The sequence below is a fragment of the Halopseudomonas phragmitis genome (assembly GCF_002056295.1).
GTDB classification, from domain to species: domain Bacteria; phylum Pseudomonadota; class Gammaproteobacteria; order Pseudomonadales; family Pseudomonadaceae; genus Halopseudomonas; species Halopseudomonas phragmitis.
In genome coordinates, this window is the sequence record NZ_CP020100.1 from 3268278 (window position 1) to 3498963 (window position 230686).

Genomic DNA, 230686 nt, shown 5'->3' on the forward strand with positions numbered 1-230686 from the left:
CCACGATGTCGAACTGGAAACCGGCGAAGTCGTCCACAACCCCATGCGCGTAGTCCCCAACGGCACCGGCAGCGAGTTCATCTTCACCCTGATCCGCCAACCGGGCATGACCGATGCACAATTCGAAGCCGACGCCCAAGCGGTGGCGGCAGACCTGCAAACATTGAAAAGGCTATTGGAAGCACAAAGCTAAGAAGCAGCGCCGCCGGCTGCCAGAGGCCGGCCGAAGCAAGCCTGCAGACTTCAGGAGCCACCATGAAAGCCATACTGCTAGGCAATGCCGGCGCCGGAAAAAGCACTCTGGCCAGACAACTGATCGGCGAACGCCCGATAGCCCGCCTCTCGCTGGACGAAATTGCCTGGGACGAAGGGCCCGAGCGCAAACCGCTGAGCGAAAGCCTGGCCCTGCTGCACGAGTTTATCGAGCAACATGAGCACTGGGTGATCGAAGGCTGTTACAGCGACCTGATTGAAGCGGCCCTGCCCCACTGCAGCGAACTGCGCTTTCTCAACCCTGGCACCGACACCTGCATCGCCCACTGCCGCAGCCGGCCCTGGGAGCCAGAGAAATTTGCCTCGCCCGAGCAGCAACAGGCCATGCTCGAATACCTGATCGACTGGGTTGGCAGCTATGCCAGCCGCGACGATGAGTACGGCCTCCAACGCCACCGCCAACTGTTTGAGCGCTTCACCGGCCCCAAGGTCGAATACCTCAGCCCCGCCAGCAACCCCGCGCCCTGGCAGCTCTACCGTATCGACGACAACGGCAACGAAATCACCATGCAACACTTCAGCGACTACAGCGAGGCCGAACGCACCCGCCAGGACTTCGAACAACGCGGCCACAAGCAGACCTACCTGATCAAAGCCAGCCCCTGAGCCTCCCTGGATCTCTACCGAGAGCACCATCCCCCTGGGAGCCTGGAGCATCTGCTCCAGGACACAAACGCTTCAACACGGCGCAAATGAGCCTCACACCAACCGAACAAAAACACCTACACTGCTGCAGCAATGCCCACAACAACCAAAAACAAGGCCAACACGCATGACCCTGAACTCCATCTTTCTCCCGATCGTCGTCCAAACCCTGCTCATCCTGTGGCTCTACATCCTGCTCAACCTGCGCAAACAGCGGGCCGCCAGTCAGGGCCAAGTCGATGAAAGCCGCCGCGCGCTGTTCGATGACGCCTGGCCTGAGTCGGTAATCAAGGTCAACAACTGCATTCGCAACCAGTTCGAACTGCCGCTGCTGTTCTGCGTTCTGTGCATCACGTTGTCGATCCTCAATGCGGTCGGCTGGCTGGCGCTGGCTTGTGCCTGGCTGTTTGTCGCCAGCCGGATTGCGCATGCCATCGTCCACACCGGCTCCAACATCATCATGGTGCGGCGACGGCTGTTCATGATCGGCACAGTGCTGGTACTGATCATGACCGTCCTGCTACTGCTACGCCTGCTCGGCCTGTATTAGGCCAGCCCCCGCATAAAACTCGCAGCCGGCCCCTGTGTGTGTCGCGCTCCCGCGCGACACCTCACCTCCCCAAAAGTACCCCCCAGCGCGTTTTTATGAGACCATCGCGCCCCCTGAAAGCCCTACGCACACAGCACCTGCCCAGTAGCCAACCCCCGGTAAGCCGCCCATGGAAATCAAAGTCAATTATCTCGACAACCTGAGACTTGAAGCCAAGTTCGACGACTTTACCGTCATTTCCGACCAGCCCATCCGCTACAAGGGTGACGGCTCGGCGCCCGGCCCGTTTGACTACTTCCTGGCCTCCTCGGCCATGTGCGCAGCCTATTTCGTCAAGGTCTACTGCAACACCCGCAACATCCCGACCGACAACATCCGCCTGTCGCAGAACAACATCGTCGACCCCGAAGACCGCTACAAGCAGATCTTCAAGATCCAGGTCGAGCTGCCCGAAGACATCAGCGAAAAAGATCGCCTGGGCATCATCCGCTCCATCGACCGCTGCACCGTGAAAAAGGTCGTGCAGGCCAGCCCCGACTTCCAGATCGAAGTAGTGGAAAACCTCGACGAAGACGCCCAGGCCCTGCTGACCCTGAACCCAGCCAGCGACAGCCAGACCTATATCGAAGGCAAGGACCTGCCGCTGGAGCAGACCATTGCCAACATGACGGCAATCCTCGCCGAACTGGGGATGAAGATCGAAATCGCCTCCTGGCGCAACATCGTGCCGCACGTCTGGTCACTGCACATCCGCGATGCCGCCTCACCCATGTGCTTCACCAACGGCAAGGGCGCAACCAAGGAAGCCGCGCTGTGCTCGGCACTGGGCGAATTCATCGAGCGGCTGAACTGCAACTTCTTCTACAACGACCAGTACTTCGGCCAGGACATCGCCAACAGCGCCTTCGTCCACTACCCGAATGAAGAATGGTTCCAGCCTGGCCCCAACGGCGAACTGCCCGACGGCCTGCTCGACGACTACTGCCTGGCCATCTACAACCCCGAAGGCGAACTGCTCGGCACTCACCTGTACGACACCAACTCCGGCACCCCCGAACGCGGCATCTGCGCCCTGCCCTTCGTACGCCAGTCCGACGGCGAAGTGGTGTACTTCCCGTCCAACCTGATCGAAAACCTGTACCTCTCCAATGGCATGAGCGCCGGCAACACCCTGCCCGAAGCCCAGGTACAGTGCCTGTCGGAAATCTTTGAACGCGCAGTGAAAAAGGCCATCATCGAAAACGAACTGGCGCTGCCCGACGTACCCGACGAAGTGCTGGCCAAGTACCCGCACATCCAGGAAGGCATCCAGGCGCTGGAAGCCCAGGGCTTCCCGGTACTGGTCAAGGATGCCTCGCTGGACGGCCAATTCCCGGTCATGTGCGTAACCCTGATGAACCCGAGAACCGGCGGCGTGTTCGCCTCCTTCGGCGCACACCCGAGCTTTCAGATCGCGCTTGAGCGCAGCCTGACCGAACTGCTGCAAGGCCGCAGCTTCGAAGGCCTGAACGACCTGCCGGCGCCGACCTTCAACTCCATGGCGGTCAGCGAGCCGAACAACTTCGTCGAACACTTCATCGACTCCAGCGGCGTAGTGTCCTGGCGCTTCTTCAGCGCCAAATCCGAGTTCGAATTCTGCGAATGGGACTTCTCCGGCACCAGCGAAGAAGAAGCCGCCACCCTATTCGGCATCCTCGAAGAACACGGTCTGGAAAGCTACATGGCCGTCTTCAACGACCTGGGCGCCCCGGTCTGCCGCATCCTGGTGCCCGGCTACTCCGAGGTCTACCCGGTCGAAGACCTGATCTGGGACAACACCAACATCGCCCTGCAGTTCCGCGAAGACATCCTCAACCTGCACCGCCTGAGCGACGAGCAACTGGCCGACCTGCTGGAGCGCCTGGAAGACAGCGAACTCGACATCTACATGACCATCATCACCCTGATCGGCATCGAGTTCGACGAAAACACCGTCTGGGGCCAGCTCACCATTCTGGAACTGAAACTGCTGATCCAGCTCGCCCTCGGCCAGCACGAAGCCACACTGGAAAGCGTGGAAACCTTCCTGCAATACAACGACAACACCGTCGAGCGCCGGCGCTTCTACCAGGCCATGCAGGCCGTACTGGAAGTCACCCTGGACGACGAACTGGAACTGGACGACTACCAATACAACTTCCAGCGCATGTTCGGCACAGAGACCCTGAGCGCCGTCATCGGCTCAGTCAACGGCAGCACCCGCTTCCACGGCCTCACCCCCACCAGCCTGGCACTGGAAGGCCTGGACAAACACCAGCGCCTGATCGACAGCTACCAAAAACTCCACCGCGCCCGCGCCCAAAAAGCCGGCCAATAAACAACCCAAGGCCCCAACCACGGGGCCTTACCCCAAAGCCCACACCAAGAGCTTGCACCTGGGAGCCTGCACCTGGGAGCCTGGAGCATCCGCTCCAGGCAATCCCCCAGCCCAACCACCAGCTCACCTAGGAGTGTCGTACGCCCGCGCGACACAAAACCCACCACACCACAAAAATGGCCCTTGGCCTCCACGCCATAACGGTTTATCTTCAAACCATCATCGACAAGGAGGTCAGCATGGCCCAGCAAGGACAAGCAATCCGCAGCAAAACAGTCCACGCCCAGCGATACACCCTTGGATTACATGCAAAACCCTGCATTCGATATGCGCCAGGGCATGATTGTACGCATGAAATAGAGAAGCCAAGCGATTACGCTGGAGTGTTTGGGGTGTGGGTTAAGGGATTGAATGTATGAAGGTTTTCCGCTCGTCAGTGCTGAGCAAGACCGCAATCATAGAGAAGCCACTGATATGTGGTCATAAAGCCGTCGATCCACTTCACTGTTATGTGTAGTCAGCTATGAGCACAGAAATAAGACAGTATCTCGGAATCGCGGTCGCAATGGAGGGGAACTCTGGCGGCTATCCGCATGGAGAGCGGCACGCACTTATTCTCTACGTGGCGCAGGAGGAAGGAGCTGAGCCCGATTGGGATGAGGCAGAGAATATCGTTCTTGAGAAACTATGGGGCAATGTAAGGCTTAGGAAAACTGGCGTTCTCGCAAAAAATATGGACCTTCAGGAGCCTTTTTTAGAGATGTATACGCAGGCGATGGAATACGGATCAGCTTTGCTTATATACACTGAGGTTGAGGATGAAAACACATAACCAAGCGTACCAGTTCGCCGCCGCAAGCGGCGGCAGGACGCTCGTAAACTCGCGCCTCTGTACGCGGCGTTAGCGAGATAATCAAGATGCTTAGTTTGAATTGGATGATTTATGGGAAGGACCACCCTTCTTTAGCCCGTCGTCATTGCGTTCACGGAATAACCGCATTAGCGATTTTAACTGCATGGGGGTTGAAGTCAGATTTTATCGCATCAGAGAGTTGGTCGAGTGTAGGTCTATACCTTTCCTTGTTTATAACAGCTGTGTTAACAGCTTTGCCCTGGTATGGATACATTACAAAAAAGATAAAGATGCAGCGTGAATTGAAAAAACTAAAGTTTACGCTTTTTTTGATGCTAATCCCACCATTAACTATGATGTTCATCTACACCGGACTTGTGCATGGAGCACCCTCAATTATCACCGCTTTTTTTGGATCTGATAGAAAAGTAGTACAGGAATTGGAAAAGGCAACGTTCTTTAATAAAAGACATTGCAATTATAGGCTTGAAGGTGATTTTCTAGATCGCGCTTTACCCTCACACATTTGCATTAATCTTGAGTATTATTCATCATCTCCAGACCTTGTACAGGTCACATTAAGTGGTAAAGAAAATTATTTCGGTTTTTTAATTGGCAATGTATCGAGTGCTAGTCGCTAACAATCGCAGGCACTGGGACAAAATTTCCGCTGCGCTACAATTTTGCCCGTGCTGCGGGCGTTAAGCATCAAGAATAGCTCGGAGTAAGCATTGAACCTATTCATAGATACAAATGTATTTCTTTCGTTTTACCATCTTTCAAACGATGATCTTGAAGAGATACACAAACTGGCGGCACTTCTCGAGAAAGGAGACGTAAAGCTTTGGCTGACTGAACAGGTAAAGGATGAATTCAAAAGGAACAGAGAAAACAAAATATCGGAAGCCGTAAAGAAACTTCAAGAGCAAAAGAAAAAGCCCCAGTTTCCGCAGATATGTAAGGATTATGAAGAATATCCAGTAATACGTGAACTCCAAAAAGAATATGAAAAGCATTTGTCGTCTCTTATTAAAAAAGTCTCTGACGATGTTGCATCAAGAAGCCTAAAGGCAGACGAAAAGATAACGGAGCTTTTTGGGAAAGCAACTATCATCAGTACGGATTCTAGCTTGATAGAAAAAGCAAGGTTCAGAATGGATGTACGTAATCCACCTGGGAAAGATGGTTCTCTGGGGGATGCAATTAACTGGGAAGGTTTATTGGAGTCTGTGACAAATGGAGAGCCGTTGCACTTGGTTGCGGACGACAAAGATTACTATTCTGTCCTTGATGAAAATGTAATAAAAGAATTTCTGAGTGATGAATGGGCTGAGAAGAAAGAATCCCAAGTGCATTTTTATAGGCGGCTTTCACAGTTCTTCAAAGAGCACTATCCAGAAATTAAATTGGCAACAGAGCTTGAAAAAGAGTTGGCGATTAAGGCCCTTGTTAATAGTAGTAACTTTGCATCAACTCATTCATCAATATCTAAGCTGTCTAAATATGCTGAGTTTAATAAGTCGCAAGCAAACGAGCTAGCTCAGGTTGCAATTAGCAATAGCCAAATAAATTGGATTATCTGTGATTCGGACGTCTATGAATTCTATAGCAACCTCATTGAAAGTCATGGCGCTCACCTGGAAAATGAGCTTTTGGAACAGCTCAAAGAAGAGTTGTCAGATTGTGAGCCAAGCGACGATGATGCTTAACAAAACATTGCAGCGGACAAGCCGCTGAATGCGGCGTTAGACGTTTCCCCCAGGAGAAAAAGAGTGCAATCAGTCCCTGTTCGCCAAGCCGTTCTCGCCGACATCGAGAAGATCATTCCGTTGTTTGATGGATATCGCCAGTTCTATGGCCAGCCAAGTGACGAGGCTGCAGTCCGAGACTTCTTGCGCAAACGGTTTGAGCAACGAGACTCAGTGCTGTTTGTGGCCGAGGTTGAAGGCCGAACGGTTGGCTTCACGCAGCTCTACCCAACGTTCTCATCTGTGTCGATGGCGCGGACCTTCGTGCTCAATGATCTGTTCGTATCGCCTGCGGCAAGAAGGTCTGGCGTTGGGCGAAGCCTACTTAGTGCAGCGGCGCACTACGCACGAGAGGTCGGTGCTATCCGACTGTCGCTCTCAACGGCCATCACAAACAAAGCAGGTCAGTCTCTCTATGAGGGTGCAGGCTGGCGGCGTGACGAGGTTTTCTATGTGTACCACTTTGCCACAAACGTCTAACCATTCCATCGAGCGGATGGAGGGCCTCCCCCTGAGGCTTTTGAAATGGCCTCCGTTTTGAACTTCCCCCGCAAAATTGGCTTAGGCCTTCTGCTAACACTCGCCATACTGCTCTTCGCAGCGCTGGCCAATGGCCCCAGCATATTACTCGACATATTTTTCGCCATGATCTATCTCCCGCTGGCTCCCCTCGCCCACCTGGGGCTGCCGGTTATTGAGCCGGGATCGGGTTGGGGGTGGTCGGGGCCGTCTAATTTTGGCTTTGCGCTTGCCATAGGCTTTTGGCTGGGCGCTTGGCTATTGATTGGCCATGTCGTTGAGATAGTCTTGAGGCGATTAAAAACGCCTGATTAGCTAACCGGGGTTTTACCTTCAACCAGAGCAGGCGCATCACCATGCCCAACCTGAACACTGTAGAAATCAAAGCCTTCGTCCCCGCCCGGGACTTCGAGCTATCCAAACGTTTTTACACCGACCTTGGCTTTACCCTGGCCTGGGGCTCGGACGATATGGCGTATTTTCATGCCGGCTCGTGCAGCTTTCTGCTCCAGCGCTTCTACGTAAAGGAGCATGCCGACAACTTCATGATGCACCTGCTGGTCGAGGATGTGGAAAGCTGGTGGCAGCACGTGTGCAGTCAACAACTGGGCGATAAGTACGGTGTGCGTATACTGCCACCGGAAGACCGGCCCTGGGGCATGCGGGATTTTGTGATTGATGACCCAACAGGGGTGCTGTGGCGGATTGGCCAGAATACCGACCCGGTTCAATAGCGGGCTCAAGGAGGGAACCATGGCAACAACAGGCAGCTGTTTGTGCGGCGGTGTGACGTTCAGTATTGGCCGCCGCGATGGTTTGCCAGAGACCTGCAGATTGGCGACGCTACTGCATGGCTGTGAGCAGGGTATGCCGCAACCAGGTATTGGCCGGATCCGACTCGCGTTCTTTGTGCCAGAACAGGTGCAACTCCACGCCCGGCACCGTCATCGGTAGTGGGTGAATATGGTTGTCCAGATAGGCGTTGCTGGAAATCGCCAGGCCGCGAGGCATAGTTAGCAGCAGATCGCTGCCAGCAACTATACGACAGGCCGACTCATAGTGTTGGCAGCGTGCGGCGATCTGACGTTTGATGCCTTGTCGAGCCAGTTCGAAGTCCACAACACCGTATCCCATACGCCGGGACGACACAGTGACATGCTGCGCGGCCAAGTAACTGTCGCTGTCAATGGCAGCGCTTGAGCGGCTGACCACCACAAACTCGTCACGGCTCAGGAAGCTATGAAACAGTTCGTCATCGGCTGCCTGTGCCACATCAATGGCGCAGTCGAGGCGACCAGTAGCCAGGTCTGCTTTGAGCGTTGAGCGTTTGATACGCGCGCTGGCGACCTGAATCCCTGGCACAGCTCCACGCAGTACCTTGACCAGGGTCGGCAGCAGGGCGTGCTCAATCACGTCGTGCATCGCCAAGGCCACCGTGGCGATATCGCGCGCGGGCTCAAAACTATGACTGTGGGCTACGGCTCGTTGCAGAAACCCCAAACCTTCCTGAACGTCCGGCCAAATACGCGTGGCCAGCGGCGTCGGCACAACACCCTGAGCCTCGCGGATGAACAGCTGGTCGTCGAGTTGTTGGCGCATACGAGCCAGCGCATGGCTAACGGCTGATTGGCTTACCGATAGTAATTCTGCGGCGCGTGTGAGATTGCGTTCGCGATAAATCGCGGCGAAGACTCGAAACAGGTTCAAGTCCAAGCGTGTTATGAGAGATGAGTAATTATTTTTGTTCATGACTGCCAATGAAAAACCATCACTTCATTAATTATATGCCAACACCTAGCATGGCGATACTCAGTCGAAGCGCCAGTCCATGCACTGTGAAAGGTATTCCGTGGTCGTGATTGGCCGGCTCGTGTCAGATCTGAACATTGGAAGAGGCAATAAAATGAGCAGCACAAATTCAGGCAGGGTTGCTTTGGTAACTGGCGCGGCGAACGGCATTGGTCGCGCCACCGCGTTGGCATTCGCAAAAAACGGGTACAAAGTAGTTGTCTCCGACATCGACAGCCAAGCAGGTAAAGAGACCGTGGCGTTGATTGAGGAGGCAGGTGGTGAGGCAACGTTCATCCACTGCGATGTGTCCCGTGATGAAGACGTACGCCTATTGGTTGACGGAACCGTGTCAACCTACGGCAGGCTTGATTGCGCATTCAACAACGCAGGGATTGAGATTGAGAAATGCAAATTGGCCGAAGGCGAAGAAGGTGTTTTCGATGCCATCATGAACGTGAACGTGAAGGGGGTATGGCTGTGTATGAAATATCAAATCCCCGTGATGCTTGCACAGGGGGGTGGGTCAATTGTTAACACCGCCTCAGTCGCGGGTTTGATCGCTGCGCCCAAACAGGGCATTTATTCAGCCTCCAAGCATGCGGTGATCGGGTTAACCAAGACAGCTGCGGCCGAATACGCCCGAAAGAATATTCGAGTGAATGCCGTTTGCCCTGCAATTATCGACACTGAAATGTTTCGTCGTGCCAACGCAGCTGATGCAAGGTATGTGGCGATGGCAGTAGCAGCTCATCCGATCGGGCGGATAGGCACTGTCGAAGAAATTGCCGCAGCCGTTCTTTACTTGTCCGGAGATTTGGCGGGCTTTACGACGGGCGTCGCCATGCCGGTCGATGGCGGCCTCACGGCCCAGTAAGCAATAAAAAAACAATATGAATATATAGCCAATTACAGAGAATAGTTATGAGCGGATACCGGAGCTTTACCCGTGAAGATCGTGAAGGTGTGGCCGTGGTGCGATTCAATCACCCGCCAATTAATTTGGTCGACCGTACCATGGTGATCGACTTGCTCCGTTTGGCCCAACAGCTTGAGAATGATGACCAGACCAAAGTCGTTATCTTTCGCAGCGACCATCCTGAATTCTTCCTTGCCCACTATGATCTGGGCAGTGAACTCGACGCTCCTCCCGTAGTCTTGCCACCAGGCACGACGAGCCCACTTAGTGGGCTCTTCAGTCGTTTGAGTCGCCTCCCTCAGGTAACTATTGGTGAGTTGAGAGGGCGCGCCCGAGGAGCCGGAAGCGAATTTCTTCTGGCGCTGGATATGCGTTTTGCCGCGCGCGAAACCGCAGTGCTTGGCCAACCGGAAATTGGAGTGGGACTTTTACCGGGGGCAGGCGGAACTGTCCGGTTGACGCAAATGCTGGGTAGAGGCCGGGCATTGGAAGTATGCCTGGGCGGAGAGGATTTTGATGCCAATACCGCCGAGCTCTACGGCTGGATCAACCGAGCGCTGCCAGGCGAGCAACTCAGCGACTTTTGCGATGCTCTTGCCCGCCGTATTGCTGGGTTTCCGGCCAAAGGTATCGGCAATGTTAAAGCGGTGGTGGATACTGTCAGCAGACCTGATGAAGATACTCTGGCGGATGAGTCACAGCGCTTCGTTGCCGATATGCACGAGCAAGAAACAATTGATCGCGTGAAATGGTTGCTCTCGCAGGGCGGCCAAACCCAAGGCGCCATGGAACTTAAACTTGGTGAGCTGCTGGACATGTATCCCCTTCCTATCGATGCATAGCGATCATCCGTCCGCAGCTTTCTGCTCCAGCGCTTCTATGTAAAAGAGCATGCCGACAACTTCATGATGCACCTGCTGGTTGAGGATCTGGAAAGCTGGTGGCAGCATGTGTGCAATCAACAACCGGGCGAGAAGTACGGTGTGCGCATCCTGCCACCAGAATCCCGACCCGGTTCAATAGCGGGCTCAAGGAGGAACCATGGCAACAACAGGCAGCTGTTTGTGCGGCGGTGTAACGTTCAGTATTGAAGGTGAGCTGGAGCCCATTCAGGTGTGCCACTGCAGGCAATGCCGCAAGGCTCAGGGTACGCCGTTGGTCAGCAATATTCCGGTATCGGCGGCGGCGTTTACGTTGCTCAGCGGTGAGCAGTTGCTGAGTGCCTATGAATCCTCGCCGGGCAAGCATCGATTCTTCTGCAAGGTCTGTGGCTCGCCGGTTTACAGCCGCCGCGACGGTTTGCCAGAGGTGCTGCGCATTCGTGCCGGGACGCTGGATGGCGAGTTGCAGACCCGGCCGGTGGCGCATTTTTACTATGCCCACCGGGCGAACTGGTTTGAGGTCAACGATGAACTACCGAAGTTTCCTGAGGCCTATATTCCGGCGGAGAAGCCTTAGCCCGCCCCCGAGAATGGTATCGGTACGTACAGCAGACTGACTGTGACATCAGGCGTCTACTGGCGCGCAAGGCTGAAATGTCCGCCGGTCTATGGCCAGGGTTTGACCAGCCAGCAGCAAAAAACACAGGGAGAGTAGTTTTCGTGTCATACATGCATCCAGGCGTGACTGTCAGTCCATTTTCAAGAGACCGCAACGTAGCAGGGATCATCGGCCTGCTTTTCGCCCTAACAAGCCCGCTTGCCCTGGCCGATGAGTCACTGTTTCTGTGCAAGGCAGACGAACAGCTGATTTTCGGCTGTGACATAGGAGAAAAAACCGTCTCGCTCTGCGCCTCTAAAGAGCTCACCAGAGAATCCGGTTACGTGCAGTACCGTTTTGGCCAGCCGGACAACATTGAGTTCGTCTACCCCAGTGAAAAGACTCCACCCGCAGGGAAATTTTTCCTGGGGCTTGCTGCGTTCTCTGGTGGCGGGGCCAGCATTGTTCGGTTCGACAATAGCGGTTATGAGTACATGCTGTTCGACAGCATGATCAGGACCAACTTCACTCCGGGCGAGCCGAACTATCCGAAATTCCAGGCCGGTGTAGTGACTCGCCATCGCGGCAAAATCACCTCTACCCGCTTATGCGACGACAACGAGGCAAGCGTCAGGGGCCCGGCATTTGATGTTTTCGAGCGAGAAGACTTTGACTACGACGTTCTGCCCTGACAGCGGGCGAGCCAGTGGCGCACTATTTGGGTCAGGAGTAAGCGTCAGCTTTGCTGCGTAGCCAGGTTTCCAGGTCTTTTTTCCTGATCTTTTCGGCTTTGGCCTGCTGCAGGCATTGCAGCAGGTAGGCACGGCGTTCGGGGCTATTACCGGCGATGGACAGGGCCAGGTCGCGCTGCATCCAGCGCTGGATCAGTACATACAGCCACCAGTGAAAAGCCAGCCCGGCGACGGTGGTGACGACTATGATGAAGTAATCCATGCCCATTTCTGCTCTGAATCGGTATACCAGCGCGCAGTAAACACCAGTACCCAAGCGCGCTCAAGAGATTTGCCAGGGGGTGCGGCAAGACGCCCCTGACAGATGACCCAAACGCCTCAAACAGGTATGATTACCGCCCTTTAAATCCGTTAGCAAGCACAAGCCGAGTACCCATGAGCCAAGCACAACAACGCCAGATCCTGGTAACCAGCGCCCTGCCCTACGCCAATGGTTCGATCCATTTGGGGCATATGCTGGAGTACATTCAGACTGACATTTGGGTGCGTTTTCAGAAACTGCGCGGTCATCAGGCCGTGTATGTCTGCGCCGACGATGCTCATGGCTCGGCGATCATGCTGCGTGCGGAGAAGGAAGGCATTACGCCGGAACAGTTGATCGCCAACGTAAAGGCCGAACATACCACCGACTTTGCCGATTTTCTGGTCGATTTCGACAACTACCACTCGACCCACTCGGAAGAGAACAAGCAGTTCTCCGAACTGATCTATACCCGCCTGAAAGAAGCCGGCCACATCGCTACCCGGTCGGTGACCCAGTATTTCGACCCGGACAAGGGCATGTTCCTGGCTGACCGCTTCATCAAGGGCACCTGCCCCAAGTGCGGCGCCGAGGACCAGTACGGTGACAACTGCGAGAAGTGCGGCGCTACCTACGAGCCGACCGAGCTGAAAGACCCGCGTTCGGCAATCTCCGGCGCCACCCCGGTGCTCAAGGATTCCAAGCATTTCTTCTTCAAGCTGCCGGATTTCCAGGCCATGCTGCAGGAGTGGACCCGCAGTGGTTCGCTGCAGGAGGCGGTCGCCAACAAGATTGCCGAGTGGCTGGATTCTGGCCTGCAGGAATGGGACATCAGCCGCGATGCGCCCTACTTCGGCTTCGAGATTCCCGGTGAGCCGGGCAAGTATTTCTACGTCTGGCTGGACGCGCCGATTGGCTACATGGCCAGTTTCGAGAACCTGTGCAAGCGCCGCCCGGAGCTGTCGTTCGATGCCTTCTGGGGCAAGGACTCGACGGCCGAGCTGTACCACTTCATCGGTAAGGACATCGTCAACTTCCATACCCTGTTCTGGCCAGCGATGCTGCACGGTGCCGGTTTCCGCAAGCCGACCGCTGTCAATGTGCATGGCTACCTGACGGTGAACGGGCAGAAGATGTCCAAGTCGCGCGGCACCTTTATCAAGGCCCGCACCTATCTGGATCACCTGAACCCGGAATACCTGCGTTACTACTACGCGGCCAAGCTCGGCCGTGGCGTCGAGGATCTGGACCTGAACCTGGAAGACTTCGTGCAGAAGGTCAATTCCGATCTGGTCGGCAAGGTGGTGAATATCGCCAGCCGCTGCGCCGGGTTTATTCACAAGGGCAACGCCGGGGTGATGGTTGCCGCCAACCCGGCACCGGAGCTGACCGAGGCCTTTGCCGCCGCCGCGCCGAGCATTGCCGAGGCCTACGAGAAACGCGACTTCTCCCGCGCCATGCGCGAAATCATGGCCCTGGCCGACCGTGCCAATGCCTGGATTGCCGACAAGGCGCCCTGGGCTCTGAACAAGGTCGAGGGCAAGCAGGATGAGGTGCAGGCGATCTGCTCGCTGGGCATCAACCTGTTCCGTCAGTTGATCATCTTCCTCAAGCCGGTGCTGCCGAACCTGGCGGCCCAGGCCGAGCAGTTCCTGAATATTGAACCGCTGCGCTGGGAAGATCACCAGACGCTGCTGTCAGGCCACCAACTCAATGCCTTCCAGCCGCTGCTGACCCGTATTGAGCCGGCCAAAATTGAGGCCATGGTTGAAGCCTCGAAGGAAGACCTGGCCGCCAGCGAAACCGCTGCTGCGCCGGCTGGCAATGGCGAGCTGGTCAAGGAGCCGCTGGCTGCCGAGATCAATTTCGACGCCTTTTCCGCCGTGGATCTGCGCATTGCGCTGGTCGAGAAGGCCGAGTTCGTTGAGGGCGCCGACAAGCTGCTGCGTCTGAGCCTGGATATCGGCGACGCCAAGCGCAACGTATTCTCCGGTATCAAGAGCGCCTATCCTGACCCGAGCAAGCTAGAAGGCCGGCTGGTGCTGTATGTAGCCAACCTGGCGCCACGCAAGATGAAGTTCGGGGTATCCGAGGGTATGGTGCTGGCTGCCGGCCCCGGTGGCGAAGAAATCTTCCTGCTCAGTCCCGACAACGGTGCCAAGCCGGGTCAGCGGGTAATGTGAGAGGCCGGGTAACATGACGGAATTTGCCCTGATACTGGTCAGTACCATACTGGTCAACAACTTTGTACTGGTGCAGTTTCTCGGCCTCTGCCCGTTCATGGGTGTGTCCGGCAAGCTGGAGACCGCCATTGGCATGTCGGCGGCCACTACCTTTGTACTGACCCTGGCGTCGATCCTCAGTTACCTGACCTTTCAGTACATCCTGGTGCCGCTGGAGCTGGAATTTCTGCGCACCATCGCCTTCATTCTGGTGATTGCCGTGGTCGTGCAGTTCACCGAGATGGTGGTGCACAAGACCAGCCCCCTGCTTTACCGCGTGCTGGGCATCTTCCTGCCGCTGATCACCACCAACTGCGCCGTGCTCGGGGTGGCGCTTCTGAACACCAACCGCGCCGAGCAGACCTTCATGCAATCGGCGGTCTACGGCCTGGGTGCCGCGCTGGGCTTCTCGCTGATTCTGGTGCTGTTCGCCGCCCTGCGTGAGCGCATTGCCATCGCCGACGTACCCACACCGTTCCGCGGTGCGGCCATCGGCATGATCACCGCCGGCCTGATGTCGCTCGCGTTCATGGGCTTCACCGGCCTGATAAGGTTGTAAGCATGTCTGTCGTCCTGACCGCCATTCTCGTTCTGCTTGGCCTGGCGCTGATTTTCGGCGCGATCCTCGGCTATGCCGCCATTCGCTTCAAGGTTGAAGGCGACCCGATCGTCGATCAGATCAACGCCCTGCTGCCACAGACCCAGTGCGGCCAGTGTGGCCACCCCGGCTGCCGACCCTATGCCGAAGGTATCGCCAATGGCGAGCCGATCAACAAATGCCCACCGGGTGGCGAATCGACCATTCAGGCGCTGGCCGATCTGCTGGATGTCGAGGCCTTGCCGCTGGATGCCGAGCATGGCGAAGAAAAGCCGAAGATGGTTGCCTACATCCGTGAAGCCGAGTGTATCGGCTGCACCAAGTGCATTCAGGCCTGCCCGGTCGATGCCATCCTGGGCGCCGCCAAGCAGATGCACACGGTGATCGTTGATGAATGTACCGGCTGCGACCTGTGCGTAGAGCCCTGCCCGGTCGACTGCATCGACATGGTGCCGCTGCCGACCACCCCGCAGAACTGGAAGTGGGACTACCCGCTGCCGCCCCAGCAACTGATCGCCACCGATGCTGCGCGAGGTCAAGCCGCATGAAGTCCGCCATCCGCATCTGGGACATTCCCGGTGGCATCCATCCTGAAGAACACAAGCACGAGTCCACCCAACGCGGGCTGGAACCGGCACCGCTGCCCAAAACCCTGATCCTGCCGCTGCAGCAGCATATTGGTGCGCGGGCTGAACCTGTGGTTCAGGTCGGCGACAAGGTACTCAAGGGGCAACTGCTGGCCGAAGCCAACGGGGTTGTCAGTTGTCCGCTGCACGCACCAACCTCGGGCACCATTACGGCCATCGGGCCGGCCCCCTACCCGCACGCTTCCGGCCTTGCTGAACTGGCGATTACCCTGGAGGCCGATGGCCTGGATCAGTGGACCACACTCGCGCCGATCAGCGACTACCGCACGCTCGATCCGGCCCTGCTGCTGGAAATGATCCGCCAGGCCGGTATCAGCGGCCTGGGCGGTGCCGGCTTCCCGACGGCGGTCAAGCTCAAGGCCCGTCCGGAGCAGAAAACCCAGACGCTGATCATCAACGGCACCGAGTGCGAGCCGTACATCACCGCCGACGATACCGCGATGCGTTACAAAGCCGCCGAAATCGTTGCCGGTATCGAAATTCTGATGCATATCCTCAACCCTGATCAGGTGCTGATCGGCATCGAGGACAACAAGCCCGAAGCCATTGCCGCCATGCGCGAGGCGGTGGGCACCCGGACGATGCAGGTGGTGGTATTCCCGACCAAGTACCCGTCCGGTGGCGAGAAGCAGCTGATTCAGATTCTGACCGGCAAGGAAGTGCCCAGCGGCGGCCTGCCAGCCGATATCGGCATGGTCTGCCAGAACATCGGTACCCTGCTGGCCATTCATGACGCGGTACTGCTCGGCCAGCCGCTGATCAAACGGATCACCACCCTGACCGGTGCAGCACTGGGGCGGCCAACCAATGTCGAGGCGCTGATCGGCACCCCTATCATCGACCTGCTGCAATTTGCCGGCCTCAAGCCCGACCAGCTCTACCGTCTGGTCATGGGCGGGCCGATGATGGGTTTTACCCTGCAGGATCTGAACGCGCCAATCATCAAGAGCAGCAACTGTCTGCTGGCCGGCACCCGCGAAGAACTGCCGCCACCGCCACCGGCCCAGGCCTGCATCCGTTGTGGCCTGTGCGCCGAAGCCTGCCCGGCAGAACTGCTGCCGCAGCAGTTGCACTGGTTCGCACTGGGCAAGGATTACGACCAGCTCAAGCGTCAGCACCTGTTCGACTGCATCGAGTGCGGTGCCTGCTCCTATGTTTGCCCCAGCAGCATTCCGCTGGTGCAGTATTACCGTGCAGCCAAGGCCGAGATCCGCGCCATTGAGCTGCAGCAGCACAGGGCCGAGCATTCCAAACAGCGCTTTGAACAACGCCAGGCTCGCCTGCAGCGCGAAGCCGAGCAGAAGGAACTGGAGCGCCAGGCGCGGGCCGAGAAGGCCGCACGCCTGAAAGCCGCCAAGGAAGCCGAAGCCGCCCAGGCGCCCAAGCAAGCACCAGCCGGTACTGAGGCTCCGGCACCGGTCGCCAAACCCGCCGGGCTCAGCGATGAGCAGAAACAGCTCAAGATTGCTGCGGCCACTGCCCAGATGGCGGTCAAGAAAGCCAATAAGCAACTGGCCGCCAACCCGGACAATGAAGAGCTCAAGGCGCAGATCGCCGAGCTGGAAAAAGCCGCCCTTGAGGCCCAGGCCGCCTTTGAGGCAGCCACCGGCGGCGCCGCCGCACCGCCTGCTGTACGCGCTGAGGCCAGTGACAAACCGGCCAGGAAGCCGGTGGACGAGAACCTCAAAAAAGCCAAACTGGATCTGGCCATGGCCCGTGCGGCCGTTAAAAAACTCGAGCGCGAGCTGACCGCCACCCCAGACAGCGACGAGCTGCAGCAGCAACTGGCGCAGGCCCGCACAACCCTGCAGGAGGCCGAAAAGGCCCTGCACGCCGCCGAGGACGCCAGCCCTATCCCGCCACCTGAGCGTGAGCGCGTCGAGAAGCGCCCGGTGGATGAAGCCACCCGCCAGCTCAAGACTGACCTGGCCATGGCCAAGGCTGTATTCAAACAGGCCGAACGAGCCGTCAAGGACGCCCAGGAGCAAGGCCAGGATGCCAGCGCGCTGGAAGCCGAGCTGGTGAGCAGCCGCGCAGCACTGGATCAGGCCGCCAAGGCCTTTGCCGATCACATGGCCAGCAAGGAGAAAGTCTGATGGCCCTGGTGCGTATGACCTCGCCCCACGCCAAGGGCAATAACAAGACCCAGACCCTGATGCTCTGGGTACTGGCCGCCACCCTGCCCGGCGTAGCCGTGATGACCTGGCTGTTCGGTTGGGGCACGCTGATCAACATCGTACTGGCCAGCAGCTTCGCCCTGGCTTGCGAGGCGCTGATTCTGGCCCTGCGCAAACGCCCGGTGGGCTTCTTTCTGAGCGACGGCAGCGCCCTGGTCACTGCCTGGCTGCTGGCCCTGGCCCTGCCGCCGCTGGCGCCCTGGTGGCTGGTCCTGATCGCTACCAGCTTTGCTATCGTGTTCGGCAAGCAGCTCTACGGCGGGCTGGGCCAGAATCCGTTCAACCCGGCGATGCTCGGCTATGTGGTGGTACTGATCTCGTTCCCGGTGGAAATGACCAGTTGGCCGGCCTGGCGCGGTATTGAACAGGTAATGCCTGATATCAGTGCCAGCCTGGGGTTGCTGGAAGCCTTGCAGCGGGTGTTCATGCCCGCCAGCCTGGCGATTGACGGCTGGACCCTGGCCACCCCGCTGGATGTGGTCAAGAACAACAACAGCCTGACCATGGATGAGCTGCGCCAGGCCCAGCCGATCTTTGGCGCCATGGCCGGTTACGGCTGGGAATGGGTCAGCCTCGCCTATCTGGCTGGCGGTGCCTTCCTGATCTACAAGAAAGTCTTCAGCTGGCATGCCCCGGTTGGCATGCTCGGTGCGCTGGCGCTCATGAGCCTGCTGTTTTGGGGCGGCTCGGGTTCAGACTCCAATGGCTCGCCGCTGTTCCACCTGCTCAGCGGGGCGACCATGCTCGGTGCGTTCTTCATCATTACCGATCCGGTGTCCGGCGCCACCAGCAAGCTCGGCCGGCTGATCTTTGGCGCCGGGGTCGGCATTCTGGTCTATGTGATCCGCGCCTGGGGCGGCTACCCGGATGCAGTGGCCTTCGCCGTGCTGCTGATGAATCTGGCCGCACCGACCATCGACTATTACACGACTCCGCGCACCTACGGCCACCGCAAGGCTGAGCGCGGCATGGGCAAGGTGGACTGATGAGCGAACAAGAACAGAGCACACAGCCATTGGGCGCCGGTCGCTCGGTAGTGCGCAACAGCCTGATTCTTGGGCTGTTCGCCATGGCCACTGTTGGCCTGATCGCAGTTACCCAGATCAGCACCGCGCCGCGCATCGCCGAAGAACAGCGCCGTGTGCAGATGAGCGCACTGAACGAGATTCTGCCGCATGACCAGCACGACAACGATCTGCTGGCCGATGGGTTCGAGGTCAGCGACCGCGAGCTGCTCAACCTGCCACGCCCGACCATGGCCTACCGTGGGCGGGTTGAGAATGAAGTGGTAGCGGTGATTCTGCCGGTGGTCGCGCCGGATGGCTACAGCGGCCGTATCGACCTGCTGGTTGGCGTGCGTGCCAACGGTGAGCTGGCTGGCGTGCGGGCGCTCAATCACCGGGAAACCCCGGGGCTCGGCGACAAGATTGAGCTGGCCAAGAGTGACTGGGTTCTGAGCTTCAACGGCAAGAGCCTGCAAGTGCCCGCTCCGACCGGCTGGGCGGTGCGCAAGGATGGCGGCGAATTCGACCAGTTCACCGGTGCTACCATCACCCCGCGCGCAGTCATCCAGGCGGTCTATCGCGCCCTTGAGTATTTCGCCGCCCACCGCCAGCAGTTGCTGGAATTGCCCGACGCCAGCACCATGAATGAGGACAGCATCGATGGCTAGCACCGATTTCAAGAGCATCAGCGCCGACGGCCTGTGGCACAACAACCCCGGCCTGGTCCAACTGCTGGGCCTGTGCCCGCTGCTGGGTGTCAGCAGCACCGCCGTCAATGCCCTGGGCCTGGGGCTGGCTACCATTCTGGTGCTGGTCGGCTCCAACGTGGCGGTATCGCTGATCCGCAGCGCGGTAACCGATGCCGTGCGTCTGCCGGCGTTCGTGATGATCATCGCCGCGCTGGTGACCTGTACCGAACTGCTGATGCAGGCCTTCACCTATGAGCTGTATCAGATTCTCGGCATCTTCATTCCGTTGATCGTGACCAACTGCGCGATCCTCGGCCGCGCCGACGCCTATGCCTCCAAACATCCGGTGCTGCCGTCGTTGATTGATGGTTTCATGATGGGCCTGGGCTTTGCCCTGGTGCTGCTGGTGCTGGGCATGCTGCGCGAACTGGTCGGCTACGGTACGCTGTTCTCCAACATGCATCTGCTGCTGGGACCGATTGCGGCCGACTGGAAGATTGTGGTGTTCAGCAACTACAAGGATTTCCTGTTCGTCATTCTGCCGCCCGGCGCCTTCGTGTTCATGGGCCTGCTGATCGCTCTGAAAAACGCCATCGACAGCCACGTCAAAGCCCTCCAGGCCGCCCGCGCCGAGAAACCGGCCGCCAGTGGCAGCAAACGGGTACGAGTGACCGGGACCATCAGTTAAAGCATGAACAAGGCCAAGCGTTATGAAATCTTCCGCCGACTGCGTGAAGACAATCCGCACCCAACCACCGAGCTCAACTACAGCACCCCGTTCGAGTTGCTGGTAGCGGTGACCCTGTCGGCTCAGGCGACCGATGTAGGCGTCAACAAGGCTACTGACAAGCTGTTTCCGGTGGCCAATACTCCCGAGGCCATTTACGCGCTGGGTGTTGAAGGGTTGAGCGAGTACATCAAGACCATCGGCCTTTACAACAGCAAGGCCAGAAATGTCATCGAGACCTGCCGGATCCTGATCGAGCAACACAACAGCCAGGTGCCGGACAACCGCGAGGCGTTGGAAGCCCTGCCTGGCGTCGGTCGCAAGACCGCCAACGTGGTACTCAACACCGCCTTCGGCCAGCCGACCATGGCCGTGGATACGCATATCTTCCGGGTCAGCAACCGCACTGGTATCGCCCCCGGCAAAACCGTGCTGGCGGTGGAAAAGCAGTTGCTCAAGCATGTCCCCAAGGAGTTTCTGGTCGATGCCCACCACTGGCTGATCCTGCATGGCCGTTACGTCTGCAAGGCCCGCAGCCCACAGTGCGGTAGTTGCCGGATTGAGGATCTGTGCGATTACAAGCACAAGACCTGCGACTGATAGCCTCCTATGTAGAAGCGCTCCACGAGCACTAATTGCAGCCCCTTTTGCGCCGCAGCAAGCCGCTTGCACCACGCGCCGATACTGAGCTCATGACTTTTTCGAAAAATCATCTGAAACAATAAAAAAAATCTATTTCCGCTGAGACTTTTCTGCCGCTATAAGGTCCGCAAATGGCACTTCATTGTGGAGTTGAGTCATGGCCAAAGCGAAAGCCGAAATCGAACTGGACGATGATGAATTTGTGGATGAGGATGACGCGCCGGATACCGATCCGGCAGCCAATTCCAAGGCCAGCCTGACCAAGCGTCGGCTGATCGACAATTATCTGGAAGAACGTCGTCTGCAAAAGCAGTTGTCCGACTACGACTTCGACCTTTAAGGCAATACGCCCCCTGCCGCTGCAGGGGGCAGCCTCAAGGCTGGGTTCGCGGGCCGGCTGATCAACATACCTTCAAGCTACCAACCATCCCTTTCTGATAGCTTTGACCAATCAAAAGCATTAGTCATTTCTGTTTCTGCTTCAGGTAATGCTCGCCTACTATCAACTCAGCGGGAATGATTCCCATTGGACTATAGAGGCTGTCATCATGACCAAGACCATTTCCTTCACCCTGATGCACTTCACTATTGCTTTTGCCGTGGTCTATGCCATGACCGGCAGCCTGGTTCTGGGCGGTGCGGTTGCGGTAGTGGAGCCCGCGCTGAACAGTGTGGCTTTCCACTTCCATGAAAAAGTCTGGAAACGTATTGAGCAGCGCCGGCAAATGCGCCGCGAGCAGCGAGGCATGCGCTTTCCTCCGGTAATGCAGGCCTGACTCGCCGAGGAACTTTTGCGGGCTGATTAGGGTATATAGTGTCTGTGTTCATCACGGATTAGCCCATGCCCAGATTTAATGGACTGCTCGTCGTTCTGCTTGCGTTACTGGCGCTCAAGGCCAGCGCGGATGATTTCAGTTACCCCATAAGCAATGCACTTATGGCAACTATCGCCGGCACGCCTCAACGACTCATGGCCCCGGTGCCAAGCGAGTCCGATGTGCGTCAGCGCGATCTGTCGGTGCGCGTGTTGCCCGAGCGCAACCTGCCACCGACCCTGTCGCAATACCGCGATCTGCATTTCCGTCTGGCCTGGCAGCAGCAACCGGCCCCGTTGCTGTTTCTGATCGCCGGCACCGGCTCCAGCTATGACAGCCCCCGACTGGATTACCTCAAGCGGGTGTTCTGGCAGGCGGGCATGCATGTAATAGTGCTGTCCTCACCGACCAATCATGACTTCATCGCCGCCGCCTCACGCAGTGGCCTGCCCGGCTTGGGACGCGAGGATGCCCGCGACCTGCACACTGCCATGTCGATGGCTGCCGAAAAGGCCCGCCACGAAGTCGGCCTGCAGGTTACCGAGCACCATGTGGTGGGCTTCAGCCTTGGCGCGCTGAATGCTGCCTTTGTCGCCGAACTGGACCAGCGCCTGGGACAGTTCAACTTCAGCCGGGTGTTGCTGCTCAACCCACCCGTGGACCTCTATACCTCGATTCAGCGGCTGGATTCGCTGGCCCGTACCCGCATTGACGGGGTCAGCGATACGGACAGCTTCTACGAGCATATCTTCGGCAAGCTCTCGCGTTACTTTGCCGAGAAAGGCGAAACCGACATCGAGGGTGGTCTGTTCTATGGCATCCAGTCATCCGACCAGGCCCTGACCGACCCTGAGCTGGCCATGCTGATTGGCGCGGTATTCCGTTTCGCCGCTGCCGACCTCAACTTCATGGCCGATCTGGTGACCGGTGGTGGCCTGTATGCGCCAGCGGACGAGCGACTCAAGGTCAGCACTTCACTCACTCCCTATCTGCGCCGGGCGCTGTTCTGCGACTTCAGCTGCTACATCGAAACTCAATTGTGGCCGGACTGGAGCAGTCGTAATGCAGACAAAACCATCGATGACATGGCTTGGCATACAAGCCTTAGAAGCATCGAGAACTTTCTGGCCAGCCATTCCGGCATTGCCGCACTGACCAATGCCGACGATCTGATTCTCAGCCGTGAAGACTATGACTTTCTGCATCAGACCTTTGGTGAGCGCGCGTTTCTGTTTCCCCGTGGCGGGCATGGTGGCAACCTTCAGCACCAGACCGTGGTTGAGCGGATGCTGAGCTTCATACAGGGAGAGTAACCATGCGAACGACCATAACCCTGGGCCTGACCTGCGCCCTGCTCACCACGCCTGCGTTTGCCAACCAGGCTCCGCCCTACCATGACCCGCTGGCAGGCCTGGTGATCGATGATCAGGCCGGCCATTACCAGTTCGAGCGCTCCAGCCTGGATGCTCTCAACGTTTATGACCCGTTCGAGGGTTTCAACCGGCGCATGTATCGGTTCAACGCCCAGTTCGACCATTACGTCTATCTGCCAACAGTCCGGGCCTACGAAGTCGTAACCCCGCGCTTTGTGCGCTCGGGAGTACGCAACGTTTTCGCCAACCTGGGGGATGTTCCCAACCTGGCCAACAGCCTGGCTCAGGGCAAGATCGAGAAGAGCATGCGTACCACCGCGCGCCTGCTGTTCAACACCATTTTGGGTGGGCTGGGCCTGTTCGATGTGGCCAGCAAGATGGGCCTGCCGCAGGAACCCGAGGATTTCGGCCAGACTCTGGGCCGCTACGGTGTGCCGCCGGGGCCTTATCTGGTGCTACCGCTGCTGGGGCCTTCGAACCTGCGTGACAGCACCGGGCTGGTGGTGGACTGGTCAGTGGAAGACGCCATCAACTATCTCGACAGCCACAGCGTGATGAACAATGAGCAGTGGCTCTATGGGCTGTACGCCATTGACCTGCGTTACAACAATGACTTTCGCTATGGCGCGCTGGATAGTCCGTTCGAGTACGACCAGATCCGTTACTTGTATCTGAAATTGCGCGAGTTGCAGATCGGGCAGTAGGTGTACAGGGGCGTGGTAATTCAGGGGCGACCGGTGGATTGCCACGGGCCTGCGGCCCTCGCAATGACGGGTGTAAGGCACACACCTCTGCCCCCTCGCAACAAACCCCATCGCCCATCATCATTGCGAGGAACAGGGGGCGGCCATCCGCCGACGTGACAATCCAGGGCGGCCGGTGGATTGCCACGGGCCTACGGCCCTCGCAATGACGGGGTGTAGGTGACATAGCCCTTGCCTTGGCAATGACGGGTGTAGGTGACATAGCCCCTGCCCTGACAGTGACGGGTGTAGGCTACATAGTCCCTGCCCTGGCAATGACGGGTGTAGGCCACATAGCCTCTGCCTTGGCAATGACGGGTGTAGGCCACATAGCCCCTGCCTTGGCAATGACAGGGTTTAAGCCGCAGCCATCGCCCCAAACCTCACAACGATGAGGCACAGACCCATCGCCCCACACCGTCATTGCGAGGGCCGCAGGCCCGTGGCAATCCAGTTACCCGACCCGAAAAATGATGTGCTCTTCCCAGTCGTCTTCATCCACCGCATCCTCAGCCAGCATCCGTCCGGCCTGGGAAATGCCGGCCTTGTGGACGGCCTTCGGGTCGCCGCAGACCAGGTGGTGCCAGGGCGGTAACTCTTCGCCTTCGGCCACCAGGCGGTAGGCGCAGGTCGGGGGCAGCCAGGCGAACGACTGTGCATCGGCCGGGGTCAACTGGATGCAGTCGGGCACGAACTCCCGGCGCTTGGGGTAATTGCTGCACTGGCAGGTCTTGAGATCCAGCAGCTTGCAGGCGATGCGGGTGTAATAGATTGCCGCCGGATCATCCTCATCCTCGAGCTTCTGCAGGCAGCACAGGCCGCAGCCGTCGCACAGGGACTCCCACTCGTCCTGATCCAGTTCATCCAGCCGCTTGCGCTTCCAGAATGGCACCACGGTCATGGCCATCTCAACGGCCCTCGCTCAGGACATCGCCCAGCCAGTCCATCACCTGGGCCAGGTCAAACGGAAAATCCAGCTCGGCGCCGCTGTCTTGTCGCTGAAGCACCGGGATACGCAACTGATAGCGCTGCATCAGTTCATCACTGTCGCTGATATCGACCTCGCTCACCCGCAAACCGTCGGCAATCAGCGGTTGCAGGATCTGCATGGCGGCCTCACACAGGTGACAGGCCAGCGTGCCATAGAGAGTGACGGGAGGGAGTTGAGTCATTGCGGGTCACGGCGGGTCGGGAAACAGCTGGCTATTGTAGCGCCATTTGGGGTATTTACCGACACTTACCCGCTGACTGGCCAAAGCCCGGAAGGAAATAGTCTTCCCTCCGGGCTGTGCCTCTGACTGACTCAGTTGGCCGGGGTATAGAACTGGGTGGAGTACTCATCCAGCGCCGGCTTGGCCACAGTGCCGACTTCCAGCATGTAATCGACAAAGGACTGCGCATAATCGAGGAAGGTATCTTCCGCACGGCCATCTTCACTCACAGTACCGAAGGTGACATAGCCATCCTGCCCCATGGCGGTAAAGCTGTTGCTTACCACCGTCAGTACGGTGCTGTCGATCAGTGGTTGCCAGTCACCCTCGTTACGAATCCGATACTCGATATCGTACAGCCGCTGGCCAGCCGGTCGGTTCATATCGACATACCAGCGCAGACCGGAAGCATAAGGATAGGCACCGGTGGAATTGCTGTGGGCGTACTCCACAGCTTCATTGAGCACCTGGCGAATTTCCGCGCCGGTCATTTCCAGATTGGTCAGGGTATTGCCGAACGGCAGCAAGGTGTAGGCATCGCCAATGGTGATGTCGCCGGCAAAGATATCAATCCGCACACCACCGGAGTTCTGGATGGAGACATCGGCGCCCTTGCTCATGAACAGGAAAGCACTGGCCACCACATTGGGGATGTCACCACCACGGTCGGGGTCTTCACCGGTGCAGGTGGTATCGCCGTAAGGCACCCCCGGAATCCGCGCCAGACAAAGGTCTTCGACCGCCAAACCAATCACATTGTTGCGAAACTCATCAAGCTGCTCAGAGAAGCTGTTGAGCAGCGCCTGAGCAGCGGGATCCGGTGCAGTCAGGCTGAGCTGTGGGTCGGCATCGATAGCTGCTTGCAGTTCAGCCAGGGTATTGCCGGTCAAAGCAGCGTTGCTGCGGGTTGGGTTATCCAGCAACAAATGTGGTACGCCTTCACAGGACACTACATTGCCGTCAGCATCCCACTGCACATTCAGTTCGCCAACCACCTTGGAGTACTCCCAGGCCTGGGCAACACAAACCCGGTTGCCGTCGGCATTGGTGACCATGGTCGGGTACTCGCCGCCAGCATTCAGGCCGTAGGCATCGAAATCACCCAGCAAGGTGTGAGAGTCACCGCCGATGATCACATCCACACCAGACAGGTTACGCGCCATGTCCAGGTCGTTCTCATACTGATAATGGGTCAGCAAAATGATCTTGTTGACGCCCTGCTCGGCCAGCTCGTTGATCATCGCCTGGGCCGTTTCCTGTTCATCCAGAAACTCGGTAGTTGGCAGAGGACTGGAGCTGCCTTGGGTCTTGCCGCGAATATCGATACCGATTATGCCCACCTGCTGGCCGTCCACTTCGTGAATGTAGTACGGCTTGATGTAATCATCTTCAGCGCTGGGCGCCAGCGGTGTACCAATCTGCGGTTTGACATTGGCAGCCAGTACAGCAGTGTTGCAGCTACCTGCAGCGAGATAATCGAGGAACTTCACCAGCCCCGCATCGCCCCGGTCAAATTCGTGGTTGCCAAGGGCAAAGGCATCGAAGCAGACCTCGTTCATCAGGGCTGCGTCAGCCTCACCCTCGAAGGTTGAAAAGTACAAGGTGCCGGTGATGGCATCCCCGGCGTGCAGCTTGAGCACGTTTTCCAGTTCGGCTTCACGCTCTGCAATTTTGGCCACCACACGCGGGAATCCGCCCAGAGCAAAACTGGTTTCAGCGCCGGCAATGTTAAGACTGATGCTGGTTTCATCCAGATTGGAATGGTGATCGTTGATATGCAGAATATTCAGCGACAGGGGCTGACCAACATCATTATCGTCGGCATTGCGATTGCTACTGCTACCACTGTTGCAACCACTCAGCACTATGGCTGAGATTACCGGCACCAGGGCCAGGGAGGCTTTAAGTCTCACAATCATGCTCCTTTGAATGAGTACTCGACTCGCAAGCCTGCCAGCTGTATGTGTCAGTCCAGTGATGTCTGGATGCCGATTTGGTGACTGGGCCTCGCCCTCGACAGCCTTCGGCAGCTGTCGCATACTCGGCTCAACCACAGGGAGTCATGCATGGATTGGGAAACACTGCTGTGTCGCGAACGTCTGGGCAAACCGGTTGCCAGTGCCGATGAGTTGGGTCGCACGCCCTTCCACAAAGATCACGACCGGGTCATTTTCTCCGGCGCCTTCCGCCGGCTGGGCAAGAAAACCCAGGTTCATCCAGTCTCCAGTAACGACCATATCCATACCCGCCTGACCCACAGTCTGGAAGTCGGTTGCGTCGGCCGTTCGCTGGGCATGCGGGTAGCCGAGATGCTGCGCGGCCAGTTGCCCGACTGGTGCGAGCCGGCGGATATCGGGGTGATCGTCCAGGCCGCCTGCCTGGCCCACGACATCGGCAATCCGCCCTACGGCCATTCCGGTGAAGACGCGATTCGTCACTGGTTCCAGCAGGCTGCCAGCCAGGGCTGGCTGGACCCGCTCAGTGATGACCAACGCAATGATTTCCTGCACTTCGAGGGCAATGCCCAGGGTTTCCGGGTACTGACCGAGCTGGAGTACCACCAGTTCGAAGGCGGCATGCGCCTGACCTATGCCACCCTGGGTGCCTATCTCAAATACCCGTGGACCGCCCGACATGCGGAAAACCTGGGCTACAAGAAACACAAGTTCGGCTCCTACCAGGCCGAATACCCACTGCTGGTACAGATTGCCGAAAAGCTCGGGCTGCCGGCCCAGGGCGAGCAGTGCTGGAGCCGCCACCCGCTGGTCTATCTGGTCGAGGCGGCAGACGATATCTGTTACGGCCTGATCGACCTGGAAGACGGCCTGGAAATGGAGCTGCTGGCCTATTCGGAAGTCGAGCGTCTGCTGCTCGACCTGGTCGGCGATGACCTGCCGGAAACCTACCGACAACTGGGCCCCAAAGACTCAACCCGGCGCAAGCTGGCGATCCTGCGCGGCAAGGCCATTGAACACTTGGTCAACGCCGCTGCCGAGGCGTTCATTCGTCAGCAGCCGGCGCTGCTCAGTGGCACCCTGCCGGGCGATCTGGTTGAACATATGCACCCGTTGGCCCGCGACTGCGTGCAAACCGCCAAGGCCATGGCCCGCGAACGGATTTTCCAGGACAAACGCAAGACCCTGCATGAAATCGGCGCCTACAGCACCCTGGAAACCTTGCTGGACGCCTTCTGCGGTGCGGTCAATGAACTGCATGCCGGCCAGCACCTGAGCTTCAAGCACCGACGCATTCTGGATTTGATGGGTAATAATGCCCCGCGTGAGGACTGGGACCTGTATCGCAGCTACCTGCGGGTGATCGACTTTATCGCCGGGATGACAGACCTCTACGCCGCCGATATGGCGGCCCGCATTCGCGGCATCACGCTGGGCTGAGAACGTTCTGCTGCAGGCGCTCAAGCAGCATGTCGGCCAGCGCCAGTTGGGCGCTGATGGTCCGGGTCGCGGTCTGGAAATAGTTCTGCGCGCGCACGAGCGGGCCTTTTTCGCTCTCAAGCAGGTCCTCGATCAATTGCAGCAGCGCATCCAGGCTGTCTTCGGCCTCGCGCACCGCAGCCGCCATCTGAGTGCGCAGCAACGCATCGCTATACAGCCGGGCCGGCACTCCATAGGCACGCAAGCGTATCTGTTCAGCCAGGCGCTGCAACTCTTCACGTTGCAATGCACTATTCTGCCGCCGCGCGGCGATACCCGTGCCGATTGCCCGGGCCTGCCCCAGCAATTCAGCATTCTGCAGCAGCTCCAGCCATAACCCTTCGGTTTGCGGCACCAGATGCCCCAGACAGACCAGGTCCTGCTTGCCGGCCATTTCCTCAATGGTATCGAGCAGTTGAGCGATCATTCGGTTATGCAGCAACAACACTTGTTCGGCACTGGCTTGCTCGCGCTGGGCATCCACTTCCTGCCAGCCGGCCAGCACATGGTGCCAGCCGGGATACCAGAACAGGCTGGCCTCATGGACCTTGGCCTGCTTCAGCAAGGCGTCGACCTGCTGGCTGACCGACCAACGCTGAGCCTCCAATCCGGGCTCACCGGACATGGAGCCATAGCAAAGGCCCCGGTGGCGCTGGAGTTGTTCGAGCAACAGACGCAACAGGCGGATCTGATCGAGAATCTGGGTATGTTGGCGACGCGCCAACTGACGGCGACGGAAATAGCTCAACCGGGTCAGCAACAGAACCAACAGGAGCAACGTGACCAAAAACCCCCAAAGCATGTGCTTCTCCTGGCTGATCTGACGTGGATTGCTCTCAGGGGAGGCGCATGCCGTTGATCAACTTGAGGCTGGGCTGGAACGCCCGGATAACAGCTCAATCCGGTAACCGTCCGGATCTTCGACGAAGGCCAGAATACTGGTGCCGTGTTTCATCGGCCCGGCCTCGCGTACCACCTTGCCGCCAGCAGCCTTGATCTGCTCGCAGGCCTTGTAGACATCCTTGACCTCAATGGCGATATGGCCGTAACCACTGCCCAGGTCGTAATGATCGGTATCCCAGTTGTGGGTCAGCTCCAGCACGGCCTGCTCGGCCTCATTGCCATAGCCGACAAAGGCCAGCGTAAAGCGCCCTTCCGGGTAGTCTCTGCGTCGCAACAGGGTCATGCCCAGCACTTCGGTATAGAACGCAATGGACTTCTCCAGGTCGCCAACACGAAGCATGGTGTGAAGTATGCGCATAGTTTCTTCCTCCGAAGGGGCTGGGGCTGGAGACCGCACTCAGCAGTCGTCCAGCCTTAAGCCTATAGCGGTTCCAACGGCTTTTACAGCAGCTTGCGACCCTTGCCTGCGGCGATGCGCATGCGCAGAGCATTGAGCTTGATGAAACCGGCAGCATCGGCCTGATCGTACGCGCCGGCATCGTCCTCGAAAGTGGCGATGTTGGCGTCGAACAGCGAGTCATCGGACTTGCGGCCCACGACAATGACGTTGCCCTTGTACAGCTTCAGGCGCACGACACCGTTCACGTTCAGTTGCGAGGCGTCGATCATTTCCTGCAGCATGACCCGCTCCGGGCTCCACCAGAAGCCGTTGTAGATCAGCTCGGCGTATTTGGGCATCAAGCTGTCTTTGAGGTGAGCGACTTCACGATCCAGGGTGATCGACTCGATGGCGCGGTGGCCCTTGAGCATGATGGTGCCGCCGGGAGTTTCGTAGCAACCGCGCGACTTCATGCCGACGAAGCGGTTTTCAACAATATCCAGACGACCGATGCCGTTCTCGCCGCCGATGCGGTTCAGCTCAGCCAGTACGGTGGCCGGGCTCAGTTCCTTGCCGTCGATGGCGACGATATCACCGTTGCGGTAGGTCAACTCGATGTAGGTCGGAGTGTCCGGGGCGTTCTCCGGCGACTTGGTCCAGCGCCACATGTCTTCTTCGTGCTCGGTCCAGGTGTCTTCCAGCACGCCGCCTTCATAGGAGATGTGCAGCAGGTTGGCATCCATGGAGTACGGCGACTTTTTCTTGCCGTGACGCTCGATCGGAATCGCATGCTTCTCGGCGTAATCCATCAGTTTTTCGCGCGAGAGCAGATCCCATTCACGCCAGGGGGCGATAACCTTTACGCCCGGCTTCAGCGCGTAGGCGCCCAGCTCGAAACGAACCTGATCGTTGCCCTTGCCAGTGGCACCGTGGGAAATGGCGTCAGCGCCGGTTTCGTTGGCGATTTCAATCAGGCGCTTGGCGATCAGCGGACGGGCAATCGAGGTGCCCAGCAGGTATTCGCCTTCATAGACGGTATTGGCACGGAACATCGGGAAGACGAAGTCACGCACGAACTCTTCACGCAGGTCATCGATGTAGATTTCCTTGACGCCCATCGCCTGAGCTTTAGCGCGGGCCGGCTCGACTTCCTCACCCTGACCCAGATCGGCGGTAAAAGTCACCACTTCGCACTGGTAGGTTTCCTGCAACCACTTGAGGATTACCGAGGTATCCAGGCCGCCCGAATAGGCCAGGACGACTTTCTTCACGTCAGACATTGCGCGCTCCATAGGAAGATGACTCCCGCTGCCCGATAGGGCAACGGCCAAAGGCGCTATTTTAGGGCCTGTTGACGTTTCATCACAACCGCGCCGGCACCTGTTTTTGCGCGAGACAAGGAGCGAGATGCGAGGTTTGGTGGGCCAAATAAGCATCGAGCAACGCTGTATCGCGCAAAAACAGGCCCGGCCCTTCGGGTTGCGCGGAAAATTTCGCCATGCGTCGTTGTGGGACTTGGCAAGGGAATAACCATTACCTGCGTCCCACGCCTAGCCTGGCGAAATTTTTCGCAGCAACGCGGCTTGCGATGAAACGTCAACAGGCCCTGGCGTTACAGCGCGAGGATTCACAGGGGCGCGGGCCACTGGCTAAAGAAACCTCAGTGCTTTTCCAGTCGCAATGTCACCCGACGATTCTGCGCCCGCCCCTCGGCGCTACGATTGCTGGCCACTGGGAAGCTGTCACCGTGGAAGCGCAGGCTGAACTTCGATTCATCCACCCCGCGCTCGATCAGGTAGTTCTGCACAGCCAGCACTCGCTGACGGGACAGCTCACGGTTATCCAGACGATTGCCGACGTTGTCCGAGTGCCCATCGAGCTGAATGCCCTTGATCTGATCATCGGCCTCGATATAGATCAGCACTGTATCAAGCAATTGCCGTGCAGCATCATCCAGTTTGCTGCCACCCGTGGCAAAACTGACCACGCTGCGCGAAGCCTGATCGAAATTGATCGGCAGCAGGCCAGTAGCGCATTGCTGAAAATCGTTCCAGGCCGCCTGATAACCGACGCTGGACACCACCACTCGCACCGGCTCGCTGCCGGCAAAGCTGCTGCGCTTAATGGTCGGATGCAGCCCTTCGGCCAGACCGGCCAGCATCAACCCGGCCTGCTGTTCAGGGGCGACCAGCGCCACCGGCCCGTCCTGAACCTGAGCCTGCCCCAGCAACCGGCTACGGGTGCCCGGGCGCCAGAGCGGAGCCTCGTTGTAGAGCTGGGCCGGGCCCGGCTGCATCAGGTTGCTCCAGGGCTTCAACTCAAAGGTCGGCCGCTCGCCTGCACGGCGAACGAACACCGCCTCACCGTAACCGGTAACAGTCTGCGACAACCGACACTCGAACTGATCCCCCGCCACCGACCACTGCACATCTTCCATGCGGGTCTGGAAGGTCAGTGCCTGCACCGGCAAGGTAATACTCAGCAAAATCCCCAGATAGACTCGCGCCACGCTTGGCTCCACAGGCTTTAGCAACTCTCTTGTGAAGAATCGGCGCAAAACCGGAAAACTTTAGGAAAGCCCCCTGGATTGCCACGGGCCTACGGCCCTCGCAATGACGAGGGTGAAGCAATCCACACGCGGGTATGCCTACCCCACTAACGTCATTGCGAGCAGCGCAGCCGCGAAGCAATCCATGGGTGGGCGGCCTAGCCCCGTGGATTGCCACGGGCCTGCGGCCCTCGCAATGACGAGTTGTGGGGCTGACTCAAATACCTGCGGCCAGGCGCGAGCCCTGGTCAATCGCCCGCTTGGCGTCCAGCTCGGCGGCGACATCGGCACCGCCAATCAGGTGCACGGACTTGCCCAGCGCTTCCAGGCCGTCCTTGAGTTCACGCAGCGGCTCCTGGCCAGCGCAGATGATCACGGTGTCCACCGGCAATACCTGCGGCTCGCCGTTTTCACCGATGCTGATATGCAGGCCCTGATCATCGACCTTCAGGTACTGCACCGCATTGAGCATCTGTACCTGCTTGTTCTTCAGACCGGTGCGGTGAATCCAGCCGGTGGTCTTGCCCAGACCATCGCCGACCTTGCTGCGCTTGCGCTGCAACAGATACACCTCACGCGCCGCCGGATGCGGTTGCGGCTGAATACCGGCGATACCACCACGGGCCTCCAGCGCAGTATCGATGCCCCACTCCTTCCAGAACAGCTCAACATCCTGGCTCGGGCTCTGGCCTTGGTGGGTAATGAATTCGGACACGTCGAAGCCGATACCGCCAGCACCGATCACCGCCACCTTCTGCCCGACCGGCTTGCGTTCGAGAATCGCATCCAGATAGCTGATGACCTTTGGATGCTCGACACCCGGGATATCCGGGGTACGCGGCACGATGCCGGTGGCCAGGATCACTTCGTCGAAGTCTTTGAGGTCCTCGGCGCTGACCCGGCGGTTGAGCTGCAGCTTAACGCCGGTCTTGTCGATCAGCTTGCCGAAGTAGCGCAAGGTTTCATAGAACTCTTCCTTGCCAGGGATACGCTTGGCCACATTGAACTGGCCACCGATTTCAGCCGCCGCATCGAACAGCGTTACCTCATGGCCACGCTGGGCCGCGACAGTGGCCGCCGACAGCCCGGCCGGGCCAGCTCCAACCACGGCAATTTTCTTCACCTGGGTGGTGGGAATGTAGTTCAGCTCAGTCTCATGACAGGCGCGCGGGTTAACCAGGCAACTGGTCAGCTTGCCGCCAAAGGTGTGGTCCAGACAGGCCTGGTTACAGCCGATGCAGGTGTTGATCTCATCGCTGCGGCCTTCGGCGGCCTTGTTGACGAACTCGGGATCAGCCAGGAACGGCCGCGCCATCGAAACCATGTCAGCATCACCCTCGGCCAGCACCTGTTCGGCCACTTCCGGGGTGTTGATACGGTTGGTGGTGCACAGCGGAATCGAGACTTCACCCCGCAGCTTGGCCGTAACCTTGGTGAAGGCCGCGCGCGGCACCTTGGTGGCAATGGTCGGAATCCGCGCTTCGTGCCAGCCGATACCGGTGTTGATAATGGTGGCGCCGGCCTTTTCGATGGCCTTGGCCAGCAGGACGATCTCATCCCAGGTGCTGCCACCTTCGATCAGGTCGAGCATCGACAGGCGATAGATGATGATGAAGTTCGGCCCAACCGCTTCACGAATACGGCTGACGATTTCAACCGGCAGACGCATGCGGTTTTCGTAGCTGCCGCCCCAACGGTCGGTACGCTTGTTGACGTGGGCGACCAGGAACTGGTTGATGAAGTAGCCTTCCGAGCCCATCACTTCAACACCGTCATAGCCGGCGCTCTGGGCCAGGGTAGCGCAGGTCACGAAATCGTTGATCTGCTTCTGAATGCCCTCTTCGTCCAGTTCCTTGGGAGTGAACGGGTTGATCGGCGCCTGCACGGCGCTGGGAGCGACCAGCTTGGGACTGTAGGCATAGCGACCGGCATGCAGAATCTGCATGCAGATCTTGCCACCTGCTTCATGCACCGCCTGGGTGACGACCTTATGCTGCTCGGCTTCTTCGGCAGTGGTCATTTTGGCCGCACCGTGGGCGACGCAACCCTCTTCATTCGGGCCGATACCGCCGGTGACGATCAGACCAACACCGCCCTTGGCCCGCTCGGCAAAATAGGCGGCCATACGGGCGAAGCCATTGGGGCGCTCTTCCAGGCCGGTATGCATGGAGCCCATCAGAGTGCGGTTACGCAGGGTGGTAAAGCCCAGGTCCAGCGGGGCCAGCAGGTGCGGATAGCGGGCGTGCTCGCTCATCGTATTCTCCGGTTATATCGTCATCAGGTGGTGTGCCGCTCTGAGGCAGCTTGCTTATGACGAGACAATAGGCCGCATCCCGTCGGCGCTCAATTACTTCAAGTGACATTTTTATAACTCTGAATTACATTGTGCAGTCATTCACTGCAGGAAATACTGATTGCTGGGTTTGTGCATCAGCACCATTGCGGTTCCCCAGCGTATCAACAGGAATACTCCATGAAACTCGGCGACCTGTCCGTCGGCTATCTCTACAGCCTGCAAGCCGTGCTACGCGGCCTGGGGCATGATCCGGCGCCGTTGTTCCAGCGGTTTCGAATCAGCGATGAACTGCTGGCCACACCTGGGGCGCGCATCAGCATTCCGCGCTTCATGCGTCTGGGCAACGCCGCGATTGGCCTGAGCCAGCGGGCCGATATCGGTTTGTTGATGGGTAGCCAGAGTCAGGCCAGCCATCTGGGGCTGCCTGGCGTAACCGCGCAGTGCGCCCCGGACCTGAATCGTGCATTCGAGACCCTGGTGCACTTCGAGCGGCTGACCAGCATGAACTACCGCGGCCATTCGAGCTTCGAGTCTCCGGCCTTGCGGTTCTATTCGATCAGCCCGTACAACGCCTTCAACCTGTTTGTGGTCGACTCGGCACTGGCCTCCCGCGCACAACTGGCCCGGCAACTGAGTGGCGGCCAGGCCCGCCTGCGAGAAGTGCATATCGAGTTTCCCGCCCCGGCCTATGCCGAGCGCTATGAAGCGTTGTTCAACTGCCCGGTGCTGTTCGAGCAGGCGCATAACCAGTTGCTCTGGGAACCGGCAAGTCTGACGCAGCCACTGCTGCACAACGCGCCGAGCACCTATGCCCAACTGCGCGCGCTGTGTGAGGCCCAGTTGCATGAGCAGACCCGGCACCGGCGCTTGCGCGAGCGGGTCGAGGAAATTCTTTCACCGCGCCTGCATAGTCAATTGCCGGGCATTACCGAGGTCGCCAGACAGTTGGGGTTGCCATCATGGACCCTGCGCCGACGCTTGCAGATTGAGGATGGCACGCGGTTTCAGGACATTATCGATGAGACCCGACGGGATCTGGCTCTGAGTTATATCCGCGATACCGAACTGGCGCTGGGTGAAGTGGCGTTTCTGCTGGGCTTTTCGTCACCGGCAGCGTTTCAGCGCGCATTCAAGCGCTGGGCTGGACAGGCGCCGGGGCAGTTCAGACGGGAACAGCGGGTAGTGAGGGGGTAGAACGCGGTTACAAAGGGAGAAGAACAGCCGAAGGGACATTACATCTCTTCGGCATCTTCCACGGTTTCATCCCATTCCTGGGCACGTTGTTCCAGCAGTTCTTCCACGTAATCGTTCATTGCTTATCTCCTGATTGTCATTCGAGTGGAACACAAGGGACCTCTGAAAAACGTAGGCGAGGCAGGCAAGACAAGGCAAAAACAGCCGAAAAAGCGCAGTTTACGTGGTGTAAATGAGCATTTTGAGGCTGTTTTTAACGCAGCATTGCCAACGCAGGTAGTTTTTCAGAGGTTCCATAGGTTCCTTGCCTGAAGTTAGGCGCCCTGTATGACAATGGGATGAAGATGAATGAGAAAAGTTCCGTTTTGCTAGTGTTTTTGGCAATAAAAACACGGCAATTACAAGCTAATCGCTATTGAGCACCCCACCAGTACCGTCACCTCAACCAGTTCCACCAAGGCTCCGGCGGTGTCGCCTGTGGTGCCGCCCACACGTTTGAGCAGCAGCGCCCTGCCCCAGGCCAAAAGCAGCAAGGTCAACAGCAGCCCGAGCAATGCCAGCCAGCCAAGCAGCAGCATGGCCAACGCATGCAGGATCAGCAGTGCCGGCAGGCTGCGCCTTGGCAAATGTTGACTGAGGATATGCCCCAGGCCGCCAGGGCGCACGTAGGGGGTGGTCAACAGCAGCAACGGCAGACACCAGCGGCCAAGCCAGGGCGCCAACAGCAGCACAGCCCAGGCCTCAGCGTCGATCAGGCTGATCAGTGCCGCCCACTTGAGCAGCAGGCACAGCACCAGGGTGATCACCCCAATGGGCCCGCAGGCCGGATCTTTCATGATCGCCAGGGTGCGTTCACGGTCGCCATAACCGCCTACCCAGGCATCAGCGCTGTCGGCCAGACCGTCCAGGTGCAGTCCGCCGCTGAGCCAGACCCAGAGCGCCAATAGCAACGCCCCCAGCAGCAACGGATTCAATCCGCCCAGCCCCCAGTACACAGCCGCCAGCAGCGCACCGATCAACAGCCCCACCAGCGGATACCAGAGCAGCGAACGGCCGTTTTCCTCGGCCGTGGGCAGGCCCGGCAGGCGAATCGGCAGCCGGGTCAGAAACTGCAGGGCGATCAGCAGGGGCATTCGTACAGGACTCCGCCAGGCTCGCAGCGCAGACGGCTGAGCTGGGCATGTTCGACCTGAACCTGCAGCAGCGCCTGGGGCGCCAGACCACGAGCCTTGGCCAGCAGCAAGCGCATGACGCCGCCATGGGTGACCAGCAGCAGATGCTGACCACTGCGCTGCTGTTGCAGGCCGGCCAAGATGCTCAGTACCCGTGATTCGAAGTCAGCCAGGGGCTCGGCGCCTGGGGGTGTGAAAGTATAGGGGTCATCCCAGAACCGACCCAGAGCATCAGCCTCATCCTGCATCAGCTCGGCCGCACTGCGGCCTTCCCAATCACCGAAGTGCAATTCGCGAAAGGCCGGTTCCAGCACCAGCGGCCGATTCAGTTGACGCGCCAGTTCAAAGGCAAAATCTGCGCAACGGCGCAGCGGCGAGCTGATCACCGCATCCCAGTCAGCCCTGCCGCAGGTGGCAGTCTGCATTTGCTGCCAGCCAGCGGTCGTCAGGTTGTCGTCGATGCTGCCGCGAAACCCGCCACCCAGCTCAGTCTGGCCGTGACGCAACAGATCCAGGGTCAGAGTCACCTTGCCCCTCCGGAAATCGCCGCTTCGCTAAAGGTCGCCATCTGGTTGTGCAGTGCACAGGCTGCCCGCAGCAGAGGTACCGCCAGCGCCGCGCCACTACCCTCGCCCAGGCGCATGCCCAGGCTCAGCAGCGGTTCGGCATCGAGCGCGGCGAGCACCGGACCATGCCCAGGTTCAGCCCCCTGATGACTGAACAGCAGCCAGTCCCGACAGGATGGGTTCATGCGGATCGCACACAAGGCCGCCACCGAACAGATGAATCCATCGACCAGAACCGGCACCCCAAACTGGCTGGCGGCAATAAAGGCGCCGACCAAAGCGGCAATTTCCAGCCCGCCAAGCCGGGTCAGGCAATCCAGCGGGGTACTGCAGGCCGGCAAATGCAGGGATAGCGCCTCGTTGACTATCCGCACCTTATTGGCAAGCCCCTGTGCGCCAAGCCCAGTGCCGGGGCCAACCAGCCGCTCAGCGGGCAGATCCAGCAAGGCGCAGGCCAGGGCACTGGCTGCGGTAGTGTTACCAATCCCCATTTCGCCACCGATGAACAGGTGCGCGCCCTCACCGGCCGCGCCCAGCAACACCTGTCGACCAGCCAGCAACGCCTGCTCGCACTGGGCCTCTGTCATAGCCGGCTGACAGCGCAGGTTGGCTGTGCCGGGCGCGATCGCCAGATGGCGGACACCGGGCAAGGGGTCAATCGGTACAGCCAGGCCCAGATCGATCAGTTCGAAGCTGGCTCCCAGTTCACGGGCCAACACATTGATTGCCGCGCCACCGGCGACGAAATTGCGCAGCATCTCGCCGGTTACCGACTGAGGAAAAGCCGAGACGCCTTCGGCCACGACCCCATGATCGGCGGCAAAAATGCTGATCCAGACACGATCAACCGAGGGATTGGGCTGGCCCTGCAAGGTTGCCAGCTCGATTGCCAGGGTTTCCAGTCGCCCCAACGAACCAGGCGGTTTGGTCAACTGAGCCTGACGGCTGCGAGCCTGCTCGGCGACCGGTTCATGGGACCGGGCAGCTGATTGACTCCACCAGAGCGCACTCATGTTTGGCCTCCCTTGAGGATCATTGGCAACCCGGCCACGCAGAAACTGACCCGCTCGCAACGTTGCGCCAGGTCCTGATGCAGCCAGCCGGCTTCATCGACATAGCGCCGACTCAACTCGCCCAGCGGCACAATCCCCATCCCGGTTTCATTACTGACCAGAATCACTTGCCCTGGCAGTTCGCTCAGACACTCCAGCAGCGCCTGGCGCTCGTGCTGAAGGCGTTGCGGATCGCTATCGAGCAGCAGGTTGGTCAGCCACAGGGTCAGACAGTCAACCAGCAGGCAGCGCTGCGAATCGGCCTCACGGCGCAGCACCCGTGCCAGAGCCAGAGGTTCCTCAACCAGTCCCCAATCAGTCGGCCGGCGTTCACGGTGCTGACGAATGCGTGCGGCCATCTCGGCATCATGCGCCTGACTGGTGGCGATATAGGTCACCGCCAGCCCCGAGGCTTGGGCGCGCTGCTCGGCGAGCCGGCTTTTGCCAGACCTTGCGCCACCTAAAATCAATTCAATCATTGAGTTATACCGCAAAGCTTGAGCAATTTATCTGTATCCAGATGCTGCTCGACCAAGTCCGCCAGGCGCTCAATATCACGTGCACGCAAGGCCGGATAATCCAGTGCCGCCGCCTGCTCCTGCCCGGCCCAGCGCAACAGCGCGGCACTGGCCTCTGGGTGTTCGAACAATCCATGCAGATAAGTGCCAGCAATCTGCCCGTCGTTACTCAGTGCACCATCGGCTTCGCCGCCGTCCAGCAGTGCAAATGGCTGGGCCAATGCCTTGCCATGGCTGCGTCCGGCGTGGATTTCATAGCCCTGAACCTCGGCCCGCTCCAGGCACAAGCGACCACGCACTCGGGTCAGGCGCTTCTCGGCTTCCAGCCGGGTACTGAAGTCCAGTACGCCCAGCCCGGCACTCGAACCAGCCTCGCCCTCCAGCCCCAACGGGTCATCCACCCACTCACCGAGCATCTGAAAGCCACCGCAGACCCCCAGCAACTTGCCGCCATAGCGCAGGTGGCGACGAATATCGGCATCCCAGCCCTGTTGTTCGAGAAACGCCAGATCACTGCGTACGCTCTTGGAACCAGGCAGAATGATCAAATCCGCTGGCGGCAATGACTGACCCGGACCAACGAATTGCAAATCGACCTGCGGATGCAGGCGCAGCGGATCAAAGTCGGTATGGTTGCTGATGCGCGGCAGCACCGGCACCACTATCTTCAAGGCATCCCCATGCTTGTCTGGCTGACGGGCATTGACCGCATCTTCCGCCTCGATATGCAGGTCATGCAGATAGGGTAATACGCCGAGTACCGGCTTGCCGGTGTGTTGCTCGAGCCAGTCCAGCCCTGGTTGCAGCAAGGCGATGTCACCGCGGAACCGGTTGATGACAAAGCCCTTGATCCGCGCCTGCTCACTGGCCGACAACAAGGCCAGGGTGCCGACCAGATGGGCGAAGACGCCGCCCTTGTCGATATCGGCAATCAGGATCACCGGGCAGTCGACCGCCTCGGCAAAGCCCATGTTGGCGATATCGCCGGCGCGCAGATTGATTTCCGCCGGCGAGCCGGCGCCTTCGACCAGCACGGTCTGATACTGCTGGCGCAGCCGCTGATGCGAGGCCAGCACCGCCTCCAGGGCGATGGGTTTGTAAGCGTGATAGGCCACGGCATCCATGCTGCCCACCGGGTGGCCATGAATGATCACCTGAGCGCCAATATCGGTATTGGGCTTGAGCAGCACCGGGTTCATGTCAGTGTGCGGCTCCAGTCCGGCGGCTTCGGCCTGCACCGCCTGGGCACGGCCAATCTCGCCGCCGTCGATGGTCACCGCTGCGTTCAGCGCCATGTTCTGCGGCTTGAACGGGGCCACGGCAACCCCCTGGCGTGTGAGCCAGCGGCACAGCGCGGTGACCAAGGTGCTTTTGCCGGCATCCGAGGTGGTGCCCTGGATCATCAAGGTGGTCATAACGCAGATTCCTCCTGAATCAACTGCGGTGCCGGCAGAGCTAGCCCTTGCAAGGCCTGCTCCAGCCGGCTCCAGCCCATTTCATTGCCGGGCAGGCCGATGCGCAGCGCTACCGGCTGACTGAACAGCCGGGTCAGAATACCTTGCCCGGCCAATGCCTGATGCAAGTCTGCGGCATCCGTGCGGCAAACCCACTGAAACAGTGCGCAACCACCGTCCGGCGTCAGGCCGCAGGCACTCAGCAACTGCTGCAAACGCTGGCCTTCACGCTGTAGCCGCCAGCGCCAGACCTGTTGGGTATCGCGCTCGGCCAGCACCTGCTGGGCAACAAAGCGTGCCGGACCATTCACCGTCCAAGGGCCCAGACGCTGGTTCAGACGCGCCAGCAGCGCGGTGTCGGACAGCACAAAGCCCAGGCGGGCACCGGCCAGGGCGAAGAACTTGCCCAGTGAACGCAATACGATCAGCCCCGGCCGTTCGCTATAGGGCGCCAGACTGTACTCGGGTTGCAGATCGGCAAAGGCCTCGTCGACCACCAGCCAGCCACCGCGCACGGCCAGCTCGGCCTGCCAGGCCAGCAGGATTGCAGGGGCCAGCAGGCGACCGGTAGGGTTGTTCGGGTTGACCAGCACCAGCACATCGCAATCATCCAGCGGCGGCAGGCCCTGCTCCCGTTCATCCCAGACCTGTACCTGATGCCCGGCCTGACGCCAGGCTTGGGCATGCTCGGCATAGCAGGGCCCGAGTACCCGCACCCGACAGGCCGGACGCAGGCTCGGCAAGGCCTGAATCGCCGCCTGCGAACCGGCTACCGGCAGCAGCGCAGGGGCTCGGTAGTAGTCACGGGCGATCGCCTCCAGGCCGTCATCCGGCTCCGGTAACCGACTCCAGCAACTGACCGGCACCGCCGGCAGCGGCCAGACCCAGGGCGCCAGCCCGGTGGACAGGTCCAACCAAGCGTCCAGAGCGATGCCGTATTGCCGTGCGGCCCGGCGCAGCCGCCCACCGTGCTCAAGCATAAGTCAGCCCCCAGACAATCAGGGCCAGCAACAACCACAGCGCCACACCCTGACGCACCAGCCACACGGCGCGGCCAATATCTGCGGCCATCGGTGGCCCGCCGGCGCCCAGCATGGGTTTGCCTTGCCATTGGCCGTGATAGCAGCCTCCGCCGCCCAGTTGCAGATTCAGCGCCCCGGCCCCGGCGGCCATGACCGGGCCAGCGTTGGGGCTGTCCCAGTGCGGCGCCTGGCGGCGCCAGCAGGCAAGCGCCTGACGGGTACACCCACAGAGTGCATAGGTCAGGGCCACCAGCCGCGCCGGCAGGTAGTTCAATACATCATCCAGGCGCGCCGCCGCCCAGCCAAACTGCCGGTAGCGCTGGTTGCGGTAGCCCCACATGGCATCCAGGGTATTGGCCAGGCGGTAGAGCACTACCCCCGGCGCGCCGAGCAGGGCAAACCAGAACAGCGCGGCGAATACCGCATCGCTGCCGTTTTCCAACACCGACTCGGTGGCCGCCCGGGCCACACCTTCGGCATCCAGTGCCGAGGTGTCGCGGCTGACGATATAGCCCACCCGCTCGCGGGCCAGCGGCAGATCGCCCGCAGCCAGTGCCTGGGCGATCGGCAGGGCATGTTCGCTGAGGCTGCGCAAACCAACCGCCAGATACAACGCCAGCACCGCCACCAGCCAGCCGATCCAGGGCAAGGCGGCCAGCGCGGCGGTCAGCAAGGTCAAGGGCACGACTGCCAGCAGCCAGGCCAGCACGCCGTGCCAGCGGCTGGCGGCAGGCCGGTTCAGCCATTGCTCAAGCCGCTTGGCCAGCCGGCCAAAACCGACCAGCGGATGCCAGCGTTTCGGCTCACCCAGGAGGTGGTCGAGCAGCACCCCGGCCAGCAGCAGCGGCGCCAGGCCCATCAGCGCTGGCTCCAGTCCCGGATCAGGCCATGCAATTGCGCCAGGCCGATGGTCAGCGCGGAGATGCCCGGCTGCAGGATATCCGGCGACTTGATCTCGAACAGCTGCCCGTCACGAACCGCCGGCACGGTCTCCCAGCCGGGCCGCGCAACCACCTGCTCGGGGCGGAAACGCTTGCCGCACCAGGAGCCGACAATGATCTGCGGGGCACGGCGTACCACGTCCTGCGGGTCGGTGATGTAACGCTGGCGGGCTCGCGGGAACTGGCTGAGTTCGGCAAAGCAGTCCTGGCCACCGGCAATCTCGATCAGCTCACTGACCCAGCGGATGCCACTGATCAGCGGCTCATTCCACTCCTCGAAGTATACCCGGGGGCGAGCCGGCAGTGACGCCGCCTGGGTCTGGACCTGCTCCAACCCCTGCCGCAACTCGGCCACCAGTTGCTCGGCGTGGGCATTGGCGTGCACCAGCGCACCCAGGGTCTCGATCATGCGGAAAATGCCAGCGATATCGCGCTGGTTGAACAGGTGCACCTCCAACCCTTCACGCGCCAACTCGGCGGCGATATCGGCCTGCAAATCGCAATAGCCGATCACCAGATCCGGCTTGAGTTCGAGGATTTTCTCGGTCTTGGCGCTGGTGAAGGCCGACACCTTGGGCTTTTCCTTGCGTGCCTGCGGCGGGTGCACGGTAAAGCCGGAAATGCCGGCGATACGCTCCTGCGCGCCGAGACGATAAAGCACTTCGGTGGTTTCGGTAGACAGGCAGACGATGCGTTGCGGACCCTTCATGGTGATTCTCCCCAGTGATCGGTATACAGCAGCTCGGCCAGCGGGCGTGGTGCAGCCCAGCCTTGTTCGACCAGCATCGGCTGGTCATAGAAGGCCGTGACCGGGCCCAGGCACAAGATCGCGACCGGCTCGGCGCCGGCCGGCAAACCCAGCAACTCGGCCACGGCCTGCGGGTCGAACAGCGATACCCAGCCTAGCCCCAGCCCCTCGGCACGGGCCGCCAGCCACAGATTCTGGATGGCACAGGCCAGCGAGGCCAGATCCATCTGCGGCAGGGTGCGGCGGCCAAACACATGGGCCTCACGGCCTTCCGGCAGTGCCGCGACAAGCAATTCAGCGCAGTCGCGGATACCTTCAACCTTGAGCTGCATGAAGACGGCACTGCGCTCACCCAGCGCCTCGGCGGTACGCAGCCGTTCCTGTTCGACCAGACGGTGCAACTGCTGGCGTAGCGCCGGCCGGGTGATGCGAATAAAACGCCAGGGCTGCATCAACCCCACGCTGGGTGCCTGATGCGCCGCTTCAAGCAACTGCGCCAGCAGCTCGGGAGCAACCTCACCACCACTGAAATGGCGCATGTCACGGCGCTCACGGATCACCCGGTAAATGGCCGCGCGCTCCGCATCGCTGTAGCGCGGACTGCTCATGGCGCAAACAGCGCCGCAGCCGCCTGCGGGTTACCCGGCAGATAGCAATGAATGTAGGACGCCGTCAGCCGGCCCAGACGCCAGACCGCCTCGCTGGTGCGCTTGTAGTTCGGGCACTCGCCACGCACCAGCGGCTCCAGCGCACACTCGATCGCCGAATGGTGATAGGTATGCCCGCGCAGCGCCCCTTCCGGCAACACCACTTCCTGCAGGGCCAGCGCGGTCAGGCGCGGCTGCATGGTCGCCGTCGCCGGCAGCAGGCCGAGCATCTCGCCGCTATGGCCCTGTACATCGGTCAGACGCTGACACAGATAGAGCATGCCGCCGCATTCGGCGTGAATCGGCTTGCCGGCGGCATGGTGGGCCCGGATAGCCGCCGCCATCGCCGTATTGCCGGCCAACTGATCCAGATGCAGTTCGGGATAACCACCGGGCAGATACAGGCTATCGACCGCCGGCAGGGCGCTATCGGCCAGTGGCGAAAAGAAACACAGCTTGGCACCCAGCGCTTCAAGCAGATCAAGGTTGGCCTGGTAGATGAAGGCAAAGGCCGCATCCCGGGCAACGCCAATGCGCACACCGGCCAGCAAGGGTGGCAATTGCTGGGCATCCACCGGGGCAAAACTCACGGCCGGGGGCAGCCGGGTGTCGGCGCTGGCGGCCAAGGCATCGGCGGCGGCATCCAGCCGGGCATCCAGATCAGCCAGCTCCGCCGCCTGCACCAGCCCCAGGTGTCGGCTTGGCAGCTCCACCGCGGCATCACGGGTCAGGGCACCAAACCAGGCGATGCCGGCGGGCAAACAGTCACGCAGCATCTCGCCATGGCGGGCACTGCCGACCTTGTTGGCCAGTACCCCGGCAAACGGCAGATCGGGCTGATAGCTGGCCAGCCCGTGGGCCATGGCACCGAAGGTCTGGGCCATGCCCGAACCGTCGATCACCGCCAGTACCGGTACGCCGAAATGCCGGGCCAGATCAGCCGCCGAGGGGGTGCCATCGAACAGCCCCATCACCCCTTCGATCAGGATCAGGTCATTGTCGCGTGCGGCCTCGGCCAGCAGGCGCTTGCTTTGCGCTTCGCCAATCATCCACAGATCAATCTGATGCACCGGCTGGCCGCTGGCCCGAGCCAGAATCATCGGATCGAGGAAGTCCGGCCCGCATTTGAACACCCGCACCCGCCGGCCCTGGCGGCTGTGCAAGCGCGCCAGTGCGGCGGTGACGGTGGTCTTGCCCTGCCCCGAGGCCGGGGCGGCGATCAATACGGCTGGACACTCAAGCTGACTCAAAACTCTACCCCCTTCTGCGCCTTGATACCGGCCTTGAAGGCATGCTTGACCATGCCCATCTCGGTTACCGTATCGGCCACCTCCAGCATCGCCGCCGGAGCCCCGCGACCGGTCACCACCACATGCTGGTGAGGCGGTCGGCCAGCGATATCCGCCAGCACCTTATCCAGCTCCAGATACTGGTATTTGAGCGCGATATTCAGCTCATCGAGAATCACCAGCGCTACCGCCGGGTCGCGCATCAGCTCGACAGCCACCGCCCAGGCCGCCTGGGCCTTGGCGATATCGTCCTGACGGTCCTGGGTTTCCCAGGTAAAGCCAGCACCCATCACGTGATAGCGCACCTGCTCGGGGAAACGGCGGAAGAACGCCTCTTCGCCGGTGCTGCTGGCCCCCTTGATGAACTGCACGATGCCCACCTGCATGTCGTGCCCCAGGGCACGAGCGGCCATACCGAAGGCCGAGCTGCTTTTGCCCTTGCCGTTGCCGCTGAGCACCAGCAGCAAGCCGCGTTCGTCCTGCGCTGCGGCGATCTTTTCATCGACTACCGCTTTCTTGCGCTGCATGCGCTGGCGGTGACGCTGATCGCGCTCGCTCGGCTCGCTCATGCCTTGCGCCCCTGACCCAACAGCCCTTGCTGAGCCAACAGACGCAACACCACATACACGGCGCAGGCCGCCGCCACGTACATAACCAGCGTGCTCAGGTATTGCGGGTAATAAGTAGCGATCCGTTCAAGCATGCCGGTAAAGGTCGGGGCTTCGTAACGCCCGGAGAAAAAGTAAAACCCACCACTGGAAAACAAACTGCAGATCAACGCACCAGTGGCCACCGTTGGGGCCAGGATCAGCAGAGTTGCCGGGTGGTCACGGTGCCAACCCGCGTACAAACGGCCGGCAAACCACAGGCTGCCATAGGCGGGCAGCAAGGCCCAATAGGCGATGGTCATGCAGTGATGGCCGGCGTTGGTCCAGCCGACACTGAGCACGTCCATGACCACAGCCTGCAGAAACAGCAGCGGAAACGCCCAGCGCGGACGCAAAAACACCCCAGCCAGGAAAAATACCGCCCAGGAAGCGCTGGGCAAGTTGACCACACTGAAGTGACTGCCACGGGTCATGGCCATCAACAACACCAGTACGGCGCCAACAGCCAGTTGGCTGCGTTTGGATAGTACGATCATGTCATCCTCCTTGGATGGGTGTAGATATTTGGTTCAACTGCTGCCATTACGTCTTCCCGCTAGTCCGTCATGACGGGGCTCGTGTACCAGGGCGATCCCCCCGCTACGCCGTCATTGCGAGCCGCGTAGCGGCGTGGCAATCCATGCTCAGGCCCCGCCACCAAGGCACATGGATTGCCACGGGCCTGCGGCCCTCGCAATGAAGAGTCCTTACAGCATCTGGTAGCGCACAGTCAGATAGCCGGCCCGGCCCTGCTGCTGATAGCTGGCAGCGGTTTCGTAGTCGGTATCGAACAGGTTGCTGATCCGTGCCTGAACTCGCCACTGCTGGCTGAACCAGTACTCGGCGCGCAGGTCGACGGTGTTGTAGCCATGCAGGTCGGTAGTATTGGCGGCGTTGTCCCAGCGCCGGCCTTCGGCGTGCAGGCTGGCGCCGACGCCTATCCGGCCAAAGCGGCGGTCGACATCCAGGTTGAACAGTTGCTCGGCGCGGCGGGCCAGCAGGTCGCCCTGGTTGGCACGCTTGGAGCGGTTGGACGGGTCCTGCAGGGTCAGGTTGCTGGCTACATCCCAGCCCCACCAATGGCCGGCCAGTTCCAGTTCGATACCCTTGATCACCGCCTTGTCGACGTTCTCTGCCAACCAGACGCCGCCACCCAGGTTGACGCTGGCGATCAGGTCTTCGACCTCGTTGCGGAAGACATTGACGGCCCAGGTGCCCCAGTCATGCTGACCACGCAGCCCCAGTTCATAATTGCGTGAGGTCTCTTCCTTGATATCGGGGTTGCCGAAGCCGGGGAAGTACAGCTGATTGAAGGTCGGTGCCTTGAATGCGGTGCCGTAGCTACCGACCAGTTGCAGGCTGTCCGTCAGGCTGATGCCGTAGCCGATGTTGCCGGTGGTGTGATCGCCGTGCTGCTGGTTGTCATCATGGCGCAGGCCAAGCTGCCATTCATGGATGCCACGTTGGCCCAGATACTGGGCGTAATAACCCTTGTTAGTGCGCCGGCCCTTGCTGTAGTCGGTGCTGCTGCTGACCTCATCGATCAGATGGTCATAGCCGAGGGTCAGCACCTGGCCCGGCGCCAGATCGATATCGTTCTGCCAGCCAAAGCTGTCGCGGCGGGTGTCGAAGCGGCTGGTAAAATTGCTGCCGTTGAAGTTGTCGCTCTTGTCTTCGCTACGTGCAGCCTGCAGGGTCACGCGCCACGGATCAAGCGGTGCAAACCGGGCATTGAGGCCATGGGTCTTGAGCACCGAATCGGAGTTGGCCTTGAAGCCGGAGTCGAAGTCATTGCTGGAGTGGGTTTCCAGTACATGGCCATCGATCTCCAGGCCGTTGGCAAAGCGATAGCCTGCCTTGAGGTTGGCCGAGAGCTCGCGATAGCCATCATTGTCCGGATCGCCACGGCCCGGACGCGCATCAATGCCCCGGGTCGACAGACTGCTGACACCCAGGTTGTACCAGGCGTTTCCGAAACCGCCAGCGACCCCGGCACTGCCGGCCAGATGATTGCGACTGCCGGTGGTCACCGATGCCCAGGGCTTGGGATCGCCCTTGCTGCCCTGGCGGGTGAAAATCTGAATCACCCCTCCGATGGCTTCCGAGCCGTAGAGGCTGGACCGCGGACCACGGACAATCTCGATCCGCTCGATCTGCTCCATCGGCAAATTTTGCAGCGCAGCATTGCCGCTGGTGACCGAGCCAATGCGCACGCCATCGATCAGCACCAGTACATGGTCACTGTTGGTGCCGCGAATACCGATGCTGCTGGACTTGCCCGGCCCGCCGTTGTTGACGATGCTGACGCTCGGCGTGCGGCGCAGCAGATCCAGTGCGTCGGTAGCTTGCAGGCGTTCGATATCGGCCCGATCAATCACCGTGACCGCAGCCAGGTTGGCGGCAATCGATTGGTTGGTACGGGTTGCAGTAACCACCTGGCTGTCCAGGTGCAGGGATTGGGCATGGGAAAGGCAGGCGCTGGCCATCAGGGCCAGTGCCAGCGGCGTGCGCGGCAACATCTTCATCTGTTCGCTCCGTCGTACTCACCCGTACGACATTGAGTAGCTGGGTACACGCGGCGAAGCGAACAGGCAGACAGCCAGACGAACAGAGGCCATACACCCGCAGAGCCCGCCGCACTGCTGTGACATGCATCAGGCCGGTCTCCGGGCTCACGAGCGGACAGTGTCCGATGATCCGACCTTCCCGTGCGTACACAGTGGTCATGGGGGATCATCTGCCGCGTCACACCCCTATGGGTGGCGGGCACTCGTTTACCGTTGCGGGGGCAGCGCCGGAATTGTTCCGTATCAAGGAACGCACCGGCTTCCCAGTTTCACCCTTAAGGCCATTGGCCAGGGGCACCTGAAGCGAGGCGAAGGTTAGAAGTTTTGCCCTGGGGCGTCAATGAAAAAAGGGGGAGCAAAATGTCGCAGCGCCCCCCTGCACATCAGGCCGTGGCCTTTTTGCGTTGTTTCTCATAGAGAAACCGCAAAACTGCCTGGCGGTACTGGTTGTACTTGGGGTCCTCGGCCAAGGCGATGCGATCACGCGGGCGCGGCAGGTCGATGTCGAGAATCTCGCCGATGGCCGCCGACGGACCGTTGGTCATCATCACGATGCGATCGGACAACAATACTGCCTCGTCAACATCGTGGGTGATCATGATCACGGTATTGTGCAGTTCGGCCTGGATACGCATTACCTCGTCCTGCAGGTGCGCACGGGTCAGGGCATCCAAAGCGCCGAACGGCTCGTCGAGCAGTAGCACCTTAGGCTGCATGGCCAGCGCCCGGGCGATCCCGACCCGCTGTTTCATACCACCGGAAATCTCGCCAGGGCGTTTATCCAGCGCATGGCCCATATGCACCATGTTCAGGTTGTGACGAATCCATGCGTCACGTTCACTGCGGCTCTTGCTGCGACCGAAGACCTTGTCGACGGCAATCTGCACGTTCTCGTAGACGGTCAGCCAGGGCAGTAGCGAGTGGTTCTGAAACACCAGGCTGCGATCCGGACCGGGCCCGCTGACTTCCTTGCCGTCCAGAATCACCACGCCACTGCTGGCATCCAGCAGACCTGCGACGATGTTCAGCACTGTGGATTTACCGCAGCCGGAGTGACCAATGATGGAAATGTATTGCCCGCGCTCGACCTGCAGGTTGATATCGCTCAGCACCTGACTGGTCACGCCGCCACGGCTGAAGCTTTTGAACACCTTTTCGATACTCAGATAGGACTTGCTCATGATGATGCTCCTCAGCCTTCGCTGGTGCCGCGAGTGACCAGCCGGCCAGCCCAGGCCACCAGACGGTCGAGAATGAAGCCGACGATGCCGACGTAGAGCAGGGCCAGGACGATGTCACTGATCAGCGAAGCATTCCAGGCATCCCAGATGAAGAAGCCGATCCCTACCCCGCCGACCAGCATCTCGGCGGCGACGATCGCCAGCCAGGACAGGCCGACCCCGATGCGCAGCCCGGAGAAGATATAGGGCGCGGCCGCCGGCAGCATGATTTTGACGAAGTACTCGATGCCGTTCAGACGCAGCACCCTGGCGACATTGCGGTAGTCTTCAGGAATGTTGCGGATGCCCACCGAGGTATTGATGATGATCGGCCAGATCGCGGTGATGAAGATGACGAAGATCGCCGACGGATTACTGTCCTGAAAGCCGGCCAGCGACAGCGGCAGCCAGGCCAGCGGCGGCACCGTGCGCAGTACCTGGAAAATCGGATCAAGCCCGCGCATGGCCCAGGTCGACTGCCCTACCAGCACGCCCAGCCCCACCCCGGCCACTACCGCCAGGGCATAGCCGTAGGCGACCCGCTCCAGGCTGGCAAGAATCTGCCAGGCCATGCCGACATCGTTCCCACCATTGTCATAGAACGGATTGGCGATCAGTTCCCAGGTATCGCTGAACACTTGGGTAGGAGGGGGTAAGGCGCTCGCCGGGCTGGAGCAAAGCATTTCCCAGACCAGCAGGAACAGCAGGGTAATTGCTATCGGTGGTAACAGGTTGTGCAACCCGACTCGGCCAAGCCGGGCCATCCAGGCTGGTACCCGGGAAGCCGTTGATAGCGGTGCAGCACTCTCTGCTTCAATCTTGACGTTGGCATTCATGGGTCATTCTCCTTGCGACAGACTCAGGCCAGCGCTTTGATCGCCAGACTGTCGAGGTATGCCTGGGGGTTTTCAGGATCGAATACGGTGCCATCAAAGAAGGTCTCAACGCCGCGCGAGGTGGACGTCGGGATCTGTTCGGCCGGCACCCCCAGATCAGCGGCAGCTGCACGCCAGAGGTCTTCACGGTTAACCTGTTCGATCAGAGCATGACTATCGAAGTCGGCTGGCAAGTACCCCCAACGAATATCTTCGGTCAGGAACCACAGGTCATGGCTCTTGAACGGATAGGAGGCGAAGTCGTTCCAGTAGCGCATCTGGTGCGGACTGTTTTCCACCACGCGACCAGTGCCATAGTTGAAATTGCCCTTCATGCGCTCGACCACATCATTGAAAGGAGCGTTGATCCAGCGGCGTTTGGCACAAATACGTGCAACTTCCTCGCGGTTGGCTGGGTCTTCGCAATACATCTGCGCCTCCATCACTGCCTTGAGCAGTGCGCGGGTCGCATTGGGGTTGGCTTCAACCCAGTCGGCGCGCATCCCCAGCGCCTTTTCCGGATGGTTGTGCCACAACTCGCTGGTGGTCAGTGCCGTATAGCCGATCTTCTGGTTGATCAGTTGTTCGTTCCACGGCTCACAGACACAGAAAGTATCCATGCTGCCGACCTTCATGTTGGCAACCATCTGCGCCGGCGGCACCACTATGGTCGAGATGTCGCGATTGGGGTCGATGCCTCCGGCGGCCAGCCAATAGCGAATCCACAAGTCATGGGTTCCACCGGGAAAGGTCATGGCGGCATTGACTTGCTTGCCACTGGCCTTTTTCGCTGCCAGTGCGGCCTTGAACGGAGTACTGTCTACCCCAAGCTTGAGGTCGATATATTCCTGCCCAACTGAAATGCACTGCCCTCCCAGATTCAGACGGGCCAGAATCACCATAGGCACCGGCACATTGTTCGGCGTCATGGCCCCCGAGGCGATCAGATAGGGCATTGGTGTGAGGATATGCGCACCATCGATCCCGTTACGCGCAGAACCCAGTACCAGATTGTCGCGGGTGGTACCCCAGGATGACTGCTTCAACACCTCGACGCCGGTCATGCCGTGCTTAGCGAAAAAGCCCTTTTCATCAGCGACGAACAGCGGCGCCGCATCCGTCAGAGCAATAAACCCCAGCTTGGCTCGGGTGGTTTCCGGCGCATCGCTGCCTGCGGCCCAGGCCGCCGAGCGCAGGCCCGGGGCCATGCCGCCGAGTAACGCGGCGCCACCAACGGCGGCAATAGAATATTTGAGAAAGTCACGGCGCTTGAGATTGACGCTGGCCTGGCTGGTTGGCTTGATCGGTTTGTCGTCCATTGCACATTCCCCTGAAAAGCACGCATAAAAAACGGCGCCCCCTCGCACCTGGCCCTATGGCCGAGGTGGAGGTGGACGCCGTTGCCCTTAGTCAATTGTGTAGAGGTCTAATGGTCTTGACCTGACGGTCTCAAAGCAGGTTGCGTGCCAGTTAACGGTTAGCTCAGAAAAACTCTCGACAGTTTAAAGACTTATCAACCCTGGCCAAGTGCCGGCAATATGCCCTGACTCCAACCTACGCACTCTAAGAGAGCGCCGGCAGGGCAAATGCGCAACCAGCGTGCAAAAATGCCTCGCTTATCCGGCCTTCACCCGCGTGCTGGCGTTTGGCATAAGATCCGCCAGGCTGAGCACTGCCTGAGCCACATCAGCCAGCCGCTGACTCCGCTCCATGGCAGCATTTTGAAGTATCCGGTAGGACGCTTCCTCATCAAGCCCATGACGCGACATCAACACCCCCTTGGCCCGCTCAATCAACTTGCGCTCATTCAACGAGCTGCGAGCGTTATCCAGCTCCTCAGCCAGCATCTGCAAACGCTGATTCTGTTCGTGCAAAAGATCCAGCACCGAGCGATTGAGCTGCTGGCCCATGGTGTCGCCCGGAGCACCATCCAGTTCAGTGGCCTGCACGTTGAATAACCGGGTCCCTGGTGGGTCGCTGGCATCATCAAACTGATCAAGCCGCTCAAGCAGACAACGGTGATTATCAAGATCAGCCTGGGCCTGGCGGATTTTCTGCTGACACAGTTGCTGCAATCTCTCGGTCAACAGGTCTTCAACCTGCTTCATGGCATCGATACGGCGGGTCGTCAGTTCAAACCAGGGCTCACCCAGACTGACCTCCAGCGGCTGCCCCGGCAGACTGCGCGCGGCGACCAGGCGCAAGCGGGCAATTTCAGCTTCGACCGGATCGGTGCAGAGCTGATGCCAGGCATTGAGCGCGGGCTTGTCGGCATAGTCGCAAAAGATCGCGAAGCAGCGCTGCTGGCCCTCGCCCAGATACTGCAGGCGTTCGAGCTGTTCCAGATCGAACAGCCCCGAGGCGAAACCTGCAACTCCGGTGGCTCGTTCCAGCCCCGCCAACTCCTTACCCTGCATGAAATTGAACAGCGCCACCAGGCAACGTGTGATATCCGGATCGACGGAGGTATCGGCCGCCTCGAACACGACCGCCAGCAGCCCGCCAATCACCCGGGTAAAAGCCCGGGTAGACTCCTGAGGACTCAGGGCCTGATCGCGCACCCGACGGCGCAGACAGGCCAGCCCGTCAAGTCCGTGCAGTACCAGGGCAATACGGTTGAACAGACGGGCCTTGTCGGCTCCGCGTCCGGTCTCCGGGTCCATGCGATTGAAGCCTCGCCGCACCGACTGCTCAAGTCCACGGCTGTCGCTGGTCAACTGATCCAGCGGCTGGCGGAAGCGCTCTGCCCGAGCGCTGAGATACATATTGGAAAAACCGCGCTCACGCTGGAGCGCATGCACCAGCCGGCTGATGCCGCCGACCAGCTCACAGGTCAGCTCCAGCGCGATCAGCCCCTGCATTTCGCTGCGCCGGGCTGCCAGCATGAACCCCAATACCGTCGCCATGTGCTTGCTCCCCTACCGTCGGGCTTTGAACAAGCACCAGCAATAGCCGTGCCATCAGGCCATGATCGGGTCGTCCTCGCGGGCCATCCCGGTCTGCACCCGCCATTGAGCCGCGTAGAATCCATCCCTGGCCAGCAGTTCGGCATGGCGTCCACATTCGGCCACCCGGCCCTGCTCAATCACTGCGATCTGGTCTGCGTGCACTATGGTGGACAGCCTGTGGGCGATCATGATCACTGTGCGGTCATGGGCGATGCGCCGCAATGAACGCTGAATCGCAGCCTCGGTCTCGTTGTCGACCGCGCTGGTGGCCTCGTCCAGCACCAGGATCGGCGGGTTCTTCAACAGTGCCCGGGCCAGTGACAGACGCTGGCGCTGGCCACCTGACAGCCGCACGCCGCGCTCACCGACCGGGGTGTCGAGCCCCTGTGGCAAGGCCTCGATAAACGCCCAGGCTTCGGCCTGACGGGCGGCGCTGACAATCTCCTCATCACTGGCATTGGGCCTGCCGTAGGCGATGTTGTCACGAATACTGCCCTCAAACAGATACACATCCTGGCTGACCAGCCCCACCGCTTGGCGCAGTGAACGCAGGCTGATCGCAGTCACCGGCTGGCCATCGATCAATACCTGGCCGCTCTGAGGGTCCTGAAAACGCAGCAGCAGCTTGATCAGGGTCGATTTGCCCGAGCCGGTAGCCCCGACCAGTGCCAGGGTGTGCCCAGCAGGAACCTTCAGATCGATCCCGTGAATGCCGCTGTTAGAGTTCGGATACTGGAATGCCAGTTGCTGGAAATGCACCTCGCCACGCACCGGCTGGGCCAGATCAGGATTACCTTGGTCAGCCACCTGCACCGGTTCTTCCAGCAGGCCGAGAATCCGCCGGGTGCTGGCCATGGCCCGTTCGAACAGATCGATCACCTCGGCCAGTCCTGTCAGCGGCCACAACAGTCGCTGGGTCAGGAACACTAGTACACCGTATGCACCGATGTTCAGATCGCCACTCAGTGCCTGCATGCCACCGATGGTGAAGGTGGCCAAAAAGCCGGTCAGCACCGCCATGCGGATCACCGGTATGAATGCCGAACTGACCCTGATGGCCTTACGATTGGCTTCAACATAGGCCTCACTGGCCTGGCGCAAACGTTCGGCCTCGCGGGCCTCGGCGGTGAAGCTCTTGATCGTGGCGATACCGTTCAGGTTGTTGCTCAGCCGACTGGCGATCTCCCCTACCCGCTCACGCACCTCGCCGTACAGCGGACCAGCCTTGCGCTGAAAGTAGAAACCACCCCAGATGATCAGAGGAATCGGGGTAAAGGCCAGCAGAGCAATCAGCGGCGAGATGAAGAAGAACACCGCGCCGACTGCCACCACGGTTACCCCAACCTGAATCATGGCGTTGGCTCCGCCATCAAGAAACCGCTCAAGCTGGTTGACGTCGTCGTTCAGGGTGGCAACCAGATGCCCGGAGCTGCGCGACTCGAAGAAGCTCATATCCAGCCGCTGGGCATGCTCATAGGCATCCTGGCGCAGATCCGATTGCAGCCGCTGGGCCAGGTTGCGCCAGAGAACCTGATAGAGGTACTCGAAAATCGACTCACCAGCCCAGATCACGAAGGTCAACACCCCGAGTGCGATGATCTGCTCCTGCGGGGTAGTGAACCCCAGTCGGGCAACGAAGCTGCGCTCCTGGTTGACCACCACGTCGATAGCCACACCGATCAGAATTTCCGGAGCAATATCGAACAGTTTGTTGATTACTGAACAGGTGGCAGCGGCGATGATCCGCCGGCGGTATCCGCGGGCATAGCGCAACAGGCGTACCAGTGCGCTGAAGCTGTTGGTTTGATTCATTGGTTGACATCCGTGATTGGGGTGGCCGCGCGCACGCGCGTCAGGCGGCACATCCTACCTTTAAACAAATTGATAATCATTATTGTTTTATTTAACCTTGCGCAGATTAATTGAATCACTCTGCGGAGTCCTTCCATGTTCAGCCTCAACGCTGCCAGTTATCAGGTCAATGGCAAAACGCTGTTGCAGCCACTCAGTCTGGAGTTGGCTCAGGGCCAGGTTCATGGGCTGATCGGTCACAACGGTTCGGGCAAATCTACCCTGCTGAAACTACTGGCGCGCCAGTATAGCCCCAGCAGTGGTCAGGCTTGCTTCGATCAGCGCCCATTACCTGCCTGGGGGGCACGGGCCTTTGCCCGCGAGGTTGCCTATCTGCCCCAGCACCTGCCCAGCGCCGAGAACCTGACTGGGCGTGAGCTGGTCGAGTTTGGCCGTTACCCCTGGCGTGGCCTGCTCGGACGTCTGACCCGCGATGACCAGCAGCAGATCGACCGGGCTCTGGAACTGACCGATACCCAGGCCTTCGCCACCCGCATGGTCGACACCTTGTCTGGCGGTGAGCGTCAGCGCCTGTGGCTTGCCATGCTGCTGGCCCAGGGGAGCCGCTTCCTGCTACTCGACGAGCCACTGGCGGCGCTGGATATCGCTCACCAGGTCGAGGTCATGAGCCTGGTCACAGGGCTCAGCCGCGAACTGGGGCTGGGTCTGGTCATCGTGCTGCATGACATCAATATCGCCGCCCGCTTCTGCGACAACCTGATCGCCCTGCACAGCGGCCAACTGCTGGCCCAGGGGCATCCCGAGCAGTTGATGGATCACGATACCCTGCAGGATATCTACGGCATCAGCATGCAAGTCATCCCCCATCCCAGTGCCAACCACCTGGTCGCCCTGGCCCACTGACAGTTCCTCATGCCACTATTTGCACTGCGTTTTCTGTTGCTGTTCGCCTTGCTGCTGAGCACGATTACCCAGGCCAGCCCACGACTGGCCAGCCTCGACTGGACGCTGGGAGAAACCCTGGTGGCGCTTGGCGCACCGCCACTGGCGATGGCCCAGGTTGATGACTATCACGCCTGGGTCGGCGAGCCGCAGATGCCCGACAACGTGATCGACCTGGGCCTGCGCACCCAGCCCAACCAGGAACTGCTGGCCGCCTTGGCCCCTGAGCGCATTCTGATCTCGCAGATGTTCACCAACCTTACCCCCAGGCTAAGCCGCATTGCCCCGGTCGAGCTGGTGCAGCTTTACACTCCTGGCACCGATACCTGGACGCAAATGCTTGAACTGACCCGCGAGGTTGGCCGGCTGGCCGGCCGGGATCAGGCCGCCGAGCAGTTGATCGCCAGCACCCGGGCCCGAATCGACAGTCTGGCCGGGCAATTGAGCCGGCCACAGCGCCCGCTGCTGATCATTCAGTTCATGGATGCCCGCCATGTACGAGTATTTGGCCCCAACGGACTGTACCAGGTAGTGCTCGACCAACTCGGCCTGGACAACGCCTGGACTGGCGGCACCAATGCCTGGGGTTTTGCACTGGTCAGTATCGACGCACTGGTAGGCCTGGATGCCCAACTGGTGGTAGTCGAGCCCAAGCCAGCCGGCGTCGAGCGCGAGCTGGCCAGCAGCGCACTGTGGCAACACCTGCCAGGCGTGGCAGACAATCAGGTCATCACCTTGCCTCCAGTCTGGAGCTTTGGTGCCCTGCCGTCCTGCCAGCGCTTTGCCGAACTGTTGAGCGCCGCCCTGGAGCAGGCCCATGACTGAACAACGCCGCCCCGCCCTGCTCTGCCTGCTGTTCGCCCTGCTTGCAGCAACGCTGGCGCTGACCAGCTTGCAACCATTGGGCGGCGCAGGCCGAGCCTGGCAAGCCCTGTTCAGCCAGCTCAGCAGTGATTACCTGCTGCTGCAATACAGCTGGTGGCCGCGTCTCAGCGTTGCCTTGCTGGCCGGCGCTGCGCTGGCGATTGCCGGCGTGCTGATGCAGCAGTTGCTGCGCAACCCGCTGGCCTCACCCACCACCCTTGGAGTATCCAGCGGCGCCAATCTGGCCCTGATGGCTGCCAGCCTGTTGGCGCCCGGGCTGCTGGATCTGGGCCGGGAGTGGGTTGCGCTGGCTGGTGGCGCTCTGGCCATGGGCCTGGTCATGCTGCTGGGCTGGCGTCGGGCCCTGGCTCCGCTGGTCGTGGTGCTGGCCGGTTTGGTGGTCAACCTGTATCTCGGCGCACTGGGTATGGCCCTGCTGCTGTTCAATCAGGAAAGCCTCAGCGGCCTGCTGATCTGGGGCGCCGGCTCGATGGCTCAGAATGGCTGGGACAGCGCAGGCTTTCTTGTTCCACGGGTGCTGGTTGGCGCCTTGCTGGCCTGGCTGCTGATTCGCCCCCTGGCCATGCTCGATCTGGAAGATGCCAGCGCCAGAAGCCTGGGCGTTTCTCTCAAATACTTGCGCCTGGCCGGGCTGGGCATTGCTGTTTTTCTCGCCGGCTGCGTGGTCAGCGTAGTCGGCATCATTGGCTTCATTGGCCTGGCTGCGCCCAATATCGTGCGCCTGGCCGGTGCCCGCCGGCTCAGCCATAGACTGCTCTGGTCCACACTGCTGGGGGCCCTGTTGCTGGCCGGCACCGATTTGCTGGTGCAGTCGCTCGGCCAACGGGCTGCCATGCTGATTCCTACTGGCGCGGTCACGGCGGCCTTGGGGGCTCCACTGTTGCTGTGGCTGATTCCACGCCTGCGCCTGACTGGCCAACGGGCGCCCAGCCCGGCACAGAGCCTGAGCGAACGTCGCCGCAATCCGCAGCGCTTGCTGGCCGGACTGGGCCTGGGGGTGCTGGCTATGTTGCTGGTAGCACTCTGGTTCGGCCAAGGCCCGCAGGGCTGGTACTGGCTCACCAGCGAATCCTGGAGCGTGCTGGAATGGCGATTGCCCCGGGTGCTGGCAGCCATGGGCTGCGGCCTGATGCTGGCACTGGCCGGCACCCTGGTCCAGCGCCTGAGTGCCAACCCGATGGCCAGCCCGGAACTGCTTGGCATCAGTGGCGGCAGCGCCATGGCGCTGATGGCAGCGGTGTTTCTGCTTCCAGCCCCGGGCAATCTGATACTGATGCTGGCCGGCACACTCGGAGCCCTGCTGACCCTGGCGTTGCTAATAATGGTCAATCGCCGCAGTGGCTGGCTGCCTGAGCGTCTGCTGCTCACCGGGGTAGCGATTACCGCGCTGTTCGAGGCTCTGCGCGCTGTGGTTCTGGCGGGCGGCGATCCGCGCGGCCAACAGTTGATCGCCTGGATGTCTGGCTCGACCTATTATGTCGACACCCCTGCTGCTGCCGGCGTCCTGCTGGCAGCGCTGCTGGCCGCCCTGGCCTGCCTGCCACTGCTGCGCTGGCTGGATATCCTGCCACTGGGCGCCGAAACCAGTCGGGCGCTGGGCATACGGCTGGAACGGGCACGCCTGGGGCTGTTGCTGCTGACCTCGATTCTGACTGCCGGTGCCACGCTGGTGATCGGCCCGCTCAGCTTTGTCGGTCTGCTGGCCCCACACATGGCGCGTCTGCTGGGCCTGACTCGGGCCGGCCCGCACCTGTTCGGTGCGGGTTTGATCGGCATGCTGCTGATGCTGCTGGCCGACTGGGTGGGCCGCCAGTGGCTGTTCCCCAACGAAATACCCGCCGGGCTGATGGCCTCACTGATTGGCGGCGCTTATCTGATGTGGGGCTTGCGCCGGCTGTGACTCGACCTGCGGCCTGGCCCGCAGCAGGCGCAAGCCATTGAACACCACCAGCAGGCTGACACCCATGTCCGCGAATACCGCCATCCACAAGGTGGTATGCCCGGTCAGGGTCAACAGCAGAAACAGCGCCTTGATACCAACCGCCAGGACGATGTTCTGGCGCAGGATGCGTACCGTCTCCCGTGACAGCTGGATGAAGGTCGGAATCTTGCCCAGATCATCATCCATCAGCGCCACATCGGCGGTCTCCATCGCGGTATCAGTACCGGCCGCCGCCATGGCAAAACCGATATCGGCCCGGGCCAGTGCCGGCGCATCGTTGATGCCATCACCAACCATCCCAACCCTGCGCCCTTCGGCCTGCCAACGCTCGACCAGTTCCAGCTTGTGTTCAGGCAAGAGTTCAGCATGGGCCTGATCAATCCCGGCCTGCGCAGCGATGGTCCGGGCTGCGTGCGGGTTATCGCCACTTAGCATCCGTGACTCCACCCCAGCCAGACTCAGCCGCCCGATAGCCTCACGGGTGCCCGGCTTGAGCTGATCGGCCACGGCAAACAGAGCCAGCGGTTGCTGCGCATCCGCCAACACCACCACACTCTTGCCCTGGCGCTCCAGCGCTTGCAGTCGCTGCTCCAGTGTTGCGTCGAGCCGGCCCAGCTCGCTCATTAGTCGGCGATTGCCCAGCCAGTAATCCTGCCCATCGATCCGCCCGCGCACCCCGCTGCCCGGCAAGGCGGCAAACCCCTCTACCGCCTGTAACCGGGCCTGTTGCTGCCTGGCGGCACGACTGAGCGCGCTGGACACCGGGTGATCCGAGCGCTCGGCCAGACTCGCAGCCAGCCCGAACAGCAACTCACTACCCTGCCCATTGAGCGGTTCGATATCGGTCAGTTCCGGCTGCCCCAGCGTCAGCGTGCCGGTCTTGTCCAGAGCCAGGCAGTCCAGCTCACGCCCAGCCTCAAGAAAACGCCCGCCCTTGATCAGAATACCCAGGCGCGCGGCCCGGGTCAGACCACTGACCACGGTGACCGGGGTCGAGATCACCAGCGCGCAGGGGCAGGCAACCACCAGCAACACCAGCGCCCGGTAGATCCACTCCAGCCAATCGCCGACAAACAGAGCCGGAACCAGCGCCACCACCAGGGCCAGGGCGAATACCGCCGGCGTGTAAATCCGGGCAAAACGATCGATAAACCGCTGGGTCGGTGCCTGACTGGCCTGCGCCTGCTCCACCGCACGAATGATCCGCGCCAGGGTACTGTTGCTGGCCGCCGCCGTGACCCGATACTCCAGCTCGCCTTGCTGGTTCAGACTGCCGGCGAACAAGGTATCGCCCGAGCGCTTGTCGACTGGCAGACTTTCCCCGGTAATCGGCGCCTGATTGATGCTCGAATGCCCACTGAGCACCTCACCATCCAGGGCGATGCGCTCCCCCGGTCGCACACGTACCCGATCACCCAGCGCGACTTCGGCCACCGACACATCCCGCCACCGACCATCGGCCTGCAACACTCTGGCCTGGGCCGGGCTCAGATCCAGCAGCGAACTGATCGCCCGCCGGGCCCGCTCCAGCGAGCGCTCCTCGATCAACTCGGCGATGGTGAACAGAAACATCACCATCGCCGCTTCCGGCCACTCGCCAATCAGCATGGCCCCGGTCACCGCCACACTCATCAATGCATTGATGTTGAGTTCGCGGCGGCGAATAGCCTGCCAGCCGGCCTTGTAGGTCCCTAGGCCGCACAGCAGGATCGACAGTAACGCCAGCGCCGCTACCCGCCAGTCACCAGCCAGCCCGGCCAGATGCAACACTTCAGCGGCCAGTGCCGCCAGCCCGGCTGCCGCCAGACGCCAGCGCCCCCACGCTGAGCGATGCTCGCTGCTTGAGCAGCCATCCGCGCCGCAGCAGTTATCGATTTCAGGCTTCAACGCCTGGGGTTGGTTATCGCAACAGGACATATTCCAGACTCTCCGTGGTTGTCTGCTTGCCATTGCACACCCTATAGTTACTACAGGGTCAAGCAATTCAGGACACGACGAGATGAAAATCGGTGAACTGGCCAGGCATACCGGCTGCCCGGTGGAGACCATCCGCTACTACGAGCGCGAAGGATTGCTGCCGGCACCGGCCCGCAGCGCCAGTAATTATCGGCTGTACGGGCAGACACATGTTGAACGGCTGGGCTTTATTCGCCACTGCCGGGTACTGGACATGAGTCATGAAGAGATTCGCCAGTTGCTGGCCTTGCGTGACGACCCACAGTCGCCCTGCGACAGCGTCAATGACCTGATCGACGCCCATATCGGCCATGTCGAAACGCAAATGGCCAGCCTGCAAGCGCTGCATCAGCAACTGGTCGAGCTGCGCCACCGCTGTTCCGGGCACAATGACACCGGGCACTGCGGTATTCTCAATGAACTGGAAAAACGTGATCCTGTTTCAGGCGGCCCAAGCCGGCTGCATCCTCTAAGCTGATAAGCGCCCAATCAACCAGGGAACATCTGAACACAACCAGGAGTCCTGCTATGTTTGAACCAGGCCACCTGCATTTAAGCCGTATGCAGCTTTTGCCCAGCGATGTCGGCTTCAGCATCGACATCCGCTACGAAATCGACGAGCAATGCACTGCCGTGCATTTCACCCTGGAGGGGGAAATCAAGGGCGAACCCCTCAAGGAAAGCTTTTCTTTGCCGCGCGATACCGCCTTCAACTTCGCCAGCAATATCGATCACATCCTGCGCCACCACGGTGTAATCACCCCGGAGTTCCTCTCGGTCTCGGCCCACCATGAGTACGATGAAATGTTCGAAGACATCCGCGCCAAACTGCACGCCTGGCATGGCGAGGCGATTGATCCGGATCATTTGACGTAAAAGCGCCGCATATTGCACGACCAAAGACAAACAAAAAACCCCAGCTTCTTGCAAAGCTGGGGTTTCTGAATAATGGCGCAGCGGACGGGACTCGAACCCGCGACCCCCGGCGTGACAGGCCGGTATTCTAACCGACTGAACTACCGCTGCGCGTCGTTCAGAGAACACCGGAATCCGGTATGGGTGGGGCCACCCTGTCCGTCTGAACTGGCGCGCATTTTAAACATTCCTCCAGCGGAGTCAAGCACTTGCATAAGATTTATTGTCTTGCGCCTGCACTTTAGGTTTGAGGCTCAGGCGGCAGACCGCAGGTATCACCAGCAGGGTCAGCACGGTCGAGGCCAGCAAGCCGGAAATGATCGCCCAGGCCATCGGTGGCCACAGGGTCGATGATGAAAAGGCCAGCGGCAACAGACCGGCGATGGTGGTCGCGGTGGTCAGCAGAATCGGTCGGGTACGCCGCTGCACCGCTTCGCTGACCGCCTCCCCTACCGCCTTACCCACGGCCAGACGCTGGTCGACCAGATCAAGCAAGACGATGGCGTTGTTGACCACGATGCCGACCAGGGCAATCACCCCGAGCATCGACTGGAAGCCGAACGGCGAGCCGGACAATACCAGACCGGGGAAAATGCCGACGCTGGCCAGCGGCACGGTCAGAAGAATGATCCCGACCCGGCGGAACGAGTTGAACTGCAGCAGCAGGAAAAACAGCAACAGCAGCATGCCGACTGGTGCGCTGGTGGCCAGCGCCCGGTTGGCATCACCGGAGCCCTCGCTGTCACCGCCCAGTTCCAGCCGGGTCCCAGGCGGCAAGGGCTGGACCTGCAACTGCCGATCCAGCGCATCAAGCACCTGATTGAAGCTGTAGCCGTCTTCCAGCCCGGCCGTGACGCTGTAGACCCGTACCCCGTTGCGTTGGCGGATACTGGCCGGCAACCAGCGCGCCTCGATCCGCGCCAGCGCGGTCAGAGGAATCGCCTCGCCGGCCTGGTTGAATACATGCAGTGACAGCAAGCGCTCCAGCGACTGCCGGGTCCCCTCATGCGAGCGCAGCAGCATCGGAATCGGATCAAGCTCCTGGCGATACTGTTCGACAGTCAGCCCCAGACTCTGGGAGAACAGCGCCCGGGCTACCTCGGCGCGGCTTACCCCCAAGCGCTGGGCCTGGGCATCATCGACCTCGATGGCCAGCACCGGCACGCCCAGATCCACATCATGGCGTACATCCACCGCGCCCTCGACGGCTTTGAGCGCAGTGAACACTTGCTCGGCGGCAGCAATCCGCTGCCGGTCATCGGGGTGGTACAGCCGTACCTCGACCGGCGCCACCCGTGGCGGTCCCTGCCCCAGCCGTTCTGCTACCACATCCAGCTCCGGCCGCTGCCGGGCGACATGCTCGCGCACCCAGTGAATCACTTCACCGGTGGCAGCCAGATCAGTGGTCTGAACGACCAGACGGCCACGGTTGGGCGACTCGGGTGAGCGCAGCAGGTTGTAATAGAAGCTGGGCCCAGCCGAACCGACAAAGCGATGAACCGCCTGTACCTGGGGCAAGCCACGCAACTCGCGCTCCAGGTCGGCGGCTACATCGGCGGTGCGCTGCTGATCGGTGCCTTCTGGCATGTGCAGTTCGACTACCACCACAGGCCGGTCGGCATAGGGGAAAAATTGCTGCTTCATCCAGGGCGTCATGCCCAGGCTGATGATCACCATTACCAGCCCGAACAACACCACAAGCCAGGGAAAGCGGCCACTGACACGGGCCAGACCGGCGCCCAGACGCTCCATCAAGGGACTGTCGAGCGAGGCCGCCGGCTTGAGAAAACGCCCGGCAATCAGCGGCGCGACACTGATAGCCAGCAGGTAGCTGACACTCAGGGTCAGCATGATCATCACCGGAATCCCCCGGGTGAAGTCCGCGGTGCCGCCCTTGGCCAGCAGTAGGGGTGTGAATGCCGCCAGCGTGGTCGCGGTCGAGGCGCCCAGCGGCCCGGCCAGTTCGCGTACCGCCTCATGCATGGCATGGGCCCGTGAGGCGCCGCGGTTGAGCCGATCCTGAATGTTCTCGACCATGACGATGGCGTTATCGATCAGAATCCCAAGCGAGATCACCATACCAATTACCGCGATCTGGTGCAGGACACCGCCGCCGAAGTTGTACAGCCCAAGACTGATCATCGCCACCAGCGGCAGCATGGTCGCCACCAGCACGCCCATCCGCCAGCCCATGCCAACCAGCACCACGGCCACAATGATCAGCACACTCAGCAGCAGGCTCAGCTCCAGGCTATCCAGACGCTCCTTGACCTGATCCGGTTGAAAAAACATCTCGTCAATCTGCAGCGGCTGAAACTCGTCACGCAGCAGATCCAGACGCTCGCGCAACTGCTCACCGAAACGAATCGCATCGACCTGGCCACGCTGCGCAGTCAGACTGACCAGAACCGCTTGTTCACCATCAAACCAAGCCTGGGGCTGAGCCGGCTCCAGCGGGCCACGCCAGACATCGGCAATCGCCGCCAAAGGCACGCTGCCGCCTTCAGGCAGCGGAATCTGGGTGCCGCGTAGCGCTTCAATACTGGTGAACTCGCTGTTGGGCAACACTCCAAGACGTTTGTCATCGACCACCACAAAACCGCCGGGAATGACCTGGTTGCGCTGGGCCAGCAGCGTACTCAACTGTTGTGGTGTCAGGCCCAGACGACGCATTTCGGCATCGCGCAGGGCGATGGTGATCTGCTCGTCGGCCTCACCTTCCAGTTCGATCCGCGACACCCCTGGCAAGTCCATCAGGGCTCGTTTGAGGCGCTCGGCCTGCTGACTGAGCTGCACTAGGGAAGCGTCGCCGCGCACCGCCAGCACGACCGCCGGGATATCGATCAGCCGATCATCCAGACTCATGCGGGCAACGCCGTCGGGAAACTCCAGCCGGGCCCGCTCCATCGCTTGGCGCACCCGGTCCCAGGCTGAGTCGGTGTCGTAAATTCTATCTTCAAGGTTGATGCTGATCAGCACCACGCCGGTCCGCGCGGTGGCGGTGAAATAGTCGATCTCCTCTACCTGTGACAGCTCATCGGACAGTGGCTCCAGCACCATCCGCTCGACCGCCTCGGCCATGGCCCCAGGATAAATCACCGTGATCATGCCAGCACGCTGGGGAAAGCTCGGATCCTCCTGGCGCGCCATGGTCAGATAGGAAGCCAACCCCAGCAAGCACAACATGGTAACCACCAGCCCGATCAATCGGGCCCGGGTATTGAGTAGCAGATTCATGGCAGCAGCTCCACCCGGTCCTGATCGGCCAGCCGGGTCAGGCCGGCATATACCACCTGCTCGCCCGGCTGCAGGCTACCCGCTTCCAGCAACGCCCGCTCACCCTGCATGCCACGCACCTTGACTGCTACCCGGCTCACCCGTTCACCCTCGATACGAAATACCGACAGACCTTCGGCCGAACGCATGATCGCCGCCAGCGGTACGCTGAGCTGGCCCGGTTGCTGGCGTGCCAGCCCTACCTCCACCGCATCGCCGGCCTGCAGGTCGGGCTCATCAAGGCTCAATACCAACGGATAAAGCACACTGCCCTGCGAGGCGCTTTGGCCGATTTCACTGACCCGCCCCAGCCACTGCCCTTCACGCACACTGGCCCACACCGGCAGGCTTTGACCCAGCTCGACGCCATGGAGCAAGGCAGCCGGAACCCGTACTTCAACTTCATGGCCAGCCGACGCAGACAAGCGCAATACCGGTTGTCCTGGCGCCACGTACTCACCCGGCTCGACCAGCAAAGCCTCAATGCTGGCGTCGAACGGGGCCAGCAAGCGCATTTCTCCCTGCAATTGCTCGCTCTGGCGCAATGCTGCCCGGGCACTATTGACCGAGGCCAGCAACGCATCGCGACGGGCCGCCTGCTGTTCGCGCTCCTGGGCTGACATAACACCGCGCTGATACAACTGTTCGGCCCGGTCGACATCACGCCGGGCCTGCTCGGCCTGGGCTTGCAGCTCCTGCAGCCGAGCCCTGGCCGCATCACGGGCCGGCTCCAGCTCCGGGTTGTACAGCCGTGCCAGCAACTGACCGGCCTTAACCTGTTGACCGATCTCCAGTGGCCGCTCGCGCAGCACTCCACCTACCTGAAAGGTCAGCACGGCTCGCTGACGCGGCCTGACCAATCCGGCAAACCGCAATGGCTCCTCTGCTTGCGCTAGACTCACCTCGGCCGCGCGCACCGCAACAGCAGGTGTCAGCGGCAACGCCGCTGCATCAGCCTGCTGTTCTCGGCCGCAACCACTGGCAGTGGCCAACAGCGGCACTAGCAACACCACCAACAACGGTGGCAACCAGGATTTCGGGACATCAGCAAGGCGGGACATGACGGACTCCTGAAAAGGGCAGGATTATTTTTGACAGTTTGTCATCGTTTGACAAATTGTCAATAACATCACAAACTCCATTCGTCAGCCATCAGTTAGTGAGCTACCTATGAGCGTTGAGCAACGCCGGGAACGGGAAAAGCAGGAGCGCCGAGACAGCATTCTTGATGCAGCCGAGCAGGTTTTCTTCAGCAAGGGCTATGAGCGCTGCTCTATGGATGAGATCGCCCGGGCCGCCCAGGTCAGTCGCGCCCTGCTGTACGTCTACTTCAAAGATAAGGCCGCAATCATGCGCGGCATCATGCTACGCGCCGGCGAATCGATCCGCAGTCATTTCCGCCAGGCCATGGAGGCCTCAAGCAGCGGAGCCGAGCAGATTGAAAATATCGGCCGAGCTTACTACCACTTCAGCGTTGAGCATCCCAACTATTTCGATGTACTGACCCAAGCCCAGGGATTCGCCCACCCAGACGAGCCTGACGAACAGAGCCTGGCCCTGCAGCAATGCAGCATCGACGCCATGCACCTGATGATTCAGGCACTGCTCCAGGGCGTAGCCGACGGCAGTCTGAGCGCCGAGCGGGTCAGCGATCCACTGCAAACCGCCTACTATCTGCGCGGCGCCTTACATGGAGTGATCATGCAATGTCGGCACATCAGTGAAATCGAACTGCCTGACCACCCCAACCCGGAGCAACTGGTCAGCTATACCCTGGGCATGCTGACCCAGTCGATGCGGCCCTGAAGCCCGCTCAACCAGCCAGCTTCAGGCGTAGGGTTCGGGTAATCTGATCGCGCCAGCGCGGCGCCACGGCAGCCCGGTCAGCAAACGCCGGCCATTGACTAACCACCTCGGCCACCTCCCGCAACAGAGATTCAGCGCGTCCGCGCTTTAGGCCGGCAACCCGGGCACAGGCCTTGATATCATCCAGGGTGAAGTGATCGCGCTTGCCATTGAGGCTCATCTGATGACTCGCGGTCCACATACCCTCGGGATTGTAGCTGTAGGTCACGTCAAAGGCCGGCGATAATGACCAGCGCCCCTGACGATCCATCAGAAAGGCAATGTTCTTGACGTGATCATCCTGGTTACGGGCGACGATATTGAACAGCATGCGCCGGAATTGCTGCTCCAGCGCCGCCATCGGCAGCCCCAGGCGGCGAATCACCTGCAACGCCTGCTCGTAGCTGTAGGCACCAGCCTGATTGAAGTCGAAATGAGCCAGCGCACACAGTGACTGCATGTGCAACTTGCCGCCGCCGGGCAACCGATCAAACCGCCGGGTCATGAAGTGCCGGCGCCCGCCTTCCTCCAGCAACCGGCACTCACTCATGTCAATACCCGCCTCGCGGGCCATCAGGTAGTAGGCATATTCGATCGCACAATAACCCTGAGGATCATCCAGCTCCTTGTCGCGATTGCCGGAAACCCCATCGAACTTCAGTAGCCAGTATTCAAAACCTTCTCCAGCCTCGACCTGACCAGAACGTACCTCATTGGTCTGCGGCTGCCAGGCAATCACAGCTTTGGCTCGGGCGCCACCGGCCGAGGTTCCCACTCGCAGAATGTCACGCAGGGCCGCAGCCTTGTCGGCATCAGCAAAACTGCCCTTCAGATCGTTACGGTGCGCCAGCACTTCAGAGGCCAACTCAACCAACGCATCGATGCTGACCCGCTCCGACTCACGGGCCTGAGGTCCAGTAGTCGGCAAAAACTCAAGCGCCCCCATCCCCCGCCGCCCGGTGTAACACAGGCGCTCTACCGCATTGAAACTGTCCGGGCTACGCCCCTGAGTTGCCAGCCAGGCATCGATCAGAGCATTGCCGAATTTGTCCGGCAAACAGTCAGCCAGCAGCCCAGGCAAACCGTGAAAAGTTTGCCTGGGCAGCTCAGGAAAGCGGTAAACCCGTGGTGACAAGGGCATCACCAATGGCGACAGTTCAATGCCGCTACCAATAAACCCCGGATCGTACTGGAACGCCGCCGTAGCTTCACCCGGCTCCTGTGCTACCGCGCCAATGGTCCGCCCCCATAGCCGGACCTCGGCCAGTGTGGTCATTCGTCATCTCCCCACTGCCATTCGCCCTTGGGCTCGGCCACCGCACGGCGCGATGCTCGTTGCGGCGGCTTGCCCTTGCCACGTAGCAGCGCCATTGGCCCCGGTCCGGTATCCGGCAACAAGGCTTCCAGGCCGCCCAGCCGACCCAACACCCGCAGCACCCGAATCAGACTGAGCAGTTGGCTGGACTGCCCCGCCTCCAGACGCTCCAGAGTACGCTTGGACAAACCAGCCTGCTCCGCCAACTGGGCCTGGGTCAAACCACTGTCAAGTCGCAGCCGGGCCAACCGCCCTCCCAGCTCGGCCAACACTGCATCATCAGTCAGCGAGTCAGATAACCGCATAAGTCGTCATCCGTTGCGAAATAAACATTATTTGCATATTAAGTCGACACATTAAGCGACTTATACAGCAAAAAACAAAAACAATCAAATCGTCATATGTTACGAATAAAGCAATAAAAAAGACCCTATTCGCCATAAGTGACGAATAGGGTCTCAGAAAGAAGAACTAATGAGGCAGACGCGACAGCAAGCCCTGATCCAGACTCAGCTTGCCGGCACCCGACAACATCAAGGCCACCGAACCGGCCAGCAGCGACAGCGCAAACTCATAGCCGTTGTTGCTCATAAACAAGCCGTTATCAATATGCACGGCAAAGATCGCCACCAGCATGGTGAAGGCCAGCACCAGCGCCGCCGGACGAATAAGCAACCCCAGGACCAGACACAAACCACCGAAAAACTCGGCCGACCCCGCGCCCAGCGCCATCAGATAGCCCGGCTGCAGCCCAATTGATGCCATCCATTGACCTGTCCCCTCCAGTCCGTGACCACCAAACCAGCCAAACAGCTTTTGGGCGCCATGGGCCATGAAGATGATACCGAATGGTATACGCAGCGCCAGCGGGGCCCAGTGCTGCCCAGGGTTGATGATTGACTGAAGGATATTCATAGCGACTCCTTGATGGGGATGCAGGCAATGTGCCCGTTAAAATAACTGTAGGTCAGCGCCGCAGCCGCGTCTAACTTGCCCGCACCAGACGCTCAGGGCAGCTCGGACTGAGCCTGATGCAGCCAGGCCTCGAACTCCGAATCAGGCAGCAACCCTCCCCCGGTACTCCACAACAGATGCACCGCTTGCGCCGGGTTCACTCCTTGCGCCAAGCACCATTGCCGTCCGGGCTCACTCTCCATCAGCCAGCCTGGACCGGTAAATCCGGCACAGGCCGAGTGCTCAAGCCGTTCGCCCAGAGTACCCCAGGCCAGAGCCAGGCCTCGCTGCAACTGCGCGTCACTGACGGTAAAGACGCCTGCAAGCCGATCCTGCATAGCATTGCTGGCCAGCATGGAGGCCTGAGCTACCGCCATGCCATCGGCCAGGGTGCGGTTGTCCAGGCCAATATCGTAGACCGACAACGGCTGCTCCAGGCCTGCCGCCAACTGCAGCAAAACCGAGGGCGAGGCGACTGGCTCGGCGAACCAGACGTGTACTGCATCACCCAGCAATTGTTTGAGTCCATAGGCAATCCCGCCTGGCGCGCCGCCAACACCACAGGGCAAATAGACCAACAGCGGCCGCCGTGCGGAAACCTCGATTGCCAGTTCACGTAGTTGCGGCAGCAGGCGCCGGGCAGCTACCGCGTAGCCGGCAAACAGCGAACTGGATCGTTCATCATCGACGAAGTGGGACTGCGGGCCAGCCTCAGCCAAGCGCCGACCTTCGGCTACGGCCGCAGCGTAGTCACCGCCATGCTCGACAACATCAACGCCTTGCTCACGCAGCAGGGCTTTTTTCCAATCCTTGGCATCCTGGGACATATGCACCTGAGCCGCAAAACCCAGCACGCGCGCCATCAGTCCAATGCTGATCCCCAGGTTACCAGTGCTACCCACCACCAGTTGATAGCCAGAAAAACAAGCTCGCCACTGCGCAGAACCCAACTCACGAAAGTCCTCCCCCTGCCAGCCATGCTCCCGCGCACAATACTCAGCGAACTCCAGCACCTCATGAAAGCCGCCCCGCGCCTTGACCGAACCGGCCAGTGGCAGGCGGTGATCGGCCTTGAGCAGCCATTGCCCCTGCCCGCCATAGGCATCGCGCAGGGCATCGGCTGGCAATAGCGGCGATTCGACTACCCCATCACAGGCCGCCAATGCAGGGGAGCCCGCCGCCAGCAAGGGAGCCGCACGTTTCAATCGCTGTTCAGCCTGATCAATCAGGGCAGGGTCGAACAGTTCCGGCTGGGTACGAACACCGGGATTGATCCACAACATTGGAGCCTGGCTTCGCAGAGCCTGACGCAACATGTCATCCAGCATGGTGTTTGCCTCGGGAGATTGCTTGTCGCATGATAGTTCAACAGCAGTTTAGCGGAGTTGCGATGATGCCGATGATCGGTTGGCTGTTTCTACTGATGGCTTTCGGCCTGGTGCTCGGCAGTTTGCTGATGTTGCGCGACAGCGCCAACAAGATGCCCATCGACAAGGAAAGGCTCAAGCGCATCAAAGAGCGTCAGGCTGAACTCGAGGCAGAAGAAGCCAAGGAAGCCGAACGCAAAAAGGACTGAAAACCCGGTAGAATGCCCGGCAGATTCAACTCGCAGGATTTCACCCCATGATCAATTCACTGCAAGCCCAACTGCTCAAGGCCGGCCTGGTCGACGAGAAAAAGCTCAAACAAGCCCAGCGCTCGAAGAAAAAACAGGCCAAACAGCAGCCCGAAAAGGTTGTGGATACCGCGGCACTGGTGGAAAAAGCCCGGGCCGACAAGGCCGAGCGGGACCGTCAGCTCAACCAGCAACGCCAGGAAGAGGCTGCCCGCAAGGAGCGTGAAGCTCAGGCCAAGCAGTTGATCGAACAGAACAAAATCGAGCGCACTGGCGGTGAAGTGCCCTACCAGTTCGCCAGTAAGAACAAGATCAAGAAGATTTATGTCACTCAGGAGCAATTCGACAGACTCAGCCGCGGCAAACTGGCCATTGCTCGCTTGGGCGGGCAGTTCGAGCTGATTCCATTGGAGGTCGCGGACAAGGTCAAGGAACGGGCCCCGCATTGGCCGGTAATCATCGCCAAGGTCGAAGAAGTCAGCGAGGACGATCCCTACGCCGCGTACCAGATCCCTGACGATCTGATGTGGTAATACAATCGGCCCGGGCACAATGCCCGGGCCAGCCAACCATTATTGCCGCTGTTCCTGCTCGTCCTCTTCCTCGACCTGCTCCGGCTCATCCAGGGCAGAGTCATCCACCAGTTCGGCATCTTCCTTCATTCGCTCGACACGCTCACGCTCACGGGTCTCCTCGGCCTCGGGGCAGTCCAGCTTGAGCAGGAAGGTCCGTGACACATCGATCAGGCCGACATGTTCGATGGTCCGCCGACCAATCAGCACCGGATAGGTCATGTCGCCGCGGTCACGCAGGGAGAACTGTTCTTCATAAACCTGATTGCCGATGCACATCGCCATTTTCACCACCGGCCGACGATCCTCGCCGCCCGCCCCGCGCACCAGCACCCGACGATAGACCGGCCGCTCAAACTTCAGGGTCACCAGTTCGCCGCTATCGGCATCCTTAACCGGCACGTCATAACGCACCCAAGGATTGCCGTTGAGGGTGAAGTTCTCGATGTTGATCGCATGCATCGAAGAGGTCAGTGCACCGGAGTCAACCTTGATCTTGACCGCCGTATGCTCCGGCAGGATTCGGCCCTTTTCAACCCAGCCAACGATTACCTGCGCGGCAACCGGTTGCTCCGAGGCTTCGGGGTCTTCGTGCTGCTCGGCCTCGGCCCAGGCCACCGGGGCCAACACCGACAAGCACACCGCCCAACACCAACGCTTGATCACTGAATGCATGAGAGATCCTTTGCAGAAACAACAGGATAGACCGGCAGGAATAGAAAAAGTGCCACACCAGCCGGGATACTGGCCATTTGCGGACCAAAACGGCGCGCATTTTATATGATTTGACGGCGCTGAATAGAGGGGCCAAGCGGGGAAATGACGCTTGTCACGCAACAGCCCATAAGCCTGACCGGGGTCCCACCATAGCCAACACGAATCATTGAGCGTGGCCACCAGCTTGGCATTACACTGATGAGCCCACAGAAAACCGACGCCAATTTGACATCATTTTTTTTGTTCAGACGGGTTCAGGTTTACCTGAAAGTGCCGATACAGACGCTAGGGGACCGCAGCCACTGGCATAGGGCGCGGCAATACAAGAACAAACACAAGTCGTTTGCGCGTGGAGGTTTTAATGAAGCTGTTGCGCAGCATCAAAATCAGTCAGCGGATCTGGCTGATCCTTATCGTCGCTCTGGTCAGCATGACCCTTCTGTCAGTTACCGCGCTCGTCGGCCTCAAGAGCGAACTGCGTCAGGCGGAAATCACCAAGGCCACCCATCTGGTGGAAGTGGCCCACGACCTCATGGCTCACTACCACGGCAAACAGGTGCGCGGCGAGTTGAGCGAGGAGCAGGCTCGCAAGCAGGCTCTGGACGCCTTGCGCGGGCTACGCTACGACGGCCAGGAATATTATTGGGTCAATGACATGAACAACATCATGATCATGCACCCGGTAGCGCCCCAGACCGAAGGCATGGACCTGACCAACATCAACAGCTCAGATGGGCGCCGCAATGTCATCGTCGACATGGTCAACATGGCCCGTAGCCAGGGCACCGCGCATATCGAGTACACCTGGACCCGCCCCGGCAAGAACCCTGGCGAAGACGAAGGCGTTGGCAAAATCGCCGCGTTCAAGCACTTCAAGCCCTGGGACTACATGGTCGGCACCGGCATTTTCATCGAAGACATGCAGTCCAAATTCTGGACCGAGGCCATGCGTCTGCTGCTGGTGGTCAGCCTGATCAACCTGTTGATGATCATCATTCTGTTCATCATCGGCCGCAGCATTTCCCAACCACTGAACCGGGTGGTCGACGCCATGCATGATATCGCCAGTGGCGAAGCCGATCTAACCCGCCGGCTGGATGATGACGCCCGAGACGAACTGTCACTGATGGCCCGCTATTTCAACCAGTTCACCGGCAACCTGCGCGGCCTGATCCAGCAACTGGGCGACAGTGCTCGGCAGATGATCAGCGCCAGTCAGCAGCTCGACCAGATCAGCGATAACAGCCTGCGCGACATGACCCGCCAATCGGAGCGCATGGAACTGATGGCTACCGCCATTAACGAAATCACCTACGGCGTTCAGGACGTAGCTCAGAATGCCAATGCCGCCGCCCATGAGGTAGAAAACGCCAACGAAGGCGCCAACCACGGTCGCAGCCAGGTGGAAAAAACCATCGAGCAGATCAACCATCTGTCCAGCAGCGTCAAGACGGCTGTCGAGCACATGGAGACCCTGGCCACCGATGCCAATGAGATCACCTCAGTACTGGATGTGATCCGCAACATCGCCGAGCAGACCAACTTGCTGGCGCTCAATGCCGCCATTGAGGCCGCCCGTGCCGGCGAGATGGGTCGCGGTTTTGCGGTGGTCGCCGATGAGGTGCGCAATCTGGCCCAGCGCACCCAGAAGTCCACCGAAGAAATCCATGAAATGATCACCAAGCTGCAGAACAATACCCAGACGGTGGTCAACGTCATCAACGAAAGCAGCCGCTACTCACAGCTCAGCGTCGAGCAGGTCAACGCTGCCGGTCAGGCGCTGGATCAGATCGCCCAGTCCATGCAGCAGATGGTCGCCCTCAACGCCTCGATCGCCAGCGCCACAACCCAGCAGTCGACCGTGGTCGAGGACGTCAACAAGAACGTGACCGAAGCCGCTGAACTGGCCCGCGAAACCACCGACGGTGCCCAGCAGACCGCCCAGGCCAGTCAACACCTGGCCCAGTTGGGACGACAAATCGATGGATTGGTAAGCCGGTTCAAAATCTGAGCAGAGAAGATGGGAGCGCCACAGCGGCGCTCCCATTGACTGACTATCTTCAGAGCACCATCACCGCCAGCCAGCCAAACACCAGCAGCGGCAGGTTGTAATGCAGGAAAGTCGGCACCACGGTATCCCAGATGTGGTTGTGCTGACCATCAACATTGAGACCAGACGTCGGCCCCAGGGTCGAGTCCGAAGCCGGCGAGCCGGCATCTCCCAGCGCCGCCGCCGTACCCACCAGCGCAACGATTGCCAACGGGCTGAAACCCAGTTGCAAGGCCAGCGGTACATAGATCGCGGCGATAATCGGAATGGTCGAGAATGACGAGCCGATCCCCATGGTGATCAACAGACCCACCAGCAGCATCAACAGTGCCGCCAGAGCCTTGTTATGGCCAATCAGCTCAGCCGAGCTGTCCACCAGCGTCTGAATCGAACCGGTAGCTCGCATCACCTCGGCAAAGCCGGCAGCCGCGATCATGATGAAGCCAATCATGGCCATCATCTTCATGCCCTCGGTGAACACGTCATCGGCTTCGCGCCAGCGCACCACACCCGACACCGAGAAAATCACGAAGCCGGTCAGCGCGCCGATGATCATCGAATCCAGCCAGAGCTGCACGACAAACGCCGCCGCCACGGCTACCAATGCTACCAGCAGCGACAACGGATTGTAGTTGGCACCCACCCGCTCGGTCTGTTCAATACGCTCCATGTCATACTGACGCGGCTTGCGGTAGCTGATGAATACCGCCACCGCCAGACCAATCAGCATGCCCAGCGCCGGCAGGGCCATGGCCCGCATCACATTGACGGCAGTCACGTCCGCGCCGCTCTCGGATACGTTGGCCAGCAAAATGTTGTTGAGGAAGATCCCACCAAAACCGACCGGCAGGAACATGTAGGGAGTGATGAGACCGAAGGTCAGTACACAGGCTATCAGCCGGCGATCCAGGTTCAGCTTGCCCATCACATACAGCAGTGGCGGCACCAGCAGCGGAATGAAGGCAATGTGAATCGGCAGAATGTTCTGCGATGAAATCGCCACCGCCAGCAGCACCAGCACCAGCATGCCCTTGAGCAGCCCGGTGCCACCGGACTGCTGACGATTGACCAAGCCCAACGCCTTATCGGCCAGTGCGTGGGCCAGCCCAGACTTGGCGATCGCCACCGCAAAGGCACCCAGCAGTGCATAGCTCAGGGCCACATTAGCACCCTTGCCCAGCCCGCCCTGGAAAGCCTCCAAAGTGGCCTCTACGCCCAGGCCACCCAACAGGCCGCCGACTACCGCACCGATGATCAACGCGACCACCACATGCACCCGGCATAGACTCAGAATCAGCATTACCGCAACAGCGGCGACCACTGCATTCATTGGTGTATTCCCATATCGATGAAAGAAGACCGGCTCAAGGCAACCCTGGCATACAAGGGCTCCCTGGGCCGGAGGCCGCGTACTCTGCCGGATAGCGCCCAGCCTGTCAAAAGCAGCCCAGTGAACAATCGTGATTTTAGATAGAAGTTATCGTGTTTTTCCGCTATTTCCTGTTCAATTACCGTCCTAACATGGGTTCAACGCCACCTTCCACAGGAGTCCTTCATGCTCAATGTCGCGATTGTCGCTGGCAGCAGCCGTAGCAACAGCCAAACTGCCAAAGTCGCCCGCTTCATCCGCCAGACCCTGATCGACCAGCATCAACTTGATGCCGATGCGGTATCGTTGATCGACCTGGGCAGCAACCCCCTGCCCCTGTGGCCGGCCGAGGGCGCTGACGCCTGGGGGGACTTTGAAAAACAGTTAAGCGCAGCCGATGCTGTGGTGATTCTGGCCCCGGAATGGCATGGCATGGCCTGCCCGGCGATCAAAAACTTCTTCCTTTACGCCAGCAAGGCGCAACTGGCTCACAAACCAGCGATGCTCGGCGGCATTTCAGCCGGGGTCGGCGGCGCCTATCCGATCAGCGAGCTGCGCGCCTCCAGCTACAAGAATTGCCGACTGTGCTATATCCCTGAGCACCTGATCGTGCGCGGAGTGGAAGCCGTAATGAATCAGGCCGAACCAGCCTCGGAAGACGATAGCCGCATCCGCGCCCGGCTGAACTACAACCTGGATATCCTGCTGCGTTATGCCCAGGCCCTGAAGCCGGTCCGCGGACAAATCGACATGAGCAATCCGGCTTTCGCCAACGGCATGTAACCCCCTACTAAAGTCTAAACCTTATTTCAGGGCGCCCACAGGCGCCCTGTCATCGTTCCGTAACCTGTCTGGAACGGGCGATCGCACGCTCTCCCTCTCCGCTCCTCACGGCCCCGCCCTGCCCCTGTTCGACCAAGGTCTTAGCGCCGGACAGGGAACCCCCATGCTTTAGTTGCATCCGCACCGGACATTTTCCCCTGTCAGGTTCATGCCGACGGCCTGCTGCCTGAACGCAGTTGCATCTGACGATACCGGTCAAGCCGTTTTGACACTATGGAGAACAATAATGAAGCATGTCAGACCCAAGGCGCTGGCCACTGCCGTGGCCCTTTCACTGATCGCCCCGATGGCCAACCAGGCAACCGCCGCCGGCTTTGTCGAAGATGCCAAGGCCTCCCTGCAGCTACGCAACTTCTATTTCAACCGTGATTTCCGTGACCCAGGTGCTCAATCCAAAGCCGAAGAGTGGGCCCAGGGCTTCATTTTTCGAGCTCAATCGGGCTATACCGAAGGGGCTGTAGGGTTCGGCCTCGACGCCTATGCCGCTCTGGGCCTCAAGCTCGACTCGGCGGACGACCGGGCCGGCACCGGCCTGCTACCCAACTCCTTCGGCAATGAAGGCCCCGGCAATTACAGCCACGCCCTGCTGACCGGCAAGGCCAAGGTTTCCAAAACCGAACTGAAAGTTGGCGGCCTGTATCCGCAGATTCCGATTGCCCAGGCCAGTGACATTCGCCTGATCCCTCAGATGTATACCGGCGCCAACCTGTCCATGGGCGAAATCGAGAACCTTGATGTCCAGGCTGGCCAATTGCGTGATGTGGTATTTCGCGCCAGTACCAACCGCGAAGATATCCGCGCCACTGTCGGCGGCTCCTCAGATCGTTTCAACTACCTGGGCGGCAACTACAAGTTCAACCAGAACAGCACCACATTCGGTCTCTGGCGCGGAGAGTTGAAGGATGTCTATGGCCAGACGCTGGTCAACCTGATTCACAACATGAACGCCGGTGACTGGAAACTGGGCGCCAACCTGGCTTATTTCGATACCCGCGACATTGGCAGCCAGCCCATGGACATCGACCACAAGATGAAGTCCCTGATGCTCTCGGCCGGCCTTGGTCACCATACCTTCCGGGTCGGTTACCAACACAGTGATGGCGATACCTCCTTTCCCTACCTGGCCGAGAACAACCCCTATATCGCCAACTACGTCCAGATCCTCGACTTCGCCCGAGCCGACGAAAAGTCCTGGCAGGCACGCTATGACCTGGACTTCGCCGCTGTCGGGCTGCCGGGTTTGAGAGGTTTTGTCCGTTATATCCGTGGCAGCAATATCGACATGGGTCCGGCTGGCCGAGGTAAGGAATGGGAACGTGATATCGACTTTACCTACACCCTGCAAAGCGGCCCGCTGAAGAACCTGGCAATCCAGTGGCGTAACGCAATGGTGCGCTCGGACGTGATTCGCGACATGGACGAAAACCGTCTGATTCTGTCCTACACCATCCCTCTGCTCTAACCCTTCAGCGCCCGGGCTAACGACCCGGGCGCCTTCAGGTCACGCGACACGCGCCCCACCCTAGGGCGAAACCTGACTTCACAATCCACCTCAAAGCGTCGAAAAAAATCATTATATTTCATGAGATTAAGAAGCTATCATGAACCCCAACACAAGATCGTTGCCCTATTTTGGGGCTCGCCCCGAGCGTACTGAAAGCCAACGGTATCGAAACGGCCCATGAGCACACCTGCGACGATCAGCCGCAGCGCACTCAGTGCCGCGTCAATCCGGACTCCAGACAGGGGGCCAGCGCCGCGAGCCAGCGTCACGGAGCTGCTTGGCTATAATCTTGCATACGTTTGACGCCCATAAATACCCGCCTGGAGAACAACGTGTTTAATGGCCACCCCCTGCCTTACTTCCAGCCACTGATCGATACCGCAACGGGCCGTATCGCCGGCTATGAAGCCCTGGCCCGATTGCGCGACGAAGAAGGCAACGTCACCAGCGCCGGCCCCCTGTTCACCGACCCGAGCGTCAACCCTGCGGACCTGCTGGAATTGGATCGCTGTATCCGCCGCATGGCGCTCGAACGCTTTCGCGATAACCCAGAGGGTTTCCTCAGCCTCAACATTTCACCGCTTTGGGTCAGTCAGCTCACTCCCGACTCGCCACTGCCAAGCCTGCAGTTGCTGGAGGAAGTCGGCCTGCCCCCCGAACAGGTGGTCTTCGAAATCACCGAACTGCAGGGCAACATCGAGCAGTTGCGCGACGTAGTCAAACGCTACCGCGAAGCCGGTATTCGCATTGCCATTGACGACTTCGGAGCCGGCTATTCGATGCTGGACCGGGTGTTGGCACTGGAACCTGACATTCTGAAACTGGATATTCAACTGTTCCGCAAGGCAGCCAGCGGCACAGGCAACAGCGGTGACTTTGTCCGGGCTCTGGCCCTGATGGCGGAGAAAAGCGGCTGCTGGATCATTGCCGAAGGCGTGGAAAACGAACAGGAGCTGCACTTCGCCCTGGAGTGCGGGGCGCGTTATGTTCAGGGTTACCTGTTTGCCCGCCCAGAGGAAAACTTCCTGCCCAACGACGCGGTGCAGGCGCAGTTCTCCCAATTGCGTGATCACTACGTCAAGGAGAAGCTGGCCGAACGCGCCCAATTGGCCAAGTTGCGCCGTGAGCTGGCGGTGCTTTTCAGTGAACTGCGTCAGTGGCTGAGCCGTGGCGCCCGCCCGACTGATCTGCCCTCTCCCAAAGCCTACCCCTGGCTGCTGCGCTGCTTCCTGTGCGATGCCCATGGCACCCAGATTTCACCTAACTACGAGTGGACCGGCCAGCAATGGCGTTCAGACCCGCGCTACCTCGACCACAACTGGTCGTGGCGCCCCTACTTCTACCAGATCCTGGCAGAGGCCGGTGAGGACAGCCGAGTCATCCTTTCCAATCGCTATCGCGATGCGACCAGCAACCAGTACTGCCTGACCTCGGGATTGTTTATCGACGACAGCCGACACCTGTTGCTGGTCGATATAGACCTGTCCCGGCTGTAATCGGTTGCAGCGGGAGCACAGATGCTCCCGCCTCCCGGGATCCTTAGCCTTCCAGCCGCTCCAGCGACACCAGCTTTCCATCCTCGGTAAAGCACATGAGGAAGCTGCCAAACACCCCCTCATGGGTCAGAAAACGCCGCAGGTGATGGGCCGGCAGACTAACCCGCCGGCCATCACGACTACGCATCAACACCCGTTCTGCTCGCCCCTGATACCAGGCCAGATAACGCTCGGCGGGCAGTGCCAGATCAACGATCAACTGCTGCATGCGTCCTCAACTGCCATTTGCCGTGCATTCTGAGCCAGATCAAGCAGCTCGCGCATGGCCACAGCCACCATCGGATAATCACCGCTGCCTGCGCTCTTGAGGTCAACCAGCATGGCACGCCAACGCTGTACCAGGGTCTGATTGCGCTCCACCCAGGTTTCGACCAGCTGGCCTACCGGTTGCTTGGCATCAGCTGATTGCAGAGCCGAAACGGTCATGGTCCGAATCTGCCAGTCCAGATCATCCCGGTAGCTTTCACGCGCCAGAGCCTGCCAATGGTTGTCCACCGGCAAGCCGGTGACCTGCTGGGCGAACCACGGCAATTGCAGCTCGCTACCCAAGGAGAAGAACACCTGAGCCACCCGCTCGGTCGGCTGCCCGGTAGCATCAGCCGCCTCAATGATCCCCAGCATGGTATAGAAATGCCCGGTACCGGCCACCAGGCGGGCGATTTCATCCGGCACTCCAGCGTCCACATAGCTGCTGAACTTGGCCTCCCACAAGGCTCGCACCGGGCCTTCGAACAAACTGTCGAACTGCTCAGCCAACGCTGCAATACGCGGGGCAAAATGCTCCACTTCACGGGCCGGATCCAGTGCCCCACGGCGGTTGCGGATAAACCAGCGAGTCGCTCGCCGTCCCAGCCGGGTCAGATCATCCATCAGTTCCATCTGCACCTCGGCTGGCACCTGGTGATCCAGTGCCTCAATGGCTGCGAAGTGCTCCATAAGCCGGAACACATCACGAGCCACCACATAGGCTTTGGCGATATCACTGGGCAAGGCCCCGGTCGACTGCTCCAGCCGGCGCAAGAAGGTAATGCCCATGTGATTGACCAGATTGTTGGCCAACTGGGTGGCAATGATCTCGCGACGCAAACGGTGGTTGCGCAATGCCGAGGCGTACTTGTTGACCAGGGTAGCCGGAAACGCGGTATTCAGCTCACGGGCGACATAGCTGTCCTCTGGCACATCCGAGGCAATCAGCCGCTCCTTGAGGTCGGCCTTGGAATAGGAAATCAGTACCGACAACTCGGCCCGAGTCAGGCCCTTGCCCTGTGCCACGCGCTCAGCCAACTGCTCATCATCGGGAATAAACTCCAACGCCCGGCTGAGCTTGCCGCTGTTTTCCATTTCGGTGATGAAGCGGCGGTATTCACCCATGGTCTGACGAGCCTGACACTGCGCCAGACTGATGGCCTGTGTCTGCTTGTAATTGTTACCCAACACCAGTTCGGCCACCGCGTCGGTCATGCTCGCAAGCAGCTTGTTGCGCTGCTTGCCGGTCATATCCTGGGCGGCCACCACTTCGTTGAGCAAGATCTTGATGTTGACCTCGTGGTCAGAGCAGTCGACCCCGCCGGCATTGTCGATAAAGTCAGTATTGGTTGCGCCGCCGTTGAGGCAGAATTCGACCCGGCCAAGCTGGGTCATGCCCAGGTTGCCGCCCTCACCCACCACCCGGCAGCGTAGCTCACGCCCGTTGACCCGCAGCACGTCATTGGCCTTGTCACCAACATCGGCGTGGGTTTCACTGGCTGCCTTGACGTAGGTGCCGATCCCACCGTTCCAGATCAGGTCCACTGGCGCCTTGAGCAGATTGTGGATCAGCTCAGCCGGCGTCAGCTTGTCAGCCTGAATATCGAACAGGCGTTTCATCTGCGGGGTCAGGCTGATCTGTTTGAGGCTACGGTCGAAAATCCCGCCACCCTCGGAAATCAGCTCGCGGTTGTAGTCAGCCCAACTCGAACGCGGCAGATCGAACAGGCGCTGGCGCTCATCGAAGCTGCGCTCGGCATCCGGGTCCGGATCGATGAAGATATGCTGGTGGTTGAAGGCCGCCACCAGCTTCAGGCTGCGCGACATCAACATGCCATTACCAAACACATCGCCGCCCATGTCGCCAATACCTATGACAGTGAACGGATCCTGCTGCACATTGATGCCCCGCTCACGGAAGTGCCGCTGCACCGAAACCCAGGCACCACGCGCGGTAATCCCCATTTTCTTATGGTCATAACCTGCCGAACCACCAGAGGCGAACGCATCGCCGAGCCAGAAGCCGTAGCCGGCGGCGATTTCATTGGCGATATCGGAGAAGGTAGCAGTGCCCTTATCTGCCGCCACCACCAGATAGGGGTCGTCATCGTCGTGGCGCACCACCTGGACCGGCGGCACCACCTGACCTTCAACCAGGTTGTCAGTCAGATCGAGCAGCCCTTGGATAAACAGCCGGTAACAGGCGATGGCCTCCTGCTGGATCTCATCGCGACTACCGCCTACCGGCAGCCGTCGGGGAACAAAGCCACCTTTGGCTCCCACCGGCACGATAACCGCATTCTTAACCTGCTGAGCCTTGACCAGCCCAAGCACCTCTGTACGGTAATCCTCTTCACGATCCGACCAACGCAAACCGCCTCGAGCGACCTTGCCACCACGCAGATGCACCCCTTCAAAGCGCGGCGAATAGACGAAGATCTCATACATTGGCCGCGGCAACGGCAATTCCGGGATCGCCTGCGGATCGAACTTGAAGCTGATGTAATCCTTGGTCTGGCCGGCGCTGTCGCTCTGGTAGAAATTGGTCCGCAGGGTCGCCTTGATCAGATCCAGATAGCGTCGCAGGATGCGGTCCTCGTTGAGCACCGCCACCTCATCCAGCGCGCCCAGAATCGCCTGTTCCAGGCGCTTCTGCTTGTCGTCAAGCGCCTCGCCCGTAAGCTTGCGAGCCAGATAGAAACGAGTCTTGAACAAGCGCACCAATTCATGGGCAATGGTTGAGTGGCTGGCCAGAGTGTTGGCGATGTAAGGCAACTCGAAGCCCAGACGAATCTGCTTGAGATAGCGGGCATAGGCGCGCAGCAATGCGACATCACGCCAGGGCATGCTGGCCAGCAGGACCAGGCGGTTGAAACCGTCGTTCTCAGCCTGCCCGCTCCAGACACCGATGAAGGCCTCACGGAACAGTTCGTTGACTTCCTGAATGTCCAGACCACCTTCCTGAGCGTAGGTAAACTCGAAATCGTGAATCCAGAAAGACCGGCCATCCTGACGCACGAAGCAGAACGGGAACTCGCCCAGCACCCGCAACCCGAGGTTTTCCAGAATTGGCATCACGTCCGACAGGGGCAGAGGCTCATCCAGATGGTAGAGCTTGCAGTGCAGCACCCCGCTCTTTTGCGCCAGTGGCTGGTAGAAGCTCATGCCCAGGCGCTGCTGATCGTTCAACGCCAGCAGGTGCTGCAGATCGACCACCCCGGTCGCCGGAGTGAAGCGCTCGCTATAGCCAGCTGGAAATCCACCGGAAAATTGACTCATCGCTTCGGTAGCCTTGGCCTCGCCGAGGCTTTCCAACAACCGGTCATTAAAATCATCCTGCCAACTGCGACAGGCGTGAATCACATCCTGTTCGATTTTCACGGGGTCAATATCCAGGGGTTGTTTGGGATCCACACGCAGAATGAACTGAGTGCGCGCCAACACAGATTCGGAAAAACTGGTCCAGAACTCGCATTCGCTGGAGTGCAGACGATCCATCAGTACCTGCTGGATCTTGATGCGAATGTCGGTGGAGTAGATCTCACGCGGGACGAATGCCAGGCAATACCAGAAACGCCCATAGTTACCCTGACGCAGGAAAATCCGGACCTGATTGCGCTCCTGAATCTGTACGATCCCTAGGGCCGTGCTACTCAGCTCCTCTTCGGACATCTGGAACAGGTCGTCACGGGGCATTACCTGCAGGGTCTGATCCAGCTCCTTGCCCAGATGCCCATGCGGGTCAAAGCCTGAAGCCCGCCGCACCGCATCGACCTTGCGTCGCAGGTAGGGAATCCGGTCGACGCTATCGGTGTAGACCCGCGAGGTAAACAACCCCATGAAGCGGTGTTCAACCAATACCTGGCCATATTCGTCCACTTCTCGCACCGACACATAGTCCGGATAGGCCGGCCGGTGAACCCGGCTGAAACGCGAAGCCTTGGCGAAAGACAGCAGCAATGGGGCTTGCAGGTAATCGAGCACCGACTGCGGCAGGTTCTCGATATTGTCATCCAGCGGGCGTAACCGCAGTACGCCCAGACTGCGCTCGCTGCGCACGCCCAAACGGCCCACGGCCAGGCCTTCATGCACAGAGAACTGTTCATAACCCAGGAACGTGAAGTGGTTATCCAGCAACCACTCGAGATAGGCTACCGCTTCATCGCGCTCAACCCGGCTGAAATAATTGGCCTTGCGCCCCTTGAGCAGCTTGATCAGAGCCTGAACTTCAGCCTTCATCGGCTCGAAATCACTTACCGCTGCCCGCACATGGGCTAGCGACTCCTTCAGGCCGGCCTGAACCGCCTTGAGCTCGGAAGCACTGGCACAGCGATCGATCTCAATATACATCACCGATTCGGGATGGCTGTCAGGGGGCGACTCACCAGGCGCGCAGATAGTCAGCAACTCACCCTTGGCATCACGCACCACCTGCATCACGCTGTTTTGCAGAGTATGAATTGAGTAGCCCTGGCGCTTGAGTTCCATGCGCACGGTATCAACCAGAAATGGCGAGTCCTGGTGTACCAGCTCGACAATGGTATGTGTCGATTGCCAGCCGTGCTGCTGGGTATCGGGATTGAACACCCGCAACTTTTCCGCCGCCCCCTTAACGCTCTGGAAAAACCGCCAGAACGACAGGGTACAACCAAGCAGATCGGTGTCATGCCGAAGCAGTAGTTCGTTCAGGGATACGATTCCGAAGAACTGCTCGTTGAAGCGGGCAATGGGTGCCTTGTCTTCCGCTTCTACCAGTGTCAGCAAGCGGTTTCTGAGGATAGACAGGAACTCGTCTTTGCTGCTGGCCAAAATGAATGCCATGATGCCTCCAGTTTGTTATCGGCGGCCGTGTATCCGGCCTTGGCAAATATGAAGCACGACTCAGGACAGAGAGTCACGCGCATGTCGCCTGGTTAACACTATTCGCCGCAAGCATTAGTCTAGACCAGAGTTTTTTCGTTAAAGTGACGTTCCCAATGAGCCAGGAAATCCGTTGATGTCCCACCGCGAACAGTTGCTCCAGCTCAAGACGTTCATGGGCCAGCAGATCTTTGGCCAGGAAGCCCTGATCGATCGCATGCTGATCTGCCTACTGGCCGGAGGCCATGTGCTGGTCGAGGGCGCGCCCGGATTGGCCAAGACCAAGGCTATCAAGGCCCTGTCCGAAGGTATCGAAGCCGACTTTCATCGCATCCAGTTCACCCCTGACCTGCTCCCGGCAGACATCACCGGCACCGAAATCTATCGCCCGGAAACTGCCAGCTTCAGCTTCCAGCAGGGACCGATTTTCCATCACCTGGTACTGGCCGACGAAATCAACCGGGCACCGGCCAAGGTTCAGTCAGCGCTGCTTGAGGCAATGGCCGAGCGCCAGGTCAGTATCGGCCGGGAAACCTACCCGCTGCCCGAGCTGTTCATGGTTATGGCGACCCAGAACCCGATCGAGCAGGAAGGCACCTACCCGCTACCCGAAGCCCAGCTTGACCGCTTCCTTATGCATGTGCGTATCGGTTTCCCTGATGCCGCCCTGGAACGCCAGATTCTGCAACTGGCCCGGGGCGAAGCTCAGGGGATCGAACCGCAGATTGCCCGCAAGATCAGTCAGGACAGCATTCTCGCCGCTCGACAGGAAGTGCTGGCACTGTTCATGGCCGAGGCAGTCGAGGAATATTTGATCCAACTGGTCATGGCCACTCGGCGCCCCGAACTCTACAGCCCTCAATTGGCCGAATGGCTGCAGATGGGGGCAAGCCCACGCGGCACCATCGCCCTGGACCGCTGTGCCCGGGCCCACGCCTGGCTGGCCGGACGTGACTTCGTCAGCCCGGAAGATGTTCAGGCAGTCGTTCACGATGTATTGCGCCATCGTCTGATTCTGAGTTTCGAGGCAGAGGCTGCCGGCATTGACGCCGATCGCGCCATTGCCCTGCTGATGGAGTCTGTCGCCGTCGTATGAGTCGCCCCGATCCCGGTCCGCCGCCAGGTCTCTATGCCAGCCTGGACAGCCTGCTGGAAGCCCGTCAGCACTGCCAGGAACTGCCGCTGTTCAGTCGCCCGATGCGCAACAGCCGGCAGAGCGGTCGCCAGTACTCACGTCTGCGCGGCCGGGGCGTGGACTTCGATCAGGTCCGCGCCTACTTGCCCGGCGATGACATCCGCAACATCGACTGGCGCGTCACCGCCCGTACCCGCAAAGTCCACACCAAGGTTTTCAACGAGGAGCGCGAACGGCCGATCTTCATTATCTGCGAACAGAGCGAGCGACTGTTTTTCGGTAGTCAGGAACGACTGAAGTCGGTGCTGGCCGCCGACGTCTGTGCGCTGATCGCCTGGACGGCGCTGTCGCACAACGACCGGGTCGGCGGCATGGTATTCGATGCCCGGCAGTGTCATGAGGTACGGCCACGACGTAGCCGCCAGGCGGTCCTGGAGCTGTTTCGTCAATTGCTGAGCGCCAATCACGCCCTTGGCCAGCATGACCAGGACAGTCTGAATGAACAGGACGGCCGGAACGAGCCCCTGAACCTGGCTCTGCGCCACAGCCGCGAGGTTATTCGCCCAGGCAGTATTCTCTACCTGCTTTGCGATCATGCTGCGATTGAGCAGATGAACCAGGCACTGCTGGTTCCCCTGGCAGCCCACAACGATCTGGTTCTATTGCCACTGGTTGACCCTTTGGACAGCCAGTTGCCAACCCACGGCCCACTGGCCTTCAGCCAGGCCCAGCAGTGGCTGACCCTCAACACCAGTGATCCAGCCACCCAGGCCGCCTATGGCGCGCAGTTCACCGCCCAACAACAGGCCTGGCAGCATCTGGCCCGACGTCTGCATTGCAGCCTGCTGCCCATGGATACCCGGCTACCGGCAGTCGAACAACTGCACAACATGCTCGACCCACGTCCACGCCGAGGTCGGCGGTGAGCGCGCCACTCTACAACGCTCTGGTCCACCCACAGCCACCGCCGCCCGTTGGTTGGTGGCCACCAGCACCGGGCTGGTGGATTATCGCCGGCCTGCTATTGCTGGTGCTCGCCAGCCTGCCCTGGATGATTATCATCTGGCGCCGCCAGCGTCAGCGCCGGCAATTGATTCAGCGCCGTCTGGCCAGCCTGCCCCAGGGACTCAATGATCGAGACTGGCTGGCCGCGATCAATATACTGCTCAAACGCCTGCTCAAACAGCAGGGGTTCGATGCCGCCACCCGGCTCCACGGTCAGGCCTGGCTCGATTATTTGTGCCAGCACCCGGATGTCGATCGCGATGCACTTACGCCACTGGGAACCGGGCACTATCAACGCCAGCCAACGCTGAGCAGCGAGCAACGCCAACGCCTGCTCCGCGAGCTGGCCCGCTGGATGCGCCGCCAGCATGTTTGAACTAGTCTGGCCTGCCGCTCTGTTGCTGCTGCCTCTACCCTGGCTGGTACGCTGGTTGCTGCCGGCGGCCGAACAGCGCAGTGCCGCGCTGAAGGTCAGCTTCCTCAACCGCCTTCAGCGTCTGCCAAGCCAGCAACTGAACACTCGCAGCAACCGTCAACGTTGGCCATTTCTGCTGATCTGGAGTTTGCTGGTACTGGCCGTTGCCAGACCGCAAATGCTCGGCGAACCTATTGCCCTGCCGATCACCGGGCGCGACATGATGCTGGCGATCGACCTGTCGGGCAGCATGGAGTTTCGCGATATGCAGTTGGCCGGAGAGGAAACTGATCGTCTGACTCTGCTCAAGCACCTGCTCGAAAGTTTTATTGCCCAGCGTCACGGCGACCGCCTGGGCCTGATCCTGTTCGGCTCCCAGGCCTACGTGCAGGCTCCACTGACCCTGGATCGCGACAGCGTACGCTACTGGCTAGAGGAAAGCTTCATTGGCCTGGCCGGCCGGGAAACCGCCATCGGCGACGCCATCGGCCTGGCGACCAAGCGGCTCAGCGCTGAGTCGGCAAAAAGCCGGGTGCTGATCCTGCTGACGGACGGTGCCAATACCAGCGGCAGGGTCTCACCGATCCAGGCGGCCCGGCTGGCAGCCAGTCAGGGCATACGTATTTTTACCATTGGTATAGGTTCGGACAGCCTGCAGCGTAGTGACCTGCTCGGCCTGATCAGCCTGGAGTCCGATTCTTCATTGGATCTGGACGAAGGTACACTGCGGGAAATTGCCTTGCTGACCGGCGGAGAATACTTTCGTGCCAGCGATGAACAGAGCATGCAGGCGATTTATCAACGCCTGAATCAACTCGAACCTGCGCTGCGCGACGGCCAGCCAATCCGCCAGCGCCAGCCGCTCTACCCGTGGCCGCTGGCCGTGGCCCTGCTCGCCAGCCTGCTGATCGCCCTGCGCTCGACGCCCGGGAGGTCGCATGTGGCCTGACAGCCTGAGCCAGTTCGCTCTGCTGCGCCCCTGGTGGCTACTGCTGCTACCACTGGCCTACTGGCTGTGCTGGCGGTTATACCGACACAAGGGCGGACGCTCGGGCTGGGAAACCCTGCTGCCACCGCACCTGCGCACCGCCCTGTTACAGCGCCACCCAGGCGGCAGCCATGGCCGCCGCTACCTGTTGCTCGCCCTGGCCTGGACGGTAGCGATCCTGGCCCTGTCAGGCCCGGCTCGGGAGCGGGCGGTTGAAGCGCCGGGCCCAGACCAGCAGGCCCTGGTTATCGTTCTCGATCTGTCGCGGCACATGCTCGCCACTGACCTGACGCCCAATCGCCTGACTCGCGCCCAGCACAAAATTCAGGACATCATCCGCCACAATCCCGAGCAGCAGATCGCCTTGATCGTTTACGCCGGCAGCAGCCACTTGGTGACCCCTCTGAGCCGAGACCGTAATACCCTGAACAACCTGCTGGCCTCGCTGCAGCCGAACATCATGCCCAGTGACGGCCGACAACCGGACCAGGCCCTGAGTCTGGCCACCAACATGCTCGCTGGCTTGCCGCCACGCAGTACCCAGGTACTGCTGATGACCAGCGGACTGGAGGGTGAAACGCTGAAACAGCTGGAACAGCATGCCCGGGAGTTGGGTAGCCGCCTGGCAATACTCGGCATCGGCACCAGTACCGGCTCACCAGTTCCGCTGTCCGGGGGAGGCTTTATGCGCGATGCCCAGGGCAGCATCCTGCTCCCGCGCCTTGACGCCCAGAGCCTGGCCAGCATAGCCCGGCGCTACGGCGGCGGTTACCATGGCATTACCCTGGATGACAGCGATCTGGATCACCTGTTGCGTACACTTTCCATCCGCTCAGCAAACATCGACACAGAGCCCAGCCAGCACCTGAGCGACCTGGGCCACTGGCTGCTATTGCTATTGCTGCCACTGGCCGCCCTGGGCGCCCGGCGTGGCTGGTTCGGCCTGCTGCTGTGCGCCATGCTCCTGCCCCAACCCAGTGAAGCAGCCAGTTGGCGCGACCTGTGGTGGACCCCAGACCAGCAGGCCAGCAAACTACTGGAGAGCGATGCAGTTCAGGCCGCCGAACGCTTCGACGACCCAGCCTGGAAAGCCTGGGCCTGGTATCAGGCCGGCGACTACTCTCGCGCCGCAACCCAGTATGCCGAACTGATCACACAGTGGCCCGACAACCCGGAGTATCATTTCAACCATGGCACAGCCCTGGCCATGGCCGAGCGCTACGAAGAGGCCCTGGACGCCTACGAGCAAGTGCTGACCCGGGTGCCGGAGCATCAGGCCGCCAGGCACAACCGCAGCCGGATCGAAGCCTGGCTGGAGGCACAGCAGCAGGACGCCGAGCCGAGCGCTGAGCAAGATCAAGCGCCGGCCAAAGCCGAGCCGGAGCCTAACGAGCCATCAGTTGGCCCCAGCCAAGGGAATGGCCCGGATCATGACACTGACAATGCGCTATCCGAGACTGAGACATCATCAGCTGACGGCATATCACCTGGCTCTGCCGGTAGCCTTGGCGAGCAAGTCAGCGATGCCACCCCGACCCCCGGCGATGCTGCCAGCCCGACAACCAGCAACCAGCAGCCGGCCAATGACATAGGCAGCGCCGCACCGGGCTGGCGCGAGAGCGAGCAGGCTCTGCAGCTCTGGCTCAACGATCTTCCGGACGACCCAGGCGAACTGCTGCGCCGCAAGTTTCTTTATCAGCATTTGCAACGACAGGACGCAGGTTTCGATGACAGCCCCTGAGCAACCGCCGATTCAGCCCGACCAGGCAACCACAGGGCGGACCCAACCCCGCCCTGCCCGACCGGGCGCTCCCCGACAGCTTGCGCTGACGCTGGGATTGCTGCTCCTGCAACCATTGACGCTTTTGGCTGCCAGCTTTGAGGCCAGTGTCGACAGGACCCGGCTGGTCGAAGGGGAAACCCTGGAGCTGACCCTGGAAACCAGTGCTGGCAATCGCTTCAATCGCCCCGACCTTACCCCGCTGGAGGAAAACTTCCAGATCCAGGGCACCCGTCAGCTCAGCCTGGTCAGCCAGATCAACGGTCGCAGCCAACCAGCGACCCGCTGGATCATTACCCTGCTGCCCAAGCACACTGGCTATCTGATCATTCCAGCCCTGGGGGTCGATGAGCAGGCCAGTGAACCCATTGCTTTGCAGGTCCTCTCGACCGCCCAGGCCGCCGAAGACGACAGCGCTCAGCTTGCCCCCCTGTTCATCGACAGCGAAGTGGATATAGAGAACCCCTATGTCCAGGCTCAGGTACTGCTGACCCTGCGCATCTACCACTCGGTTTCTCTGTATGACGACTCAAGCCTGAGCGGCCTGGATATCCCTCAGGCTCGTGTCGAAAGCCTGGGGCCGCCGCGCCATTACGAGCGACTGATCAACGGCGTGCGACATGGCGTCATCGAAGTCCGCTATGCCCTGTTCCCTGAGCACAGTGGCCCGCTGGAGATCCCCTCGCAGCTGTTCAGCGCCACCGTGCTACAGGCCCGTGACAGCAGCGAACGGTTTTCCCCCCGTACCGGACGTCTGATCCAGGTGCGCTCACCCAGCATCACCCTCGACGTACGATCAATCCCGGCAGGCTATCCGGACGACGCCCCCTGGCTTCCCGCCCGTAACCTCAGCCTGGAACAAGGCTGGCAGCCGGAACCTGACCTGGACCTTCTGACCGGAGAACCTCTGACCCGCACGCTGATCATCAGTGCCGAAGGGCTCAACGCCAGCCAGTTACCCAGTCTCCAGAGCCTGAATCCAGCCCTGGAAAAGAGCCTGCGTCAGTATGCCGACCAACCCCGCCTGGAAAGCCGGATCACCGAAGCCGGGGTACAGTCCCAGCGCCAGGACAGTGCGGCACTGGTTGCCCAACGTGAAGGGATCTACGCCCTGCCGGCGGTCGAGGTGCATTGGTGGGATACCCAGCAAGAGCGTCTGCGTACCAGCCGGTTGGAGGCTGTCAGCCTCAGTGTACTGAGCAGTGAAAGCTTCACCGGCTCCGCCTCGCCAGTGGTCAGCGCCGGCAGCGAGCCTGCTGGCCCTCGTCTATGGCCATGGCAACTGGCGACCGCCCTGCTGGGCATGGGACTGCTTGCCTGCCTGAGCCTGCTGCACCGGACTCGCCGCACCTTACGCCAACTGGAGCAGGAAGAGCCCGAGGATATCGTCGACATCGAAGAACCCGGCAACCCGTTGATCGATTTGCAGGCCGCCTGCCGAGCCAACCAGCCAAGCGAAGCACGCAAGGCTCTGGAGGCCTGGGCCCGCCAGCAGCACAGCGAAGGCCTGATCGGCCTGGCCCAGCAACACCCGGAACTGGCCGAAGCCCTCGACGAACTCAATGCCTGCCTGTTTGGCCAGAATGATGCCCCCTGGCGCAGCAAGCCGCTGTGGCGTGCAGTACGGATGATTGTCCAGATGCACAAGCGCCAGCAGCAGGAACCCAGCGACAACCTCGCCAGCCTATACCCCGACGTCTGACCCCTGCTTAGCCGCCCCCATATGAGCGCCTCGCAGGCGCGCAGTTTGAAATAAAAAAAGGCCACCCCCTCACAGGGGTGGCCTTTTCTGGTTCCAGCAAGCCTTGGGCTTATTCGCCGTTACGCAGTTTCTCCGGACGAATCAGGAAGCGTGCCAGAGCTGGCAGCAGCCACAGGGCACCGAACATGTTCCACAAGAACATGAAGGTCAGCAGGATGCCCATGTCAGCCTGGAACTTGATCGCCGAGAAAATCCAGGTCGCCACACCGATGGCCAGAGTGAAGCCGGTGAAGGTCACCGCCTTACCAGTGGTCTTCAGGGTCTCATAGTAGGCTTCCTGCAGCGGCAGGCCTTGACGCAGGTAGGTCTCCAGACGGCTGTAGATATAGATGCCGTAGTCGACACCGATCCCGACACCCAGAGCAATTACCGGCAAGGTCGCTACCTTCACGCCAATCCCCAGGAACGCCATCAGCGCATTGGCCAGGACCGAGGTCAGCGCCAGCGGGATGATGATACACAGTACCGCACGGATCGAACGGAAGGTGATCAGACACATGAAGATCACCACCGCGTAAACGGTCAGCAGCATCTTCAGCTGGGACTTCTCGATCACCACGTTGGTGGCAGCCTCGATACCAGCATTACCGGCAGCCAGCTTGAACTCCAGAGTCTCGGTGTTCTGCTCGGCAGCGAACGCCTCGACAGCTGCCGTGGCGCGTTTGAGGGTATCGGCCTTGTGATCCTCCAGGAACACCATCACCGGTGCCAGCGAGCAATCGGAGTTGAACATACCGGTCGGGGCACGGCTGATCGCGTTGTTCAGGTTGTCCTGGTTACGCGACAGCGCCTGCCACTTCAGGTTGCCCTCGTTGTTGCCCATGATCACCTGCTTGGCCACAGTCACCAGAGAAACGGTGGACTGAACGCCCGGCAGGTTGACCATCTTCCACTCCAACTGATCGATGGCATCCATGGTTTCGTAAGCCGAACACATTTCGGTCGGCGTACTGACCATGACCACCAGGATGTCGGAACTGGTCGAGTAGTTGCTGATGATGAAGTCGTTGTCGAGGTTGTAGCGTGAATCCGCCCGCAGTTCCGGAGCACCCGGGTCCAGGTCGCCGATCTCGACATTCTTGCCGTAATAGATACCGAAGCCAAAGGCCAGGATGGCCAGAACTACCGATACCGGGGCCACGGTCGGGTGAGCGAACTTGGCAACGGTCAGCCACATTTTCTGCGGGCGTGCAGCCAGCTCACGCTTGCGCTTGACGGCGGCCTTGCTGATACCAATGTAGGACATCAGGATCGGCAACAGAATCAGGTTGGTGAGGATGATCACACCAACACCCACAGAGGCAGCGATACCCAGCTCGCGGATAACCTCGATCTCGATCAGCAGCAGGGTCACGAAACCTACGGCGTCGGACACCAGGGCCACGATACCCGGAATGTACAGAGCGCGAAATGCCCGACGTGCGGCAGTGTTGGCGTCATCGGCGTGGGTATATTCGATCGCCATACCGTTGATGATCTGCACACCGTGGGAGATACCGATGGCAAAGACCAGGAACGGCACCAGAATCGAGTACGGATCAAGCCCGAAGCCCATGCTGCGCAACAGACCCAACTGCCAGACAACAGCAATTACCGAGCAAACCAGGGTCGTCAGCGAGCTCTTGAGGCAGCGGGTAAACAGCAGCAGCAGGACAAAGGTGATCAGCAATGCGGCGCCGAAGAAACCAACGACCTTGATGATACCTTCGATCAGGTCACCGACTTTCTTGGCGAAGCCGACGATGTGAACACTGATGTTCGGGTTCTCACCCTGGAACTCGCTGCGAATTTTTTCTTCCAGCAGGCGCGAGAACTCGCCGTAATCCAGGCGGATCAGCTCGCTCTGGTTGTCCGGATTCGGATATGACTCCTGCAGCGGCACCTCGATGATGCTCGACTTGAAGTTGTTCGCTACCAGACGGCCAATTTCACCGGACTTGAGGATGTTCTCGCGCAGTTCCTCAAGATGCTCCTCGGTTAGATAGGCAGGCTGGTTGGCTACCGGACCACCGTCGAAACCGTATTCGGTCACTGCGGTCCAGCGTACGTTCGGAGTCCACAGCGAACGCATGTTCGAGCGGTCCACACCCGGCAGGAAGAACACCTCGTCGTTGATGCGCTTGAGGGTTTCCATGTACTCGGTGGAGAAGATATCGCCATCCTTGATCGCCACAGCAATCCGGATCGAGTTACCGAGACCGGACAGGTCATCCTGATGCTCGATCATATTGACGATATAGGGGTGCTTGAGAGGAATCATCTTCTCGAAGCTGGTATCCGGCTTGACCTGGGCGGCCTGATAGCCGAAGAACAGGGTCAGCAGGGTAAACAACAACAACACGAAAATTCGGTTGTTGAAAATTAACCGCTCAATGAGTGGCGCGGTTTCCTGATGATGCTTGGACATCCAGTATCTCCTGGCGCTTAATTATTATCAGTTGCCTGGGTTCAGACCGTTGGCAGCGGCTTTCATGGCGCCGCGCTGACCGAGCAGCAACACACTGCCATCCGGCAGCGGTTTGGCAGAGGCCAGAGCCATGCGATCGGGACGGGTCATGACCTCGAAGCTGCGACCGTTGTCGCTGCTGGACACCACAGTCCCGCCCAGACCAACCACCACCAGGCGGCCGTCATCGGAGAGGTGGCCACCGGACAGGGTCGCTTCCAGCGGACCGTTGTTCGGAGTGTTCAGCTCAACTTGCTCCCAGGTGTCACCAAAATCATCGGAGCGGTACATGTTGCCACGCAGGCCCCAGGTCAGGACAACTTCGGGCTCGGTGGTGCCGGACACGCCGAACCAGGAACCGTCATAGGGCAAGTCTTCGAGGGTTTCCCAGGTATCGCCGAAATCAAAGGAGCGGTACATGGTGCCCATTTCACCAACCAGGAACAGGCCGGTGTCGGGAATGGCAGAGATGGCGTTGTAGTGGAAGCCGTCTTCGTTGTCGATATCGAAAGACACATCATCCCAGTTCTGGCCACCATCGTCGGTACGCAGGAAGATGCCATAGGCGCCGACTGCAAAACCGGTCTGGGCGTCACGGAACCAGACATCCATCAACGGCCGCTCAAGCAAGGAGTCCACTTCGTCCGGGTCGGACAACGCCGGATCCCGGTACTGCAGCTCCCAGCTTTCGCCACCGTCGCTGCTGTGCAGGATCAGAGCATCGTGCCCCACGGCCCAGCCGTGTTGCTCATCGGCGAAATATACCGCCGTGAGCACCTGGCGCACCGGCGACGGGGCCTGGGTCCAGGTCTGACCGTTGTCATCGGAATAGACGATGTGACCGCGGGTGCCTACGGCAACCAGACGATCACCGGCACGCGCGACATCCAGCAGCAGAGTGCGATGGGCAATGGCAGACATCACAGCGGGTTGAACATCATCGAGAGTGGGCTGAGCATGAGCCACGGCGACGGGCAGACAGGTCAAGGCGGTCGAGAGGCCCAGAGCCGTCAGGATCTGACGAGATAACGATAGTTTACGCCCGCTGCCAGGTTGGCCGCCGTGACGGGCCTTAGCATAGGACGGAGCGTGCCGCTCGATGGGCTCACGCATACACCATTCCCCCTTATTCTTATAGGACACCCTGCCTCGGGGCAGGACATATTATGAACCTCGTATGCGGGATGCCGGCCATACACAGCTGGCCAGCGGCTATCCCGAGGCTCACTAATACTAACGGGGTTGGGCAACCCCTGCCAACGGCGCTTGGTTATCTTTTGTTAATCACGTCAATGATGGGGAGTGTCTCAGGACGGTGCAAACCCTGTGTTTTGCCGACACCTACCCCTGGTTTTCAGGGGCAGGCTTCAACACCGCAGTCCGAGCCCAATAACATGCACGCGCGCCCTCAAGCCAGGGACTTGCTGACCACCTCATAAACGTCTGGCGACAGCCCCTCAAGCGCCATAATGCGCTCCAGCTCGGCGCGCATCAGGCCTTGCCGGGCACTGTCGAACTTGCGCCAGCGGGTCAACGGCGTGGTCAGGCGCGAGGCAATTTGCGGGTTCAGCGCATTCAGTTCGATGATTCGCTCGGCCAGGAAGCGGTACCCTGCCCCATCGGCGCGATGAAAACCGACCAGATTCTGGTTGGCGAAGGCCCCGATCAGCGCCCGGACCTTGTTCGGATTGCGCAGATTGAAGGCCGGATGCTGCATCAGCGCTTCGACCCGCTCCAGCGCGCCCGGCAACCCGCAGGTGGCCTGCACGCTGAACCACTGGTCCATGACCAGAGGATAGCCCTGCCAGCGCTCGGCAAACTGAGCCAGCGCCGCCTGCTTGGCCTCCTCGAACGGTGAATTGACCAACGCCACCAGCGCTGCCTGGCGATCGGTCATGTTATTGGCCTCGACAAACTGGCGCACACAGGCCGCCAGCATGTCGTCGCCGGCCTCGATCATCAGATAACCGAGCAGGGTATTCTTCAGGCTGCGCCGCGCCATGGCGGCCGCCTCGGCGCTGTAGGGCTCAGCGATATTCAGTTGCCGCCAGCGCATCAACATCTCGCTGCGCAGCGCCAGGGCCAGCTCACGCCGCAGCGTCTCACGCACCAGATGAATCGCCTCAACATCGGCAACCTCGGCCAGTTCGACCAGATAGGCTTCAGACGGCAGACGCAGCATCTCGGCCACCATCGCCGGATCCAGTGTTTCATCGGCCAGCAGACTGCGGTAAACCTCGATCAGCCGCTGATCCGCCAGCAACGGGCGGCCGGCCTGATGAATGCCAACCAGCCCCTGCATCACATCCACCGCCAGGGCCTGGCAGGCTTCCCAGCGGTTGAAGCCATCCGGGTCATGCTTGGCCAGAAACACCCGATCATCACGGCTGTAGGGATAGCTCAGCTTGACCGGTGCGGAAAAACCGCGCAGTAGCGACGGCAGAGGTTCCTCGGTAAGGCCTTCAAAGGTGAACACCTGCTCGGCCTCGGTCACCGCCAGCACCGTTTCGTTACCACGTGCGGCAGAGTCACTCACCAGCTTCAGTGGCATTTCCTGGCCTTCGCTGTCCAGCAGCGCCATGCGCAGAGGAATCACGAAGGGCAATTTCTCGCTCTGACCGGGGGTCGGCGGGCAGCTTTGCTTGCATAGTAGGCTGAACTGACCAGTGGCGGCATCCCAATGACCGTGAACCTCCAGCCGCGGGGTGCCGGCCTGGCTGTACCAGCGTTTGAACTGGCTGAAATCCAGGCCGTTGGCATCTTCCAGCGCCTTGACGAAGTCATCGCAGGTCACCGCCTGGCCGTCATGACGCTCAAAATACAGGTCGGTGCCCTTGCGAAACCCCTCAGCCCCGCACAGGGTATGCAGCATACGCACCACTTCGGCACCCTTCTCGTAGACCGTCAGGGTGTAGAAGTTGGAAATCTCGATAAAGGAATCCGGGCGCACCGGATGGGCCATCGGGCCGGCATCCTCGGCGAACTGATTGGCACGCAGGAAGGTTACGTCCTCGATACGCTTGACCGTGCGCGAGTTCATATCGGCGCTGAACTCGGCATCGCGGAACACGGTGAAACCTTCCTTGAGCGACAACTGGAACCAGTCGCGACAGGTCACCCGGTTGCCCGACCAGTTGTGGAAGTACTCATGCGCGACTACGGCCTCGACCCGCTGAAAGGCCAGATCGGTGGCGGTATCGGGGTGGGCCAGTACGCAACTGGAGTTGAAGATGTTCAACCCCTTGTTCTCCATCGCGCCCATGTTGAAGTCGTTGACCGCGACGATCATGAAGATGTCCAGGTCATACTCGCGACCATAGACTTGCTCATCCCAACGCATCGAGCGTTTCAGGCTGTCCATCGCATGCCCGCACTGCTCGCGATTCTCCGGCTCGACATAGATACGCAGGTCGATTTCCCGGCCGCTCACAGTGGTGAAACTATCCTGAATTAGCACCAGATCACCGGCCACCAGGGCAAACAGATAGGCCGGTTTGGGGAACGGATCCTCCCAGGTAGCCCAATGACGACCGGCCTCATGCTCGCCAGCGGCAATCGGATTGCCATTGGACAGCAGCACCGGATAGTCACCCTTGTCAGCGATCACCGTAGTGGTAAAGCGGCTCATCACATCCGGGCGATCCAGGTAATAGGTGATCTTGCGAAAACCCTCGGCTTCGCACTGGGTGCAGAACATGCCGCCGGACTTGTACAGGCCTTCCAGCGCCGTGTTGTTCTGCGGCTCGATACGGGTGGTCAGGGCCAGCTCGAACTGCGCGCCGGTCGGTTGCAGGCTCAGGCTGTGGGTATCCACCTGGTAGTCGCCTTCGGCCAGCGACTGGTCATCCAGCGCGACGCTCAACAACTGCAACTGCTGGCCGTCCAGCACCAGTGGTGGCAAGGTTTTCTGCGGCTTGTCGGCATTCAGGCGCAGCGCCAAACGACTGTGCACCAAGGCATGATCCTCGAACAGCTCGAAGGTCAAATGGGTCTCGTCGATCCAGTAGTCGGGCTGCTGGTAGTCCTTGAGGTAGATGGTCTTCGGTTGTTCAGTACGCATGGTGGTTCCTCAACTGACACTGACCGACAAACTATAGGCCGTGTACTTGCGAATATTGATGACAGCGGTGTCGAGCAGCAGATACTGGCCCTTGATGCCCAGCAGCGTGCCTTCAAGCAGCGGCTCCTTGTCGAGATTGGCTGACTGCGGTTTGGCGGCATACTCCAGCACCGGATAACTGATCTCCAGAGGCTCGGCATTACTCAGCAACTGAATGGCCTGCAGACCGAAGCGCTGCTGCAACTCGCTGATGCCAGCTTGGGCGTTGTCCAGCAGGCGATCACGCTCGGCCAATAGATCCAGCGGCTCGGGCTCACCCTTGAGCAACGCCCGCCAGTTGGTCTTGTCCGCCACCTGCTGACGCAGTAGGTCCTCGACCAGCCCGGACTGCTGGCGCGTGGCTACGCGCAGAATCGGCAGTGCCTGACTGGCACCCTGATCGATCCAGCGCGTCGGCACCTGGGTTGCCCGGGTGATGCCGACCTTGAGCCCGGAAGAGTTGGCCAGGTAGACGATGTGATCAGTCATGCAGTACTGCTCACCCCAGGCCGGCTCGCGGCAGGTGCCCTGGTCGTAATGACATTTTTCCGGGCTCATGATGCAGCTGTCGCACTGCGCCAGCTTGGTAAAACAGGGGTAGCAATAGCCCTGACTAAAGCTTTTTTTGGTCTTGCGCCCACAATGGGTGCAGTGGATTGCGCCCAGCGCTTGCAGGCGCAGGGTCTTGCCCAGGCATTCGTTGAGAGGCAAACGCTGATCGCCGATCGGCAGACTGTAGCGCACCGGCGCCTCAAGCTCACCAACCAGCTTGCTGACACTGCCCTCACCACTGAGAAACGCCATCAGTGCAGAGTGCTCGAGCCGGTGGAAAACAGGATATTGGGAATTTCCTTGTCCTGCGACTTGCAGCCCTGCGGCCCCATATAGCCGGTACGCTCTTCTTCGGGCAGGTTGTCGGTTTCCCAGGCGATCATCGCCTGCAGGCACAACTCCTTCTGCTCCTGGGTCAGCTTGCGCCCATCCGGCCATTTGCCGATTTCCACGGCCGTCTTGAGACTCGCATAGACGTCGGGAGTGATGCTGCGCAACATGTCGAGGAAGGTGGTCATGGGGAGCTCCGGGGGAATGGCGAAAAACAAGGGGATATTCTAGGGAATGGTGGAGCGACAAGCTACAAGCACACACCGATGACCGGCGGACATTGGCAGCTACAAGCTCTGCCTCGCAGGTTTAACCTGATTGAAACAATTATATACAAGTGCTAGATTCCATCGCTCGTTCACATTAATGGAAAGTAAAAATGAAACGGATCTTGCTCGGTTCTCTCCTCGCTGCTGCCTCCCTCAATGCTTTTGCCACCGCTCCTGGCGGTCCTGGTTGTGGCTGGGGCAACATGCTGTTTGAAGGACAAAGCGGCCTGCCCTCGCACCTGGTAGCCTCAATTACCAACGGCACTTCGGGTAACGCCACCTTTGGCATGACCTCCGGCACCAACGGTTGCGATACCAGTGGCAAGCTGGCCTATAACGGCAAGTCGATGCTGGTCCTCGGCAGCATCATGAACGAGCTTTCAGAAGATATGGCTCGCGGTGAAGGCGAGGCGCTGACAACCTATGCCGTCATTCTTGGCGTTCAGCCAGAAGATCGCGCTCACTTCGCAGCCATCACCAGCCAGCACTTCAACGAGATTTTCTCTGCGGCCGACATCACCGCCGAGCAGGTGCATCAGGCCACCCTGAATGTGCTGAGCAATGACGCCATTCTGGCCAAGTACGCCGAGCAAGCCTAAGCGTTCTGACCCACACAAGGCCTGAGCATCCGCTCGGGCCTTGTGCGTCCATCTTTTTCCGCCCTCTTCATTGCAATCTTATATGCCTATACGCCTGCTAGCGTTGCTGATTGGCAGCCTGTGCATTACAACCAGTTTCGCAGCCCCGAATATCCCGACAGAACACCAGCATCAGTTAGCCTCGCAACGCTTCTGGTTGTCTCTTGGCCATTATGCACCCGGCAAACTGGGAGGCTGGCGCAGCTACGTAAACGACACCGAGTTCTTTCTGGCTGACAACGGCGACAAATCTCCTCTGGCCGAGCTGAAAGCAACCCTGAGCGGACTGTATGCTGACCCAGCGCTAGGCGATGATCACCCGCAATGCCGTTACCCGGCACGCACCCGCTGGCTGCGCAAGCAACTCACACTTGAGAACCTGCCCGAACCAGCCTGCACTGAATACCAGACCTGGTATAACGATATAGACCCCCACTCGACCGTACTGGTCTTTCCTGATGCCTATCTGAACAGCCCTTCTTCGATGTTCGGCCACACCCTGCTGCGGATCGACACACCGGACACCAAAGACAACGGCACCACCCTACTCAGCTACGCACTGAACTTTGGGGCCATGGTCGACAGCATGGACAACGGCATCTTGTACGCCTGGCGAGGCCTGGCCGGCGGCTACCCGGGCCAGTTCTCCCTGCTGCCCTATCGGGACAAGATCAGTGAGTACAGCCACCTGGAAAACCGGGATCTCTGGGAGTACCACCTGAACCTGACGCCAGCGGAAACCCAGCGCATGATTGAACATGTCTGGGAGCTGCGGCAAATCCGCTTCGACTACTATTTCTTCGACGAGAACTGCTCTTTCCGGCTGCTTGAACTGCTGGAAATTGCCCGCCCTACACTGCGTCTAACCGAACAGTTCCCGCTCACGGCCATTCCTGTTGACACGGTACGTGCCGTCAGGGAAGCCGGCCTGATCACTGAAGTGCAATACCGCCCCTCGCGTGAACGCGAGCTACTCGAGCGTTTTGAGCTGCTATCAGGCCCCGAGCTGGACTGGGTACAGCTTCTGGCCGAAGACAGCAATCACCTGGATGCCGATACCTTCCTCAACCAGCCCACAGAACGTCAGGCACTCATTCAGGAGGCAGCCTACCGCTGGACCCGTTACCAGGCCAGCGGCCTTGAACGCGATCCAGCCAATGCGCAACGCAGTCTGGCATTGTTGCAGGCGATAAACCGCAACCCGGCTCCGGCCCAGCCAGCCCAGATGCCAACACTGCCCGAACAGGGCCATGATTCACGCACCTGGCACCTGGGCCTGGGCAGCCACGCGCACCAGCACTTTGCCGAGTACGGCCTGCGCATGGCTTATCACGATCTGATAGACAACCAGGCGGGCTTTCCTTTGGGCGCCCAGATCGAACTGGGCAAGTTGAGAGTACGTCAATACGAAGGCAACCACTGGCAACTGGAAGAGCTTGGGTTGATCAACATCCGCTCGCTGACTCCGCGCAACCGACTGCTCAAGCCTTGGTCATGGCAGGTTGCCGCGGGGATGGAACGGATACCAACAGATAATGATCGACGCCGACTGGCAAGCTATCTCAGCGGTGGCGGCGGCTTTACCTGGCAGCCATTCAGCAATACGTCAAGCTACCTGCTGGCTACACTGAGAACAGAATACAACCCAGATACAGCTGCGGCTCTAAACCTTGCCAGCGGTTTTGATGCTGGCGTGCTCTGGCGCAACCCGCTCGGTAACCTGCACCTCAATGCCACCGCCGACTACTTCCACCATGGTGAAGTCAGACGCCGCCTGGCGCTCGGCCAGCAATGGGAGCTGGGTCACAATCTGGGGCTGCGACTGAGCGCCGAACGAGAGTTCAGCCACTTCAGCACCCCGCAAAACAGCCTGACCCTCCAGTTGCGCTGGTACCATTACTGACAAAGCCAGCACCTGCAGGCAGGAGCTGGCTTTAGAGCACTATGGTATTGCTCACCCTGCGCTACTGTTCAGTAGCCTGTTTTTATCACCTCAATCCCCTTGCTCAGTACCTGCTCCCAGGCCCGCAGGACCGTGCGGTCACTATCGCGGTCGTGCGCGTCGATGGTCTTGAGCAGTGCATCCAGCCACAGCTCATATAAATGCGGTTCGATATTCAACCGGTGACGCGAGTGGGATTCGGCCAAGGCCTTGAGTTTGGTCGGCGGCAGGCCCCGGGCATACAGCACCAGATTCAGAATGCCCTGACGCAGCAACTGCTTCTGGGCCGGCATATCGGTATTCTGGAACTTGTCGCGGATTTCAGCGGAACTGGCGAGAAAAGTCTGGTAGAAGTCATCAAAAAAGCTGGTCGACGCGCAGCAGCGGCCATAGCTCTGCATTACCACATCATTGACAGACATAAAGATCCCTTTTACTTGGCTGGGCACGAGGCAAACTGAAACCACGCTATGGGTTTCAGGTATGGGTATAGAGTTGGAGTATTTTCCGAATATTTATGAAGTGCGTACCGAACAGTCGCACTCTCTTATAAGTTACTGATTATAAAGGGCGTAGGGAAAAACTGTAAATCGACATCCGGGCTCGCAGCCCGGGCGCAAAGGCCATCAGCCGCTCACTGGGCGCCTCTATGCCTGGATAACGCTCCCGCCAGCGCTCCGGTGGCACAGCCAATCAGCAAACCACTGACATGCGCGGTATTGGCGATCGCGCCAAACCCCAGCAAAGTCACCAAGCCGGTCAGACATAGCACCAGCCAGACCAGCATCAGAATCACCACGCCCTTGGGCAGGTCGAAGTGCACGTTTGGCGCAATCCACTGGTACAGCCAGCAATAGCCCAGCACCCCGTACAGCACGCCTGACAAGCCGCCGAACAGCACCGAGCCGCCGATCAACCACTGACTGACGTTCGATACCAGGGCAAACAACAGTGTCAAGCCCAGCAGCCAGAGACTACCTGAACGCATCTCGATGCGCCGCCCCAGCTCCCAGTACCAGAGCGCATTGAACGCCAGGTGCAGCACACCGAAATGCAAAAAGATCGGCGTGATCAGCCGCCACCACTGGCTCATATCCGGCTGTTCGAGCAAGTAGCCATCTGCGCCCAGAGGCACCAGGGTAAACAGCACCACGGTCGTGGGGTCACTACCCAACCGGGTAATGGCGGCGACTACTGCGGTGACCAGCAGCACCGCCATGGTCAGGGGAATATGCCTGAGCGAGTGTTGCCAGGGGGTGGTCTCGGGTTGCACAGGTCGCTCAGGCTCATCAATCGCCGGCACACCAGAGGCATACAGCGTCTGCACGATCTGGGCGTCTGCCTCGTCCACCGTCCATACCACCTGACGCCCACCCTCTTCGCTGATCCGATGCACTACGCCGCGGCTGCGCAGAAAGCGCGCCAACTGGCTCAAGTCTTCATCGAGAGGGCATTGCAAAGCACGGATCATGCAGGCATTCCTTGGCGTCAGGCCAGTCGGGGCACATCGACCCAGACAAAGTGGTTACGATCAAGATGACGTTCGCCATCCCAGCGATAGGCGACCAGCTTGCCATATTTGACCGCACTGTAGTCCAGACAGGCCAGATTGGGACGGATCGGATGCGGTTTGCCCTGCTGCCAGTAATGCCCGACGAACAGAATCGGCTCATCACGGCCATACACCAGCAACTCGGCCTTCTGATCATCACTCAAAGGCCGGGCAGCAACCTCCTCAGGCAAGCCATCGGGCTGAAACACGATATCGCCATAGGTCTGCGGATCCTCTTCCCAGAACTTGGTCCGGAAAAAAGCGCGGGTCAAACCATCCTTGCCGGTCATGGTCTGACCGTGCGGCAGGCGCATATCGGTGCCGCGCAGTAGCCGGTCAAGTACCTGGACGGCAAAACTGTCACGCTCAACCGAAGCCCGAACAAACTCGTCATCGATGCAGGCGTCCGGGTACTGGGCCGCAAATGGCTGTATCAGGCTGTCATCCCAGCAGGCATGCACCAGACGCAGCGGCCCCAGGTCAAGAAACAGTGGCAACTGGTAGAACCAGTCAAGAAACGCCTTCCACTCCTGGGGCCAGGCTGCGAACTGCTCAAGGGTTTCGCGAATCTGCCGATGATGGCGCTCGGTATGCTCGCGGACAAACTGCCGTCCGCTTCCGGCTGGTGCCGGAGTCTCCCAACCCAGCGCATTGAACTCGTGATTGCCCATGATGCAACGTGCCTCACCGGCATCAACCATATCGCGAACCAGATGCAAAGCCTCGCGAATACGTGGCCCACGATCGACGATATCGCCAAGAAACAATGCCTGACGCCCCTCCGGGTGACGCCAGACACCAGCCTGCTGACGGTAGCCGAGCAACTCAAGCAGGCGCACCAGGGTCTGGGCGCACCCGTGCACGTCGCCAATGATGTCGTAGCCTGGGTGTTCAACCTCTGCCATGACAGTCACTCCGTCAAACGACTGGACCAACCCAGCTTGTTGCGGCAAATTTCGTAGAAATTATGATCAACTGGATGCAGCAGCCGAAGCTTTTGTGGTTTTTTGCGGATCGTCAGGCTGTCACCGGGGGCACAGGTAATATGTACCTGCCCGTCACAACTGACCTGGGGATAAATGCCGCTCTGTTTGGAAATCAGAATTTTCAGCTCGCTGTTGCCGTCGACCACAATCGGCCGGCTGGACAGGGTATGCGGGAACATCGGCACCAGCACGATGGCATCCAGCTTCGGGTGCATGATCGGCCCACCAGCTGACAATGAATAGGCTGTCGAACCGGTTGGCGTGGCGACGATCAGGCCATCGGATTTCTGGCTGTAGACGAACTGGCCATCGACATGCAACTCGAACTCAATCATCCGCGCCGATTTGCCAGGGTGCAGCACCACATCGTTGAGTGCCTCGCTGCTGCCCAATTGTTCCTCGTCGCGACGGACAAAGGCATCCAGTAAAAAGCGGGTTTCGACCAAATAACGTCCAGCCAGCACCTCGCCAACCCGACGCTCCAGATCGTCCGGCGAAATATCGGTGAGAAAACCCAGCCCACCGCGGTTCACTCCCAATACCGGGACGTTGTAGCGGCACAGCGCCCGCGCCGCACCCAGCAAACTGCCGTCACCACCGACCACGATCACCAGATCGCAGATCTCGCCCATCATCTTGCGCGAGCAGACCTGCAACTGATGACCTGGCAGCAGATCGGCCACGGCGTCCTCAAGAATCACGCCATGGCCGTGATCGAGCAGAAACCGCTTCAGGCGCTTGAGAGTATCGACCACCTTGCCGCTGCCCAAACGACCGATTAACCCGACATTGCGGAACTGCTCCATACCACCTCGCAAATTGACGACTTGAGGGTTGCCCGTACATGCATGAGACTGAACAGACAACCATACAACATGGGAGACCGTCACCCGACGGCATTTCAGAGGATTATCCGTGGCCAACCGGCAGCTGGCAAATCAACGAGGGCGATCATGATTGAGCAACTGCGCCACCCTGTTGTCAGGGATCTCGCCTGGGTGGCTCTGTCAGCACCATTGCTAGGGCCTGGCGCCCTGCCCCTGCGCGACCCGTTGGATGGCTCAATCTGGCGCAGCGAACCCATGCGCTTGCACCAGGCCTTGGTACAACTTGAACGCCAACCCCAGCGCCTGGACGATGTCTTTGCCAATGCCCGCGACAGGCGCCTGGGCAGTTACTATGAGCGACTCTGGCATATGCTGCTGGAGCTGGCTCCCGACGTGCGTCTGTTGGGCCACAACATTACTCTGCATCGCCAGGGGCGCACCCTGGGCGAGCTGGATCTGTTGCTCGAGACCCCGAACGGAGAAGTGCTGCACCTGGAGCTGGCGATCAAGTTCTTTCTGGGCTACCCGCAAGGAGTAGATACCAGTTTGAGCAGCAGTCCGGCTTCGGCCTGGTGGGGGCCAGACCCGCAGGACCGGCTCGACCGCAAGCTCAACCACATGCTCACACATCAGCTCCCGCTCGGTGTGCAACTCGACCTGAGCGACAGCGCTTGGCCACGCGTTGAGCGCTCCTGTGCCTGGCTACAGGGTTGTCTGTTTTATCCGGCGGCTCAGCCCATGCCACGGATGATCCATGCAACTGATACCCCTCAGACGCATCTTTGGTGTCATGTTCACCAGGCCAGCGAGCGACTCCCGGCTGACAGCCACTGGAGCCCACTAGCCCACAAAGCCTGGCTGATGCCGCCCTCAAGCCCGTCTGTGGTGCTGAGCCCGGATCAGATTGCAGCGCAACTCGGCGGACTGCTCGACAGCAGTCCGGGCGGCGTCATGCTGTGGCGCATTGATGATGCCGGCACCGACCCGCTTCAGGCTCAGCGCCTGTTTCTGGTCAGCCGGCACTGGCCAAATAAGGGAGACTCTGAGCAACTCCTTGCGTACTCAGCGTGACCTGAAGCATGCAAGGAGTTGTTCAGAGGCTCCCTAGACACCTGATCGCTTAACCCGGATCGCTGGTATTGCGACTCTGAAAGCGCGCCAGATCACGCTTGAGTGACAAGTTGAGCTTCTGCTGTTGCTCCAGCTCTTTCTTGACGTCGAGCAACTCACCCTGTACCACGCCCAGATGCTCGGCATGACGCGACTGCATCGCAGCCAATGCCCGCTGCTGGTTTTCTTCCTGCTCACGAAGCTGGGCCTGCAACTCGGCCACCTGCAGAGCAAAAGCCTTGAGTTGCTGCTTCAATTTGGGCGTTTCATCATCCACTGACGGGGATGGGGGTGGCGCCGGCTCTGGCTCAGGGCGCTCGATCAGCGGGTCCGTATTTTTGCCGTACCAACCTTCCTCGGCAGCGATTTGCAGCCGCTCGGTCGCGATCACCGCCAGCGCTTCTTCGTCTTCACCGAGGATACCCAGGGTATTACGGGTCACCGCTTCCTTGACATGCATCAGATCGGAACGCCCGCCACGCTGCCCCGGCTTCCACAACAGCGGCCGGTATTCGGGGTTCTGATTAAAGCCCAGACACACCAGACGGATAGGCCCGCCGCCCATATCCGGACCACGTCCGGCCTTCTCTGCCAGCGAGCGCAGCGGCAGGTTCCAGAGCCGGTTGATGTAACCGTTCTGGTCAAAATCGATGGTGAAAAACACGGCTGCCCTGACATGCAGCCGGGCATTGATCTGGAGAAAGACCGCTTCGACAGTTTCGTCAATGTACTCGGGATGACTGACCATGCCGTCGAGCAAAGCCTCGAACTCGGGATACAGCATCTCGCTGCAGATCCCGCGTTCGGAAAAGAACATTACCGCTTCGATCAGCGCAGGCTTGCGTGTCGTACTCATTCATCGGCTCCCGCCATGATTCTTTCTAATACTCTGCGCCCTTGCGTGGAGGCTTACACCCGCCGCCAGTGTAGGCCAAAGCCCGCCAATGGTGTGTGATGCACTTGGCAGACAGCCCAACCCATTCACCGCCGCACGAGTGTCAAAAAGGCAGCGTTTCCGGTAGCATGGCGGCATCGCCACTGCCCGGAAACCTCTCGATGACTGACCGCCTGACCCTGATCCGGCCCGATGACTGGCACATTCACCTGCGCGACGGTGAGGTGCTCAAACACAGCGTAGCTGATGCTGGCCGGGTTTTCTCTCGCGCCATCATCATGCCCAATCTGGTACCTCCGGTCCGTGATGGCCAACAGGCCGACGCCTACAAGGCCCGCATTCTGGCCGCCCGCCCGGCAGGCAGCCAATTCGAGCCGCTAATGGTACTGTACCTGACCGATCAGACCACCCCCGAGATGGTCCGTGCAGCCAAGCTGCAAGGTCAGGCCGTGGCCGCCAAGCTCTATCCGGCCGGCGCCACCACCAACTCGCAATCTGGCGTGACCGCCCTGGAAAACATCTACCCGGCGCTTGAAGCCATGGCTGAAGTAGGCATGCTGCTGCTGGTCCACGGTGAGGTTACCCATGCCGAGGTCGACATCTTCGATCGTGAAAAGGCCTTTATCGATCAGCAACTGGTCAAGGTGGTCGAGCGCTTTCCCACGCTCAAGGTGGTCTTCGAGCACATTACCACTGGCGACGCCGTTGACTTCGTGCGCAGCGCCTCGGACCAGGTCGGCGCCACCATCACCGCCCACCACCTGCTGTACAATCGTAATCACATGCTGGTTGGCGGCATTCGTCCGCACTTTTATTGCCTGCCGATTCTCAAGCGTCAGCGCCACCAGCAGGCTCTGGGCGATGCGGTCGTATCCGGTTCGAACAAGTTCTTCCTGGGGACCGACTCGGCTCCCCATGCCCGCCATGCCAAGGAAGCCGCCTGCGGCTGTGCTGGCTGCTACACTGCACATGCGGCCATCGAATTGTATGCCGAGGCCTTCGATGAACTCGGCGCCCTGGACAAGCTCGAAGGCTTTGCCAGCCTGCACGGCCCAGACTTCTACGGCCTGCCGCGCAACACCGATCAGATTACCCTGATACGTGAAGACTGGCAGGCCCCCAACAGCCTGCCGCTGGGTGATCATGAGGTGGTGCCGCTGCGCGCCGGTGAAACCATTCATTGGCGAGTCATTTGACCCGTCAAAACAGCATTAAGGACCGCGTGTGAGCGAGTTTGAGTTCGATCCCGACCTGCACGAAGAGCAATTGAACAAGGGGCCAAAGCCTCCCATGGCCTACCGGTTCCGGGGGTTCCTGCCAGTAGTGGTGGACGTTGAAACCGGCGGTTTCAACGCCGCCACCGATGCCCTGCTGGAAATTGCCGCGACCACCATCGGCATGGACGATGAAGGTCTGGTCTATCCAGACCAAACCCATTTCTTCCGGGTTGAACCCTTCGCAGGCGCCAACATCGAGGCCTCAGCCCTGGAGTTCACCGGCATCAAGCTGGATCATCCGCTGCGCATGGCGGTTTCCGAGCAGCATGCGCTGGGCGAGATTTTCAAGCACGTACGCAAGGCGGTGAAGTCCGCCGGCTGCAAGCGGGCGGTTCTGGTCGGGCACAACGCCTTCTTTGACCTGGGCTTTCTCAATGCCGCAGTCGAGCGCTGCGAGATCAAACGCAACCCGTTCCACCCGTTCTCCTGCTTTGACACCGCCACTCTGGGCGGCCTGGCCTATGGCCAAACCGTGCTGGCCAAGGCCTGTTCGGCTGGCGGCATCGATTTCGACGGCCGCGAGGCCCACTCGGCACGTTACGACACAGAAAAAACCGCCGAACTGTTCTGCGCCATCGTCAACCGCTGGCGTGAAATGGGCGGCTGGCCACCGGTCTAGTCCCTACGGCTCCGGGCTCGCATGCGAGCCCGCTCGAGCAAGCAACAGCATTCATATTGGGCAACACTACGTTCGACGACTTGCTCGAATCGGGTTAGCCGGTTATTGTCAAAAAAGAGTTCCCAGGCCGGCGTACAACGGAATGAACCTTGCTTGATCCCTCATCGGGAGCCTTCCGCATATCTCCGTTTCCGGCTTCCAGCTCTGCTGGCGGCATCTTCCGCTACACTTATTAGTCTGTGATCCAGACGTTGGCCCTGAACGGGCCTGACTGTTAACTACAGTCATTAGCAAGTGACGTCGACACCGTACCTAAGGTGTCGATCCAAAATCAGAAAAAGGAGTCACCCTCTCATGAAACGTCAATCCCTCGCCACGCTGTTTTGCGCAGCCATCGGTTACGCCACCCTGGCGGCTACCCCGGCTGTAGCCCAGCAGAACTTCGTCACCATCGGCACTGGCGGCCAGACCGGCGTGTATTACGTAGTCGGCCAGTCAGTCTGTCGACTGCTGAATCGCAACAGCAGCGAGCACGGCATCCGTTGCAACGCCCCTTCAAGTGGCGGCTCGGTCGCCAACGTCAACGCCATTCGCGGCGGTGAAATGGACATGGGCGTAGTGCAGTCCGACATCCAGTACAAAGCCTATGCCGGAGTCGAAAACTTCGAAGCCGCCGGCCCCTATGAAGGCATGCGTGCCATGTTCGCCCTGCATGGCGAGCCGCTGACCGTTGTGGCCCGTCGCGATGCCGGCATCACAACGGTCTACGACCTCAAGGGTAAGCGGGTCAATATCGGCAACCCCGGCTCCGGTCAGCGCGACACCATGGACGTGGTGATGGCGTCACTGGGCTGGACAACCCGCGACTTCTCGCTGGCCTCCGAACTGAGCGCTGCCGAGCAGGCTGCGGCCCTGGGTGACAACAACGTCGATGCCATGGTCTATGTCGCCGGCCACCCCAACGGCTCGATTCAGGAAGCCACCACCACCGTCGACTCGGTCATGGTTGAGGTTGCGGGTGAGGAAATCGACAAACTGATCGAAGAACGCCCCTACTACGCCAAGGCTATCATTCCCGGCGGCATGTACCGCGGCAACGACAACGACGTAGCTACCTTCGGGGTTCGCGCCACACTGGTGACCTCTACCGCTACCTCTGACGAAGTCGTGTACCAGACAGTCAAGGCAGTGTTCGAGAATTTCGACCGCTTCAAGCGCCTGCACCCGGCCTTCGCTACCCTCACTGAAGAGCAGATGATCAAGGAAGGTCTTTCGGTACCTCTGCATGACGGCGCCATCCGCTACTACAAGGAACGCGGCTGGATGTAAGCCAGACCCACGGACCGCCCCACCGGGCGGTCCGTTCGTTTGAACCGTTCAAAAAATCAGAAGAAAAGTGCCTGTCATGAGTGAACCGAGTACCAAACGGGAAGACCTCAACACTGAACTGGAAGACCTGGTCGCCACCAGCGACACGGGTGCACGCAAACCCCGGGGGATCCCCGGCAAATTGCTTGTCAGCATTGCGGCCGCCTGGTCGCTTTTTCAATTATGGATTTCCTCGCCGCTGCCGTTCATGGTCGGCTTCGGCGTGTTTAACAGCACCGAAGCTCGCTCCATTCACCTGGCTTTCGCGGTGTTCCTGGGCTTCATGGCCTTCCCCGCCTTCAAGCGTTCCCCCCGTGACCGGGTACCGCTGCTGGACTGGATTCTGGCGCTGCTGGCTGCGTTCTGCGCAGCCTATCTGTTTCTGTTCTACACCGACCTGGCCCGCCGCCCGGGCAGCCCGACCCAGGTCGATGTAATAGTCGCCGTCACTGGTCTGGTGCTGCTGCTGGAGGCCACCCGCCGGGCGCTGGGGCCGCCGTTGATGATCGTCGCCCTGGTGTTCATCGTCTATTCGCTGGCCGGCCCGCACATGCCGGGGATTCTGGCGCACCGGGGCGTGAGCCTGGAGGCGCTGACCAACCATCAATGGCTCACCACCCAAGGGGTATTCGGGATTGCCCTGGGGGTGTCGACCAGTTTCGTGTTTCTGTTCGTGCTGTTCGGCTCACTGCTGGATAAGGCTGGTGCCGGCAATTACTTCATCAAGGTAGCCTTCTCGCTGCTTGGTCACTACCGAGGCGGGCCGGCCAAGGCAGCCGTAGTGGCCTCGGGCATGACCGGGCTGATCTCCGGCTCCTCGATCGCCAATACCGTGACCACCGGCACCTTCACCATCCCAATGATGAAGCGGGTTGGCTTCCCGGCGGAAAAGGCCGGCGCAGTCGAGGTGGCGTCATCGGTCAATGGCCAGATCATGCCGCCGGTCATGGGCGCCGCCGCCTTTCTGATGGTCGAGTATGTCGGCATTTCCTATGTCGAAGTGATCAAGCATGCCTTCCTGCCGGCGCTTATTTCCTATATCGCCCTGGTCTACATCGTCCACCTGGAAGCGATGAAGGCCGGCATGCAGGGGCTGCAGAGCAGCAATCCGCAGCGCCCGCTGCTGCGCAAGCTGATCGGTTTTCTCACCGGCCTGCTGTTGCTCATGGGGCTGTCGTTTGCGGTCTATTACGGACTGGGCTGGCTCAAGCCGCTGCTCGGCGACGCCGCCAGCTGGGTAATTGCCGGTGGCCTGGCAGTGGTTTATGTCAGTCTGTTGAAACTCGGCGCACGCTATCCGGAACTGGAGCTGGACGACCCCAACTCGCCAGTGGTCAAACTGCCGCAGACCAAGCCTACGGTAATGTCCGGGCTGCACTACATCCTGCCGGTCATCGTGCTGATCTGGTGCTTGATGGTCGAGCGCCTGTCACCCGGCCTGTCGGCCTTCTGGGCCACGGTGTTCATGATTGCCATCATCCTTACCCAGCGCCCGCTGATGGCTCTGTTCCGAGGACGCAGCAAGGTGGTCAACGACCTGCTGCACGGCCTGGATGATCTTTGGCAGGGTCTGGTATCAGGCGCGCGCAACATGATCGGCATCGGTATTGCCACTGCTACCGCCGGGATCATCGTCGGTGCGGTATCGCAGACCGGGGTCGGTCTGGTACTGGCCGACCTGGTGGAAATCCTGTCGATGGGCAACCTGATGCTGATGCTGGTACTGACGGCTGTGCTCAGTCTGATTCTCGGTATGGGCCTGCCAACCACCGCCAACTACATCGTGGTCTCGGCCCTGCTGGCACCGGTGATCGTCACCCTCGGCCAGCAGAACGGTCTGATCGTACCGCTGATCGCCGTACATCTGTTCGTGTTCTATTTCGGCATTATGGCTGACGTTACCCCTCCCGTAGGATTGGCCTCATTCGCAGCAGCGGCAGTGTCCGGCGGCGACCCCATCCGCACCGGCTTTCAGGCCTTCTACTACAGCCTGCGTACTGCGGCGTTACCATTCCTGTTCATCTTCAACACCGACCTGCTGCTGATCAACGTCGACTTCTGGCACGGGATACTGATCTTCATCGTCGCGACCATCGCCATGCTGATCTTCGCCGCTGCGACCCAGGGCTGGCTATTGGTACGCAGCCGCTGGTACGAAAATCTGCTATTGCTGCTGGTGGCCTTCACCCTGTTCCGCCCGGGGTTCTGGATGGACATCATTCATGATCCCTACGAGTCGGTGCCACCGGCGCAATTGGCCGAAGTGCTGAACCGGGTCGATGACAACAGTTACCTGCGCATGCAAGTGGCTGGTGAAGACGATATCGGCAACCCCCGTACTTTCTTCCTGCTGGTCCCGGTACCCGACGGCACTGACGGCCAGGAGCGGCTGGATAACCTGGGCTTGGGTCTGATTCAGGAAGATGAACGCACTCTGGTCGATATGGTCAACTTCGGTAGCCTGGCCGCGGAACTGGGTTTCCAGTTCGATCAGGAAATCATCGAGGTCATGGCCCCGGTTGATCGCTGGGCCAAGGAATGGATGTGGATACCGGGCTTCCTGCTATTTGGGCTGATTGTCGGCCTGCAATGGCTGCGCCAGCGTGCCCATGCCCCGGCACTGCCCTGAGGAGGATGCATGTACAACAAGATCCTGTTACCCATCGATCTTAACCACAAGGCCTCCTGGGACCGCGCCCTGCCGACCGCACTAGTGCTGTGCAAAACCTATGACGCTTCGCTGCATGTGGTCACGGTGATGCCTGATTTCGGCCTGCCACTGGTAGGCGGCTTCTTTCCCAAGGAGTTCACCGATCAGGCAAAGAAAGCCCTGACCGACCAGTTCAAAGAGTTCATCAAGGAGCATGTGCCCAAGGACATCAAGGTCCAGCGCATTGTGGTTGACGGCAAGCCCTATGAGGCCATTCTGCGGGTCTCGAAGAAGCTCAACGTCGACCTGATCGTCATGGCCTCACACAAACGCAAGCGTCTGGAGGAGTACCTGCTCGGCACCAACGCCATGCGGGTGGTCCAGCAGTCGAAGAAGTCGGTGATGATCGTGCGTTAAAGAAGCGCTGGTTAATTGCGTAGCCCGGTTGGCGCTGACCTGCTCTGGACCCGGCACGCACCTTGCTTGCTTCTCGACAGGGCATCAATGGCGATGCCCATTAACGACAACGGCGTCGTGCTGACAGATCGGTAATACCGAGGCTGCGGCACGGCGTTTTTTATTGCCTGTGGAACATGACATGCAAACGGATACCCCAAAGCAGTCCGACCCTCTGGCCTGGGTTGCGGGCAACGACGCCCCGGAAAAACCGGTACTCAACATCGGTTTTATGCCCTTGACCGACTCAGCTTCGCTGATTGTTGCCGCCACCCAGGGATTTGCCCAGCAATACGGCCTAAGCATCAACCTCAAACGACAAAATTCCTGGGCAAGCTTGCGTGACAGGCTGCTCAGCGGTGAACTGGATGCCGCTCAGGGCCTGTACGGCCTGGCCTATGGCATTCACTTGGGGCTGGGTTGCCCTGCCACCCCCATGGCGGTGCTCATGGGGCTGAACCAGAACGGCCAGAGCATCAATCTGTCACGCGCAATGCTTGAGACCGGCGTGACCAGCGGTGAGGCACTGGCGCGCAAAGCGCACCACGATGGGGCAAAATTGCGTCTGGCACAGACCTTCCCCACCGGCACCCATGCCATGTGGCTGTATTACTGGCTGGCCGCCCACGGCGTCCACCCGCTGCGCGATGTCGAGACCCTGGTGGTGCCTCCTTCGCAGATGGTCGAGCACCTGCGAGCTGGACGTATCGACGGTTTCTGTGCCGGCGAGCCCTGGGGCGCCTGCGCGATTGCCGAAGGGATGGGCTTCACCCTGGCGACCAGTCAGTCAATCTGGCCGGATCATCCGGAGAAAGTGCTATGCACCACCGCTGCATTCGCCGAACAGTACCCTAACACCGCCCGCGCCCTGGTCATGGCTCTGCTCGATGCCAGTCGGTTCATTGATGAAAACGCTGCCAATCGCGCCGGTACCGCGCAACTGATCAGCGCCAGCGAGTATGTCGACGCTCCCCTGGGTGCCCTGCTCCCACGTTTTCAAGGAGAGTATGATGACGGTAACGGGCGAGTCTGGCAGGATAGCCACCCGCTGCGTTTCCATGCTGGCGGTGCGGTCAACCAGCCCTACCTGTCCGACGGCATCTGGTTCATGACCCAGTTCCGGCGCTGGGGCCTGTTGCGCCACGATCCTGACTATCTGGCCGTGGCTCGTCAGGTTCAGCAGACCGGCCTGTATCATGAGGCAGCCTCGGCGCTGGGCATTGCAACAGCCCCTGGCGACATGCGCAGCGCCTGCTTGATGGACGGCATAGACTGGGACGGTAGTAACCCCCATGACTATGCCCATGGTTTCAAGCTTCATGCCCTGAGTGATGACAAGACGTTATGCGAATCCTGCTGATCAACGATACCGCCCGCAAGGTCGGTCGCCTGAGCGAGGCACTGCGAGACGCCGGGTTCGAGGTGTTCGACGAATCCGGCCTGTCAATCGACCTGCCGGCCCGGGTGCAGAGCTGCAAGCCGGATGTCATTCTGATCGACAGTGACTCTCCCGGACGCGACGTACTGGAACAACTATGCCTGGTCAGTCGCGACCAGCCCAAGCCGATCGTCATGTTCACCGACGAACAGGACCCGGCCATCATGCGCCAGGCCATTCAGGCCGGGGTCAGCGCCTATATCGTCGAAGGTATCAACAGTACCCGACTCAAGGCCATTCTCGACGTGGCCCAGGCCCGTTTCGAAACTGACCAGCAGTTGCGCGCCGAACTGCAGGCCCGCGAGCAGCAACTCAACGAGCGCAAGCGGATCGAAAAGGCCAAGGGGCTGTTGATGACCATGAAACAGTGCAGCGAACCCGAGGCCTACACCCTGATGCGCCGCCAGGCCATGGCCCGCCAGCAGAAGCTGATCCAGGTCGCCGAGCAGATCATCGCCATGCACGAGATGCTCAACGATTAGTGCAACGGCACTGCACACCACCTCAACACCTCCCTATACCGTCATCGCGAGACAAACCAACCCTGGCACACTTACTGCATATATCTCCTGCAGGTAACCAACGGCGGTTGCCTGAACAGACAACGACGTCATCCCCGACCCGGACCAAGTCCGGGGTCGGGGGTGGCGTTTTTTTTTGCCGCAATGCTGCAGGCAAAAGCCCCCAAAGCCTGATTTTGCGTACGTTGAGGGATTGCACATGAATACAAGCTTCTGGAAAGCCGGCCACGCACCCACGCTGTTCGCCGCTTTTCTCTACTTCGATCTGAGCTTCATGGTCTGGTACGTGCTCGGCCCCCTTGCGGTGCAGATCGCCACCGACCTGGGCCTGACTGCACAGGAACGGGGCATGATGGTAGCCACGCCGATCCTGGCTGGTGCAATTCTCCGACTGCTACTTGGCTTTCTGGCTGATCGCACCTCACCCAAGACTGCCGGCATCTTCGGCCAGGTAGTCGTAATTCTGGCCCTGCTCGCCGCCTGGACGCTGGGTATCAACAGTTATGAGCAGGCGCTGTTGCTTGGCCTGGGCCTGGGCTTTGCCGGGGCGGCCTTCGCCGTCGCCCTGCCGTTGGCCTCGCAATGGTACCCGCCGGAGCACCAGGGCAAAGCCATGGGCATCGCCGGCGCCGGCAACTCCGGTACCGTGCTGGCTGCATTGTTCGCCCCAGGCCTGGCCTATCTGTTCGGTTGGCAGAACGTGTTCGGCTTAGCCCTGATCCCTCTGGTGGCAACCCTGCTTATCTTCACTCTGGTGGCCCGTAACGCTCCACAACGTCCCAAGCCCAAGGCTGCCCGTGACTATCTGATGGCACTGAATGATCGTGACAGCTGGTGGTTCATGTTCTTCTACAGCGTTACCTTCGGTGGCTTCATCGGCCTAGCCAGCGCCCTGCCTGGCTACTTCAATGACCAATACGGGCTCGATCCAGTGATCGCCGGCTACTACACCGCTGCCTGCGTCATGGCCGGCAGCCTGATGCGCCCGCTCGGCGGTGCCCTGGCCGACCGCATCGGCGGTATTCGTTCCCTGTTGTTCATGTACTCGGTGGCCGCCATCTGCATAGCGCTGGTGGGCTTCAACCTGTCCAGCTCGTTCGCCGCACTGGCCCTGTTCGTTGCTGCCATGCTCGGCCTGGGGGCTGGCAACGGCGCGGTTTTCCAGTTGGTACCCCAGCGCTTCCATCGTGAAATCGGGGTCATGACAGGCCTGATCGGCATGGCTGGCGGGGTCGGCGGCTTCGTGTTGGCGGCCGGCCTGGGCACCATCAAACAGCATACCGGCGACTACCAGCTTGGCCTGTGGCTGTTCGCGGCACTCGGCGTACTGGCCCTGATCGGTCTGAGCGGCGTCAAGCGCCGCTGGCGGACCACCTGGGGCTCTTCGGCCGTCACCACGGCCAGGGTCTGAGCATGAGCCTGCAACTGCGCATTGACGAGGCCAGCGCCGCTGGTCCACGCAAGGAAAATCAGGATGCTGTGCGGGTGGTTACCCCCGCACCGCAGCTGGCGGCCAGCAAGGGCCACCTGCTGGCCCTGGCCGATGGCGTGAGCCAATGCAGCGATGGCGGCCTGGCCGCCCGTGCCACCCTACAGGCTCTGGCGCTGGACTACTACTCCACACCGGAAACCTGGTCGGTCACTCAGGCGCTGGAGCGTCTGCTGACCGCCCACAATCGCTGGTTGCGAGCCAATGGCGGTGGCCTGCCGCTGCTGACTACCCTGACCGCCCTGGTGCTGCGCGGGCGTCGTTATACCTTGGCCCATATCGGTGACTGCCGGGCCTATCTGCTGCGCAACGGTCGACTGCGCAAGCTGACCAATGAGCATGTCTGGGAACAACCGGGCATGGAACACGTGCTCAAACGGGCGATGGGATTGGATGAACACCCGCTGATCGATTACCTGGATGGCGAACTCGACGAAGGCGATCAGCTGTTGCTGGTCAGCGATGGGGTATGGGCCTATCTCAACGACCAGGCAATCCATGACACCCTGGCTGCCAACGACGCCCCCGGCCGCTGTCAGCGGCTGATCGATCTGGCCCTGGCCAATGGCGGGCAGGACAATGCCAGCGCACTGCTGGTCGGTATCGACACACTGCCTGACAGCAGCCTCGACGACGCCCTGCAACCGGCTGACGAGCGCGCCCTGCCGCCGCGCCTGAAACCCGACCAGCAGTTCGAGGGCTGGCATGTCCAGCGGGAACTGGGCGAAACCCGCCAGTCCCTGCTGTACCGGGTCAAGGATGGCCTCGGTCAGCCCTGGCTGCTTAAGACCCTGCCCCCTCAGCGTCAGGATGAACCACAGGCCTGCCGCGAACTGCTGCAGGAGGAATGGTTCCTGCGTCGGGTGGCCGGGCAATCGGTCCCTGAGCTGCATCCGCTGCCCGAACGTCAGCACCATTACTACGTGATGCGCGAGTACGCCGGACAGACCCTGGAGCAGCACAAGCGCGAGCACGGACTCTGGAGTCTGGCACTGTTCCAGCAACTGGCACCGCAACTGATCAAGGCCGTCGGCCTGCTGCACCGACGCAACCTGCTGCACCGCGACATCAAGCCGGACAATTTGCATCTGGGCGATGACGGCGTGCTGCGCCTGCTCGATTTCGGCCTTGCTTTCTGCCCCGGCTTGTCCCAGTGGCAGACCGGCAACCCGCCTGGCACTCCCAGTTTCATTGCTCCGGAAGCCTTTGCCGGGGCCGAACCCAGCCCGCAACAGGACCTGTATGCGACCGGCGTCAGTCTCTATTACTTGCTGACCGGGCATTACCCCTACGGCGAGATCGAGGCCTTCCAGCGCCCCCGCTTTGGCCGCCCCGCCCCACCCAGTCGCTATCGCCATGATTTGCCGGGCTGGGTCGACGAATGCCTGCTCAAGGCTCTGGAACCCGATCCTGATAAACGCTACGAAACCGCCGAAGAGTGGTTATTGGCTCTGGAACAGGCCGAGCGCCTGCCCCAGCCCAGCCGCCCTTTGATCGAACGCGAGCCGCTGGTGGTTTGGCGCGCCGTGGCCCTGACCTCACTCGCACTCAATCTGGTGCTGTTGATGCTATTGCTTCGCTGAGTTCCCTGGGGGTGTCGTCCCTCACTCGACGGCATGCCTGGTACCCCCCCATGTTGGGTCGAGGTACGACATCCCCAGGAACCTTTTTCACCCAACCGGGCCACAAGCCCAACAAACGCACCATTGCAGTGCAAAACGCCACAATAAGGTGCACAAGAAGAGCCCGGCAAGTGGCTCAAGCCATTGAAAAACAATAAAAATATAAATTGGCACACTGTGTGCATTGCTATTACCAGCAATTCACATACAACGGTCCTGTCAACGGCGACAGGTCGTTTCCTGACCGATCAGGACCTGGACAAAGGCGTCCTACCGCGCGAGCGGTGGGGCGCCTTTTTTGTTTTACGCTCATTACAACGGAGCACAACAGGATGCAAAAGCTCAAGCTGGTGATGGTTGGTAACGGCATGGCCGGGGTACGAACCCTGGAAGAACTGCTGAAACTGACGCCCGACCTCTACGAGATCACCGTGTTCGGCGCCGAGCCGCACCCCAACTACAACCGGATCCTGCTGTCACCGGTCCTGGCCGGGGAACAGACCTTCGAGGAAATCATCCTCAACCCGCTGTCCTGGTACGAGGAAAACGGCATTACCCTGCACACCGGCCGCAAGGTGGTGAAGATTGATCGGCGCAACCGCAAGGTGATCGCCGACGACGGCACCGAAGCTGAATACGACCGTCTGCTGCTGGCCACCGGCTCCAACCCGTTCATTCTGCCGATTCCAGGCAACGATCTGGACGGTGTGATCGGCTACCGCGATATCGCCGATACCGAAACCATGATGGAAACCGCCAAGACCCACAAGCATGCGGTGGTAATTGGTGGCGGCCTGCTTGGTCTGGAAGCGGCCAATGGTCTGAAACTGCGCGGCATGGATGTGACCGTGGTGCATATCGGTGACTGGCTGCTGGAGCGCCAGCTCGACCGCACCGCTGGCGAACTGCTGCAGAAGTCGCTGGAAGATCGCGGCCTCAAATTCCTGCTGCCGCAGTTCACCAGCGAGCTGCTGGACGATGGCGACGGCCGTGTCTGCGGCGTCAAGTTCAAGGATGGCAGCGTGATTCCAGCCGATCTGGTGGTGATGGCGGCCGGGATCCGGCCCAACACCGAACTGGCGGAAAGCGCGGGTCTGGCCTGCAACCGCGGGATTTTGGTCAGCGACACCCTGCAAACCTACGACCCGCGCGTCTACGCTATCGGCGAGTGCGCCAATCATCGCGGCATTGCCTACGGCCTGGTAGCCCCGCTGTTCGAGCAGGCTAAGGTCTGCGCCAACCATCTGGCGATGCTCGGCTATGGCCGCTACGAGGGTTCGATCACCTCGACCAAACTCAAGGTCACCGGTATCGACCTGTTCTCCGCTGGCGAGTTCATGGGCGATGACAGCACTGAGCAGATCACCCTGTCCGATCCGATTGGCGGGGTCTACAAGAAGCTGGTGATCAAGGATGACATTCTGGTCGGCGCCTGCATGTACGGCGACACTGCCGACGGTGGCTGGTATTTCCGGATGGTCAAGGAGCGCCACAACATCCGCGAGATTCGTGACCACCTGATGTTCGGCGAGAACGCTATCGGCGACACCGGCCACCAGGGCCAGAACAAAGCCGCCAACATGCCTGACGATATGGAGGTATGTGGCTGCAACGGGGTGTGCAAGGGCACCATCGTCAAAGCGATTCAGGAACACGGGCTGTTCAGTGTCGATGATGTGAAGAAACACACCAAGGCTGGCAGTTCCTGTGGTTCCTGCGTGGGCCTGGTGGAACAGATCGTGATCAATACCGTGGGCGGTGCAGCCGATGTGAAGCCCAAGAGCGAGAAGCCGGTCTGCGGCTGTACCGACCTGAATCACGGCCAGGTGCGCAAGGCGATTCGCGAGCATCACCTGACCAGCATTCCGGAGGCGATGGCTTTCATGGAGTGGCGCACGCCGAACGGCTGTGCGACCTGCCGTCCGGCACTGAACTATTACCTGATTTCGACCTGGCCGGGTGAGGCCAAGGATGATCCGCAGTCGCGCTTCATCAACGAGCGGGCCCATGCCAACATCCAGAAGGATGGCACCTATTCGGTGGTGCCGCGGATGTGGGGCGGCGTGACCAATGCCTCGGAACTGCGGCGGATTGCCGATGTGGCGGACAAGTACAACGTGCCGATGGTCAAGGTGACCGGTGGTCAGCGGATCGATCTGCTGGGCATCAAGAAAGAGGACCTGCCCAATGTCTGGAAGGATCTGGACATGCCCTCGGGGCATGCCTACGGCAAGTCGATTCGTACCGTGAAGACCTGTGTGGGCAGCGAGTTCTGCCGTTTCGGTACGCAGAACTCGACGCAGATGGGGATTGATCTGGAGCACGCCCTGTTCAACATGTGGTCGCCGCACAAGGTGAAGCTGGCAGTTTCGGGTTGCCCGCGCAATTGTGCCGAGTCGGGCATCAAGGATGTGGGGATCATCGGGGTGGATTCCGGCTGGGAGCTGTATATCGGCGGCAACGGCGGGATCAAGACCGAGGCCGGTGAGTTCTTTGTGAAGGTGAAGACCGAGGATGAGGTGATGGAATACTCGCTGGCGTTCCTGCAGCTCTACCGTGAGGAGGCCTTCTATCTGGAGCGTACGGTGCACTATATGCAGCGGGTCGGTATGGAGCACATCAAGCAGGCGGTACTGGAGGATGCTGAACGGCGCAAGGCGCTGCATGAGCGGCTGCTGTTCTCGTTGTCGTTCGAGCAGGATCCGTGGAAGGAGCGGATCGAGAAGGAAGACTTGAAACAGGAATTCCGCCGCATTGCGGTACAGCAGTTGGAAGGAGTGAACGCATGAACTGGCTGGATATCTGTGCTTTGGAAGAGATTCCGCGTTTGGGTTCGCGGGTGATCGATGGTCCCAAGGGTGATATTGCGTTGTTTCGCACCAGCGAGGATGAGGTGTTTGCGCTGGATGACCGTTGCCCGCATAAGGGTGGGCCGCTGTCGCAGGGGATTATCTACGGTAAGCAGGTGGCCTGTCCGCTGCACAACTGGCAGATCCAGTTGGAGAGTGGCGAGGCGGTAGCGCCGGATGTGGGCTGCACCCATCGCTATCCGACCCGGGTTGAGGGTGGTCGGGTGCAGGTGGTTTTGGAAAAGGCGTTGGCGTCGGCATGACGTTGGCACTGATTGATTCGAGTTTCGACGCTGGCGCCATTGCCGGTCGGCTGAGCTGGACACGCTACAAGCACCCTCCGGGGCCTGCCTGCGATCACAGATCGACAAGCGTTCGGCTGCGCGCGAAGCAGTGCTTCGCAATCGCTTGCCTCACCCCTGTGCGCTCGGCGATGCCCATCCCTGGGCATCGACGGTCCAGCTCAGCCGACCGGCAACAGCGCTGCCAAGACTTGCGCAGTCAATCAGTGCTCCCACGATCAGACTCGGATTTCTACAGATGACCAAGACTACAGCTTCCACCTGCTGCTACTGCGGCGTCGGCTGCGGGGTGCTGATCGAGCATGACAACGAGCGCATTCTCGGGGTCAGCGGTGATCCGCAGCATCCGGCCAACCTCGGGCGGCTGTGCAGCAAGGGTTCGACCCTGCATCAGACCGGGGATCTGGCGGCGCGGGCGTTGTTTCCCGAGCTGCGCCTGGGCAAGGGGCTGGCCCGCAGTCGTACCGACTGGGAAACCGCGATGGGTCATGCGGCCCAGGTATTCGGTCAGGCGATTGCCGAGCATGGCCCGGACAGTGTGGCGTTCTACATTTCCGGGCAGTTGTTGACCGAGGATTACTATGCCTTTAACAAGCTGGCACGGGCCCTGGTCGGTACCAACAATATCGACAGCAATTCACGGCTGTGCATGTCCAGTGCGGTGGTGGGTTACAAGCGCAGTCTGGGGGCGGATGCACCGCCCTGCTCTTACGAGGATATCGAGACCAGTGATTGTCTGTTGATCGCTGGCAGCAATATGGCCTTTGCCCATCCTGTATTGTTCCGCCGCCTGGAAGCGGCCAAGGCGGCCAATCCCGACAAACGCATTATTGTGGTTGATCCCCGGCGGACCGATACCTGTGAGATCGCCGATCTGCACCTGGCGGTACAGCCAGGGACCGATGTGGCGCTGTTTCACGGGATTCTGCATATCCTGCTGTGGGAAGGCTGGGTTGATCGGCGTTTTATCGATGCGCATACCGAAGGTTTTGATCAGTTGAAGTCGCTGGTACGAGATTACACGCCGGCGCTGGTCAGTGAGTTGTGTGGTATTCGCGTGCAGGATCTGATGGAAGCGGCGCGGATGATCGGCAGTGCACCGAGCTTTCTGTCGCTGTGGTGCATGGGGCTGAATCAGTCAAGCTCAGGCAGTGCCAAGAACAGTGCCTTGATCAATCTGCATCTGGCCACCGGGCAGATCGGCAAGCCAGGTAGCGGGCCGTTCTCGCTGACCGGCCAGCCCAATGCCATGGGTGGGCGTGAGACTGGTAGTCTGGCCAATCTGTTGCCGGGCCACCGCGATGCTGCCAATGCTGAGCATCAGGGTGAGGTGGCGGCCTATTGGGGAGTTGAGCGGATGCCGCTGAACCCGGGACTCTCGGCCATCGAGCTGTTCGAGGCGGTGCGGGCGGGCAAGATCAAGGCGCTGTGGATTGCCTGTACCAATCCGGCGCAGTCGCTGCCGAATCAGGCGCTGGTGCATGAGGCATTGGCCGGTTGTCCGTTTGTGGTGGTGCAGGAGGCCTTTGCCACTACCGAGACCTGTGCCTATGCCGATTTGCTGCTACCGGCGGCCAGTTGGGGTGAGAAGGAAGGCACTGTAACCAATTCCGAGCGCCGGGTCAGTCATGTGCGCCCGGCGGTGCCGGCCCCCGGAGAGGCGCGGCCGGATTGGGCGATTGTCTGTGATCTGGCCCAGCGGCTGGAGAAACAATTGCGTCCGGGCCAACCGAGCCTGTTCGCGTTTGCCAACCCGGCCGAGCTGTTCGATGAATACAAGGGTCTAACGGCAGGTCGCGATCTGGATTACAGCGGTCTGAGTCATGCCTTGATTGACGAACTGGGCCCGCAGCAGTGGCCGTTTCCATCTGGCGCTGAGCGCGGCACCGAGCGTTTGTATACCGATGGCCGCTTCCCTACTCCGGATGGCCGGGCGCGCTTTATCGCCGAGCAGTTCCAGCCGCCCAAGGAGAAGCGTGAGGCCCGTTTCCCGCTGCTTCTCAATACCGGTCGCCTGCGCGATCAGTGGCATGGCATGAGCCGCACCGGTACGGCGGCGCAGTTGTTCGGTCATGTCGAGCAGGCGCTGATCAGCCTGCATCCCGATGAGCTGCGCAGCCGCAAGCTGAGCGAGGGGCAGTTGGTGCGGGTCAAGAGCCGGCGCGGCAGTCTGGTGCTGCCGGTTCAGGCCGATGAACAGGTGCGTCCGGGCCAGGCTTTCATGCCGATGCATTGGGGTAACCGTTTTCTCAAGGGGCTGGGCATCAACGTGCTGACCCAGCCGGAATTCGATCCGCTGTCCAAGCAGCCGGAACTCAAGCAGGCGGCGATCAATCTGCAGCCGGTGGAGCTGCCCTGGGAGCTGTTCATTCTGGTCGAGGATCAGGTGCAGCAACGCTTCGCTGCTTTGCGTCCGCTCTGTGAAGACTTCGAGTACGCCAGCTTTGCCCTGACCGGACGCGAGCGCTCAGCCTTGCTGGTGCGGGTGGCGCATACCGAGGCTGCCGATGCTGCCTGGCTGGCCAAGGTCGATGCCCTGCTCGGCTTGGATGACGGCCCGGTACTGGTCTATGACGACCCGCGTCGGGCAGTGGGCAAGCGGGTGCGGATTGAAGACGGACGCATCACTGCGATTCGTCTGACCGGCGAAACCGCCGCCCGCGACTGGCTGCGCAATGTCTGGACCAGTGGTGAGGCCGATGCCGACCTGCGTCGCTGGTTCCTCGCCCCGCTCAGCAGTCCGCCCGGTGGAGCAGCGGTCAGTAGCGACAAGACCCTGTGTAACTGCATGAACGTCAGCCAGAGCCAGATCGAAGCCGGCATTGCCCGCGGCCTGGATCTGGACGGTCTCAAGGCCGAACTGGGTTGCGGCACCCAGTGCGGCTCCTGCGTGCCGGAAGTCAAGCGACTGATCGGTCGGCGAGCGAATTTTGTGGAGGCTTGAACAATGCACGCACTAACCCCGAACAACCCCGACACTGTGAATATCTGGCTGGTCGGCGCTGGCCCCGGCGACCCGGAGCTGATTACCCTCAAGGCGGTGCGGGTACTGGCTCAGGCCGAGGTGGTGATGGTCGATGATCTGGTCAACCCGGCGATTCTCGAGCACTGTCCGCAAGCGCGGATCATCCGGGTTGGCAAGCGCGGCGGCTGTCGTTCGACGCCGCAGGCGTTCATCAATCGGCTGATGCTGCGCTACGGTCGTCAGGGCAAGCGTCTGGTGCGGCTCAAGGGCGGTGATCCATGCATCTTCGGCCGCGCTGGCGAAGAAGCCCAGTGGCTGGCCGAGCGCGGGCTCAAGGCCGAGATCATCAACGGCATTACCGCTGGGCTGGCCGGGGCTACTCAATGCGGCATTCCACTGACACTGCGCGGCGTCAGCCGGGGTGTGACGCTGGTGACAGCCCACACTCAGGATGACAGCGAGCTGAACTGGCAGGGTCTGGCTCAGGGTGGCACCACTCTGGTGGTGTATATGGGCGTGGCCCGCTTGCAGCAGATCCAGCAAGGCTTGCTGGAAGGCGGCCTGCCCGCCAGCACCCCGGTGGCCATGATCGAGCGTGCCAGCCTGGCCGACCAGCGCCAATATCAGTGCCGGCTGGATCAGTTGTGCCAGCAGGCCCGCGCGTTCAAACTGCAAAGCCCGGCCGTGCTGGTGATTGGTGAGGTAGTGGCCGAAGCCAAGGCGCTGCTGCCGCAGCTTGCCGAACAGGCAAGTGCCTGAGTGGAAACACTGATTAATTGCACGCAGGCCCGGCAGCCTGGTTGTCGTTGAGCTGTTCTGGACCGTTAGATGCCAGGGATGGCATCTACGAGCCCCCAGGGATGGGTTCACGGCGTGTCCAGAACAGCTCAACGACAACCAGGCCGACACTAAAACCTGACTTAATCAGTGTTTCCTTAACGTCCTACTCCAAACGCTCGCGCTGCTGGTCGGCCCATAGCCGGGCGTAGGCGCCGCCGGTTGCCAGCAGTTCAGTGTGGGTCCCCTGCTCCACTACGCGCCCCTGATCCAGCACCAGAATCCGTTCGGCATGAACGATGGTCGACAGCCTGTGGGCAATCGCCAGGGTAGTGCGCTTGCGGGCTACGGCGTTGAGCGCATCGAGAATCAGCCGCTCGGCATGGGTGTCCAGTGACGAGGTGGCTTCATCAAGGATCAGAATCGGCGGATCCTTGAGCAGCACCCGGGCAATGGCGATCCGCTGCTTCTCACCCCCGGATAATTTCAACCCGCGCTCACCGACCTGGGTGTTCAGCCCCTCGGGCAGGCGCTTGACGAAGTCTTCCAATTGGGCCGCACGCAGCACCCGCCAGATATCGTCCTCACTGGCCCCGGGGCAGCCGTAGGCGACGTTGTAGCCGATGCTGTCGTTGAACAGCACGGTATCCTGCGGTACCACGCCGATGGCCCGGCGCAGACTGTCCTGGGTGACCTCGCGCAGATCCTGGCCATCGATGCGGATGGCTCCGGCGCTGACATCGTAGAAGCGAAACAGTAGCCGGGCCAAGGTTGATTTGCCCGCACCACTGGGGCCAACAATCGCCAGGGTGTGCCCGGCGGGAATCTCCAGGCTGACACCCTTTAGAATCGGTCGCTGCGGCTCATAAGCATAGCCGACCGCCTCGAAGCTCACCGCCCCGCCCTGCACTTTCAGAGCCGGCGCGCCGGGCTTGTCAGCGACCTTGACCGGCTGTTCGAGCAGGCCGAACAGACGTTCGATATTGGTCAGCGCCTCACGAATCTCACGGTAGATGAAGCCGAGAAAGTTCAGCGGAATGAACAGCTGGATCATGTAGGCGTTGATCATTACCAGCTCACCCAGGCTCATGCTGCCAGCTGCCACCTGGTTGGCCGCCAATACCATCATCAGGGTCACCGAACCAGCGATGATCAGCGCCTGGCCGGAGTTCAAGGCCGCCAGCGACAGGCGGTTCTTCATCCGTGCCGCTTCCCATCCAGCCAGATGGCGGTCGTACTCCTGGGCTTCAAACCGCTCATTGCCGAAATACTTGACCGTCTCGTAATTGAGCAGGCTGTCTACCGCACGGGTATTGGAGCGGTTGTCCATCTTGTTGCTTTCACGCACGAAGCGGTTGCGCCACTCAGTGCACCAGATTGAAAACGTCCCGTACAGAATCACCGAGCCCAGCACGGTCAGCGCATACACCGGACTGAAATTGACCAGCAGGATCACTGCAATCAGGCCAATTTCCAGCAGGGTTGGCAGGATATTGAAGACCATGAAGCGCAGCAGAAAGCTGATGCCACTGGTCCCGCGCTCGATATCACGGGCCAGACCACCGGTACGTCGTGCCAGGTGAAAACCCAGATCCAGCCGGTGCAGATGCTCGAAAACCCTGAGTGAGATACGCCGCATGGCCCGCTCGGCAACCCGGGCGAATACCGCATCACGCAGTTCGGAGAAAAACACCGAGGAAAAACGCAGAAGGCCGTAGGCTGCAAGCAAGGCTACTGGCACCAGGATCAGGGCCTCAGTGACCGATTCGAAATGCTCGACGATCAGCTTGAGCACCCAGGGCACCGCTACCCCGGCAAGCTTGGCCACGAACAGAAAGGCCATGGCCAGTAATACTCGGCCACGAAATTCGTTGAGATAGGGAATCAGGCTGGTGATGATCCGCCAGTTGACCGGAGCGTTGGCGTACTGATTATCGGAGTGAGGACGCATGTTGGGCTGAGGGCCAAGGCTGAAGAAGCCGACAGAGTGTGGGCTTGCCATCGATGATGGTCAAGCCCACGATTGTCTCAGTCCTCGTGCGGAATCGGGTCCGGGTTACGATCCCAGCCGACCATCAGCAGCGTGGCCAGGACCCCCAACCCCAGACCGGTCCAGGGATCGAAGAACGCCAGCCCGGCGCCAATCACCAGTACCGTACCCCGCGCGGTGTTGTTGCGTGGAATAGACATGGCCACATAGGCACAGGCGAAGGCGGTCAGCATCAGGGTCAGCGCCAGCGCCACATACAGCAGTGGTTGCAGCCCGGTGAGCAGCGGCTTGAGGAAGAACAGCAGCGGAATCCCCATCAGGTAATAGGAAATCAGTCCGCTGTGCAGGCTGTTCATGGCCTGTTTACCCTGAGCCCAGCGCTGCACGATGATCACCTGCACCCCAGTCCACATCGCGCCCTGGGTCGGGAAGAACGGCGCGAACAGCCCCAGCAATGCGTTGCGGATACCGACCGACAGGTGGGTCCGGGTCGGATTGATGTCGACATGCTCGTCGTGACGCTTGCTCAGGCCGTCGCGGATCACTTCGTTGCCGGTGACGATATCGCCGAACAGGATCACGTAGGTGATGATCGCCAGCGGTATGGCCTTGATATACATATCCCAGCTCGGCCAGCCAATAGCGAAGGGCGACATCTTGGCGAAGGCGTCACCCACCGGCGGAATCAAGATGCCCCACTGGATGTTGTAACTGATCTCGCCGACCATCGGCCCAACTACCGCTGCAATGAAAAAGCCCGGCAACAGACCTAGTGCCGCAATCAGTGCGACCAGTTTGTGCCTCTCCTTGAGCTTCTGCATCGGCAGCGAAAAGGAGAAGATCAGGCACACCGCGCAAGCCAGCATGATGCTTACCGGTTGATGCGAGAGCAACGCCGGCTGCGAACCGTCACCGACAAACACCCGCTGCACCGCAGCAATCGCGGCGCCGAGGATGATCCCGGCCTTGAGCGTGTCTGGCAGCCAGAGCACCAGTTTCTTGCCCAGCCCGGTTATCCCCAACAACACCAACAGTACGGCAAAGTTCAGTGATAGCGCGGTCATCACCTGGAACCGCGAGGCCGGGTCTTCGTATCCGGTCAACACGAAGGTCAGCACCAGCGGCAACGCCGGGGTGATCCAGCCAGGAGCATAGGGTTCGCCAAAGAAGATCAGCGCGGAGCCGATCAGAATGGAGTGCAGCATGGAAACGGCCACGGCTTCTTCGAAGCTCAGGCCGAAGGCACCGGTCATGATCGGGATCAGGGCCAGGCCGGTAGCGGCGGCCACGAAGAACCCCTGCAGGGCCTCCTGCCAGTAGAACCGCGTGTGGTAGAACGGCAAACGGAAAGTGAACGGCCCCCAGCGCCATCCAGGCAATTCGGGTTGAGACATAGCTGACTCCGTGGTTCTTATTGGACTTATTGTGTGGCCTGGCCGCAGTGCAACTCAGGCAGCAGTCATTATGCCCAGCGCGGCAAAAAAGTACATGCACCCCGCCAACCATGCGGGTTACGCCTTATGGGCCCCAGCCAGCGTCGGAAGCGCCCAGTGACGCGGGCTGGAGCCGGGTCTGCGGGCCTGACAGCGCCCACGCCCAGGCCGCACCCGAATTATCACGCTGATGAATAGATCATTTCCGACTGTTTCAGGCGCTGGCTTGCTGCTCACTGTCCAGGCGATGACGCACCGCATCCGGTGAGCCAGTCCCTCGCGCCATCAGGCTATACAGTACCGGGATCACAAACAGGGTCAGGAACATCGACACGCTGACTCCGGACACCACCACGATGCCAATGACCTGGCGGGTTTCCGCGCCCGGACCGAACGCCAGCACCAAGGGAATCGAGCCTGCCACCGTGGTTACCCCGGTCATCAGGATCGGCCGCAGACGCAGAGTGCTGGCCTCGATCAAAGCCTGCTCGAAGGGCTTGCCGGCATCACGCAACTGGTTGGCGAACTCGACGATCAGGATACCGTTCTTGGCCGCCAGACCAATCAGCATCACCAGGCCGATTTGGCTGTAGAGGTTCAGGGTGTTGCCGGTCAGCCACAGCCCGACCAGGGCTCCGCCCACCGCCAGGGGTACACCAAACATGATCACCAACGGGTGAATAAAGCTTTCGAACTGAGCCGCCAGCACCAGAAATACCACGATCAGGCCCAGCACAAACACGAACAGCAGTGAGCCACTGGCATTACGCAGGTCCAGTGATTGGCCCTTGTAGTCGATCACCAGGTTTTCCGGCAGGTGCTCACGGGCCAGGCGCTCGACATGATCCAGGGCGGTGCCCAGGGCCACGCCATCGGCCAGCGAGGCATCAATGGTGATCGCCCGATTGCGGTTGTAACGGTTCAGGGTGGTCGAGCCGGCATATTCTTCCAGACTGACCAGGTTCGACAATGGAATCAGCTGCCCGCTACTGGCCGAGCGCACATAGATATTTTCCATGCTGGCCGCCCGGCGCTGGGTCTCGCGCTCACCTTCGAGGATGACATCGTATTCCTCGCCTTCATCAATGTAGGTAGTCACCCGCCGCGAACCCAGCATGGTTTCCAGGGTCCGGCCAATAGTACTGATATTGACCCCCAGATCGGCAGCCCGGTCATAATCGATCTGCACCTCCAGCTGTGGCTGGGTTTCCTTGTAGTCGGAATCGATATTGGTCAGCCCTGGATTGTCCTCAGCGATCTTGCTCAGCAGGATATCGCGCCACTCGGCCAGTTCGTCGTAGCTGCCCGCCCCGCCAATCACCAGCCGGAATGGCTGCTGTTGACCGCTGGCAAAGCCCTGGCGCATGACCGGGAAGGCCCGGACCCCGGGCAGATCGCTCAGGCGCGCCTGAATGTCCGCCATGATTTCCCAACCACTGCGGCGCTGCCCCCAATCCTCCAGCACTACCACGGCAATCCCGGTATTGAAGGTGGTCACCGCGCCAAAGGCCCGTGGCGCACGCACCAGCAAGCGACTGATCTCACCAGCGTCGACCAGATCCATCAGGCGTTTTTCGATTTCATCCATGTACTCAAGCATGTAGTCATAGGAGGCGCCTTCCGGGCCATTAACCATGACGAACAGAGAACCACGGTCCTCACGCGGGGTGTACTCACTGGGCAGCTTGTTGAACAGCCAGCCAGTGCCAGCAAACATCAACAGGAACACCAGCAACGCCGCCCAACGGAAACGCAAGACGAAACGCAGAGCCTTAGCGTAAATACCCCGGGACAGCAACAGTACCCGCTCAACCCAGCGGCTCAGCCAGTTATCTTCGTCATGCGCCTTGAGCACCTTGGATGCCAGCATTGCCGACAAGGTCAGCGCCACGAAACTGGAGAAGGCCACGGCTGCAGCCATGGTCAGGGCAAACTCGGAGAACAGCCGACCGACATCACCCTGCAAAAAAGCGATGGGGACGAACACCGCCACCAGCACCAGGGTGGTCGAGACCACCGCAAAGGCCACCTGCCGGGCTCCGTAGAAAGCCGCCACCAGAGGCGTTTCTCCCTCTTCATCGATACGCCGGCGAATGTTCTCGAGCACAATGATGGCATCATCCACCACCAGACCGATCGCCAATACCAGCGCCAGCAGGGTCAGCAGGTTGACGGTAAAGCCAAATAGCAACAGGCCGATGAAGGTTGCAGTAATCGAAACCGGCAGGGTCACCGCAGGCACCAGAATCGCCCGCGGACTGCCAAGAAACAGGAAGATCGCCAGCACCACCAGTACCAGCGCGATCAACAGGGTACTGTAGACCTCTTTGATCGCGCCCTCGATAAACACCGAGCTATCGAAACTGGGCAGAATCTGCATGCCCTCCGGCAGGGTCGGATTCAGCGCTTCAACCAGCTCACGAGCTGCCCTGGACACATCCAGGGTGTTGGCGGTGGACTGCCGCTCCAGGCCAATACCGACCATGGGCACGCCATTGCCACGGAACAGATTGCGCTCTTCTTCGGTGCCCCGCTCGACCCTGGCCACATCACCCAGACGCACCAGATAGTTGTCATCGCCCCGGGCAATCACCAGCCGGGCGAACTCTTCAGGCAAGGTGAAACTGCGTGCTACCCGTACGGTAAACAAACGGTTCAGCGACTCGATACTGCCGGCCGGCAGTTCAACGTTCTCGGCCCGCAGTGCATTCTCGACATCCGCTACGGTCAGATTACGCGCTGCCAGCGCCTCACGGTCGAGCCAGACCCGCATGGCATAACGCTGGGCGCCACCAACACGCACCTGGCCTACCCCATCTAGAGTGGAAAACCGGTCAACCAGATAGCGCTCAGCGTAATCGGTCAGCTCCGGCAGGGTCATCCGGTCACTGGCCAGGTTCCACCAGACGATCACGTCCTGGTTGGCATCCAGCTTGCGGACCTGGGGTGGGTCGGCCTCATCGGGCAGTGAACGCAGCAGCCCGGAAACCCGGTCACGGATATCGTTGGCCGCTTCGTTGACGTCCTTGTTGATCGAAAACCGCACGGTAATGATCGAACGACTGTCTTCGCTGCGCGACTCGATATATTCGATACCCTCAACCCCGGCGATCCGCTCCTCAATCACCTGAGTGATTTGCGAGTCGATCACGCTGGCGGCGGCGCCGACATAGGTGGTGTCGATATTGACCACCGGCGGGTCGATGTCGGGGTATTCGCGCAACGGCAGCATACTGAAGGCAACCAGGCCAAAGATTACCAGCAACAAAGCCAGTACCGTGGCGAAGACCGGCCGAACGACTGCCGTATCCGAAAGAATCATCGGCGCGTCCTCAGTTGACTACAGGGTTGTTGGACAGCGCCTCAGCCAAGGGTGCGCCCGGCTCCAGTACCGCCTTGATCACGACCCTCTGCCCCGGCTGGACCCGGAAGCCGCCGTGACTGATCACCTGTTCGCCCAATTGCAGCCCAGAGGTCACTTCGACCAGACCTGGATAACGCTCGCCGATGTTGATCTGGCGCCGCTCGGCTACCCAGCCCCCGTCTCGCTCGCTCAACAACATGACGAACTGACGCCGCCCGACCGGCACCAGAGCTTCCTCGGGAATCACCAGGGCCTCACGCGGGGCGCTGGCAATCCGCACCGTCATTAGCATCCCCGGGCGCAGCAGGCCATCGGGGTTGGGAATCAGCGCCCGCACCCGGATCGACCGGGTCACCGGGTCGACTTCATTGTCCACACCACTGATCTCGCCCTCGAACAGCCGACCAGCGAAGGCTGCACTACTGGCAGTGATCGCCAGCCCCGGACGAATCGAAGCCAGGCGGGTTTCCGGCACACTGAAATCGAGTTTCATGACACTGTCGTCATGCAGGGTTGCCACCGGCGTCCCGGGGGTCAGCAGACTGCCGACACTGACCTGACGCAGCCCCACCACGCTGTCGAACGGAGCCCGGATCAGGCGATCGGCCAGGCGTGCCTCAACAGCCCTGAGACGAGCTTGGGCCAGTTCGCGCTCACGGCGCCGGTCATCCAGTTCCTGATCGGAGACAAACCGCCGCTCGACCAGTTGTTGGGCCCGTTGCAGTTGCCGCTCGGCATCATTGAACGCCACCCGGGCTTCTTCGAGCTGAGCGAGTTGTTCACGGTTGGTCAACTCGACCAGAATATCGCCAGCCTTGAGCCGCTGGCCGTCGGTAAAGTGAATACGGGAGATGGTTTCGGTCATGTTGGCGGTGACCACTGCGGTTTCGTTAGCCTGCAGCGTGCCGAGCGCCTCGATTTCATTGGCGATCTCGCGCTGTTCGACGGCGGCTACGATGACCTGCATCGGTTGTTGCGCCAGAGCCGGCAAAACCATACAGCATCCCAAGAGCCAACCGGCGGCCCAGCGCCTGACTCGTACCATCCTAAACATGTTTGATTCCTACTTACGCTTTGGCAGAAAGCCGCGAATTATACGTGACCCGATAGTCGCTCAATGATGACGCTGCGGCCGGCTTTTGCATACGGCTAATTCCTACAGGATGTGACAGCCCGTCTGAACGACGCGTTCAGCGTAATGGAACCCTGCGCCCACCTGCGCCAACGCGGCGGCCAGTGGGCGCAACCAGTCAATTGCCAAGGGTCTCGGCAAAGAACTGGTGCATGGCATTGAACGCCCTGGTGGCAACCTTTTCATGGTACTGCGCCTGCCCAGGCACATTAGCGGTCGGGTCGGTAAACGAGTGAACCGCGCCGCCATAGCTGACCAGTTGCCAGTCCACGCCAGCCTCACGCATCTCAGCCTCGAAAGCCAGCACCTGTTCGGTCGGCACATAGGGATCATCGGCGCCATGCAACACCAGCACGGGTGCCTTGATCGCCTTGGCATCGGCCACATTGGGCGTATCGAGATTGCCATGGAAGGACACTACAGCGCCAATCGAGGTACCCGAGCGAGCCAGCTCCAGCACCGTCCCACCGCCGAAACAGAAGCCAATGGCCGCCAGTCGTTCGGCATCCAGCCCAACTTCATCGGCTTGATCCTTGAACACCTCCAGCGCGGCATTGACCCGCTGGCGCATCAGCGCCCGGTCCGAGCGCACGAAGCTGGCAGCCTTGCCCGCCTCGTCGGTGTTCTGCGGGCGAATATCCTTGCCGTACATGTCCGCCACGAACACCACATACTCAGAGCCGCCGGCACGATAGGCTTTCTTTGCCGCATTCTCGGTCACACCCATCCAGTTGGGTACCATCAGGATGCCTGGCCGCCGCTCACTGACCGCATCGTCATACACCAACATGCCCTGATAGGCCTCGCCGTCAATCTCATAGTCGACCCGTTCAACAACCATTGCAGCCTGCGTCATTCCCGTTACTCCCGCCATCAGCAAGGTGGACACTATCCTTTTCATGCTTTTCCCCTTTATCCATCGGTTCATTTACAGTGCATCAAGCTTAGCAGCAGTACCACACCGGCATGGGCGCTCGGCTCATGCCGCTTGCACGCCCGTAGCAGCCAGCTCCGCGCCGTTCAGCGTCAGGTTGCTCAGGGCCAGTTGGCGGTCAAACAGCAAGCCGGTCTTGAGCCCGGCAACGGTACGCAATGCTTCACGCCGGGAGAGAGGCAACTGATTGGCCAGACGAAAACAGGCGTCACGCCATACCGCATAACCGGCTCGGTCCGACTGAAACAACGGAGTCAGCATGCGGCTGGCCAGTTGGTAGAAACGCAAGTGACGTCGGCGCACTGCACTGTAACGGGCGAAAGCCTCGGCCAGCCCGGACTCACGCTGAACCGCAGCGGCTAGTTCCCAGCCATCGACCAGAGCCAGATTGGCACCCTGCCCCAACTGCGGACTCATGCCGTGCGCGGCGTCACCAATCACCACCACCCGCCCCTGATGCCATTGGCGCATGCGCACATCGGCATACATCGCCATCGGCAACTGCTCGTGGGTTTCGATATGCGCCAACGCAGTCCCGGTATCCGGCCAGCAATCAATCACTTGCTGCTTCCAGACGTTCAGGTCCGTGGCCTGCCAGGCCGGATAATCGGATACCTTGAGGCTCCAGAAAAAACTGCGGCAGGGCTGTTCAGTACCTGGTTGCAACCCACTGGGCATCAGCCCGACCATGATCCTGGCAGCGTCATAGCGCTGCAACAAGGCTGCAGGCTGGTCAAACGGCGATGGGCTGATATGCCAAAGAGCGCCCCAGGGGTATGGCCGTATCTGCTGCTTCACCGCCAGCTGGGCACGCAGGCGTGACTGGGTGCCATTGGCAATGATCAGGCCATCGAAGCCGCCAAGGCGCCGGCCATCGGCCAGCTCAAGCTGCAGCTGGCGTGCGCCCGGATCGCCGAAACTCTCCACCTCAGCCTCCAGTTCAATCTCCACGCCGGTTGCCAGAGCCTCGGCATGCAGCACCGCCAACAGATTGCCACGATGCACACCCAAGCCGTAGGCGCCACTGCCCAGATCGCTGTAGCGAACATCCATTACCCGCAGCCCATCACGACGGCGGCCATCCAGCGCCTCGATCCGAGTGGCCCGGCCGGCCACCGCCGGCAACATCTGCATGCGGTCCAGCACCTCGATGCCCGATGGCTGAATCAGCAGCCCGGCCCCCCGGGCCTGCGGCTGAGCGAAACGCTCAAACAGCGTTACCCGATGCCCCAACCGGACCAGCATGATCCCTGCGCTTAGCCCAGCGGTTCCACAGCCAACAATGGCGAAATGATGATGTGACATCCTGCCCTCCCTAGGGTCTGTTGACGTTTCATCGCAAACCACGTTGCTGCGAAAAATGTCGCCAGGCTAGGCGTGGGACGCAGGTAATGGTCGCTCCCTTGCCAAGTCCCACAACAACGCATGGCGACATTTTACGCGCAACCCGAAGGGCCGGGCCTGTTTTTGCGCGATGCTGCGTTGCTCAATGCTTATTTGGCCCACCAAACCTCGCATCTCGCGCCTTGCCTCGCGCAAAAACAGGCGCCGGCGCGGTTGCGATGAAACGTCAACAGACCCTAGCGATTGATGTCTGCGGCGGATTGCTGTAGCCAGTCTCTCGTTTGCTCTGACCACAGCCCAGTGCGCTCACAAGGGCTGCAAATTCAGCGGCTAACAAATGCAACGAATGCGATGGAGCAATCAACTGGTATTTACGGCAGTGCGAGCCCTTTGCGTTGCTCGCGCTCAAGACCGTTACGGATATCTAGATGTGGCTGTATCAACGCCTCGAACCACTCATGGAAGACAGCCAACCGCCGCGAACGCTGGCGGCGGTGTGGGTAGAGCAAGGACACTGGCATCGAAGCCGCACGGTGGGTCGGCATGACCTCCACCAACTGGCCTGAGTCCAGCAGGTTCTGGATATCAAAACGTGGGATTTGAATCAACCCCAACCCTGCCAGACAGCAGGCAATGTAGTTTTCAGCATTGTTAACGACTACCCGACTGGGCACGTCGAGCAGTTGCTCGCTACCATCATCGGACTGGAACTCCCAGGGCAGCTCCCTGCCTGACTTCGGCGAGGCATAGCCCACAGCCCAATGCCCGTCGAGCAACTCGGCTGGCTGATTCGGTTCTCCATGCTCGCGCAGATAGCTCGGACTCGCACAATTGATCAAGGTGATGTGACCCAGCGGTCGTACCACGAGACTGCTCTCATGCAACGAACCAACGCGTATTGCGCAGTCCACACCTTCCTGTACCAGATCGATGACGCGGTCGGTCGAGCTCAGGGTCAATTGCAGCCGGGGATAGCGGCGCAGCAGATCTGGTAGCGCCGGCGCAATCAAACGTCGGGCGATACGGCTGGGAGCATCGATGATGAGCCGGCCAGCAGCCTCGCGCTGGCCGGTTCGGAACAACTGCTCGATGTCTTCCACTTCAACCAACAAAGGACGCACACGATCCAGCAACCGCTCACCATCGGGTGTCAATCGTACCTGGCGCGTCGTCCGGTGCAACAGGCGCACGCCCAGTTGTGCCTCCAACTGCTGGACGGCCGCAGACACCGACGCACGCGGCACCTCCAGGGCGTTGGCCGCCTTGATGAAGCTGCCCATTTCAGCAACCTGAGCAAATACTCGATACTGCTCGAACCTGTCCATGCCTCTGCCCTGTCGATCATCTGGAGGTTAGCCCGCCAAGCCTCGCAGCACACTCCGATCAGGCCGCCTGTACGGGTGCCAGCATGCCTACTTCGTAGTGTAGCCACCGTTGATGAGGATGGTCTGCCCGGTAATCCACCAGCCATCGCTGACCAGGTGCCGGATGAAAGGAACTACATCCTCAATTTCGGTCAGGCCGGTCTTGCTGAACGGCGACAGCGCAGCAGCAGTCTTGTGATAAGCCACCGCGTCCGCCCCCTCGGCCGGGTAAAAGAACGGCGTATCCATCGGACCAGGACCGACCGCTGTCACCGAGATACCGCGAGCACCGAACTCCTTGGCGGCCGCACGAGTGTAGTGCTCGACCGGCGCCTTGGCGCCAGCATAGGCAGCATAGAACGGAGTAAAAGCACCTAGCAGCGACGTCACCACGGTGCAGACTTTGCCATTGTCGTTGAGGTTCTTGCCCGCCTCTTTTAGGAAAAAGAAGGCGGTCTTGGAATTGACTGCCGCCATCTCGTCGTACTCAGCTTCGCTGATCTCGACCAACGGTTTCTTGAGCACCTTACCAACAGTGTTGATGGCGATGTCTGGCTTGCCAACGGCAGCAATGGCATCGGCGAACAGCTTCTCGATAGCACCGGCCGTCGTCAGATCAGCCTGCAGGGCCACGGCCTGCGCGCCGCTGGCCTGGATTGCGGCGACGGTCGCGTCGGCATCGGCTTTGGACGCAGCGCTGTTGTAGTGGATCGCAACAGCCTTGGCGCCCTGTGCGGCCAAATCCCGGGCGATCAGACCGCCGAGGTTCTTGGCACCACCGGCGATGAGAACAACTTTGTCTTGGATGGAATGGTCTGCCATGAGAAATCTCCTTCACGAGTCAACGGAGAGTTCAGCTTAGGCGGCAATCAGCCAGGCAATAAACTGCCTGTGACTGGATGGATCATCCAGAAAAACAGCCTAATCAGGGGTATTTTGGCAAACAAAACATGCAATTCATGAATCATAAATGACGAAAGCCCCCTGTGCAGCAGCGTCAGGGGGCTTGTTGTGAGCAGGGCTCAGGGCTTACTTGCTGAGCTCTACCAGCAGTGCGTTGAGCCGGCGCACATAGCTGCCCGGATCCTGCAGCGCTTCACCAGCGGCCAGTGCGGCCTGATCGAACAGAATCCGGGTCAGGTCGGCGAAACGCTCCTCGTCCTGCTCGGCATCGAGTTTCTCCAGCAGCGGATGGGTCGGATTGACCTCAAGGATCGGCTTGCTCTCCGGCGCTTTCTGGCCGGTGGCCTCAAGGATCTTGCGCATCTGCAGACCCATGCCGTCCTCGTTGATCACCAGTACCGCAGGCGAGTCAGTCAGACGGTGCGAGACCTTGACCGCGTCGACTTCCTCGCCCAGCACACCCTTGATGCGCTTGAGCAGATCTTCCTTGGCCTTGGCTACCTCTTCCTGGGCCTGCTTGTCTTCCTCTTCGAGCTTGCCAAGATCGAGGTCGCCGCGGGCAATATCGACGAACTGCTTGCCCTGGTATTCGCTCAGGTGGCTCATCAGCCACTCGTCGATACGGTCGGTCAGCAGCAGTACCTCGATGTTCTTCTTGCGGAAGATCTCCAGGTGCGGGCTGTTCTTGACCTGGCTGTAGCGCTCGCCGGTCAAGTAGTAGATCTTGTCCTGGCCCTCGCTCATGCGCTCAAGGTAGGTATCCAGACTCACACTTTCACTGTCATCGTTGTTGGCGGTGGAAGCAAAGCGCAGCAAGCCGGCAATCTTCTCGCGGTTAGCGAAGTCTTCGGCCGGGCCCTCTTTCATCACACTGCCGAAGGCCTTCCAGAACTCTGCGTATTTCTCCGGCTCGTTCTTGGCCAGCTTCTCCAGCATATCCAGCACGCGTTTGGTCAGTGCCGACTTCATGCTGTCGATCGCCGGATCCTTCTGCAGGATCTCGCGCGAGACGTTGAGCGACAGATCGTTGGAGTCGACCACACCCTTGATAAAGCGCAGGTACAGCGGCAGGAACTGCTCGGCGTCATCCATAATGAACACCCGCTGCACGTACAGCTTAAGCCCGCGTGGAGCCTCACGCTGATACAGATCGAACGGTGCCCGACCCGGCACATACAGCAGGCTGGTGTATTCCAGTTTGCCTTCGACCTTGTTGTGACTCCAGCTCAACGGGTTCTCGAAGTCGTGGGCAACGTGCTTGTAGAACTCCTGGTACTCCTCATCCTTGACCTCAGTACGCGGGCGGGTCCACAGGGCGCTGGCACGGTTGACGCTTTCCCACTCGGTCTCGGCAGGCTTATCGGCCTCTTCGCCAAAATGCTGCTTCGGCAGCTCGATCGGCAAGGAGATGTGGTCGGAGTACTTCTTGATGATGCTGCGCAGGCGCCAGCCATCGGCGAACTCACTCTCGGCCGCCTTAAGGTGCAGCACAATGCGGGTACCACGCTCGGGCTTGTCGACGGTCTCGATGGTAAACTCCCCCTCACCGCTCGACTCCCAGCGCACCCCCTCTTCGGCCTTGAGGCCGGCGCGGCGGGTGAACACTTCAACCTTGTCGGCAACGATAAAGGCGCTGTAGAAACCGACCCCGAACTGGCCGATCAGGTGTGAATCCTTTTTCTGGTCACCGGTCAGTTGCTGCATGAACGCGGCGGTACCGGATTTGGCAATGGTACCGAGATTCTCGATCACCTCAGCGCGCGACATGCCGATACCGTTATCTTCGATGGTCAGGGTCTTGGCAGCTTCGTCTCCACTGATGCGAATGCGCAGGTTCGGCTCGTTTTCGAGCAGTTCCGGCTTGGCGATGGCTTCGAAACGCAGTTTGTCCGAGGCATCCGAGGCGTTGGAAATCAACTCGCGGAGAAAGATCTCCTTGTTCGAGTACATCGAATGGATCATCAGGTGCAGCAGTTGCTTCACCTCGGTCTGAAATCCAAGCGTTTCCTTATGGGCGTCCACGGTCATGGCGTCAAGTTCTCCACTCAAGGTCAAATGTAGGGGCTATTGCCGCTATTGGAATGACCTAGTAGATGGGGCGTGACTGATGACTTTTCAAGGGCTGGACAACACCTCGAGACTACGAACATCAAGCGGATGGAAATGCAGATCGACCTGATTGGGTCCTTGAGGCAGCGCCAATACCAGTCGGCGCGACTCACTGACCTCACGCAAACGGCCCTCATAGACCCGTCCACTCCAGGTAGTCAGGCGCAGTGGCTGCCCCAGAAAGGGGTCAGGCTCATCGACCAGCCCGAGGACGCTGAAGGGTTGCCACGAACGATCCGCCATCGCCTGGCGCGCTGGCTGAGCGAGTTCGGTCGTGGCTGGTTCCGGCGCTGGCTGACGCGCCTTCTGGCCCAGTTGGCGTAGCCAGTCCGGCACAGGCACAAGAGTCGCCTCACCGTTCAACCAGGTCGCATGTGATACCGGCAAATGCAAGTGGATACGCACCTGCGCCGACTGCTGCCCCGGGTCAGGAATGAACTGCAGGCTCAGGCTGTATTCATCGGCGATCCGGCGCAGCCCTGGGGCCTCCAGAGCACCGGCATGCCATTGCAGGACCAGTTCCGGCCAGCCACCCTGATCGCCCGGCAACCGTTCAATCAGCGAGTCCTCCAGCAGCATCGGCACCTGACTGAACTCAAGGCTGAGAGCCCGGCGCAGACGCTCCCCGGAGCGCTCCTCAAAAATCAGCGTCTGCCCCTGCCAGTACACCCGCTCCGGATTGAAAACCTGACCCAGCATCTGGCCCTGGACACTGGCCTCGGGCGTTGCCATCCACTGCCCACTGATCAAAGCGGCAAAACGCTCGGGCTGGTCGCGCTGCAACAGGTACAGGCCCGAGCCGGCAGCCACTAGCCCCATCACCAACAGCAACCGGGGCAGCAGCTTGAAACCACGCAGAAACAACGTCAGCCAGGGCAGCAGCAGAGCCAGCACAAAAACACCGACCGATTGTCGCCAGGCCAGACTCGCCAGCCACACCCAGGCAACCAGGGTCAGAACTATACCGGTGAGAATCAGCAGCGCATCCATGTCAGTTACTCAGTCCAGCTTGAAGTGGGCTCGCGCCGTGGCGATGGGCTCGTTGGAACGAGTCTGCCAGGCAGTTATCGCGACATTGCCGACCCGCCGCCCCTGCCGCCAGACCTGACAGGTGGCGTAGGTATCGCGGTAGAGTCCAGCCCGCAGATAGTCAATTGAAAAGTCGATGATCTTGGGAAACGTCGGGCTGTTCATGAAAATCATCAGGTGCAGCATCGCCGCCTGTTCCATAAACCCGGCAATCACCCCGCCATGCAACGCCGGCAACACCGGGTTACCAATATTGTCCTTGCTGCTGGGCAACTGGAAGACCACCTCCTCACCCAGGCGCTTGACCTGCAAGCCGATCATCCGCGCATAGGGGATGACCTCTACCAAGGGTGCATAATCGCCGGAGGTATGAGCCTCGCGCACCAAAGTCTCGATTCGTGCCGCGTCCAGACTCATGCCTGCTCTCCATCGATGGCCTTGGTCAGTTGCCCCTGTTTACCGGGCTTGCCCATGCGCATGAAGGTGCCGACCACATGGGCAATCGGTTGATCACGACTGTCCTGGTAGGCCACACCACGGGTAAAGATCACCGTCGATGTCACACGATAACACTCGGCAAACCCATAGATCGGCTTGCCCGGTTCTGCCGGGTGCATGTAGTCGATGCGCAGGTCCAGGGTCGGACAGATTTCGAACTCGGGCAGATAGCACACCGTGGAAATCCCACAACAGGTGTCCATCAAGGTGGTTATCGCGCCACCATGGACCATGCCCGTCACCGGGTTGCCAATGATTCCTTCGCTGTAGGGCAGTTTCAGTACCAGCCCCTGTTCATCGGCCTGCTCGACCGTCATACCCAATGTCTGGCAGTGGCGCAACACGGATAAAAAATTGTGCGCGCGTTCTTGTATCGAACTCATGGCAACGCTTGACCTGAAAATAACCGCAAATCGGCCCAGCATATTAACCAGATCGTGCCCGATACTCCAGATTTCGGCTATTCTGATGAAGCGCTAAGGAACTCTTCTGCGCAGCGCATGACTAACTTGCAGGATCAAGTAACTAGGAGAATTCGATGAAAAAGCTTTGCGCAACCGCCGTTCTGATGGCCAGCCTTGGACTTCTGGCAGCCTGTCAGAGTGAGCCGGAAGACAAGGTCGAAGATGCTCGCGAATCGGTATCCGAAGCGATGGACAACCTCGGTGAAGCGGCGGAAAGCACCGGCGAAGCCATCGAGCAGCAAGCCGAAGAACTGATGGGCCATGAGCCCACCACTGGCGAGAGAATCCACGAGAACATGGATGAAGCCGGCGAAGCTATTGGCGATGCTTACGACAGCAGTGCCGAGTATCTCAAGGAAAAACGTGACCAGGCCAAAGAAGCCTACGAGGACGCTATGGAAGAGTAATAACTATCGGCTCCAGGTACCCGGCTTCGGCCGGGTACCGCCCTCCACTGGATCAGCCATCCAGTCTCTCCCGGCAAAATTCACTCGCTCTTCTCTTGCACTGCACCGTCGCTGAACAACGTCGGGGTGAACATCATCACCTTGAGCACATCGGAATGAAACTCGCGCCGATAGAGCACCGCAACGACCCCGGTGGTAATCAGCATATAGAGCCAGGGGTTGATGAACCAGCTCAGTGTCGCCAAGGCAAAGTAATACGAGCGCAAGCCCAGGTTGAACTCGTTGCCAGCCATCGACAGCACTCTTGCCGCCCGCTCGGCATAGGCCCGCCGCTCGCTTTCATTGACACTCTTCTCCCCCAGCAACGGTGCCGACCCCAGCAGCACCGAGGCAAAGTTGTATTGGCGCATACCCCAGGAAAAGGTAAAGAACGCATAGACGAAGATTGCCAACAGTACCAGCAACTTCATTTCTGAGATTTCGCGGCTGACCTGAGCCACGAATGGCAACTCTTGAAGCAGGTTCTGGGCTCGGTCGGTCGCACCCAGCACCGTGATCAGACCTGCCAGGATCAGCAAGGTGCTGGAGGCAAAGAACGCAGTATTGCGCTCCAGGTTGCCGATCACGCTGGCATCAGCTATCCGCTGCTCACGCATCAGCAACCGAGTCATCCAATCCTTGCGGTAAAGGTGCAGCACACTGGCCAGGCAGGCGGTATCACGGCCCTTGTAATGCGCGTAGAAGGTATAGCCTACCCAGCAGAACAGGAACCACAGAAAGGCGATCAGATTGAGCAGAACATCATCAGCTGCGGGTAATACGGGCATTCCTTCTCCTTAGAGTACGCTGTTGGCCGGAACCTGATGATCAGACGACGCCTGAGCGCCGCCTGGCACATATTGCAAGATCAGGCCGACAGTCTGATCGGCAGCATCAGGAGTCCGCAGAGGCGACCGGAACTCTCAAATGCCCATGCCGCAACTGCTCCGCCAGTATAGCCAGCACCAGGGCAACCAGCACAGGCACCAGCCAACCCAGCCCATCCTGAGCCAGCGGCAAACGATCCAGCCAGCCCGCCGAAGTAATCAGCCCGGCGGCCTTGAGCCCGTCCACTACACCAAACACCAGAGTAACCAGCATCACCGGACGCATGATATTGCCCGGACGCGCCCAGTTGCCACAAAGCAGGCCCAGACACACCAGCACAATCGCCAGCGGGTAAAGCCCCACCAGCACCGGCACCGACACCTGGATCAGGTTGTCCAGGCCCTGATTGGCCACCCCCAGGCTGAACAGCGCAAATACCCAGACCACGGAAGCGTAACTGACCGGCAACCAGCGACTGAAGAACTCACCACAGGCCGTCAGCAGACCCACAGCAGTGGTCATACAGGCCAGGATGATGACCAGCGCCAACAGCAGACTGCCAAAGGTGCCGAACCGGTACTGCACGTAAGCGGCCAGGATCTGTCCGCCATTAGCACCTTCGGTCACCAGACTGCCGCTGGTCGAGCCCAGGTGGAACAGAGCCAGGTACACCAGTGACAGACCGATGGCCGCCACCACACCGGCAATGACGGTATAACGGGTAACCAGAGCCTCATTGCTAACCGCCCGATCACGAATCGCCGTAGTAATCACGATGCCGTAAACCAGAGCACCCAGCGTATCCATGGTCAGATAACCCTGCAGGAAGCCCTGAATCATCGGGCTGCTGCGATAGGCGCCAGAGGCCAGGCTCTGCTCCCCTGCGGGCATCAGCAGTGCGGCGCAGCCGAGCACAATCAGGCACAGCAGCAATAGCGGAGTAATGAACTTGCCCACCCGATCAATCAGTCGTCCGGGATTGAGCGCCAGCCCGACCACTAGAAGGAAGTAGACCAGGGTATAGATCAGCAAGGCCTTCCAGTCGCTGCCTGTGAAGGGCGCGACACCCATTTCATAGGACACTACGGCCGTACGCGGCGTGGCAAACAGTGGACCAATGGCCAGGTAGACCAGCACCGCCAGCGCCAGGCCGGCGGTACGTCCCAGCGGAGCCGTCAAGGTATCCAGCCCACCACCGACCCGGGCCAACGCCACTACAGTCAACAACGGCAGCCCCACTGCCGTGAGCAGAAATCCCAACGAGGTCAGGCCCATTTGATCGCCAGCGGCCAGACCGGCGCTTGGCGGGAAAATTACGTTACCGGCACCCAGGAACAGGGCAAAGGTCATGAACCCCAAGGCCAGCAAATCTAACGGTTTAAGTGTAGTCATAACAATCGTGCGAGGGCATCCTGCCGCTTGTCTCGCGCTTACTCCAGATTGCAGGATAAAAGGATCAATAAAACAAACCCCGCCGAAGCGGGGTTTGTCAGGGCCTAGATAGGTCAGGCCTTACTTCATGGACCAGCCGGTCAACTCGGCCAGCGCTGCGCCGATATCGGCCAGCGAACGTACGGTTTTGACACCGGCGTCTTCCAGAGCAGCGAACTTCTCGTCAGCAGTACCCTTGCCACCGGAGATGATCGCACCGGCATGGCCCATGCGCTTGCCGGCCGGAGCGGTCACACCAGCGATGTAGGACACAACCGGCTTGGTGACGTTGGCCTTGATGAAGGCTGCGGCCTCTTCCTCGGCGCTACCACCAATCTCACCGATCATGACGATGGCTTCGGTCTTCGGATCGTCCTGGAACAGCTTCAGGATATCGATGAAGTTGGAACCCGGGATCGGGTCACCACCGATGCCCACACAGGTGGACTGACCGAAACCGGCGTCAGTGGTCTGCTTGACGGCTTCATAGGTCAGGGTGCCGGAACGCGAAACGATACCGACCTTGCCCGGCAGGTGAATGTGACCAGGCATGATGCCGATCTTGCACTCGCCGGGAGTGATCACGCCCGGGCAGTTCGGGCCGATCAGGCGAACGCCCAGCTCGTCACACTTGACCTTGGCGTCGAGCATGTCGAGAGTCGGGATACCTTCGGTGATGCATACGATCAGCTTGATGCCAGCGTTGGCGGCTTCCAGGATCGAGTCCTTGCAGAACGGAGCCGGTACGTAGATGACGCTGGCGTCAGCACCGGTGGCCTCAACGGCTTCGGCAACGGTGTTGAACACCGGCAGGCCGAGGTGGGTGGTACCGCCCTTGCCGGGGGTAACGCCGCCAACCATCTGGGTGCCGTAGGCAATCGCCTGTTCGGAGTGGAAAGTGCCCTGGGAACCGGTAAAGCCCTGGCAGATGACTTTGGTGTCTTTGTTGATCAGGATGCTCATTATTTACCCTCCGCGGCCTTGACGACTTGCTGGGCAGCGTCGGTCAGACTGGTTGCAGCGATGATGTTCAGACCACTTTCGGCCAGGACCTTGGCGCCCAGGTCGGCGTTATTGCCTTCCAGACGCACAACCACCGGCACTTTCACGCCAACTTCCTTGACCGCGCCGATGATGCCTTCGGCGATCATGTCGCAGCGCACGATACCGCCGAAGATGTTGACCAGAACAGCCTGGACATTGCTGTCGGACAGGATGATCTTGAACGCTTCGGTTACGCGCTCCTTGGTCGCACCGCCACCAACGTCGAGGAAGTTGGCCGGCTTGCCGCCGTGCAGGTTGACGATGTCCATGGTACCCATGGCCAGACCGGCACCGTTGACCATGCAGCCGATATTGCCTTCCAGGGCAACGTAGTTCAGTTCGAACTTGGCAGCGTGGGCTTCACGCGGGTCGTCCTGGGACGGATCGTGCATGGCGCGCAGCTTGGGCTGACGGTACATGGCGTTGCCGTCGATGTTGATCTTGGCGTCCAGGCAGTGCAGATTGCCGTCTTCCTTGATCACCAGCGGGTTGATTTCCAGCAGGGCCAGATCATAATCGGCGAACAGTTTACCCAGGCCAACGAAGATGTTGGTGAACTGCTTGATCTGGTCGCCTTGCAGGCCCAGTTTGAAAGCCAGCTCACGGCCCTGGTAGGGCTGCGGGCCCACCAGCGGATCGATAGTGGCCTTGAGGATTTTCTCAGGAGTTTCCTCGGCGACCTTCTCGATCTCGACACCACCTTCGGTGGAGGCCATGAACACGATACGACGGGTGGAGCGATCTACTACCGCACCGAGGTACAGCTCTTTGGCGATATCGGTGCAGGCTTCAACCAGAATCTTGCTGACCGGCTGACCATTGGCGTCTGTCTGGTAGGTCACCAGGCGCTGACCCAGCCACTGCTCGGCGAAAGCCTTGGCGTCTTCGCGGCTCTTGACCAGCTTCACACCGCCAGCCTTGCCACGACCACCGGCATGCACCTGGGCTTTGACAACCCACATGTCGCCGCCGATCTTGTCGCAGGCTTCAGCCGCTTCTTCGGGAGTGTCTACAGCAAAGCCTTTGGATACAGGAAGACCGTATTCAGCGAACAGCTGCTTCCCCTGATATTCGTGAAGATTCATGCTTATCTACCGTTTCATCGTGTAGGAATTGCGTTTATGACAGTAGCCGACCCTGCACCACCGCCACCCTTGACCCTCCGGAGAAGGTCCAACCGGCCGCAACCGGAATTGCCACATCGTGCTGAAGCCAACCCGACTACCGGGCCCAATCAGGACCCGGCAGTCACGGACGCGCTAGTTTAACGCTTCTTGCGGTTGGCAACATGAATTGCGTGACCATTAACCGCCAGTGCTGCTTCGTGCAGCGCTTCAGACATGGTCGGGTGCGAGAACACCATCATGCCGATGTCTTCGGCGCTGCTGCCGAATTCCATGGCGATGGCGCCCTGCTGAACCAGCTCGGCGGCAGCCGGGCCAATCACGTGAACACCGAGAATACGGTCAGTCTTGGCATCGGCGATCATCTTGACCAGACCACCGGTGTCGTTGGCCGCCATAGCTCGGCCGCTGGCCGCAAACGGGAAAACGCCGACATTGTACTCGACGCCTTCGGCCTTAAGTTGCTGCTCGGTCTTGCCAACCCAGGCGATTTCCGGGTGAGTGTAGATAACCGAAGGCACCAGATCGTAGTTCATCGCAGCCTTCTGGCCGGCAATGCGTTCTGCGACCATCACGCCCTCTTCCGAGGCTTTGTGCGCCAGCATGGCACCACGCACAACGTCACCAATAGCGTAAACACCCGGAACGCTGGTAGAGCAATAATCATCAACGTAGATCACGCCGCGCTCGTCCAGATCGACACCACAATCGGGAGCCAGCAGGTTTTCGGTGTAGGGGCGACGGCCAACAGCCACGATCAGCTTGTCGAAGGTCAGTTGCTGTTCACCTTCGGAGTCGGAGAACGAAACGATGACCTGCTTGCGCTTGATCTCGGTGCCGGTCACACGAGCCCCCAGGCGGACCTGCAGGCCCTGCTTGGTGAAGGTCTTCAGGGCTTCCTTGGCGACCTGTTCGTCAGCCGCGGCGAGGAAGTTTTCCAGAGCTTCGAAAACCACCACTTCAGCACCCAGACGACGCCAGACCGAGCCCAGCTCCAGACCGATCACGCCACCACCGATAACGCCCAGTTTCTTCGGAACGCTGGTGAACTCCAAGGCACCGGTCGAATCGACGATGATGTCGTCGGTCAGCGGCGCCGGCGGAATTTCAATCGGGCGCGAACCAGAAGCCAGAATCACGTTCTCGGCTTCGATGATCTCGGTCTTGCCGTCCGGCGTGGTTACTTCGACCTTCTTGCCGGCCAGCAGCTTGCCGTGACCTTCGATACTGGTCACACCATTGGCCTTGAACAGCGCGGCAACGCCGCCGGTCAGCTGCTTGACGATCTTGTCCTTGCGCTCGACCATAGCCGGAACGTCCATACTGACGCCCTTGACCTCGATCCCGTGGATCTTGAAGCCTTCCTGGGCTTCATGGAATTTCCAGGAGCTGTCCAGCAGCGCCTTGGACGGAATGCAACCGACGTTCAGACAAGTGCCACCCAGGGCCTGCTTGCCGTCCTTACCGACGTATTTTTCAATACAGGCGGTTTTCAAACCCAGTTGCGCAGCGCGAATGGCGGCTACATAGCCTCCAGGGCCAGCGCCAACGACTACCACATCAAATTTCTGGCTCATGTAATCAATCCTCTGTCGTGCAAGCTTTAAGCTTGAGGCATGAAGCTTAGGGAAGAAGCCGGGGATCGCCCGGCTTCAGCGAGGTTCAGACTTCCAGCAGCAGACGAGCCGGGTCTTCCAACAGGTCCTTGATGGCCACCAGGAAGCTCACCGCTTCCTTGCCGTCGATCAGACGGTGGTCGTAGGACAGGGCCAGATACATCATCGGCAGGATCACCACCTGACCGTTAACCGCCATCGGGCGCTCCTGGATCTTGTGCATGCCCAGAATTGCAGTTTGCGGCGGGTTGACGATCGGCGATGACAGCAGTGAACCGAACACACCACCATTGGAAATGGTGAAGGTGCCGCCGGTCATTTCTTCGATCGACAGTTTGCCATCACGCGCCTTGCGGCCGTAGTCGGCGATACCGCCTTCGATCTGAGCCAGGCTCATGAACTCGGCGTTGCGCAGGACCGGCACGACCAGGCCACGATCACTGGATACGGCGACGCCGATGTCCATATAACCGTGGTAGACAATATCGTTGCCATCGATGGAAGCGTTGACCGCCGGGAAGCGCTTGAGCGCCTCGGTAACAGCCTTGACGAAGAACGACATGAAGCCCAGGCGCACGCCATTGTGCTTCTTCTCGAACAGGTCCTTGTACTTGCTGCGCAGGTCCATGACCGGCTTCATGTTGACTTCGTTGTAGGTAGTCAGCATAGCCATGGTCGACTGGGCAGAGACCAGACGCTCGGCAACGCGGGCGCGCAGACGGGTCATGGGCACGCGCTTCTCGATCCGGTCACCCTCACCCAGGCTGACTGCCGGGGCCGCCGCAGCGGGCTTGGCAGCCGCAGCCGGAGCAGCCTGCGGAGCATTTTTCTTGGCTTCGATGGCGTTAAGCACGTCTTCCTTGGTGATCCGGCCACCCTTGCCAGTGCCGTTAATTTCCCCAGAGCTCAGGCCATTCTCCTCAGCCAGTTTACGCGCAGCCGGCGACAGCAGCAGCTCGTCGTCCGACTCAGCCGCCTTGGCAGCCGGTGCGGCTTCGGCTTTGGCTTCAGACTTTGCTTCAGCCTTGGGAGCGGCAGTCGCGCCAGCGTTCAGGGTGCCCAGCAGCTCACCACTGAGTACGGTATCGCCTTCACTCTTGACGATATCGCCCAGTACGCCGTCAGCCTCGGCCAATACTTCCATCACAACCTTGTCGGTCTCGATGTCAACGATCAGCTCGTCACGCTTGACGGCATCGCCAGGCTGCTTGTGCCAGGTGGCCACGGTGCCATCGGCAACCGATTCCGGAAAAGTGGGGGCTTTGATTTCAATAGCCATTGTCGATCCTTATGAATTCTTCGTTAGCTGCAAGGTGCTCAAACAGTAAAGGCGTCCTGCAGGAGTTTTTCCTGTTGTTCCGCGTGCATGGACGGGTAGCCGCAAGCCGGTGCCGCCGAAGCTTCACGACCAGCGTAGTCCAGATACAGATTCTTGACCTTGTGCTGAGCGAGAACCCGACGCATGTGGTGCTGACTGGAGTACCAGGCGCCTTGGTTCATCGGCTCTTCCTGACACCAGACCACCTTCTTCAGGTTCTTGTAGGGTGCCAGCACTTCAGCCAGGTCGTCCTCAGGGAACGGATACAGTTGCTCAATCCGGATGATGGCAATGTTGTCCTGCCCTTCGTTGCGACGCTTTTCCAACAGATCGTAATAAACCTTGCCGCTGCACATGACCACTCGATCGACCTTCTTCGGATCGATGCTGTCGATCTCAGGGATCACGGTGTGGAAGGAACCGTCGGCCAGTTCTTCCAGGGTTGAGGTGGCCAGTTTGTGGCGCAGCAGCGACTTCGGCGTCAGAGCGATCAGCGGCTTGCGCAGCGGACGGATCACCTGACGGCGAAGCATGTGATAAACCTGAGCCGGGGTCGAAGGCACGCAGACCTGAATGTTGTGCTCGGCGCACAATTGCAGGAAGCGCTCCAGACGCGCCGAAGAGTGTTCCGGACCCTGACCTTCATAGCCATGCGGCAGCAGCATGGTCAGGCCGCACAGACGCCCCCACTTGTGCTCGCCACTGGTGATGAACTGGTCAACTACCACCTGGGCACCGTTGAAGAAGTCACCGAACTGGGCTTCCCAGATCACCAGCGCATTCGGCGTGGTGGTGGCGTAGCCGTATTCGAAAGCCAGTACCGCCTCTTCGGACAGCAGCGAATCATAAATGTCAAAACGCGGCTGCGGCTCGGCCAGATTGGCCAGCGGAATGTAAGGTACGCCATCCTTCTGGTTGTGCAGCACGGCATGGCGGTGCGAGAAGGTGCCACGCCCGACGTCCTGACCGGTGATCCGGATCGGATGGCCTTCATGCAGCAAGGTGGCGTAGGCCATGGTCTCGGCGAAGCCCCAGTTCAGCGCCAGCGCACCGGCGGCCATCTTGCGACGGTCTTCGACGATCTTGCCAACCTGGCGCTGCAACACCAGACCGTCCGGCAGGCTGTTCAGGCGATTGGCCAGTTCCTGCAGGGTCTTGAGGTCGAAACGGGTGTCATGACGCGCGGTCCACTTGTGGCCCAGGTACGGCGCCCAGTCGACGAACGAACCAGTATCCGGCTCCTTGACCAGACTCTTGACCACGTGCTGGCCGTTGTCCAGCGCGTTGCGGTAGTCCTCGATCTTGGCCTGCACATCATCGCCGCTCAGTACACCTTCGGCCACCAGACGCTCAGCATACAGCTCACGAGTCGTTGGATGCTTGGCGATTTTCTCGTACATCAACGGCTGGGTACCGGACGGCTCGTCAGCCTCGTTATGGCCACGACGACGGTAGCAGACCAGATCGATCACCACGTCACGCTTGAACTGCATGCGGTAATCGACAGCCAGTTGGGTAACGAACAGCACGGCTTCCGGATCATCGCCATTCACATGGAAGATCGGCGCCTGAATCATCTTCGCAACGTCGGTGCAATACTCGGTAGAGCGGGCATCTTCCTGGCGGCTGGTGGTGAAGCCGACCTGGTTGTTGACGATGATGTGGATGGTCCCACCGGTCTTGTAGGCCCGGGTTTGGGACATCTGGAAGGTTTCCATGACCACGCCCTGACCGGCAAAGGCGGCGTCGCCGTGGATACTGATCGGCAGTACCTTGTCGCCAGTGACATCCTTGCGGCGATCCTGACGGGCACGCACCGAACCTTCGACTACAGGAGAGACGATCTCCAGGTGCGAAGGGTTGAACGCCAGCGCCAGGTGGACTTCACCACCGGAGGTCATGACGTTGGACGAGAAGCCCTGATGGTATTTAACGTCACCGGAGCCCAGGTCGATGATCTTCTTGCCTTCGAACTCGTCGAACAAATCACGCGGGTTCTTGCCCAGGGTGTTGACCAAGACGTTCAGGCGGCCACGGTGAGCCATGCCCAGCACCACTTCGCTGGTGCCGTAGGAGCCGGCGCGCTGAATGATTTCGTCCAGCATCGGGATCAGGCTCTCGCCACCCTCGACGCCGAAACGTTTGGTGCCCGGGTATTTGGTGCCCAGATATTTTTCCAGACCTTCAGCGGCAGTCAGGCGCTCGAGCAGATGACGCTTGCTCTCGACCGAGTGCTGCGGCTTGCCACGCACGCTTTCCAGACGCTGCTGGAACCAGCGGCGCTGGTTGGAGTCGACGATGTGCATGTACTCGGCACCGTAAGTCGAGCAGTAGGTCGACTTCAGTGCTTCGAGGATTTCACGCAGGGTGGCCTCTTCCTTGCCAATCTGCAGTTCGCCGGTATGGAACGGGGTGTCCAGATCGGCGTCGGTCAGGCCGTAATCATCGAGGCTCAGATCAGCGATTGCTTCCCGCTTCCACAAACCCAGCGGATCCAGGGTAGAAGCCTGGTGGCCACGCATGCGGTAGGCCTGGATCAGGCGCAGGACATCAACCTGCTTCTTCTCATGAGCACTGCTGACTTGACCGGCAACAGCCTGAGGGCGGCGCTGGTTGCGGGTAAGCAGTTCGAAGTGTTCACGAATGGTGGAATGGGAAATATCCGACGCAGCATAACCGTTGACCTGGGGCAGCTTCTGAAAATAGCTGCGCCACTCTTCGGCGACGCTGTTCGGGTCGTGCAGATAGAGCTCGTAGAGCTCCTCAACGTAGGAGGCATTCCCACCGGATAGATGAGATGTGCTCCACAGCTGCTGCATTTCGCTGTCTGGCATGCTTGGTCACCCTCTATAAGGGGACACCACCTGGCGCAAAGACCATTAATTGGCAAAACACTGCCATCCGTGCAGAACCGACCAGAGGGTTGCCGGCATTGTCTCTACCGATCGCCCTACCCTGCCCAGGCTCTGCGAAACCGGAAAATTGCCGGCCCCGACAGATAGTTCGGGTGTTACCCGATTGCCCCTGTTGGTTTAGGTATTACAAACCGCGGCTTTGTGAGCTGCGGCCCGATTCACTTCTGACCGGCACCCTATAGCAGGTGCCGGCACAGGTTCATTTGATGCAGAGATCGCCGATCAGGTTCCGCTCTGCAGCAACATGTTGCGGATGTGGCCAATGGCACGGGTCGGGTTCAGACCCTTGGGGCACACATTCACGCAGTTCATGATGCCGCGGCAACGAAATACGCTGAACGGATCGTCCAGTGCTGCCAGACGCTCTTCGGTCTGGGTGTCGCGGCTGTCCGCCAGGAAGCGGTAGGCTTGCAACAGACCCGCAGGGCCGATGAACTTGTCCGGGTTCCACCAGAACGACGGGCACGAAGTCGAACAGCAGGCACAGAGAATACACTCGTACAGGCCATCCAGCTTTTCGCGCTCCTCAGGCGACTGCAGGCGCTCGATAGCCGGCGCCGGCGTGTCATTCTGCAAATACGGCTGAACCTTTTCGTACTGCTTGTAGAAGATGCTCATATCCACGACCAGGTCACGGATTACCGGCAAACCCGGCAGCGGACGCAGCACCAGCTTGTTACCCTTGACCACAGCAGACAGCGGCGTGACGCAAGCCAGACCGTTCTTGCCGTTGATGTTCATACCGTCCGAGCCACATACGCCCTCGCGGCAGGAGCGACGGTAGGAAAAGCTGCCGTCCTGCTCCTTGATCAGCGCCAGCACGTCCAGGACCATGATGTCCTTGCCGCCGGTGTCGACCTGAAAGTCCTGCATGTGGGGAGCGTTGTCGCTCTCCGGGTTGTAACGATAGACACTCACTTGCAACATATCGGTCACCCTTAGTAAGTACGTACTTTAGGTTCAAAGGCCGGAACGGTTTTCGGCGCGAAGTTCACAGCCCGCTTGCTGACCTCTTTGGTCTCGGGCTTGTACAGGCTGTGGCACAGCCAGTTCGCGTCATCACGCTCCTCGAAGTCTTCACGGGCGTGCGCACCACGGCTTTCCTTGCGGATCTCCGCGGCAATCGCAGTAGCCTCAGCCACTTCGAGCAGGTTTTGCAGTTCCAGCGCTTCAATACGCGCGGTGTTGAATGCCTGGCTCTTGTCATTGATCTTGACGTTGGCAATACGCTCACGCAGATCAGCCAGTTGCTTGATACCCTTCTGCATGTATTCACCGGTACGGAATACACCGAAGTAGTTCTGCATGCAGCTCTGCAGCTCTTTGCGCAGCGGAGCGACATCTTCGCCAGAGCTGCGCTCATTGAGGCCGGCCAGACGAGCCATGGAGGCATCGATGTCGGACTCGGAGGCGCCACGGTACTCGATGCCTTCCTTGAGCGCGCTTTCCAGGTGCAGACCGGCAGCCCGACCGAACACCACCAGATCCAGCAGAGAGTTGCCACCCAGACGGTTGGCGCCGTGTACGGATACGCAGGCCACTTCACCGACAGCAAACAGACCTTCGATGATCTTGTCGTTGCCGTTGGCATCCTGGGTGATCGCCTGACCATGGATATTGGTGGCGATGCCGCCCATCATGTAGTGACAGGTCGGAACAACAGGAACCGGAGCGACGACCGGATCAACGTGGGCAAAGGTCTTGGACAGTTCACAGATACCCGGCAGACGGCTGTGCAGAACCTCTTCACCGAGGTGATCGAGCTTCAGCATCACGTGGTCGCCATCCGGACCACAACCATTACCGGCAAGGATTTCCTTGACCATGGAGCGGGCAACTACGTCGCGGCCAGCCAGGTCCTTGGCGTTGGGAGCATAGCGCTCCATGAAACGCTCGCCATGCTTGTTGATCAGGTAGCCACCCTCACCACGGCAACCTTCGGTCACCAGCACACCAGCGCCGGCGATACCGGTCGGGTGGAACTGCCACATTTCCATGTCCTGGGCCGGAACGCCGGCGCGCAGGGCCATACCCATGCCATCACCAGTATTGATCAGGGCATTGGTGGTCGAAGAGTAGATACGGCCGGCACCGCCAGTGGCCAGTACCGTGGCCTTGGCACGGATATAGACGGTTTCGCCAGTTTCGATGCAGATGGCGATGACACCAACGATCGCGCCATCCTGGTTCTTGACCAGATCAACCGCGTACCACTCATTGAGGAAGGTGGTGTCGTGCTTGACGTTGTTCTGATACAGGGTATGCAGCAAAGCGTGACCGGTACGGTCAGCGGCGGCGCAGGTACGGGCTGCCTGGGTCGGGTTGTCCGGGCCCTTTGACTGACCACCGAACGGGCGCTGGTAAATGCGGCCTTGCTCGGTACGCGAGAACGGCAGCCCCATGTGCTCCAGCTCAAATACCGCTTCCGGGCCTACCGAACACATATATTCGATAGCGTCCTGGTCACCGATATAGTCGGAACCCTTGACGGTATCGTACATGTGCCAGCGCCAGTCATCGTTCGGATCAGCCGAAGCGATGGCGCAGGTAATACCGCCCTGGGCGGATACAGTGTGCGAACGGGTCGGGAACACCTTGGTTACAACGGCAGTCTTGTGACCGCCCTGAGCCAGTTGCAGCGCAGCGCGCATACCGGCACCGCCACCACCCACGATGATGGCATCAAAAGTCAGAGTACGCATGTTAGCCATTTAGAAACCCCACAGAATCTGCACGCCCCAGACGAAAAGAACAAACATGGCCAGACCACAAACCGCCTGGAACAGGAAGCGGATCGGGGTAGCAACTTTGCCAAGAGCCATGGGAGTCAGGTAATCGGTCGAGATGGTCCACATGCCGACCCAGGCGTGAGCACTCAGGGCCACCAGAGTGAGCAGGCTGAAGATTCGCATCCAGTTCTGGCTGAACAGACCGTGCCAGGCTTCATAGGTCAGACCCGGATTGGCAACCATCCAGCCCAGCAGGAACAGAACATATACCGCCAGAACCACAGCCGATACGCGCTGGACCATCCAGTCATAAAGACCGCTGCGCGACAGGTTGGTGACGTTGGTTACCATATCCAAACCCCCAGAAGAACAATCAGAACGACCGAAACCACGATTACGATCTTCGAACCCAACTTGCCGCTTTCCAGCTCTTCGCCCACACCAGCGTCCATCAGCAGGTGGCGAATGCCGGCGACCAAGTGGTACAGCAGCGCAGACAGCACGCCCCAGATAACCAACTTGGCCAGCGGATTTTGCAGACAGGCCTTAACCTGCTCGAAACCACTTTCGGAACTCAGCGAGGTGTCCAGCATCCAAAGCAGACCAGCGATGGCGATGAACAGGATGATGCCCGAAATGCGGTGAGCGATTGACGTGTATGCAGTGATAGGTAGTTTGATTGTCCTGAGATCCAGGTTGACAGGTCTTTTGCTATTCACGGCTATATTCACACTCATGGCCCTGCGGGACAGGGCTGGATTATAGGAAGGTGCACTTTTGTGGGTACCCCAATGACCTCGTGGTCAGCCTTGCAATGAAAGCCGTTAAGGTCATTTTGCCGGACAAGGAGTATAGAGACTTACCCCCCTGATTACAATGCAACAACCTGTTGCAATAGGCCTATTTCAAACCTTGTCGGGCGATTAACGCGCACAGCCAAAAGACCAATAAAAGCTTTTTATTGGCTTCATATCTATTGACTATCCGCACAATTGACAAACGGGATTATCACCTTATAGTGATGCGGGCCCTGCGTGGGGGGTCACACTTTCGATACAGCAATTAAGGAGGCCATCAATGGCTGACAAGAAGGCGCAGTTGATCATCGAGGGCGCTGCCCCCATTGAGCTGCCAGTATATTCCGGCACCATGGGGCCGGATGTAGTGGATGTGCGCAGCCTGACTGCCGAAGGTATTTTCACCTTCGATCCTGGCTTCATGGCCACTTCATCTTGCGAGTCCAAGATCACTTTCATTGATGGTGACAAGGGCGTTCTGCTCCACCGCGGCTACCCGATCGAGCAACTGGCCGAGAAGGCCAATTTCCTCGAGACCTGCTTTTTGCTGCTCAAGGGCGAGCTGCCCAATGCCGAGGAAAAACAGAAATTCGAGAGCACCATCAAGAACCACACCATGGTGCACGAGCAGCTCAAGAGCTTCTTCAACGGCTTCCGCCGCGACGCCCACCCGATGGCCATCATGTGCGGTGTAGTCGGAGCCCTGTCTGCCTTCTACCACGACTCGCTGGACATCAATGACCCGCATCACCGGGAAATTTCCGCCATCCGTCTGATCGCCAAGATGCCGACCCTGGCGGCCATGGTCTACAAGTACTCTATCGGTCAGCCGATGATGTACCCGCGCAACGACCTGAGCTATTCAGAAAACTTCCTTCACATGATGTTCAACACACCCTGTGACGAGAAGAAGATCAGCCCGATCCTGGCCCGCGCTATGGACCGCATTTTCGTTCTGCATGCCGACCACGAGCAGAACGCTTCGACTTCGACCGTTCGTCTGGCCGGCTCATCCGGGGCCAATCCGTTCGCCTGTATCGCCGCCGGCATCGCCGCGCTGTGGGGACCGGCTCACGGTGGCGCCAACGAAGCAGTGCTGCGCATGCTCGACGAAATCGGCGACGTCTCCAACATCGAGAAATTCGTCGCCAAGGCCAAGGACAAGGACGATCCGTTCAAACTGATGGGCTTCGGCCACCGGGTCTACAAGAACTTCGACCCGCGCGCCAAGGTCATGAAACAAACCTGCGACGAGGTTCTGAGCGAGCTCGGCATCAACGATCCGCAACTGGAACTGGCCATGAAGCTGGAAGAGATCGCCCGTACCGATCCCTACTTCATCGAGCGCAACCTGTACCCGAACGTCGACTTCTACTCGGGCATCATCCTCAAGGCCATCGGCATTCCCACGGAGATGTTCACCGTAATCTTCGCCACCGGCCGTACTCCGGGCTGGATCGCCCACTGGAACGAGATGATCAGCGGCCCATATAAGATCGGCCGTCCGCGCCAGCTCTACACTGGTCACAGCCAACGGGACTACCCGAGCAAGTGATCCGAAAAGCCCCGCTTGGCGGGGCTTTTTCGTTATTGCCGAAACCTGTGTCGAGCAGACACGCGCCCCCCCCAGACAACAACGCAGCGTTGAGCGCTACGCCGTAGCCTCCTCCCACCACGTCAGGATCTGCAGCGCATCTTCCCGGCTACTACCACACGAGACCGACTCGGCAGTAAATCCCGCACATACCGGAGGGCGCCGCGGATCAGCAAAGATCGCGCAGCGATACTCGGCAGTCAGATGGATACAGGGCACACCAGCCGGCTTGCCCTGCGGCATACCGGGGATAGCAGAACTGATCGAGGGCGCAATGCAGCAGGCGCCACAACCTTCACGACACTGCAAGCAATACCTCCAGCCCCAACAATTCAAGCATCACGCTTGAGCCGGGCAATCAGACTGGAGGTATCCCAGCGCCCGCCACCCATGGCCTGGATATCGGCATAGAACTGGTCGACCAGCGCCGTCACCGGCAACTGCGCGCCATTGCGCCGCGCCTCGTCGAGCACGATCCCCAGATCTTTGCGCATCCAGTCGACCGCAAAACCGAAGTCAAATTCACCCGCCAGCATGGTCTTGTGTCGATGCTCGAGCTGCCAGGACTGGGCCGCACCCTTGCTGATCACTTCCATCGCCGCCTCACCATCCAGGCCGGCGCTCCGGGCAAAATTCAGCGCCTCGGCCAAGCCCTGAACCAGACCGGCGATACAGATTTGATTAACCATTTTGGTCAATTGCCCCGACCCGGCCGCTCCCATCAGGCGAACCATCCGGGCATAGCTGCTGATCACTGGCCGGGCCAGATCATAGACCGCCGCATCACCACCCACCATGACCGTCAACTGACCATGCTCGGCACCGGCCTGACCACCGGAAACCGGCGCATCAAGAAAACCCACACCCTGCCGGGACGCCAGATCTGCCAACTCCCGGGCCACATCAGCAGAAGCAGTGGTATGGTCCACAATCACCGCACCACTGCGAATCCCCTTGAGCACGCCATGCTCACCACTGATCACTTCGCGCAGATCATGGTCGTTCCCTACGCAAACCATGACGAAATCCTGATCGACCGCCGCCTGCGCCGGTGTCTCACATGCCCGGCCGCCATGCTGCACCACCCACTCGGCAGCCTTGCTGGCAGTACGGTTGTAGACTGTCAGCTCGTGCCCGGCACGCAGCAGATGTCCCGCCATGGGATAGCCCATGACGCCCAGACCGATAAACGCCACATTTGCCATAACCGCCTCTCAATACGTCAACCCAAGCCGATCAACTACGGCCATCGATCAATGAAATGATAACAAGGCTGTTTTTCCGCCTCGCCCTCTCATTGACATTTTTTACCAATAAAACTCCAACATAATACCCCTCCCCCCATGTCATGGCACGCCAGTACAGGTAGCATGGGGCCTCAATCCAGCAATGGAACAGTGATGCCATCTATCCGCTTACAACGTCTGCTCGTACTGTTCGCCAGCCTGCTACTGGTCTCTGCCTGTCAGCCCGAAGCGCCACCGGTCAGCGCCAGCAACAATGCCACGCCAGTTGCGGCCTACAGTGTCAGCACCCGTGACCTGTCGCGCCCGTTGCGCCTGTCAGCCAGCGTCGAGCCGCGTACCCAGATCCGTCTGGCCGCGCGCACTGCCGGCACCGTTCAGGCCGTTCATCATGAAGAAGGCGAACGAGTTCAACGCGGTCAACTACTGGCTCAGCTCGATGTCGCCGAGGCCGCCGCCGAACTGGCCCGCACCGAAGCCCAACTGAACTCAGCCAGACTGGACTACCAGCGCGCCGTAGAATTGCGGCGCCGGGGCGTTGCCACCGAACTGGAACTGCAAACCGCCCAGGTCGCACTGCAGGTCGCTGAAAGCCATCAAGCGTTGTGGAGCAGCCGCGTGGCCTATGGCCGGATTGAAGCTCCGCAAAACGCTACCATCACCGCCCGACATATCGACCCAGGCGAAGCAGTCGACGCCCAGGACACCCTGTTCGAACTGGCCGACATGGACCACCTGGTTCTGCGCCTAGGCGTATCGGAACTGGATGTGGTGCACCTAGCCCCCGGCCAGCAGATCCCGGTACATCTGGATGCCCTCCCCGACCTGCGACTGACGGGAGAGGTGCGGCGCATCTTTCCTGCCGCTATGGGAACCAGCCGACTGATCACCGTGGAACTGGTCCTGCCCCCAAGCTCCTGGGACCTGGGCGTAAAACCCGGCTTTCTGGCCCGAATCGACACCGGTATCGATCCGCGCCCCGACACACTGGTGGTACCTTCGGCCGCTATCGGCAGCGGTGACAACGGCAATTATGTCTACACCATCACTCAGGAGCAGCTCGGCTATCGTCCGATCCAGACCGGCATCACTCGTGGCCGCTGGACCGAGATCATCGACGGACTGGAACCCGGTGAAACCATTCTGGCCAGCAACCCTATCGACATGCAGGACGCCCAGCCAGTGCGTATTGTCACTTACCTGGAGTAAGTCATGGCCCAGCAGCAACCTCCGCCGCGCGGCGGACTGGCTGGTCTGGCGATCAGCCGCCCAGTCGGCACCCTGGCCATCGCTTCGGTAGTACTGGTGATCGGCCTGTATTTTCTCCAGCGCCTGCCGATCGATCTGTTGCCCAGCATCGAATACCCGCAGATCCGGGTAACCGTCAACTACCCCGGCGTCTCTCCCGAGGTCATGGAAGAACAGGTGACCCGGGTTCTGGAACGTAACCTGGCAGCGACCGAAGGCCTTCGCTTGATGTCCAGCCGAGTTGAGGACAGTCGCACCGATATCGACCTGACTTTCGAATTCGGCACTAATCTCGATATTGCCATGCAGAACACCTCGCGCGAACTGGAGCAGGCCCGCGCCCAGTTGCCGGATATCAACCCGCCCCGGGTGCGCAAGTTCGACGGCAGCGAAGCGGTTGTCTGGCGCGGCGGCTTCAGCTCCACCGTGCGCAATGAGGCTGCCGTCAACGACTGGATCGAAAACATCCTGTTCCCACAACTGATCGGCATTGCCGGCGTCTCCTCGGTTGAGTCAGCCGGCGGCATGGTCCGCGAGATCGAGGTCATCGTCGACCAACCCCGCCTGCATTCCTACGGGCTCGGCCTGCAGGACCTGAGCAACACCCTGGCAGCCGAAAACCGCGACCTCGCAGTCGGCCGGATCAGCTCCAGCGAGTTCGACGTGGCCGGCAAGACCGAGGGCCTGTTCAACTCGCTGGAACAGATCCGCGACACTCTGCTGCCACTGCCCCGGGAGGCCCAGCGACTTGGCCAGAACATCCGCCTGGCCGATGTCGCCGAAGTACGCGACGGCCATCGGCGCCAGCGGGTGTTCGCCCGACTCAACGGCACACCTGCGGCCCAGGTCACCATCTACAAGCTGCCCGAAGCCAATACAGTCGCCGTCGCCGATGACGTGCGTGCAACCCTGGAGCGCCTGCAGCGCTCAGGCTTCATCCCTATAGACATCCGCTTCGAACCAACCCAGGACCCGAGCTTCTTCATCCGCGGCGCCCTGTCCAGCGTCAGCACCGCCGCCCTGATCGGCGGTGCCCTGGCAATGCTGGTGGTGCTGTTATTCCTCGGCAGCCTGCGCAAGGGCTTTGTCATCGGCCTGTCGATCCCGATCGCAATCATGGCCACCTTCGCCCTGATGGGCGTCAGCGGCCTGACTCTCAATATCATCAGCCTGGGTGGGCTGGCTCTGGGCGTCGGACTACTACTGGACAACGCCATCGTCATGCTGGAAAACATCTACCGGCACCGTGACAGCCTGGGCAAGGACCCGGACCAGGCCGCGCGCGACGGCGCCCGCGAAGTCGTCTCGGCGATTACTGCCGGCACTCTGACCAACCTCGCTGCAGTACTGCCCTTCCTGCTGGTCAGCGGCATTGCCGCTCTGGTCTTCCAGGAAATGATTCTGACCATCGCCTTCGCCATCATCGCCACCCTGGTCGCAGCACTGACCCTGGTCCCGAGTCTGGCGGCGCTACTGGGCAAACTGACACTGAACAGCGGCCTGGATCGCAGCCTGCCAGTACGCCTGTTTTCTGGCCTGGTCGAGCGCCTGCGCCAAGGCTATACCACAGCCCTGCCGACAGTACTGCACTGGCGCTGGGGCGTACTGGGGCTGGCCAGTCTGGCACTGGCCGGCTCGGCCTGGCTGTTCAGCCAGCTCGGCAGCGAATTTCTGCCGCAAATGGACGACGGCGCGGTTCAGATCCGTATCAGCCTGCCACCTGGTACTCCACCGGAAGAAACCCAGCAGGTGGCACGGCGAATCGAACAACTGCTGACCAGTCGCGAGTATGTCGAAAGCGTCTTCACCCTGGCTGGCGGCGCTCTGTGGGGCGGCGTGATCAGCGAGCGGCCAGGCTCGGGCATTTTCATGATTCAACTGGTACCAGCCAGTGAACGCCCAGAGATGCCGGCCGGACGCTGGATCGCCGACACCCAGCAAGCCGTCAGGGCCCTGGATATTCCCGGCGCCCGGATCTTCGCCCGCCCGCCACAGATTCGCGGCCTGCGCTTTACCAGTGAAGGCAATGATCTGGCGATCGGCGTCATGGGCCCGGATCTCAGGCAACTGCAAACCCTGGCCAACCAGATCGCCCAGCACCTGCAAGGCATTCCAGGCCTGGAAGGGTTGGACAGCGGCCAGGAAGACCTGAACCCTCTGCTGCGCCTGCATGTTGATCGGCAGCGGGCCGCCGAGTACGGCCTGCGGGTCGCCGAAATCGGTCAGGCCGTACGCGATGCCGTTGACGGCGCGGTACCAACCCGCTATATCGACGGCAATCAGGAATACGACGTACGGGTACGCCTGCCCTACAGCGCCGCCGAAGACAGCGACGCACTGGGCAACCTCATGCTATTCCGCCAGCAGAACGAACCGGTACTGTTGCGCGACCTGGCCCGACTGGAACTGGGCGACGGCCCGGCAACCATCTACCGTGAAAACCAGAGTCGGATCGTGCGAGTGGTCGGGGACATAAACACCAGCATCAACGATGTCGGCAGCGTCATGCAGCAAGTCCAGCAGCGTCTGGCCGAACTCGACATCCCCGAACGCTACAGCCTGCTCTATGGCGGCCAATGGGAAACAATTCAGGACACCAACCGTGAACTGAGCGTGGTGATAGCGCTGTCAATCTTTCTGGTGTTCGTGGTCTTGGCGGTGCAGTACGAGCGCCTGAGCAACCCTCTGATCATCATGGCAGCCGCGCCACTGTCACTGGTCGGCGTCAGCCTGGCCCTGTGGCTGACCAGCACCCCGGTCTCTGCTCCGGTCCTGATCGGCCTGATTCTGCTGATCGGTATCGTGGTAAACAACGCCATCTTACTGGTCGAGTACATCGAGCAGGGCCGCCGCCAGGAAAGTCTGAGCCTGCACGAGGCCATCGTTCAGGCTGGCAGTGTGCGCCTGCGACCGATCCTGATGACCACCCTGACCACCGTACTGGGTATAACGCCACTGGCCGTAGGACTAGGTGAAGGTGCTGAAATCATGCGCCCGCTGGCCCTGGCGGTCGTTGGCGGCCTACTACTGTCGATGCTGCTGACCCTGTTCGTGGTGCCCTGCCTTTATCTGGTCATCAACCGCTTCGCCGAACGGCTACGCGAGCGCCTGACCGGTCAGCCAGCCAGCAGCTGACAGGCATTGCCGCAGGGCTGGACGGCTCGGCATAATGAGCGCCCTTTAAGCCTCGCTCCCAAGGAGTCATTCGATGTTCAAGGTCAACCAGTACTTCGACGGCAAAGTCGCCTCCATCGCCTTCCAGCAGCCCGAAGGCGCCGCCACCGTGGGCGTCATGGCCCCCGGCGAGTACGAATTCGGCACCAGCCAACTGGAAATCATGCACGTGATCAGCGGCCTACTGACCGTCAAGCTGCCGGGTAGCGAGCAGTGGCAGGACTTCGCCGGCGGCAGCCAGTTCACCGTCCCGGCCAATAGCAAGTTCCAGCTCAAGGTAGCCCAGGACACTGCCTATCTCTGCGAATACCGCTAGGATCCCTAAGCGTTCGTCTGGAGCGCACTTTACGCCGGGCTGACTTCGGTCAGCCCCTTGGCGTAGCCCTCGAGAAACAGCGGCGGCATGCGTTTCGGTTTGCCGCTGCTGAGTTCAATACAGGCAAAGGTCGTCCGCCCACGCAGCAGCGTCAGCCCGTCGCTGTTGCGACACAACTGAAAATGCCGGGTCATGCGCAGTTTCTTGTCCCAATGCACAATCCAGGTCGCCATGGTTAGCTCATCGCCTTCATAGGCCGAGGCCAGATAGTCGATCTCATGACGTACCACCGCCATCGCCCGATCCAGCTCGCGATATTCCTCCAATCCCAACCCCAGGGATTTTGAGTGCTGCCAGGCGCAACGCTCCAGCCAGCGAACATACACCGCATTATTGGCATGCCCCAGCTCGTCGATATCATCCGGCTGCACACTAATGGCCAGGGTATAGGGGTTATCCAGATCCCAGTTCACGGGCAATGACTCCTGCTGACAAAATTCGATCAGCGCACAGGATACCACACAGCCCTACCGGCAACTGTCGGCAGCCTCCGGCAAAGCACCACTTGCAGTCACCGACGGCAGCGACAACACTGTCTGCAGGCAACAAGGAAATCGTTCATGTTCAAACACCTGCACTTCCCTATCCTGGTCATCAACCCGCATATCGGCCAGGCCAATGTGGCCGGCAAGCAACTCGACGATCTGTTCAGCGCCCTGAGCCAGGAGGGCTTCGAAGTCCTGGCCACCGGCTCGCTGGATGAAGGACGACTGATAGCCGAAGCCCACCGCGGCCTGTCCTGCATCCTGTTCAGCACCGACGACGGTAACGACCTGGCGCCTGTCCAGGCTCTGTTCGAGGCTGCCCACTCGCGCTCGCCCGAACTGCCGATCATCGCCCTGAGCACCCGTCAGCACCTGGACAGCCACTACCTCAGCGCGCTGCGCGATCTGCTGCAGCTGCGCGGCATCATCTATCTGTTCGAGGACACCCTGCCGTTCATTGCCGGACAGATCGCCCGTACCGCCCGCGCCTATCTGGCACAACTGCTGCCACCCTTCTTCAAGGCCCTGCTCGACTACACCGCGCGTTCCAGCTATTCCTGGCATTCACCCGGCCATGGCGGCGGCGTGGCCTTTCGCAAGAGCCCGGTCGGCCGGGCCTTCCATGACTTTCTAGGCGAGAACACCCTGCGCTCGGACCTGTCGGTCTCGGTACCCGGCCTGGGCTCGCTGCTCGATCACAACGGCCCGATTGCCGAGGCCGAGGCGAACACCGCTCGCACCTTCGGCGCAGATCACAGCTTCTACGTAATCAACGGCACCTCGACCGCCAACAAGATCATCTGGCACGCCTTCGTCAGCCGCGATGATGTAGTGCTGGTCGATCGCAACTGCCACAAGTCAATCCTCCATGCCATCATCATGACCGGCGCCATCCCGCTCTACCTGACCGGCTCGCGCAACGACTACGGCATCATCGGCCCGATCAGCCTGGAAGAGTTGGCCCCCGAGCGGCTCAAGCAGCGCCTGGCCGAGCATCCACTGCTCAAGGATCGCCAGGTCGACAATATCCGCCTGGCGGTGCTGACCAACTCGACCTATGACGGCCTGTGCTACAACGCCGAGCTGATCAAGGAACAGCTGCAGGATGCCGTCGACATCCTGCACTTCGACGAAGCCTGGTACGGCTACGCTGCCTTTCACGAATTTTATGCCGGTCGCCATGGCATGGGTCGCAATCGCGGCCTGCCTCGCGCACGTCACCCACTGGTATTCGCCACCCAATCGCCGCACAAGGTGCTGGCAGCGCTGAGTCAGGCCTCGATCATTCTTGCCCAGGACAGCGAGGAGCAGCAGCTAGATCGCGAGCGCTTCAATGAAGCCTTCATGATGCACACCTCAACCTCCCCGCATTACGGCATCATTGCCTCGATCGACGTAGCCACCGGGATGATGGCTGGCGAGCCTGGCCGCTCACTGGTCCAGGAGACCCTGGACGAGGCCCTGAGCTTCCGCCAGGCCATGCAGCAGACCGCCGAACGACTGGACGAGGATCAGTGGTGGTTTGATGTCTGGGAGCCAGAAGAAGCGCTGGACAGCGAGCAACTGCAAGCCAGTGACTGGACCCTGGATAATGGCGAGAGCTGGCACGGCTTTGGCGACATGGCGCCGGACTACGCCCTGCTCGACCCGATCAAGGTCACCCTGCTGACTCCCGGCGTCGAGGAACAGGGCCGGCTGGCCAAAAGTGGCATTCCGGCCGCCATCGTCACCCGTTTTCTGGCCGAGCGCGGTCTGGTCGTGGAAAAAACCGGCCTTTACTCGTTTCTGATTCTGTTCTCACTGGGCATCACCAAGGGCAAATGGAGCACCCTGGTATCCGAACTACAGGAGTTCAAGCGCCTCTACGACGCCAACGCACCACTGGAAACGACCCTGCCGGGCATCGCCCAGGGCGGCCATTATCCGGGCCTGGGACTGCAGGATCTGTGCGAACGCCTGCACAGCTTCTACAAGCAGCAGCGCATGGTGAAGATCCTGCGCCAGATCTATACCGAGCTGCCAGACATGCTGGTGCGCCCAGCCGACGCCTATCAGCACATGGTTCGCGGTCAGGTCGAGATGGTCCCGATCGAGCAACTGGCCGGCCGAATCAGCGCCGTCATGCTGGTTCCCTACCCGCCAGGTATTCCGGTGATCATGCCCGGCGAGCGGTTCCCGACCGATTGCACCGCAATAACCGACTACCTGCGCGTGGCGCAGCAACTGGACCAGCAGTTCCCGGGCTTTGAAAGCGATATTCACGGTCTGCGCGAAATCCGCCAGGAGGACGGCAGCGTGCGGTTCTGTGTGGACTGCCTGAAGGAGTGACAGGCAAAGAAAAAGGGCTCGTCTTGCGACGAGCCCTTTAATTGGTGGAGCTAAGCGGGATCGAACCGCTGACCTCCTGCATGCCATGCAGGCGCTCTCCCAGCTGAGCTATAGCCCCGTGGTCTTGCGACCGCCGGCACATGGGTACCGGTTGGTAAAGATGGCGTCCCCTAGGGGACTCGAACCCCTGTTACCGCCGTGAAAGGGCGGTGTCCTAGGCCACTAGACGAAGGGGACGCAAACCCTTCTGGAAACGATGCTGGTATCGTTTCTTTACCTGACCGCCTGGGAGCGATACAGGCCAGTGTAAAACAGGTCAACACTTACGCGCTGACCAAAAAATGGTGGAGCTAAGCGGGATCGAACCGCTGACCTCCTGCATGCCATGCAGGCGCTCTCCCAGCTGAGCTATAGCCCCGTCTCAAGGACGGGGCGAATATTATGGTCCTCGCCCCACCCTGTCAACAGAAATTTACGCAAAACAGCAACTTAAGCCTCAACCTGAGTGAATCCAGCCAGTAGCTTCTCCCAAGCCTTGGCTTCCTTCTTCGAGGTGCCGCCCAGCAGCTCCAGCGCCTGTCGCAGACGGAAACGGGTCAGATCCGGCCCCAGGTGCGCCATGGCATCGAGAACCGAGACCGAGCTGGCCTGACCAGTGATCGCCGGGAACAGCAGCGGCATCACGTCACGCAACTTGAGCCCCAGGCCTTCGGCGACAAACTGGATACAAGCGGTGATACTGTCCTTGCTCCATTGGCGCTGCGCTTCCAGCTTCCACAGGGTTAGCTGTAACACCTGACGCACCTCGTCTTCCGAGAGCTTCTTGTGCTTGAACAGCGCCGGGTCCAGCTCCAGCCGCCCCATCAGGAAGAAGCCGGCCAGCGGCAGCAGATCGCTGAAGGTTTCGACCCGGCTCTGCACCAGCGGGATCATCGGTTTGAGATAGTCGCCATTGACCGCCCAGGCCTGGACCGCCCGGGCGAAATCCTCGGGTGACAGTTCGCGAATCCACAGGCCATTGAGCCAGGCCAGCTTTTCAATGTCGAAAATCGGACCGCCCAGCGATACCCGGTGGATATCGAAATGCTCGACCATTTCGGCCAGGCTGAACTTTTCCCGCTCATCGGGCATCGACCAGCCCATGCGCCCCAGATAGTTCAGCAGCGCCTGCGGCAGATAGCCCATGCGCTGGTAGAAGGTGATGCTGGTCGGATTCTTGCGCTTGGACAGCTTGCTCTTGTCCGGGTTGCGCAGCAGCGGCATGTGGCACAGGTGCGGCATGTCCCAGCCGAAGTACTGATACAACAGCATATGTTTGGGTGCCGAGTTGATCCACTCCTCGCCGCGCAGCACATGGGTGATCTGCATCAAGTGATCATCGACCACGTTGGCCAGGTGGTAGGTCGGCAGACCGTCGGCCTTCATCAGCACCTGCATGTCGACCTGCTCCCAGGGAATCTCGATCTCGCCACGCAGCATATCGTTGACTACGCACACACCTTCGCTCGGTACCTTCATGCGCACAACGTGCGGCTCACCTGCGGCCACCCGGCGCTCGACTTCCTCGGTACTCAGGTGCAGACAGTGACCGTCATAGCCGGGGGTCTGTTTGTTGGCCATTTGTTCGGCGCGCAGGGCGTCCAGTCGCTCGCTGCTGCAAAAACAACGGAAGGCATGGCCATTGCTGATCAGTTGTTCGCTATGCGCCTGGTAGATCTCGCTACGCTCGCTCTGGCGATACGGCCCATGCGGACCACCCACGTCCGGGCCTTCATCCCACTGCAACCCGAGCCAACGCAGCGAGTCCAGAATCTGCTGCTCGGACTCGGCACTGGAGCGCACCTGATCGGTGTCCTCGATACGCAAAATGAATTCGCCGCCGTGCTGACGGGCAAAACACTCATTGAACAAGGCGATATAGGCGGTGCCGACGTGTGGGTCACCTGTCGGAGACGGGGCAATGCGGGTACGAACGGTCATGGATACTCTCAGATAAACGGCCCCCATACCGGGGGCACAGAAAAAAGCTATTCGTCGGCAGATTTTATCAGCGCTTCGGACTCAGCCTCCAGTCTGCTGTTGAGCCACTCATCCACACTTTCCACCAGATAGTCGATAAAGGCCTTGACCTTCATCGCCTGAAAGCGCCGCGAGGGATACAAGGCGCAGAGCTCACTGGAAGGCAGCCGGCAATGCTCCAGCACCCTGACCAGAGTGCCCAGCTCAACACAGGGCTCGGCAATAAAAGCCGGCACGTTGACGATCCCGGCCCCCGCCAATGCCGCCTCGCGGGCAAAAGTTACATTGTTGACCGTCATCACCGGGTTGACCGTGACGTTGACCTCGGGCTCAAGGAAGTGCCACTTGCGGCTGGTTTCGCTGACACTCTGAATGCAGCGGTGGTGAGTCAGCTCTTCAGGCTTGCTGGGCATGCCGTACTGACGAATGTAATCCGGGCTGGCATATAGCTGGCTGGGGCTGGAAATCAGCGGCCGGGCCACCAGACTGGAGTCGGGTAAACGCCCTCTGTGAATCACAATATCCACCCCCTCCTCAACCGGGTCGACGGTCCGGGTCGTCAGCTCAACCTCAACCTGGATCGCCGGGTAGCAGCGCATGAACTCGCCCACTACCTTGCCCAGAAACAGCTGACCAAACTCGATCGGCGAACTGATCCGCAGCAGCCCGGTCGGTTCGCGCTGCAACTGCATGATCGCCTGTTCGGCCTCGGAGAACTCCTGCATGATCTGTCGACAGCGTTCGTAATAGGCCTGGCCTACTTCGGTCAGCCGCAGCTTGCGTGTGGTGCGATTGAGCAGGCGCACCCCCAAGCGCTCTTCCAACTGAGCGATCCGCCGACTGACGGTGGACTTCTGCATACCCAGCGTGGTCGCTGCGCTGGTAAAACTGTGACACTCCACCACGCGGGTGAAGATCAGGGCGTCATCCAAACCCATAGCTAACTGTTCCTGTCATGCAACAAAGTTTCCAGATTCTAGCGCCTCTGGTGCCTGCTGGAACAGTGCTACAGTGCTCGGACAAGTAGAAAAGGAAGTATCCATGTCCGCCCACGTTCGCAAGCGCCTGTTCGTTTTCTTTCTCCTGCTCGCCATGGCCGGCTCCGCTTTCTTTGTCCACTGGTGGTTTATTGGACGTTTCTACCAATCCACCAACAACGCCTATGTTCAGGGTGACATCACCCGCATCAGCAGCCAGCTCAGCGCCCAGGTTACCGAAGTGCTGGTCACCGACAATCAGTGGGTGGAAATTGGCGACCCACTGATCCGCCTTGATCCGCGGGACTTCCAGATCGCCCTGGCCCAGGCTCGTGCCAATCTGGCGACCCGCAAGGCTGAACGGGTCGAGGTCGAGTCACGCTTAGCGCAACAGGACAGCCTGATCGCCGCCGCCCGCGCCGATGTTCAGGCCCGCCAGGCCGAACGCCAGCGCGTGGAGCTGGATATTCGCCGCATCACGCCGCTGCGTCAGTCCGGCTATGCATCGGAAGAGCAACTCAGCAACTTCCGTGCTCAGCTAGACGTAGCCAAAGCCCAGGTCCAACGCGCTGACGCCGACCTGCAGACCCAGCAACTGGTCAAGGACACCCTGCGCGCCGACCTGCAACGCCTGGCAGCGCTCATTGAGGTGGCCGAAGCTGACATCAGCAAGGCCGAACTGGATCTGGAGCGAACCGAAATCCGCGCCCCGAACAGCGGCCGGGTCGGCCAACGCAGCGTAAGGGTCGGACTCAACGTCCAGCCCGGCAGCCACCTGCTGGCCCTGGTACCGGAGCAGCATCTGTGGGTACAAGCCAACTTCAAGGAAACTCAGATTCGCGGCCTGCGCGAAGGTCTCAAGGCCTACCTGGAATTCGACGCCTTTCCCGGTCAGCCCATCGAGGGCGTGATCGACAGCCTGTTCCCTGCCTCCGGCGCCCAGTTCAGTCTGCTGCCGCCGGATAACGCCACGGGCAACTTCACCAAGGTCGTACAGCGTATGCCGGTCAAGATCGTCCCGGCCAACGGGCATCCCTTGACCGGCCACATCCGGCCCGGCATGTCGGTACTGGTGAAGGTCGACCTGCGTGACTGACGCGCGTTTCGAACAGCCGATACCGCCGCCGACCCGGCGCGACTGGATCGCCATTCTCAGCGCCATTCTCGGCGCGTTCATGGCGATTCTCGATATCCAGATCATCAATTCCTCGCTCAAGGATATTCAGGGCGCACTGTCGGCTACCATTGAGGAAGGCTCGTGGATTTCCACTTCCTATCTGGTGGCCGAAATCATCATCATTCCACTGGCCGCCTGGTTGACCATGATCATGTCGCCGCGGCGCTTCGCCGTGTGCGTCTCGGTGATCTTCGTGTTCGCCTCACTGCTCTGCTCGATGGCCTGGAACCTGGAAAGCATGATCGTGTTCCGAGTGCTCCAGGGCCTGGCCGGCGGCGCACTGATACCCTTCGCCTTCTCGCTGATCCTGACCAAATTACCCTTGGAGGTGCGCCCCAAGGGTATGGCGCTATTCGCCGTGACCGCCACCTTCGCCCCGGCCATAGGCCCGACCATCGGCGGCTGGCTGACGGAAAATTTTGGCTGGGAATTCATTTTCTACATCAACATCGTACCCGGCATCCTGATGACCGCCGGTCTGCTGTACGGCCTGGACAAGAGCCCGCCACGCTGGGAACTGCTGAAAAAAGGTGACTATGCCGGGATCGCCACCATGGCGCTGGGCCTGGGTTGCCTGCAGGTCTTCCTTGAGGAAGGCCATCGCATGGACTGGCTGGAATCCCCCCTGATGGTCACCCTCGGCGTCATCGCCTTCGTCAGCCTGGTGACCTTCGTGATTCTGCAGCTGAGCCGAGACAACCACCTGGTCAACCTGCGGCTACTGAAAGAACGCAACTTTCTGCTCGGCAGCCTGGGCAATATCGGCCTGGGAGTGGGATTGTTCGGCACGGTGTTCGTGCTGCCGGTCTATCTGGCGCAGATCCAGCACTACAACGCGCTGCAAATCGGCCAGGTGTTCATGTGGCTGGGCCTGCCGCAATTGCTGCTGATTCCGCTGGTGCCGATTCTGATGAAATACATCGATGCCCGCTGGATCTGCGCCGCCGGTTTTCTACTGTTCAGCTCGGCCAGCTACTTCAGCGGCTTTCTCAGCCTCGATTTCGCCGGTGATCAATTTATTGCCGTCCAACTGCTGCGCGCCTTTGGCCAGCCAATGATCCTGGTACCGATGTCGATTCTGGCGACCGCCATGATCCCGCCGTCACAGGCTGGCTCGGCCTCCAGCCTGTACAACATTATCCGCAATCTCGGTGGCGCCATCGGCATCGCCGTACTGGCCACAATGCTGGACAGCCGGGCCAAGTACTACTTCGACTATTTGCGCGAGCACATCACCCCAGCCAACCCGGCACTAGAGGAACGGCTGACCCTGCTGACCGAGCAGCTCGGCAACCCTGAATCCGCGCTGCGCCTGCTCAACCAGCAGGTTCACCAGCAGGCCCAGATCATGGCCTACAATGACGCGTTCCACCTGATTGGGCTGATGCTGGCCATATCCATGGTCTGCATTCTGCTGACCAGGCCGCTACCCAAGGCTCCGCTCAAGGCGCAATAGCCGGATCACTCAGCCGCAAGCTGTTGCGCCAACCCCTGCAGCAACCGGTTGCTGATCGTATCGGCCTTGTCCAGGCGGCCCTGATCGAAGCGCTCATCCAGGGCAAAGCCGCCACGCAGCAACTGCTCAAGGAAGCTGAGGCCATCCGAACTCACTTCACTGGCGCTGCGCAGCGCCTGTAACAGGCCTTCGGCATAATCACGCAACTGGTTGTTGACCGCACTGACTGGCGCCGCCTGGCCGGCGACACTGCGGTAAGCCTCACTGACCTGACGCACGCTGGTCTGGGTCAAGCTCAGCGACATGCTGGCCAACTGCGTGCCGTCCAGATCCAGAGCCAGAGCCCGGTCAAAAGCACCAGTCAGATCACCGGCATAGAACCGACTGGCCAGTTCCTGTACCTGCCCCAGCAGGCTTTCAAGAGCTGCCCGCTCATCGTTATTGAGCTGCCCCTCGATGGCCACCTGAAACTGGCCGACCTGCAGCATTCCGGCGCTGCCGGCAAATCCGTCTGCAGTCTTTTCTACCGTTGCCGCACTCACTGAGGCCTGGGCGATGCTGATACGCAGTCGGTCCCCTTCCCGGGTGGTTACCGACAGCTCAAAACTCTCGGACAGCGCGACCAGGCTGGAATAATTGGCCACCGACACCTGATCACGCCCAGGCAGCAGACGCTGGGCGATATCGCTCATGCCGGACTGGATTCGGTTGTAGGTATCATCAATGTCCTCGGCTACCTTGCCCTTGAGCACGCCCATGCCGTCAAGAATCTTGCGGGCCTCGGCAAAACCCTGCTCAACCCCTTTGCGAGCCTGGTCATAGAGTTTTTCCAACTGCGAGGTATCGGCGCCATCGGCCCTGGCCTGCTGCAACCTGCCCTCGATAAAGCCGAGAACGGTCTCCGCCACCCTGGCCGGAGCAAAGTTTTCGGCCGGTCCATTTAGGCTGTCCTGTTGCAAGCCCAGACGCTCGGCCAGGCGATTGGCCAGAGTCTGCTGCGGGACCGGCAGATTGCGCACAGACGCCGCCGCAACCGAGTGCGCCGGGCGCGATTGACTGGATGAAAGAAACGGAGTCTGAGTCATGATGCACCTCCAGAAGATCAGAGGTTATCGGCCGACTTTGCCCACACTGAATGACCGTTGGTCGGTCTGCGGGCATGCAGCCCGCTTCACAGCCGCAGACCGTTCCTACATTACCGGGGCTTAGGGAGTCATGCCAGTTGCCACCGGGCGCTGCGGATCAGTGATCCATTCGCTCCAGGAGCCGGCATACAGTCGCGGTTCGGGCAGCCCGGCCTCGACGGCAGCCAGAATATTGTGGCAGGCAGTGACGCCGGAGCCGCAATAGCAGGCCAATACCTGACCTTCCCCCTGCCAGGGCTTGAAGCGTGCCGCCAGCTCAGCCGCCGGCAACCAGAGGCCATCAGCGCCAACATTGGCGACACAGGGCAAACAGGCGGCGCCAGGAATATGCCCGGCCACCGGATCAATCGGCTCCTGCTCCCCGGCATAGCGTGGGGCGCCGCGCGCATCGAGCAATTGCAGGGCCGGGTCGCCCTGGCGCCTGAGAATTTCTGCCGCATCGATCAACCGGGCATGATCAGCGCGCCCCTGGAAGTTGCCCTCAACTGCAGGGCGAGGCGTTTCGCTGGATAACGGTCGACCACTGGCAACCCAGGCCCGCAGCCCACCATTGAGCAGCTTGACCCGCTCATGTCCAAGCCAGCGCAGCAGCCACCACAGGCGTGCGGCAAACAGCCCCGGACCGTCGTCATAGACCACCACCAGGCTATCGCCATTTACTCCATTGCGCCGCAGGCAAGCACTCAACCGCTCAGGGTCCGGCAAAGGGTGACGACCCGTCTGGCCCGGCACCACGGCAGCCGAAAGGTCATCATCCAAATGCAGATAGCGCGCGCCTGGAATGTGCCCGGCGGCAAAATCCAGCCGCCCCTGCCCTGGTTGTTCCAAGGAGAAGCGCAGATCGAACAAGCACAATTCGGAGTCTTCCAGCCGCTCGGCAAGCGCCTGGGTATCGATCAACTGGGACATGTCGGCCTCCATCGGTCAAAGGCTGACAGTAGACGGGTTACCGATGAAAAGCCAGGGTGCCGGCCGGGTTTATCCGGCGCGGCGTAACGACTCAATATACGGGCGCAGGGAATAACCCAGCCGGGGCTCCTGATCATCAGCCCACAGTCGCATGGCGTCCTTGTCCAGGGTCAGACGCCCGCCAGCGGGAATGAACAGCAGAATGTTACCCTCGTCCACTTCAACGCACAGGTAGTCATCACCAAACAGCTCACGCAACATCTCCGCCGCGTAGGGCTGACCGGTTTCGCCCATTTGCCACTGATTGATCACCATCAGCCCGCCGGGTCGCAGGGCACGGTGGCAGCTCTGGAAGAACTCGGTCTGCAACTGCAAACGTGACAGCCCGCCCTCCATATACAAATCGACCATTAACAGATCACAGCTTTCCGGCGCCTGATTGATATAACGCTCGGCGCAGCCATCAAGCACCTGCAGGCACGGGTCACTGCTCAGTCCCAGCCATTTGCGCGCCAGCTCGACCACCGCAGGGCGCAGTTCCACCGCCGTGACCCGCTCAGGTTGGAAATAGCGAACCAGACAGTTGGCCAGACTACCTCCGCCAAGTCCCAGCAAGGTCGCCCGATAATCCGCCCGGCACCAGTACAACCCCAACAGCATGGCCCGGGTGTAGTCATATTCCAGCCAGGCGGAATCCGGCACATAACAGCAGCTCTGCTCGGTCTTTTCGCCGAAATAGAGAAACCGATAGAGGCCGGATTCAGTCACCCGCAACATGCCAAAGTCGTCACGAAGACAATCGATCACATTTTCCTGGGTAGTCATAGCGTGACGTCTGATGCCCAATAGCCGGCGTAATAACAGGTACAAGATTTTCATGTCTCAGGGTAACATCGAACCCCCTGATACACCCACATATTGAAGCCTATGACCACGCCCTGGACTCCCGATAGCTGGCGCAGCAAACCGATCCTGCAGCAACCAACCTACCCCGACGCTCAGGTCCTGGCCGAGGTCGAACACACCCTTGCCGGCTATCCGCCGCTGGTATTTGCCGGCGAGGCACGCGAGCTGCGTCGGCAGTTCGCCGAGGTCACCCAGGGCCGGGCATTTCTGCTGCAAGGTGGTGACTGCGCCGAAAGCTTCGCCGAATTCTCCGCGCCGAAGATTCGCGACACCTTCAAGGTGCTGTTGCAAATGGCAGTGGTGATGACTTTTGCCGCCGGCTGCCCGGTGGTCAAGGTTGGGCGCATGGCCGGCCAGTTCGCTAAACCGCGCTCGGCCGATGATGAAACCCAGGGCGGCGTTACCCTGCCGGCCTACCGTGGTGACATCATCAATCAGATCGCCTTCGAAGCTGCCGGTCGCGTGCCCGATCCACAGCGTCTGATCATGGCCTATAACCAGGCCACCGCCACCCTCAACCTGCTGCGCGCCTTTGCTCAGGGCGGCTTTGCCAGTCTGGACCAGGTACATCAGTGGAACCTGGATTTTATTGCCAACTCGGCCACCAGCGACCGTTTTCAGCATCTGGCCGACCGCATCGATGAAAGCCTGGCCTTCATGCGCGCCTGCGGGATCGACGAGGAACGCGCTCCGCAACTGCGCGAAACCAGCTTCTTCACCGCCCACGAAGCCCTGCTACTGAACTACGAGCAGGCCTTCACCCGTCGCGACAGTCTGACCGGCGAGTGGTACGACTGCTCGGCACACATGCTCTGGATCGGCGACCGCACCCGTCAGCCGGATGGCGCCCATGTCGAGTTCATGCGCGGTATCCACAACCCGATCGGGGTCAAGGTCGGCCCGAGTACCGACCCGGACGAACTGCTGCGACTGATCGACATCCTCAACCCGGACAACGACCCCGGCCGGCTCAATCTGATCGTGCGCATGGGCGCCGACAAGGTCGAGCAACACATGCCGCGACTGGTTCGCGCCGTCGAAGGTGAAGGCCGGCTGGTGCTGTGGAGTTCCGACCCCATGCACGGCAACACCATTAAGGCCTCCAGTGGCTACAAGACCCGCGATTTCGCCCAGGTACTGCGCGAGGTCGAACAGTTCTTTGCCGTGCATCAGGCCGAAGGCAGCTGGGCTGGCGGCATTCATATCGAGATGACCGGCCAGAACGTCACCGAATGCATTGGCGGCGCTACTCCGGTGACCGAAGCCGGGCTCTCGGACCGCTACCACACCCACTGCGACCCGCGCCTGAATGCCGACCAGTCGCTGGAACTGGCATTCATGATTGCCGAGACGTTGAAGAAGGTAAGGCGCTAACCCCCTCTGGGGAGCGTCGTCGGATTGCCGCCCAGCACCTGCGCGATGCTGGAATAGCCTGACACCTCGGAGTCATCCGCCCCTTTCGCGGTTCGACTATCTCACCGATAATGCCCTGCCTACCGCTTTACCCTGACAGGTTTGCACATGTTGTTTCGCTGGTTTGAAAAACGCCTTGATCCCTTTCCTGCGATAGAGCCGAGCGAACCTCCACGCCAGCTTCTGGCCTTCTGCCTGTACTACACTCGCGGTGCCTGGCCTTACCTGGGCATGGCGGCGTTGTTGATGGCCGGCATCGCGCTGGCTGAAGTGTGGCTGTTCAGTTTTCTGGGCAGCATTGTTGACTGGCTGTCCGAGCAGAGCCGCGAGACTTTCCTTGAAACCGAAGGCCTGAAGCTGTTGGGGATGGGCCTGGTAGTACTGGTACTGCTACCGCTGATGGTGTTCGCCAACTCGCTGTTCAGCCACCAGACCCTGATGGGCAACTATCCGATGCGCATCCGCTGGCTGGTGCACCGCTACCTGCTGCGCCAGTCGATGGCCTTTTATCAGGACGAGTTCGCCGGGCGTATCGCCACCAAGATGATGCAAACAGCGCTGGCGGTGCGTGAATGCGTGATCAAGCTGATCGACGTGCTCAACTATGTCAGCGTCTACTTCATCGGCACCCTGCTGGTGGTCGGCAGCGCCGACTGGCGCCTGACCTTGCCTATGTTGATCTGGCTGGTCGGCTACATCCTGCTGATGCGCCACTTCATTCCGGTCATGGGCAAGGTCGCCGAGCAACAGGCCGACGCCCGCTCGATCATGACCGGGCGCATCGTCGACAGCTACACCAACATCCAGACCGTCAAACTGTTCTCCCACGCCCAGCGCGAGTCGACCTATGCCCGCGAAGGCATGGACCAGTTCATGACCACCGTCTATCAGCAAATGCGCCTGGTAACTCTGGTCTACTCCCTTCTATACGGGCTCAACGCCCTGCTGCTGATCAGCGTCAGCGGACTGGCGATCTGGCTGTGGCTCAACGAACTGGCCAGCGTTGGCGCAGTCGCCGTGGCGGTCGCTCTGGTACTACGTCTGTGGGGTATGTCGCAATGGATCATGTGGGAGCTGTCGGCCCTGTTCGAGAACATCGGCACCGTGCAGGACGGCATCAACTCGATCGCCCGCCCGCAACTGGTCGAAGACGCCCCCCAAGCCCAACCGCTGCTGGTCAGCCACGGCGAGATCCGCTTCGACCATGTGCACTTCCATTACGGCAAGGGCCATGGAGTGATCGAGGACCTCAACCTGCATATTCGGCCCGGTGAAAAAATCGGTCTGGTCGGCCGTTCCGGCGCCGGCAAGTCCACCCTGGTCAATCTGCTGCTGCGCTTCTACGACGTCGAGGGCGGGCGCATCCTGATCGATGGACAGAACATCGCCGAGGTCACCCAGGACTCCCTGCGTGAACACATCGGTATGGTCACGCAGGACACCTCGCTACTGCACCGCTCGGTACGCGACAACATAACTTACGGCCGACCCGACTCCGGCGAAAGTGAGCTGCTCGAAGCCACCCGTCGGGCTGAAGCCGAAACCTTTATCGCCGATCTGCGCGACGCCAAGGGTCGCGTCGGTTTCGATGCACATGTCGGTGAACGCGGGGTCAAGCTTTCCGGTGGTCAGCGCCAACGCATCGCGATCGCCCGGGTCATGCTCAAGGATGCACCAATCCTGATTCTCGACGAGGCCACTTCGGCGTTGGACTCGGAAGTCGAGGCGGCGATTCAGGACAACCTCAACAAGCTGATGGACGGCAAGACGGTGATCGCCATTGCCCACCGGCTGTCGACCATCGCCGCCATGGACCGGCTGATCGTCATGGATCAGGGGCGCATTATCGAAGACGGCAGCCATGCCGAACTGATTGAGCGCGGCGGGCTCTACGCCCAGCTCTGGGCCCGACAGTCCGGTGGTTTTCTCGGCGAGGACTGAGCCGCCCCGGCTAGCGGGGCTCGCTGACGACCGGACACTCCGTTGCCGGTCGCCCAGCGGCCCTACGCCAACGGCCAAGCAGCCACCCTCCAGACACATTGACCAAAATCCCCAGCATCACCAGAAATGCTCCGCCAAGCTGCAGGGCGCTGACCCGCTCCCCCGCCAGCAACGCGGCGGAACTCAAACCAATCACCGGCACCAACAGGGAAAAAGGCGCAACCTGGCTGGCCGGATAGCGCGACAACAGCCGGCTCCACAGGCTGTAGCCAAGAATGGTCGCGGCAAAAGCCAGATACAGCAGAACCAACAGGGTATTGAGATTGAAGCCCAGCAAGGCGCTGCGCATTAACTCGGGACCTTCCAGCCACCAGGACAGCGCCAGAAATGGCAAAGGCGGCACCAGGCTACCCCACACTACCAGCCCGACCAGGTTCACCTTGCCGATCTTGCGGGTAACGATATTTCCCAGTGCCCACATAGAGGCAGCGCACAAGGTCAATATGAAACCGGCCGTGGTCATACCGCTGTTGATCTGCAAACCGATCATTAGCAGACCTGCGGCCGCAATCAACAGCCCAATGAGATTAAAGCCACGCAACCGCTCACCCAGTAGCAGTACGGCAAAGAACAAGGTAAACAGAGCCTGGGACTGGAGTACCACTGAGGCCAGGCCGGCCGGCATGCCGACGTGCATGGCTGAAAACAGGAACGCGAACTGGCCCAGTGAAATGGTCAGACCGTAGGCCAGCAACCAGCGCAGCGGCACCGCCGGTGGCTTGATGAACAGTATCGCGGGAAAGGCCACCAGCATGAATCGCAGGGCGCCGAGCAACATGGGCGGCATGTCCTGCAAACCAGCCTTGATCACCACGAAGTTCATGCCCCAGACCAGAATGACAAGCAGCGCCAGCAGAAAATCCTTGGCGGTCATGAGCAGTACTCCCAGGCAGTTAAAGCAGTATTAGGCCCGGAACAGCACAATTGCTGAAGATACAGCGACCGCTCAATCGGCCATCACAGTTGACTCCCACCCAGTTCGCGCAGGCGGGCATAACCATCACGGGTCAGCAGCACCAGATGAACCGTGCTGGCATAAATCTGACCGGACAGCTTGAGCTGATCGATCAACGCCTGATGCTCGGTAGCCGGCAAGTAGAAATAGTCACGACCTTCGAGCAACTGCGACTGGCAGTGCTTGAACAGTTTGAAGCAGGAGCCCTTGGGCAGCGCATTGAGCTGATCGAGCTGGCGGAAGCTGAGGGTATCAACCCCGGCATGGGGGATCGGTTGAACGGATGACATAACGGCTCCTTGGCGGAGCCGTTATTGTCGCGCAGTGACTATTTGACCAGCAACACCGGCACCGGCACTTCATGCACCACCCGGGTAGCGACCGAGCCCATGAACAGGTTGCCCAGATTGCTCATACCGCGAGTACCCATGATCACGGTGTCACAGCCCAGGCTCTTGACCGCATGTGCCAGTTCACCAATGACCTCACCCACCACCGCATGCTCTTCATGGCGAACACCGGCCTCGCGCAGCATGGCACCAGCCTCGACAATCACTTCACGGGCATGATCCAGCGCGCCCCCGTGCAACTGTTCCAGCATATTGGCCGACACATAGTTGCCATACAGTTTGGGCTCACTCTGCACATTGATCACGTGCACCAGAATGTTCGGATACTCGGCAGCTACACCCACCAGATACTCAATGGCTCGTTTGGCCGGGGCCGAGCCGTCAAAGGGTAGCAGTACGTTGCGCATGGTGACTCCTTGGATTGTTGTTGCCTTGTTTATCACTATAGTCATTGTCGCAAACCGGTGACCGCCCTCGTTGACCTGGATCAACCGGATAACCGACTCCCCTGCATGCACCACCGCCCCGAACTGGCGCACCACCACAGTGCAATCGTTCCGAAAAAAGCTGACCGAAACTATACTCACAACACCACAAAACACACATAAGCACATGAAATAAAACAAGAAATAAAAACTGGCAAGCTACGTGCTATGTAACCCGTGCCAACACATTCAAAACTTTTTGAATCACACGACATGGGGTACTACCAATATGATGAAAAAACTTGCAGTTGCCGTCGCCACCGCCAGCACCCTCGGCTTTGCCACTCTGGCCCATGCAGAAGAGTTCGATACCCCGATCGGTAAAATCGACGCCAGCATGACCGCCACCCTGGCAACCGATTACATCTGGCGCGGCCAGTCGCAGACTGCTGGTGCCGGCGCGGTTCAGGGCAGCCTGGATTTCGCCCACGAGTCCGGCCTGTATATCGGCGCCTGGGCTTCCAACGTCGACGCCGACGCCTTTGATGCCAGCGTGGAAATCGATTACTACTTTGGCTGGGCCGGCAACATCACAGATGAAATCGAGCTGGACCTGGGCTGGGCGACTTACACCTACCCGAAAGCCGGTGGTGATGCCAGTGTCGACGAAGTTCTGGCCAGTATCGGTCTGTACGGCTTCACCTTGGGCGCCAAATACGCCTACGACCCGGAAAGTGCGCTGTACACCTACATTGGTTACGGCTTCGAACTGCCCTACGAATTCGGCCTTGACCTGCACTACGGTCGCACTGACACCAAGGATCCGCTGAGTTCGGTACAGAGCAAAGAGAAGTACGATGACTGGGCTGTCACCGTCAGCAAGGACTTCGTAGGTATCGACTGGGCACTGATGTACTCAGACACCAACATCAAGGGCGGCACCTGCAGCGAATGGTATGGCAAAAGCCGTTATTGCAGCGGCAACTGGACTTTCTCAGCCACCAAGAGCTTCTAAAACCATTCAGGCGCCTTCGGGCGCCTGAATTGTATTTGCTCCTTGCAGCAACTACGCCGGTCTCAAGGTTGTGCCACGGCAACCTTGATCACCGGCGTCTTTTTTACCTTACGCCTTGGGCAGGGTTACACCGCGCTGGCCCTGGTACTTGCCGCCGCGGTCTTTGTATGAGACTTCGCAGGACTCATCAGACTCGAAGAACAGCATCTGAGCCACGCCTTCATTGGCGTAGATTTTGGCCGGCAAGGTAGTAGTGTTGGAAAACTCCAGGGTCACATGCCCTTCCCACTCTGGCTCAAGCGGAGTGACATTAACGATAATGCCGCAGCGGGCATAGGTGCTCTTGCCCAGACAGATGGTCAGCACATTGCGCGGAATACGGAAGTATTCGACGGTACGGGCCAGGGCGAACGAGTTCGGCGGAATGATGCATACATCGCCCTTCACATCCACAAAGCTCTTTTCGTCGAAATGCTTGGGATCCACCGTAGCCGAATGAATGTTGGTGAACACCTTGAACTCATCGGCACAACGCACATCGTAACCGTAACTGGACACCCCATAAGAAATCATCCGATTGCCCTCGGCGCCGCGTACCTGACGCTCGACGAACGGCTCAATCATGCCGTGCTCCTGGGACATGCGACGAATCCAGCGGTCTGACTTGATGCTCATGGTGTGCCCTGCATAAGGATTGGGTGAAAAATGATCGGGCATTCTAGCCGGTTATGACTAAGCTGTCAGTCATCGCTGATGCTGATACTGGGCATGGCCGGTGCCTGAGCCCGCTCGGCAATCCGTGCGCCCACATGCCGGGCCATATCCTGGTAAATCATGCTGATCTGGCATTCGGGCTCAGCCACCACGGTCGGGGTTCCGCCATCGGCCTGCTCGCGAATCATCATCGACAGCGGCATAGAAGCCAGCAGATCAACACCGTATTGCTCGGCCAGGCGCTCGCCACCACCCTCGCCGAACAGATGCTCGGCATGACCGCAATTGGAGCAGATGTGAATGGCCATGTTCTCGACCACCCCCAGCACCGGAATATTGACCTTGTTGAACATCTCGATCCCTTTCTTGGCATCGAGCAGTGCCAGGTCCTGCGGTGTGGTCACGATCACCGCGCCGGTTACCGGCACCTTCTGGGCTAGCGTCAGCTGGATATCCCCGGTCCCCGGCGGCATGTCCACCACCAGGTAGTCGAGATCATCCCAGGCAGTCTGAGTCAGCAACTGCATCAGCGCCCCGGAAACCATCGGCCCACGCCAGACTACCGGGGTATTGTCATCAACCAGAAAAGCCATGGACATGACCTGCACGCCATGGGCAGTCGGCGGAATAAACAGCTTCTGATCCTTGACCTGAGGCCGGGTACCTTCGGGCAACCCCAGCATCAAGCCCATGCTAGGGCCATAGATATCGGCGTCCAGCACCCCGACCCGGGCACCTTCACGGGCCAGCGCCAGCGCCAGATTGACCGCCGTGGTGGATTTGCCCACCCCGCCCTTGCCTGACGCGACGGCGATGATGTTTTTGACATTGCGCAGCGCCTCGATACTGCCCTGAGCAGGAGCGCTCGCCACTTCACAAGCTACGCTGATGGTCGCCGACTCGACACCCGCCACCGACTCGACCGCCACCTGCAACATTTGCTCGATACCGGCCCGAATACCGGCTGCCGCATAGCCCAGCACCAGCTCAGCCTCAACCTTGCCGCCCTCAATCCGCAGATCACGCAAACAGCCCGCGCTGATCAGATCGGTTTGCAGGTAAGGATCTTGATATTGGCCAAGAGCGCGCTCTACGGCACTACGGTCGACGGTATGCATGGGGGCTTCCAGCGAAGAAACAGGGGGTGGGTATGCTAACACAAGCTGGAAACACTGATTAAATCAGTTTCGGTGCTGGCCCAATTGTCACTGACCTGTTCTGGACACGCCGTGAGCCCCTCCGGGTCCGGCCAACCGATCACAGGTCGGTCGGCGTTCAGCTGCGCACCAAGCATGCTTGGTAAACGCTTGCCTCACCCATGGGGGCTTGACGATGCCCGTCCGGGGCATCGACAGTCCAGAACAGGTCAGCGACAACCGGGCTACTGAGCTTGGGTGCAATTAATAAGTGGTTCCTTTACTCAGCCGAATAGGCCTCATCGGTCATATCCACCAGCACCGTCATCAGCCGCGTACCGCGCTCACCGACCATCTCGGCAAAGGTCTCGCGCACCGGGATGCTGAGTTCACGGAATACCTCGCGCTCTTCAGGCGTCAGGTACACCAGCTCGATATCGCTGTTGCTGGTGATGATGTCCAGCCGTTCGCTATTGAGCCGGGTCTGTACTTCATGGATATAGGGCACCAGCTCGACCACGGCTTCTTCAATAACCTGCTTGTGCTCATCGCTCAGCCCATCGTACCAGTCGCGATTGGCCATGAAGGTGGCAATGAATTGCGCCTGATTGGCAAAGATCAGGTAATCCTGGACCTGATAGAAATCCATCTCCTGATGCGCGAAGACCGGCTGGATATTGCCGTCAATCTGGCCAAGCTGCATACCGCTGAACAGTTCGCCGTACTCCATGGTAGTCGGATCGGCGCCATAGGCCCGATAGGTCTCGCGCAACAGGCGGTTGTCCATGGTCCGGATCGCCACCCCGCTGAAATCATCAGGGCTGCGGATTGCCTTGTTGGCGCTCCATACCTGCCAGCCTTCGGGCACTATCGCCAATGGTTGCAGGTCACGCTCACGGAAAGACTCGAGCAAGTCGGGATGCTTGCGAAAAGCCGGGTCATTGAGTATCTGGGTGTTCTGCCACTCATCATCGCCCAGCACGAAGTTGAGGCTGAACAACTGCGACTCGGGCACAGTGCCGCCCAGGAACCCCGAGCCAAAGGCCAACTGCACTGCACCGGCCTGGACCTGATCATAGATATCAGTCAAACCACCGAGCTGCCCGTAGGGGAACAGACGCACATCAACCGCTCCTGCGGTTTTCTCGGTCACCAGTTCAGCAAACTTGGCAGCGTACTCATACTGCACGCTGCCTTCAATTTCTTCCAACGCAAAACCCCAGGTTTCCACCTGGACTTCAGGCTCCGCCGACGGAGTGCTTGCCGCCTGCTGCTGGTCGTCCGAACCACAAGCCGCCAGAAACAGTGCCGCCACCCCTATACAGCCATTACGCCAATTCATGGAACGCTCCTTTTCGATTGTTCTGGTTTGCTTTTAAACCTTAACACATGACCCCGACATGTCCATGCCGTGCACAAACGACGAATATGGGTTATGTTCAAAAAAGGGGCTTAGGGAGAGCTCCATTCCGCATCATGACCAAAGCGTCCTGAAAAGACTCATAAACGCGCAGCCAGCCTTGCCCTGCGCCAGGAACAGCAGAGGACCAGCCAATGCCGAGGACTGCCGACCCATCGGCCAGCCACTCGATCAAGCGACTGCTCGGAAAGATTCTGGGCACCCTGGACCTGATCACCGAACACATCGAAAAAACCATTCTGGCCGGTAGCGTGCTGTTTCTTGCCGGCCTGCTGATCACCCACGTACTGGGCCGGCAACTATTTGGCAGCGGCGTCGCCGGCCAGGTCGAACTGACCCAGATGGCGCTGGTAATCATGACCTTCGCCGGCATCGGCTATGCAGTGCGCCGGGCCAGGCATATCTGCATGTCGGCATTCTATGACCAGCTCAAGGGCAAGCTGCGCAAGTCGATGCTGGTAGCCATCAGCCTGCTCACCGGCGCACTGATGTTCTATCTGGCCTGGCACGCCTGGGATTACGTCAGCGCGATCCAGAGCCGTGGCCGCACCTCTTCGGCCCGGCAGATACCGTTGTGGATTCCCTATCTGGCTGCCCCCATCGGCTTTGCCCTGGCGGGCCTGCAATACTGGCTGACCGTGGCCCGCAACCTGCTGTCACCGGGCATCTGGCGCTCGTTCTCAGAACCTGAACGCTATGAGCAGGCACCGGGAGCCAACGTGTCGAGGGTCGAATGATGCTGACCCTGACCTTCGTCACTATGTTTGTTCTACTACTGCTCGGCTTTCCGATGATGGTGCCGTTGCTGGTCGCCAGCTTGATGCTGCTGTTTCTGGTGATTGGCCTGGACAATGTTGGCCTGCTGATGGGCCAGATGATCAGCGGCGTACAGTCCTGGGCTCTGGCCGCGGTACCGCTGTTCATCTTTGCCGCCGACCTGATGACTCGAGGCCACACCGCCAACCGCCTGCTCGATCTGGTCCAGAGCTTCGTCGGCCACCTGCGCGGCGGGCTACCGATCACCACAGCCGCCAGCTGCACCCTGTTTGGCGCGGTCTCCGGCTCAACCCAGGCTACGGTAGTGGCCATGGGCGGACCAATGCGCCCCAAACTTCTGGAAAAGGGTTACTCGGACAGTTTCTCACTGGCCCTGATCATCAATGCCAGCGACATTGCCCTACTGATTCCACCCAGCATCGGCATGATCATCTACGGTGTGGTCGCCGGCGCCTCGATTGGCGACCTGTTCATCGCTGGCATCCTGCCTGGGCTGCTGATTCTTCTGCTGTTCTCGTTCTACGCCTGGGTAGCATCACGGCGCATGGGCATTAAGCCTGAGCCAAGAGTCGGCTGGGGCTTGCGTCTCAAAGCTCTGCGCAAGGCCCTGCTGCCCCTGGGCTTCCCGCTGGTGGTGGTCGGCGGTATTTATGCCGGCTACTTCAGCCCAACCGAGGCGGCAGCTATCGCCGTGCTCTACGCCCTGCTGCTGGAAGTGGTTATTCTGCGCGCAGTCAAACTCCGCGAGCTGTGGGATGTGGCATTGTCCACCGGGCTGATTACCTCGGTGGTGTTCATACTGGTGGCCGCCGGCAATGCCTTTACCTACAGCATTTCCTTTGCCGGCATCCCCCAGGCGATTATCGGTCCGGTGATCGAGGTGATCGGCGACAGCCCGACACTGGTGCTGGCCATGATCGCGGTGGCCTTTTTCATTGGCTGCATGTTTGTCGATCCGATCGTCGTAATCCTGATCCTGACCCCGCTGTTCAAGCCGGCCGTGGATGCCGCCGGGCTGGACCCGGTTCACGTCGGCGTGATCGTGACCCTGCAGGCTGCCATCGGTTCAGCTACCCCGCCCTTCGGTTGCGATATATTCACCGCCATGGCGGTATTTCGCAGGCCGTACCTGGATGTGATCCGTGGCACGCCGCCGTTCATCTTCATCCTGCTGCTGGCAACGGTACTGCTGATCCTGTTCCCGCAGATTTCCCTGTGGCTGCCGTCACTGGCCGCCTGAGGCCTTCGCAGGCGCGAAGGGCGTTAGCTCTTGGAGATCACACCCTGCACAAAAGCCAGGGTCGCTTCGGCTGCTTCTTCTATTAATAGTGCCTGGGTGCGACCGCTGGCCTTGAGTGGCTTGAAATCATGATCGCCGCTTTCCAGCCAATGCACCTGCAGGCTGTCGGCCAACCGATAGCCACTGACCTCTTCCGGCCGACCGAACGGATCGCGGGTGCCCTGAACCACCAGTGCCGGCGTGGCCAGCGCCTCAAGATGAGCAGTACGGGTCTTCTCCGGCTTACCGGGCGGGTGAAACGGATAACCGTAGCAGACCAGTCCCAGCACCCCCAACTCATCGACCAGCAGGCTGGCAACCCGCCCACCCATTGATTTGCCGCCCACCAGCCAGGGGCCGCTCATGCTTGCGGCCTGCTCACGCAGGCACTGCTGCAGGGCTGGTAAGGGATTGGGTGGGCGCTTGCGTCCGTCCTCACGCCGTGCAGCCATATAAGGAAACTCGAAGCGCACTACCCGGATACCCCGTTCACACAGAGCGGCGCTCAACTGCTCCATGAACGGGCTGTCCATGGGCGCACCAGCACCGTGGGCAAGCAAGAGGGTCGCTAGCGGGGGATTGCCGGGCTCTGCCAGCAGCAGGTTGTCAGTCATTGGGGCCATTCGCATTCAACTTGAGGATGAAACGCTACCGCCCAAAGTTCTGTGCGACAAGATGCCACACTGACCAAGGGGGTAATTTCTTCACATAAGCCCAACAGCATACTAAGCTTTTGAAATTGCACACCAGCCGATCCCAACAATCACAGGTGCGCTAGCGCCAGAACCCGCATGTTTGGGGGCTGGCAATACCTCTTGCGACATGCCGAAGCCGGCCACCAAACAATCCTTTGGAAGCTTAGGCAGGACAGAACCACAAGTAGTGCAGGACGCGCCGCAGAGCGCCCGTAACACGTTGTTACCTTGACTTGTGTCATTGCAAACAGTGCGGTGTTTCCTCATACTTGCGACCGCTTTGAACCCTAAAAACCCATTGCTATCCGTGGAATCTCGCATGAGCACAGCTACCACTCCGACAGCTTATAACTACAAGGTGGTACGCCAGTTCGCCGTCATGACGGTGGTCTGGGGTATCGTGGGCATGGCCCTGGGCGTCTTTCTTGCCGCTCAGCTGGTCTGGCCCGCCCTTAACTTTGACCTTCCCTGGACCAGCTTCGGCCGTCTGCGTCCACTGCATACCAATGCAGTGATCTTCGCATTCGGCGGTAGCGCGCTGTTCGCCACCTCCTACTATGTGGTGCAACGCACCTCGCAGGCCCGTCTGATTTCCGACGGTCTGGCCGCCTTCACCTTCTGGGGCTGGCAAGCCGTGATCGTGCTGGCTGTCATCACCCTGCCGCTGGGCTACACCACCACTAAAGAGTACGCCGAGCTGGAGTGGCCGATCGGCATTCTGATCGCCGTAGTCTGGGTGAGCTATGCGCTGGTGTTCTTCGGCACCATCATGAAGCGCAAGATGAAGCACATCTATGTCGGTAACTGGTTCTTCGGTGCCTTCATCATCACGGTAGCGGTGCTGCATATCGTCAACAACCTGGCGATCCCGGTCACCCTGACCAAGTCCTATTCCATCTACTCGGGCGCCGCTGATGCGATGATCCAGTGGTGGTATGGCCACAACGCGGTAGGTTTCTTCCTGACTGCCGGCTTCCTGGGCATGATGTACTACTTCGTTCCCAAGCAGGCCGAACGTCCGATCTACTCCTACCGTCTGTCGATCGTGCACTTCTGGGCGCTGATCTCCATCTATATCTGGGCCGGTCCGCACCACCTGCACTACACCGCTTTGCCTGACTGGGCTCAGTCACTGGGCATGATCATGTCCCTGATCCTGCTGGCTCCGAGCTGGGGTGGCATGATCAACGGTATGATGACCCTGTCCGGCGCCTGGCATAAGCTGCGCACCGACCCGATCCTGCGCTTCCTAGTGGTTTCCCTGGCGTTCTACGGCATGTCGACCTTCGAAGGTCCGATGATGGCGATCAAGACCGTCAACGCCCTGTCGCACTACACTGACTGGACCATCGGCCACGTACACGCCGGCGCTCTGGGCTGGGTAGCCATGATCTCCATCGGGTCGCTCTACCACCTGATTCCGAAGGTATTCGGTCGTGAGCAGATGTACAGCACTGCGCTGATCAACGCTCACTTCTGGCTGGCTACCATCGGCACCGTGTTGTACATCGTCTCCATGTGGGTCAACGGTATCACCCAGGGCCTGATGTGGCGTGCAGTCAACGTCGACGGCACCCTGACCTACTCCTTCGTCGAAGCGCTGGAAGCCAGCCACCCGGGCTTTGTGGTCCGCATGATCGGTGGCGCCTTCTTCGTAATCGGCATGCTGCTGATGGCCTACAACGTATGGCGCACCATCCGTGCCGCCCAGCCGGCCGAAATTCGTGCCGCTGCCCAGATGGCTTGAGGAGTTGATTGATGAGACAACATGAACTCGTAGAAAAGAATCTGGGCCTGCTGGTCGTGCTGATCGTGGTTGCGATCAGCTTCGGCGGCCTGACTCAGATCGTCCCGCTGTTCTTCCAGAAGGAAACCACCGTACCGGTCGAGGGCCTGCGCCCCTACACCGCGGTTGAGCTGGAAGGCCGCGACATTTACATCCGTGAAGGCTGCGTTGGCTGCCACTCCCAGATGATTCGCCCGTTCCGGGCTGAAACCGAGCGCTATGGCCACTACTCCGTGGCCGGCGAGAGCGTTTGGGAGCACCCGTTCCTGTGGGGCTCCAAGCGTACCGGTCCGGACCTGGCTCGCGTGGGTCAGCGCTACTCCGACGACTGGCATCGTGCCCACCTGATCAACCCGCGTGACGTAGTGCCGGAATCGAAGATGCCGTCCTACCCGTGGTTGCAGGAAAACGTGCTCGACGGCAAGTACACTGCACGCAAGATGCAGGCTCTGCGTCGCCTCGGCGTGCCTTACACCGACGAAGACATCGCCGGTGCCCAGGAAGCGGTCAAAGGTGTATCCGAAATGGATGCCCTGATCGCCTACCTGCAGCACCTCGGCACTGTCATCTCGGAACGCCGGTAAACCGCCATGGATATCAACACTCTCCGCGGCATCGCCACCTTGCTGGTCTTGGTGGCATTCATCGGAATCACCGTATGGGCCTACAGCTCATACAAGAAAAAAGACTTCGAGGAAGCGGCCAACCTGCCGTTTGCCGACGAGCCCGATGACAACAAGGCGCCCCGTGAGCAGCAAGACGCTAGGAGTAACAAAGAATGAGCAATTTCTGGAGCGGGTACATTATTGTCCTGACCCTGACCACCCTTGGTCTGATCCTCTGGTTGCTGTTCGCCACCCGCAAGGGCCAGCGCTCGGAACAGACTGAGGAAACCCTGGGTCACGCTTTCGACGGTATTGAAGAGTATGACAACCCCCTGCCCCGCTGGTGGTTCATCCTGTTCATGGCCACCTTCATATTCAGCGCCATCTACCTGGTGCTGTTCCCGGGCCTGGGCAAGTGGCCAGGCGTACTGGGCTGGACCCAGGTCAACCAGTACGAGCGTGAAGTAGAGCGTGCTGAAGCACAGTTCGCCCCGATCTTCGCCCGTTACGCCAACCTGTCGGTCGAAGAAGTTGCTCGCGACCCTGAGGCTGTCCGCATTGGTCAGCGTCTGTTCGCGGTCAACTGCTCGGTCTGTCACGGTTCCGATGCGCGCGGCGCCTTCGGCTTCCCGAACCTGACCGACAATGACTGGATCTGGGGCGGCTCGCCGGAGCAGATTCACACCACCATCGCCCAGGGCCGTCAGGCCGCGATGCCAGCCTGGCTGGCAGTGATCGGCGAAGATGGCGTGCGCAACGTGGCCGGCTACGTCCGTCACCTGTCCGGGCTGGAAACCGAAAACGTCAATCTTGACGCTGGCAAGCAAGTCTTCCAGAGCACCTGTGTGGCCTGCCATGGTCCCGAAGGTAAAGGCAACCCGATGCTTGGTGCGCCCGACCTGACCAACGACACCTGGCTGTATGGTTCCAGCATGCTGCAGGTTCAGCACACCATCCGCTACGGCCGTAACGGCAACATGCCGGCTCAGGCCCACCTGGGTGAAGACAAGATCCACATGCTGACCGCCTACGTTTACAGCCTGTCCCTCGAGGACTAGTAAACAACTGCGCGACCTCTGGTCGCATGGTACGAAGTACCCAGCCATACTATCCTCAGTATGCTGATTCGTACCCGGCCCGACCGGCCAATCAACCGGTCGGGCCATCCCCTCCCCCGCACTTCATGGTCCTGCTGCTATGACTGAAAAGATTCCCGTCAAAGACGTTACCACCGGCAAGGTTGAAACCTACGATCTGTACGCCAAGCGCGAGAAGATCCAGGTCCGGTCGTACCAGGGGCTGTTCAAGAACATCCGGCTGATCGGGGTGGGGTTTCTGTTTCTGCTGTACTTCGGTACCGCCTGGATTCAATGGGACGGCCGCCAGGCCGTGCTCTGGGATCTGCCAGCCCGGCAGTTCCACATTTTCAGCGCCACCTTCCAGCCGCAGGACTTCTTCCTGCTGTCGTTCCTGCTGATCATCTGCGCCTTCGGCCTGTTCTTCATCACCGTGTTCGCCGGCCGGGTCTGGTGCGGCTACACCTGCCCGCAAACCGTCTGGACCTGGATTTTCATGTGGGCCGAACGGGTAACCGAAGGTGAGCGCAACGCCCGTATCAAGCTCGACAAGGCCCCACTCAGCGCCAACAAAGTGCTACGCAAGAGCGCCAAGCACGGCATCTGGTTGGGCGTCTCACTGATCACCGCGCTGACCTTTGTCGGCTACTTCACCCCAATTCGCGGGCTGGTTGTCGACACCCTGACATGGCAGATCGGTGGCTGGGCCTTGTTCTGGGTATTTTTCTTCACCGCCGCCACCTATATCAACGCCGGCTGGCTGCGCGAACAGGTGTGCATCTATATGTGCCCCTACGCCCGCTTCCAGAGCGTGATGTTTGACAAGGACACCCTGATCGTCTCCTATGACGCCGCCCGAGGCGACCCGCGTGGCTCGCGGCGCAAAGACGCCGACTACAAGGCCGCCGGCCTGGGTGACTGCATCGACTGCAACGTCTGCGTCCAGGTCTGCCCGGTCGGTATTGATATTCGTGATGGCCTGCAGTACGAGTGCATCGGCTGCGCCGCCTGCGTTGATGCCTGCGACGAAATCATGGACAAGATGAACTACCCACGCGGGCTGATCCGCTATACCACCGAGCACAATCTGGCCGGCGAAGAGACCAAGATCCTGCGTCCACGCCTGCTCGGCTACGGCGCGGCTCTGGCGATCATGATTGGTCTATTCATCGTTACCGTCGGCAGCCTGGCCCAGGTCTCGCTGGATGTGGAGCGCGACCGAAATGTTCTGTATCGAGAAGTCCGCGGCGGCAATATCGAGAACGTGTATATTGTCAAAATTTTCAACAAGAGCCAGCAGGAACGCACCTACAGCCTGAGCGTTGAAGGGCACCCCGAACTGATTCTGGAAGTACCGGCCAACCGCCTGAGCGTTGAACCCAGCAGCCTGCTGCAGCTGCCGGTCAACGTTCAGCTCGACCCCGGCTTCATGCAGGGCACCAACATGCCCATCGTTTTCCGTGTGACCGCCCTGGATGACGACAGTATCTCGGCCACTTCCGAGAGTCGTTTCCTTGGCCCAACTGTCAGGTAATTTCATGACCGAGCAAGAGATCATCCCCCCGTGGTACAAGCAATTCTGGCCCTGGTTTCTGATCAGCATCCTGATCTTTGCCGTCTTCATCGGGCTGGGCCTGCTGACCATCGCCACCCTGAACCAGGACAGCATGGTGCGCGACAACTATTACAAGGAAGGCCGTGCCATCAACATGCACCTGGGACGTGACCAGATGGCCCGTGACCTGAATCTGGTCGCCGACTTCCAGATCGACGAGCTGACCGGTGAGATCAGCCTGGAACTGCAGGGCAAGCTGGAGAACTTGCCGGCCAACCTGCAACTGGACCTGATTTCCCCAACCCACGCCGACCGTGATCGCAGCGTACTGCTCAAGCATGTCAGCGCCGAACAGTATGTCGGCCAGCTTGAAGAGCCCATGCAGGGCCGCCTCTACATCGACCTCAGCGACCCTGCCCTGCCCGGTGAAGACGGCTGGCGCCTGACCGATGAACTGACCATCAGCATGGGCCAGCCGTACCGTCTGAGCGCCCGTTAAGTTCATGCAGCCCACCGCCTGTTATCACTGTGGTGAGCCGGTTCCGGCCGGCGCACCCTGGACCTGTGACATTCTCGGCCAACCACGCACCATGTGCTGCCCGGGTTGCCAGGCGGTCGCCGAGGCGATCATCGCCGGCGGGCTGGAATCCTATTATCGCCACCGCACCGACAATGCCAGCAACCCCGAAGCCCTGCCCCGGGTACTGCAGGACGAGCTGGAAATGCTCGACCGCGCCGACATTCAGCAGCGCTATGTTGAAACCCACGGCGATCAGCAGCAGATCCAGCTACTGGTCGAAGGCATCAGTTGCGCCGCCTGTGGCTGGCTGATCGAAAAGCGTCTGGGCCAGCTCGACGGCGTTACCGACGTCAGCCTCAACCTCGGCAATCATCGCCTGAGTCTGAGCTGGCTTCCCGAGCAGACCCGTCTGTCGAGCCTGCTGGCCGAACTCAAGCGCATCGGCTACGTCGCTCATCCCTACGAAGCCGACAAGGCCAGTGAACAGATCAAGCAGGAAAATCGCCGTTACCTGAGACGCCTGGGCCTGGCCGGGTTGATGTTCATGCAGGTGATGATGGCGACCATGGCGCTGTCCCCGGAGTTCAATCAGGACCTATCGGCGGAAATGACCATTCTGCTACGCTGGATCAGCCTGATCATGACCACCCCGGTGGTGTTTTACAGTTGCGCGCCCTTCTTCCAGGGTGCCTGGCGTGACCTGCACAACCGTCGACTGAGCATGGATGTGTCGGTATCGCTGGCCATTGGCGGCGCCTATCTGGCCGGCATCTGGGCCACCGTGACCCACACCGGAGAGGTGTATTTCGACTCGGTGACCATGTTCGCCTTCTTCCTGCTGGCTGGTCGCTATCTGGAACGCCGGGCCCGGCAGCGCACCGTCGAAAGCACCGCGAAACTGGTCAACCTGCTGCCGCCCAGCGCCATCCGCATCGACACCGACGGCCAGTCGCAGCGGATCATGCTCGACGAAATCCGCCCCGGCGACCTGCTGGAGGTCAAGCCCGGTGAAAGCATTCCGGCTGACGGCGTGATTGAGCAGGGCGTCAGCAGTATCAACGAGTCCGCCCTGTCTGGCGAATACCTGCCGCTGGCCAAGCGTAGCGGCGATGCAGTCACAGCCGGCACCCTGAATGTTGAAGGTCCCCTGCGTATCCGGGTCGGCGCGGTCGGTGAACAGACCCGGCTGTCTGCCATTGTCCGCCTGCTCGAACGAGCCCAGGCAGACAAGCCACGACTGGGCCAACTGGCCGATCAGGTCGCGCAATACTTCCTGCTGATCGTACTCAGCGCCTCCGTGATCATTGGCGGCATCTGGTGGTGGGTGGCCAATGCCGACACGGCCTTCTGGATCGTGCTGGCCATGCTGGTTGCCACCTGCCCCTGCGCCCTGTCACTGGCCACGCCTACCGCCCTGACCACTGCCACCGGCAGCCTGCACAAACTGGGCCTGCTGGTGACTCGCGGCCACGTACTCGAAGGGCTGACCAAAATCGACACAGTGGTGCTGGACAAGACCGGTACGCTGACCGAAGGACGCATGACCCTGGAACGGGTCCAGCCCTTCCCCGGCCACGATGGCGATCGTGCACTGGAACTGGCCCGCCGTCTTGAAACCCGCTCCGAGCACCCGATTGCCCGCGCCTTTGGTCGCAGCCTGGAACCGGCTGAAACCGTAGAGAATCATCCCGGACAAGGGCTTGAAGGCATCTGCGATGGCCTGACCCTGCGAATCGGCAAGCCCGAATTCGTTGCCGCTCTGAGCGGTTTGCCTGCTCCGGCACTCCCCGACCAACCCGGTCAGTGGCTGCTATTGGGCGACCAGCAAGGGCCGCTGGCCTGGTTCGTACTCAACGACCGCCTGCGCAACGACGCCCCAGAGCTGATCAGCGGGCTCAAGGCACGCGGGCTGGACGTCGTGCTGCTGTCCGGCGATCACGATCAGGTAGTCCAGCGTATGGCCCGGACTCTCGGTATCGAACAGGCCATCGGCAACGCCAGCCCGGACGACAAGCTGGCCTGGGTCCAGCAACGCCAGAACCAGGGCGCCAATGTGCTGATGCTCGGTGATGGTGTCAACGACGTACCGGTGCTGGCCAGCGCCAACATTTCGGTAGCCATGGGCGAAGCCTCTGACCTGGCCAAAACCAATGCCGATGCGGTCTTGCTCAGCAGCCACCTGAATGTCTTGCTGCAGGCACTGGACGGCGCCCACCGGACCCGGCGTATCATGATCCAGAACCTGTTCTGGGCCAGTGCCTACAATGCCGGCATCCTGCCCCTGGCAGCCCTGGGCTGGGTCACCCCGGCCCTGGCTGCTCTGGGGATGTCCGCCAGCTCGCTGCTGGTAGTACTCAATGCCCTGCGCCTGACCCGCCTGAAAGTCCGCCCGGCCAGCCCGGCAGTAGCGCCGCTGGGCCAGGAGAAGCTCGCATGACCGTACTCTACGTTCTGGTCCCCATTGCCGTTGTATTGGTGATCGTCGCCATCTGGGTATTTTCCTGGGCAGTCAACAGCGGCCAGTACGATGACCTCGACGGCCCGGCCCACAGCATCCTGTTCGACGACGAAGATCCGGCTCACCTCAAGGCCCTGCAGGAACACAACCCGGCCGAGCCCGATGCTGCGAATACCGAGGACGACCCCGAGAAACCGCAGACATGATTGAGCTGCTACCGCTACTGCTGACCGCACTGGCCCTGGGCCTGCTCGGTGGCGGACACTGCATCGGCATGTGTGGCGGACTGATGGGCGCCCTGACCCTGGCGATTCCCGCCGAGCAGCGCCACGGCTGGCGGCTGTGGCGCGTATTGCTTGGTTACAATTTTGGCCGCATCTCCAGCTACGCGCTGGCCGGCGCACTGGCCGGCAGCTTTGGCTGGCTGCTGCACAGTCTTGGCCTGGGAATCTGGCTGCGCCTGCTGGCTGGCCTGATGCTGATCGCCATGGGCTTGTATCTGGCCAACTGGTGGGCTGGGCTGACCCGGGTTGAAGCCCTCGGCCGACGACTCTGGCGCCACTTGGAACCCCGCGCCCGACGCCTGCTGCCAGTCACCCGCGCCCGTCAGGCCCTGGCACTTGGCGCGCTGTGGGGCTGGTTGCCATGTGGTCTGGTCTACAGCACCTTGATCTGGGCCAGCAGCCAGGGCAGTGCCGGATTATCGGCCAGCCTGATGCTGGCCTTCGGTCTGGGCACGCTGCCAACCCTGCTGGTGACCGGGCTGGCCGCCGAACGGATGATGGCCCTGCTACGCCAACGCCAGGTCCGCATCAGCGCCGCCCTGCTGGTGATTCTGTTCGGCCTCTGGACCTTGCCCGGCCCACACCACGGCTGGTTGACGGGTCATGGCAGCCATGACAGCGCCAGCCACAGCAGCAGTCATAGCCACTGATGGCATACACCCATTAAGCCATGGCAGAGCGGTGACGCTTGTTGTAGGCTTGCACATATCAGGATCACTACCCTTTTGGACGCCCCCTCATGACTGACGCTCTCAAACTGCGAGCCCTGCCCGAAGCCCACTGCAAGGACTGCAGCCTGGCCACCATGTGCCTGCCTCTGTCACTGCAAAGCGAAGAAATGGACATGCTCGACAGCATTGTCAAACGTGGTCGGCCCCTGAAGAAAGGTGAGATGCTGTTCCGTCAGGGTGATGCCTTCAGCTCGATCTACGCCCTGCGTTCCGGTGCGATCAAGACCTTCAGCCTGTCCGATAGCGGTGAGGAGCAGATCACCGGCTTCCACCTGGCCAGCGAGCTGATCGGCCTGTCCGGCATGGACAGCGAGCGTTACCCGGTTTCAGCCGTAGCCCTGGAAACCACCTCGATCTGCGAAATCCCCTTCAGCCGTCTGGACGACCTGACTGCCAGCATGCCGCTGCTGCGCAAGCAGGTCATGCGCCTGATGAGCCGCGAGATTCGTGACGACCAGCAGATGATGCTGCTGCTGTCGAAGAAAACCGCCGACGAGCGCATCGCTACCCTGCTGATCAACCTGTCAGCACGCTTCCGTGCCCGTGGCTACTCGGCCAAGTCGTTCCGCCTGGCGATGTCACGCAACGAGATCGGTAACTACCTGGGGCTCGCAGTGGAAACCGTGTCCCGGGTGTTTACCCGCTTCCAGCAGCAAGGTCTGATCGCTGCCGACGGCAAGCAGATCGACATTCTGGACCATACCCAACTCTGTGCACTGGCCGGTGGCCAGCTCGATTGACCGCCTTGCAGGATCGATTGCCCCATGATTTTTGACGAGTACACCATCAAGTCGCTGATCCGCCCGGTGCCGGACTTCCCCAAGCCCGGCGTGGTGTTCCGCGACATTACCCCGCTCTACCAGTCACCACGGGCCATGCGCATGGTTGCCGACAGCCTGATCCAGCGCTATGTCGAGTCCCCGGTGACCCATATCGGCGCAATTGATGCGCGCGGTTTTCTGCTCGGAGCAGTCCTGGCCTATGAGCTGAACAAGCCGCTGGTACTGTTCCGCAAGGCCGGCAAACTACCGGCCGACACCCTCAGCGAGAGCTATACCTCCGAGTATGGCGAATGTCATATTGAGGTACAGCGTGACGCCCTGCACGGTGGCGAACAGGTACTGCTGCTGGATGATCTGATCGCCACCGGCGGAACCTTCCTGGCTGCCGCCCGTCTGATCAAACAACTCGGTGCGGAAGTCTACGAAGCCGCCGCCATCATTGATCTGCCCGACCTGGGTGGCTCGCGGCGCATGCAGGACGCAGACATCCCGACCTTCACCCTGTGCGCCTTCGAAGAAAACGAGTAAACCTTCTGCCCGCCTCGTCCGGGGCGGGCTCGCCAACCTGTTAGCCTGACCGGATACCATGAGTACGACCCTAAACGCGACCCAACCCTGGCGCCAGCGCCTGGCGGAGTGGATTGAAAGCCCCCGCAGTCAATTTCTGATCATGGCCCTGATCATCGTCAATGCGGTGATTCTCGGCCTGGAAACCGCACCCAGCGTCATGCAGCACTGGGGCGGCCTGCTGAGTCGGCTCGACCAGTTGATCCTGGGCATTTTCGTCATCGAGATCAGTCTGCGCTTCATCGCCCATGGCTGGCGGCTGCTACGCGACCCCTGGGGTCTGTTCGACACCCTGGTGATCGTCATTGCCCTGATTCCAGCTTCCGGCCCGCTGGCAGTACTGCGCGCCCTGCGGGTACTGCGGGTGTTGCGCCTGATCTCGATCGTGCCCAGCATGAAAATCGTGGTGCAATCGCTGCTGTCGGCCCTGCCGGGCATGGGCAGCATCATGGCGCTGATGGGGCTGGTGTTCTACGTCGCGGCGGTGATCGCCACCCAACTGTTCGGCGAACAGTTCCCGGACTGGTTCGGCACCCTGGGTGCCAGCCTCTATACCCTGTTCCAGGTCATGACTCTGGAGAGCTGGTCCATGGGTATCGTGCGTCCGGTGATGGAAGCCTATCCGCTGGCCTGGTTGTACTTCGTACCGTTCATCCTGATCGCCACCTTCATGATGCTCAACCTGTTCATCGCTGTGATCGTCGATGCGATCCAGAACCAGCGTGAGCGGGTCGCCGCCAGCAAGGCCGCCAGCCAGGGCAAGACTGTTGAGCCGGCCGAACCGCACCACTCCAGCCTGTCCGGCGCCAACCAGGAACTGCTACTTGAGGAAGTACGGCAAATGCGCGCCGAACTGAGATCTCTGCGTGACCAACTCGGGGAACGCTGAAGCGCTGATTGAACACGGCACGCCAGCCTACCGGCGTGCCTGTCTGGCCCTGGTAATCGCCTCACTGGTGGTATTCGCCAACCTCTATGCCCTGCACCCACTGCTACCACTGATCGCCAGCCAGTATCAGGTCTCGGTATTGCAGGCTGGTAACGCCTTCACCCTGACCAGCCTGACCCTGGGACTGGCGCTGCTCATTCTCGGACCGCTGTCCGATGCGATTGGTCGGCGCGCTCTGCTGCTCGCCGGCCTGAGCGCCACCGCACTACTGACTCTGTGCATGGCCCTGGCGGACAACTTCACCACCCTGCTCTGGCTGCGCGCAGCTCTGGGCCTGGCCCTGGCCGTACTACCCGCCACCGCTGTGGCTTACCTTGGCGACAGCATGAGCCGCACCGCACTGGTCGGCGCAGTCGGTCTGTACATCAGCGGCAATACTCTGGGCGGGGCCGGTGGGCGTCTGGTCGGAGGCCTGATCGCCGATCACCTGGGGCTACAGGCGGTCTTCATTCTGGTTGGCGGAGTCAGTCTTGGCGCCGTGCTACTGATCGCCTGGCTGCTACCACAGCCCCGCGCCTTCTGCCCGCAACCACTGTCACTGAGCAACGTGCTTGGCAACTTCCGCCGGCACCTCGGCAACTCAGCGCTGTGGCCAGCCTTTCTGCTCGGAGGTCTCAACTTCCTGGTGTTCATCAACCTCTACACCTACCTGACCTTTCGCCTCAGCGCACCACCCTGGGCATTGGGCGCCACCGCCCTGGGGCTGCTGTTTCTGACCTATCTGGGCGGCACCTTCTCGGCCATGCTGTCAGGGCGCTTTGGCATGCGGCAGATTCCCAAGGGCATGGCCATTGGCGTACTGATTCTGTTGCTGGGCAGCCTGCTGACCCTCGCCGATCAGCTTGGCCTGATCGTGCTCGGCCTGCTGGCCAACTCCTTTGGGTTCTTCCTCACCCATTCACTGGCCAACACCTGGGTCAACCAGCATGCCGAGTCGGCCAAAGCCAGCGCCACCTCTCTGTATTCGGTCTGTTACTACCTGGGCGCGGCCATCGGCATTTTTTATCTGGAGCCCTTCTGGCGCCTGGGCGGCTGGCTCTGGGTAGTCATCGGCGGGCTGCTGGTATTACTGGTCAACCTGATACTGATTGCCTATCTGTATCGCCAACAGTGAGAACCCGGTTCTGGACCTTAACCCTCAGGTTTCCTATTATCGACCGGCCTGACAATAACAACACGTAGCGCCGACAGAGCGCCACCCAATAGCAGGAGCCACGGCATGCCGACCACCACCTTGCCGCCAGACACCCGGTTGTTGTTGATCGACGACCACCAGATCTACCTTGACGGACTCAGCCTGACCCTTGGTCAACTATGCCGTGACGTCATTCTCGACCATGCTCGCACCGCCAGTCAGGCGGAAAGCCAGGTCAGCCAGCACAGCTACGACCTGATTCTGCTCGACCTGCAACTGCCCGACAGCAGCGGCCTGGCCCTGCTGCAAAAACTGCGCGAGCTGGACGGCGTCGTCCCCATCGCCATTCTCAGCGCCAGTACCAGCCCCAGCGACCTGAATGCTGCACTGCAACTGGGTGCCGCCGGCTTCATCAGCAAAACCGCCGACGGTCGCATGCTGCTCGATGCCGTTACCCGGCTGCTGTTTGGTGAACAGGTGGTGATTGCCAGCGAAAATCAACCGCTGGACCGACTCAGCAACGCCCGCGAACTGGGAGTAACCCCACGCCAACTGGAGATTCTTGATTTGCTGGCCGAAGGCTTGCCGAACAAGGCTATCTGTCAGCGCCTGTCGCTGTCCGAAGACACCGTCAAAACCCACCTCAAAGCGCTATTCGGCAGCCTTGACTGCCACAACCGCACCGAATGCGTAAGCAACGCCCGCCGCCTGGGGCTGGTCAGCTTTTGACCGGTAACAACCGTTGCAGTTGCCGGCGCAAACGCGCCGGCAACACCGGCTTGTAGATCATCTCGACATCAGCCAGACGCACGGCCTCGAGCAGAGTCTCACTGGTGTCAGCGGTAACCAGCAAAGCCGGCCCGGCATACAACTGCTGAGCCCTGAGCTGGCGGATAAACTGCAGACCGTCCAGCGAGCCTTCCAGGTGGAAATCACTCAACAGCAGATCGACCTCCAGCCCCGGCAGTGCCTGCATCGCCTGCTCGGCGCATTCAAAACCATGCACCTCACAGCCCCACTGGCGCAGCAGCAGCTCGGTCGCCTCGCGGTTGATCGCATCATTCTCCACCACCACTACCCGCCCCGACAGCCGCAAAGCCGGCAGCATCAGCCCGGCACCCGCCTGCTCCTCATGCCATTCAGCCTGTGGCACATCGAACCAGAAACGTGCACCCTGCCCCGGCGCCGACTGCACCCCTGACGGGTACTCCAGCAGGTGCATTAATTGCCGACAGATCGACAGCCCCAGCCCCACGCCCTTGTCCAGCGAGCGGGCCGGATTACGCAACTGGGTAAACTCATCGAAAATCCGCCCCTGCTCTTCTTCGCTCAAACCTATGCCGTCATCCACCACCGCCAGACGCAGGCTGTGCGGGCGGCGGCTGACCTCAATACGCACCTCGCTGGCCTGGGCATGCATCAACGCATTGTTCAGATGATTGCGAATCAGCCGCTCAAGCAGCAGAGGGTCACTATTGACCGCCGCATAGCGGGGACAGCTCAGGCTCAGCCTGACCCCGCGCTGGCGTGCGGTAGCCTCGACGCTGTCGAGCAAGCGCTGCAAAAACGGATTCAGATTGATGCTGCGTAGCTGCGGGTTGACCATCCCGACGCTCAACCGGGAAATATCCAGCAGCGAGCTGAGCATGTTCTGCAACAGACTGATCGAGTCGTTCAGCCGCCCCAGGGTACGACGCGCCTCAACATCCTGCACCCGCGCGTCCATGTGCTCGACAAACAGGCTCATGGCATGCAGTGGCTGACGCAAGTCATGGCTGGCAGTCGCCAGGAACCGGGTTTTGCTCTGGCTCTCGCGCTCGGCCCGGGTGCGGGCCGCATCCAGCAGGCGCTCGTTGAGATAGGCGCCGCGCAGCATGTGCTCATACAGGTAGGCACCCAGGCTACCGATCAAGGTGAACGAGCCAAAGAACAGCAGATGGCCAATCAACGCCGCCCGGCTGGCCCCAATCGCATACTCAGCACCGACAAAACTCAGCACGATGACCCACGAGCCAGCCACCGCATGACGCATCGGCAAGCCGAGCAGAAAGAATCCGGCCAGCAGGATCAGATACAGGCCGTCGTGGGTCACCGGGATCGGCCCATCGGCCAGCCGCCCGACAATGATCACCATCACCACCATCAGTCCGGCACAAACATAACCCAAAGTCGACACCGCAAAGGCTCGCACCGGCTCGACCCGGCCTGGTCGATTGGAATACCACAGGGTGAACATCACCAGCAGCAACACCGCCAGCCGCACCGGCACGGTAAGGCGGTGAACCATTTCAGGCAGAAACAGCAGATCGACCCAAACGAACAGCAGCATGAAAGCAATGCAAGAGCCGCCAACCAGCCAGACCCGGCTGCACATCTTCACATGCAGGTAACGCAGAAAGCCGGATTCCAGCTCGGCACTGAAACGCAGCCGGGTGTAGCCACGGCGCTGGGCCAGCAAGGCCGGCTCGTCAATCAACTCAGCACTTTGTGAGGTAGTAGAAGTGTGCATCCGCTCTATACCATGGTCTTAGTTATTATCGTTATTGCATGCAGTAATATAGCAACATAGGCTCAGGTGTAATCAATTTAAAAACAGTGCATTACCTGCTGTTTTTATAGCTATCCTTTAGACTAGAACGCTAACTGAGCCAGGATGCCGCCATGAGACCGTTACTTGCGAGTCCATCTGACACCACCCCCGGCAATCAGCCGCCCGGTAGTGCCCTTGCTGCTCAAATCACCTCGCTCCTGCCCGCCGACAGCCTGCGCCAAGGCATCATAGTCCCAACGCTAAGCTGGCTCGGAATCACTGAACACGGTGCAGACAGCCTGTTGCTAGGCACGCTGCTGGCCTGTGCCAGCCTGCCGGCAGACAAGCGCCCCGCAGGTGCCATAGGCCCCTTCGCCATTACCCCCGAGTACCACCTCAGCCTCTGGGACGACTACCTGGCGCAAGACCCTGATCTGGCCAGCCGGGTTCGCGGGCTCGCCAGCCAGCGGGGGTTCCTTCAGGATCCCCACGCCGAGCTTGGCTTCAACCTGGGCTATGCCAGCGCCATCGCCTGGCTGATCTACCAGCGTCAGGCCATCTGCCTGAACGAACACACCGACCTGCGCGGCCTGGCCCGCCTGTGGCAGACAGCCTACCCCCATCAGGGAGGCCGTGCCAGCGACTTTCTCGCCGCCTGGCGCCGGGCCTTCAACAATGAGGGTAGCATCTCAGCCTGATCGATAACCCAACATCAGCGCCACATAACCTGCTTGACCCCCGCCCCGGGGCCACCCATGCTCAGTTCCTGCCTTGATCTTCATTACAGGAGTCTCAGCATGCCCCAGTCCAACAGCATCAACCGCCAGATTCTGCTCGCCTCACGCCCGGTCGGCGCCCCGACCCCGGCCAACTTCCAACTGGTGGAAACCCCAATCCCGCAACCCGGCCCCGGACAGATGCTGCTGCGCGCCAAGTGGATGTCGCTCGACCCCTACATGCGCGGACGCATGAGCGACGCCAAATCCTATGCCGACCCGGTGCCGGTCGGAGGCGTAATGACCTGCGGTGCCGTGTGTGAAGTCATGCAATCCAACCACGACGGCTACGCCCCCGGCGATCTGGTCATGTCCTACACCGCCGGCTGGCAGGACTACTCGGTCAGCGACGGCACCATGGTGTTCAAGCTCGACAAACACATGGCCGAACCTTCGCAGGCGCTCGGGGTGCTCGGCATGCCCGGCTTCACCGGCTATATGGGCCTGCTCGACATCGGCCAGCCCAAATCCGGCGAAACCGTCGTAGTCGCCGCCGCCACCGGCCCGGTCGGCGCCGTCGTCGGCCAGGTGGCCAAGCTCAAAGGCTGCCATGTGGTCGGCATTGCCGGTGGCGCCGAGAAATGCGCCTACGCCGTCAATGAACTCGGCTTCGACGCCTGCCTCGACCACAAACAGGCCGACCTGGCCGAACAACTGGCCAAGGCCTGCCCCAAGGGTATCGACGTCTACTTCGAAAACGTCGGCGGCAAGGTCTTCGACGCCGTCATGCCCCTGCTCAACGCCCACGCCCGCATCCCTGTCTGCGGCCTGATTGCCCAGTACAACGCCACCGAACTACCTGCTGGTCCTGACCGCATGCCGCAACTTATGCGCCTGATCCTCAGCCAGCGCATCCGCATGCAAGGCTTCATCATCTTCGACAACTACGGCCCCTACTACCCCGACTTTCTCAAGGAAATGACACCCTGGGTCGCCGAAGGCAAGGTCAAAGTAAAAGAAGACCGCGTAACAGGCCTGGAAAACGCCCCGCAAGCCTTTATCGGCCTGCTTGAAGGCAAGAACTTCGGCAAACTGGTAGTCCAAATCGCCGACTAACCAACCCCACCCCACCCCACCACCCGGAACGCCCAAACACCGAAGCGTTCCGGGTTTCCTGGGAACGTTTGATCATAAAAAAGCCTCTGATATGTGCTCATAAAACTGTCGATCGACTTCACCGTCATGCTTCTTGACCGCACCTGTTAACAGGTGCTATTAATGGCACCAAAGAGTTGGTTAGGTGATCACTATGCAAGTGAAATTTTCTGAGGATGTCATTCCTCTATCAGACCTGAAGATCAATCCCGGAAAGGTAGTTGGTCGAGCGCAGGCTACGCATCGCCCCATCCTGCTTACCAGTCGTGGCCGCGGCATAGCGGTTGTTCAGGGCCTTGAGGATTATGAGAGAGCCGCAGAGGAACTGCGGTTCGTTAAGGCAGTGGCACGTGGGCTTATGGATGTACGCGAGGGCAACACCGTATCGCTGGAGGACGCGAAGAAAACATTGGGCATCAAGTAAATGGAATTACGCATCGCTCAGTCCGCTCTTGAGGACTTGCAGGCTATTCAGGAGTATTACAGAGAGCAGGACGTGCCATATATCGGTGACGAGTATGTGACTGCTATCCTCGGGCATTGTGAAATGCTTCAACGCCATCCTGATGCTGGCCGAGTTGTTCCGGAATTCAATCTGGATCAGGTTCGGGAATTGATTCACTCGCCATTTCGGGTTGTCTACCTCAGACAGGCCACCGAGGTTGTGCTCATCCGAGTCTGGCGGAGTGAGAGACAGCTTGAATTACCAGAAAGCGAAACATAACCAAGCTCGATTCCCAGACGATGATCTTCCCCCACCACCCGGAACGCCCCACCCCCCAAAGCGTTCCGGGTTTCCTGGGAACGTTCGAGCATCTGCTCGAACAAAGGCGAGCCCCGCTCGCCCCAATCTTCCCCCCTTGGCAACCGCCCCCTCGCAAGGCACACTGACATCATCCAACGCCAACGGCACAGCTCAATACAGGGAAGTTGATTGCATGAGCAAAACAGAGAAATCACACGATTACGCCGCCGCGTCCGCCAGGCCCGCACACCGTTCAAATACTTACATGTTAATCTCTGGAGCGTATGGATACCTACTGGCATGAAATAAGAGCCTATAAAGGTGAGATCGAGGATATAGCGGCTAAGCTGGAAGAGTTTCGGCGCGACCCATCCTGCTTCGCTAACAGCACCCATTTTGGGATTGGATTGAGCAATCGCGCCTTATTAATATTGGTCGGTATGTGTGCCCTCGTAGAAAGTAGACTGTATGAAATAGCGAAAGAGGAGCAGTCCAAGCATGCTTTCACAGTAGAGGACATCAACGGTCAGGGCATAACCCGACTTCAAAAGTACCTTGCAAGGTCAAAGCGAATCGACTTCGGGAATGTGCGTAAATGGGACAAATTCAAAGCCGCATATGAGATTAGGAATACCTTTGTACACAGCTATGGCGGCCTGGTTGAAACCAAGCTGCAGCCCAAGGCGCAAGAGGCACTGAACGCTCTAGGAATGCAGGATGCTTTATTTGGTCACCGAATTCGTTTTACCTTTACGCAGATGCGAGACATTCACGAGATCTTTAACGTAGTTTTAGAGGAGCTTAGAAATGTATAACCATCGGTAGCACAGCGACCATCACTATGCACCTGCGTGCTACGTTCTAGCGTGTGTGCTGGGCTTATGCGTAGAGTCCAAAAATGAAAGTGCCGTGCATAATCACTAAAGATTCTGAAACTAATGAGCGAGGGATTGAGCAAGAATTTACTCGCTCCACATGTATGCTTAGCGGATGCGGTTACCAGGTTAAGAGCTAGGGATTTCTGAAAAAACGCATATCGGCGCCTTAAATTGATGAAAAAAATGCCCTATGGGTTTCTCTAACTCCTACACTAACCCGTAAGCGGGTACCATACGCATAAGAATGTCTACTTTCTATGGTCAGGGCCAGCGATGGAGCGAGGTTGGTAGATATGGGAAAGAAGAAGCGGGATGCAAAAAAACAGCCAAGGTTCGAGTGGACGTATGCGGCGTTTTCTGAAAAAGCAACCGAAATCACGCTAACTTATGACCCCGCCACAGATGCTATTTCTTTCGCGCAGCCTGTCGAGAACACTTATCACCAAGTAAGCTACGAACGCTCCAAGGGTCCCAAGGTATTAAATCGAGTTCCGCTTCAAAGTAGAGCGCTGAAACTCAGCTCCAATGATGCCTTGGAAGGCTTCGATCTATTAGTTGCCATTGATACGAACACCAAGGTTATTAACGGATTAGAGATCTCGGTAACGGGCATCGTATTAGCTGTTTTGGTAAGTGACCCTGACTGCGGCTCGCGAGCCTTATCCTATCGGACCCCTTTCTGCTTAGAGTTCTCCGGTTTAGCAGAGCCGCGGGAGAAAATAGGCTGGGTCATGGCAATTAAAGAGCTCGCTTCTCACGGCCATCTACCTGCAAAAGGAAGGATCGGCATCGTTGTCGATGCTTATCTGGGTGAAATTCCGGAAATCAACGCACGCAAGAGAACCATTGTCGGGAGCTTAGCATTGCCTCAGAACTTTACACTGCTCTATGCGAGCTCTGATGTCGGCGGCGAATACGGGGTAAATACCTTAATTAAGCACGCGGACCAAGCATCAACACAAGTTCTGAATTATATGCAGGAAGGGCGGGCAGAGCCCGTCAGGCCAACGTTGTCCGGGCAACCATTTAAGGGATATCGATTAATTTTCGGCAAACAGGCGCCGAGCACGTGAGTTCATGTATCGGATACGGGGCAGCGCGTATAACCCGTCGACCAACCGGACGCTGAACATTGACGTCAACCATCCCAAGAGGTCAAGATTGGATATTCAAATTAGCAATGAAAACTCTGGTGATGCAGAAAAAATACATCAGATTACCGAGCAAGCGTTTTTAAATGCTCCGCATACTGGCCATACCGAACAATATATTGTTGATGCTCTTCGCCGCGCTGGAGCGCTAACGATCTCTCAGGTTGCCAGGGCTGACGGAGATTTAGTCGGCCATGTCGCTATTTCGCCAGTTACGCTTTCCAACGGTGCAGCAGGCTGGTTCGGACTTGGGCCAATATCTGTCCTCCCCGAGCATCAAGGGCGCGGCATTGGTTCCAGGTTAATGAAAAGCTCTCTTGCCTCACTTGAAGCAATGGGTGCGGCTGGATGTGTAGTACTTGGTGATCCTGCTTATTATGGTCGTTTCGGATTCAAGGCCGTCGATGGTCTGACTTATCCCGGCGTTCCTGCTGAGTATTTTCAGGCACTGTCGTTTACAGACAAATTTCCGGAAGGGGAAGTGTCGTACCATGAGGCATTCGCAGCCCAAGACTAACGAACGCAGGCACGGCGTTTTAGGATCAGCCGCATGATCACCGGAATCAATCACATCACCTTTTCCGTCAGAGATTTGAGCTCTTCAATCGAATTCTACCGTGACTTGCTGGGCATGAAGCTGCATGTGGCCTGGGATGCTGGCGCTTACTTAACAGCGGGCGATATCTGGATATGTTTGAGTGGCGGGATGCCTAAACCCGCCAACGACTATACGCATGTGGCATTCAGTATTGGCGAAAGCGAGCTTACTGAGCTGCGTGCCAGGTTAAAAAAGGCCGGGATTGAGGAGTGGAAGCAGAATACCAGCGAGGGCAATTCCGTGTACCTGCTAGATCCGAACGGGCACCGCATAGAGCTTCATTGTGGAACCTTGGCAACCCGCTTAGCTGAGCTGGAGAAATCACCCTATAAAGGGTTGGTCTGGTACTGAAACTGGACTTCCCCCGCGGCGCGGGCTAACACGGTCCTTGCCATTGAAAAATAACCATAAAGCTCGCCACCCTGCTCATTGCGGACACACCATGACCGATCTGTATTTTCAGAACCTGACCCATGCACTGCAGCAAGCAGGCGTGTGTACGCCGACCCTGGTGATCGACAAAGAACGCCTGGATCGCAACACCGACCACCTGATCGACGTCCTGAACCGCGGCTTTGATTATCGCATTGTCGCTAAATCCCTGCCGTCGATCCCGATGTTGCAATACATCATGCGCCGTACCGGCACCACGCGGCTGATGAGTTTTCACCTGCCGTTCCTGATGCGCCTGATCGAACACATTCCAACTGCTGATATTCTGCTGGGTAAACCTATGCCGATATGCGCCGCCCGGTACTTCTATCACTGGCATGGCCAACAGACGAGCATGGGTTTTGCCCCGGAACTGCAGTTGCAGTGGCTGATCGACAGCCCGCAACGGCTGGAGCAATACGAGCAACTGGCGCAGGAACTGAATATCCGCATGCGCATCAGCCTGGAAATTGATGTCGGCCTGCACCGTGGCGGCTTCCGCCCCGATAAGGACTTTACCCAAGCACTGGAAAAGCTGGCGGCCTCGCCTTGGCTGAGCCTGTCCGGCCTCATGGGCTACGAAGCGCACATCAGCAAAATTCCCGCCCTGCTCGGCGGCATGGGCGGTGCCTTGAACGCGGTGCGCAAACGTTACGCGGCCTTTGTCGACTTAGTGCGCCAGGTGCTGGGTGAGCAAGTGCTGCAGGGACTGTGTCTGAACACCGGTGGCAGTTCGACCTACCCGCTGTACGAAGGTGACAGTGTGGGCATTGTGAATGAAATAGCCGCCGCCTCGGCTCTGGTAAAGCCCTCCGACTTTGATGTCAGCACTCTGGAACACCACCTGCCGGCGGCGTATATCGCCGCACCGGTACTCAAGCGCGTGCACAATCCGGAAATACCGGAAGCACCGCTGCTGTCGCGGCTATTGCGTACCTTGGGTAAATTACCGCGCGAAGGTTGCTTTTTGTACGGCGGTAACTGGCTGGCCAACCCCTGCTACCCGAGCGAAGCCTGCATTCATCCGTTGCTGGGCCGTTCCAGCAATCAGGAATTCTATCAACTGCCGGCCGACTCGACCCTCCAGCAGGATGAGTATCTGTTCTTCCGCCCCTGCCAGAGCGAAGCCGTATTCCTGCAGTTCGGCCAACTGGCCGTTTACGACCAGGGCCTGATTACCGACTGGTGGCCAGTGTGCAGCTATCCAGATAACTTTCCATTAAACTTCCCCTGATACTGGGTGTACAGCCCCACCACACCGAGCAATAAACATGACTCACTTTGAATGGATTCTTATCTACGGATTAAACAGCCTGTTCTGGAAATGGATCATCAGTTGGGGTGGTGCAAACTGGGTTGAAGGCTGGAAGTCCTGGTTTCTGGTCAGCCTGCTCGCGCCAAGGTGGAGCGCTGAAGGCATAAGGCTTTTTGCCGTTACCGTATGGTTTTTCACCACGCTCTGGTTCATCGCAGGACTGTTCAGTGACCACGTGCGCAACTCCAATTTTTTACTTTAAAAATAAAACCCATATATTCAACAGACGACAACCAACTGTCGAGCAGGGAAATTTAAGGAGCCAATCCATGCATAAACCGGTGGTACAGGAAGAAGTCACAGGCTGCGGGATTGCATCGGTGGCCAATATCCTTGGCAAAACCTAGATGCTTAGGACTACGTGCTGGAAGAATAGCCCTCAAGCGTTGTCATCGGTGGAGTCTTCTATAAAAAGGGCCAAACAAGGCCTCTAGTGGTTTACGCCAGCACAACGCGTGGTTAGAATTCAAGTCCGCGGCTGCACATAAAATTCAGTCAATTTTTGAGAAACAAGATGATTGTAGAAAATGTGCTTCCTGAAAATTATGCAGAAATGCTTAATGTTTGGGAAAATTCAGTCCGAGCAACTCATGACTTCATTACAGAAGAAGATATTGAGTCCTTTAAACCAATTATCATTGAACAGGCTTTTCCTGCGGTCACACTGAGGTGTATTAAAGATGACGGTGATTCAATCTTGGGATTTGTCGGCGTCCACGACTCCAAGGTAGAAATGCTATTCATCTCAAATGCTGCCAGAGGAAAGGGTATTGGCAAAGTTCTATTGCGCTATGCAATCGAACAGTTAGGCGCTACCAAAGTTGACGTGAACGAGCAAAATCCATTAGCCGTAGGCTTTTACAAGCATATGGGGTTTACAGTTGTTTCTCGCTCACCACTCGATGATATGGGTAAACCATTTCCAATTCTGCATATGACGCTCTAAAGCTCGGTTTGTCGTAACCCGGTTTGCTAGAAGAAACGCCCAAGGCTAATAACCTTGGGCGTTTCCGTATACAGTAAGGCAATCGAGCCCAAAGCATCCGACTCAGGGAGGAACAGATGAAGGTCAAACGCATCGTCTACAACATTGCCACTGCTACCCCCTCAGAAGCCGAGAGCTTCTATTCCGCTATTTTTGGGCTTGACGTGGTGATGGATCATGGCTGGATAAGAACCTACAGCTCTAGCGAAAAGATGACTACGCAGCTAAGCGTGGCTTCGCAGGGTGGTTCTGGCACGCCGGTTCCCGACCTTTCCATAGAGGTTGATTGCCTGGAAACAGCATTGGAGCGCGTGAAGAACGCGAACATCAAGATTGAATATGGGCCAGCAAGCGAGCCATGGGGTGTCCGCCGGTTCTATGTTCGCGATCCTTTTGGGAAGCTTGTTAATGTATTGCAGCATGTGGATTACAAGGCAGTTTAAGGAGCCAATCCGTGCATAAACCGGTAGTACAGGAAGAAGTCACAGGCTGCGGGATTGCATCGGTGGCCAATATCCTTGGCAAAACCTATGCAGAGATGAAAGCCATTGCCAACGCCATGGGCATTCATGCCGCGGATACCTCGCTGTGGTCAGATACCCAGTATGTTCGTCGTCTGCTGTCCAGCGCCGGGGTTGAGACCTCCAGGGATGAAATTCCGTTTGATAGCTGGGAGGCATTGCCGAATCTGGCGTTGCTGTCTATCAAGCATCATCAGGAAGACGGCAAGAACTTCTGGCATTGGGTTGTGTTCAAGCGCATCGATGGTCAGCCCTTGGTGCTGGATTCGGCCAGTTACCTGCCTTCCAATGTGCGCCAGGATTTTGAGGCCATGCAGCCCAAGTGGTTTATCGAGATCAGCAATGCATGACGGCTTGGCTCAGGAGCAGCGCTGCTCCGCCAAACCTACCCTTCCCTACTACAAACCGCTAGAATGCACGCCGCACGCAGCCATGGTGGCTGTGGCAATGGGTTCCCTCACCCCATTTGATTCAAAAAGGACATCATATGCCGTTGATTCCCGTATCGGTCAACCGACAGGTTGTGGCCGGTCTTGTTGCTTTTCACATTCTTATCATCATTGCCAGCAACTACCTGGTGCAATTGCCGATCACGCTGTTCGGCTGGCATACCACCTGGGGCGCGTTCAGCTTCCCGTTTATCTTTCTGGCGACCGACCTGAGTGTCCGGCTGATGGGCAAGAGTGTTGCCCGACGGGTGATTGCCCGGGTCATGCTGCCGGCGCTGGTGGCATCCTATGTGGTGTCGGTGCTGTTCCATGACGGACGCTTTGGCGGGCTGGTGGCGCTGGGCGAGTTCAATGGTTTCGTGTTCCGCATCGCGCTGGCCAGTTTCCTGGCCTATGCGCTGGGGCAGTTGCTGGATGTGCAGGTGTTCGACCGCCTGCGCGGGTTGCGCCAATGGTGGGTGGCGCCGGCGGCTTCGACCGTGCTGGGCAATCTGCTGGATACCTATCTGTTCTTCTCGGTGGCTTTCTGGCAGAGCAGTGATCCCTTCATGGCTGCCAACTGGGTGGAGATTGCCACGGTTGATTATGTGATCAAGCTGGCGATCAGCATGGCGTTGTTCGTGCCGTTGTATGGGATGCTGCTCAATGCCATTGTGCGGATGGTGCCGGGGCGGCCGGTGACACAGTAATCCTAAGAGTCTGTATCGCGCTCGCAGAGCGCTCCTACCGGGCTTTGCCCCACTCGGTGAGAAGATCATCGGCATGGTTTACGTCACCGCGGGTACTGCCGATGATGCGCAGGGCGCTGTCGGCGCGTTCTGGCTGGAATACGAAGCAGGCACCGGCCCGGGCTTTCATGGCCACGCCGGCGTTGGCAATCATATCCAGATTGAAGCCCTTGCTGGCGGCGACCATCACGGCGCGGCGCTGCACGTATAAGGCTTCCAGGGTCTGATCGTCGAGGCAGGCTTCAGCCCAGGGCATGAGGGTGCGCAGGTCTCGCTGATCGAAGGCGTCCTGACTCTCGATCCTGGTGCCGCGCAGGCGCCAGTCGAGCAGTTTTTCGCCATCAAGGAACAGCTCGGCATGCCGGTGTTCGTGCATGGCGCCCACCACCTTGGCGACATACTCGCGCCGCCCCGGTCTGAGCGCCTGAGACAGCGCCACCATCAGCAGATCATATTGGTGGGTGCATTGCTGTTTGCCGTCGATATCCGCCAGATTGACCGCAATCCGCTGACGCAGCGGTTGACCAACAAACTCCTGCAACTTGCGTTCGGCCTGCGGGCAGATTGACCAGGGCGTGCGCCGCGCGTCACTGCTGACCGAGGTGATGCGCTGACCGTCATGACCGATGTTGAGGACGAAGAAGTGATGCTCGTCTTCCATCGCCACACGGCATTCGCTGGTGCTGACCTCGAAGATCACACGGCGATAGAAAACATGTGGTGAGTCAATGGCTTGCATAGCTTGAACTGGCACGATTCCGCTCCACTTGCCGGAAGTTTGTTGTGTCTGCCAGTCTACGCTGCCGGCCCGGGCTGTGAACGCCCGGGCCGGAAATTTGCCGCGATAGTGCTAAAACTCGACCGATATGCCACCTTTTTCCCGATCAGCCCGCCAATCGCACAGCCTCTGGCTGTAAGGCTAAGCCTACCGCATCGGCGCTGGTTTCCCGTCGCAGTTGATCGAACAGGGCCTGGGCTTCGGGGTAGCCGCGAGTGAGCATGCCCAGCCACTGCTTGAAGCGCCCGGGGGCGTGACGGTCAACCACCCGCTCGCGGACCTGGCGGTAAAACTCGAGCAGCCAGGGCTGCAGGCTTGCCCAGTCCAGCGGCTGGGCTGGTTCACCAACCTGCCATTGACGAATCTGCAGGGCCAGGTCAGGGCGTGACACCAGCCCGCGCCCGAGCATGACGTGCGCGCAGCCGCTGTCCTGGCGAATGCGTTGATAGTCCTCCAGCGTCCAGACCTCGCCATTGGCAATCACCGGTATGCTGACAGCCTCACGCACGCGGGCGATCCAGTCCCAGTGCACCAGCGGCTTGTAACCTTCGGTCTTGGTCCGCCCGTGCACGACGATTTCCGCGGCACCGGCATCGGCCAGTGCCTTGGCACAATCCAGGGTCAGGCTGGTATCGCTGTAGCCCAGGCGCATCTTGGCGGTAACCGGCACACTGGCGGGCACCGCCTCGCGCACGGCGCGGGTCAGCTCGAACAGCATCTGCGGTTCCTGCAACAGGACGGCGCCACCGCGGTGGCGATTGACGGTCTTGGCCGGGCAGCCGAAGTTCAGATCCACCACCGGCGCGCCAAGTTCAGCCAGCAACGTGGCGTTGTAGGCCATCCAGCGCAGGTCGGAGCCCAGCAACTGGGCGCGTACCGGGGTACCGCTTGGGGTCTGCCAGCCATGGTCCATTTCCGGCACCAGGCGCTGCACAGCCGGGCGATGCAGCGGCCCGCCGGTCACCCGGATAAACTCGCTGACGCACCAGTCGATGCCGCCGATGCGAGTCAGCACGTCGCGCATCGGCGCATCCACCAGCCCTTCCATCGGGGCCAGGATCACATGAGCGTTCACGCGTTGATACCGTGGCTGGCCAACAGATCGAGCAACTGTTGCTCGCTCCACACAGTTACCCCCAACTGTTCGGCCTTGGCCAGCTTGCTGCCGGCGCCCGGACCAGCAACCACGCAATGGGTCTTGGCCGAAACGCTGCCGGCAACCTTGGCGCCCAGGCTTTCCAGATGCTCCTTGGCCACATCTCGGGAGAAGGTTTCCAGGGTGCCGGTCAACACCCAGGTCTGGCTGGCCAGCGGCTGCCCTTCACCCGCCTCGGCCTTGGGGCTGTCCCAGTGCATGCCGAATTCGCGTAGCTGCGCTTCGATGGCCAGGGCATGCTGGCGCTTGGCGTCATTGCGGAACCACTCACGCAGGCTGCTTTGGGCCTTTTCGGTAAAGCGTTCGACCTGCTTGAGTTCCAGCCATTCGGCGTCCATCAGCTTTGCCAGACTGCCAAAGCGGCTGGCCAAACGCTCAGCGCCGGTCTTGGCAACACCCGGAATGTTGAGCCGTTCGATAAACTCGGCCAGGCTGACGCTGGCGGCGTATTCGGCGGCGATAGCGCCCTCTTCCTGCAAGCTGACTCCACGTTCGAGCAGTTGGCGAATCACCGTGCGGTTGTGCTCATCGGCAAAGAAGCTGTGAATCTCATGGGCCACTTCCAGCCCCACATCCGGCAGGTACACCAGCACCTCGGGCAGCGCCTGGCTGATACGCTCGAGCGAGCCGAGCGCACGAGCCAGCAACTTGGCGGTTTCCTCACCAACATCGGGAATACCGAGGGCGAAGATAAAGCGCGCCAGGGTCGGTTGCTTGCTGGCCTGGATTGAACTCAGCAGGTTCTTGCTCGACAGCTCGGCAAAGCCCTCCAGGGCGATGACCTGTTCATAGGTCAGCAGGTACAGATCAGCCGGCGAGCTGACCAGTCCGGTATCCACCAGTTGTTCAACGATCTTTTCGCCCAGGCCGTCGATGTCCATGGCCCGCCGTGAGACGAAGTGGATGATCGATTGTTTGAGCTGGGCCTGGCAGGTCAGGCGGCCGACGCAACGGTACACCGAGCCTTCGCTGGTGGTCTGACCAGCCTTGCCACGCTTGACCAGTTGGGTGCGCTCAACCGCCGAGCCACACACCGGGCAGTGCTCGGGGATTACTACTGGCCGGGCATCGGCCGGGCGCCGTTCAGCCACCACCTGCATGACCTGCGGGATCACGTCACCGGCACGGCGGATGATCACGCTATCGCCGATCATCAGGCCCAGGCGCGCTACTTCGTCCATATTGTGCAGGGTGGCGTTGGATACGGTAACGCCAGCCACCTGGACCGGTTTCAGACGCGCTACCGGGGTGACCGCGCCGGTGCGGCCCACCTGGAATTCGACATCCAGCAGTTCGGTAACCTCTTCCATCGCCGGAAACTTATGGGCGATGGCCCAGCGTGGCTCACGGGCGCGAAAGCCCAGCTCGCGCTGATAAGCCAACTGGTTGACCTTGAACACCACCCCGTCGATCTCGTACCCCAACCCGGCACGGCGCTCGCCGATATCGCGGTAATAGGCCAGGCATTGCTCTACCCCGTGTGCCAGCTTCAGTTCACGGCTGATCGCCAGGCCCCAGCTACGTAACTGCTCAAGAATACCGATCTGGGTGTCGGCCAGTTCGCCCTCGACCTTGCCGATGCCGTAGCAGCAGAACTCCAGCGGCCGGTTGGCGGTGATGTTGGGATCAAGCTGGCGCAGCGAGCCGGCAGCGGCGTTGCGCGGGTTGGCAAAGGTCTTGGCTCCGGCTTCGCGCTGACGCTCATTCAGCGCCTCGAAGCCGGCCTTGCTCATGAATACTTCGCCACGGACTTCCAGCACCGCAGGCCAGCCCTCGCCCCGCAGTTTCAGCGGGACATTGCGGATGGTACGGACATTGACGCTGATGTCTTCGCCGGTGCTGCCATCGCCGCGAGTGGCGCCGCGCACCAGATGACCGTTTTCATACAGCAGGCTGACGGCCAGACCGTCGAGCTTGGGTTCGCAGCAGTAATCAACTTCGGCACCACCGCCGAACAAATCGCCGTCCGGCAGGTCCAGGCCTTCACGCACGCGGCGGTCGAAGGCGCGCAGATCGTCTTCCTCGAAGGCGTTGCCAAGACTGAGCATGGGCACTTCATGGCGCACCTCGCCAAACTCGGACAACGCGGCACCACCGACCCGCTGAGTCGGCGAGTCCGGGGTGACCAGTTGCGGGTTGTCCGCCTCCAGCGCCTTGAGTTCGTTGAACAGGCGATCGTATTCGGCGTCCGGGATGCTCGGTTCATCGAGCACGTAGTAGCGATAGTTGTGAGCGTCGAGCTGTTCGCGCAGTTCAAGGACGCGCTGGGCCGGATCGGGGGTCTGGGTCATGGGTGTCAGTCAGCCGTGAATCGAAGGCGTGATTGTAGCAAGTGCGGGCTGGTTTTGCGGCGCTGGTATGGGGCTGATTCGCGGCCGCGGGCCGCTCCTACCGGGGCGTGGATGGTAGGAGCGCCTTGCAGGCGCGATGCAGTGCAGGCCGAAGAGGCTGAGGCTCCCTAGCGGCGCATGCCGTAGTGCTTGCGCTCAAACTCGGCAATGCGCAGGCGATAATGCTCTATGGTCTGAGCTGTGAGCACGCTGCGCTGCTCGTCCTTCAGATCACCACCCAGCTCATGGGACAGCTTGCGCGCGGCGGCGATCATCAGGTCCAGTGCCTGTTTGGGGTGGCGTGGGCCCGGCAGGCCCATGAAGAAGCTCACCGCGCGCACATGGCTGTTGTCCAGTTCGTCCAGGTCAAAGGTTCCCGGCTTGAGGGCGTTGGCCATGGAAAACAGTACATCGCCATTGCCGCTCATGCTTTCGTGGCGGTGAAAAATGTCCATTTCGCCAAAACGCAGGCCGCTTTCCATGATGCTCTGCATCAGCGCCGAGCCGGCAAAGCCCTCTTCAGCGCGCGAGACCACGTTGATTACCAGCACCTCTTCTACCGGTGGCTGGTCCTTGGGCGGGCTGGGCTGAGCCTTTTGTACAGGTGCAGACTGCGCGGCCGGTTTGGCTGACTGTGCTCTGGCCGCTGCCGGCGATTCATCAGTAACCGGATCAAGCAACATAGGCGCCGGTTCTTCCAGGTCGAGCCCGACCTGCTGAGGCTCGCGCCATTCGCCATGCTCGCCCAACTGATCCTCGCGCAGCGCTGGATCATCACCAAACGAGGGTTCGGCCCGCTCCCGTTCACGCTGCCCCACGACCCGCGGTGGGCCGAGCAGTTCATCGTTACCGTCGTCCTCCGGCAAGTCCTTGAGGTTGCGTTCCAATTTGAAGCGGATACGAGATCGACCACCCATGCGTCGCCAGCCATCGAACAGAATGCCGGCGATCACCAAAAGGCCGATGATGATGAGCCACTCACGCAAACCAAAATCCATGAATAACCTGTTCCTGTTGTATTCATCCAGTACCAGTAATGGCGTTATGACGCCTCACCGGTGTCTATGGGCGGACACTATCATGCCCGCGCGTAACTTCAAACTGCCGCCAACGCGGCGGCCTCTTCCACATTCACTGTGACCAGCCTGGAGCAGCCAGGTTCATGCATGGTTACACCCAGCAACTGGTCGGCCATCTCCATCGCAATCTTGTTATGGGTAATGTAAATGAATTGCACCCGGTCTGACATCTCCTTGACCATCCGCGCGTAACGTCCGACGTTGGCGTCGTCGAGTGGCGCATCGACTTCGTCGAGCATACAGAACGGCGCCGGGTTGAGCTGGAAGATCGAAAATACCAGGGCGATGGCGGTCAAGGCCTTTTCGCCACCCGACAGCAGGTGGATAGTGCTGTTCTTTTTGCCCGGCGGGCGGGCCATGATCGCCACCCCGGTATCGAGCAGGTCGTCGCCGGTCAGCTCCAGGTAGGCATGACCGCCACCAAAGACCTTGGGGAACAGCGACTGCAAACCATGATTGATCTTGTCGAAAGTCTCCTTGAAGCGGCTGCGGGTTTCCCGGTCGATCTTGCGGATCACCTGCTCCAAGGTATTGAGCGCTTCTTCAAGGTCGGCATTCTGGGCATCCAGGTAGCGCTTGCGCTCGGATTGCTGCTGATATTCGTCGATCGCCGCCAGGTTGATCGCGCCAAGACGCTGGATGCGGGCGTCAAGCTGGGCCAGTTGCTGCTCCCAGTCGGCCTCGGCGGCGCCTTCTGGCAGGCTGGCGATAACCCCTTGCAGATCATAGCCGGCTTCCAGCAGTTGCTCCTGCAGGCCCTGACGGCGGGTCTGCAGATCGCGGGCAATCAGCCGTTGCTCATCGAGCTGGGTGCGCAGTACCTGGGCTTGCTGTTCGGCCTGACTGCGGCGGCGGTCCTGCTCACGCATCTGCTGGTCGACCAGCTCCAGCGCTTCGCGGGCCTGGGCCAGTTCCTGTTCGACACTGATGCGCTGCTCCAGCAGTGATTCCAGTTCGATGCGCTGATCGTCTTCCGGGGCCTGGCTTTCTTCCAGGGTCATGCGCAATTGTTCACGCCGCTCGGCCAGACGCTCGATCTGGGCGTTGAGACGATCGAGACCCTGCTGGGTAGAGTCCTGCTGAGCCCGCAGCGACTGAACCCGCAGGGCCAACTGATGGGCCCGGTCCTTGTGCTGGCGGGCGTGCTGGCGGGCATGATCCAGGTTCTCACGTACCTGATCGCGCTGGGCCAGCAGGCTCTCACGCTGGCTGGAATCTTCAGCCATTCGGTCCAGCGCTTCCTGCAGGCTCAGACGTGCCTCGCCGACCTGCTCAAGCTCTTCGGCGCGCTGGGCCTTGATGTCTTCCAGGTCATCATTAATGCGCTGACGCCGGGCATTGATCTGCTCCAGACGCACCTGGCGGGCCGACCACTGGGCCTTGAGTTCGCCCTGCTCGCGGCCCAGTCGGGCCAGCCCCTGCTGAAGACTGTCGCGCTGCTGCTCCAGGCTGCGAATCAGTTCCCGCAGGCCGCTCAGCCGTTCATCAGCCTCCTGCAAACGGGCTTCCTGGGTTTCCAGCTCAAGCTGCAGTTGTTCGATTTCCTGCTGGCGGGCCAGAACGCCGGTCTCACCGGCATCGCCGCGCCGCAGGCGGAGCCAGTTGGGTCCGACCCAATGCCCGTCGGCAGTGATCAGCGACTGATTAGCCTGCAAATTGCCACGCCGGGCCAAGGCTTTATCGAGACTGGCCACCGTGCCGACCTGAGCCAACCAGGGACTCAGGTCCAGTGTACTGGTTACCTTGCTCAGCAAAGCGGCCTCAAGCGGGCTGCCAGTCTGAGTCAGGGCGCGGTGTTCGATCAGGCGCAGATGGCCCTGATCGAAGCCCTCCAGGCTGTCAGCTAAAGCGCCAAGATCATCCAGACTGACGGCCTGCAGGTCATCGGCCAGCACAGTTTCAACCGCGCGTTCCCAACCCGGCTCGACCTGCAGCCGTTCTGCCAGCTGACTGAGCTGGCCCAGACCCTGCTGCTCGAGCCATTGGCGCACACCCTGGCCATGGTCCAGGGCTGCCTGCTGCAAGGCTTCCAGCGATGCCAGACGGCCGTTGCCGCGCTGAATCTCACCGCGCCGGATATCCTGTTCCTGGCTCAGCGCGTTGAGGGTGTCGCGCTCCTGGCGCAGGCGCTCGCCCAGGTCGTCCAGTTGCTGCTGTTCGGTTTCGCTGCGCAGATCCAGTTCGGCCAGTTGTTCGGCCAGTTCCGCCAGTTCGTCATCCAGCGGTCCGGAGGTCAGCGTCGTGCGCTCATCTTCGAGCCGCTGGATGCGTTCGCCAAGGCGTTCGATAGCCTGTTCCAGATGGCGAATGCGCGACTGCTCGACCTCGGCCTGCTGACGCGGAGTGGCGGCTGACTGGTTGAACTGGTCCCAGGCCGTCTGCCAGGCCTGCATCGCCTCTTCGGCGGCCAGCAGTGCGCTGGTGGTGTCTTCGTCGGCAGCGCCAGCCATTTCCAGCTCTGGCTCAATCTGCGCCAGTTCGTTGTGCAGATCGGCGAGCAGCGCCTGGTCCTGGGTCAGGTGACTTTGCGCTTCCTGCCAGGCCTGTTCGGCCTGCTCGATATCTTCGTGCAACTGGCGCTGGCGGTCGCGATTGAACTGCAGGGCCTGCTCGATCCGGCTGATATCGGCGCCAACGCTGTAATAACGGGCCTGTACCTGATTGAAGCGTTCGGTCAGATCACTGTGCTGGTCACGCTGCTTTTCGATTTCGCTGTCGGCATTGCGCTGTTCGGCAATCAGGGCTTCCAGAGCAATCTCCAGATCCCGCACCCGGTGCTCACGCTCGCCTGCCTGGGCGTCCAGCGTCTGCCAGCGCAGCGCCTGCAACTGAGCCTTGAGCTGGCGCTCCTCGGCTTTGAATTCCTTGTACTTCTCTGCCGCCTGAGCCTGACGATGCAGGTGCGCCAGTTGCCGCTCAAGCTCGTCGCGCAGGTCTGTCAGGCGCGCCAGGTTCTCATGGGTACGACGGATACGGTTTTCGGTTTCGCGCCGGCGCTCCTTGTATTTGGAGATGCCGGCAGCTTCCTCAATAAACAATCGCAGCTCATCGGGCTTGGCCTCGATCAGTTTGGAGATCATGCCCTGCTCGATGATCGAGTAGCTGCGCGGCCCCAGGCCGGTGCCGAGGAAGATGTCGGTGATATCGCGGCGCCGGCACTTGGTGCCGTTGAGGAAATATTGGTTCTGGGCTTCGCGGGTAACCTTGCGACGAATGGAGATTTCGTTATATCCCGCGTACTCGCCCTGAAGCGTGCCGTCACTATTATCGAATACCAGCTCGATTGAGGCCTGGCCTACCGGCTTGCGGCTGTTGGAGCCATTGAAGATGACATCGGTCATCGACTCGCCGCGCAGGTTCTTGGCCGAACTTTCGCCCATAACCCAGCGCACCGCATCGATAATGTTGGATTTGCCGCAGCCATTGGGGCCAACCACTGCGCCCATGTTGGTCGGGAAGTAGACCGTGGTGGGATCGACAAAGGATTTGAAGCCTGCCAGCTTGATGCACTTGAGTCGCATTGATCGGCCTGTCCTTGATCGTGATGCAGTGAATGACAACAAAGACGCATTTTTACCTGCTATGCCGGTCAGCGACAACTGTTGGACCACAAAGGTGGCCAAAGCAACTGCGCTACGGCAGAATTCGAGGTTTTATCTGGCACGGCCACCCCGCCCCACATGAATCTCGACCCCAAACTGGAAAGTCTCTACAACCGGCTGATTGAGCAGGAAGACGCCCGGGTCTGCAAGGACATCCCCGACAGCGCCTGCAGCGATGTGCCGCAGAATTTTTTCCGCCAGGTGTTCGCCACCACCCTGACCAGCCTCGGCGATACACTGACTAATCCCAAGACCACCCTGGCCTGGCTCCTGGGTGTGGTCGGCGCGCCGGTGGCGTTGATCGCCTGGCTGGTGCCAATCCGCGAGTCCGGTTCAATGCTGCCGCAACTGTTCATTGCCGCCCGCATCCGCCGCTATGCCCGGCGCAAGGGTATTTGGGTGCTGGGCAGCCTGCTCCAGGCTGCGGCGCTGGTTGCCATGGGGCTGGCCGCCTGGCTGACCGAGGGCACCCTGGCCGGGGCGCTGATTATCGCCTGCCTGATTGTCTTCAGCCTGGCCCGCGGACTGTGCTCGGTAGCCAGCAAGGATGTGATCGGCAAGACCGTACCGAAAACCCGGCGCGGGCGAATGAACGGCCTGGCCACCAGCCTGTCCGGCTGGCTGGCACTGGGGTTTGGCCTGTACTGCCTGATCTGGCCCCCGGCCGATGACGACATGCTGTTCTACGCCACACTATTGATCGCCGCCGCAATGCTCTGGCTGTTGGCGGCCCTGATTTATCAGCGTATCGAAGAAGCGCCCGGCGCCACCGACGGCGGCGGCAATGCCATCGAGAAGGCCTGGAGCAGCCTGAGCCTGCTACGCCATGATCAGCCGTTCCGGCGTTTCGTGATCACCCGGGCGCTGCTGCTGTGCTCGGCGCTATCGGCCCCCTACTACGTGCTGCTCGGCCAGCAACTGAGCACCGGGCTGAGCATGCTGGGCGCCTTTCTAGTCGCCAATGGACTGGCCAGCAGCCTGAGCGCCTATGTCTGGGGCAGCCTGTCCGACCGTTCCAGCCGCCAGGTAATGATCTATGCCGCTTTTCTGGCCAGCCTGCTTGGTCCGCTGGTGATCGCCATTCATCTCTGGGCTGCTCTGCCGGCCAGCCTGCACGCCTGGCTGTTCCCGCTGGCGTTCTTCGTGCTCGGCATCGCCCACAGTGGTGTACGGGTCGGGCGCAAGACCTACGTTCTGGACATGGCCGGCGGCAACAAGCGCACCGACTACGTGGCGGTCGGCAATAGCGTTATTGGCCTGATCCTGCTGGCCACCGGACTGTTCGGCCTGCTCAGCAGTCTGATCGGTGCGGCCGGCATGTTGTTGCTACTCTCTGGTATAGGTTTGCTGGGAGCGCTGTTGGCTCTGACTTTGCCGGAAGTTCAATCCTGATTTACCACAGTAAAGGAAACACACCATGTCAGCGACCCTGACTCCACCGGCCCCACAAGGGCTTCCGCTCGCACGTCGCATTGGCCTGTTGCTGGGCCCGGCGTTTTTGCTGATCACTCTGCTGCTGCCGGCACCAGGGGGGATGAGTGAAGCCGCCTGGAACACTGCCGGCCTGATGCTGTTGATGGCTACCTGGTGGTCAACCGAGGCGATACCGATTCCAGCCACTGCACTGCTGCCCATTCCGCTGATTCCGGCACTGGGCCTGGGCAGCGTGGCCCAGGCCACTGGCCCTTATGCCAACCCGATCATCTTCCTGTTCATGGGTGGCTTCGTGCTGGGGCTGGCGATGCAGCGCTGGAACCTGCACAAGCGCATTGCCCTGGCGACGTTGCTGGCCGTCGGCAGCAAACCGCGCAACCAGATTGCCGGTTTCATGCTGGCCACGGCCTTTCTCAGCATGTGGGTGAGCAATACCGCCACCACTATCATGATGCTGCCGATCGGACTGTCGGTAATCACTTTGCTGGAGCAGGAAGACAGCGAGTCGGTACGTCGGTTTGCCGTGGCCCTGTTGCTGGGTATTGCCTATGCCGCCAGCGTCGGCGGCATCGCCACCTTGATCGGCACGCCGCCCAATGCCCTGCTGGCTGCTTATCTGAGCGACAACCAGGGTATCGATGTCGGCTTCGCCCAGTGGATGATGATCGGCGTGCCGGTGGCTCTGAGCATGCTGGTGGCGATCTGGTGGTGGCTGACCCGCCGTCCGTTCGGCCTCAGCGACCAGAGCGACAGCAGCGAGATGCTGCGTCAGCAGTTGCTCGAACTGGGCGCCATGAGCAAGGCGGAAAAGCTGGTGGCGCTGATCTTCAGCCTGACCGCCATGGCCTGGATTTTTCAGCCGCTGCTGTCGCAGAACCTGCTGCCCTGGCTGAACGACACGGTGATCGCCATCGCCGCGGCCATCATCCTGTTTCTGGTGCCGGTCAGCCTGCGTGAGCGGACCTTTCTGATGGACTGGGAAACAGCCAAGGATATGCCCTGGGGCGTGCTGCTGCTGTTTGGTGGCGGCCTGACCCTGGCGGGCGTGATCACCAGCTCAGGGCTAGCCCAGTGGATTGCCGAAAGCCTGTCGATTCTTGGCATGCTGCCGGCGCTGGCGATGATCGTGGTGGTAACGGCGGTTATCATTTTCCTCACCGAGGTGACCAGCAATACTGCCACCGCAGCCGCCTTCCTGCCGCTGCTGGGGGCGCTGGCCATGGGTCAGGGAGTCTCGCCGATTCTGTTCACCGTGCCGGCTGCGATTGCCGCCAGTTGCGCGTTCATGATGCCGGTGGCGACCCCACCCAATGCCATCGTGTTCGCCAGCGGGCACATGCATATCGGCGACATGATCCGCGCCGGCTTTGCCCTGAACCTGATTGGTATCGTGCTGGTGACGTTGCTGAGCTATGTACTGATGGGAGTGGTATTCGCCATGTAGGCAAATACCCATAGCGCCGGCGGTTGCCTGCCGGCGCGAACAGGACTTGGTTGAGGATGGGTGTAGTTACAGCGGCTGGTCGACCTTGACCAGTACCCGCTGCTGGGCGCCCACTTCGACATTATCGGTACGACCCTGATGGCTGCCGCTCAAGGCATCGCCATCGGGCGAGACCCGGGCCACCAGTTGCAGTGACTGACCAGGGGTGAGCGTTACTCCGGGCAGCATGGCGTCGGCAGCGCTCAACTCAACCTCGGCAGGCAACTCATCCAGGGCGAAACGCTTGGCAACCAGCGGCATGGGTGGCCCGTTCGGGTCGCGGGCGAACAGAAAGACTACCGCGCCATCATCCAGACCGGCCGCAATTTGCGGATCAATCTCCAGACGCACCCGGATCACTGCCTGCTCGGCCACTTCATCCACGGCAGGAGCTGGCTGCCCCAGCCGCTGCCGAGCCCGCTCGATACCACCCTGAATCGCTTCGGCCCCACTGCTACCCGGTGGCATGCCAGCCAGCAGGCGTTCCCAATATGCGATAGCACCGCTGTAGTCAGCCGACTCGAAGGCGGCAATGCCCAACAGGCCCAGGGCGGTCGGCTCACGCGGCTCCATTTCCAACGCCTTGTCGAGCGCTGCTACCGATTGCGCATCGAGCTGGTTGCCGGCAGCAAAGTAGCGGGCCTGGGCCAACTGGGCCAGCACTTCCGGGCGCTCACCCAGACGCTCGACACTCAAGCCAAAGGCTCTGACAGCCTGCTCCGGCTGCTGGGCATTCATGTAAGCCCGACCAAGCATGAACCAGGCTTCACCATTCTGCGGCTGGACCTCGGTAATCCGCTCCATCCGGTCGATCAACGCTTCCAGGCTCTCGACCTGCGGGCGCTCCTGCAGTTCACGGTACAGAGCCAGTCCAGCCGGGTTACCCCAACTGCTGTAGAGCACCAGTACCAGCGGCACCATGAGGATCGCGGCGACCACCAGTAGAGCCGGTGTTCCGGCTACGCGCGGGCGCTGGCGCTGATCGGCTTCGGCGGTATCTTCCAGCAGCAGGCGACTGGCTTCCTGACGGGTCTGCTGGTATTGCTCTTCGGAAATTTCACCGGCGCCGCGCTGACCTTCCAGTTCGGCCAGACGTTCCTCGAACAGCGCAACGTTCAACGCGGTACGATCAACCGTGGCCTGGCGTCCGCGCTGCCACAACGGCCAGAGCACAACCACTATCCCCGCCACCAGCAGCAGGGCACTGAACAACCAGAAATCAGTCATCGCGGGTCTTCTTCTCCAACAGGGCTTGCAGGCGCTCACGCTCTTGCTCGTCCAGCTCACTGGCCTGAGCGTTGTTCAGCGCCTTTTGGCGACGGCGTACCATCACCAGCAAAATGACGAAACCAGCCAATAGAAATACCGCCGGGGCGAACCACAGCACCATGGTTTCCACGGTCAGGACCGGCCGATAGCGAACGAACTCGCCATAGCGGGCCACCATGTGCTCGACGATTTCCTTGTCAGTGCGACCCTCATCCAGCAACCGATAGACTTCACCGCGCAAGTCAGTGGCAATCGGCGCATTGGAATCGGCAATGTTCTGGTTCTGACACAGCGGGCAGCGCAGCTCGCTGCTGATCTGGTAGAAACGTTGACGCTGATCTTCGCTGTCGAAATCGTAGGTGTCGATGGCGGCATGGGCCAGGGCGCCGACGCACAACAGGGCGAGCGCACAGAGCAGCTTACGCATCAGGTACCTCCCTCAAGCAGAGCCTTATAGCGCGGTTCAAGCTCACGCTCCCAGACCCGGTCATCGATCACGCCGATGAACTTGTAGCGGATGATCCCGTCAGCATCGATCAGGAAGGTCTCGGGGGCGCCATAGACGCCCAGATCCAGACCGAGACGCCCCTGCGGGTCGCTGACATTGATCTGGTAGGGGTCGTGCAGGTCGCGCAGCCAGCGCTGGGCGGAGGCGTTGTCGTCCTTGTAGTTGATGCCATAGATGACCACGCCCTGCTCGGCCAGACGGTTGAGCACCGGATGCTCGACCCGGCAGGCCACGCACCAGGTGGCCCAGACGTTGACCAGCGCCGGCCCCTTGAGGTCGGCGGCGGTGATACGCCGCTGGGCATCCTTGACATCCTCCAGCTCGAAGGCTGGCAGCGGCTTGCCAATCAGCGGCGACGGCAGCTCAATCGAGCTCTGGCGTATTTCAGAGGCTTGCCGCTCTCTCAGGGTTTGATAGAAGAACAAGGTACCGGCCACAAAAAGCACCAGCGGCACCAACAAAATCAGTCTGCGCATCAGACCACCTCCCCGGCCGCCTGGGCCGGTTGGGCCGGCTGGGTGCGCTGTTCACGCAGCTTGAGCCGGTAGCGTTTGTCACTGGCCGCCAGCAACCCACCGAAGGTCATGAACAGGCCGCCCAGCCAGATCCAGCGCACAAACGGCTTGATATGCACACGCATGGCCCAGGCGTCATTGCCCAGCGGCTCACCCATGGCGACAAACAGGTCGCGGGTGAACCCGGCGTGGATCGCCGCCTCGGTCATGAGCTGGTTCTGCACGGTGTACAGGCGCTTCTCGGGACGCAGGGTAGTAATCCGGCGCTCACCCTTGAATACCTCCAGCACCACCTTGTCGGACACCCAGTTGGAGCCTTCGCGGTGGCTGGGCTCGATGTAGACGAAGCGATAGCCACCCAGCTCAAGCTGATCGCCCGGCGCCATGCGCAGGTCACGCTGGCTGTCGAACAGGCTGGCACCGACCACACCGACTGCGCATACAGCCATACCCAGATGCGCCAGGGTCATGCCCCAGTAGCTGCGCGGCAAGGCACGCAGACCTTTGGCCAGGCCCTTGTTGCGGGTCTTGTTGCGGATATCGACCAGGCTCATGCCGGTGACCCAGAACACCAGTAGCAGCATGCTGCCCACCGCGGCATAGTGGTCACCGATCCACAATGCCAGGACAATCGCGCCAATGGCCGACAGAATCGCGACCCATTTGAGCTGGCTGAACAGCCACTTGACCGGGGTGTCCTTCCAGCGGCTGAGCATACCGACGCCCAGAGCCACCATCAGGATCGCCATCAGTGGCAGGAACAGCGCATTGAAGTACGGCGGGCCGACCGAGACCAGGGTGCCGGTCAGCGCATCCAGCGCCAGCGGATAGAGGGTACCGAGCAGTACCATCAGCGCCGCGACCACCAGAATCACGTTATTGATCAGCAGAAAGGTTTCCCGCGACCACAGGGCAAAGCCGATCTGGCTTTTGACCACAGGAGCCCGCAGGGCGTAGAGCAGCAGCGAGCCACCGACCACCACCAGCAGGAAGCCAAGGATGAATACCCCCCGTTCCGGATCGGTGGCAAAGGCGTGTACCGAGGTCAGCACGCCCGAGCGCACCAGGAAGGTGCCCAGCAGGCTGAGCGAGAAGGCGGCAATCGCCAGCAGCACGGTCCAGCTCTTGAACACCCCACGCTTTTCGGTCACCGCCAGCGAGTGAATCAGCGCGGTACCAACCAGCCAGGGCATGAAGGAAGCGTTTTCAACCGGGTCCCAGAACCACCAGCCGCCCCAGCCCAGTTCGTAGTAGGCCCACCAGGAGCCCAGCACGATGCCCAGGCTCAGAAACGCCCAGGCCACAATGGTCCAGGGCCGCGACCAGCGCGCCCAGGCAGCATCCAGCCGGCCACCGAGCAAAGCGGCGATGGCGAAAGCAAAGGCCACCGAGAAGCCGACGTAACCCATGTACAGCATCGGCGGGTGGACGATCAGGCCAAAGTCCTGCAGCAGCGGGTTGAGATCCTTGCCATCGACCGGGTGATAGGGCAACTGCCGATCAAAGGGGTTGGAGGTCATCAGAGTGAACAGCAGGAAACCGACACTGATCATACCCATGACGGCCAATACCCGGCTGAGCATTTCCGGTGGCAGGTGACGGGAGAAGATCGCCACGGCAAACGTCCAGCTCGCCAGAATCAGTGCCCACAGCAGCAGTGAGCCTTCATGCCCGGCCCAAACCGCGCTGAAACGGTAGTACCAGGGCAAGGCGCTATTGGAGTTCAGCGCCACATAGGTCACGCTGAAGTCATGGACCATGAAGGCATGGGTCAGACAGATATAGGCCAGCAGAATGAACACAAACTGCCCCACCGCCGCCGGCTGGGCAAAGCTCATGGTCAATGCATCGCCACGCCAGGCGCCATACAGAGGAAGCGTCGATTGTAGCAGTGCCAGCGCCAATGCAATGATCAGGGCGACCTGGCCAAGTTCGGGAATCATCCTGCCTCCAACTCAGTAACCGGACGCCGAGGCGCCATTGACGGACATGTGGTTGACGCGTTCCAGCGCCTGCGCCACTTCCGGCGGCATGTATTCCTCATCGTGCTTGGCCAGCACCTCATCGGCGACCAGCATGCGACCTTCATTCAGCCGCCCCAGCGCGACGATGCCCTGCCCCTCGCGGAACAGGTCGGGCAGAATCCCGCTGTAGGCAATCACCACCTGCTTGTTGCCATCGGTTACGGCAAATTCGACATCCAGACTGTCGCTGGCCCGTTTGACGCTACCGGCCACGACCATGCCGCCGGCGCGAATGCGAGTATCCAGGGGGGCTTGTCCCTCAGCAATTTCTGTCGGGGTATAGAACAGATTGATGTTCTGCTTCAGAGCGGTCAACGCCAACCCTACGGCTACCCCAACGCCCAACACGACCAACAGAATCAGCGCCAGACGTTTCTTTCGCTGCGGATGCATCACACCTCCTCCCGGCGCCGACGACGCGCCTCTTCACTTACCAGACGCCGACGCGCCACCCAGGGCTCCAACACATTCAGCGCCAATACCACGAAGGTGATGGCGTAGGCCGACCAGACATAGGGGCCGTGCCCACCCATCGCCAAGAATTCAGACAAACCGCTCATGACATTTTCTCCAGAGCTTCACGCGCCCAGCGGGTCTTGCCCTCGCGCCGCAGGGTTTCAACCCGCATGCGCATCAGCAGGCTGACGGTAAACAGGGCATAGAAGCCGAGCACTGTCAGCAGCAGCGGGAACCACATCTCGATCGGCATGGCCGGCTTGGCGGTGACCTTGAAGGTGGCGGGCTGGTGCAGGGTATTCCACCAATCCACCGAATATTTGATGATCGGGATATTGACCACCCCGACAATGGCCAGCACGGCCGTGGCCTTGGCTGCGGTATCGCGGTTGCTGATCGCCTGGCCCAGAGCGATGATGCCAAAATACAGAAACAACAGAATCAGCATTGAAGTCAGGCGCGCATCCCAGACCCAGTAGGTGCCCCAGGTCGGTTTGCCCCAGATGGCTCCGGTGATCAGGGCAATGAAGGTCATCCAGGCACCGATAGGAGCAGCGCAGCGCAGCGCCACGTCAGCCAGTTTCATCCGCCAGACCAGAGTAATGATACCGGCCACTGCCAGCATGATGTAGCAGGATTGAGCGACGAAGGCTGCCGGCACATGAATATAGATAATCCGGAAACTGTTGCCCTGCTGATAATCCTGCGGGGCGAACACCAATCCCCAGACGACCCCAACGCTGAGCAGCAGCACGGTGGCCAGCACGAACCAGGGCAGCCAGCGGCCGCTGATATCGTAGAACCACTTGGGCGAACCCAGCTTGTGGAAAAAACTCCAGTTCATCGCGTCTCCAACCTCATTCACTCACCCCGATACGCAGGCCAGCGGCAATCGCCAGCGGCGCCAGGCTCAGCGCCAGAACCGCCAGGCAACCCAGCCACAGGGCATAGCCCATGACCGGCAGGCCCTGCAGTGCGGCATCCATCGCGCCAGTACCCAAAATCAGCACCGGGATATACAGGGGCATGATCAACAATGCCAGCAACAACCCGCCGCCCTTGAGGCCGACCGTCAAAGCCGCCCCCACCGCGCCCAGCAGACTGAGCACCGGGGTACCCAGCAGCAGGGTCAGGCACAAGACCGGCAGCACCTGCGGCGGCAGAGCCAGCATCAGGCCGAACAACGGCGCCAGAATCACCAGCGCCAAGCCCGATACCAGCCAATGATGCGCCACCTTGACCAATACCATCAGTGTCAGCGGATGAGCGGACAACACCCACTGCTCCAGTGATCCATCCTCGTAATCACTGCGAAACAAACCATCGAGCGACAGCAGGGTCGCCAGCAGTGCCGCGACCCAGATCACCCCAGGGGCCATGATCCGTAGCATGCTCGGCTCCGGCCCCACCGCCAGTGGAAACAGGCTGATCACGATGGCGAAGAACACCAGAGGGTTCAGCAAGTCCCCAGGGCGACGCCAGGCCAGGCGCCACTCACGGCAAAACAACAACCAGACAATCCGTCGCATCAGGCCACCTGCTGCAGATCGAGGCAACGAACCGCATCCAGATGATCCAGGCTGTGGTGGGTAGTCAGCACCACCAGGCCTCCAGCCGCCGCATGGGCCAATACGTGCTGCTCCAGCGCAGCAACACCGGTCTTGTCGATAGCGGTAAAGGGTTCATCCAGAATCCACACCGGCGGTGGCTGCAAATACAGTCGGGCCAAAGCCACACGGCGC

The 230686-nt window shown here is 60.1% G+C and carries 205 protein-coding genes, 4 tRNA genes, 1 pseudogene and 1 riboswitch (2 of these 211 only partly in view); of the genes and pseudogenes, 104 read left to right on the plus strand and 106 right to left on the minus strand.

Going from position 1 to position 230686, the window contains the following annotated elements; translation table 11 throughout:
• The 9 genes from BVH74_RS15130 to BVH74_RS15175 all read left to right on the plus strand — a co-directional run.
• On the plus strand, window positions 1–193 hold the 3' portion of the coding sequence (locus BVH74_RS15130) for an SRPBCC family protein (RefSeq protein WP_080050894.1). Its footprint begins 209 nt before the window's first position; the window shows 193 of its 402 coding nt (coding positions 210–402); its start codon lies beyond the left edge, outside the window; its stop codon occupies window positions 191–193.
• Window positions 194–255: 62 nt separating this feature from the next.
• Window positions 256–879 (plus strand): P-loop NTPase family protein, encoded by a 624-nt coding sequence (locus tag BVH74_RS15135; protein ID WP_177344542.1) that lies wholly within the window; start codon window positions 256–258, stop codon window positions 877–879.
• Window positions 880–1045: 166 nt separating this feature from the next.
• Window positions 1046–1468, plus strand: coding sequence for an MAPEG family protein (locus BVH74_RS15140; RefSeq protein ID WP_080050895.1), 423 nt, complete (start codon window positions 1046–1048; stop codon window positions 1466–1468).
• Between the two features lie 169 nt (window positions 1469–1637).
• The gene (locus tag BVH74_RS15145; protein ID WP_080050896.1) at window positions 1638–3824 is read left to right on the plus strand and encodes an OsmC domain/YcaO domain-containing protein; all 2187 of its coding nucleotides are present in this window, start codon (window positions 1638–1640) and stop codon (window positions 3822–3824) included.
• A 523-nt stretch (window positions 3825–4347) separates the two neighbouring features.
• Window positions 4348–4656 carry a hypothetical protein gene (locus tag BVH74_RS15150; RefSeq protein ID WP_080050897.1) on the plus strand — a complete coding sequence of 103 codons (309 nt, stop codon included), beginning with the start codon at window positions 4348–4350 and terminating at the stop codon, window positions 4654–4656.
• Window positions 4657–4742: 86 nt separating this feature from the next.
• Window positions 4743–5318, plus strand: a complete 576-nt coding sequence (locus tag BVH74_RS18820; protein WP_155121731.1) for a hypothetical protein — start codon at window positions 4743–4745, stop codon at window positions 5316–5318.
• 90 nt (window positions 5319–5408) lie between these two features.
• Window positions 5409–6386 carry a PIN domain-containing protein gene (locus BVH74_RS15160; RefSeq protein ID WP_155121732.1) on the plus strand — a complete coding sequence of 326 codons (978 nt, stop codon included), beginning with the start codon at window positions 5409–5411 and terminating at the stop codon, window positions 6384–6386.
• A gap of 63 nt (window positions 6387–6449) precedes the next feature.
• The gene (locus BVH74_RS15165; RefSeq protein ID WP_080050900.1) at window positions 6450–6905 is read left to right on the plus strand and encodes a GNAT family N-acetyltransferase; all 456 of its coding nucleotides are present in this window, start codon (window positions 6450–6452) and stop codon (window positions 6903–6905) included.
• Window positions 6906–7300: 395 nt separating this feature from the next.
• The gene (locus BVH74_RS15175; protein ID WP_080050902.1) at window positions 7301–7678 is read left to right on the plus strand and encodes a VOC family protein; all 378 of its coding nucleotides are present in this window, start codon (window positions 7301–7303) and stop codon (window positions 7676–7678) included.
• Window positions 7679–7787: 109 nt separating this feature from the next.
• On the opposite strand, the gene BVH74_RS15180 is transcribed toward BVH74_RS15175, so the two are convergent.
• A complete protein-coding gene (locus BVH74_RS15180) occupies window positions 7788–8693 on the minus strand; it encodes a LysR family transcriptional regulator (protein WP_080050903.1) in 906 nt (301 codons plus the stop codon).
• A 154-nt stretch (window positions 8694–8847) separates the two neighbouring features.
• Here BVH74_RS15180 and BVH74_RS15185 point away from each other — a divergent pair, with 154 nt between their 5' ends.
• The 4 genes from BVH74_RS15185 to BVH74_RS15200 all read left to right on the plus strand — a co-directional run bounded on the left by BVH74_RS15185 (window position 8848) and on the right by BVH74_RS15200 (window position 11822).
• Window positions 8848–9609 (plus strand): SDR family oxidoreductase, encoded by a 762-nt coding sequence (locus BVH74_RS15185; RefSeq protein WP_080050904.1) that lies wholly within the window; start codon window positions 8848–8850, stop codon window positions 9607–9609.
• Between the two features lie 47 nt (window positions 9610–9656).
• Window positions 9657–10493: an enoyl-CoA hydratase/isomerase family protein gene (locus tag BVH74_RS15190; protein ID WP_080050905.1), complete on the plus strand. Its 837-nt coding sequence runs from the start codon at window positions 9657–9659 to the stop codon at window positions 10491–10493.
• Window positions 10494–10692: 199 nt separating this feature from the next.
• Complete coding sequence (locus BVH74_RS15195; protein WP_080050906.1) at window positions 10693–11109, plus strand: GFA family protein; 417 nt, start codon at window positions 10693–10695, stop codon at window positions 11107–11109.
• Window positions 11110–11252: 143 nt separating this feature from the next.
• Complete coding sequence (locus tag BVH74_RS15200; RefSeq protein WP_155121733.1) at window positions 11253–11822, plus strand: hypothetical protein; 570 nt, start codon at window positions 11253–11255, stop codon at window positions 11820–11822.
• Between the two features lie 31 nt (window positions 11823–11853).
• On the opposite strand, the gene BVH74_RS15205 is transcribed toward BVH74_RS15200, so the two are convergent.
• Window positions 11854–12084, minus strand: a complete 231-nt coding sequence (locus BVH74_RS15205) for a 30S ribosomal protein S3 (protein WP_080051757.1) — start codon at window positions 12082–12084, stop codon at window positions 11854–11856.
• Between the two features lie 173 nt (window positions 12085–12257).
• On the opposite strand from BVH74_RS15205, the gene metG reads away from it, so the two are divergent.
• The 12 genes from metG (at window position 12258) to BVH74_RS15265 (ending at window position 23721) form a co-directional block, all read left to right on the plus strand.
• On the plus strand, window positions 12258–14306 hold the full coding sequence (gene metG / locus BVH74_RS15210) for a methionine--tRNA ligase (RefSeq protein ID WP_080050908.1): 2049 nt from the start codon (window positions 12258–12260) through the stop codon (window positions 14304–14306).
• A 13-nt stretch (window positions 14307–14319) separates the two neighbouring features.
• Window positions 14320–14904 carry an electron transport complex subunit RsxA gene (gene rsxA / locus BVH74_RS15215; RefSeq protein ID WP_080050909.1) on the plus strand — a complete coding sequence of 195 codons (585 nt, stop codon included), beginning with the start codon at window positions 14320–14322 and terminating at the stop codon, window positions 14902–14904.
• A gap of 2 nt (window positions 14905–14906) precedes the next feature.
• Window positions 14907–15491 (plus strand): electron transport complex subunit RsxB, encoded by a 585-nt coding sequence (gene rsxB, locus BVH74_RS15220; protein WP_080050910.1) that lies wholly within the window; start codon window positions 14907–14909, stop codon window positions 15489–15491.
• Window positions 15488–17686 (plus strand): electron transport complex subunit RsxC, encoded by a 2199-nt coding sequence (gene rsxC, locus BVH74_RS15225; RefSeq protein WP_080050911.1) that lies wholly within the window; start codon window positions 15488–15490, stop codon window positions 17684–17686. Before rsxB ends, rsxC begins: the two co-directional genes overlap by 4 nt.
• Window positions 17686–18753 carry an electron transport complex subunit RsxD gene (gene rsxD, locus BVH74_RS15230; RefSeq protein WP_080050912.1) on the plus strand — a complete coding sequence of 356 codons (1068 nt, stop codon included), beginning with the start codon at window positions 17686–17688 and terminating at the stop codon, window positions 18751–18753. The genes rsxC and rsxD overlap by 1 nt, the downstream gene beginning before the upstream one ends.
• A complete protein-coding gene (gene rsxG, locus BVH74_RS15235) occupies window positions 18753–19439 on the plus strand; it encodes an electron transport complex subunit RsxG (RefSeq protein WP_080050913.1) in 687 nt (228 codons plus the stop codon). Before rsxD ends, rsxG begins: the two co-directional genes overlap by 1 nt.
• Window positions 19432–20148, plus strand: coding sequence for an electron transport complex subunit E (locus tag BVH74_RS15240; protein ID WP_080050914.1), 717 nt, complete (start codon window positions 19432–19434; stop codon window positions 20146–20148). The genes rsxG and BVH74_RS15240 overlap by 8 nt, the downstream gene beginning before the upstream one ends.
• Window positions 20149–20151: 3 nt before the next feature.
• A complete protein-coding gene (gene nth / locus BVH74_RS15245; RefSeq protein WP_080050915.1) occupies window positions 20152–20787 on the plus strand; it encodes an endonuclease III in 636 nt (211 codons plus the stop codon).
• Window positions 20788–20986: 199 nt separating this feature from the next.
• A complete protein-coding gene (locus BVH74_RS15250) occupies window positions 20987–21169 on the plus strand; it encodes a PA3496 family putative envelope integrity protein (RefSeq protein WP_080050916.1) in 183 nt (60 codons plus the stop codon).
• A gap of 208 nt (window positions 21170–21377) precedes the next feature.
• Window positions 21378–21605 carry a DUF2061 domain-containing protein gene (locus BVH74_RS15255; RefSeq protein ID WP_080050917.1) on the plus strand — a complete coding sequence of 76 codons (228 nt, stop codon included), beginning with the start codon at window positions 21378–21380 and terminating at the stop codon, window positions 21603–21605.
• Between the two features lie 65 nt (window positions 21606–21670).
• Complete coding sequence (locus BVH74_RS15260) at window positions 21671–22957, plus strand: alpha/beta fold hydrolase family protein (RefSeq protein ID WP_080050918.1); 1287 nt, start codon at window positions 21671–21673, stop codon at window positions 22955–22957.
• 2 nt (window positions 22958–22959) lie between these two features.
• Window positions 22960–23721: an MlaA family lipoprotein gene (locus tag BVH74_RS15265; RefSeq protein ID WP_080050919.1), complete on the plus strand. Its 762-nt coding sequence runs from the start codon at window positions 22960–22962 to the stop codon at window positions 23719–23721.
• 493 nt (window positions 23722–24214) lie between these two features.
• Here the strand turns inward: BVH74_RS15265 and BVH74_RS15270 are convergent, their stop codons facing one another.
• The 3 genes from BVH74_RS15270 to BVH74_RS15280 all read right to left on the minus strand — a co-directional run bounded on the left by BVH74_RS15270 (window position 24215) and on the right by BVH74_RS15280 (window position 26890).
• Window positions 24215–24667 (minus strand): YcgN family cysteine cluster protein, encoded by a 453-nt coding sequence (locus tag BVH74_RS15270; protein WP_080050920.1) that lies wholly within the window; start codon window positions 24665–24667, stop codon window positions 24215–24217.
• A 1-nt stretch (window position 24668) separates the two neighbouring features.
• Entirely contained in the window at window positions 24669–24932 is a 264-nt protein-coding gene (locus BVH74_RS15275; protein ID WP_080050921.1) for a glutaredoxin family protein, read from the minus strand.
• Window positions 24933–25063: 131 nt separating this feature from the next.
• Window positions 25064–26890: a 5'-nucleotidase C-terminal domain-containing protein gene (locus BVH74_RS15280; RefSeq protein ID WP_080050922.1), complete on the minus strand. Its 1827-nt coding sequence runs from the start codon at window positions 26888–26890 to the stop codon at window positions 25064–25066.
• Between the two features lie 147 nt (window positions 26891–27037).
• Here BVH74_RS15280 and BVH74_RS15285 point away from each other — a divergent pair, with 147 nt between their 5' ends.
• Window positions 27038–28366: a deoxyguanosinetriphosphate triphosphohydrolase gene (locus BVH74_RS15285; RefSeq protein ID WP_080050923.1), complete on the plus strand. Its 1329-nt coding sequence runs from the start codon at window positions 27038–27040 to the stop codon at window positions 28364–28366.
• Here BVH74_RS15285 and BVH74_RS15290 read toward each other — a convergent pair.
• The 5 genes from BVH74_RS15290 to BVH74_RS15310 form a co-directional block, all read right to left on the minus strand.
• Window positions 28353–29207, minus strand: coding sequence for a nitrate- and nitrite sensing domain-containing protein (locus BVH74_RS15290; protein ID WP_080050924.1), 855 nt, complete (start codon window positions 29205–29207; stop codon window positions 28353–28355). The genes BVH74_RS15285 and BVH74_RS15290 overlap by 14 nt on opposite strands.
• Before the next feature lie 57 nt (window positions 29208–29264).
• Window positions 29265–29666: a lactoylglutathione lyase gene (gene gloA / locus BVH74_RS15295; protein WP_080050925.1), complete on the minus strand. Its 402-nt coding sequence runs from the start codon at window positions 29664–29666 to the stop codon at window positions 29265–29267.
• An 83-nt stretch (window positions 29667–29749) separates the two neighbouring features.
• Complete coding sequence (locus BVH74_RS15300; RefSeq protein WP_080050926.1) at window positions 29750–30967, minus strand: argininosuccinate synthase; 1218 nt, start codon at window positions 30965–30967, stop codon at window positions 29750–29752.
• A 380-nt stretch (window positions 30968–31347) separates the two neighbouring features.
• Window positions 31348–32196, minus strand: a complete 849-nt coding sequence (locus BVH74_RS15305) for a flagellar protein MotY (RefSeq protein WP_080050927.1) — start codon at window positions 32194–32196, stop codon at window positions 31348–31350.
• Between the two features lie 256 nt (window positions 32197–32452).
• On the minus strand, window positions 32453–34489 hold the full coding sequence (locus BVH74_RS15310) for an NADPH-dependent 2,4-dienoyl-CoA reductase (RefSeq protein ID WP_080050928.1): 2037 nt from the start codon (window positions 34487–34489) through the stop codon (window positions 32453–32455).
• Window positions 34490–34708: 219 nt separating this feature from the next.
• Here BVH74_RS15310 and BVH74_RS15315 point away from each other — a divergent pair, with 219 nt between their 5' ends.
• Window positions 34709–35725, plus strand: a complete 1017-nt coding sequence (locus tag BVH74_RS15315; RefSeq protein ID WP_080050929.1) for an AraC family transcriptional regulator — start codon at window positions 34709–34711, stop codon at window positions 35723–35725.
• A gap of 398 nt (window positions 35726–36123) precedes the next feature.
• On the opposite strand, the gene BVH74_RS15320 is transcribed toward BVH74_RS15315, so the two are convergent.
• The 18 genes from BVH74_RS15320 to BVH74_RS15405 all read right to left on the minus strand — a co-directional run bounded on the left by BVH74_RS15320 (window position 36124) and on the right by BVH74_RS15405 (window position 55203).
• The gene (locus BVH74_RS15320; RefSeq protein WP_080050930.1) at window positions 36124–36858 is read right to left on the minus strand and encodes an adenosylcobinamide-GDP ribazoletransferase; all 735 of its coding nucleotides are present in this window, start codon (window positions 36856–36858) and stop codon (window positions 36124–36126) included.
• The gene (locus BVH74_RS15325) at window positions 36846–37424 is read right to left on the minus strand and encodes a histidine phosphatase family protein (RefSeq protein WP_080050931.1); all 579 of its coding nucleotides are present in this window, start codon (window positions 37422–37424) and stop codon (window positions 36846–36848) included. The genes BVH74_RS15320 and BVH74_RS15325 overlap by 13 nt, the downstream gene beginning before the upstream one ends.
• Window positions 37421–38476 carry a nicotinate-nucleotide--dimethylbenzimidazole phosphoribosyltransferase gene (gene cobT / locus BVH74_RS15330; RefSeq protein WP_080050932.1) on the minus strand — a complete coding sequence of 352 codons (1056 nt, stop codon included), beginning with the start codon at window positions 38474–38476 and terminating at the stop codon, window positions 37421–37423. The genes BVH74_RS15325 and cobT overlap by 4 nt, the downstream gene beginning before the upstream one ends.
• Window positions 38473–38994: a bifunctional adenosylcobinamide kinase/adenosylcobinamide-phosphate guanylyltransferase gene (cobU, locus tag BVH74_RS15335; protein WP_080050933.1), complete on the minus strand. Its 522-nt coding sequence runs from the start codon at window positions 38992–38994 to the stop codon at window positions 38473–38475. Before cobU ends, cobT begins: the two co-directional genes overlap by 4 nt.
• On the minus strand, window positions 38991–40448 hold the full coding sequence (locus tag BVH74_RS15340) for a cobyric acid synthase (RefSeq protein ID WP_080050934.1): 1458 nt from the start codon (window positions 40446–40448) through the stop codon (window positions 38991–38993). Before BVH74_RS15340 ends, cobU begins: the two co-directional genes overlap by 4 nt.
• Entirely contained in the window at window positions 40445–41467 is a 1023-nt protein-coding gene (gene cobD / locus BVH74_RS15345) for a threonine-phosphate decarboxylase CobD (RefSeq protein ID WP_080050935.1), read from the minus strand. The genes BVH74_RS15340 and cobD overlap by 4 nt, the downstream gene beginning before the upstream one ends.
• The gene (gene cbiB, locus BVH74_RS15350) at window positions 41460–42368 is read right to left on the minus strand and encodes an adenosylcobinamide-phosphate synthase CbiB (protein ID WP_080050936.1); all 909 of its coding nucleotides are present in this window, start codon (window positions 42366–42368) and stop codon (window positions 41460–41462) included. The genes cobD and cbiB overlap by 8 nt, the downstream gene beginning before the upstream one ends.
• On the minus strand, window positions 42368–43159 hold the full coding sequence (locus tag BVH74_RS15355) for a cobalamin-binding protein (protein ID WP_080050937.1): 792 nt from the start codon (window positions 43157–43159) through the stop codon (window positions 42368–42370). Before BVH74_RS15355 ends, cbiB begins: the two co-directional genes overlap by 1 nt.
• Complete coding sequence (gene bluB / locus BVH74_RS15360; RefSeq protein ID WP_080050938.1) at window positions 43156–43806, minus strand: 5,6-dimethylbenzimidazole synthase; 651 nt, start codon at window positions 43804–43806, stop codon at window positions 43156–43158. Before bluB ends, BVH74_RS15355 begins: the two co-directional genes overlap by 4 nt.
• Window positions 43803–45095 carry a cobyrinic acid a,c-diamide synthase CobB gene (locus BVH74_RS15365; protein ID WP_080050939.1) on the minus strand — a complete coding sequence of 431 codons (1293 nt, stop codon included), beginning with the start codon at window positions 45093–45095 and terminating at the stop codon, window positions 43803–43805. Before BVH74_RS15365 ends, bluB begins: the two co-directional genes overlap by 4 nt.
• On the minus strand, window positions 45092–45703 hold the full coding sequence (gene cobO / locus BVH74_RS15370; protein ID WP_080050940.1) for a cob(I)yrinic acid a,c-diamide adenosyltransferase: 612 nt from the start codon (window positions 45701–45703) through the stop codon (window positions 45092–45094). The genes BVH74_RS15365 and cobO overlap by 4 nt, the downstream gene beginning before the upstream one ends.
• Complete coding sequence (locus BVH74_RS15375) at window positions 45700–46278, minus strand: hypothetical protein (RefSeq protein WP_080050941.1); 579 nt, start codon at window positions 46276–46278, stop codon at window positions 45700–45702. Before BVH74_RS15375 ends, cobO begins: the two co-directional genes overlap by 4 nt.
• Before the next feature lie 210 nt (window positions 46279–46488).
• Window positions 46489–48306: a TonB-dependent vitamin B12 receptor gene (btuB, locus tag BVH74_RS15380; RefSeq protein ID WP_080050942.1), complete on the minus strand. Its 1818-nt coding sequence runs from the start codon at window positions 48304–48306 to the stop codon at window positions 46489–46491.
• Window positions 48307–48421: 115 nt separating this feature from the next.
• A riboswitch (cobalamin riboswitch) is annotated at window positions 48422–48665 on the minus strand.
• 66 nt (window positions 48666–48731) lie between these two features.
• A complete protein-coding gene (locus tag BVH74_RS15385) occupies window positions 48732–49529 on the minus strand; it encodes an ABC transporter ATP-binding protein (RefSeq protein WP_080050943.1) in 798 nt (265 codons plus the stop codon).
• Window positions 49530–49540: 11 nt separating this feature from the next.
• Entirely contained in the window at window positions 49541–50332 is a 792-nt protein-coding gene (ntrB, locus tag BVH74_RS15390; RefSeq protein WP_373279493.1) for a nitrate ABC transporter permease, read from the minus strand.
• A gap of 95 nt (window positions 50333–50427) precedes the next feature.
• Window positions 50428–51762, minus strand: coding sequence for an ABC transporter substrate-binding protein (locus BVH74_RS15395; protein ID WP_080050945.1), 1335 nt, complete (start codon window positions 51760–51762; stop codon window positions 50428–50430).
• A gap of 297 nt (window positions 51763–52059) precedes the next feature.
• Complete coding sequence (locus BVH74_RS15400; protein WP_080050946.1) at window positions 52060–53349, minus strand: nitrate regulatory protein; 1290 nt, start codon at window positions 53347–53349, stop codon at window positions 52060–52062.
• A gap of 54 nt (window positions 53350–53403) precedes the next feature.
• On the minus strand, window positions 53404–55203 hold the full coding sequence (locus BVH74_RS15405; RefSeq protein ID WP_080050947.1) for an ABC transporter ATP-binding protein: 1800 nt from the start codon (window positions 55201–55203) through the stop codon (window positions 53404–53406).
• Window positions 55204–55338: 135 nt separating this feature from the next.
• Here BVH74_RS15405 and BVH74_RS15410 point away from each other — a divergent pair, with 135 nt between their 5' ends.
• The 3 genes from BVH74_RS15410 to fhuB are packed head-to-tail and all read left to right on the plus strand — an operon-like array spanning window position 55339 to window position 58930.
• Window positions 55339–56106, plus strand: a complete 768-nt coding sequence (locus BVH74_RS15410) for an ATP-binding cassette domain-containing protein (protein WP_080050948.1) — start codon at window positions 55339–55341, stop codon at window positions 56104–56106.
• A 9-nt stretch (window positions 56107–56115) separates the two neighbouring features.
• Window positions 56116–56970, plus strand: coding sequence for an ABC transporter substrate-binding protein (locus tag BVH74_RS15415; RefSeq protein ID WP_080050949.1), 855 nt, complete (start codon window positions 56116–56118; stop codon window positions 56968–56970).
• Entirely contained in the window at window positions 56963–58930 is a 1968-nt protein-coding gene (gene fhuB, locus BVH74_RS15420) for a Fe(3+)-hydroxamate ABC transporter permease FhuB (RefSeq protein WP_080050950.1), read from the plus strand. Before BVH74_RS15415 ends, fhuB begins: the two co-directional genes overlap by 8 nt.
• A gap of 18 nt (window positions 58931–58948) precedes the next feature.
• Here the strand turns inward: fhuB and BVH74_RS15425 are convergent.
• Window positions 58949–60826, minus strand: a pseudogene (locus tag BVH74_RS15425) (heavy metal translocating P-type ATPase); the annotation flags it as partial.
• A gap of 145 nt (window positions 60827–60971) precedes the next feature.
• On the opposite strand from BVH74_RS15425, the gene cadR reads away from it, so the two are divergent.
• Together cadR and BVH74_RS15435 are read left to right on the plus strand one after the other, a co-directional pair.
• The gene (gene cadR, locus BVH74_RS15430; protein WP_080051758.1) at window positions 60972–61406 is read left to right on the plus strand and encodes a Cd(II)/Pb(II)-responsive transcriptional regulator; all 435 of its coding nucleotides are present in this window, start codon (window positions 60972–60974) and stop codon (window positions 61404–61406) included.
• 50 nt (window positions 61407–61456) lie between these two features.
• Window positions 61457–61804, plus strand: a complete 348-nt coding sequence (locus BVH74_RS15435; protein WP_080050953.1) for a DUF5064 family protein — start codon at window positions 61457–61459, stop codon at window positions 61802–61804.
• Window positions 61805–61877: 73 nt separating this feature from the next.
• Here the strand turns inward: BVH74_RS15435 and BVH74_RS15440 are convergent.
• The 3 genes from BVH74_RS15440 to BVH74_RS15450 form a co-directional block, all read right to left on the minus strand.
• Window positions 61878–61954: transfer RNA gene (locus tag BVH74_RS15440), tRNA-Asp, on the minus strand.
• A gap of 90 nt (window positions 61955–62044) precedes the next feature.
• Window positions 62045–65080: an efflux RND transporter permease subunit gene (locus BVH74_RS15445; RefSeq protein ID WP_080050955.1), complete on the minus strand. Its 3036-nt coding sequence runs from the start codon at window positions 65078–65080 to the stop codon at window positions 62045–62047.
• Window positions 65077–66180, minus strand: a complete 1104-nt coding sequence (locus tag BVH74_RS15450; RefSeq protein ID WP_080050957.1) for an efflux RND transporter periplasmic adaptor subunit — start codon at window positions 66178–66180, stop codon at window positions 65077–65079. Before BVH74_RS15450 ends, BVH74_RS15445 begins: the two co-directional genes overlap by 4 nt.
• A 109-nt stretch (window positions 66181–66289) precedes the next feature.
• Here BVH74_RS15450 and BVH74_RS15455 point away from each other — a divergent pair, with 109 nt between their 5' ends.
• Entirely contained in the window at window positions 66290–66925 is a 636-nt protein-coding gene (locus tag BVH74_RS15455) for a TetR/AcrR family transcriptional regulator (RefSeq protein WP_080050958.1), read from the plus strand.
• A 7-nt stretch (window positions 66926–66932) separates the two neighbouring features.
• Here the strand turns inward: BVH74_RS15455 and BVH74_RS15460 are convergent, their stop codons facing one another.
• The 4 genes from BVH74_RS15460 to dsdA all read right to left on the minus strand — a co-directional run bounded on the left by BVH74_RS15460 (window position 66933) and on the right by dsdA (window position 70561).
• Entirely contained in the window at window positions 66933–68240 is a 1308-nt protein-coding gene (locus tag BVH74_RS15460) for a type II toxin-antitoxin system HipA family toxin (RefSeq protein ID WP_080050960.1), read from the minus strand.
• Window positions 68237–68584 (minus strand): helix-turn-helix domain-containing protein, encoded by a 348-nt coding sequence (locus BVH74_RS15465; RefSeq protein ID WP_080050962.1) that lies wholly within the window; start codon window positions 68582–68584, stop codon window positions 68237–68239. The genes BVH74_RS15460 and BVH74_RS15465 overlap by 4 nt, the downstream gene beginning before the upstream one ends.
• Window positions 68585–68750: 166 nt before the next feature.
• Entirely contained in the window at window positions 68751–69194 is a 444-nt protein-coding gene (locus BVH74_RS15470; protein ID WP_080050963.1) for a DoxX family protein, read from the minus strand.
• A 92-nt stretch (window positions 69195–69286) separates the two neighbouring features.
• The gene (gene dsdA / locus BVH74_RS15475; RefSeq protein WP_080050965.1) at window positions 69287–70561 is read right to left on the minus strand and encodes a D-serine ammonia-lyase; all 1275 of its coding nucleotides are present in this window, start codon (window positions 70559–70561) and stop codon (window positions 69287–69289) included.
• 62 nt (window positions 70562–70623) lie between these two features.
• Here dsdA and BVH74_RS15480 point away from each other — a divergent pair, with 62 nt between their 5' ends.
• Together BVH74_RS15480 and BVH74_RS15485 are read left to right on the plus strand one after the other, a co-directional pair.
• Window positions 70624–70809: a DUF2897 family protein gene (locus BVH74_RS15480; protein ID WP_373279462.1), complete on the plus strand. Its 186-nt coding sequence runs from the start codon at window positions 70624–70626 to the stop codon at window positions 70807–70809.
• Between the two features lie 47 nt (window positions 70810–70856).
• Window positions 70857–71381: a DUF2058 domain-containing protein gene (locus tag BVH74_RS15485; protein ID WP_080050967.1), complete on the plus strand. Its 525-nt coding sequence runs from the start codon at window positions 70857–70859 to the stop codon at window positions 71379–71381.
• A 39-nt stretch (window positions 71382–71420) separates the two neighbouring features.
• Here the strand turns inward: BVH74_RS15485 and rloA3 are convergent, their stop codons facing one another.
• Window positions 71421–72095, minus strand: coding sequence for a retropepsin-like aspartic peptidase RloA3 (gene rloA3 / locus BVH74_RS15490; RefSeq protein ID WP_080050969.1), 675 nt, complete (start codon window positions 72093–72095; stop codon window positions 71421–71423).
• A gap of 403 nt (window positions 72096–72498) precedes the next feature.
• Here rloA3 and BVH74_RS15495 point away from each other — a divergent pair, with 403 nt between their 5' ends.
• On the plus strand, window positions 72499–74148 hold the full coding sequence (locus tag BVH74_RS15495) for a methyl-accepting chemotaxis protein (RefSeq protein WP_080050972.1): 1650 nt from the start codon (window positions 72499–72501) through the stop codon (window positions 74146–74148).
• 49 nt (window positions 74149–74197) lie between these two features.
• Here BVH74_RS15495 and BVH74_RS15500 read toward each other — a convergent pair whose 3' ends face one another.
• A complete protein-coding gene (locus BVH74_RS15500) occupies window positions 74198–75517 on the minus strand; it encodes a Na+/H+ antiporter family protein (protein WP_080050973.1) in 1320 nt (439 codons plus the stop codon).
• A 225-nt stretch (window positions 75518–75742) separates the two neighbouring features.
• On the opposite strand from BVH74_RS15500, the gene BVH74_RS15505 reads away from it, so the two are divergent.
• The 3 genes from BVH74_RS15505 to BVH74_RS15515 all read left to right on the plus strand — a co-directional run bounded on the left by BVH74_RS15505 (window position 75743) and on the right by BVH74_RS15515 (window position 79399).
• Window positions 75743–76339: an NADPH-dependent FMN reductase gene (locus BVH74_RS15505; RefSeq protein ID WP_080050975.1), complete on the plus strand. Its 597-nt coding sequence runs from the start codon at window positions 75743–75745 to the stop codon at window positions 76337–76339.
• Window positions 76340–76625: 286 nt separating this feature from the next.
• The gene (locus BVH74_RS15510) at window positions 76626–77861 is read left to right on the plus strand and encodes an OprD family porin (RefSeq protein ID WP_119701477.1); all 1236 of its coding nucleotides are present in this window, start codon (window positions 76626–76628) and stop codon (window positions 77859–77861) included.
• A 374-nt stretch (window positions 77862–78235) separates the two neighbouring features.
• Window positions 78236–79399 carry an EAL domain-containing protein gene (locus BVH74_RS15515; protein WP_080050976.1) on the plus strand — a complete coding sequence of 388 codons (1164 nt, stop codon included), beginning with the start codon at window positions 78236–78238 and terminating at the stop codon, window positions 79397–79399.
• Window positions 79400–79442: 43 nt separating this feature from the next.
• On the opposite strand, the gene BVH74_RS15520 is transcribed toward BVH74_RS15515, so the two are convergent.
• Window positions 79443–79667 (minus strand): DUF2835 domain-containing protein, encoded by a 225-nt coding sequence (locus BVH74_RS15520; RefSeq protein ID WP_080050978.1) that lies wholly within the window; start codon window positions 79665–79667, stop codon window positions 79443–79445.
• Window positions 79655–84526 carry an NAD-glutamate dehydrogenase gene (locus BVH74_RS15525; protein WP_080050980.1) on the minus strand — a complete coding sequence of 1624 codons (4872 nt, stop codon included), beginning with the start codon at window positions 84524–84526 and terminating at the stop codon, window positions 79655–79657. Before BVH74_RS15525 ends, BVH74_RS15520 begins: the two co-directional genes overlap by 13 nt.
• Window positions 84527–84701: 175 nt before the next feature.
• Between BVH74_RS15525 and BVH74_RS15530 the strand changes: the two genes are divergently transcribed.
• From BVH74_RS15530 to BVH74_RS15555, 6 genes are read left to right on the plus strand one after another with little or no spacing between them, the layout of a single operon-like run.
• Window positions 84702–85661, plus strand: a complete 960-nt coding sequence (locus tag BVH74_RS15530; protein WP_080050982.1) for an AAA family ATPase — start codon at window positions 84702–84704, stop codon at window positions 85659–85661.
• Window positions 85658–86626, plus strand: a complete 969-nt coding sequence (locus BVH74_RS15535; RefSeq protein ID WP_080050984.1) for a DUF58 domain-containing protein — start codon at window positions 85658–85660, stop codon at window positions 86624–86626. The genes BVH74_RS15530 and BVH74_RS15535 overlap by 4 nt, the downstream gene beginning before the upstream one ends.
• The gene (locus BVH74_RS15540) at window positions 86623–87081 is read left to right on the plus strand and encodes a DUF4381 family protein (protein ID WP_165443809.1); all 459 of its coding nucleotides are present in this window, start codon (window positions 86623–86625) and stop codon (window positions 87079–87081) included. The genes BVH74_RS15535 and BVH74_RS15540 overlap by 4 nt, the downstream gene beginning before the upstream one ends.
• Complete coding sequence (locus tag BVH74_RS15545; RefSeq protein ID WP_080050986.1) at window positions 87074–88069, plus strand: vWA domain-containing protein; 996 nt, start codon at window positions 87074–87076, stop codon at window positions 88067–88069. Before BVH74_RS15540 ends, BVH74_RS15545 begins: the two co-directional genes overlap by 8 nt.
• Window positions 88059–89849 (plus strand): VWA domain-containing protein, encoded by a 1791-nt coding sequence (locus BVH74_RS15550; RefSeq protein ID WP_080050987.1) that lies wholly within the window; start codon window positions 88059–88061, stop codon window positions 89847–89849. Before BVH74_RS15545 ends, BVH74_RS15550 begins: the two co-directional genes overlap by 11 nt.
• Window positions 89836–91590: a BatD family protein gene (locus BVH74_RS15555; RefSeq protein WP_080050988.1), complete on the plus strand. Its 1755-nt coding sequence runs from the start codon at window positions 89836–89838 to the stop codon at window positions 91588–91590. The genes BVH74_RS15550 and BVH74_RS15555 overlap by 14 nt, the downstream gene beginning before the upstream one ends.
• 109 nt (window positions 91591–91699) lie before the next feature.
• On the opposite strand, the gene BVH74_RS15560 is transcribed toward BVH74_RS15555, so the two are convergent.
• From BVH74_RS15560 to BVH74_RS15580, 5 genes are all read right to left on the minus strand, one after another.
• Window positions 91700–94057, minus strand: coding sequence for an efflux RND transporter permease subunit (locus BVH74_RS15560; RefSeq protein ID WP_080050989.1), 2358 nt, complete (start codon window positions 94055–94057; stop codon window positions 91700–91702).
• A gap of 27 nt (window positions 94058–94084) precedes the next feature.
• The gene (locus BVH74_RS15565) at window positions 94085–95209 is read right to left on the minus strand and encodes a YCF48-related protein (RefSeq protein ID WP_080050990.1); all 1125 of its coding nucleotides are present in this window, start codon (window positions 95207–95209) and stop codon (window positions 94085–94087) included.
• Between the two features lie 295 nt (window positions 95210–95504).
• Window positions 95505–98156, minus strand: coding sequence for an aminopeptidase N (pepN, locus tag BVH74_RS15570; RefSeq protein WP_080050991.1), 2652 nt, complete (start codon window positions 98154–98156; stop codon window positions 95505–95507).
• 9 nt (window positions 98157–98165) lie between these two features.
• Window positions 98166–98999 carry a DUF2797 domain-containing protein gene (locus BVH74_RS15575; protein WP_080050992.1) on the minus strand — a complete coding sequence of 278 codons (834 nt, stop codon included), beginning with the start codon at window positions 98997–98999 and terminating at the stop codon, window positions 98166–98168.
• Complete coding sequence (locus BVH74_RS15580; protein ID WP_080050993.1) at window positions 98999–99265, minus strand: YeaC family protein; 267 nt, start codon at window positions 99263–99265, stop codon at window positions 98999–99001. The genes BVH74_RS15575 and BVH74_RS15580 overlap by 1 nt, the downstream gene beginning before the upstream one ends.
• Before the next feature lie 191 nt (window positions 99266–99456).
• Between BVH74_RS15580 and BVH74_RS15585 the strand changes: the two genes are divergently transcribed.
• Together BVH74_RS15585 and BVH74_RS15590 are read left to right on the plus strand one after the other, a co-directional pair.
• On the plus strand, window positions 99457–99945 hold the full coding sequence (locus BVH74_RS15585; protein ID WP_080050994.1) for a DUF3015 domain-containing protein: 489 nt from the start codon (window positions 99457–99459) through the stop codon (window positions 99943–99945).
• An 82-nt stretch (window positions 99946–100027) separates the two neighbouring features.
• On the plus strand, window positions 100028–101887 hold the full coding sequence (locus tag BVH74_RS15590) for an Lnb N-terminal periplasmic domain-containing protein (RefSeq protein WP_080050995.1): 1860 nt from the start codon (window positions 100028–100030) through the stop codon (window positions 101885–101887).
• A gap of 68 nt (window positions 101888–101955) precedes the next feature.
• Here the strand turns inward: BVH74_RS15590 and BVH74_RS15595 are convergent, their stop codons facing one another.
• The 4 genes from BVH74_RS15595 to BVH74_RS15610 all read right to left on the minus strand — a co-directional run bounded on the left by BVH74_RS15595 (window position 101956) and on the right by BVH74_RS15610 (window position 105270).
• Window positions 101956–102348 (minus strand): globin, encoded by a 393-nt coding sequence (locus BVH74_RS15595; RefSeq protein ID WP_080050996.1) that lies wholly within the window; start codon window positions 102346–102348, stop codon window positions 101956–101958.
• A gap of 212 nt (window positions 102349–102560) precedes the next feature.
• Window positions 102561–103397 carry a rhomboid family intramembrane serine protease gene (locus BVH74_RS15600; RefSeq protein WP_080050997.1) on the minus strand — a complete coding sequence of 279 codons (837 nt, stop codon included), beginning with the start codon at window positions 103395–103397 and terminating at the stop codon, window positions 102561–102563.
• Between the two features lie 17 nt (window positions 103398–103414).
• Window positions 103415–104383, minus strand: a complete 969-nt coding sequence (locus BVH74_RS15605) for a metallophosphoesterase (protein WP_080050998.1) — start codon at window positions 104381–104383, stop codon at window positions 103415–103417.
• A gap of 5 nt (window positions 104384–104388) precedes the next feature.
• Window positions 104389–105270, minus strand: a complete 882-nt coding sequence (locus tag BVH74_RS15610; RefSeq protein WP_080050999.1) for an NAD(+) kinase — start codon at window positions 105268–105270, stop codon at window positions 104389–104391.
• 147 nt (window positions 105271–105417) lie between these two features.
• On the opposite strand from BVH74_RS15610, the gene BVH74_RS15615 reads away from it, so the two are divergent.
• Window positions 105418–106362 (plus strand): DUF1853 family protein, encoded by a 945-nt coding sequence (locus BVH74_RS15615; protein ID WP_119701487.1) that lies wholly within the window; start codon window positions 105418–105420, stop codon window positions 106360–106362.
• A gap of 49 nt (window positions 106363–106411) precedes the next feature.
• Here the strand turns inward: BVH74_RS15615 and BVH74_RS15620 are convergent, their stop codons facing one another.
• Window positions 106412–107257, minus strand: a complete 846-nt coding sequence (locus BVH74_RS15620; RefSeq protein ID WP_080051001.1) for a hypothetical protein — start codon at window positions 107255–107257, stop codon at window positions 106412–106414.
• Between the two features lie 200 nt (window positions 107258–107457).
• On the opposite strand from BVH74_RS15620, the gene pyrC reads away from it, so the two are divergent.
• From pyrC to cobA, 13 genes are all read left to right on the plus strand, one after another.
• Window positions 107458–108492: a dihydroorotase gene (gene pyrC, locus BVH74_RS15625; RefSeq protein WP_080051002.1), complete on the plus strand. Its 1035-nt coding sequence runs from the start codon at window positions 107458–107460 to the stop codon at window positions 108490–108492.
• A gap of 28 nt (window positions 108493–108520) precedes the next feature.
• Window positions 108521–109192 (plus strand): ribonuclease T, encoded by a 672-nt coding sequence (rnt, locus tag BVH74_RS15630; protein ID WP_080051003.1) that lies wholly within the window; start codon window positions 108521–108523, stop codon window positions 109190–109192.
• 354 nt (window positions 109193–109546) lie between these two features.
• Entirely contained in the window at window positions 109547–110521 is a 975-nt protein-coding gene (locus BVH74_RS15635) for a TAXI family TRAP transporter solute-binding subunit (RefSeq protein WP_080051004.1), read from the plus strand.
• 76 nt (window positions 110522–110597) lie between these two features.
• A complete protein-coding gene (locus BVH74_RS15640) occupies window positions 110598–113189 on the plus strand; it encodes a TRAP transporter permease (protein WP_080051005.1) in 2592 nt (863 codons plus the stop codon).
• A gap of 9 nt (window positions 113190–113198) precedes the next feature.
• Complete coding sequence (locus tag BVH74_RS15645; protein ID WP_080051006.1) at window positions 113199–113627, plus strand: universal stress protein; 429 nt, start codon at window positions 113199–113201, stop codon at window positions 113625–113627.
• 181 nt (window positions 113628–113808) lie between these two features.
• Window positions 113809–115026, plus strand: a complete 1218-nt coding sequence (locus BVH74_RS15650) for a CmpA/NrtA family ABC transporter substrate-binding protein (protein WP_080051007.1) — start codon at window positions 113809–113811, stop codon at window positions 115024–115026.
• Window positions 115011–115586: an ANTAR domain-containing response regulator gene (locus tag BVH74_RS15655; RefSeq protein ID WP_080051008.1), complete on the plus strand. Its 576-nt coding sequence runs from the start codon at window positions 115011–115013 to the stop codon at window positions 115584–115586. The genes BVH74_RS15650 and BVH74_RS15655 overlap by 16 nt, the downstream gene beginning before the upstream one ends.
• A 238-nt stretch (window positions 115587–115824) precedes the next feature.
• Complete coding sequence (locus tag BVH74_RS15660) at window positions 115825–117036, plus strand: nitrate/nitrite transporter (RefSeq protein WP_080051009.1); 1212 nt, start codon at window positions 115825–115827, stop codon at window positions 117034–117036.
• A gap of 2 nt (window positions 117037–117038) precedes the next feature.
• On the plus strand, window positions 117039–118697 hold the full coding sequence (locus BVH74_RS15665) for a bifunctional protein-serine/threonine kinase/phosphatase (protein WP_080051010.1): 1659 nt from the start codon (window positions 117039–117041) through the stop codon (window positions 118695–118697).
• Window positions 118698–119068: 371 nt separating this feature from the next.
• Window positions 119069–121525, plus strand: coding sequence for a nitrite reductase large subunit NirB (gene nirB, locus BVH74_RS15670; protein ID WP_080051011.1), 2457 nt, complete (start codon window positions 119069–119071; stop codon window positions 121523–121525).
• Complete coding sequence (nirD, locus tag BVH74_RS15675; protein WP_080051012.1) at window positions 121522–121848, plus strand: nitrite reductase small subunit NirD; 327 nt, start codon at window positions 121522–121524, stop codon at window positions 121846–121848. The genes nirB and nirD overlap by 4 nt, the downstream gene beginning before the upstream one ends.
• A gap of 277 nt (window positions 121849–122125) precedes the next feature.
• A complete protein-coding gene (locus BVH74_RS15680) occupies window positions 122126–124831 on the plus strand; it encodes a nitrate reductase (protein WP_080051013.1) in 2706 nt (901 codons plus the stop codon).
• 3 nt (window positions 124832–124834) lie between these two features.
• Window positions 124835–125611: a uroporphyrinogen-III C-methyltransferase gene (gene cobA / locus BVH74_RS15685; RefSeq protein ID WP_080051014.1), complete on the plus strand. Its 777-nt coding sequence runs from the start codon at window positions 124835–124837 to the stop codon at window positions 125609–125611.
• Window positions 125612–125795: 184 nt separating this feature from the next.
• Here the strand turns inward: cobA and BVH74_RS15690 are convergent, their stop codons facing one another.
• From BVH74_RS15690 to BVH74_RS15745, 12 genes are all read right to left on the minus strand, one after another.
• Window positions 125796–127580, minus strand: coding sequence for an ABCB family ABC transporter ATP-binding protein/permease (locus tag BVH74_RS15690; protein WP_080051761.1), 1785 nt, complete (start codon window positions 127578–127580; stop codon window positions 125796–125798).
• Between the two features lie 77 nt (window positions 127581–127657).
• Entirely contained in the window at window positions 127658–129013 is a 1356-nt protein-coding gene (locus BVH74_RS15695) for a hypothetical protein (protein WP_080051015.1), read from the minus strand.
• 253 nt (window positions 129014–129266) lie between these two features.
• Window positions 129267–132374, minus strand: coding sequence for an efflux RND transporter permease subunit (locus BVH74_RS15700; RefSeq protein ID WP_080051016.1), 3108 nt, complete (start codon window positions 132372–132374; stop codon window positions 129267–129269).
• 10 nt (window positions 132375–132384) lie between these two features.
• The gene (locus BVH74_RS15705; RefSeq protein WP_165443810.1) at window positions 132385–133413 is read right to left on the minus strand and encodes an efflux RND transporter periplasmic adaptor subunit; all 1029 of its coding nucleotides are present in this window, start codon (window positions 133411–133413) and stop codon (window positions 132385–132387) included.
• A gap of 253 nt (window positions 133414–133666) precedes the next feature.
• The gene (locus BVH74_RS15710) at window positions 133667–134404 is read right to left on the minus strand and encodes a dienelactone hydrolase family protein (protein ID WP_231705529.1); all 738 of its coding nucleotides are present in this window, start codon (window positions 134402–134404) and stop codon (window positions 133667–133669) included.
• Between the two features lie 123 nt (window positions 134405–134527).
• Window positions 134528–135787, minus strand: a complete 1260-nt coding sequence (locus BVH74_RS15715) for an FAD-dependent oxidoreductase (protein ID WP_080051019.1) — start codon at window positions 135785–135787, stop codon at window positions 134528–134530.
• 410 nt (window positions 135788–136197) lie between these two features.
• Window positions 136198–137151 carry a LysR family transcriptional regulator gene (locus BVH74_RS15720; protein ID WP_080051020.1) on the minus strand — a complete coding sequence of 318 codons (954 nt, stop codon included), beginning with the start codon at window positions 137149–137151 and terminating at the stop codon, window positions 136198–136200.
• A gap of 87 nt (window positions 137152–137238) precedes the next feature.
• Entirely contained in the window at window positions 137239–138012 is a 774-nt protein-coding gene (locus BVH74_RS15725) for an SDR family oxidoreductase (protein WP_080051021.1), read from the minus strand.
• 207 nt (window positions 138013–138219) lie between these two features.
• Complete coding sequence (gene htpG, locus BVH74_RS15730) at window positions 138220–140121, minus strand: molecular chaperone HtpG (protein ID WP_080051022.1); 1902 nt, start codon at window positions 140119–140121, stop codon at window positions 138220–138222.
• Window positions 140122–140208: 87 nt separating this feature from the next.
• A complete protein-coding gene (locus BVH74_RS15735; RefSeq protein WP_080051023.1) occupies window positions 140209–141192 on the minus strand; it encodes a hypothetical protein in 984 nt (327 codons plus the stop codon).
• Window positions 141193–141201: 9 nt separating this feature from the next.
• Window positions 141202–141648 carry a PaaI family thioesterase gene (locus BVH74_RS15740; RefSeq protein WP_080051024.1) on the minus strand — a complete coding sequence of 149 codons (447 nt, stop codon included), beginning with the start codon at window positions 141646–141648 and terminating at the stop codon, window positions 141202–141204.
• Entirely contained in the window at window positions 141645–142112 is a 468-nt protein-coding gene (locus BVH74_RS15745) for a PaaI family thioesterase (protein ID WP_080051762.1), read from the minus strand. The genes BVH74_RS15740 and BVH74_RS15745 overlap by 4 nt, the downstream gene beginning before the upstream one ends.
• A gap of 155 nt (window positions 142113–142267) precedes the next feature.
• Here BVH74_RS15745 and BVH74_RS15750 point away from each other — a divergent pair, with 155 nt between their 5' ends.
• Window positions 142268–142600, plus strand: coding sequence for a hypothetical protein (locus BVH74_RS15750; RefSeq protein WP_080051025.1), 333 nt, complete (start codon window positions 142268–142270; stop codon window positions 142598–142600).
• Between the two features lie 80 nt (window positions 142601–142680).
• Here BVH74_RS15750 and BVH74_RS15755 read toward each other — a convergent pair whose 3' ends face one another.
• The 11 genes from BVH74_RS15755 to sdhC all read right to left on the minus strand — a co-directional run bounded on the left by BVH74_RS15755 (window position 142681) and on the right by sdhC (window position 156375).
• Window positions 142681–143427 carry a DUF599 domain-containing protein gene (locus BVH74_RS15755; protein WP_080051026.1) on the minus strand — a complete coding sequence of 249 codons (747 nt, stop codon included), beginning with the start codon at window positions 143425–143427 and terminating at the stop codon, window positions 142681–142683.
• A gap of 106 nt (window positions 143428–143533) precedes the next feature.
• The gene (brnQ, locus tag BVH74_RS15760) at window positions 143534–144859 is read right to left on the minus strand and encodes a branched-chain amino acid transport system II carrier protein (protein WP_080051027.1); all 1326 of its coding nucleotides are present in this window, start codon (window positions 144857–144859) and stop codon (window positions 143534–143536) included.
• 120 nt (window positions 144860–144979) lie between these two features.
• Window positions 144980–145861: a succinate--CoA ligase subunit alpha gene (sucD, locus tag BVH74_RS15765; RefSeq protein WP_080051028.1), complete on the minus strand. Its 882-nt coding sequence runs from the start codon at window positions 145859–145861 to the stop codon at window positions 144980–144982.
• Window positions 145861–147027 carry an ADP-forming succinate--CoA ligase subunit beta gene (sucC, locus tag BVH74_RS15770; protein ID WP_080051029.1) on the minus strand — a complete coding sequence of 389 codons (1167 nt, stop codon included), beginning with the start codon at window positions 147025–147027 and terminating at the stop codon, window positions 145861–145863. The genes sucD and sucC overlap by 1 nt, the downstream gene beginning before the upstream one ends.
• Window positions 147028–147206: 179 nt before the next feature.
• Window positions 147207–148643, minus strand: a complete 1437-nt coding sequence (gene lpdA / locus BVH74_RS15775; protein WP_080051030.1) for a dihydrolipoyl dehydrogenase — start codon at window positions 148641–148643, stop codon at window positions 147207–147209.
• A gap of 85 nt (window positions 148644–148728) precedes the next feature.
• Window positions 148729–149961, minus strand: a complete 1233-nt coding sequence (gene odhB, locus BVH74_RS15780) for a 2-oxoglutarate dehydrogenase complex dihydrolipoyllysine-residue succinyltransferase (protein ID WP_080051031.1) — start codon at window positions 149959–149961, stop codon at window positions 148729–148731.
• A gap of 38 nt (window positions 149962–149999) precedes the next feature.
• Window positions 150000–152834 carry a 2-oxoglutarate dehydrogenase E1 component gene (locus tag BVH74_RS15785; protein WP_080051032.1) on the minus strand — a complete coding sequence of 945 codons (2835 nt, stop codon included), beginning with the start codon at window positions 152832–152834 and terminating at the stop codon, window positions 150000–150002.
• Window positions 152835–153137: 303 nt separating this feature from the next.
• On the minus strand, window positions 153138–153842 hold the full coding sequence (locus BVH74_RS15790) for a succinate dehydrogenase iron-sulfur subunit (protein ID WP_080051033.1): 705 nt from the start codon (window positions 153840–153842) through the stop codon (window positions 153138–153140).
• Window positions 153843–153853: 11 nt separating this feature from the next.
• Complete coding sequence (sdhA, locus tag BVH74_RS15795; protein WP_080051034.1) at window positions 153854–155626, minus strand: succinate dehydrogenase flavoprotein subunit; 1773 nt, start codon at window positions 155624–155626, stop codon at window positions 153854–153856.
• Window positions 155627–155995 carry a succinate dehydrogenase, hydrophobic membrane anchor protein gene (sdhD, locus tag BVH74_RS15800; RefSeq protein WP_080051035.1) on the minus strand — a complete coding sequence of 123 codons (369 nt, stop codon included), beginning with the start codon at window positions 155993–155995 and terminating at the stop codon, window positions 155627–155629.
• Complete coding sequence (gene sdhC / locus BVH74_RS15805; protein ID WP_176472787.1) at window positions 155989–156375, minus strand: succinate dehydrogenase, cytochrome b556 subunit; 387 nt, start codon at window positions 156373–156375, stop codon at window positions 155989–155991. The genes sdhD and sdhC overlap by 7 nt, the downstream gene beginning before the upstream one ends.
• A 346-nt stretch (window positions 156376–156721) precedes the next feature.
• Between sdhC and gltA the strand changes: the two genes are divergently transcribed.
• Window positions 156722–157996 (plus strand): citrate synthase, encoded by a 1275-nt coding sequence (gene gltA, locus BVH74_RS15810; protein ID WP_080051037.1) that lies wholly within the window; start codon window positions 156722–156724, stop codon window positions 157994–157996.
• 96 nt (window positions 157997–158092) lie between these two features.
• Here the strand turns inward: gltA and BVH74_RS15815 are convergent, their stop codons facing one another.
• Both BVH74_RS15815 and BVH74_RS15820 read right to left on the minus strand, forming a co-directional pair.
• Window positions 158093–158344: a YkgJ family cysteine cluster protein gene (locus BVH74_RS15815; RefSeq protein WP_080051038.1), complete on the minus strand. Its 252-nt coding sequence runs from the start codon at window positions 158342–158344 to the stop codon at window positions 158093–158095.
• A gap of 23 nt (window positions 158345–158367) precedes the next feature.
• Complete coding sequence (locus BVH74_RS15820) at window positions 158368–159240, minus strand: NAD(P)-dependent oxidoreductase (protein ID WP_080051039.1); 873 nt, start codon at window positions 159238–159240, stop codon at window positions 158368–158370.
• A 195-nt stretch (window positions 159241–159435) separates the two neighbouring features.
• Between BVH74_RS15820 and BVH74_RS15825 the strand changes: the two genes are divergently transcribed.
• The 3 genes from BVH74_RS15825 to ppnP all read left to right on the plus strand — a co-directional run bounded on the left by BVH74_RS15825 (window position 159436) and on the right by ppnP (window position 164017).
• Window positions 159436–160488, plus strand: coding sequence for an efflux RND transporter periplasmic adaptor subunit (locus BVH74_RS15825; protein WP_080051040.1), 1053 nt, complete (start codon window positions 159436–159438; stop codon window positions 160486–160488).
• A gap of 3 nt (window positions 160489–160491) precedes the next feature.
• Window positions 160492–163662, plus strand: coding sequence for an efflux RND transporter permease subunit (locus BVH74_RS15830; protein ID WP_080051041.1), 3171 nt, complete (start codon window positions 160492–160494; stop codon window positions 163660–163662).
• A gap of 73 nt (window positions 163663–163735) precedes the next feature.
• On the plus strand, window positions 163736–164017 hold the full coding sequence (gene ppnP / locus BVH74_RS15835; RefSeq protein WP_080051042.1) for a pyrimidine/purine nucleoside phosphorylase: 282 nt from the start codon (window positions 163736–163738) through the stop codon (window positions 164015–164017).
• 29 nt (window positions 164018–164046) lie between these two features.
• Here the strand turns inward: ppnP and BVH74_RS15840 are convergent, their stop codons facing one another.
• Complete coding sequence (locus tag BVH74_RS15840; protein ID WP_080051043.1) at window positions 164047–164490, minus strand: acyl-CoA thioesterase; 444 nt, start codon at window positions 164488–164490, stop codon at window positions 164047–164049.
• A 147-nt stretch (window positions 164491–164637) separates the two neighbouring features.
• On the opposite strand from BVH74_RS15840, the gene BVH74_RS15845 reads away from it, so the two are divergent.
• The gene (locus tag BVH74_RS15845) at window positions 164638–166890 is read left to right on the plus strand and encodes an Orn/Lys/Arg family decarboxylase (protein WP_080051044.1); all 2253 of its coding nucleotides are present in this window, start codon (window positions 164638–164640) and stop codon (window positions 166888–166890) included.
• Between the two features lie 42 nt (window positions 166891–166932).
• Here BVH74_RS15845 and BVH74_RS15850 read toward each other — a convergent pair.
• From BVH74_RS15850 to BVH74_RS15870, 5 genes are all read right to left on the minus strand, one after another.
• Window positions 166933–167008, minus strand: a tRNA-Ala gene (locus BVH74_RS15850).
• Window positions 167009–167051: 43 nt separating this feature from the next.
• A tRNA-Glu gene (locus BVH74_RS15855) sits at window positions 167052–167127 on the minus strand.
• Window positions 167128–167232: 105 nt separating this feature from the next.
• Window positions 167233–167308 (minus strand) — tRNA-Ala (locus tag BVH74_RS15860).
• 71 nt (window positions 167309–167379) lie between these two features.
• A complete protein-coding gene (gene gltX, locus BVH74_RS15865; protein ID WP_080051045.1) occupies window positions 167380–168870 on the minus strand; it encodes a glutamate--tRNA ligase in 1491 nt (496 codons plus the stop codon).
• Window positions 168871–168917: 47 nt separating this feature from the next.
• Complete coding sequence (locus BVH74_RS15870; RefSeq protein ID WP_080051046.1) at window positions 168918–169847, minus strand: LysR family transcriptional regulator; 930 nt, start codon at window positions 169845–169847, stop codon at window positions 168918–168920.
• A gap of 103 nt (window positions 169848–169950) precedes the next feature.
• Between BVH74_RS15870 and BVH74_RS15875 the strand changes: the two genes are divergently transcribed.
• Window positions 169951–170982, plus strand: coding sequence for an HlyD family secretion protein (locus tag BVH74_RS15875; protein ID WP_080051047.1), 1032 nt, complete (start codon window positions 169951–169953; stop codon window positions 170980–170982).
• Window positions 170975–172519, plus strand: a complete 1545-nt coding sequence (locus BVH74_RS15880) for a DHA2 family efflux MFS transporter permease subunit (RefSeq protein WP_231705530.1) — start codon at window positions 170975–170977, stop codon at window positions 172517–172519. Before BVH74_RS15875 ends, BVH74_RS15880 begins: the two co-directional genes overlap by 8 nt.
• Window positions 172520–172524: 5 nt before the next feature.
• Here BVH74_RS15880 and BVH74_RS15885 read toward each other — a convergent pair whose 3' ends face one another.
• From BVH74_RS15885 to BVH74_RS15895, 3 genes are all read right to left on the minus strand, one after another.
• A complete protein-coding gene (locus BVH74_RS15885) occupies window positions 172525–173604 on the minus strand; it encodes a DUF5610 domain-containing protein (protein ID WP_080051048.1) in 1080 nt (359 codons plus the stop codon).
• 120 nt (window positions 173605–173724) lie between these two features.
• Entirely contained in the window at window positions 173725–174573 is an 849-nt protein-coding gene (locus tag BVH74_RS15890) for a sulfurtransferase (protein ID WP_080051049.1), read from the minus strand.
• Between the two features lie 69 nt (window positions 174574–174642).
• On the minus strand, window positions 174643–175398 hold the full coding sequence (locus BVH74_RS15895; protein WP_177344543.1) for a spermidine synthase: 756 nt from the start codon (window positions 175396–175398) through the stop codon (window positions 174643–174645).
• Between the two features lie 102 nt (window positions 175399–175500).
• Here BVH74_RS15895 and BVH74_RS15900 point away from each other — a divergent pair, with 102 nt between their 5' ends.
• Complete coding sequence (locus BVH74_RS15900; protein ID WP_080051051.1) at window positions 175501–176853, plus strand: class II 3-deoxy-7-phosphoheptulonate synthase; 1353 nt, start codon at window positions 175501–175503, stop codon at window positions 176851–176853.
• Between the two features lie 150 nt (window positions 176854–177003).
• A complete protein-coding gene (locus tag BVH74_RS15905; RefSeq protein ID WP_119701512.1) occupies window positions 177004–178833 on the plus strand; it encodes an ABC transporter ATP-binding protein in 1830 nt (609 codons plus the stop codon).
• A 10-nt stretch (window positions 178834–178843) separates the two neighbouring features.
• Here BVH74_RS15905 and BVH74_RS15910 read toward each other — a convergent pair whose 3' ends face one another.
• The 3 genes from BVH74_RS15910 to BVH74_RS15920 all read right to left on the minus strand — a co-directional run bounded on the left by BVH74_RS15910 (window position 178844) and on the right by BVH74_RS15920 (window position 180605).
• Window positions 178844–179767: an EamA family transporter gene (locus BVH74_RS15910; protein ID WP_080051053.1), complete on the minus strand. Its 924-nt coding sequence runs from the start codon at window positions 179765–179767 to the stop codon at window positions 178844–178846.
• 83 nt (window positions 179768–179850) lie between these two features.
• Window positions 179851–180138, minus strand: a complete 288-nt coding sequence (locus BVH74_RS15915) for an ORF6N domain-containing protein (RefSeq protein WP_080051054.1) — start codon at window positions 180136–180138, stop codon at window positions 179851–179853.
• A 38-nt stretch (window positions 180139–180176) separates the two neighbouring features.
• Window positions 180177–180605 carry a universal stress protein gene (locus BVH74_RS15920; RefSeq protein ID WP_080051055.1) on the minus strand — a complete coding sequence of 143 codons (429 nt, stop codon included), beginning with the start codon at window positions 180603–180605 and terminating at the stop codon, window positions 180177–180179.
• A 307-nt stretch (window positions 180606–180912) separates the two neighbouring features.
• On the opposite strand from BVH74_RS15920, the gene BVH74_RS15925 reads away from it, so the two are divergent.
• Window positions 180913–181638 carry a TorF family putative porin gene (locus BVH74_RS15925; protein ID WP_080051056.1) on the plus strand — a complete coding sequence of 242 codons (726 nt, stop codon included), beginning with the start codon at window positions 180913–180915 and terminating at the stop codon, window positions 181636–181638.
• Window positions 181639–181746: 108 nt separating this feature from the next.
• On the opposite strand, the gene dcd is transcribed toward BVH74_RS15925, so the two are convergent.
• From dcd to dctP, 3 genes are all read right to left on the minus strand, one after another.
• Window positions 181747–182313 (minus strand): dCTP deaminase, encoded by a 567-nt coding sequence (dcd, locus tag BVH74_RS15930; RefSeq protein ID WP_080051057.1) that lies wholly within the window; start codon window positions 182311–182313, stop codon window positions 181747–181749.
• A 65-nt stretch (window positions 182314–182378) separates the two neighbouring features.
• Window positions 182379–183470 (minus strand): iron-sulfur cluster carrier protein ApbC, encoded by a 1092-nt coding sequence (apbC, locus tag BVH74_RS15935; protein ID WP_080051058.1) that lies wholly within the window; start codon window positions 183468–183470, stop codon window positions 182379–182381.
• Window positions 183471–183768: 298 nt separating this feature from the next.
• A complete protein-coding gene (gene dctP / locus BVH74_RS15940) occupies window positions 183769–184830 on the minus strand; it encodes a TRAP transporter substrate-binding protein DctP (protein WP_080051059.1) in 1062 nt (353 codons plus the stop codon).
• A gap of 212 nt (window positions 184831–185042) precedes the next feature.
• Here dctP and BVH74_RS15945 point away from each other — a divergent pair, with 212 nt between their 5' ends.
• Both BVH74_RS15945 and BVH74_RS15950 read left to right on the plus strand, forming a co-directional pair.
• A complete protein-coding gene (locus tag BVH74_RS15945; RefSeq protein WP_080051060.1) occupies window positions 185043–185645 on the plus strand; it encodes a TRAP transporter small permease in 603 nt (200 codons plus the stop codon).
• Complete coding sequence (locus BVH74_RS15950) at window positions 185645–186925, plus strand: TRAP transporter large permease (protein WP_080051764.1); 1281 nt, start codon at window positions 185645–185647, stop codon at window positions 186923–186925. Before BVH74_RS15945 ends, BVH74_RS15950 begins: the two co-directional genes overlap by 1 nt.
• Window positions 186926–186948: 23 nt before the next feature.
• Here the strand turns inward: BVH74_RS15950 and BVH74_RS15955 are convergent, their stop codons facing one another.
• Window positions 186949–187578, minus strand: coding sequence for an alpha/beta family hydrolase (locus BVH74_RS15955; protein ID WP_080051765.1), 630 nt, complete (start codon window positions 187576–187578; stop codon window positions 186949–186951).
• A 400-nt stretch (window positions 187579–187978) separates the two neighbouring features.
• Between BVH74_RS15955 and ccoN the strand changes: the two genes are divergently transcribed.
• From ccoN to BVH74_RS16025, 14 genes are all read left to right on the plus strand, one after another.
• The gene (ccoN, locus tag BVH74_RS15960; RefSeq protein ID WP_080051061.1) at window positions 187979–189406 is read left to right on the plus strand and encodes a cytochrome-c oxidase, cbb3-type subunit I; all 1428 of its coding nucleotides are present in this window, start codon (window positions 187979–187981) and stop codon (window positions 189404–189406) included.
• Window positions 189407–189417: 11 nt separating this feature from the next.
• Window positions 189418–190029, plus strand: coding sequence for a cytochrome-c oxidase, cbb3-type subunit II (gene ccoO / locus BVH74_RS15965; protein ID WP_080051062.1), 612 nt, complete (start codon window positions 189418–189420; stop codon window positions 190027–190029).
• A 6-nt stretch (window positions 190030–190035) separates the two neighbouring features.
• Window positions 190036–190227: a cbb3-type cytochrome oxidase subunit 3 gene (locus tag BVH74_RS15970; RefSeq protein WP_080051063.1), complete on the plus strand. Its 192-nt coding sequence runs from the start codon at window positions 190036–190038 to the stop codon at window positions 190225–190227.
• Window positions 190224–191108 carry a cytochrome-c oxidase, cbb3-type subunit III gene (gene ccoP, locus BVH74_RS15975; protein WP_080051064.1) on the plus strand — a complete coding sequence of 295 codons (885 nt, stop codon included), beginning with the start codon at window positions 190224–190226 and terminating at the stop codon, window positions 191106–191108. The genes BVH74_RS15970 and ccoP overlap by 4 nt, the downstream gene beginning before the upstream one ends.
• A gap of 139 nt (window positions 191109–191247) precedes the next feature.
• Complete coding sequence (ccoG, locus tag BVH74_RS15980) at window positions 191248–192660, plus strand: cytochrome c oxidase accessory protein CcoG (RefSeq protein WP_080051065.1); 1413 nt, start codon at window positions 191248–191250, stop codon at window positions 192658–192660.
• 4 nt (window positions 192661–192664) lie between these two features.
• A complete protein-coding gene (locus BVH74_RS15985; protein ID WP_165443813.1) occupies window positions 192665–193180 on the plus strand; it encodes a FixH family protein in 516 nt (171 codons plus the stop codon).
• A gap of 4 nt (window positions 193181–193184) precedes the next feature.
• The gene (locus BVH74_RS15990) at window positions 193185–195638 is read left to right on the plus strand and encodes a heavy metal translocating P-type ATPase (RefSeq protein WP_080051067.1); all 2454 of its coding nucleotides are present in this window, start codon (window positions 193185–193187) and stop codon (window positions 195636–195638) included.
• Window positions 195635–195865, plus strand: coding sequence for a cbb3-type cytochrome oxidase assembly protein CcoS (gene ccoS, locus BVH74_RS15995; RefSeq protein ID WP_080051068.1), 231 nt, complete (start codon window positions 195635–195637; stop codon window positions 195863–195865). The genes BVH74_RS15990 and ccoS overlap by 4 nt, the downstream gene beginning before the upstream one ends.
• Entirely contained in the window at window positions 195862–196593 is a 732-nt protein-coding gene (locus tag BVH74_RS16000; protein WP_080051069.1) for a sulfite exporter TauE/SafE family protein, read from the plus strand. The genes ccoS and BVH74_RS16000 overlap by 4 nt, the downstream gene beginning before the upstream one ends.
• An 89-nt stretch (window positions 196594–196682) precedes the next feature.
• On the plus strand, window positions 196683–197414 hold the full coding sequence (gene fnr / locus BVH74_RS16005) for a fumarate/nitrate reduction transcriptional regulator Fnr (RefSeq protein WP_080051070.1): 732 nt from the start codon (window positions 196683–196685) through the stop codon (window positions 197412–197414).
• Window positions 197415–197438: 24 nt separating this feature from the next.
• Entirely contained in the window at window positions 197439–197984 is a 546-nt protein-coding gene (locus tag BVH74_RS16010) for an adenine phosphoribosyltransferase (protein WP_080051071.1), read from the plus strand.
• Between the two features lie 58 nt (window positions 197985–198042).
• The gene (locus BVH74_RS16015) at window positions 198043–198912 is read left to right on the plus strand and encodes an ion transporter (RefSeq protein ID WP_080051072.1); all 870 of its coding nucleotides are present in this window, start codon (window positions 198043–198045) and stop codon (window positions 198910–198912) included.
• Window positions 198890–200086, plus strand: coding sequence for an MFS transporter (locus tag BVH74_RS16020; RefSeq protein ID WP_155121735.1), 1197 nt, complete (start codon window positions 198890–198892; stop codon window positions 200084–200086). Before BVH74_RS16015 ends, BVH74_RS16020 begins: the two co-directional genes overlap by 23 nt.
• A gap of 105 nt (window positions 200087–200191) precedes the next feature.
• Window positions 200192–200836: a response regulator gene (locus BVH74_RS16025; protein ID WP_080051073.1), complete on the plus strand. Its 645-nt coding sequence runs from the start codon at window positions 200192–200194 to the stop codon at window positions 200834–200836.
• Here BVH74_RS16025 and BVH74_RS16030 read toward each other — a convergent pair.
• Complete coding sequence (locus BVH74_RS16030; RefSeq protein WP_080051074.1) at window positions 200826–202616, minus strand: hybrid sensor histidine kinase/response regulator; 1791 nt, start codon at window positions 202614–202616, stop codon at window positions 200826–200828. The genes BVH74_RS16025 and BVH74_RS16030 overlap by 11 nt on opposite strands.
• Window positions 202617–202768: 152 nt before the next feature.
• On the opposite strand from BVH74_RS16030, the gene BVH74_RS16035 reads away from it, so the two are divergent.
• The 14 genes from BVH74_RS16035 to BVH74_RS16100 all read left to right on the plus strand — a co-directional run bounded on the left by BVH74_RS16035 (window position 202769) and on the right by BVH74_RS16100 (window position 212271).
• On the plus strand, window positions 202769–203335 hold the full coding sequence (locus tag BVH74_RS16035; protein WP_080051075.1) for a hypothetical protein: 567 nt from the start codon (window positions 202769–202771) through the stop codon (window positions 203333–203335).
• Between the two features lie 99 nt (window positions 203336–203434).
• Complete coding sequence (gene curA / locus BVH74_RS16040; protein ID WP_080051076.1) at window positions 203435–204469, plus strand: NADPH-dependent curcumin/dihydrocurcumin reductase; 1035 nt, start codon at window positions 203435–203437, stop codon at window positions 204467–204469.
• 193 nt (window positions 204470–204662) lie between these two features.
• Window positions 204663–204932 (plus strand): type II toxin-antitoxin system Phd/YefM family antitoxin, encoded by a 270-nt coding sequence (locus BVH74_RS16045; protein ID WP_080051077.1) that lies wholly within the window; start codon window positions 204663–204665, stop codon window positions 204930–204932.
• The gene (locus BVH74_RS16050) at window positions 204933–205232 is read left to right on the plus strand and encodes a type II toxin-antitoxin system RelE/ParE family toxin (RefSeq protein WP_080051078.1); all 300 of its coding nucleotides are present in this window, start codon (window positions 204933–204935) and stop codon (window positions 205230–205232) included. It begins immediately after the preceding gene.
• A gap of 305 nt (window positions 205233–205537) precedes the next feature.
• Window positions 205538–206068, plus strand: a complete 531-nt coding sequence (locus tag BVH74_RS16055) for a hypothetical protein (RefSeq protein ID WP_080051079.1) — start codon at window positions 205538–205540, stop codon at window positions 206066–206068.
• Window positions 206069–206424: 356 nt separating this feature from the next.
• Window positions 206425–207204, plus strand: a complete 780-nt coding sequence (locus BVH74_RS16060) for a hypothetical protein (protein ID WP_080051080.1) — start codon at window positions 206425–206427, stop codon at window positions 207202–207204.
• An 88-nt stretch (window positions 207205–207292) separates the two neighbouring features.
• Window positions 207293–207799 carry a GNAT family N-acetyltransferase gene (locus BVH74_RS16065; RefSeq protein WP_080051767.1) on the plus strand — a complete coding sequence of 169 codons (507 nt, stop codon included), beginning with the start codon at window positions 207293–207295 and terminating at the stop codon, window positions 207797–207799.
• A gap of 33 nt (window positions 207800–207832) precedes the next feature.
• Entirely contained in the window at window positions 207833–208231 is a 399-nt protein-coding gene (gene fos, locus BVH74_RS16070) for a fosfomycin resistance glutathione transferase (protein ID WP_080051081.1), read from the plus strand.
• Between the two features lie 91 nt (window positions 208232–208322).
• The gene (locus tag BVH74_RS16075) at window positions 208323–209546 is read left to right on the plus strand and encodes a DSD1 family PLP-dependent enzyme (protein ID WP_080051082.1); all 1224 of its coding nucleotides are present in this window, start codon (window positions 208323–208325) and stop codon (window positions 209544–209546) included.
• Window positions 209547–209583: 37 nt separating this feature from the next.
• A complete protein-coding gene (locus BVH74_RS16080) occupies window positions 209584–209829 on the plus strand; it encodes a hypothetical protein (RefSeq protein WP_080051083.1) in 246 nt (81 codons plus the stop codon).
• A gap of 312 nt (window positions 209830–210141) precedes the next feature.
• A complete protein-coding gene (locus BVH74_RS16085; RefSeq protein WP_080051084.1) occupies window positions 210142–210573 on the plus strand; it encodes a GNAT family N-acetyltransferase in 432 nt (143 codons plus the stop codon).
• Between the two features lie 116 nt (window positions 210574–210689).
• On the plus strand, window positions 210690–211055 hold the full coding sequence (locus BVH74_RS16090) for a VOC family protein (RefSeq protein WP_080051085.1): 366 nt from the start codon (window positions 210690–210692) through the stop codon (window positions 211053–211055).
• A gap of 11 nt (window positions 211056–211066) precedes the next feature.
• Complete coding sequence (locus tag BVH74_RS16095) at window positions 211067–211483, plus strand: hypothetical protein (protein ID WP_080051086.1); 417 nt, start codon at window positions 211067–211069, stop codon at window positions 211481–211483.
• Between the two features lie 137 nt (window positions 211484–211620).
• On the plus strand, window positions 211621–212271 hold the full coding sequence (locus BVH74_RS16100; protein WP_080051087.1) for a 7-cyano-7-deazaguanine/7-aminomethyl-7-deazaguanine transporter: 651 nt from the start codon (window positions 211621–211623) through the stop codon (window positions 212269–212271).
• Window positions 212272–212305: 34 nt separating this feature from the next.
• Here BVH74_RS16100 and BVH74_RS16105 read toward each other — a convergent pair whose 3' ends face one another.
• From BVH74_RS16105 to smc, 5 genes are all read right to left on the minus strand, one after another.
• Entirely contained in the window at window positions 212306–213064 is a 759-nt protein-coding gene (locus BVH74_RS16105) for a DUF2889 domain-containing protein (RefSeq protein ID WP_155121736.1), read from the minus strand.
• 130 nt (window positions 213065–213194) lie between these two features.
• Window positions 213195–214136 (minus strand): tRNA dihydrouridine synthase, encoded by a 942-nt coding sequence (locus BVH74_RS16110; protein WP_080051768.1) that lies wholly within the window; start codon window positions 214134–214136, stop codon window positions 213195–213197.
• 23 nt (window positions 214137–214159) lie between these two features.
• A complete protein-coding gene (gene ligA, locus BVH74_RS16115) occupies window positions 214160–216535 on the minus strand; it encodes an NAD-dependent DNA ligase LigA (RefSeq protein WP_080051089.1) in 2376 nt (791 codons plus the stop codon).
• Between the two features lie 167 nt (window positions 216536–216702).
• On the minus strand, window positions 216703–217572 hold the full coding sequence (zipA, locus tag BVH74_RS16120; RefSeq protein ID WP_080051090.1) for a cell division protein ZipA: 870 nt from the start codon (window positions 217570–217572) through the stop codon (window positions 216703–216705).
• Window positions 217573–217670: 98 nt separating this feature from the next.
• Window positions 217671–221174, minus strand: a complete 3504-nt coding sequence (gene smc, locus BVH74_RS16125; protein WP_080051091.1) for a chromosome segregation protein SMC — start codon at window positions 221172–221174, stop codon at window positions 217671–217673.
• A 159-nt stretch (window positions 221175–221333) separates the two neighbouring features.
• Here smc and BVH74_RS16130 point away from each other — a divergent pair, with 159 nt between their 5' ends.
• Together BVH74_RS16130 and BVH74_RS16135 are read left to right on the plus strand one after the other, a co-directional pair.
• Window positions 221334–222647 carry an MFS transporter gene (locus tag BVH74_RS16130; RefSeq protein WP_080051092.1) on the plus strand — a complete coding sequence of 438 codons (1314 nt, stop codon included), beginning with the start codon at window positions 221334–221336 and terminating at the stop codon, window positions 222645–222647.
• A gap of 25 nt (window positions 222648–222672) precedes the next feature.
• Entirely contained in the window at window positions 222673–224133 is a 1461-nt protein-coding gene (locus BVH74_RS16135; protein WP_080051093.1) for an SLC13 family permease, read from the plus strand.
• A 66-nt stretch (window positions 224134–224199) separates the two neighbouring features.
• Here the strand turns inward: BVH74_RS16135 and ccmI are convergent, their stop codons facing one another.
• The 9 genes in view from ccmI to ccmA are tightly spaced (at most 13 nt apart) and all read right to left on the minus strand, a layout consistent with a single transcriptional unit that may run on beyond the window.
• Entirely contained in the window at window positions 224200–225399 is a 1200-nt protein-coding gene (gene ccmI, locus BVH74_RS16140) for a c-type cytochrome biogenesis protein CcmI (RefSeq protein WP_080051094.1), read from the minus strand.
• Window positions 225392–225868, minus strand: coding sequence for a cytochrome c-type biogenesis protein (locus BVH74_RS16145; RefSeq protein ID WP_080051095.1), 477 nt, complete (start codon window positions 225866–225868; stop codon window positions 225392–225394). The genes ccmI and BVH74_RS16145 overlap by 8 nt, the downstream gene beginning before the upstream one ends.
• Window positions 225868–226425: a DsbE family thiol:disulfide interchange protein gene (locus BVH74_RS16150; protein ID WP_080051096.1), complete on the minus strand. Its 558-nt coding sequence runs from the start codon at window positions 226423–226425 to the stop codon at window positions 225868–225870. Before BVH74_RS16150 ends, BVH74_RS16145 begins: the two co-directional genes overlap by 1 nt.
• Window positions 226425–228407, minus strand: a complete 1983-nt coding sequence (locus tag BVH74_RS16155; RefSeq protein WP_080051097.1) for a heme lyase CcmF/NrfE family subunit — start codon at window positions 228405–228407, stop codon at window positions 226425–226427. The genes BVH74_RS16150 and BVH74_RS16155 overlap by 1 nt, the downstream gene beginning before the upstream one ends.
• Window positions 228408–228419: 12 nt before the next feature.
• Entirely contained in the window at window positions 228420–228881 is a 462-nt protein-coding gene (gene ccmE, locus BVH74_RS16160) for a cytochrome c maturation protein CcmE (protein ID WP_080051098.1), read from the minus strand.
• Window positions 228881–229048 (minus strand): heme exporter protein CcmD, encoded by a 168-nt coding sequence (gene ccmD / locus BVH74_RS16165; protein WP_080051099.1) that lies wholly within the window; start codon window positions 229046–229048, stop codon window positions 228881–228883. Before ccmD ends, ccmE begins: the two co-directional genes overlap by 1 nt.
• Entirely contained in the window at window positions 229045–229788 is a 744-nt protein-coding gene (locus BVH74_RS16170) for a heme ABC transporter permease (RefSeq protein ID WP_080051100.1), read from the minus strand. Before BVH74_RS16170 ends, ccmD begins: the two co-directional genes overlap by 4 nt.
• A gap of 13 nt (window positions 229789–229801) precedes the next feature.
• Window positions 229802–230473, minus strand: a complete 672-nt coding sequence (ccmB, locus tag BVH74_RS16175; RefSeq protein ID WP_080051101.1) for a heme exporter protein CcmB — start codon at window positions 230471–230473, stop codon at window positions 229802–229804.
• Window positions 230473–230686: the 3' end of a cytochrome c biogenesis heme-transporting ATPase CcmA gene (ccmA, locus tag BVH74_RS16180; protein WP_080051102.1), read on the minus strand. Its footprint extends 425 nt past the window's final position; the window shows 214 of its 639 coding nt (coding positions 426–639); its start codon lies beyond the right edge, outside the window; it ends in the stop codon at window positions 230473–230475. The genes ccmB and ccmA overlap by 1 nt, the downstream gene beginning before the upstream one ends.

What these genes read in the sequence shown, in the direction of transcription:
- BVH74_RS15135 (WP_177344542.1), top strand. Translation starts at nt 256, where the DNA reads ATGAAAGCCATACTGCTAGGCAATGCCGGCGCCGGAAAAAGCACTCTG.
- BVH74_RS15140 (WP_080050895.1), top strand. Translation starts at nt 1,046, where the DNA reads ATGACCCTGAACTCCATCTTTCTCCCGATCGTCGTCCAAACCCTGCTC.
- BVH74_RS15145 (WP_080050896.1), top strand. Translation starts at nt 1,638, where the DNA reads ATGGAAATCAAAGTCAATTATCTCGACAACCTGAGACTTGAAGCCAAG.
- BVH74_RS15150 (WP_080050897.1), top strand. Translation starts at nt 4,348, where the DNA reads ATGAGCACAGAAATAAGACAGTATCTCGGAATCGCGGTCGCAATGGAG.
- BVH74_RS18820 (WP_155121731.1), top strand. Translation starts at nt 4,743, where the DNA reads ATGCTTAGTTTGAATTGGATGATTTATGGGAAGGACCACCCTTCTTTA.
- BVH74_RS15175 (WP_080050902.1), top strand. Translation starts at nt 7,301, where the DNA reads ATGCCCAACCTGAACACTGTAGAAATCAAAGCCTTCGTCCCCGCCCGG.
- BVH74_RS15180 (WP_080050903.1), bottom strand. Translation starts at nt 8,693, where the DNA reads ATGAACAAAAATAATTACTCATCTCTCATAACACGCTTGGACTTGAAC.
- BVH74_RS15185 (WP_080050904.1), top strand. Translation starts at nt 8,848, where the DNA reads ATGAGCAGCACAAATTCAGGCAGGGTTGCTTTGGTAACTGGCGCGGCG.
- BVH74_RS15190 (WP_080050905.1), top strand. Translation starts at nt 9,657, where the DNA reads ATGAGCGGATACCGGAGCTTTACCCGTGAAGATCGTGAAGGTGTGGCC.
- BVH74_RS15195 (WP_080050906.1), top strand. Translation starts at nt 10,693, where the DNA reads ATGGCAACAACAGGCAGCTGTTTGTGCGGCGGTGTAACGTTCAGTATT.
- BVH74_RS15205 (WP_080051757.1), bottom strand. Translation starts at nt 12,084, where the DNA reads ATGGATTACTTCATCATAGTCGTCACCACCGTCGCCGGGCTGGCTTTT.
- metG (WP_080050908.1), top strand. Translation starts at nt 12,258, where the DNA reads ATGAGCCAAGCACAACAACGCCAGATCCTGGTAACCAGCGCCCTGCCC.
- rsxA (WP_080050909.1), top strand. Translation starts at nt 14,320, where the DNA reads ATGACGGAATTTGCCCTGATACTGGTCAGTACCATACTGGTCAACAAC.
- rsxB (WP_080050910.1), top strand. Translation starts at nt 14,907, where the DNA reads ATGTCTGTCGTCCTGACCGCCATTCTCGTTCTGCTTGGCCTGGCGCTG.
- rsxC (WP_080050911.1), top strand. Translation starts at nt 15,488, where the DNA reads ATGAAGTCCGCCATCCGCATCTGGGACATTCCCGGTGGCATCCATCCT.
- rsxD (WP_080050912.1), top strand. Translation starts at nt 17,686, where the DNA reads ATGGCCCTGGTGCGTATGACCTCGCCCCACGCCAAGGGCAATAACAAG.
- rsxG (WP_080050913.1), top strand. Translation starts at nt 18,753, where the DNA reads ATGAGCGAACAAGAACAGAGCACACAGCCATTGGGCGCCGGTCGCTCG.
- BVH74_RS15240 (WP_080050914.1), top strand. Translation starts at nt 19,432, where the DNA reads ATGGCTAGCACCGATTTCAAGAGCATCAGCGCCGACGGCCTGTGGCAC.
- nth (WP_080050915.1), top strand. Translation starts at nt 20,152, where the DNA reads ATGAACAAGGCCAAGCGTTATGAAATCTTCCGCCGACTGCGTGAAGAC.
- BVH74_RS15250 (WP_080050916.1), top strand. Translation starts at nt 20,987, where the DNA reads ATGGCCAAAGCGAAAGCCGAAATCGAACTGGACGATGATGAATTTGTG.
- BVH74_RS15255 (WP_080050917.1), top strand. Translation starts at nt 21,378, where the DNA reads ATGACCAAGACCATTTCCTTCACCCTGATGCACTTCACTATTGCTTTT.
- BVH74_RS15260 (WP_080050918.1), top strand. Translation starts at nt 21,671, where the DNA reads ATGCCCAGATTTAATGGACTGCTCGTCGTTCTGCTTGCGTTACTGGCG.
- BVH74_RS15265 (WP_080050919.1), top strand. Translation starts at nt 22,960, where the DNA reads ATGCGAACGACCATAACCCTGGGCCTGACCTGCGCCCTGCTCACCACG.
- BVH74_RS15270 (WP_080050920.1), bottom strand. Translation starts at nt 24,667, where the DNA reads ATGGCCATGACCGTGGTGCCATTCTGGAAGCGCAAGCGGCTGGATGAA.
- BVH74_RS15275 (WP_080050921.1), bottom strand. Translation starts at nt 24,932, where the DNA reads ATGACTCAACTCCCTCCCGTCACTCTCTATGGCACGCTGGCCTGTCAC.
- BVH74_RS15280 (WP_080050922.1), bottom strand. Translation starts at nt 26,890, where the DNA reads ATGATTGTGAGACTTAAAGCCTCCCTGGCCCTGGTGCCGGTAATCTCA.
- BVH74_RS15285 (WP_080050923.1), top strand. Translation starts at nt 27,038, where the DNA reads ATGGATTGGGAAACACTGCTGTGTCGCGAACGTCTGGGCAAACCGGTT.
- BVH74_RS15290 (WP_080050924.1), bottom strand. Translation starts at nt 29,207, where the DNA reads ATGCTTTGGGGGTTTTTGGTCACGTTGCTCCTGTTGGTTCTGTTGCTG.
- gloA (WP_080050925.1), bottom strand. Translation starts at nt 29,666, where the DNA reads ATGCGCATACTTCACACCATGCTTCGTGTTGGCGACCTGGAGAAGTCC.
- BVH74_RS15300 (WP_080050926.1), bottom strand. Translation starts at nt 30,967, where the DNA reads ATGTCTGACGTGAAGAAAGTCGTCCTGGCCTATTCGGGCGGCCTGGAT.
- BVH74_RS15310 (WP_080050928.1), bottom strand. Translation starts at nt 34,489, where the DNA reads ATGAGCGAGCACGCCCGCTATCCGCACCTGCTGGCCCCGCTGGACCTG.
- BVH74_RS15315 (WP_080050929.1), top strand. Translation starts at nt 34,709, where the DNA reads ATGAAACTCGGCGACCTGTCCGTCGGCTATCTCTACAGCCTGCAAGCC.
- BVH74_RS15320 (WP_080050930.1), bottom strand. Translation starts at nt 36,858, where the DNA reads ATGCCCCTGCTGATCGCCCTGCAGTTTCTGACCCGGCTGCCGATTCGC.
- cobT (WP_080050932.1), bottom strand. Translation starts at nt 38,476, where the DNA reads ATGAGTGCGCTCTGGTGGAGTCAATCAGCTGCCCGGTCCCATGAACCG.
- cobU (WP_080050933.1), bottom strand. Translation starts at nt 38,994, where the DNA reads ATGATTGAATTGATTTTAGGTGGCGCAAGGTCTGGCAAAAGCCGGCTC.
- BVH74_RS15340 (WP_080050934.1), bottom strand. Translation starts at nt 40,448, where the DNA reads ATGACCACCTTGATGATCCAGGGCACCACCTCGGATGCCGGCAAAAGC.
- cobD (WP_080050935.1), bottom strand. Translation starts at nt 41,467, where the DNA reads ATGCTTGAGCACGGTGGGCGGCTGCGCCGGGCCGCACGGCAATACGGC.
- cbiB (WP_080050936.1), bottom strand. Translation starts at nt 42,368, where the DNA reads ATGGGCCTGGCGCCGCTGCTGCTGGCCGGGGTGCTGCTCGACCACCTC.
- BVH74_RS15355 (WP_080050937.1), bottom strand. Translation starts at nt 43,159, where the DNA reads ATGAAGGGTCCGCAACGCATCGTCTGCCTGTCTACCGAAACCACCGAA.
- bluB (WP_080050938.1), bottom strand. Translation starts at nt 43,806, where the DNA reads ATGAGCAGTCCGCGCTACAGCGATGCGGAGCGCGCGGCCATTTACCGG.
- cobO (WP_080050940.1), bottom strand. Translation starts at nt 45,703, where the DNA reads ATGAGCGAGCCGAGCGAGCGCGATCAGCGTCACCGCCAGCGCATGCAG.
- BVH74_RS15375 (WP_080050941.1), bottom strand. Translation starts at nt 46,278, where the DNA reads ATGATCGTACTATCCAAACGCAGCCAACTGGCTGTTGGCGCCGTACTG.
- btuB (WP_080050942.1), bottom strand. Translation starts at nt 48,306, where the DNA reads ATGAAGATGTTGCCGCGCACGCCGCTGGCACTGGCCCTGATGGCCAGC.
- BVH74_RS15385 (WP_080050943.1), bottom strand. Translation starts at nt 49,529, where the DNA reads ATGAGCAAGTCCTATCTGAGTATCGAAAAGGTGTTCAAAAGCTTCAGC.
- ntrB (WP_373279493.1), bottom strand. Translation starts at nt 50,332, where the DNA reads ATGGCCCGGCTTGGCCGAGTCGGGTTGCACAACCTGTTACCACCGATA.
- BVH74_RS15395 (WP_080050945.1), bottom strand. Translation starts at nt 51,762, where the DNA reads ATGGACGACAAACCGATCAAGCCAACCAGCCAGGCCAGCGTCAATCTC.
- BVH74_RS15400 (WP_080050946.1), bottom strand. Translation starts at nt 53,349, where the DNA reads ATGGCGACGGTATTGGGGTTCATGCTGGCAGCCCGGCGCAGCGAAATG.
- BVH74_RS15405 (WP_080050947.1), bottom strand. Translation starts at nt 55,203, where the DNA reads ATGAATCAAACCAACAGCTTCAGCGCACTGGTACGCCTGTTGCGCTAT.
- BVH74_RS15410 (WP_080050948.1), top strand. Translation starts at nt 55,339, where the DNA reads ATGTTCAGCCTCAACGCTGCCAGTTATCAGGTCAATGGCAAAACGCTG.
- BVH74_RS15415 (WP_080050949.1), top strand. Translation starts at nt 56,116, where the DNA reads ATGCCACTATTTGCACTGCGTTTTCTGTTGCTGTTCGCCTTGCTGCTG.
- fhuB (WP_080050950.1), top strand. Translation starts at nt 56,963, where the DNA reads ATGACTGAACAACGCCGCCCCGCCCTGCTCTGCCTGCTGTTCGCCCTG.
- cadR (WP_080051758.1), top strand. Translation starts at nt 60,972, where the DNA reads ATGAAAATCGGTGAACTGGCCAGGCATACCGGCTGCCCGGTGGAGACC.
- BVH74_RS15435 (WP_080050953.1), top strand. Translation starts at nt 61,457, where the DNA reads ATGTTTGAACCAGGCCACCTGCATTTAAGCCGTATGCAGCTTTTGCCC.
- BVH74_RS15445 (WP_080050955.1), bottom strand. Translation starts at nt 65,080, where the DNA reads ATGAATCTGCTACTCAATACCCGGGCCCGATTGATCGGGCTGGTGGTT.
- BVH74_RS15450 (WP_080050957.1), bottom strand. Translation starts at nt 66,180, where the DNA reads ATGTCCCGCCTTGCTGATGTCCCGAAATCCTGGTTGCCACCGTTGTTG.
- BVH74_RS15455 (WP_080050958.1), top strand. Translation starts at nt 66,290, where the DNA reads ATGAGCGTTGAGCAACGCCGGGAACGGGAAAAGCAGGAGCGCCGAGAC.
- BVH74_RS15460 (WP_080050960.1), bottom strand. Translation starts at nt 68,240, where the DNA reads ATGACCACACTGGCCGAGGTCCGGCTATGGGGGCGGACCATTGGCGCG.
- BVH74_RS15465 (WP_080050962.1), bottom strand. Translation starts at nt 68,584, where the DNA reads ATGCGGTTATCTGACTCGCTGACTGATGATGCAGTGTTGGCCGAGCTG.
- BVH74_RS15470 (WP_080050963.1), bottom strand. Translation starts at nt 69,194, where the DNA reads ATGAATATCCTTCAGTCAATCATCAACCCTGGGCAGCACTGGGCCCCG.
- dsdA (WP_080050965.1), bottom strand. Translation starts at nt 70,561, where the DNA reads ATGCTGGATGACATGTTGCGTCAGGCTCTGCGAAGCCAGGCTCCAATG.
- BVH74_RS15480 (WP_373279462.1), top strand. Translation starts at nt 70,624, where the DNA reads ATGATGCCGATGATCGGTTGGCTGTTTCTACTGATGGCTTTCGGCCTG.
- BVH74_RS15485 (WP_080050967.1), top strand. Translation starts at nt 70,857, where the DNA reads ATGATCAATTCACTGCAAGCCCAACTGCTCAAGGCCGGCCTGGTCGAC.
- rloA3 (WP_080050969.1), bottom strand. Translation starts at nt 72,095, where the DNA reads ATGCATTCAGTGATCAAGCGTTGGTGTTGGGCGGTGTGCTTGTCGGTG.
- BVH74_RS15495 (WP_080050972.1), top strand. Translation starts at nt 72,499, where the DNA reads ATGAAGCTGTTGCGCAGCATCAAAATCAGTCAGCGGATCTGGCTGATC.
- BVH74_RS15500 (WP_080050973.1), bottom strand. Translation starts at nt 75,517, where the DNA reads ATGAATGCAGTGGTCGCCGCTGTTGCGGTAATGCTGATTCTGAGTCTA.
- BVH74_RS15505 (WP_080050975.1), top strand. Translation starts at nt 75,743, where the DNA reads ATGCTCAATGTCGCGATTGTCGCTGGCAGCAGCCGTAGCAACAGCCAA.
- BVH74_RS15510 (WP_119701477.1), top strand. Translation starts at nt 76,626, where the DNA reads ATGAAGCATGTCAGACCCAAGGCGCTGGCCACTGCCGTGGCCCTTTCA.
- BVH74_RS15520 (WP_080050978.1), bottom strand. Translation starts at nt 79,667, where the DNA reads ATGCAGCAGTTGATCGTTGATCTGGCACTGCCCGCCGAGCGTTATCTG.
- BVH74_RS15525 (WP_080050980.1), bottom strand. Translation starts at nt 84,526, where the DNA reads ATGGCATTCATTTTGGCCAGCAGCAAAGACGAGTTCCTGTCTATCCTC.
- BVH74_RS15530 (WP_080050982.1), top strand. Translation starts at nt 84,702, where the DNA reads ATGTCCCACCGCGAACAGTTGCTCCAGCTCAAGACGTTCATGGGCCAG.
- BVH74_RS15535 (WP_080050984.1), top strand. Translation starts at nt 85,658, where the DNA reads ATGAGTCGCCCCGATCCCGGTCCGCCGCCAGGTCTCTATGCCAGCCTG.
- BVH74_RS15545 (WP_080050986.1), top strand. Translation starts at nt 87,074, where the DNA reads ATGTTTGAACTAGTCTGGCCTGCCGCTCTGTTGCTGCTGCCTCTACCC.
- BVH74_RS15550 (WP_080050987.1), top strand. Translation starts at nt 88,059, where the DNA reads ATGTGGCCTGACAGCCTGAGCCAGTTCGCTCTGCTGCGCCCCTGGTGG.
- BVH74_RS15555 (WP_080050988.1), top strand. Translation starts at nt 89,836, where the DNA reads ATGACAGCCCCTGAGCAACCGCCGATTCAGCCCGACCAGGCAACCACA.
- BVH74_RS15560 (WP_080050989.1), bottom strand. Translation starts at nt 94,057, where the DNA reads ATGTCCAAGCATCATCAGGAAACCGCGCCACTCATTGAGCGGTTAATT.
- BVH74_RS15565 (WP_080050990.1), bottom strand. Translation starts at nt 95,209, where the DNA reads ATGCGTGAGCCCATCGAGCGGCACGCTCCGTCCTATGCTAAGGCCCGT.
- pepN (WP_080050991.1), bottom strand. Translation starts at nt 98,156, where the DNA reads ATGCGTACTGAACAACCGAAGACCATCTACCTCAAGGACTACCAGCAG.
- BVH74_RS15575 (WP_080050992.1), bottom strand. Translation starts at nt 98,999, where the DNA reads ATGGCGTTTCTCAGTGGTGAGGGCAGTGTCAGCAAGCTGGTTGGTGAG.
- BVH74_RS15580 (WP_080050993.1), bottom strand. Translation starts at nt 99,265, where the DNA reads ATGACCACCTTCCTCGACATGTTGCGCAGCATCACTCCCGACGTCTAT.
- BVH74_RS15585 (WP_080050994.1), top strand. Translation starts at nt 99,457, where the DNA reads ATGAAACGGATCTTGCTCGGTTCTCTCCTCGCTGCTGCCTCCCTCAAT.
- BVH74_RS15590 (WP_080050995.1), top strand. Translation starts at nt 100,028, where the DNA reads ATGCCTATACGCCTGCTAGCGTTGCTGATTGGCAGCCTGTGCATTACA.
- BVH74_RS15595 (WP_080050996.1), bottom strand. Translation starts at nt 102,348, where the DNA reads ATGTCTGTCAATGATGTGGTAATGCAGAGCTATGGCCGCTGCTGCGCG.
- BVH74_RS15600 (WP_080050997.1), bottom strand. Translation starts at nt 103,397, where the DNA reads ATGATCCGTGCTTTGCAATGCCCTCTCGATGAAGACTTGAGCCAGTTG.
- BVH74_RS15605 (WP_080050998.1), bottom strand. Translation starts at nt 104,383, where the DNA reads ATGGCAGAGGTTGAACACCCAGGCTACGACATCATTGGCGACGTGCAC.
- BVH74_RS15610 (WP_080050999.1), bottom strand. Translation starts at nt 105,270, where the DNA reads ATGGAGCAGTTCCGCAATGTCGGGTTAATCGGTCGTTTGGGCAGCGGC.
- BVH74_RS15615 (WP_119701487.1), top strand. Translation starts at nt 105,418, where the DNA reads ATGATTGAGCAACTGCGCCACCCTGTTGTCAGGGATCTCGCCTGGGTG.
- BVH74_RS15620 (WP_080051001.1), bottom strand. Translation starts at nt 107,257, where the DNA reads ATGAGTACGACACGCAAGCCTGCGCTGATCGAAGCGGTAATGTTCTTT.
- pyrC (WP_080051002.1), top strand. Translation starts at nt 107,458, where the DNA reads ATGACTGACCGCCTGACCCTGATCCGGCCCGATGACTGGCACATTCAC.
- BVH74_RS15635 (WP_080051004.1), top strand. Translation starts at nt 109,547, where the DNA reads ATGAAACGTCAATCCCTCGCCACGCTGTTTTGCGCAGCCATCGGTTAC.
- BVH74_RS15640 (WP_080051005.1), top strand. Translation starts at nt 110,598, where the DNA reads ATGAGTGAACCGAGTACCAAACGGGAAGACCTCAACACTGAACTGGAA.
- BVH74_RS15645 (WP_080051006.1), top strand. Translation starts at nt 113,199, where the DNA reads ATGTACAACAAGATCCTGTTACCCATCGATCTTAACCACAAGGCCTCC.
- BVH74_RS15650 (WP_080051007.1), top strand. Translation starts at nt 113,809, where the DNA reads ATGCAAACGGATACCCCAAAGCAGTCCGACCCTCTGGCCTGGGTTGCG.
- BVH74_RS15655 (WP_080051008.1), top strand. Translation starts at nt 115,011, where the DNA reads ATGCGAATCCTGCTGATCAACGATACCGCCCGCAAGGTCGGTCGCCTG.
- BVH74_RS15660 (WP_080051009.1), top strand. Translation starts at nt 115,825, where the DNA reads ATGAATACAAGCTTCTGGAAAGCCGGCCACGCACCCACGCTGTTCGCC.
- BVH74_RS15665 (WP_080051010.1), top strand. Translation starts at nt 117,039, where the DNA reads ATGAGCCTGCAACTGCGCATTGACGAGGCCAGCGCCGCTGGTCCACGC.
- nirB (WP_080051011.1), top strand. Translation starts at nt 119,069, where the DNA reads ATGCAAAAGCTCAAGCTGGTGATGGTTGGTAACGGCATGGCCGGGGTA.
- nirD (WP_080051012.1), top strand. Translation starts at nt 121,522, where the DNA reads ATGAACTGGCTGGATATCTGTGCTTTGGAAGAGATTCCGCGTTTGGGT.
- BVH74_RS15680 (WP_080051013.1), top strand. Translation starts at nt 122,126, where the DNA reads ATGACCAAGACTACAGCTTCCACCTGCTGCTACTGCGGCGTCGGCTGC.
- cobA (WP_080051014.1), top strand. Translation starts at nt 124,835, where the DNA reads ATGCACGCACTAACCCCGAACAACCCCGACACTGTGAATATCTGGCTG.
- BVH74_RS15690 (WP_080051761.1), bottom strand. Translation starts at nt 127,580, where the DNA reads ATGCGTCCTCACTCCGATAATCAGTACGCCAACGCTCCGGTCAACTGG.
- BVH74_RS15695 (WP_080051015.1), bottom strand. Translation starts at nt 129,013, where the DNA reads ATGTCTCAACCCGAATTGCCTGGATGGCGCTGGGGGCCGTTCACTTTC.
- BVH74_RS15700 (WP_080051016.1), bottom strand. Translation starts at nt 132,374, where the DNA reads ATGATTCTTTCGGATACGGCAGTCGTTCGGCCGGTCTTCGCCACGGTA.
- BVH74_RS15705 (WP_165443810.1), bottom strand. Translation starts at nt 133,413, where the DNA reads ATGGTTTTGCCGGCTCTGGCGCAACAACCGATGCAGGTCATCGTAGCC.
- BVH74_RS15710 (WP_231705529.1), bottom strand. Translation starts at nt 134,404, where the DNA reads ATGACGCAGGCTGCAATGGTTGTTGAACGGGTCGACTATGAGATTGAC.
- BVH74_RS15715 (WP_080051019.1), bottom strand. Translation starts at nt 135,787, where the DNA reads ATGTCACATCATCATTTCGCCATTGTTGGCTGTGGAACCGCTGGGCTA.
- BVH74_RS15720 (WP_080051020.1), bottom strand. Translation starts at nt 137,151, where the DNA reads ATGGACAGGTTCGAGCAGTATCGAGTATTTGCTCAGGTTGCTGAAATG.
- BVH74_RS15725 (WP_080051021.1), bottom strand. Translation starts at nt 138,012, where the DNA reads ATGGCAGACCATTCCATCCAAGACAAAGTTGTTCTCATCGCCGGTGGT.
- htpG (WP_080051022.1), bottom strand. Translation starts at nt 140,121, where the DNA reads ATGACCGTGGACGCCCATAAGGAAACGCTTGGATTTCAGACCGAGGTG.
- BVH74_RS15735 (WP_080051023.1), bottom strand. Translation starts at nt 141,192, where the DNA reads ATGGATGCGCTGCTGATTCTCACCGGTATAGTTCTGACCCTGGTTGCC.
- BVH74_RS15740 (WP_080051024.1), bottom strand. Translation starts at nt 141,648, where the DNA reads ATGAGTCTGGACGCGGCACGAATCGAGACTTTGGTGCGCGAGGCTCAT.
- BVH74_RS15745 (WP_080051762.1), bottom strand. Translation starts at nt 142,112, where the DNA reads ATGAGTTCGATACAAGAACGCGCGCACAATTTTTTATCCGTGTTGCGC.
- BVH74_RS15750 (WP_080051025.1), top strand. Translation starts at nt 142,268, where the DNA reads ATGAAAAAGCTTTGCGCAACCGCCGTTCTGATGGCCAGCCTTGGACTT.
- BVH74_RS15755 (WP_080051026.1), bottom strand. Translation starts at nt 143,427, where the DNA reads ATGCCCGTATTACCCGCAGCTGATGATGTTCTGCTCAATCTGATCGCC.
- brnQ (WP_080051027.1), bottom strand. Translation starts at nt 144,859, where the DNA reads ATGACTACACTTAAACCGTTAGATTTGCTGGCCTTGGGGTTCATGACC.
- sucD (WP_080051028.1), bottom strand. Translation starts at nt 145,861, where the DNA reads ATGAGCATCCTGATCAACAAAGACACCAAAGTCATCTGCCAGGGCTTT.
- sucC (WP_080051029.1), bottom strand. Translation starts at nt 147,027, where the DNA reads ATGAATCTTCACGAATATCAGGGGAAGCAGCTGTTCGCTGAATACGGT.
- lpdA (WP_080051030.1), bottom strand. Translation starts at nt 148,643, where the DNA reads ATGAGCCAGAAATTTGATGTGGTAGTCGTTGGCGCTGGCCCTGGAGGC.
- odhB (WP_080051031.1), bottom strand. Translation starts at nt 149,961, where the DNA reads ATGGCTATTGAAATCAAAGCCCCCACTTTTCCGGAATCGGTTGCCGAT.
- BVH74_RS15785 (WP_080051032.1), bottom strand. Translation starts at nt 152,834, where the DNA reads ATGCCAGACAGCGAAATGCAGCAGCTGTGGAGCACATCTCATCTATCC.
- BVH74_RS15790 (WP_080051033.1), bottom strand. Translation starts at nt 153,842, where the DNA reads ATGTTGCAAGTGAGTGTCTATCGTTACAACCCGGAGAGCGACAACGCT.
- sdhA (WP_080051034.1), bottom strand. Translation starts at nt 155,626, where the DNA reads ATGGCTAACATGCGTACTCTGACTTTTGATGCCATCATCGTGGGTGGT.
- sdhD (WP_080051035.1), bottom strand. Translation starts at nt 155,995, where the DNA reads ATGGTAACCAACGTCACCAACCTGTCGCGCAGCGGTCTTTATGACTGG.
- gltA (WP_080051037.1), top strand. Translation starts at nt 156,722, where the DNA reads ATGGCTGACAAGAAGGCGCAGTTGATCATCGAGGGCGCTGCCCCCATT.
- BVH74_RS15820 (WP_080051039.1), bottom strand. Translation starts at nt 159,240, where the DNA reads ATGGCAAATGTGGCGTTTATCGGTCTGGGCGTCATGGGCTATCCCATG.
- BVH74_RS15825 (WP_080051040.1), top strand. Translation starts at nt 159,436, where the DNA reads ATGCCATCTATCCGCTTACAACGTCTGCTCGTACTGTTCGCCAGCCTG.
- BVH74_RS15830 (WP_080051041.1), top strand. Translation starts at nt 160,492, where the DNA reads ATGGCCCAGCAGCAACCTCCGCCGCGCGGCGGACTGGCTGGTCTGGCG.
- ppnP (WP_080051042.1), top strand. Translation starts at nt 163,736, where the DNA reads ATGTTCAAGGTCAACCAGTACTTCGACGGCAAAGTCGCCTCCATCGCC.
- BVH74_RS15845 (WP_080051044.1), top strand. Translation starts at nt 164,638, where the DNA reads ATGTTCAAACACCTGCACTTCCCTATCCTGGTCATCAACCCGCATATC.
- gltX (WP_080051045.1), bottom strand. Translation starts at nt 168,870, where the DNA reads ATGACCGTTCGTACCCGCATTGCCCCGTCTCCGACAGGTGACCCACAC.
- BVH74_RS15870 (WP_080051046.1), bottom strand. Translation starts at nt 169,847, where the DNA reads ATGGGTTTGGATGACGCCCTGATCTTCACCCGCGTGGTGGAGTGTCAC.
- BVH74_RS15875 (WP_080051047.1), top strand. Translation starts at nt 169,951, where the DNA reads ATGTCCGCCCACGTTCGCAAGCGCCTGTTCGTTTTCTTTCTCCTGCTC.
- BVH74_RS15885 (WP_080051048.1), bottom strand. Translation starts at nt 173,604, where the DNA reads ATGACTCAGACTCCGTTTCTTTCATCCAGTCAATCGCGCCCGGCGCAC.
- BVH74_RS15890 (WP_080051049.1), bottom strand. Translation starts at nt 174,573, where the DNA reads ATGTCCCAGTTGATCGATACCCAGGCGCTTGCCGAGCGGCTGGAAGAC.
- BVH74_RS15895 (WP_177344543.1), bottom strand. Translation starts at nt 175,398, where the DNA reads ATGACTACCCAGGAAAATGTGATCGATTGTCTTCGTGACGACTTTGGC.
- BVH74_RS15900 (WP_080051051.1), top strand. Translation starts at nt 175,501, where the DNA reads ATGACCACGCCCTGGACTCCCGATAGCTGGCGCAGCAAACCGATCCTG.
- BVH74_RS15910 (WP_080051053.1), bottom strand. Translation starts at nt 179,767, where the DNA reads ATGACCGCCAAGGATTTTCTGCTGGCGCTGCTTGTCATTCTGGTCTGG.
- BVH74_RS15915 (WP_080051054.1), bottom strand. Translation starts at nt 180,138, where the DNA reads ATGTCATCCGTTCAACCGATCCCCCATGCCGGGGTTGATACCCTCAGC.
- BVH74_RS15920 (WP_080051055.1), bottom strand. Translation starts at nt 180,605, where the DNA reads ATGCGCAACGTACTGCTACCCTTTGACGGCTCGGCCCCGGCCAAACGA.
- BVH74_RS15925 (WP_080051056.1), top strand. Translation starts at nt 180,913, where the DNA reads ATGATGAAAAAACTTGCAGTTGCCGTCGCCACCGCCAGCACCCTCGGC.
- dcd (WP_080051057.1), bottom strand. Translation starts at nt 182,313, where the DNA reads ATGAGCATCAAGTCAGACCGCTGGATTCGTCGCATGTCCCAGGAGCAC.
- apbC (WP_080051058.1), bottom strand. Translation starts at nt 183,470, where the DNA reads ATGCATACCGTCGACCGTAGTGCCGTAGAGCGCGCTCTTGGCCAATAT.
- dctP (WP_080051059.1), bottom strand. Translation starts at nt 184,830, where the DNA reads ATGAATTGGCGTAATGGCTGTATAGGGGTGGCGGCACTGTTTCTGGCG.
- BVH74_RS15945 (WP_080051060.1), top strand. Translation starts at nt 185,043, where the DNA reads ATGCCGAGGACTGCCGACCCATCGGCCAGCCACTCGATCAAGCGACTG.
- BVH74_RS15950 (WP_080051764.1), top strand. Translation starts at nt 185,645, where the DNA reads ATGCTGACCCTGACCTTCGTCACTATGTTTGTTCTACTACTGCTCGGC.
- BVH74_RS15955 (WP_080051765.1), bottom strand. Translation starts at nt 187,578, where the DNA reads ATGACTGACAACCTGCTGCTGGCAGAGCCCGGCAATCCCCCGCTAGCG.
- ccoN (WP_080051061.1), top strand. Translation starts at nt 187,979, where the DNA reads ATGAGCACAGCTACCACTCCGACAGCTTATAACTACAAGGTGGTACGC.
- ccoO (WP_080051062.1), top strand. Translation starts at nt 189,418, where the DNA reads ATGAGACAACATGAACTCGTAGAAAAGAATCTGGGCCTGCTGGTCGTG.
- BVH74_RS15970 (WP_080051063.1), top strand. Translation starts at nt 190,036, where the DNA reads ATGGATATCAACACTCTCCGCGGCATCGCCACCTTGCTGGTCTTGGTG.
- ccoP (WP_080051064.1), top strand. Translation starts at nt 190,224, where the DNA reads ATGAGCAATTTCTGGAGCGGGTACATTATTGTCCTGACCCTGACCACC.
- ccoG (WP_080051065.1), top strand. Translation starts at nt 191,248, where the DNA reads ATGACTGAAAAGATTCCCGTCAAAGACGTTACCACCGGCAAGGTTGAA.
- BVH74_RS15985 (WP_165443813.1), top strand. Translation starts at nt 192,665, where the DNA reads ATGACCGAGCAAGAGATCATCCCCCCGTGGTACAAGCAATTCTGGCCC.
- BVH74_RS15990 (WP_080051067.1), top strand. Translation starts at nt 193,185, where the DNA reads ATGCAGCCCACCGCCTGTTATCACTGTGGTGAGCCGGTTCCGGCCGGC.
- ccoS (WP_080051068.1), top strand. Translation starts at nt 195,635, where the DNA reads ATGACCGTACTCTACGTTCTGGTCCCCATTGCCGTTGTATTGGTGATC.
- BVH74_RS16000 (WP_080051069.1), top strand. Translation starts at nt 195,862, where the DNA reads ATGATTGAGCTGCTACCGCTACTGCTGACCGCACTGGCCCTGGGCCTG.
- fnr (WP_080051070.1), top strand. Translation starts at nt 196,683, where the DNA reads ATGACTGACGCTCTCAAACTGCGAGCCCTGCCCGAAGCCCACTGCAAG.
- BVH74_RS16010 (WP_080051071.1), top strand. Translation starts at nt 197,439, where the DNA reads ATGATTTTTGACGAGTACACCATCAAGTCGCTGATCCGCCCGGTGCCG.
- BVH74_RS16015 (WP_080051072.1), top strand. Translation starts at nt 198,043, where the DNA reads ATGAGTACGACCCTAAACGCGACCCAACCCTGGCGCCAGCGCCTGGCG.
- BVH74_RS16025 (WP_080051073.1), top strand. Translation starts at nt 200,192, where the DNA reads ATGCCGACCACCACCTTGCCGCCAGACACCCGGTTGTTGTTGATCGAC.
- BVH74_RS16030 (WP_080051074.1), bottom strand. Translation starts at nt 202,616, where the DNA reads ATGCACACTTCTACTACCTCACAAAGTGCTGAGTTGATTGACGAGCCG.
- BVH74_RS16035 (WP_080051075.1), top strand. Translation starts at nt 202,769, where the DNA reads ATGAGACCGTTACTTGCGAGTCCATCTGACACCACCCCCGGCAATCAG.
- curA (WP_080051076.1), top strand. Translation starts at nt 203,435, where the DNA reads ATGCCCCAGTCCAACAGCATCAACCGCCAGATTCTGCTCGCCTCACGC.
- BVH74_RS16045 (WP_080051077.1), top strand. Translation starts at nt 204,663, where the DNA reads ATGCAAGTGAAATTTTCTGAGGATGTCATTCCTCTATCAGACCTGAAG.
- BVH74_RS16050 (WP_080051078.1), top strand. Translation starts at nt 204,933, where the DNA reads ATGGAATTACGCATCGCTCAGTCCGCTCTTGAGGACTTGCAGGCTATT.
- BVH74_RS16055 (WP_080051079.1), top strand. Translation starts at nt 205,538, where the DNA reads ATGGATACCTACTGGCATGAAATAAGAGCCTATAAAGGTGAGATCGAG.
- BVH74_RS16060 (WP_080051080.1), top strand. Translation starts at nt 206,425, where the DNA reads ATGGGAAAGAAGAAGCGGGATGCAAAAAAACAGCCAAGGTTCGAGTGG.
- fos (WP_080051081.1), top strand. Translation starts at nt 207,833, where the DNA reads ATGATCACCGGAATCAATCACATCACCTTTTCCGTCAGAGATTTGAGC.
- BVH74_RS16075 (WP_080051082.1), top strand. Translation starts at nt 208,323, where the DNA reads ATGACCGATCTGTATTTTCAGAACCTGACCCATGCACTGCAGCAAGCA.
- BVH74_RS16080 (WP_080051083.1), top strand. Translation starts at nt 209,584, where the DNA reads ATGACTCACTTTGAATGGATTCTTATCTACGGATTAAACAGCCTGTTC.
- BVH74_RS16085 (WP_080051084.1), top strand. Translation starts at nt 210,142, where the DNA reads ATGATTGTAGAAAATGTGCTTCCTGAAAATTATGCAGAAATGCTTAAT.
- BVH74_RS16090 (WP_080051085.1), top strand. Translation starts at nt 210,690, where the DNA reads ATGAAGGTCAAACGCATCGTCTACAACATTGCCACTGCTACCCCCTCA.
- BVH74_RS16100 (WP_080051087.1), top strand. Translation starts at nt 211,621, where the DNA reads ATGCCGTTGATTCCCGTATCGGTCAACCGACAGGTTGTGGCCGGTCTT.
- BVH74_RS16110 (WP_080051768.1), bottom strand. Translation starts at nt 214,136, where the DNA reads ATGGAAGGGCTGGTGGATGCGCCGATGCGCGACGTGCTGACTCGCATC.
- ligA (WP_080051089.1), bottom strand. Translation starts at nt 216,535, where the DNA reads ATGACCCAGACCCCCGATCCGGCCCAGCGCGTCCTTGAACTGCGCGAA.
- zipA (WP_080051090.1), bottom strand. Translation starts at nt 217,572, where the DNA reads ATGGATTTTGGTTTGCGTGAGTGGCTCATCATCATCGGCCTTTTGGTG.
- smc (WP_080051091.1), bottom strand. Translation starts at nt 221,174, where the DNA reads ATGCGACTCAAGTGCATCAAGCTGGCAGGCTTCAAATCCTTTGTCGAT.
- BVH74_RS16130 (WP_080051092.1), top strand. Translation starts at nt 221,334, where the DNA reads ATGAATCTCGACCCCAAACTGGAAAGTCTCTACAACCGGCTGATTGAG.
- BVH74_RS16135 (WP_080051093.1), top strand. Translation starts at nt 222,673, where the DNA reads ATGTCAGCGACCCTGACTCCACCGGCCCCACAAGGGCTTCCGCTCGCA.
- ccmI (WP_080051094.1), bottom strand. Translation starts at nt 225,399, where the DNA reads ATGACTGATTTCTGGTTGTTCAGTGCCCTGCTGCTGGTGGCGGGGATA.
- BVH74_RS16145 (WP_080051095.1), bottom strand. Translation starts at nt 225,868, where the DNA reads ATGCGTAAGCTGCTCTGTGCGCTCGCCCTGTTGTGCGTCGGCGCCCTG.
- BVH74_RS16150 (WP_080051096.1), bottom strand. Translation starts at nt 226,425, where the DNA reads ATGCGCAGACTGATTTTGTTGGTGCCGCTGGTGCTTTTTGTGGCCGGT.
- BVH74_RS16155 (WP_080051097.1), bottom strand. Translation starts at nt 228,407, where the DNA reads ATGATTCCCGAACTTGGCCAGGTCGCCCTGATCATTGCATTGGCGCTG.
- ccmE (WP_080051098.1), bottom strand. Translation starts at nt 228,881, where the DNA reads ATGCATCCGCAGCGAAAGAAACGTCTGGCGCTGATTCTGTTGGTCGTG.
- ccmD (WP_080051099.1), bottom strand. Translation starts at nt 229,048, where the DNA reads ATGAGCGGTTTGTCTGAATTCTTGGCGATGGGTGGGCACGGCCCCTAT.
- BVH74_RS16170 (WP_080051100.1), bottom strand. Translation starts at nt 229,788, where the DNA reads ATGAACTGGAGTTTTTTCCACAAGCTGGGTTCGCCCAAGTGGTTCTAC.
- ccmB (WP_080051101.1), bottom strand. Translation starts at nt 230,473, where the DNA reads ATGCGACGGATTGTCTGGTTGTTGTTTTGCCGTGAGTGGCGCCTGGCC.